Below are 230,686 nucleotides of genomic sequence, written 5' to 3' on the forward strand. Positions count from 1 at the left end.
TAATAATAAGTTTTATCTGAATTTAAGCGGAGATTTTGGATTGGTTGATGCTAAAAAGACAAACGGAACTGCAATTGCAAATTCGGTTACATTTACGCCTAGATTTGAAGATGGGAAATTTAGTTTTTACGTTCCTGTGACTTGGATGCAATATGGCGGAACACAAGTTGGAACTGGTTTTAGAGCCGGCCCATTATTTATAGGTTCAGGATCATTAATCAGCAATTTATTTTCAAACAATTCTAAAGGTTGCAACCTTTATGTGGGCTTGAAATTTCCTATTTATCAAAATTATAATTAAAGGGGCTGAGATACTCAGGTTCTGAGGTTTTTTTTTGAGGTGCAAAGGTGTAGAGGCACAAAGGCTTTTTTTTGCTGAGATGTATTTTAGAGAATAAAAAAGCGCGAGTTTCACTTTTGTGAAACTCGCGCTTTTGGGTTAAGATAAGTTTAAGTTTTCAAGAAAAAAACTTAGAATCTCAGTACCTTAAAACCTAAGAATCTTAGCACCTTAACTATAGTGATGTATTAACCGTTTAATCATTTGTTATAACTTAAAACGTATAAACAAGTTAGATACCTAAAAATACTCTTGTAAATTCAAAACATTTATATAGGGTAGAGTAGATGTTCACACTATTTTTGATTATTATTTCATTTAACTTTTCCATAATCATATGTATTAAGTTAGACAATCACTCTTTATGATGGTTCATTATGTCATGATTCCTCTTTTGCTGTTTCGCGTGAGGGTTCATGCGGTTTCGAAACTAAATTGGTTACAACAAGCTGCAACAATGATCCGAAGATGCTTTTAAATGTTGAAGGGGTTTTTCCTACTACGAGTTTTTTAGCTAGAAAACCAATTCCAATACTAATCGCTGATTGCGCCAAATGACTTTTGAAACCAATTGTTTCATTGATTTCTTCAACCGTATTCCGAATTAGATTAATGGGTTTTAAGTTATCTTTAATATCCTCGATTTCTTCTTTAATAGAATGCCATTCAGCACCTTGTCTGTTTTCGAGCTGTTGTATTTTCTGATTCAATTCATCAATAGTGTAAATAGCCTCCATAGCAGTCTTTTTTAGTTATTAATGGAATAAATCAGTTTTTAGTTTCTTTTAGAATACTGGAAACAATTGTATTTCCAATTGGAGTTTTAATTAAAGTATGGTGCATTTTGTGAATCACAATGGCAACAATTAAATAAAAAAGTGCCATAATAAAAAAACCATAATAATATTCTCCAAGTTCTTTTCCAATCCATAAACTAATGCCAATATTTAGAAACAAGGAAAAAAATGCAACAACAACCGCAACCGCAATCTTTGATGTGAGTGTTGAAACTACATCTGCCACAGACGATACCGTTTTAAGTTTTAGTAATTCTAAACTCGTTTTGGTATAATTTTCGGCTTTTTCATAAAGATTTAGGTCCTCATTTGTTGTTGCATTTGGTTCCATGATATTGGTATTTATGGTTTGAAAGAATCACTTTTGGTAATTTGATTTTGCAGATTTAGCTTCGTCTTTTAAAGCGTTAAAGTCTTCTTTTGCTTCATTAAACTTTGCTTTTCCTTCTTGAATAATCTCTTTACCGTTTGAAGTGATTGTGTGTACAACGCCGTCAAATTTATGTTTGATATTATCGCCGTAGTCTCTTGATTTATCTTTGATTTTTTTTCTAGTATTTGAGCCTTTATCGGGTGCAAATAATACTCCTAATAATGCTCCTGCCGCAGCAGCTCCAACAATTCCTAAAATGGTGTTACTCGTTTTCATAATAATTGAATTTTAGTGATTAATATATTTAATTTAAAAAGGGTTCATTTTTTACGTTTCCAGCCTTTAAAAAGTCTTTAGTATTTATATCTTCATTATTAAAATAGCTGCCAATAAAATGGCAAGCCATTAGTTTATTTCTTTTTTCAGGTTGAGTTCCGTTTCTCTTAAAAGATCAAATTGTTCAGGTAAATAGGTCAATACTAATTTTAAAATTGTTTTGTCATTTGTTTCTTTAGAGATCGATTCCAGTAATTCGATTTGTTCTTCTAAATATTGTTTCATCAACTTTAAATAAACAGTGTCAAAATCAAAAGCATTTACGTTAACCAGATTGTAAGTGTCTCTTCGATGCGGCGCATCTATTTCGGATATAATAATGAGCCTTTTAGTCGCTAATTCATTTACATCTTCTAATAACCGATTTTGCTGTCTTTCGATTTTCAAACTCAAAATTGCTATTGAACTTTCTGAACTTTTTTGTTGTGCAATCTTACTTTTTGAAATAATTGCTTTACTTACATTAGCAGTAGCTATAAAAAAAAAGGCTTCTGTTTCTTCCTTTTCATTTTTTGCAAAAGTTTCATTTTTCTTCAATGTCGTTTCAATTGGATTATTTTTTTTGCATGATGAAACACAAATGATAATCAAAAAAAAACACACTTTAAAAAATGCTCCCTTTAGTATAGGTATTGCTCTCATTATTACTTCATAAAGTATTATATTACAAAGTTGGCGAGGAATAGCGTATTTTGCTTTACACCATAAAAAAGAAACGTTATATAATTCCCATAAAGAAATTATATAACGTTATTTTGCAGTGCTTTAAGTTGTGTTTTTTGAAAGATTAATCAGGAAGAAAAATAGTAAAAACCGAACCTTTATCCGGCTCGCTGTCTGCCATAATAAAGCCTTTATGATTATCGACAATTTTTTTACAGATTGCCAAACCAATTCCGGTTCCAGGATAATCTGTTTTTGAATGTAAACGTTGAAATAATATAAAAATAGTGTCTTTAAATTGAGGATCAAATCCCATTCCATTATCCGTAAAAGTAATCTTGTGGTATTTTTTTACATTTTGATCCAGCAATTCAGGATAATCTTCAGAAAGTACTTTAGTGCTCTCAATTACAATTTCGGGAGTAACATTAGGTTTGCTGTACTTTAATGAATTTCCAATTAAATTGATAAAAAGCTGTTCTATTTGATACGGAATCACAGACAATTTTGGCAGTTTTGAAACTGTAATAACCGCTTTTTTATCCTCGATAATTTCTGTTAATTCAGCTTCAGCATTTTGAAGCAACTCATTTAACTGCGATTTTATAAATTCTTTTTTAGTCGTATTTGTTCTTGAAAATAAAAGCAGATCATCAATTAAAACGCGCATTCTTTTGGCCGAAATCTGAATTTTAGTAATGTAATCATTTGCGCTTTGAGACATTACAGCCTTGTCAGCATCAGAAATTCTCGAAATAAAAGTTTGGATTTTCCTTAACGGTTCCTGCAAATCATGACTGGCAACATGGTTAAAAGAAGCCAGTTCTTTATTGCTTTTTTCTAATTCTTTATTACGTTCCTGTAATTCAATATTCAACAGATGCTCATCAGTAATATCAAAATTAATTCCCAGTAAAATTTTACTTCCCTGTTGATCCGTTAATAATTTCCCTGTTGATTTAAAATATCGGACTTCGCGGCTTGGAAGTAAGATTTTATAATAAACAAAAGGAAGACGTCCGTTGTTTATAATTCCTTCAATAGAATTAGCAACCGTTTCTTTATCATCAGGATGAACAAAATTTAAAAAAGTATCTTTTTCAGGCACAAATGAACCTGGCTCATAACCTAATAATCGAAATTGATTATCAGAATAATCGATTTTATTGGAGTCTAAATCCCATTGCCACGTACTGAATTTACCAATTGTTTCAGATTGAGCTATTAAACCGCTGGAAATTAAGAGTTTTTTATTGAAAATTTTCAAACGCTCGAAATCTTTACTTATTTGTCTGTAAGCCAGTAAAATAAAGCTCATAGCGACTAAGAATAATGAAATAGAAAAAAGCGGACTTAAAGATATTTCGGCATCATAGATTTTCAGCCTTTTGTTTAAGTATTTTTTCTCCATATCATTCATTTCGTCAACCTTAAAACGAATGTTTTCCATCAGGATTCGGCCGCCAAACATATGATTGTCAAGTCTGCGTTTATCGTATGTTTTAGGATCGCTGTATTTTAAGCAGTTTTCAAACGAAACGAAACGCTGAATAATTAGCTTAAAAAGTTTGCGAAGGTTTTCCTGCTGTACAGGATTATCAGCCGTTAATTTTCGTAACGTGATAAAGGAAGTGTTTACTTTATCACGCGAATAAATATAAGGCGTTAAAAATCGTGCATTTCTGGTAATAATATAACCTCGCTGACCCGTTTCGGCATCTTTAATCGCCGACATTAAACGCTCCAGCTGAATATTTATCTCATAAGTATGCATAACAAGCTTACTCGATTCGTTTAAATCTTGATTGTGCTTGTATGCAATAGAGGAAAGAAATAACAGAATGAAAACTGCGATTACAAAAATAACTCTCAAAGAGTTTGAAGAATTAAAATTTGGGATCCATTTCATTGATGTACAATTATTTTAGACGCAGTAAAAAATTATCACGATTTAATCCTGATGTATGATAGTGCCAGTTTACAGTCACAACTTCATTAATTATTTTTTTAAGCGTATTAAAATCGCTTGGTTTTTTAATGTAAATATTGGCACCTTGAATAAAAGTATCTTCAATATCTTCTTCAGATGATGAAGTTGAATAAATGGCGATAATAATGTTTTTAAGATGTTCTGTCTTTTTGATTTCGATCAAACATTCTTTTCCTGTTTTTTTAGGCATATTCAAATCGAGAAATAAAATATCTGGAATTTTAGTATTTGGGTTCATCAAATGATCCATTAACTGCATTCCGTCATGAACAAAATTTACGTTGGTTTGTACTTTTACTTCTTCGAAAGCATCCTTAAAAAAAAGACGATCATCTTCATCATCATCTGCAAGTAAAATATGTAATGCGTTTTGCATTTTTATGTGGTATTTAGTTTTGTTTTAAATTTTCTCTTCGTTTCTTAATTATTCGCTGAAAAGCTGATGGCGTAATGCCGGTTGTGTTTTTAAATTGTGTGCTTAAATGTGCAACACTTGAATAATTTAATAAGAACGCGATTTCTGTTAAGCTCATTTCGTTAATAATAATTAACTGTTTTGCTCTTTCAATTTTTTGTAAAATGATGAAGTTTTCAATAGAAGAATAAGTCACTTCAGAGAAAACGTTCGATAAATATCCGTAACTATGATTTAGTTTTTCTGCTAAGAAAACGGAACTTTTATAATTGTTATTGTCTTCCATGAAAACAAGCTCAATTATAGCATCTTTAATTTTTTGAACTAGAACACTTTTTTGATTTTCAACAACTTCAAATCCGCAAGGGCTTAAATTGTTTTTTAAAGCTTCGAGTGCATCAGAATCTAGACTATCATCAACTTCGATTTCTCCAAAACCCAAAGTAGTAAAATTTATATTTTGCTGCTCGAGATTTTGCTTCAGATAAAGAGAGCAAATGGTGTTAATGTCAAACTTTATAAACAGTTTCATTTTATACAAATTTGGTTAAAGATAATTAATTTATTTTGGCTTATAGTCTTTCTTACTCGTTGTATTAAGGAAATATTAACGTATAAAAACTAAATTTTCAAAAAAATACCGTCTAATATTTTGCTACTAGACGGTACTTCTGATCGAATAAGAAAGCTTCATAATTCTGACAGGATTTGATAAAATTCTTTTTTCCCTGTATTTGCTATAGTTTTTGGTAAGTCGCTACTTTTATCTTTAGCAAAAATTAAATCATCAACGGTCAGAAAAGCATTTTAATACTTCAGATTCTGTTTTATTCAACCAAGCCTTTTTATTTCTGTAAATAGAATGTGGGGTCCTTTTTACATGGTAAAGTTGCCTATTAATATTGAGTTTCGTGTTATATTTATTTTGGAAATCGTTGCATAATTCACATTTCAAACTTTTTTTAAACTTGATAACGACGCAGAATCCAAGCCATTTTTTCATGTTCCTGCAATAAGTTCGTCACAAAATCTGCAGATCCGGCATCATTGGCTTCGTCTTCAAAAATCGGAATATAAGATCGAAATTCAGTTACCAACTGTTCATGATTTTCTAGAAGTTCCTCGAGCATATGTTTTTGCGACGCATATTCTTTTGGAGATTCTTTAAGCGTTGAATTTTCTATAAACTCTTTCATTGTCCCGATTGTTTTCTCGCAAGCTGATTGATGCGTTCTGCAACTTCATCGATTTGAGCTTCTAAAATTCGGTATTGCTCTTCAAACAATTTATGTAATTCCATAAAACTATTTCCCGAAATGTTCCAATGAAATTTTCTGGTTTTTACATAAAGAATCATTTCATTAGATAAAATAGTCGCTAATATACTTGTACTTTTTTTTAAATTTTTTGTTGATATTCCAATATTTGGGGTCATAACGGTCTGTTTTTTAGAGTTCCTTTCAAAATTAAAAAGAAGAGTTTCTTTTTTCTTACATAATTTTTTGCAGTTGTTATAAGAATTCAATGTTAATTAGATAATAGGACAATTAGATAATTAAAATTTAAAATTTTAAGCAATTACATTGTCACCCTGAGCGAAGTCGAAGGGCGAAACGTGAAGTTTTTTTGCTGCGAGTTGCACAAATTTTATTAACAAAAATTCTATTCGTGAAATTTGCGAAATTCGTGGCAAAGAATTAACCTGAAACTTCAAACCTAAAACCTGAAACAAAAACTAATATTATTTGTAATTTTGCAACACTCTTAAAATGTAATATGACAACACAACAACTACACGAACAAATTCTTCAAAAAAAATCATTTTTATGCGTTGGCTTAGATCCTGATTTAAATAAAATTCCAGCGCATTTATTAGAAACAGAAGATCCAATTTTTGAATTTAATAAAGCGATAATCGATGCCACTCATGATTTAACAGTTGGCTACAAACCAAATACTGCTTTTTTTGAAGCATACGGAATAAAAGGATGGATGTCATTGCAAAAAACAATCAATTACATCAACGAAAAGCATCCAGAGATTTTTACAATTGCCGATGCTAAACGCGGCGATATTGGAAATACTTCGAGCATGTATGCCAAAGCTTTTTTTGAAGATTTAAATTTTGATAGTGTAACTGTTGCTCCTTATATGGGAAAAGATTCTGTTGAGCCGTTTCTAGCTTTCGAAAATAAACATACTATTATGTTAGCTTTAACTTCTAACGAAGGTGCTTTCGATTTTCAGACTTTAAACACAAACGGGACAGAATTATACAAACAAGTTTTAGAGACTTCTAAAACATGGAAAAACAGTGAAAATTTAATGTACGTTGTTGGCGCTACAAAAGCAGAATATTTTGCTGATATCAGAAAAATTGTTCCAGACAGCTTTTTGTTAGTTCCAGGAATTGGCGCTCAAGGCGGAAGTTTGTCTGAAGTATGCAAATACGGAATGAACGATAAAATTGGTTTATTGGTAAACTCCGCAAGAGCAATTATATACGCTTCAAAAGGAACCGACTTTGCTGAAAAGGCTAGAGAAGAAGCTTTATCAGTTCAAAAAGAAATGGAAGAGATTATTCGTTTAAAGTTTGAGGTTTAAAATTGTTCGCCACGAATTGCACGAATTTAAATTAGTGAAAGTTTGTGCAATTCGCGGTAAAAAACTTTGCGTAACTCTTTGATAAAAAACGCAATCCAACTTGAAATTTTAAACATGAAACAACTAACAGATCATATAGGAACCGTTCATTTTTTTGAAACAGCTCCCAAACGAATTATTTCGCTGGTTCCATCTCAAACGGAATTGCTTTATGATTTGGGTTTAGAAGATAAAATAATCGGAATCACAAAATTTTGTGTTCATCCGTATCATTTAAAATCTACTAAGAAGATTGTCGGCGGTACTAAGAAAATTCATTTTGAAAAAATAAAACTTTTACAGCCTGATATTATCATTTGTAATAAAGAGGAGAATACAGAAGAAATAGTAAATCAGCTGCAAGAAATTTGCCCGGTTTGGGTTACTAATATTGTTTCTATAGAGGATAATTTTCAGATGATTTCAGATTTCGGTAAAATCTTCAATTGCAGAACTGAATCGCAAAAGTGGAACGACAAGTTAACTTTCGCCTTGAGCGATTTCAAAAAATATATTCAGGATATTGAAGCAAAAAAAGCGGCGTATTTTATTTGGAAAAATCCATATATGGTCGCCGGAAATGATACTTATATAAATGAATTGCTGAAACTAAATCATTTTAAGAATATCTACGAAGATAAAGGACGTTATCCTGAAATCGAACTTAAAAAAATGCGTCTGGAAGGCGATCCAGATGTTGTTTTTCTTTCATCAGAACCTTATCCTTTTAAAGAAGAAGATGCTTTTGAAATTGGAAGGTTTACGCATCATGCTAAAACGATCTTCGTTGACGGAGAAATGTTCTCTTGGCACGGCAGCCGATTATTAAAGGCTTTCGCGTATTTTAAATTACTTCACGAACGATTGAAAAATTAATTAAAAGAGCTTCTAAATTCTAAAGGTGAAACGTTAGTCTTGCTTTTAAATAATTTATTAAACGACTGCGGATATTCGAAACCTAATTTATAAGCAGTTTCACTCACACTTAGTGAAGTAGTGGTAAGAAGTTCTTTAGCCTTTTCAATAATTTTATTGTGAATATGATGCTGTGTACTTTGTCCTGTCAATGAGCGTAACATATCACTAAGATAATTTGGCGTAACATTTAATTGTTCTGAAATGTAAGCTACAGTTGGCAAACCTAATTTTTGGACTTTATCACTTTCAAAATATTCAGAAAGAAGAATCTCTAATTTGTTTAAAAGCGTGTTGTTTGCATTTTTTCGGGTAATAAACTGTCGGTTGTAAAAACGATTGCAGTAATTAAGAAGCAGTTCAATATGCGAAACCATTACATCTTGACTGAAAGCATCTATAGATGAAAGATATTCTTGTTCGATATTTTTCATAATTCCAGTAATCATTGTTTCTTCTTTTTCAGAAAGATGCAGTGCTTCATTAACGGCATAAGAGAAATAACCGTACTCTTTAATTTTTTTCGCCAAAGGATAACTCTGAATAAAATCAGGATGAATCACCAGCATTGAGCCATTTACAGTTGTATCCATTGGAACTTCTGTAGAAATAATTTGACCTGGACCCATAAATGTCATAACACCTTCATCAAAATCATAATAGTTTTGACCGTATCTCATTTTTCCCTTAAATCCTTTTTTAATCGAAATCGTATAAAAACTGTAAATGACGCTCTTTAGATTGTTATCAAAATGACAATTTATATCTTTCAGATTTACAAAACTTACTAAAGGATGATCTGGTTTTGAAATTTCTAATAATTTATGTAATTCAGGAATAGAGCTTATAGTATGCGGAGTATGATCTTCTTTCTTCATGGCTTTAGGTTTAATACAGGAAAAGCTCTTGTAAAGATAACTTTTCCTGTAGATTTTTTTCTGAGTTCCTAAAGATTAACAGATTTCATTCCAGCCTCATCATAACGATTTCCAGTAATTGTTCCTATTGGTATAATACTTTCCAATCTATTCAATTCTTCAGGAGTCAGGACAAGTTGTGCCGCTTCAATATTCTGTTCAACATATTTTACTCGTTTTGTGCCCGGAATTGCTAAAAAGCCTTTAGAAGCGATCCATGCTAACGCCAATTGTGAGGCTGTAATTTTTCTTTCGTGAGCAATAACATTTATTTCATTTAAAAGTTCAATGTTTTTGTAAAATTGCTCTCCTTGAAAACGAGGAATTGATCTTCTAAAGTCATTTTCGGGTAAGTCTTCAGGATGTTGTATTTCACCCGAAATAAATCCTCTTCCTAAAGGAGAATACGCAACTACGCCAATTTGAAGTTCTTCTAATGTTTTTATGATTCCGTCTTCTTCAATGCTTCTTTCAAAAAGAGAATATTCACTTTGAACTGCAGTTAGAGGATGAATCTTATGAGCTTTTTTAATTGTTTCAGAAGAAACTTCAGAAAGACCAATATATCCAACCTTTCCTTCTTTTACCAAATCTGACATTGCCTGAACTGTTTCTTCTATTGGAGTATTAGGATCAACGCGGTGTAAATAATACAAATCGATATAATCTGTTCCAAGATTTTTAAGAGAACGCTCTACAGCTTTTTTTACATATTCCTTTTTGCCGTTAAACTGCCAGGTAAGCTCTTCGTTGTCGTTAATTTCAAAGCCAAATTTTGTAGCAATTTTGTAAGCATTACGATTTCCTTTTATCGCTTTTGAAATTAGTCTTTCATTTGCCAGCGGACCGTACAAATCTGCTGTGTCTAAAAAGTTACCGCCTAATTCAAGTGAACGGTGGATTGTTTTTATAGATTCAGTTTCGTCCGCTTTACCATAAATATCGTTTCCTGCAATTTGGCTCATTCCCATACAGCCTAAACCGATGTTAGGAATAATTAATCCCTGAGTTCCCAAATTCATTTCTTTTATTGCACTCATAATTTTTGTATTAGATTAAAATTGATAAGGCAAAGATCTAGCGTTATTATTTTTTTGAAGTAGCCAAATCTCTAATTGTTGTATCCAAATTTATGGTTTGTTTCTCTCGAGCTTTTGGAAGAAACAAAATAAAACAAAAAAAAATGCCGACATCTCGAAGACGCCGGCATTATTTAACTAACCAAAACCAAAATAATAAATAACCAGTTTATTACATTACAAATGTCCGACATATATCAATATTATGGTGTTAAGGTCTTGTTATTACTTTGTTGAATATAAGTTAATGTCTTAATTAAAAAAATCCAATATTTTCAAATTCTAAATTCAAAAATGCAAACTTGTTTAAATTGGGCTTTGAGATTTTTTTATTTGGAATTTACCCCAAAAAAGAATGCCGGCATCTCGAAGACGCCGGCATCATTTAACTAACCAAAACCAAAATAATAAATAACCAGTTTATTACAGTACAAAGATCAGGTATATATGGATGCTTTGCTGTTAAGGTTTTGTTATTACTTTGTTGGACATACGTTAAGATTTTTTAGACATTGATTTTGAGCTTTCTGTAACGTTATATAGTTTTTTATTATTAAAATATAATAACAATCAATTTTGATTATTGATATGCTAAGGATAAGTTCGTATATTTGGTAAAACATTAAATATCAGCAATATGGAATCAAACAAAAAATTAACAACTGCTACTGGAACTCCCGTTCCAGACAATCAAAACATTCAAACAGCGGGCCCTCGCGGACCAGTTTTGTTACAAGATTTTTGGTTTTTAGAAAAGATGGCGCATTTTGATCGTGAGGTTATTCCAGAACGACGAATGCATGCTAAAGGTTCTGGCGCTTACGGAACTTTTACAGTAACTCACGATATTACTAAATATACGAGAGCCGATTTGTTTTCGGAAATTGGTAAAAAAACAGAGATGTTTGCTCGTTTTTCTACAGTTGCTGGAGAAAGAGGCGCTGCAGATGCAGAAAGAGATATTCGAGGTTTTGCTTTGAAATTTTATACAAACGAAGGAAACTGGGACTTAGTAGGAAACAATACGCCTGTATTCTTTTTCCGTGATCCAATGAAATTTCCTGATTTAAATCATGCTGTAAAACGTGATCCAAAAACCAATTTGAGAAGTGCTGATAACAATTGGGATTTTTGGACTTTACTGCCAGAAGCTTTGCATCAGGTTACAATAGTAATGAGTGATAGAGGTATTCCGAGATCGTACAGACAAATGCATGGTTTTGGAAGTCATACTTTTAGTTTTATAAACAAACAAAATGAAAGACATTACGTGAAATTTCATTTTGTAACGCAGCAAGGTATTGATAACCTTTCTGATGAAGAAGCTGCAAAATTAGTAGGAGGAGACAGAGAAAGCCACCAGCGTGATTTGTTTGATGCTATTGAAGAAGGAAACTTTCCGAAATGGAAATTGTTTGTTCAAATTATGACCGAAGAACAAGCTGCTAATTATCGTTTTCATCCTTTTGATTTGACTAAAGTTTGGTTGAAAGGTGATTTTCCATTGATTCCAGTTGGAGAATTTGAATTGAATAAAAATCCAGAAAACTATTTTGCCGAAGTAGAACAAGCCGCATTTAATCCGGCGCATGTTGTTCCTGGAATTAGTTTCTCACCAGATAAAATGCTGCAAGCTCGTTTGTTTTCTTACGGAGATGCACATAGATATCGTTTAGGAGTAAATAATTTCCAAATTCCTGTAAATTCATCAAGATGTCCTTATAATACTTTCCATAGAGACGGAGCAATGCGTGTTGATGGAAATAACGGATCGAAAAAACATTATGAGCCAAATAGTTTTGGTGAATTGCAAGAACAGCCAGAATTTAAAGAGCCGCCATTGAAACTTCACGGCGATGCATGGGCATATAATTTTAGAGATGATGATAATGATTATTTCACGCAGCCAGGATTATTATTCAACCTGTTAACTCCAGAAAAGAAACAATTGTTGTTTAAAAATACTGCGGGACAAGTGGGAGGCGCTCAAAAGTTTATTCAGATTCGCCACATCAGAAACTGTTTCAAAGCGGATCCAGCATATGGAGAAGGAGTTGCAAACGCTCTTGGTTTAACAATGGCTGAAGTAGACGCTTTTGATGATCCAAGATTGTCGATTGTGGTTCGTTAAAAAAAGGAGCAAAGGAGCAAAGTAACAAAGGTTCTGAGGTTCAAAGAGGCAAAGGTTCAAAGGTTTGCTTCATGATTTTAAAAATAAACCCGACAGATTTTTAATCTGTCGGGTTTGTTTTATTATGTCTTTTATTTAAACTGGACTGAAGTCCAGCTCTACAATATAATTTTTTTTCAGAACTTTAAAAGAGCCTTCGGCTCGATCTATATTGTTGTACCCGACTTTAATCCGGTTTGTTTGATATGTAAAAATGTAAAAAAATGATAAACCCGACAGATTTTTTAAACCCGACAGGTTTTAAAACCTGTCGGGTTAATTTTTTTATGTCTTTTATTTAAACTGGACTGAAGTCCAGCTCTACAATATAATTTTTTTTCAGAACTTTAAAAGAGCCTTCGGCTCGATCTATATTGTTGTGCCGGACTTTAATCCGGTTTGTTTGATATGTAAAAATGTAAAAAAATGATAAACCCGACAGATTTTAAAACCTGTCGGGTTTGTTTTATTATAAAGAAAAACCTTTGTCCCTTTGAACCTTTACCACTTTGAACCTTTGCCACTTTGAACCTTAAGAAAAAACAACTGTCTTATTACTATAAACCATTGTTTTTCTCTCTGCATGCAGTTTGATGGCTCTTGCAAGAACAATACGTTCCAAATCGCGGCCTTTCATGATAAAATCTTCAACAGAGTGAATATGAGAAACTCTTGCAATATCTTGCTCGATAATTGGTCCTTCATCTAATTCTTCGGTAACATAATGACTTGTTGCACCAATAATTTTTACACCGCGTTTAAAAGCCGAATGATATGGTTTTGCACCCGGAAAGGCAGGCAAAAACGAATGATGAATATTTATGATTCTATTCTCGTAAAGCGAAATCAAATTTGGTGTGATAATCTGCATATAGCGCGCTAACACAATAAAATTGATTTGATATCTTTTTAAAAGTTCAATTTGTTTGGCTTCGCCTTCTTCTTTATTGTCTTTTGTAAAAGGCACGCAATGAAACGGAATATCGAATCGCTCAGCAATTGATCTTAAATCATTATGATTACTGATAATAAGCGGGATTTCAATGTTTAATTCACCAGCGCTGTAACGTCCTAAAATATCAAATAAACAGTGATCGTATTTAGAAACAAACAATGCCATTTTTGGTTTTTGTTCCTGATTGTACAAATCCCAAGACATATTAAAATCAGTGGCAATCGATTGATCAAAATCAGTTTTAAAATCTTCAATTGTAGTTTTCGGATTGGTCAATTCGCATTCCAATCGCATAAAAAAGACATTTTGTTCTACATCAACATGCTGATCAATGTAAATGATATTTCCTTCAACTTTAGCAATAAAAGTTGTCACTGCAGCGATAATTCCTTTTTGGTCTTTACAATGAATCAGAATGGTTATTTTTTGCATTTCGTTTTTTGGTTTAATCGGTTAATTGTTTAACTGTTTAATCGTTTGTTCGATTGCGCGAATAAACGATTAAACAGTTAAACAAAAAAAACTATTTTTTATCCTGCATTGCAAAAACATTTTTCAATAAAGGCGTTGTTCTTGCGCTAATGTTAGTACGAATATCTTTTTCTTCGACAGCGATCATTTTAAAAACACCAGATAAAGCTTGAGTTGTTGTATAGTCAGTTAAATCTGGATTTACTTTTTTTACAAGCGGGATTGTGTTGTATTTATTTATAATATTTTTCCACACCACATCGGCACCCACTTTTTCGAATGAGCTTTTAATTACGGGATTAAATTTTCCGTATAAAGATTTAGTTGTGTTGCTTTGTAAATAAGTTGTTGCAGCACTTTCATTTCCCAGTAAAATGTTTTTTGCATCGGTAATTGACATATTTTTCACTGCCGAAACAAAGATTGGAGTTGCTTCTTTCACGGCATCTTCTGCAGCACGATTCAGCATTTTAACACCTTCATCGGCAAGAGAACTTAATCCAACCCTTCTTAAAGTTGCATCGACTTTTTGCAGTTCTTCGGGCATTAGAATTTTTACAGCTTCATTTTTATAAAAACCATCTACGGCGGTTAATTTACTTACTTGTTCTGTAATTCCTTTATTTAAAGCTTCTTTTAGTCCAGATGCAATATCAACGCCGCCAACTCCTGAAACTTTAGTAGATAGTTTTGATATTTTTTGAGATAAGGTTTCTTTTACCTGAGCCTGAGAACTTAGAGAAAATAGGAGAGACAGAATTAAAATCTTTTTCATTATAGGGTTTTTATTTAAGTTTCAAAAATACTACTTATTCAAAAATAAAGCCACAATTTTATTTGAGGAGCTGTAACAATTTGTTTTATAATTAACATTAGAACAGCTTTCAATTTCTTGGAGATAGAAATTTGATGAAAAGAAGAGACGACAATACTGCAAAAAAAAAAGATTCAACATTTTAGTTGAATCTTTTTAGTTGGTATATAAAAAATTGAACTTATTGTTTTAGTTCAAACTTTCCGTCTTTCTCTGCATAAATTTCAGTTGCAGAAGATTCGTATTTCTTAAAAGATGAATCTGCTGTTTTTTCTACTAAAATAAAAACACCATTATATTTAATAAATTTCAATTCTAATCCTTTATCCGTAGTAATAGTTGTTTTATCGTTTACTACAACAAAATCAGTTTCACCGTTATCTTTATAGATCCAAACTTTTGATTCAGTTGGATCATTTGATGCTAGAATACTTCCTTCTGTACGATTAGCAAATCGATCCGTTTTAAGTTTTCCAGTTTGTGTTTTTCCGTTTTGAGAAACAGTTCCGTTAATATAGATATAGTAAGCCGAGTCAAATGTTGGGTTTTCAACTTTTGCGGTAAAGTTATTTTGGTTTACCGTCATTAAACTTGCAATGTTTGCTTTAGCTTCATCTGGCCACAAACTCATCATACCTGCACCTTGCTTTGCAGTTTCAAGATATTCTAAAGCTTTGTTGAAATTTAAAAGAAACAATTGTGTCAGCGATAAGTTTAAGTAAATTACTTTATTGTAATCTTTTGGCTTTAATTTTTTGTATTCTTTACCCACATAACCCAAGTAGAATTTTTCAAGTTCTGTAAGATAAGATTGGTCTATAGAATTGCTTGCAATCTTGTCAAAAAATTCATTTGTTTTAGTATTAAACTCGATAAGCTCAGGAAATTCATCTGCTTTTTCGAATACACCGTAGTTTAATGTAAGTTCTTTTTCAGTTGTAAAAATGTTATTATCATTAAGATATTTATATCCAATGTTATTTAGATCACTTGCTAAACTTTGATTTGGCTTTCCGTTTACGTAAGTTCCAGAATACATTTTAGCATTTGTACCTTTTTCATATATGATTTCATTGTTTTTTCCTAAAACCAAATATTTAAAATCACCGTCTAAAACATAAGTACCATTATCAGCTCTTTTGTAAGTTGATCCTTTGTAACCCATTAAAACGCGAACATCTGGGTTTGAAACATCTTTTTTAGAGTAATCTTCAATAGTGTTTTTTACTACATTATGCTCATAAGTTTTTGTAGTCTTGTCAGCATAATCTGCGTTCCAAGTATCATCTCCTTGAACAATGATATTGTATGTTTTAATGTTTTTGAAAAAGTCAGATTTTGGAATCGTTATCTTAACTTTTTTCTTGTTGGTGTCTGCTTTTTGAGCATAAGATGCACTGCTGATTACAGTTAGCAATAAGAATAGGGCAATTTTTTTCATAAGAATATTTTTGTCAAATATATGAATACGACTATTAAATGCACCAGTAAAAAACATGTTTTAATTCAAAAAAAACAATTGCTTAATAAAGCAGATTTTCTAAAGAAAATATAGACTTTTAGTACATTGATAGTTTGTTTTTTAATTCTTTGGAAACTAAAAACTAAGAGTATATTTTGCAGTATTATATTACGGCGTGTCCAGTAAATAAAGAAAAATCGGAAGCTCAACTGAATGAATTTCCGATTGATTTTTAATTTTTAAATTAAATTTAGTTTACAGCAACAGATGATTTTTCAGGAGTTAAATCAGCATCTTTTTCGTAAACATCTTGAAAAAAGCCAACTTCTCCGTTTTCATTTACAAGCGAAGTAAAATAGCAGATATAAATTGGTACTTTTTTAGAAAGTTTGAAACTGTTTTCTGCTTTTCCTGCCATTGCGCTGTCTATTTTTTCTTTTGTCCATTCAGGATAATCTTTCAGCATGGCAACGGCTAATTCTTTAGCTAATTTTACATTAATACATCCATGACTGAAAGTTCTTTTTTCAAAATCGAATAAAGTTTTAGACGGTGTGTCGTGCATATAAATATCGTCTGGATTTGGGAACATGAATTTAACCAAACCTAAAGAGTTTTCAGGTCCCGGTTTTTGTCGTATTTGACCGTTTACCATTTCCATATTATGTTCAGCAAGATAATTTTTATTGGCAGCTATTTTTAATTTTAACTCATTTTCAACTATACTTTGCGGTACAGTCCAGTACGGACTAAAAACAATTCTTTCGATTTGACCGTTAAAAATGGTAGTTTTAGTTAAAGGAGAACCTACAAATACACTTGAGGTTAATTCAATTTTTCCGTTTTTAACGTAAATCAATTCATACGACGGAACATTTACCATAATATATTCGTCATTGTTCACCAGCTCAGCCGAAATAGAACGAACTCTTTCCATATTAAGTACCAAGGTTTTTACTTTATCCGAAATTGGAATATTCATTTCCTTAATATGTTCTTCTGCCAGAATGTAATTTGGTTTAAAACCATTACGAACTTTATATTTCATTACAGCATCCATCAGTTCACGATCGTAAACATCACTTTTAGAATCCTGTTTTAAATCGCCCAATAAATACAAACGTGTTCTAACTTGAGCAATTGTGTTTGAAACCGCATCTGGACGTAAATCTTTATATGGAGTTTCTGTGGTAATAGGTTTCCATTTATTAGATTTTTCTATTTTTTTATACTGTTGTAAAACGCCTTGCAGTTTATAATATTGATTATAAAGATTTCCATTATCTTCCGTTTTTGCTGTTGCATTTTCGATTGTATTGTAGTTTAGAAAATCTTTCAACATGGCATCATAAGACAATTTTTTATTTGAATCTGAATTGTTTTTTTGAGCATATACAATGTATAAAGAACTTAAAAGCATATCAGCATCGGTTGTAGAGAAATTGGTTTCTGATAAAGAATCAAAAAGCTGGTCTATTTCTTTTTGGTAAGGAATAACTAAATCGTTTGTTTTTTTTGCTTTTTCATATAAAACGGTACCAAATTTATTGATCTCATTCTCGTCGTACCAAATAGTTCCAAGAGATCGATTTTTGTATAAGGACATAACATCAGATTTATACTTTTTTAAATCAGTATATTTCTTGAAAAATTCGTTTGAAACATTGTCTTTTACATCATCATTACCTGAATTTTTGTAAAAAGCCAATACGTTAGATTTATGATTCTTAGACTCAACATTTTCGTACTTATTAAAAGATACGATAATAAAACTAAGAGCAATAATTATACTTAGGTGATATGTAGTTTTCATTTTTTTAAATTTTTACGTTACTAATTAGATTTTTAAGTTTGGTAAAAATTTGGGGCTTTTTCTACCTTGCTAAATTACTTTAAGATGTTGTAAATGAGTTGCTTTATTAAATATGGATTTATCAAAATTGCCATGTTTTAGGTTTATATAGTATAGATCAATAAGAGTTTTAAATTGTTACCCTAGTAGTTTTAGAATAGTGAATCTTTTTTTGTTAACATAAAGCTATTACAGTAACCAAATATTAAAATATTTTGTAAATTGCTCCCTTAAAATTATCATATTCATAAAATGGAACAACAAATACCATATATTCCTAAAAATAAAGTAAGAATTGTCACAGCTGCTTCTCTTTTTGACGGTCATGATGCTGCGATCAATATAATGCGTCGTATTATTCAGTCAACTGGAGTCGAAGTAATTCATTTAGGACACGACCGCAGTGTCGAAGAAGTGGTTAATACCGCAATTCAGGAAGATGCTAATGCAATTGCAATGACTTCTTACCAAGGCGGACATAATGAGTATTTTAAATATATGTATGATTTGCTTCGCGAAAAAGGAGCAGGACATATTAAGATTTTTGGCGGCGGCGGTGGTGTAATTCTGCCAAGCGAAATTTCGGAATTACATGAATATGGTATTACCAGAATTTATGCACCAGACGATGGACGTTCGTTAGGACTTCAAGGAATGATTAATGATTTGGTTCAACAAGCTGATTTTCCTATTGGAGATAAGTTAAATGGAGAAATCGATCATATCGAAAATAAAGTTCCAACAGCAATTGCTCGATTAATTTCGGCTGCAGAGAATTTTCCTGAGATTGCAAAACCTGTTTTTGATAAAATTCACGAAAGCAATGCCGATTCTAAAATTCCGGTTTTAGGAATTACAGGAACGGGCGGAGCAGGAAAATCATCTTTGGTAGACGAATTAGTACGTCGTTTTTTAATTGATTTTCCTGAAAAAACAATCGGATTAATTTCTGTCGATCCATCAAAAAGAAAAACTGGAGGAGCACTTTTAGGAGACAGAATCCGAATGAATGCTATAAATAATCCTCGTGTATATATGCGTTCGCTGGCAACTCGTCAATCTAATTTAGCATTGTCGAAATATGTAGCCGAAGCAATTCAGGTTTTGAAAGCGGCAAAATACGATTTGATTATTCTGGAAACTTCAGGAATTGGTCAGTCTGATACTGAGATTATGGATCATTCTGATGTTTCTTTATATGTAATGACTCCAGAATTTGGAGCTGCAACACAATTAGAAAAAATCGATATGCTTGATTTTGCTGATTTGGTAGCTTTAAATAAATTCGATAAACGCGGCGCACTTGATGCTTTACGCGATGTAAAAAAACAATATCAAAGAAACCATAATTTATGGGATAAAAATCCTGACGAAATGCCTGTTTTCGGAACAATTGCTTCGCAGTTTAACGATCCAGGAATGAACACGCTTTACAAAGCGATTATGGATAAAGTAGTCGAAAAAACCGATTCTGATTTGAAATCGACTTTTGAGATTACAAAAGAAATGAGCGAGAAAATCTTTGTAATTCCGCCTCACAGAACACGTTATTTATCTGAAATTGCAGAGAATAATAGGTCTTATGATGAGATCGCGATTTCGCAGCAAAAAACAGCGCAGAAATTATACGGAATTTTCAAAACCATAGAATCTGTTTCTGGTAAAGTTCCTCAAATTACTAAAGCAGGAATTGATGACGATAGTGTCATCCTGAGCGCAGTCGAAGGATTAGATGAAAACAGAATCTTTTTAAATCTTTTACTAAATCAGTTTGATAAAGTAAAAATGGATCTAGATCCGTACAATTGGGAAATTATCCTGAATTGGGATGAAAAAGTAGCTAAATACAAAAATCCAGTTTACTCTTTTAAAGTTCGTGATAAAGAAATTAAGATTGCAACGCATTCTGAAAGTTTATCACATTTACAGATTCCGAAAATTGCTTTACCTAAATATGAAGGCTGGGGAGATGTTTTACGTTGGAATTTACAGGAAAATGTTCCTGGAGAATTTCCGTTTGCTTCGGGATTGTATCCGTTTAAACGAGAAGGCGAAGATCCGTCGAGAATGTTTGCGGGAGAAGGCGGACCAGAAAGAACCAATAAACGTTTTCATTATGTAAGTGCTGGATTGCCTGCAAAAAGACTTTCGACTGCTTTTGACAGTGTTACTTTATACGGAAATGATCCAGATTTACGTCCAGATATTTATGGAAAAATTGGAAATGCGGGAGTTTCAATCTGTTGTTTAGACGATGCTAAAAAATTGTATTCAGGTTTTGACTTGGTGCATGCTTTAACATCTGTAAGTATGACGATTAATGGGCCAGCGCCAATGTTGTTAGGCTTTTTTATGAATGCGGCAATCGATCAGCAATGTGAATTGTACATTAAAGCCAACAAATTAGAAAAAGAAGTTGAGGTAAAAATCAACAAAATATATGCTGCTAAAGGTATTGAAAGACCAAAATACCAAGGCGATTTACCAGAAGGAAATAATGGTTTAGGATTAATGCTTTTGGGCGTTACAGGAGATCAGGTTTTACCTTTGGAAGTTTATAATGAGATAAAAGTAAAAACACTATCGCAAGTTCGTGGAACGGTTCAGGCGGATATTTTAAAAGAAGATCAGGCGCAGAATACTTGTATTTTTTCAACCGAATTTGCTTTGCGTTTAATGGGAGACGTTCAGGAATATTTTATCACTAAAAACGTTCGTAATTTCTATTCTGTTTCGATTTCAGGATATCATATTGCCGAGGCAGGAGCAAACCCAATTACCCAATTGGCATTTACGCTTTCTAATGGTTTCACTTACGTGGAATATTATTTGAGCCGTGGAATGAATATTAACGATTTTGGACCAAACTTATCGTTTTTCTTTTCAAACGGAGTAGATCCTGAATATTCTGTAATTGGTCGCGTGGCACGTAAAATTTGGGCAAAAGCCATGAAAAACAAATACGGAGCCAACGAAAGAGCACAAATGTTGAAATATCATATTCAGACTTCGGGACGTTCTTTGCACGCACAAGAAATTGATTTTAATGATATTAGAACAACTTTACAGGCTTTATACGCAATTTATGACAACTGTAATTCGCTTCACACGAATGCTTACGACGAAGCGATTACAACACCAACAGAAGAATCTGTGCGTCGCGCAATGGCGATTCAGCTGATTATTAATAAAGAATTAGGTTTGGCGAAAAACGAAAACCCAATTCAAGGTTCCTTCATCATCGAAGAATTAACTGATTTGGTTGAAGCAGCAGTTTTACAAGAATTCGACAGAATTACAGAACGCGGAGGAGTTCTTGGTGCAATGGAAACGATGTATCAACGTTCTAAAATTCAAGAAGAAAGTTTGTATTATGAAACGTTGAAACACAACGGAGATTTCCCAATTGTGGGTGTAAACACGTTCTTGAGTTCAAAAGGTTCTCCAACAGTAATTCCGGCAGAAGTTATTCGTGCCACCGAAGAAGAAAAGCAATATCAAATTACGATGCTGGATAATTTACACCAGTTTCACGAAGCAAAAGTAAACGAGCATTTAAGTAAGCTGCAAGAAGCTGCAATTAAAAACGAAAACTTGTTCGATCATTTAATGGAAGCTACAAAGGTTTGTTCTTTAGGTCAGATTACTTCGGCGTTGTTTGAAGTTGGCGGGCAGTATAGAAGGAATATGTAGATATTCTTTTTTTTAAATAATAAAAACGCATTTGATTTAACTGTCGAATGCGTTTTTTGTTTGTAAAATGATATTTGTAATATAAATCGTTATATATTTACTGTTAAATTTAATCAAAAAGCTTTTTTTTTGATTAACGATATTGATGTAATTTTATTAAAGTGACTTATATGAAAACAAAACTACTTTTATTTTTTTTTATTTTTTTATTTACTGAAGTTAATGCTCAACAAGAAATTTATAATTTTTCTCCTGGTACTCCGATGAGTTCAGTTCACTTTAATAAAAAGTTTTTTTTTGAAGGTTATGAAACTGGTACGGGGAAAGAAATATGGCAAAGTGACGGAACAACTTCTAATACAAGCTTGTTAAAAGATATTAATGTAGGAAGTGGTAATTCGACGGTTGCAAATTTAAAACAGACATCAACTATTTTAAATGATGATCTATATTTTATTGCCAAAGATGTAGATTCTAATGGAGAAATATGGAAAATAAATGGTAAAACAGAAGTTCCTGAAAAAATAACAACTTTTCTCAATGGCAGAGTGACAAGATTGACTACTGTAGGAAATACAATTTTTTTTATCATTAGAAACGTAGATAATACCATAGAACTTTGGAAAACAGATGGAACAGCAGTTGGTACTGTAATGATAAAGAATGATTTCTCTATTTGGAACAGAGTTTCATTTCAAGGAAAGTGTAATAATACTTTTATATTTACATTTCAGCCGCAAGGGAGTAATAATTCAAGAGTTTGGAGAAGTGATGGAACTTCTGGTGGAACATTTCCAATAACAGAAGAAATTGATGGAAACGGTTCCGGAAAATCTACTGAAGGTGGATCGACCAACGGAGGAACTTCTATTTTGAGTCAATATATAGAATATAAAAATAAATTATATTTTGTTAGTAGATTTTTTTTGTTTGAAACTGATGGAACTCTTGCAAATACTAAAAGCGTTGGAAATACTAAAAATAAAGATTCTAAACTGGTTGATTTTAGCGATATTATTGAAGTAAATGGTAGCTTCTATTTAATGTTTTTTACTTCAAGTATTAATAACTTGACGCTATTGAAATTTAATTCAGAAAGTCATGATATTTTTCCTATTTATGATAAGACAAGTATGCAATACTTTTTTCCTTCTAATTTTGTGAAAACAGAGAATTCTTTGCTTTTTAGTTCATTCAATTCAACAGGAGGAACATCCTTGGTTTCGATGGATTTATCTACAAATGTTGTGTCTAATGTTAAAGAATTATCATTGGCGAATGATTTAGAAAGACCCGTGATATTCCGTGACATTAATAGAGGGGGTATTTTGAAAATTAATAAAGATGAATATTTTATTATGAATTCAAGAGAGAAAAATACTGAAAGGAAAGGATGGATCTTAAATAATACTCTACAAACTACGGAAAATATTAGTTCATTAGACAATATTCTTGAACCTTTTGCTTACAATGATTATTTATATTATTCTAAAGATAATAAACTGTATAAGTTTGCAAAAAATTTAAGCACAGTTTCCGTAGATCAAAGAAAATCCTTAAATCTGTACCCAAACCCTTCAAAAAACTTTGTGAATTTCTATACTGAAGATTACAGCGAAATTGAAGATATTCAAATTTTTGATTTAAATGGCCGATTAGTAAGTGGTAGATCTGATTTGAATGGTGATAAAATTGATATATCCAATTTGCATCAAGGAACCTATATTTTGAAAGCTAAAATTAATGGAGCCGAGATTACTAAAAAGATTATAAAAAAGTAAATAGAAAAAAAAGCATCCACTATAAATGGGTGCTTTTGTATTTTATAAACTATTACTATTTTAAATCTTTTTTCTTGTAATAATTTTTGGCTTACTATTTAGTTTTTCGATAACAGCATCAGCTAGCGTAAGCATTTTATATGTGAACCCAAAGTAATCCATAAGCGGAGTAATAGCTCTAGTAACACAGTAAAATTCCATATAGTTTGTCATTTCGATCGCGAGGCTTCGGGAGAGAAATCTCCACAAGAAACTCCGTAACAGTACGTGCTCAGCGTACGAAGATTTCTCTTTACGTCGAAATGACAATTTTGTGAATAAAAACGTTCCATAGGAACAAATCATATTGTAGGGGCGGATTTTAATCCGTTCATGGCAAAGAAATTCCACAACAGTACGTGCTCAGCGTACGAAGATTTCTCTCCCGAAGCCTCGGGATCGAAATGACAATATTGTGAATAAAAACGTTCCATAGGAACAAATCATATTGTAGGGGCGGATTTTAATCCGTTCATGACAAAGAAATTCCGTAATCAAAAAGTATTTTGCGTCAGTAAAATCAGAAGAAAATCATTCACCAACAATTTCCCCAACAAAACCCAAAAACTCCATTTCACTCAAAGGAAACAATTGCAGAACCGTTTCTAAAATAAGGCTTACATTTATAGATTGGTTTTTCTTTTCGGGAACATTTTGCATATCGTGATCGAGTGCCAGAATGCATAATTTTAGCATATCGCTGATAATGCAGCCCAACTCAAAATAATTGTGAATTTTGACTTGAGCGGTGTATTCGTCTGAAGTGTCGCTGGCAGGTTTTAGAGTTTTAAAATATTGGACAGTTAACTTTTTTAGGCTTTTTGCAATTTCGATTTCATTTGTTTCCATAAGGCTTGTATTTAGTTGTGTTTGATAATCACTTTATAATTTGACTTTTATAAAATTATTATAAGAAAAATTGTACTTTTGTTTATCGTGATGCAAGAGTAGAAATAGATTTTGCTGTATCAAATCATTTTTTGCCGTATTGAACGGAGCGGAAATATGTTTTTTACATTTCGTCGTTTTAAGACTTAATTATTTATCTTTGAATTATGAGCACAATAACAAAACCAAATCATATAGGGCGCAAGATCAGCCGTATTCGTGAACTTCGAGATATGAAACAGGAAGCTTTGGCGCAAGCTTTAGGAACAAATCAACAAGCGATTTCGGCTATTGAAAACAGCGAAACGATTGATGAAGAAAAATTAATTGAAGTGGCAAAAGCACTTGGTGTAACGGTTGAAGCTATCAAAAATTTCTCTGACGAAGCTGCGATTAATTATTTCAATACTTTTAATGAAAGTCCTAATAATTATTTCGGACTTAATAATTGCACTTTCAATCCATTAGATAAATTAATGGAAACTGTAGAAGAAAATAAAAAACTCTACGAACGTTTGTTGAAATCGGAACAAGATAAAATCGAATATTTAGAAAAATTACTAAATCAGAAATAGTAAACTTTTGAATAATAAAAAACCTCTCATTTCTGAGAGGTTTTTTTTATATCAGTTTCTTTTAAACCTTTTTTCTTGTTATAACTTTTGGCTTACTATTTAGTTTTTCGATAACAGCATCGGCTTTTTCATTTTGACAAATAAATCGCAAAGATTCTGCATAACGATAATAGTAAACAGGTTCCAGGTCAGATGTTATGGCAAAAAGTTCACCGTACCACGCAGCGGCTTTATCTAGTTTGTAGTTAGAATAAGATGAATTTCCTAGTTTTTGAAATAAGTCGACAGATTTGTAGCCTTTTGCCGCAATTCGTTCGTATGTTTTTATCACATCAACATAAGCATATTTGTCGCTTATTTTATCTGTTATGAAAGGTTTTTCATTTTGAGCAGAAACACGAAGTGAAAAAACAGTCAACAGCACAAGAACAGCTAGTTTTTCTTTCATGAATATTGGTTTAAATGAATGGTTTGGTTACTAATTTTTTATTTTTGCAAATATATCTAAATCAAGTATATAACGTGTATTTTGTCGATGTTTTTTTTAGTTTTATCGGTTTTATTTTGTTATCGAAAACGAATTAACGTATTAAATAGAAAATTTCTTATAATGAAAAACGATTTATCAGAATAAATATTTCATTTATACAAAAGATAAATTATAATTTTAGAGATATAAAGTTAAGAATATTATGACAGTTCAACAATATTTTGACAAAATAATTAATTTTCGTGTCAAACAAAGCAGCGAAAAAGACCTTCGCAACGCTGATTTGGAAAGGCTTATTTTAAAAATTTCATCAGACGGAAATGAAACTTATTTTACGCTTGACACCCTTTTTGAGAAAACCTCGGATGAAGCTATTGTATTAAATCCTGAAATAGTAAAGAGAATTGCAAATCGATATGGTTTATTTTTTCTCGATAAAAAAGAAACGGGAAATGTGTGTTTTGCAAACAGCGAAGAATTGCGATTTGAGTTTAAGCAAAGTTTTACTGCAATAGATTTATTAGATTTATGTTATGCCGTTTTGCATTCGTCAATTTATGAGGACGATTTAAAAAATGAAACTCAAAAAATTCCAATTCCTATAGATTCTAATGTGTTTTGGAAATTGGTTCAAATTGGGAATACTTTGCGAAACCAAGAAAGTGAATGAATAAAAAAAGCATCAGCCGCGGCTGATGCTTTCTAATTTTTAGGGCAAAAAATTAGCGGCGAAAAGATGGACTTTCATTTACTGATTCGTCTAACTTTACGGTTTTTACTTTTTTAGAAGCAATTTTAATTTCATGTTTTGCAACCTTATCATTTGCTTTAACTTCAAGAACATAAGTTCCGGCTGGAAAACCTTCAAGACTTATTGTTTTTGAAACCTCTAATTTGTTTGCTGCAGATTCTCCAGCATAAAGTAAATTGTGATTTTCGTCGTAGATAGAAAATGATGATTTTTGAACAGTGTCTAAAGTAAAACTTACTACTTTTCCGTCTCCGGTTTTAATGTTCAAAATATAATCTCCTTTTCCATCAATGGCATAAGAAAATACAGTTGCTAAAAAAAAGGCCGCAACTAACCCTGTTTTGGTAAATCTTGTCATGTTTTTTTTAATGTTTATTACTAATGTGGAACGCGCAAAACTACAAATACAAATTTAATTTTATGCAAAAAAAGCTCTTTTTTGATGGTGTAAAATGCTGATTTAAAACTATTTCTGTATTTTGTTTACACTATATACGTAATTACTGGTGTTTTGGATGTTTTTTTACGTCATTTTTTTAATGACATAAAAACCAGTGTTATACATTTATTAAGAATAGTTTTTCAAAAAAAAACAAAGAATGAGTTTTGCTCGAGTTTAAAGCAAAAAAAAACAGCTCAATAACCACAAAGAGCTGTTTTTAAAACTTACGTTTTTTAACTTTACTAACTATCTAACCTTGATTTATACTTTATGAGAAGTATAACTTTTTTAGCGTACTGCTACGCTTGTATTTTTTGCAGAAAAACCTGCTTTGTAAACTGATGAAACTGCTTTTTTTGATAATACAGTTGCATCATCTGTAATTGTAATTTGATGAGTTACTTTTTTTACATTATCCTCAACTTCTAAGAAGTAAGTTCCTTCTGGAAATTCTTCAAGATTAAAAGTTCTTAAAATTCCGTCTTTACCTGAAGCATTTTCAGAATAAATTAGAGATCCGTCTTTGTCGTAAATTGCCAGATTTGCTTTTTGCACTTTATTAAGAGCAAATGTTATAAGCTTTCCGTTAGCTTTTATTACATGAAGATTAAAGTCTTCATTTCCATCGATTGCATACGTACTCATTCCTGTAAAAAGTACTGCACATACTAAACTCAATTTTAAAATCTTTTTCATAATACTTAGTTTTAAATTATTAGTTTAATTCTCTGATGTAAAATTACTACAGGAGTACGCTTATTTTAACAACTCTATTTTCCAATTTCGATGCTGTATTCTCATTTACGAAACCGTTATAGGTTAAAATATAAATATTATTTATTGTTTTTGTTAATTTGGTTGTTATTTTTCAATGTTTTTCTTGATTTTGAATTTACATTGAATTAAGAATTTATTTACATGTAATATGTGAGTTTAGCCGCAAAGCACGCAATGATTTTTAAAATGCTGAATTTATAAAACCGCAAAGTTCGCAAAGCTTTGTCTAAAACTCTTTGCGAACTTTGCGGTTAATTCTTAGTGGTTAAAATCTTATTTCAATAAAGCACAAAAAAAACAGCTCAATAACCACAAAGAGCTGTTTTAAAACAATCACGTTTTTTAACTTTACTAACTATCTAACCTTATACCTTTAAACAAAGTATAACTTTTACAGCGCATTTCGGCGCTTATTTTTTGTTTAATAAGCAGTCAAAAGAGCTTTTGAAGATAAAAGCGAACTTTCGTTTGTTATTGTAATTTCATGTCTTGCTTTTTTAACGCTGTCTTCGATTTCTAAGAAATAAGTTCCAGCAGGAAATTCTTCTAAGCTAAAAGTTCTTAAAATTCCTTCTTTACCAGAAGCATTTTCAGAATAAATTAAACTTCCGTTTTTGTCGTATATACTAAGGCTTGCTTTTTGAGTTTGATTTAAAGCAAAAGTGATTACTTTTCCATTAGCTTTTAATACGTGCAAATTGAAAGCGTTACCTCCGTCAATTGCATATGAACTTATTCCTGATAAAAGTATTGCACATACTAAACTCAATTTTAAAATCTTTTTCATACTATTTAGTTTTAATTATTTATCTCAAATTTCTGAATGTAAAATTAGGCTCTAAGTTGCTGTTTTCTATCCACTCTGTTTTCCAATATATGTGCTATATTCTCATTTACGAAACCGTTATAGGTTAAATTTTGCGTTATTTGTTATGTTTTGGTTAATTCGCTTGTTATTCTTTAATGTTTTATTTAAAAATATGATAGTGTTGATTTACTGGAGTTTGTTATAAAAATCATCATGATAAAAGCATTGCGTACTTTGCGGTTAAAATTAAATAAGGCACAAAAAAAAAACAGCTCAGTAACCACAAAGAGCTGTTTTTAAAACTTACGTTTTTTAACTTTACTAACTATCTAACCTCATTTTTATACTGTATGAGAGTATAAACTTTTTTAGCGTATTGCTACGCTTGTATTTTTTGCAGAAGAATCTGATTTGTAAACTGCTGAAATTGCTTTTGAAGATAATGTTGTTAAATCATCGTTTACGATAATTTCATATCTTACTTTTTTAGAATTGTCTTCTACTTCTAGAAAGTAAGTTCCGTTTGGAAAATCTTGTAAATCAAAAGTTCTTAAAATTCCATCTTTACCAGCAGCGTTTTCAGAGTAGAACAAATTTCCTTCTTTATCGTATATCGCTAATTTTGCTTTTTGTACTTGGTTAAGACCAAAAGTGATCATTTTTCCGTTTTTCAATACATGAAGATTAAAGTCCTCATTTCCATCAATTGCATAAGTACTGATTCCTGATAAAAGTACTGCACACACTAAACTTAATTTTAAAATCGCTTTCATAGTATTTCGTTTTAAATTGTTATCTCTAATTTTCTGATGTAAAATTACTTCAGTTATGCTTATTTTTTATTTACTCTATTTTCCAATTTATATGTTATATTCTCATTTACGAAACCGTTATAGGTTAAAATTTGAATTATTGTAGGTGTTTTTGTTAATTCAGTTGTTATTTTTTAATTATTTAAGATTGTTAATATTTTTTACAAACTCCTGTATTCTTACAAAAAATACTAGATGACTATAAAAACGTTTGATTAAATACGATTTTAGAAAAAAAACATTCAGAAAAATATCAGTTATGAAAAAAACGGTGATTTTCTCTTATTTTTAAGCTTTCGTTTTTGAGTGTTTTTGTGCAAAATCCTCAGTTACGAAACCGTTATAGGTTAAAATTTAAATTATTTTAGGTGATTTTGTTAAATTTGCTATTATTTTTTAAAGATTTTATCATGAAGACAATTGCCCCAGCTCTTGAAGTGATAACTAGCTCATACGGAAGTTCTTTTACCTATACTAAACACGCCGAAAAGACCAATAGCAAAGCTCATTTATGGCATTATCATCCAGAAATTGAGTTGGTTTATATAAACGGCGGAGCAGGAAAAAGACAAATAGGAAGCCACGTTTCTTATTACACAAATGGCAGTTTGATTCTGATAGGCTCTAATTTACCGCATTGCGGTTTTACAAATGAAAATACGGGAAATACAAACGAAACAGTCATTCATATTAAACCTGAATTTTTAGGAAATGACTTTTTTGTAGTTCCAGAGATGAAGAAAATCCAAAATATTTTAAGTCAGTCTAAAGGCGGAATTGCTTTTGGCGGTGAGACTAAAAAACAAATTGGAAAGAAAATAGAAATGATGGAACATCAGCTTCCGTTTGAACGTTTGCTGACACTTTTGAGTGTTTTGGATGAACTTGAATCTTCTGAAGAATACACCATTTTAAATGCAGATGGTTTTTCGTTAGAACTGCAAACGCAAGATAGTGATCGTATGAATGTGATTTTTAATTATGTAAAAGATCATTTTCAGGAATCGATTGCCATTGACGAAGTTTCGAATTTGGTGAGTATGACTACACCTTCATTTTGTCGTTATTTTAAAAAGATTTCGAATAAAACTTTTACGGAGTTTGTGAATGAATATCGTTTGGTTCATGCCTCAAAATTATTGGCCGAAAAAGCAATCAGTATAAATGAAGTCTGCTACGAAAGCGGTTTTAATAATTTCAGTCACTTTAGTAAATCGTTTAAACAATACACAGGTAAAAGTGCTTCGCAATATCGTCACGAGCATAAAATTATAATTAGTTAGTTCTTTGCTGCCACGAACCGAGCGATAGCGAATAGGCGAAGCAATTACACGAATTTTTACGAATTAGTTTGTAGAGAATGCGTAACACTTTTTGCCACTGATTAAAGGATTATAGAGATTTTTAGAATCTTTATATAAGTCACACAAAAAATAAATTCGCGAAAATTTGTGTAATTAGCGACAGACCAGCTTTAAGAGAAAATAATCTATTAAATCTGTGCAATCTGTGGCAAAAGAAAATAAATCCGATTAGTGAAAACTGGTCGGATTTTTCATATAATTATTTTGAAAAAAGGTATATTTACATTCCTTAATCGAAAAATGATAAAAATGAAAAACTTTAAAATTTGGGTCTTTGCCGTTTTTTTATGTGTTTCGTCAATGTCGTACGCGGCAAAAGTAGACACACTGCAAATTGCCAGCACAGCAATGAGTAAAACATACAAAGCAGCTGTAGTTTTGCCCAATTCGTATGCTAAAAGTAAATCGGCTTTTCCGGTAATGTATTTGCTGCATGGCGCTTACGGACATTTTGGTGATTGGTTAAAAAATACTCCAAATAAAAAATTAGTTCAAAATTTATCAGATCAATACAATATAATTATTGTAATGCCAGAGGGCGAAACGTTTAGTTTTTATCTCGACAGTCCTGTAAATCCAGGAAGTCAGTTTGAAACGTTTATTACGCAGGAAGTAATTCAGAAAGTGGATAAAACCTATAAAACGATCAGCAATAGAAACGGAAGAGTAATAACAGGACTTTCAATGGGCGGACATGGAGCTTTGTATTTGTCTGCCAAACATCCTGATTTGTTTTGTGCAGCGGGAAGTATGAGCGGGGCAGTAGATATGGGTACAATGCTTAATCGAGAATCTTCGGCACAAGTGGTAAAATTGATGCAGCCCGTTTTTGGAGATAAAAGCGATAATTCGGCATTGTATGCACAGCATGCTGTTATGGGAATGCTGGATAAAATAAAAGACAATAAACTGCCGTTAATAATTGATTGCGGTGTTGATGATTTTTTAATTGAACCTAATCGAGAATTGCATCGTAGAATGGTTTATGATAAAATAGAACACGATTATACAGAGCGCCCGGGAGCACATACTTGGGAATATTGGGAAAATTCACTGCCGTATCATGTATTATTTTTTAATAAAATACTGCTTAAAAATCAGGTTGTTGCAAAAAAATAAATGAAAATCTCGTTTCAAAGCCAACTAAAAACTTTTTTTGGTTTGGTTTTTGGAATACCTTTATAAATCTAAAAAATAAAAATTATGAAAAAGATACTTACCCTTTTTGCGGTTGTTGGATTAATCGCTTTTACAAGTTGTGAAGGACCAGAAGGGCCTCCGGGAAGAGATGCAAAGATTCCTGAAGCATTTGAAATTAATAATGTTAGTTTAGGTAAAGTTGCTGATAATGAGTATAATTTAAAAAGTACTTTTAAATTTGAAGTTGGCGGTGATTTGTTTGATGATGAAACTGTTTTGATTTATAGATTAACAGGTATTATTAACCCAACTACTCCAGTTTGGCAATTACTACCTAGAACAATTTATTTTAATGACGGAAATGAATTGGATTATGATTATGATTTTAGTAAAGTTGATTTTATTATAACTGCTAGAGGAACTTATAACTTATTAACTAAGCCAGAGTATATTCAAAATCAAACTTTTAGAGTTGTAATTATTCCATCAGATTTAGCTAAGACTGTTAATACGAACAACTTTTCAGAAGTAATGTCTGCAGCAAAATTGAATGAAAGCCAAATACAAGAAATTAAACTGTAGTTATAGAGTTTGCAGTATAAAAAAAGGAAATCGTAAGATTTCCTTTTTTTTTTTTTATGTCTATATGTTTCGAAAAGTATTATTCTTCGCTGTTATCAGTAAGTTCTTTTTCTTTACCAAATTTAAGTGAAACCATAATTCCAACTAAAAGTGAAAGTGCAATAAATCCTAAAGAAGCCCATTCTGGTACGTGGATGAAATCGTGCAGTAACATTTTTAATCCTACAAAGGCTAAAATAGCAACTAAGCTGTATTCTAAATAACTGAATTTCGCCAGCATATTGGCTAAGAAAAAGTACATAGAACGCAGTCCAAGAATAGCAAAAATATTAGAACTAAATACTAAAAATGGATCAGATGTAATGGCTAGAATTGCAGGAACGCTGTCAACAGCAAATAAAACATCCATTACTTCAATTACAATCAAAGCAACAAATAATGGTGTTGCGGCTCTTTTGGCTGTTTTTGTCGAAATGAAAAACTTTTCGCCTTCCATATGAGAGGTAATCGGAATGATTTTTCCTAATGCTTTGTAAACAAAAGAATCTTTAGGTTGAAAATCTTCGTCTTCGCCTGAAAACAACATTTTTATTGCTGTAAATAATAAGAAGGCTCCAAATAAATAAGTCGTCCAAGTAAATTTATTGATTAACATTACTCCGAAGAAAATCATTAGACCACGGAAAACAATTGCTCCCAAAATTCCCCAGAATAATACGCGGTGCTGGTATTTTTGCGGAATTTTGAATGAAGCAAAAATAATAGCGATTACAAAAATGTTATCTACACTTAAGGATAACTCAATTAAGTAACCGGTAATGAATTTCATTGCGGCTACGGTTGGTTTTAAATTATCAGGGTTTTCGATATAGTCTGTAGTGTACAGCCAATAAATAACTCCTGAAAAAAGAAAGGATAAAGTAACCCAAATTAAGGTCCATTTGCTGGCTTCTTTGGTGCTGATGATATGGGGTGTTTTATTGAATACACCTAAATCTAAAGCAAGAATAAAAATTACGGCTAACAAAAAGAAAGTCCAGACTATCATGATGAATTTTTTAAATGATTTACAAAGATAAGTTTTGAAGTTTAACTTGAAAATTAATTATTGAAAAGTTACTTTCAAATTTATGGTTTTGTCATATTGAGCGAAGTCCAAATACTGTACGGGTTCTCGACTCCGCTCTAACTGACAAATAAGTTCATTTGTTGGTAAATAAAAAAGTGCCAACAATTACGAAGGCACTTTTTAGAATATAATGTAAGCTTTGAATTATAGCGCTGAGTTAACAGTTTTGATAATTCTAGCAGCAATTTTGTATGGATCTCCGTTTGAAGCTGGTCTTCTGTCTTCCAACCATCCTTTCCATCCTTTTTGAACAGTCATTAAAGGAATTCTGATAGAACATCCTCTGTCTGAAACTCCATAAGAGAAATCGTGAATAGAAGCAGTTTCGTGTTTACCAGTTAAACGTTGGTCATTGTAAGCTCCGTAAACTGCGATATGCTCAGCAGTAACAGGACGGAAAGCCTCACAAATTCTTTCGTAAGTAGCTTGGTCTCCACATGATCTTAATACTTCGTTAGAGAAGTTAGCATGCATACCTGAACCATTCCAGTCTGTGTCTCCAAGTGGTTTTGGGTGGTATTCAATATAGTAACCATATTTTTCAGTCAAACGATCTAATAAGTAACGAGCAACCCAAATTTCGTCTCCAGCTTTTTTAGCACCTTTAGCGAATAATTGGAATTCCCATTGTCCGCAGGCAACCTCTTGGTTAATACCTTCAAAGTTAATTCCGGCAGCGATACATAAATCAGCATGTTCTTCTACTAATTTTCTTCCGTGAGTGTTTTTTCCACCTACAGAGCAGTAGTACATACCTTGTGGAGCAGGATAACCTCCAACAGGGAAACCTAATGGCAATAAAGTTTTAGTATCCATGATGAAATACTCTTGTTCGAAACCAAACCAGAAATCATCATTATCATCATCAATCGTAGCTCTTCCGTTAGAAGGATGTGGAGTTCCGTCAGCAAACATAACTTCACACATTACTAAATATCCGTTAATACGAGTTGGATCAGGGTAAATTGCAACAGGAACTAATAAACAGTCAGAAGATCCACCTTCAGCTTGTCTTGTTGACGAACCATCAAATGACCAATTTCCAAGTTCTTCTAATGTTCCTTTGAAATTTTCATGCTCTTCAACTTTAGTTTTACTTCTAAGATTTTGAGTTGGCTCGTATCCATCTAACCAAATGTACTCTAACTTAATTTTAGCCATAATAATATAATTTTGTTTTTTTGTTTTTTCGCTGGGTCAAATATAGATTTATTTTTTTAGTCCTAAAAATTAGGGGGCTATTTTGTTTATCGGACTATAATTTTTTTGAGAAGCGCAATTTTGAGAGGGGTATATTTAAAAAAAAGCAATTTTTAACACCTTAAAAAAATAAATTCGTAATAATTTGGGGTTCTTTTTGAATTTTAAGGTTAAGGAATTATGAAAAAATGTTTATTTATTGAGTAATACTATTGTTTTTTGTTACAATTCTTTATAACAGATTCATTATTCTTTGAAAAAAGTGTCTTCTGTTGAGAAATCGTTGTTCAAAATTCTCGAATTTATGTTTAAAACAGGGGATTTTATTGTTTATATTTGTCGATCATTTTTCAATGAAAATTAGTACGAATTTTTAAAATTATATACATGTCAACATTACGTTTCCAAGCTTTGCAAGAAGCTTCTACAAGAAAGCCGGTACATTTTGAAGAGATTGGTAGAAAATCTAATCTTTTTGGTTCAAATGTGTTTAATGAAAAAGCCATGAAGCAATATTTAACTTCAGATGCTTTAAAGGGAGTAAGAGATGCTATTCAGCATGGAACTAAAATCGAAAGAAAACTGGCAGATTATATTGCCATGGGAATGAAAGAATGGGCGTTGGCAAAAGGTGTTACACATTATACGCATTGGTTTCAGCCTCTTACAGGAACAACTGCTGAAAAGCATGATGCATTTTTTGAAACTTCGTATGATGGCAGTGACCCTGTAGAAAAATTTGGAGGTGCACAATTGGTACAACAAGAACCAGATGCTTCAAGTTTTCCAAACGGCGGAATCAGAAATACTTTTGAAGCCAGAGGTTATACAGCCTGGGATCCAACTTCGCCAGCTTTTATATATGGAACAACTTTGTGTATTCCAACTGTATTTATTGCTTATACAGGAGAAGCTTTAGATAATAAGATACCTTTATTAAGAGCTTTATCTGCAATTGATGAAGCAGCTACAGAAGTTTGTAAATATTTTGATAAAAACGTAAAAAAAGTAACAGCAACTTTAGGTTGGGAGCAAGAGTATTTCTTGATTGATAAAGCTTTGGCAAATTCTCGTCCTGACTTAATGATGACTGGAAGAACTTTATTAGGACATACTTCGGCAAAAGGACAGCAGTTAGATGATCATTATTTTGGTTCTATTCCAACTCGTGCACTTACTTATATGAGAGATTTAGAGCAAGAATGTATGTTATTAGGAATTCCTGTAAAAACTCGTCACAATGAGGTTGCGCCAAATCAGTTTGAGCTTGCACCTATTTTTGAAGAAACAAATCTTGCGGTAGATCATAACTCTTTATTAATGGATGTAATGCAAAAGGTTGCAGAACGTCATGATTTTAAAGTTTTATTTCATGAGAAGCCTTTTAAAGGAGTAAACGGTTCAGGAAAACACAATAACTGGTCGCTGGCAACAGATACAGGAGTTAATTTATTGAGCCCGAGTAAAACGCCAATGAGCAATTTACAGTTTTTAACCTTCTTTATTAATACAATCAAAGCAGTTAATGATAATGAAACTTTGCTTCGTGCTTCTATTGCAACAGCAAGTAACGATCATAGATTAGGTGCAAATGAAGCGCCGCCGGCAATTATGTCTGTATTTATTGGAGCGCAGTTAACAAAAGTACTGTCAGAATTAGAAAGTGTAACAACTGGAAAATTATCTCCAGAAGAGAAAACAGATCTTAAATTAAACGTAGTTGGTAAAATTCCAGACGTATTATTAGATAATACAGACCGAAACAGAACTTCGCCTTTTGCCTTTACAGGAAATAAGTTTGAATTTAGAGCCGTTGGTTCAAATTCTAACTGTTCAAATTCAATGACTACTTTAAATGCTATTGTGGCAAAACAATTAATAGATTTTAAAAATGAAGTAGAAACTTTGATCGAGTCTAAAGACATGAAAAAGGATGATGCTATTTTTAATGTTTTGAGAGAATACATCAAACAATCTAAAAAAATACTTTTTGAAGGTGACGGATATAGCGAAGCTTGGGAAAAAGAAGCAGCAAAAAGAGGTTTAAGTAATTTTAAAACTACTCCAGAAGCTATTAAAGCTAAAGTTTCTAAGCAAGCTTTGGATTTATTTGCTGAATTAGGCATCTTTAACCATGTTGAAGCCGAAGCACGCTACGAAATAGAATTAGAAGAATACACAAAGAAAATTCAGATTGAAGGTAGAGTTTTAGGTGATATCGCTAGAAATCATGTTATTCCTACTGCAATACGTTATCAAAATACTTTGATTGAAAATGTAAAAGGTTTAAAAGAGATCTTCGGAAAGGAATTTGAAACGATTGCTAAAGAGCAGATTATTTTAATAAAAGAAATTTCGGGTCATATAGAAGGAATCAATTCTAAAGTATTAGCAATGACAAACGAAAGAAAGAAAGCAAATCATCTAACTGATGCACAAAAAACGGCAGAAGCGTATTGTGATAAAGTAAAACCTTATTTTGAAGACATTCGTAACCACTGTGATAAATTGGAGCTTTTGGTTGATGATGAAAGCTGGACCTTAACTAAATACAGAGAATTGTTGTTTACTAAATAACTTTCATTAACATTAAGTTAAAGCCTGTCTGTAAAAAGACAGGCTTTTTTTGTGATTATGTTAATATAACTGTTTTTGGACTGAAGTATATCTTTTGTTTTGGCATAAATGTAAGGAAAATGTAAAAAGTAACTTTTTTCTTATTAAGGTAAAATTCAAATAGAGTAGTTCGTCGTTATAGTTTCGCATTTCATCGAAAACAGATTAAGATCTTGTAAAATACGTATTTATACCTGTTTTGATTATCGAGAAGTTTTCTAATTTTGAATATGAAAATGAGAGAATTAGCAGAAAAAACTATTCTCAAATGAAGGTTAAAATCCCCAGATTTTCTCCCCAAATTGCATATACCTACATAATAATTTGTATTAATAACCAATTAAATATATTTATTATGAAAAAAGTAATTTTAAGCATCTCCGCGATGCTATTTGCAGGTGTAGCGTTCGCTCAAGGTAATGTGAGTGATGTAGATCAGTTAGGTTTGTTAAATGGTGCGTTGGTAATCCAAGTAGGAGCATCAAACAATTCAGATGTTGATCAAATAGGTATTGCAAACGTTGCAATTGTTGGACAATACGGAGATGATAATGAGTCTAGTGTTGCACAATTAGGAGCAGGAAACGTTGCTGTAGTAACTCAAATTGGAGACGACAACAGTTCAACTATCGCACAAGGAATCTGGGTTGGAAACTTAGCAGTTACTACTCAAATCGGAGCTTACAACAATTCTGATGTATTACAAGTAGGTAATTTTAATGATGCTTACACTACTCAATTTGGAGCATTTAATAATTCAACAACATTGCAATTTGGAGATGACAACACTGCAGCAACTACTCAAGTAGGTTTCTTCAACAATGCCGCTACATTGCAATTAGGATGGGATAACTACTCTAGTATTGAACAATATGGAATTGGAAACTTTGCAGCAACTGCTCAATTTGGAAATGACCATATTAGTACAGTTACTCAAACTGGATTCCTAAACGGAAGTATAGTAATCCAATCTAACTAAATAGAACCAAGAAAAGGAAGAATTTGATTTATTAAATTCTTCCTTTTTTTATTAGAATTCTTTTTTACCACAATACCACAATTATGAAACGTTTTGCCACTTATATTTTCCTATCCATTACAGGAATTTTATTCTCTCAATCAATTGATGGGAATAGAAGTGATTACGTTTTAAATGAAATGAACAATCGCAATCAAAATCAAATAAACCAATACATTAAAAGCAGAAATATTGTAACGGTTTCACAAATTGGAAATTACAATCAGGCCAATTTAACCATTATCAGCAATAATGCTAATGTAATCGCTCAGCAAACAGGCAATACCAATTATATGAATGTTTACAAAAAAGCTGACGAAATCAATCAATCCTACACGCAGACAGGCAACAATAATTATATAAGCGATTATTCCTTGTACACAAGAGGAGTCGCTTCAATGTCAATAAATCAGAACGGCAGTAATTTAACGGTTTTTAATTCAGGTTCAAATTCTATATCTAAAGATTTGATTATTAATCAATCTGGAAATTCAGGAACAATATTTATATTCAATCGTTAGAATTATGAAAAAGTATTGGAACATAGGAATTGTTTTTTTTGCCCTTTTTTTTTCTGAATCAGGATTCTCGCAGGTAGTTTATAAAGAAGTAAAAGCTAAGATAGAAGTAAAAGAAATTGAAAATCTTCTTGCTATTACAGGAACCGTAGAGAATTTAAAATCTGAGTTCAAGAATATCTCGTATAAGTTGACAGTATTCAAAAAAAGCAAATCAGGTTCAAATAAATCAAATAACGGACAAGACGGTAGAGTCACATTAGAACCCATCCAAAAAGTTGAACTATCAAAAACGCAGGTCAATTTTACAAAAGAGGATGAGATCATAATACTGTTATTAATTTATGATGAAAATAATGCCATTATAGGCAAAGACAGAGTTGTTTTTGGAGATGAAAAAGAATCAGATTCCGGAAAAGCTATTCCACAAGACGGAATCGAAATGATTGGAATTGTTGCTAATGACACTAAAACAAAACTGGGAAATGATTTTTACGATTATTTTTATTCGCAATATTCGAAACTAAAAATTAATACCAGTAAAATCGTAACCGTTCAAGAGGAGTTGACTTTTGGACGCACAACAAAAATTACGATTTTAGTGGATGGCGAAATAATTGAAGAATTTATTTCACGTCCAGATGAAGATTTCTTGAAATATATGGCTGATACAGCCGCTTCTAAAGCATTTAAATATTTTAAGGATCTCGAAAAACAAAGCAAAATTATAACTCAATACTAAAATTGAGGAACGTTTTGTGTCAAGAAGAGTTGTGTTTTTAATGTAGGAAATAAAATTATATCAATATGAAAACTTTAGCTTTACTAGTTTGTTTAGCAGGTTTTAGTGCGGTCTCAAATGCACAAGATCTGGCTTATAAACCTATTAATCCTGCTTTTAGTGGTGGCGATACTTTTAATTATCAATGGCTGCTTAGTTCTGCCCAAGCACAAAATGATTTTAAAGAAGATCCAACGTCAGGATATAAACAACAGACTGATTTGGAACGTTTTAAAAGTACTTTGAATAATCAGCTTTTAAACAGGATTTCAAATTCGTTATTCGATGATCAATTTGGATCACCAACAGGTTCCGGAACAGGAACAGGAACCGGGACAGGCACAGGTACTGGAACAGGAACTGGCGGCGGACTAAAACCAGGAACATATGTCTTTGGAACATTGTCTGTTGATATTTACAATTCTAATTTAGGAATGGTAGTAGATATTTTAGATATCGATACAGGCGAACAAACACAAGTAATTATACCACCTCGATAGATTGTGGTTCCTTGTTTTTTTCTTATACGTCAATTAGGTTCATGTTTTACTGTAAATAACTTATTATGAATAAAAGTCCCCTTTTTATACTTTTAATAACTTGCCTATTCTCAGGATGTGGAGCTTATTTTAACCAGCCTGTAGGAGTTCAAAAGGCAGTATTTGGAGAAAATACTCCTGCAACTACCGCATTAGTCGATATGCCTAAACCTAAAGAACAAATTGTTGTTGGGGTTTACAAATTTAAAGATCAGACCGGGCAGTATAAAGCTACTGAGTTAGGAAGTACTTTTAGTACTGCGGTTACTCAAGGTGCAACTTCAATTTTAATTAAAGCGCTGGAAGACTCTAAGTGGTTTATACCCATAGAACGTGAGAATCTGGGTAACCTTTTAAATGAACGAAACATTATCCGTTCCACACGTCAGGAATATGCCTCAAAAACAGAAGCTAATGAATCCGTTTTGACACCGCTTTTATTTGCGGGAGTTTTGCTCGAAGGCGGAATTATTTCTTATGATACTAATATTATAACAGGTGGTTTTGGTGCAAGATACTTTGGTGCGGGTGGTTCTACTCGTTATAGACAAGATCGTGTTACAGTATATTTAAGATTGGTCTCAACTTCTAACGGAAAAATCTTAAATACGGTTTATGTGTCTAAAACTATTTTGTCTCAAAGTGTAGACGCGAGTTTATTTAGATATGTAAATCTAAACCGACTTTTAGAAGTAGAAACTGGTTTTACTAGAAACGAACCTATTCAGTTGGCAGTTACCGAAGCAATCGAAAAAGCCGTTGAAGGTCTTATTGTAGACGGAATTAAAGATAAACTATGGGAAGTAAATGCGCCTAAAAATCAAGTTGATTCTTTTGTGGCAGAATATGATAAAGAAAAAAGTGAAGCCGATTTGGCACAATTATACAATAGAAATTTAAGTGAAAGAAGAGCTCGTTTTGGATTGGAAGCTTCTGGCGGAGTTGCCTTAATGCAGGGTGATTATGCAAATCCAGTTCCGAAACCGCTGATTAGAGGTGCCGCGAAATTTTTCTTTACACCAACATTTGCATTAAGTGCTTCATCAAATGCTTTTTGGCTGGCAAACAAAAATAAGCTCGACGCAGGATATCTTTCCTTAGACCTCAATTTAGAATGTTTAATCTTACCTCGTGATGTATTTACCCCTTATATTTTTGCTGGAACCGGGGTTGAATTCAATAAAAAATACGAAAATATAGCCAGTAAAGTTCAGTTTGGCGGCGGAGTCGAATATCTCGCAACAAATTATCTGGGAATAAAAGCCTTTGGAGAGTTTAATGTCCCCTTTAGCGATAATGTAGATTACTTAGTCAGCGGCGTTCGAGATGATTACTACTGGCGGTTTGGTTTAGGATTGACCTATTATTTCCCAAAAAGTTATAAGTACAAGAAGAAATAATAAAACCTCGTGATATTTCCGGGTTCTTTATAAAATGATTACAGGAGTAAATACAATATAAGTTTAATAAAATTATGTCTCAAATGAAAATAGGATTAAAAATTTTGGCGTGCTTTATTCTTTTGATGTCTTGTAGTGAAGAACAAGTTGACGACACAGGAACAGCAGTAGTAAAAGGAAGAGTTGTTGATATTCGAACCTACGAAGGGATCGCAAATGCCCGAGTTTTATCGAGCCCAACAACAAGCACTGTATTCTCAGATAAAGATGGTTACTTTATTATGGAAAAAGTACCAGTAGGAAAGTATTCTTTTCAAGCGCAGAAAGATGGATTTATTGCCAGATTTCAACCCGCAACAGTTGAAAAAGATGTTCCGGTAGAAATTATTTTTGAGTTAGAAGTATCTACAGCAAATAATAAACCACCCGAAATTCCTACGCTTACAGCTCCTTTGGATAATGCCACCTCTCAGGCTTTAAGTTTAGACTTGACTTGGACTTCAACAGATCCAGAAAAAGATCCAATGACGTTTCAAGTTACTGTTAAAAACGGAACGACTGATGAAGTTAAAACCTATTCTGATCTTAAGGCTACAACTTTAAAAATTACAGGTTTAGATTATAGTACAAAATACTATTGGCAAGTGTCGGCAAATGACGGAATCAATAAACCTACAAATAGTGCAATAACCTCTTTTACAACATTGGCATTTCCAAATCCGAGATATTTGTATGTTAAAAAAGTAAAAAATAATAATGTTATTTATACTGCAGATGAGGCTGGAAATGAACTTCAGCTGTCACCATCATCAATTAATAGTTACAGACCGAGAAAAAATTTGAGTATCAATAGAATTGCTTACATAAGTTCTGATGGTTCATTAAATCAAATTTTTACCATGAATCCTGATGGTACAGATGTGAAAAAAGTGACCAACTTTATTCCAATTGCCGGATTTAATATGGATCATGTTAATTATTGCTGGAGCACAAACGGAAGGCAGATAATTTATCCTAATTTTGATCAGCTTCTCCGTATAGACTCAGATGGTTCAGGTTTAGTCCAGATATTTAAAACACCAAATGGTAAGTTTATTTCGGAGTGCGAATGGAGTCAGGACGGAAGTCAGATTGTACTAAAAGTAAATGATGCTTCAGGTTATAATGTCGAAATATATGCTATAAATATGGCTGGAGATGTCTTGTATCAAATACTTTCTGGTGAAAAAGGTGCAGCAAGCGGTCTTGGTATTACGATCGATAATAATAAAGTAGTTTATACCAAAGACGTTTCTGGTTTCGAAAATTCGACCTACCGACGATTAGATTCGAGAATATTTATTTACACAGTATCAACAAATACTTCGGCAGAATTAGATACTCAAAAAGAGAATGGTTTTAATGACTTAGATGTCAAATTCTCACCAAATGAAGCAAAAGTCATCTTTGTAAATACGTCGAATGATGGATTATCTGCCAAAAACATTCAAACAGCAAGTATATCTGATAGTTCAACAAGGACGACTTTATTCCAAAACGCTGCAATGCCGGATTGGAAATAAACTTAAAAGACCAATTTTTTCAAAATAGTTAATCAGGGGAAATCGGCAGAAATTAGATTCTGCCGATTTTTTTTGTGAATCATATAATCGAATAAGTCAAAGAATTAAAAAAAGGGATTATCTTTGCACCACATCAACACAAACTAATTTTCATGAGTTCAGATTCTAGCAAAAGATATGCACAAAGAGGTGTTTCGGCATCAAAAGAAGACGTACATAACGCTATAAAAAATATTGATAAAGGCTTGTTTCCACAGGCATTTTGCAAAATTGTACCAGATTACTTAACGCAAGATTCAGAGCATTGCTTGATTATGCATGCAGACGGAGCGGGAACCAAATCATCTTTGGCATATATGTATTGGAAAGAAACTGGAGACATTTCTGTTTGGAAAGGAATTGCTCAGGATGCTTTAATCATGAATATTGACGATTTATTATGTGTTGGAGCTACAGATAATATTTTGCTTTCATCTACCATTGGAAGAAACAAAAACTTAATTCCTGCCGAAGTTATTTCGGCAATAATAAACGGAACAGAAGAATTAATCAACGAATTAAAATCTTTTGGCGTTACTATTCATTCAACAGGCGGTGAAACTGCAGATGTTGGAGATGTTGTGCGTACAATAATTGTAGACTCAACTGTTACCGCTCGTATGAAACGCAGCGATGTTGTTGATAATGCTAACATTAAAGCTGGTGATGTAATTGTTGGTTTAGCCTCTTTTGGTCAGGCAACTTACGAAAAAGGTTATAACGGCGGAATGGGAAGCAATGGTTTAACTTCTGCACGTCATGACGTTTTCGGGAAATATTTGGCTAAAAAATATCCAGAAAGTTACGATGCGGCAGTTCCAGAAGAATTAATTTATTCAGGTCAAGTTAATTTAACTGATGAAGTTGAAAACAGCCCAATTAATGCTGGTCAATTAGTGCTTTCGCCAACTAGAACGTACGCACCAATTATCAAGAAAATTTTAGATACATATACACCAAACGATATTCACGGAATGGTACATTGCAGCGGAGGCGCGCAAACTAAAATTTTACATTTTGTTCAAAATTTGCACATTATAAAAGACAATTTATTTCCAGTTCCACCATTGTTCAAGTTAATTCAAGAACAATCAAAAACAGATTGGAAAGAAATGTATCAGGTTTTCAACTGCGGTCACCGTATGGAAATCTATGTTCCTGAAAATATTGCACAAGATATTATTGCCATCTCTAAATCATTTAATGTTGATGCACAAATCGTAGGTAGAGTAGAAGCAGCTGCTGCTAAAAAACTAACAATTACCAGCGAATACGGAACATTCGAATATTAGATTTTTGAGGTTCAAAGGTTCAAAGAGGCAAAGGTTCAGAGCTACAAAGTTTTTTTGAATATTATAATCGTAGAGGCGCACGGCAGTGCGTCTGTTTATAAAGGTTTTGAATTTTTAAATATAAAATAATCATAGAGACGCACTACAGTGCGTCTTTTGTCATCTTAGACACATTGTGTTGTGTTTCTGTAATTTATAAAATACTGATATTATGTACGAACTGCTTTTTTGGAGATATTTAGACGAAATTTACTTAAACCATCATGAGGTTTACGAAGCTCTTGTTGAAAAAGAAGGAGTTATCGGCCTGGAAAAACTTCCTGTTGAGGTAATTATAAATCGCATTAATTCTGTCTTTTCAAAATGGGAAAGAATTGATGAAAACAGCTGGAAAAATAACGCAGGAAAAGGAGCTTTTCAAGTTATTACAACTCCGCAAAGTGTCAAAATAGATTGTTATGGCACCGAAGGAAAAACCATGAATCAATTGGTCGATTTGATGCTGGAATTTAAATGTCCGCTTTACGATCCGCAAGTTCCGGAGCGTTATGATGAAATGAGTGAATAAATTTTTCAGTTCAATACGTTTATGAATTTCTTCGCGATAAAAGTTTTGCTAAAAGCGCGTAGACTTTACAAAGAATAACCAAAAAGTAAACCATGGCTGTATCCAATTTTTCTTTTTCAGATACTATAATTTTAGAAGATGAGGTTGTTTTATTACGATCACTTCAAGAATCAGATGTTGAAAATTTATTAGAAATCTCAATTAATGAACCTGAAACATGGAAATATTCTTTAGTTGGTGCTGATGGAAAAGAAAATTTGATCAAATACATTCAGTCCGCTGTAAAAGCTAGAGAAAATCAAAAAGAATTTCCTTTTATAGTTTTTGATAAAAAAACTCAAAAATACGCAGGTTCAACACGTTTTTACGATATTAATCTCGAATACAAAACACTTCAATTAGGTTACACTTGGTACGGTTCTGCTTTTAGAGGAACAGGACTTAATAAACACTGCAAGTTTTTACTGCTTCAATTTGCTTTTGAAACTTTAGGAATGGAGCGTGTAGAATTTCGTGCAGACAATAATAACGAAAGAAGTGTGGCGGCAATGAAAAGTATTGGCTGTAAAGTCGAAGGCGTTTTGCGCAGTCATATGCCAACAGCAAACAGCGATGTTCGTCGCGATTCTATTGTTTTAAGTATTTTAAGAAACGAATGGTTTGATGAGGTAAAAGAAAACTTAAAGAATAAGCTTTAAAAAGAGCCATTAGCTTCACAAAATAGTACAGGGTAGGATTTTTCTTCTTCTAAAAAATACAGAAGAAAAAAGAAAGTATAGATTTGATTCCTTTAAAATCTTGACCATCATTATTGGAATTTGGAATTTTAAAAATGGATTATTTAATCCTATCCATCCTTTAATAATAAATTTTGCTCTTTTCTTATTTTGACTATTAATTGATCAATGTAAGTTTTTATTTTCTGAGGCAGTAAATTCCAGTTCGTATCCTTTTTAAAACTTCTGCAATCATCTAGATCACATTCTACAGCCCGAATCACATACTTTTTGTTATTGTAAACTGTAATAATTTTTACACGTCTTATTTCATCATATTCCGTTCTTGTTCCGTAAACAATAACAGGATCTATATATCCGTCGCCGTCAAGATCTTTTGTACTGCAGTATTTTGTCCAGAACCAAATATTGGTTTCTTTAGGATGGTAATCTTCAAGCAAATCGTTGATTCTCCATTTTTCTAAAAATCCGCCGTGATCATTAAGTACACAAATAGCTTTTATTTTTGTATTTAATGTGTCTTTTTTAGATACAGCTTGTTGATTTTCGGTTAAAACCAAACCATAAACACCACCTTTATCTTTATATTCAAATGCTCGATAGATTGGGAAATCTGAAAGCTGGTTTAGTTCTTTTTGAATTATTTGTTCTTTTGATAATTTGCTGCTTTCAACCTTTTGAGAGAAACTAAAAAGAGAGTTTAAAACAAAGAATATAAAGAATATTTTTTTCATACATTGATTTTTATAGAAAGTAAAGATATCCAGATAAAGTCAGAATAAAGACAAAAATTTCAACGGAATTTGTGATCCTGCGCAGCTCTCATTATTTGATATATTTACTATTAACTCGTTGAGTACAAGTATTAATTTTATGGATAATTCTAAAGGTTACGGTAGTAGAATTGACGTTGAATAAAATGAATTTTTTGGCGAAAGAATAATACATTTGTATAAATTAAGATTATTTGCAAATGAGCATTCAAAAAATTCCTTTAACAAAAGATGATAAAGTTATTCTTAAGAGCAGATTTAGAACACATATTTTTGCAATTATTTTTGTAGTCCTTCCCGTGTGCATTTTGCTATTTTGTATAATTGAGAGTTTGATTGATCAAATTTTGTCATCTAATTATGATTTCATGTTTTTTTTCGGATCTGCATTTGTAATTTTTCCGTCCTTTTTTTTTATCAAATACGTTGTCCCTTTTTATATAGAATCCTATAAAAATAGTAAGCAAGAAAATAAGTGGGTAATAAAAACACGTGTTTTAAATATCAAAACAAATTATCATAAAAATACAACAGGACTTGGTTATAATAAAATCAAGGAGTTAAATACTATACATGAATTTACAACAGACCTTGGCTTCAGTATTAATTCAAATAATAGATTTATTGGTAATCCAAAAAATAGTTTACAAAATGCAATTGTAACTATTGGTTCAACGCTGGAAATTCATTGTCTCGATGACAATTGTACTCAAATTTTAGTTTTTAAGAAAATTGAATAATACCATTATCAAATTTTAAAACTAGAAACAGGTCTGCTTTTTTAAAGAATTTTATTTTTAAAATTCCCTTCATGTTTCTTAGCAATACCTGATTTAAATTCTAAGTTACAGTTCAATGAACTTTTAATTTTGAATAATTACCCCAACGAATCACGATTACTTTAAATGAAAATTAGCTTGTCAAAAAGTAATGAAATTAATAAATAAGAAAAACTACTGATTTGTAAAAAAGTTCACGAAATTTGCATTTCAAATATTAGAAAAATCATTATGAAAATAAATTTAAAATCAGGAATTGATAAACTGCTTTTTGGAATGAAGCAGAACGATGTAACAGCTGTTTTAGGAAAACCTGATAAAAACTATAACGACGAAGATGATAATGTGATTTTTGTATATAATGCATACAAAATGAGATTGACATTTTATCAAGAAGAAGACTTGAAGTTAGGTTATATAGTAGCTTCTAGTAATGATTTAGAAGTTTTTGGCTTCAAGTTAATCGGAAGAAAAATTGCTGATGTAAAGAAAGATTTTGCAGCAAAAGGAATAACAAAATATACCCAAGAAACTTTTGATACGTTTGAGAATTATTTCAACGAGGACAATTGGTTTATTCTTCAAACAGAATTTGATGAAGTTGTTAAATTCGAAATTGGAGCAATCATCAATGATAAAGATGAATTTGCTTGGAAATTTCCAGTGAAGAAATAAACTCTTTTTTGTCAGGCTGAGCGGAGTCGAAGTCCAACTCAGTGCTAATTTAACTTGCGATGGCTTCGATTCGGCTCAGCCTGACAAACCTGGCAAACTACAGTATAAAAAAAACCGACAATCACTTGTCGGTTTTTTTGTTTTCAGTCAAAAGGAAATTAACCTTTCAGCCAAGCATTTTTAAGTTTTTCTTTTGAAGCATCAGTAGCTTTAAAAGTTTCAGATTCTTCGTAAGGCAGTTTTACAGTTCCTTTTACAGTTTCTTCTTTGCCGCCGCGCTTAATTTTTATAGTAATTGGATCGTTTTCTTTCCAGTTCTCACTTTCAGTTATTAGATCGTAGATATTATCTAAAGAGTAAGATTTGTTGTTTACTGAAAGAATAATATCACCGCCTTTTAGATTTAAATTTTTAAAGAATTCATTAGTTCCAACATCAGAACGAACTGCAATTTCTTTAGTCTTTTTATCTACACTAATGTATGGAGTTTGTCCTTTAATAAATACTGGCGCCGCTTTTTTCTCAACAGCTTTAGTTACACCAACTTTCGCTAAATAAAAATCATAAGGAATAGGAGTAGTTCCTGCTACATATTTGTTTAAAAATTCACCTACTTCAGGATAAGTTAGCTGTGTGATTTTAGCGAACAATTCATTATCGTTAAAAGGTTTGTCAACGCCATATTCACTAGATAATTTATGCATTAAATCAAGAATTCCTCTTTCTCCATTGCTTTTTTCTCTAATAATAATGTCAATGCACATACCAATTAAAGCTCCTTTTTGGTACACATTTAAGTATTGATCTTTATAAGGCTGTTCTAAAACATTGGCACTCATTTTAGTAAAAGACATTGTGTCGTCTAAACTTTTAGACTGCTCAATTTTATCAGCAATACGAGTGTAAAACTCACCTTCGTTAATTAAACCTTGATTGATTTGAAAAAGGTTGGCAAAATATTCTGTTACACCTTCGTACATCCATAAATGCTCGGACATTTTTGGCGCATTATAATCAAAATACTGGATCTCTTTTGAGTGAATAGTTAATGGGGTTACGATATGAAAAAACTCGTGAGAAACAACATCTTTCATTGATTCTACCAGTTTTTCTTTAGGCATTGATTCTGGCAGTACTACAGTAGTTACTGTTGGATGTTCTAAAGCACCAAAACCGTGTGCATCATCTTTTGCTAAGGTTGATAAATACAATAAAACAGTATATTTTTTATTCGCATTTACTTTTCCTAAAAAGTTTTTCTGCGCTGTCATCATTGTTTTCATTTCCGGTGTGATGCTTTCGGCAGTAAATTTTCCAGTCGGCGAGTAAACCGCAATTAAAATATCCATACCATTTACATTAAACTCAGTATAATCTGGTTTAGAATACATAATAGGATTTTCGACTAAAACAGCATAACGTGGAGTTGTAAAAACATCGCTTGTTTTGCTTGGATCCTGATCTGTCATAGAAGTTGCTCCCCAAAGTGTTTCAGGATGCGTAATAGTAACTTTATAAGGAATCTCTAATTTGTCTTGAAAATACCCTACAAATCCGTGAGTATTCACTAGAAAATTAACTCCTGCATTGATGTTGGTACCTGCAGGCGAGAAAGTATCGTCATTGCCAAAACCAGTTCCTTTTTCAGTATCGAAAGTGTCATTAACTAAATACGTGATTTTTTTTAACGCTTTTGCATTCGAAATAGACCATGAGTTATCGTCGATTCTCTTAACTGTTAAAGCATTTCCTTTTGCATCAAAAGCTTTGAAATCTTCTGAATTTTTCCCGTAGTTATCAGTAGAATAAGTTCCTGGAACAGTTTTCGGAATACTGTAAACGATCTCATCTGTTTTGATTTGCGGCGGAGTTACCGTTACTAAAACTTTGTCGTCTTTTACATCAACAAGATTTATGTTAACGTCTACAACATTGCTTTTTGCGGCAGAGGAACTTCCTGTTTTACAGCTCCAAAGTGTTATAGCAAGAGCTAAAGTGTAAAGTATTTTTTTCATTTGTTTAAGTTTAGTTATACGTATTTGACTAAAAAAAAGTAAAAATGTTACAATAAAATAAAAATAACCCAATGTTGAGATTATTTTTAACATAGAGATGTAGTTATTGGTCGCTTAAAAAGGTTTTTCACTTATTTAAAATAGACATATTTGCGAAAGAAAAATACTTCTCTTTGGTATCTTTTTCAGACATAAAATTGATACTTCTACGTGTTAAATATTTTTTATGATCTAAGTGAAACGAATAGATGAAATAAATATAATAGAACGGACTAAAAATAAATAAAAAAAACTCCTGACGCACAGGAGTTTTAATTTTAGTCGAATTTGTTTTTTATATAGTATTTACCATCTAAATCTTCATCAAAATCATCAATTTTAACGGGTTTCGGTTTTGGTTTATTGGCAATGGCTTTCTTTTTCCACATCTCAAATTTTTCAAGAGGCATTTTCTTCTTCATGATTTCAAGAACTTCTTTTTCTGCCAACCCAAATTCTTTTTTTATGACTTCAAATGGATTTTTTTCTTCTAAGGCTAATGAAACAAGCTTCTCGGTTTGTTCCCAATTCAATTCTTTGCGGTTACTCTTTTTCATCTCGTGAAAATTAATTCAAAAATAGAGGTTAATGATTAATAGATTGATTTTCATTTTATGTATCAATATTAATAAAAAAAATAATTAGTTGGTTCGATCAAGTATGTTTTTTTTACTGTTTTTTTTCGGAATTAAAGGATCGTAGTTTTTGAAACGGAATTTTTAATAAATTCTTTAATTGATTGTTTTCTTCGGGCTGCATATGCGTATCGACTCCGTAAATTAACTCTTCTTTTGGTAAAGTGGTAAAAGTTCCAAATAATCGATCCCAAACAGAGAAGATATTGCCATAATTGCTGTCAGTGTAAGGCAATACATAGTGATGATGTACTTTGTGCATATTTGGAGAAACTATAAAGTAACTTAAGAAAACATCTAATTTGTTTGGCAGCGAAATGTTGGCGTGATTAAACTGAGTTGCAATTACAGATAATGTTTGATAGAGGAAAACCATCCACATAGGACTGCCGACAATAAGAACGCCAAGAGTCGTAAATACAAATCGAATTATGCTTTCTCCAGGATGATGTCTGTTTGCAGTTGTTGTGTCTATCCAAGTGTCTGTGTGATGTATAACATGAAAGCGCCACAGGAATTTTGCTTTATGTTGAATAAAATGGACTAAATATGCGCCTATTAAATCTAATAAGAGCAGTCCAATAATGGTATAAAGCCAAATAGGGATTTCGGGCAGCCATTGTAGAATGCCAAAATGATTTTCGGTTGTCCAACTCGCTGTTTTTATTAAAATAAAAGCCAGTACAAAATTGACGATTATAGTGGTAAATGTCAGAAAGAAGTTGATTCCTGCATGCTGCCATTTATGGTATTTCATTTGAAAGAGAGGAAAAGTATTCTCTATTATCCAAAAAAAGGCAATGCCTCCTACTAATATTAAACTGCGATGTGATGATGGAATGGTGCTGATATAAGAAATAATTTCGTTCATAACAAATTGGTTTTAATAGATATGAAGTGTTCTTCCTTTAAAAAAAAGAGGAAATCAAATACTTGTATATCTGATTTCCTCTTTAAATATTATTTTTAAGTGATGCTGTTTTAAGCTTTTTTTATCAAGCTGATTATAAAAAGTAATACCCAAGCACCTCCCACAGCAACAATAATCTGCCATAAAAGTCCGCCGCCGCCAATACCGAGTTTGCCGGCAATCCAACCGCCAACAAAGCCGCCAATGATTCCAACGATAATATTACCAAATAATCCAAAGCCGGCACCTTTCCAGATCTGACCCGCAAGCCAGCCTGAAATTGCTCCTATAAGTAAGAAATATAGAAATTCCATAGTTTTAAGATTTAATAGTTATAAGAGTTAAATTATGCAGCGTCGTGATTTTGCAATAATGATTTATAAATAAATCCAGCTACAATTGCACCCAAAATTGGAGCAGCCCAGAATAACCAAACTTGTGAAAGAGGCTCGCCGCCAACAAAAATGGCTTGTGATAATGATCTCGCAGGATTTACAGATGTATTTGTAATAGGAATGCTTATTAAGTGAATTAAAGTTAAAGCTAAACCAATTGCGATACCGGCAAATCTTCCGTTTGCAAATTTATCTGTTGCACCTAAAATTACTAATAAGAAAAACAATGTTAGAACAAACTCAGCTATAAAAGCAGATTGCAGTGAATATCCATCAGGGGAGAAAGCTCCAAAACCATTTGAAGCAAAAGCTCCCGCTTTAGTATTATCAATTACAAATCCTGCTTTTCCAGAAGCGATTGTGTACAATGTTCCAGCTGCAGCAACGGCGCCAACACATTGTGCAACGATATACGGAATAAGATCTTTTGCAGGAAATCTACCGCCAGCCCATAATCCGAAAGACACAGCTGGATTAAAATGTCCGCCAGAAATATGACCAACTGCGTAAGCCATTGTTAGTACAGTTAAACCAAATGCTAAAGCAACACCCGCAAATCCAATTCCTAGTTCAGGAATTCCTGCAGCAAAAATCGCGCTTCCACAACCACCAAAAACAAGCCAATAAGTTCCAAAAAACTCTGCAAATAATTTTTTCATAATTAAATAATTTTAGATTAATAGATTTGATTAATATTGGGTGTATTGGAATGCCCAAAAAATCAAAACGATCTGTAAGAGCAAACGTACAAATAAAATCCACTTTGGTAAACCAAAACTTGCTTTTTTATTTTGATACATATACAAATTGGCTGGAAAAACTGCAATTAATAATGCAATAATTCCCCAAGCAGCAAAATGTGTCGAAAAAGAAAGCGTTAGAAGTATGCCTAATAGTATTTCGGCTGCTCCACTTAAAATATTTATTACTTTGGGGTTTTTGAATGCGGGAGGTATAATTTTAATATACATTCCAGGATTTCTAAAATGATTTAGTCCTGCAAGTATATAAAGAATTGCCATCAAATATAAATGCCAAGGTAAATTCATGATAGATAGTAGTTTATCACGAATTTATAAAAAAATTAACAATTATAACATTACAAGGTGCTTTTTTTTAACAGAGAGTTAGAAGCTTATTTGCTGCGTTTAAAATTTACATTCATAATAATGATCGCCAGAATAATTAAAACTATTCCAATCCATTGAGAAAAAATCACTTTTTCATTCAATAAAACATAAGCCATCATTACAGAAACAGGTAATTCTAATGCCGAAACAATACTGCCTAATCCAATTCCCGTTAACGGAAAACCTAAGTTCAGTAACATAGGAGGGATGATTGTACCAAATAAAGCTAGAATAATTCCCCACTTAAAGAAAATATCAAGATTGAAAGAACCAGTCTGCGTAAAAAAAGCAAAGGAGAATATAATTACTGCACCGCCCAAAAGCATATATAAGCTTCGTTGAGCCGATGAAATTTCTGTAGCGACACGATTAGCAGTAAACATTGTTGTAGTAAAGGATGCAGCAGCTAATACACCCCAAACAATTCCGCGCCAATCTAGTGCAATATCATTATTGATAATATTAGTAGCTAAAACTGTTCCAACAAGAACAATTAAAACCGCAATAACTTTTTGTTTCGAAGGCAGTTTTTTTTCTAAAATCATTTCAAGTAAAACTCCCATCCAAACAGTTTGCATTAATAATACGATACCTATAGAAACTGGAATATATTTTACTGCGAGATAATAAAACAAACTTGTCATTCCTAATGATGTTCCCGCAAGCATTAAACTGAATATGTTTTTTGATGAAGCTTTTACAGCGGTTCCTTTGTTTTTTACTTTTTGAAAAGCGTTTATAAGTAAGATACCAAGTATACCAAGTATAAATTGAGAAGTTGTAACTTCGGCTGTTGTATATCCTTCAGTGTAAGCCATTTTTACGAAAGTAGCTAACATTCCGTAAGTTGTAGCTCCTAAAGCAACTAAAAAAACTCCTTTTAATACATTGTTTTGTAACATTTTTATGATTTGTTTTGAAAAAATTAAGCGGGCAAAGGTAAGGTATTTTGTTTAGGAATTAATAGAAAATATACGCAAACGTTATCATTGTACTTGTTTTAGGTTTGTGTTTTAGTGCTATTTTAAGGATTTTGCAGAAGAATGTTTTTGGTAGGAATAAAAAAAGTTCCCAAAGATTTGAACTTTTGGGAACTTTAATTATTATTTCAAAAAAGGAATTTGAAAGTATTATTTTGTTGGTTGATTTTGATACGTTTCAATTTCAAAAATCAAAGTTGCGTTTGGCGGAATTACGCCTCCAGCTCCTTTTTCACCATAAGCTAGGTTTGAAGGAAGGAAGAAGATTGCTTTTTCTCCGTCTGTCATCATATCTAAAGCTTCGATAAATCCAGGAATCATACCATCTTTTTTACCTACTGTAAAAGGAAAAGCCTTGTATCCGCCTTGAGCGTCTCTGCTTGCGTCGTATTTGCCATAAGCTTTTGCTACACTGCTCATGCTGCTGTCAAAAAGACTTCCATCTTCAAAATAACCTGCATAATGAAAGTAAATTGAAGAACCTTCAGCACCTTTTACACCAGTTCCTTTTTGTGTAATTACATATTTTAAGCCAGAAGCTGTTGTAGTTGCTTTAGCCTTATTTGCAGCAAAATAAGCAGCTTTGTCTTTAATTACTTTTTGACTTTCGGCTTTTTTAGCTTCTTGTTTTTTAGCATCATCCGTAAGGACTTTTACAGCATCAAATTTTTTAGCTGCTGCACCTTTACGAGTAATGGTGATTTTTGTCATTATATCGTCTTGAACAATCTTATTTACATTATCCATTCCAGATACAACATGTCCAAAAATAGTGTGTTTACCATTAAGCCATGGAGTTTCTTTGTGGGTAATAAAAAATTGGCTTCCATTTGTTGCAGGTCCAGAATTAGCCATTGCAAGAATACCGCCTTTTTCGAATTTCAATTCTTCGACAAATTCATCTTTAAATGAATATCCAGGACCTCCAGAACCATTTCCGTCAGGATCTCCTCCTTGAATCATGAAATCATTTATAACTCTATGAAATTTTAAACCATCGTAAAATGGTTTTCCTTTAAGTCTCTCCACTTTTACATTAGGATTTTTTCCTTCTGCAAGAGAAATAAAATTAGCTACAGTTACAGGAGTTTTAACATATTCTAATGAAAGAACGATGTCTCCTTTTGTTGTCGAGATAGTAGCAAAGATTCCCTCATCAGGGTTTGGTTTTGCGACAGGTTTAGCTGCAGGTTTTGTAGTTGTTACTGCTGGCTTAGCAGCGGGTTTTGCGGCTGGTTTTTTAGTAGTCTGCGCTTGAATATTTACAACCGCTAAACAAAATAAAAATAAAAGTTTAAACTTCATTGCATTTTAAATTTAAGTCAAGAAATAATAATTACAAGTTTTATAATTATGGTTTTTCTAATAATTGAACTTCAAAAATAATATTTGCATTTGGTGGTATAACACCGCCAGCTCCAGTTTCTCCATATGCTAAATGAGCAGGAATAAAAAGTACTGCTTTATCTCCAAAAGAAAGCTGCTCGATACCTTCGATAAAACCAGGAATCATACCGTCTTTACGACCTGCAGTGAAAGGAATTGGCTGATAACCTTTTGCTTCAGCTCTTGCTGCATCAAATTTTCCAAAAGCTTTGTTTACGTCTTCAATACTTGAATCAAATAAAGTTCCATCTTCTAAGAAACCTGCGTAATGAATGTATATGTGAGCGCCAGTTGCTGGTTTTTTGCCAGTACCTTTTTCAGTGATTATGAATTCTAAACCAGAGTGTGTTTTTGTTGCTTTAGGTCTTATAGAAGCGTAATAATCTACTTTTTCTTTTTGAACTCCTGCAAACTTACTTTTCTCTTGTGAAGCTTCTGCAAAATAATCGTGAAGTACTTTTTCTGCATCAAATTTTTTGGCAGCTTCTCCATTTCTAACAATAGTAACAGAAACAATACTGTCACCTTGTACAACTTTGTTTACTACTTCTTGACCTTTGTCAACAACATGGCCAAAAATTGTATGTTTTCCGTCTAACCAAGGAGTTTCAGTATGAGTAATAAAAAATTGACTGCTGTTTGTACCAGGACCATTATTTGCCATTGCTAAAACACCAGCTTTGTCGAATCTTAAATCTGAGATTTCATCTTTAAATTTATAGCCAGCATCTCCAGAACCAGTTCCTTCAGGATCTCCAGTTTGAATCATGAAATTTTCTATAACTCTATGAAATTTTAAACCATCATAAAAATGTTTCTTTTTTAAGTAATCTTTGGTAACAAACTCATTTTTACCTTCAGCTAAGGTTACAAAGTTGGCTACAGTAACAGGCGCTTTTTTATAATCTAATTCAACAATTATATATCCTTTGTTCGTTTCAATATCGGCATATAAACCATCAGGAAGGCTGCTGTTTTCATTTTTACAAGAGTAAAACGAAGCAGCTGTTAGTAATAAAACTAAAATACTTTTTTTCATTTTTTTTAATGTTTTTTATGGGTTTATTGTGTCTTTTTTTGGTGAAGCTGCTGGAACTGGTGTTGTACTTTTTACAGCTTGTTTTGGTGCGGCGGCAGTCGCAGGAGCGGCTGCTGGATCAGGAACAAAATTACGAAGTGTAACAGTACAGATTAAAGGCTGATTTGGTCCTATTTTTTTATTATCGCCGTGATATCCGTAAGCAATATGTGATGGAAATAAAAAGGTAACAGTTTCATTTTTTTTCATGTATTTGATTCCGTCACGTAATCCCATCATAATATCTTGTTTGTCTACATAATACGTCTGCGGGCCAAGATCAGCTTCTGAATAGATGATTTTGCCATTGATGTCTTTTACTTCTAAATTAAAATAGGCAATGTCTCCTTTTTTTGGTGTAGCCGTATCAGTATTATTTTTTTCATCATAAGAAAACCAATATCCTTTTCTAGTAGCGTAGTACTTTACTTTTGGATTTGTTTTTATGATCTTTTTGATAACATCTTCTTCATTTGCAACCAGTTTTTTGTTTCTATCGGCTGATTTTTTCATAAAAGTACCCGAAGCTCTTGAAATTGGTTTTCGAGCTTCTTCGTGATGTTTACAGCCTGCAAGTAAAACAGTAAAAAGCAGTGTGTAAATACTAATTTTTAAGTAGTTCATACGGGGTTATATTTTTAGTTTACTTACTAAATCTTCAAACTTTTTAAGCGTTTCTTCCATTGTTGTTTCAGATCTTCCGCCAGCTGCGTTGCTGTGGCCTCCGCCGTTAAAATGGTCGCGTGCAAATTGGTTTACATCAAAACCTCCTTGTGAGCGGAATGAAATTTTGATGATTTTTTCGTCTTTATTTTCTATAAAAATAGCTGTAAAAACAATACCTTTTATACTTAATCCGTAATTTACAATTCCTTCAGTATCACCTTTTACATAATTAAACGAATCTAATTCGTCTTGTGTAAGTGATGTATATGATGTTTGATGTTCTTCTAAAACTTTCATGTTTTGAAGTGCACGTCCTAATAATTGCAAACGACTGTACGAACTGTTATCAAATAATAAAACTGGAATTTGAGTGTTCTCAACACCTAAATCAATTAATTCTGCAATAATTCGGTGTGTGTTTCCTGTTGTTCCCGGAAAACGGAATGAACCAGAATCGGTCAAAATTCCAGTGTAAATACAAGTTGCGATAGTTTTATCAATATCTTCTTTTTTGTTTAAAAAGGAAATAAAGTTATAAACCATTTCACAAGTAGATCCGTATGAAGTATCAGAATAAGTATAAGCTGCATAATCATCAGGTTTTTGATGATGATCAATCATAATGAAAGGTGCAGTTAATCGAGCCAAAGTGTGTTCCATTTCGCCTACACGATGCAGAGCATTGAAATCAAGAGTAAAAATTAACTCGGCTTCTTCTAATATTTTGGTGCAGTTTTCAGTATCTTTTTCAAAGATTTTAACGGTTTCTGAGCCTGGCAGCCAAGCTAAGAAATCAGGAAAATCATTCGGCGCAATTACAGTTGGCTGATGATTATTTTTGAGTAAAAAATGATATAAACCTAATGTAGATCCCATAGCATCACCATCTGGGCCTCTATGTGGAATTATTGCGATTTTTTTTGGAGCGGCAAGCAACAATTGTATTGCTTGAATATCTTGTATTTTCATAGTGTGCGAATTTACATTTTTTTAATGTAATGTTGAAATCATTTTATAGATTAACACACTTTTATCAATTGTTGGTTTTTGATCCTATTTTTTATTGCAAATGATAATTGAAAACGTTGATAAAGACTAAATTAAAGCCATTTTTGGTACAGCTTATATTTAGCTCCTTTAACAATCTGCGATTTATAAATACCAATTGAACCTGAAGAAAAGTAAGCAATTGTGCAGCCAATTGCGATAAATATTCCAGGCTCAATGCCAAATAATTCCATTCCCATAATGGTGCAGGCGATAGGAGTATGGGTTGCTCCCGAAAAGACAGATACAAATCCTATTCCTGCTAAAAGTGCGATAGGCATCGGGATAATTAAAGATAAAGCACTGCCTAGAGTCGCTCCTACAAAAAATAATGGAGTTACTTCGCCGCCTTTAAAACCTGCTCCTAAGGTGAATCCTGTGAATAAAATTTTAAGCAAAAAATCATACCACTGACTTGGGTTTGAAAATGATTCAACGATTATAGGAACGCCTAATCCAGAGAATTTAGTAAAACCAAATCCTGCAATTGCAATGGCTAAAATTGTTCCTCCAATAACAGGACGAAGCGGAGGATATTTAATGTTTTTTGAAAAAAGCGAACTCCAAAAATGGGTGCTTCTTGAAAAAAGTAAAGCTGCAAAACCTGAAAGAAGACCAATTAATAAAGTGTAAAAGATGTTCAAAATGCTTAGTTCGGGTATTATAGGAATGCTGTAATGAGTATGTTTAATTTCCCAAAATTCTACCGTAAAATAAGCAGCATACGCTGCAAGAAATGATAAGACTATGCTTTTAAAATTGATTTTACTGAAATATAAAACTTCTAACGCAAAAATTGCGCCTGCCAAAGGTGTTCCAAAAACAGAAGCAAAACCTGCACTGATCCCCAGGATTATTAGAATTCTGCGTTCAGAATTGTCTAATTTGAAAATTCTGGTGAATTGATCAGCGATCGCGCCTCCCATTTGTACTGCAGTTCCTTCGCGGCCGGCTGAACCTCCAAATAAATGTGTAATTAAGGTTCCTAAAAGTACTAAAGGAGCCATTTTAAAAGGAATTACTTTTTTTGGTTTTTCATATTCCTCAAGTAGTAAATTATTGCCTTTTACAACAGATTCTCCCCAATAATAATAACTCAAGCCTACCAAAAATCCACCAAAAGGCAAAAGCCAAATAATCCAATCGTGCTGTATTCTAAATTGCGTAACCCATTCTAAGGAAACTAAAAAGAAAGCAGATGCAGATCCTGAAAGTATACCGATTAAACCGCAGATAAAAATCCATTTTAGAATGTAAAGCGGTAATTGTTTTAGGTTTTGGGAAATCATTAATTGTGTTTGAATTTTTCTCTGCCACGAATTTCACGAATTTTCACGAATTAATGTTTTTTTTATTAAAGAAAACAAAAGAAATCTTTTAAAATCCTTTAATCAGTGGCAAAAAAAAATAATTAGTGGGAATTCGTGAAATTAGCGGCAAAAAAAACTATTGTACAACAGCTGTAAATTCAATTTCAACTAAATATTCAGGAGCAACTAATTTACTTATTTCATAAAAACCAGTTGTTGGCTTTACATCTTTAAAGAAAGCAGAATGTGCTCTGGCAACATCTTCAAAAGTAGAAATGTTGGTAGTAAAAATTCGAGTTCTAATTACATCTTTCATTCCAACATTCAAATCTTCCAAAACCTTTTCTACACGTTCAAGAATGTTATAGGTTTGTGCATAAGCGTCATCTGCTTTAACATTTTCGCCGTCAACAATTGCAACAGTGCCGGAAACTTCAATGATATTGCCAATTCTTACAGCGCGGCAATATCCCATTTTGTCTTCCCACGGTGATCCTGTTAAGATATTTTCTCTTTTCATTTTGTGTGTTTTTTTGAATTGTTCTTAGAGTTTTTAAAAACAAATTCAGGTTAATTAATGTGTTGCAATTTATAAAATATGCTTGGTAAAAAGAGTCGTAATTGTTTGAAATCCCATTGATAATTATTGTTTTTTGTGATATTTTAAAAGTATAATTTACTTGTTGGGTGTAATTTCTAAAAAAATATTTAAACACATAGTTTTGATCGTTATCGGGTAGATTTTATATTTTAAAAAGAATACAAAAAGAAACACATTTCTCTTATATAGCTGTACTATGAGTGTTTTAAATAAGTGAAACGCCTTTTTTTTGATAAATCATAGACTATGTTTCTATGTGTTAAAATTAATTAAGCCCAAAGTGTTATAATTTTTAAATTTTATGATTTTTGATGCTCTTCATAAATTCGAAGCTTATTTTGTGTACTGGTAAGATGCTGCTGCAAAATTTCGATTTTGTTAAGTAAGTGATAAATCGCATCAATTCCTTCAAAATTAATTTTTAGGTCATAGTGCATACGAATCATTTTTTCTATGGCAGGCAGTTGTTCAGGCTGTAAATATTCTTCGTTTTCTTCGACAACAATTTCGACTAAGCCATAATTATGCAGCTCTTTTATAAAAGTATTTTCAATTTCGTTATACAAACAAAATTGTTTTATTAAGATTAAGCTTTTGTTATTCATGATTTCTTAGTTTAGCTAATTCTGCAAATAATTCTTTTTCTTTTTCAGATAATTTAGTCGGTAATTTTAAAGTATACGTTATATATAAATCACCAAACTGATTGTCTTTTTTATAAACAGGAAATCCTTTTCCTTTAAGTTTTACTTTAGTTCCAGGCTGAGTTTCGGGTGCTACTTTTATTTTTACTTTTCCATCAAAAGTATTCACATAAATTTCTCCGCCTAAAATTGCCGTGTATAAATCCAGATCGACATCGGCATATAAATTATTGCCTTCACGTTTAAAATCAGAACTGTTATTAATTATAAAAGTAATGTACAAATCGCCGTTTGGTCCGCCGTTTGCTCCAGGCGCGCCATGATTTGGAATTTTTATAATCTGTCCGTTTTCAACACCAGCCGGAATTGTAATTCGTATATTTTTACCGTTTACATTTAAGTTTTGTTTGTGAGTGGTATAAGCAGATGCTAAATCAAGCTGTAATTCTGCATTAAAATCTTGTCCTCTATATTTTGCCTGAGCTCTTGAACCTCTTCCAGAACCGCCATACATAGAATTAAAGAAATCTGAGAAATCGCTTTCTGAAAAATTACCTCCGCCAAAATCAGTATAACTTTGATTCCCGCCTTGCTGCTGTCTCGAATATTGCTGCTGATTTGGGTCATAACCTGCTTTCTCAAATTCATCGGCATGTTTCCAGTCTTTTCCGTATTTATCGTATTTTTTGCGATTTTCGGGATTGCTTAAAACTTCATTTGCCTCGTTTATTTCCTTGAACTTTTGTTCCGCTTCTTTATCATTCGGATTTAAATCGGGATGATATTTTCGTGCCAGTTTTCGATATGCCTTTTTGATATCGGCATCAGTAGCAGATTTGGTAATACCTAATGTTTTATAATAATCGATATAATCCATTTTTTAGAATTTTATAATATTAAAAGAATTAGCCGTCTGGTTTTTATTTAGGAAGAAGTTATTTTTTTGAAATTTTAGAATAACTTTTTTTAAGTTTTGAAGTTAGTAATAAGTTGTTTACTATCAAAGAAATAATGTTAGTTTTTATTTGTGAAATGTAGGATTAATTTTGGTTATGAATGTTTTGTCGAATATTTGTTCGAGATTTTTGGCAGGTTTTTTGCTTCCAAAAATTAGCCTAATATATTGTTATAATAGTCTTAAAGTTGTCGCGCCAAACTTATTTATGCTATTTTTGTGATGCTTGACTTACGATTTTATAAAAATTTTAAAGCCGATTCGATAACACTTTTTCAATGAAGCATCTTTTATTTTTCATATTATTTTTTACAGCTGTAACAGTTTCAGCGCAAACTGAATTTGGGGGCAAGATGAAGCCAATTCCGGCACCTAAGTTTGGCGCAAAGAAAAAAGAACCAATTCCGCAAGTCAAAAATCCGCAGGCAGAAACCGCAGATGTTCCAAGTATAAAAGCACCAAATATTTTTGAAAATAAAAGTATAACGCCAACATCTCAATTCCAGATCGGACAGGAAAAAAGTAAGTTCACCATGTCTACAGAAACTGATTTTGCCAATCCAGGCGATCAATATGTAGCAAAAATGGAAAAGGATATAAACAAAGCTTTAAAAGATGCTGGTTTAAGAGAAGGTCGTGGCACGCTGGTTAAGAAAAATATTTCTTTAGGAGATTTTAGAACCAAATCGCAGTATTTTATCGTGAAATTACGTGATTTTGGAGCTATTGACGGCGATTTAGTAAAAGTTTCGTCTAATGATAGTGTTATTAGAAGTCAGATATTTTTAGATTCTAATTTTAAAGAGGTTAAAATAGACTTGGTAAACGGTTTTAATAAATTAGATTTCGAAGCTTTAAATATAGGTACTCTGGGAGGAAATACTGCCGAAATTCGAGTTTACGACGATAAAGGACAATTAGTAACCAATGATTATTGGGATAATCTTGCAGCTGGTTTTAAGGCTTCGATTATTGTTACGAAAGAGTAGCGCCGTAAGCGCTAGATTCAAAGCAGCAAAGGTTCAAAGGGACAAAGTTTATACTTCGTTTGCCTTTGAACCTTTGCTGCTTTGAGCCTTTGAATCTTTTTCTAAAACGGATCCGCCGTAACTCTAAACTTCATTTCGGCTTTTACAGTAACATCTTTTGTGAGGGTTTCTTTTAAGGTAACTTTAGTTCTGATTTTGTATTTATCTGCTTTGATGTATTGATCTAATTTTTTATCCGTACAAATTAAATCAATCGTGTTTGTTGTTGCATTTATATTATCCTGATAAGCTAATTCAATTTCATCAGAATCTGTTGTTGAAATATATAAGTGAACGGATTTTAGAAAAGTAAAAGTTTTATCTGAAGGATCAGCAATAGCTAATTTTAAAGATCGAAGTTTAACATCTTTTACCAAACTTGCCTTTGTTTTATTGTTTTCAAATTCTGCCGATGAATTTGTGGTTACATCTGGAGTAATTATTTCTGAAGGGAGATTGATTGGCGATGTACTTTTAATTTTAATAGAAGTTTCATTTGAGATATTAAAACTTAGTAAATCGTCAACAGCATCGCAAGATGTTAGTGACGCTGCTAGTAAAAGGGTGATTGCAATAATTTTTGATTTCATATTTAAATTTAGTTTGGGTTTTTCGATAGATACAAAATATTTTGATTTTTGGATTTTTCTTTTTTTTAGGTTCAAAGATGCAAAGGTTCAAAGGAATAAAGCAAATGTTTTTTTGTGAATTTATAAACCTCTGAATCTCTGTTACTCTGAGTCTTTTCGTTCAAAAATCGGAACGTTGAAAAAAAATATTTATTTTTCAACGCTCCGATTTTTCAATTTCGAATATAAAAAGTATTTTTGCGCATGCAACACAACGTACTTATTTTAGATTTCGGATCGCAATATACTCAGCTTATTGCGCGTAGAGTTCGCGAATTAAATATATTCTGCGAAATTTTCCCATACAATCACTTTCCTAGTGATTTATCAGCTTATAAAGCAGTAATTTTAGGTGGAAGCCCATTTTCTGTTCGTGCAGAAGATGCTCCACATCCTGATTTATCTCAAATTAGAGGTAAACTTCCAATGCTTGCCGTTTGTTACGGAGCGCAGTATTTAGCTCATTTCAGTGGTGGAGAAGTAGCAGCTTCAAACACTAGAGAATATGGTAGAGCTAATTTATCTTATATAAAAGAGAATGAAGTTTTCTTTGAAGGTGTTTCAGAAAACAGCCAAGTTTGGATGAGCCACAGTGATAGTATTAAGGCACTTCCAACAAATGGTGTAAAATTAGCAAGCACACATGACGTAGAATTTGCCGCTTATAAAATTGAAGGCGAAACAACTTACGGAATTCAATATCATCCAGAAGTTTTCCATTCTACTGATGGATCGAAAATGCTGGAGAACTTTTTAGTGAAAATTGCCGAAGTTCCTCAAAACTTTACACCAAATGCTTTCGTTGAAGAAATGGTGGGAGAATTAAAAGAAAAATTAGGAAACGATAAAGTTGTTTTAGGATTATCTGGCGGAGTAGATTCTACAGTTGCGGCGGTTTTATTAAACCAGGCAATTGGTGAAAATCTGTACTGTATTTTCGTAAACAACGGACTTTTACGTAAAAACGAATTTCAAAGTGTATTAGATCAATACAAAGGAATGGGATTGAATGTAAAAGGTGTTGATGCAGGAGATCGTTTTCTTTCTGAATTAGCTGGAATCAGCGATCCTGAAACGAAACGTAAAACTATCGGACGTGTATTTATCGAAGTTTTTGATGATGAATCACATTTGATCGAAGATGTAAAATGGTTAGCGCAAGGAACTATTTACCCAGACGTAATTGAATCTGTTTCGGTAAAAGGACCATCGGCAACTATTAAATCACACCATAATGTAGGTGGATTGCCTGATTATATGAAATTACAAATTGTAGAACCACTTAGAATGTTGTTTAAAGACGAAGTTCGTAGAGTTGGAGCTACTTTAGGTATAGATCCTGAATTATTAGGAAGACATCCTTTTCCAGGACCAGGATTATCAATTAGAATTTTAGGAGATATTACTCCAGAGAAAGTACAAATTTTACAAGATGTAGATGCAGTATTTATCGAAGGATTAAAATCTTGGGGATTATATGACAAAGTTTGGCAGGCTGGAGCAATTTTGCTTCCTGTAAACAGTGTTGGTGTGATGGGTGATGAGCGTACTTATGAAAAAGTAGTAGCGCTTAGAGCTGTAGAATCAACAGATGGAATGACTGCTGACTGGGTTCATTTACCTTACGATTTCTTGATGAAAGTGTCAAATGACATTATAAATAAAGTAAAAGGCGTGAACCGCGTGGTTTACGATATCAGCTCAAAACCACCAGCAACAATTGAGTGGGAATAGTATTGTTTTTCAAATTAAGGCGTTACATTTGTAACGCCTTAATTTTTTAAACCTACTATTTATGAGAGAATTTTTAACGATTTCTCTTGTGTTTGTTTTGTCTTTTAATAAAATAACTGCACAAGACTCAATTATTGAGCACAAAATTCAAAAGGGAGAAACTGCTTATTTTATAGCCCAAAAGTATAAGGTTTCTGTAGATGAGATTTACAAACTCAACCCCGAATCGCAAAATGGAATTCAGGACAATCAGATTATTAAGATTCCAGTTCATTCTGCAGAAAAAACAAAACTAGACCAGCAGATTACTCATATTGTTGGCGCAAAAGAAACTCTTTTTGGCTTAGCAAAACAATATCATGTTTCTGTAGAAGCAATTCAAAATGCAAATCCAATTCTTGCCAACGGACTTCAAATTGGTCAAGAATTAAGTATTCCAAATTCTTTAAATATTTCTAAAATAGAGAATGCAAACTCTTCAAAAGCTGCACATTTGGTTGCGGCGAAAGAATCGCTGTTCAGTATTGCCAGACAATATAATGTATCGGTTTCAGATTTAGAAAATGAAAACAAGGATTTATTGCAAAACGGATTACAGATTGGACAGTCAATTGTAATTCCGAACAAGCGCAAAACTTTAGACGGAAGAGTTCGTGTTATCAATCAGGAAACTGTTTTTCATGTGGTTGAGCCAAAAGAAACTAAATTTTCCATTGCTAAAAAATACGGTATTTCAATTGATCAATTAGAATCGCAAAATCCTGAAATTGTAAACGGATTAGTTGTTGGCAATAAATTAGCGATTAATACAAAAGAAGTTAAGCCAACAAATGAAAATGAGGAATTGATGCTTGCTTTGGCCGAAAAACAAGTTGTGGTTGAGAAAACTAAAGCTAAAACGGTAGAAATTACTGATTTGAAAGACAGACTTGTTATTCAGAAAGAGATGAATCAGAAGATTATTAAAATTAATGATTTAAAGGTTAATTTGAATGATATGAATGGTTCAAAAGAAAATTCAGTCGAAAAATTGCGATTGGTTCTGGAGGCTAATAAAAATGTACAGGATGTTTTAATGGCTAAGTTAGATTCGTTGGTAAATACAATGAATAGTGATTTGGTCGAATTAAAGCGAATGGATATTTTAAATGTTGATGAATCAAAACGTTTAGAAAAGCAGTCTTATGCGAGTATTTCGCAAACAAGTGAATTATCGTCGCAGTTGAAAAAAGAACTGGCTGAAAATCGAAAAGCTTATGCTGGTTTAATGAACAAAGTGGAGAAAATTGCCGTTGAAGAAAATCAGGAATACAAAAAGAAAATCCGCGAAAGCGAAAAAAACAACAATCTAACATCGATACAGCAAAGACTTTCGATTGAAGAAGTAAAGCGCTATAAGATTGAGCAGGAAAAAGGAGATGTACAAAATCAATTGCTGATTGCAAAAATAGATTCTTTGGATACTCAGAAAAAAATTGAAGTAAAGCGTCACATTAGTAAAGCTGCTTATTATAGTATGGAAGCCAGAAAATTTGATGATAAATTGGCACTTGTAAAATTGAAAAAGTATCAGGATGAAGCAGTTAAAAAGTCAAATTTTGCAGGTGTTTCAAAGGTGGTTTCATTGGAAGAAATGAAGCGTGAATTAGAAGAAAACCCGCTTAAAAGCGACAAAACTGTAAAAGTTGAAGTTTATGATAATCTTCGAGAAGTTTCAAACGGCTATTACTTAGTTTTAGGTATATTTACAGACTCAATGCTGCGTGATAAGTTCATCATGAAACTCATTGATTCTGGCGATTTTAATGCCAGCTTTTTCTTTAATATAAACAGTCTTTCGTATTATGTTTACTCAGATAAGTTTAAAAATATGGAAGAAGTTTTGTATCAATGCAAGAAAAAAGAGGAAGATGAGTTATATAAGAACATTATTATTGCAAAATTAGAAGTTGATCTTAGATAATAAACGCAAGTTTCAACAAGTGGCTTGAATCTTGTATAAAAGAAATTATTATCTTGTTAATTGAATTAGAAATTAAATTGTTTTAAGCCATATTATGAAGTATTTTTCGACCTTATTATTCCTTGTTTTTTTTGTAACCTGTTCTGCTTTTTCTCAGGAGAAGGTAGTAAAGTATACTGTTTCGAATGGAGAAACAATTAATCAGATTGCGCAGAAATTTAAGGTTACGCCTTTTGATATTTACGAATTAAATCCAGATGCAAGAAGAGGTTTAGTACCCAATTCAGTTTTGTTAATTCCTACAACTGCTGTTAAAAGTGCGGCAAAAACTACAACTGCTGCGGTAAAAACGACCGAGAGTTCAAAAGAGATTATTCATGAAGTGCAGCCAAAAGAGACGTTTTACAGCATTGAAAAAAAATATAATATTTCTGATGAAGCATTAAAAGCAGCAAATCCGTTTCTTGAAAAAACGGGCGTGCAAATTGGTCAGAAATTAGTAATTCCGGCAAAAGGATCTGCTTCGAAAGCAGCGTTGACAGCAGATAAAAAAACAAAAGAGAAAGTACAGGAAAAGTTTGTATATCATGATGTTTTGCCGAAAGAAACTAAATATTCTATTGCAAAACAATATAAAACTACGGTTGAAGATTTAGAAAAAAGAAACCCAGATATTGTTTCAAATCTGCCAGTTGGATATCGATTAACGATTACAGGAACAGCTCCTAAAACGGAAAGTACTGCGGCAAATGTTACGAAGCATGAAGAAGTTAAAAAAACTGCTGAACCTGCAAAAAAAGCAGTCAGCTACATGGATTATCAGGTAAAACCAAAAGAAACTTTTTACAGCTTATCTAGAACGTTTCATTTATCGCAAGAAGAATTAACGGCACTTAATCCTGCACTTTCAGAAGGTGTAAAAGAAGGAATGGTTTTAAAAGTTCCAACGGGATATTTAGCACCTTCACCAATCATTGTGCAACAGCAGCCTATTGAAAAAGCGCTGGAAAATAAAAGCCCTGGAGGAATACAAATCGTAGACAAAGTAAAATCTGAAACTGTTTCTGTAAATCCTGAAATAGTAGAACTTAGTAAAAAAAGAGGACAGGGAGATCGTAAAAAAGTGGTTTTACTGCTTCCGTTTAATTTGGCTAAATTGCAAAGCGATACAACTGGAACTGCTTCACGCTTGAAAACGGATAAATTTTTGAATATGACTCTTGATTTTTACTCAGGAGCAATGATGGCGATCGATTCAGCTAAAGTTTTAAAACTTCCAATTGATGTTTCGATTTATGATTCGCAAGAAACAAAAACAACGTCGAATATTTCAAGTTTAATTCCAAAACTGCAAGATGCTGATGCTGTTGTTGGGCCATTTTATCAAAATAATGCCGAATCTACTGCAAATACATTAAGATTGTATAATGTTCCGGTTATTTCGCCATTATCAAAAGATGCGGCGAACCCAATCGAAAATTTATACCAGACGATACCATCAAATGAGGTTGTTCGAAATACTGTTTTTGATTATATGCGTGGTAAAAATGGTAATATTGTTGCCGTTGTAGACAAGAAAAAAGAATCAGTTATTAGTTATATTAAACAAAATCAAAAAGGAGTTGTTTTTGCAGCTTTGACCGAGGCAGGAGGTTTAGACGCTGCTAATTTGAAAAGCTTGTTACTGCCAAACCGAATGAATTATGTGGTGATGGAAACGGCAAATACGGCGATGATAAAAACAACGATAAAAGCGCTGCTGGATGCACAGAAAACATGTCAGGTGCAATTGGTAATTTTAGAACCAAACAGCACGCTTGATACAGATGAGATTAGTTTTGATAATTTGGTAAAACTTAAATTGATGTATCCTTCAGTTACTCGTGACAGTGATGATCAGGCGGTTTCAATCTTTAAGAAGGATTATAGATTGAAAAATAAAATCTATCCAAATACTTATGCGACAAGAGGTTTTGACGTAACTTTTGATACGATGATGCGTTTGGTTCAAGGAAAAACATATCAAGAAACAGCAGATTTAATGACTACACAACAAGTGGAGAATAAGTTTCAGTTTTATAAAAAAGAAGATGGCGGACATGCTAATAAAGGGGTCTACATTTTATATTATGATTCTGATTTAACTTTAAAAACTGCAAATTAATACTAGTATTAATCCAATAAATTAGATGTGAAAGTTTACTAATTATTTAATTTAGGATATAGAATAAAAAATCCGTGCTGCTTTTTTGCAACACGGATTTTTTTATTTGTGATTTTTTAAAAGAATAGAGATATAGATTATCGTGACAGATTAAAAATGGTATTTTTGTATCTCAAAAATTAAAATAAATTGATGGTAAAAATAAACCACGAACAGTCATTTTTAATAGAGGATATATTGTTTTCTTTTGCTTTGAAAGCCGAAGCTGCCGAGGTTTTTGAAAGATGTAATACGATTATGACCGGAATTGGGAAGGTGAATGCTGCTTACGAATTGACGAAAGTTTTGCAGCATAAAAAGCCTTCATTAATTGTTAATCTTGGATCTGCTGGAAGTAATTTTTTTAAGAAAGGTGATATTGTCTGCTGTACGAAATTTATACAAAGAGATATGGATGTTCGAGGTTTAGGATATGAGCTCTATGAGACTCCATTTTCTGGTCTGCCGACCGTTTTTGAATATGGTTTAAAAATGGATGGTTTACAGGAAGGAATCTGCGGAACTGGAGATAGTTTTGAAATGGGGCATTCTGAAGTCTTATATAATGTCGTAGATATGGAAGCTTATGCATTAGCACTGATTGCGATGAAAGAAGATATTCCGTTTTTATGTTTAAAATACATTTCGGATGGGGCAGATGATAATGCTGCAGAAGACTGGCTGGTTCAGGTTCATAAAGCAGCATTGGCTTATGGAAAACTTTTTAAATTGGGATTAGATTAGTAATCTCAGAAGAACTAAAAATATTAAAAAAAAAAGAATTTAAATAATTGTAAAACAATACTATGACATCAAAAGTAACTTATTTAGGTGAATTAAGAACAAAATCAATACATGTGCAATCAGGAAGTGAAATTATCTCTGATGCACCTTTAGATAATAACGGAAAAGGAGAGGCGTTTTCTCCAACAGATACTGTAGCAAATGCTTTGGCAAGCTGCATGATGACGATTATGGGAATTAAAGCTCGTGATATGGAAGTAGATCTAATCGATTCGACTGCTGAAGTGACTAAAATTATGAATGCAGAACCAAGACGTATTGGGGCAATCGAAATTATTTTTGAAATGAACGGTGTTGCTGATGAGAAAAGCAGAACAATTTTAGAGCGCGCTGCGATGACTTGTCCCGTTTTTTTAAGCTTAAATTCTGATATTGAAAAACGAGTTACTTTCAACTGGAAGTAATCTTTTATTCGTATAAAAAAAAGCCATTCATTGTTGTGAATGGCTTTTTTGCTTTTGTATATTATTGTCCTTTTTCAGGTCTTAAATCTTCTAAAATTGGAGTTGCAATACTTTTAAGTTCTTTTTGCAGCGTCTCATTTTTTTGCTCAAAAATTACAATATTGTTTTTGCCTTTTTTAAGCCAGCATCCTGGAAGGTATAGAGTTTGCTGTGGTCCAACACTCCAATAACGGCCAATGTTGATTCCGTTTACAAACACAATCCCTTTACCCCAATCACGCATATCTAAAAAGGTATCTCCTGTTTTACTAAGCGTAAAAGTACCTTGGTATAAAGTTGGACGGTTTGCTTTACCTGAATTTTTGTAAGCTGTCAAATCTGGTTCTTGGCTCATAGGCAATTTGTACATTTCCCAATCGCCTGTAATAGTCTGACCATTAATAATAACAGGACTTATTATTCCTTTGTTATTTTCGTTGATTTGAGATCCATAATTTATACGTCCCATGTTTTCGACTACAATATCTAAAGTAGCGTTAAAAGGAACTTCGATTTCGCAATCGTATTTTTTATAGTATCGGTTTAATTCTGCTACTTTTTTACCGTTAACGTAAACGATCGCATAATCACGTAATCCTTTTAATTCTAGTTTTCCACTGATTGGCTGCGTGAACTTTTTACTGTACCAAACATAACCATCGCCTTGATTTAATTGCTCAAAGGTTTGTGGAGTATCTTCATATACGGGGCTTATTTTTGCTTTTAAATCAGCTAAATCAACCGTTTTTGTTAATGCTATTTTCGGAATTTCGATAATTGGCATTTTTTCTGGAACTGCAGGAGTTTCGCTTGTTTTAAGCAATTCTCTTAAAGCATTATATTTAGGAGTTGCCCATCCTGCTTCACTTATTGGAGCATCATAATCGTATGATGTCATATCAGGCTGAATATCGTGTTCTTTGTCGTAATTAGCACCAGAAGTGAATCCGAAATTAGTTCCGCCATGAACCATATAATAGTTGAACGATATCTTATTGTCTAAATATTTTTTAGTCTGACGAGCAGTTTGTTCCGGTTTTTGCGTTGGGAAAGGTTCTGCCCAATGATCTAACCATCCTGGATAGAATTCGGCAACCATATAAGGTCCTTGACCATTATTGAATTGATTTACAACTTCTTTTAATTTTGCAATATCACCTTCACCATTTGCAGTTGGTAATGCACCTGGCAATGCACCGCCTTCAAATAACCAGCTTCCGTCTGAAGTGAAAAAAGGAACTTCAAAACCAAGGTCTTTTAATTGCTGAAATACAGCTGCACTATATTTTTTATGTTCTTCTAACGGAATATCTTTTCGCTGTGCAACGTACGAACCAAATTCGTTTTCACCCTGAACCATAATAATAGGACCGCCTTTAGTAATTTGTAAATCCTTAACTTGATTGTACAATTGTGTAAAGTAAGCTTTTGTAGCTGCTAAATATGCTGCGTTGTTACAGCGAATAACCATATTAGGCACATTCTGCAAGAAAAAAGGGTAACCACCAAATTCCCATTCGGCACATACATACGGACCTGGACGAAGAATTACAAATAAGCCTTCTTCTTGAGCTGTTTTTATATATTCGGCTAAGTTTTTATTTCCTGTTTTAAAATCCCATACACCAGGAGCAGTTTCATGATAATTCCAAAATACATAAGTAGCAACGGCATTTAATCCCATGGCTTTCATCATTTTTAGACGATGACGCCAATATTGCTGTGGAATACGCGAATAATGCATTTCACCTGAGTGAATCTGTATTGGTTTTCCATTCAATAAAAAATCTCCTCCGCTTATAGCGAAAGTTTGTTTTTGCTGTGCTGATGCAGAGAGCAGTGTAAAAAAGGCAAATAGGAGGGTGTAGTAAACTTTTTTCATTTTTCAAAGTAATTAAAAATCTTTTTAATAAACAAAAGAGCGCTATAAAATTGCGCCCTCTTGCTTCTACTAACTAACCAATAAATTTATTCCGCGAATTCTAATTTTTTTAATTTATTCCATCCGCCGCGTGTGAAATCAGGAATTTCTACAGGTGCAGAACCGTTATCAAGAGAAATTTCTGTCAAAGGTCCTAAACAAGACCATTCTGCTAAATCATATACATCCATATCTAAAGGAAGTCCTTTTTGAAGGCAGTAAATTAAACGGTAATCCATTACGAAATCCATTCCGCCGTGACCACCTACTTTTTTAGCTTTTTCTTCAATATTTTTTACAATTGGGTGTTTGTATTTTTCCATTAATGCTTTTTTCACATCTTCTGGTACGAATGAGTGAGCGCTTAATTTTTCGTGATTTGGTTTTACATCATCACTTAATGCTGCACCGTCTAAAGCGTATCCTTCTAATGGATATTTGTTTGCAAAACCTTTTGTACCGCTTAATTGGTACATTCTGCTGTACGGACGAGGAGAAGTAACATCGTGTTGAATTTGGATTGTCTTTCCGTTTTCAGTACGAATCATAGTCATAGTGTGATCTCCATTTCTAAAATCTTTAATTTCTTTACCTGATTTTTCTTTGATGTAAGCAGGATTTCCAACTGCTTTAGTATCCATAGAAACTAAGAAATTCATTTTGTCTCCACGGTGAATGTTTAATGCCTGACAAGCTGGTCCCATACCGTGTGTTGCATAGATATCTCCACGGTGTTTAATGTTGTAATCCATTCTCCAGTTATTCCAGTATTCTCCCCAAAATGGTTGTAATCCGTGAATGTAAGAACCTTCAGCATGAAGAATTTCACCAAATAAACCTTGTTGTGCCATGTTTAAAGTGGTAAGCTCGAAGAAATCATACACACAGTTTTCCAACTGCATACAGTGCTTACGAGTTTTTTCTGAAGTATCGATAAGATCCCAGATTTCTTTCATTGTCATAGCACCTGGAACTTCGATAGCAACGTGTTTTCCGTCTTTCATTGCCTGAACTCCAATTTGTGCATGGTGTTTCCAATCTGTAGCGATGTAAACTAAATCAACATTTGGTAATGCTGTAACTTTTCTCCAAGCATTTTCATCTCCAAAAAATTCTTGTGCTTTTGGAAAACCAGCTTTGGTTAAAATTTCGTTAGACGATTGTGTGTTTTTTTCAAGCATATCGCAAAGTGCTACAATTTCGACACCTGGTATATGTGTCATACGTTCTACAGCTCCTGGACCACGCATTCCTAAACCAATAAAGGCTACACGAACAGTTGGAATTGGAGTAGTTGCTAATTGCAGTACATCTTGTTGTCCTTTTGCACGAGCCGGCGTTTTGGTTTTGATCATTTGTGCTGACGCGATTGCGCATCCAAACAAAAGACAGGCTGCTAACATGAATTTTAAAATACTAGTTTTCATAATTTGAATTAATTTGATTTGAAAATGTTTGATAATCTAAATGCTGATTATCGGGAATTATTGTTTTTGTATTTGTGATTTTTTAAGACCAATTAAGGTAAAGCTTCAAAATTTATCTCCGGCTTTTTATTTGTTAAAGGTCTTGAAAAAATTGTTTTTGATGTTGTATAGTTATTAAAAAAGCCTCCATTTTTTAAATAAAAAGAGTTAGCGTCAAGTCCGCCTGCAAAATCCATTCTGTATTCTTTAGCACCTGTATTATCAGTTGTAAAACGAGCTGAATTAATTTCGGACCAAACTCCTTTTTCGTCGCAGATCCATTGATTGTTGAATAAGACTTTACGAGAAAAATCGCCTTGCTCTGGAACAAAATTCTCTAGAAATGAATGAAATCTTTTTAAATATGTATTGGTTTGCGGACGGTTAAAGCTCGCAATCAAAAGCCATTTTCCTTGCTCTGGCGCGTAAAAGTAAGCGGTATAAGTTGTTGTGTTGTTGTTTAGTGGAAATCCTTGTAATAAAAATTTATAAGTAGTTCCTGCTTTCCAGTTGTATTTTAGGTAACTCTGTCCTCCTGAACCTTCGTTTCCGAATTCGCCGGTATGTACATTTTCACCTTTTTTAAGCATTTTAATTTTATGTGATTCAGGAATACTGGCTGGATCATCTGTGGTAAACGGACTCCAAACAGAGAATAAAACTCTTCTTTCGGAAGCTGAATTTACTTGAATTCCAAAATATCCTTCTCCAAAACCATTTGCCATAAAATAAGAACCAATTTTGTCCTCGTTTTCAGGAACAGTAAGTTCATTGTAATACCATTTTGCATTCGTGTTTTCTGGAACTTGGTAATTTAAGTGAACAGATGGACCGCGACGCCCCCAATGGTAGAAGTTTCCTTCGTTGTTAGGAACGAAAGCAATTTTCGCATCGTAATCATCACTTGAAATCGTTAGACGATTAATCGATGGAAAACGATCACCTATTTTGCTGATTCCTTTTATTTTGACTGCAACATATCCTTCTTGGTTTATTTTCCAAGTTCCCGCTGTAACTGCTTTTTTAGATGCCGTAAATTTGACTCTTTTAGCTTCATTATTAATTGAAAATTCAAGTTCTGATTTTCCAAAAACCTGTACAGATTCTTCTATAGTAATTTGAAAAGTTCCTGGTTTTGAAACTCTAAAATAGGCGGTGAAATACTCATCAGAATTTGTCCAGTTTTCAATACCATTATCCGTAATTGTATTGCTTTCGTCTACATGTTTAGAGCTGTATGCGTTACCAGCAAGCGGCAATGAAATTTTTGTTTTTGGATTCTCTAAACTTGTTTTTTCGCTAAAAGCGTCGTTGCCGGCTGTGCAGGAAAAAGCGGCTAAAGCAAGAATTAAGCAGAATATGTTTTTCATAGTTATAGGTAATTTAGGTTTTTCTTTTTTTGAAGCTCCTCTCTAATGAACCAAATTAGAGAGGCTTCAAAAACAAAAACAATTCTAAACAATTATGGGTTTTGAGTCAGTGTTCCTGGGTAAGCATTTATTTCTGACTGCGGAATATATTGTACTACTCTAGGGCTTGAAGCCGGCCACTCAACCATTGGTAAATGCGGTCCTGGATAGTGACGTGTCATAGTTTGTCCGTTTCTATAAACATCATAACCACGGTGTGCTTCAAAAGCTAGTTCTAATTGACGTTCTTCGTCTACACGCTGTACTGCATTTGTATTGTCTAATGAAGTATAGCCGCCGCCAACGATTGATCTTGAACGAATAATGTTTAAGTTCGTCAATGCACTGTTATAATCTCCTTTTTTAACATAAGCTTCTGCCATATTCAGATACATCTCATCTAATTTTGAAATAGGAGGAGAGTACAAGTGAGAATCATTGTTTTGCAAAGAACATTTTGTGACATAATACATAGGATAAACTCTGTTTAACAACATCATATAATCTTTTTCACCCGTATATGTTTTTCCTTCGTACACAATTGAATACTGATTTTCGGCTGCGTTTACTACCGTTAAGTTGTAATCTGTACTTCCGATGGTGATATAATATGAACCATTAGAATTTGTTTTAAGAGGCTGCTGCATATAGTTATAACCAGTTTGAGTGCCGGCAGTATTCTTAATGTCGTAGATAAAACGGAATGCTTGAGTTTTGTTTCCAGCATCGTCTGTATCGTATTGCGGATCAATAAAAGCCCAACGAGCATCTTTCTTTAAACCCGATTTTCTTAATAGATCTAAGTATTTTGCACTTGCGTACATTTCTCCCCATCCTTGACCTTGAATATTAGCATACATACCGCCAATTCCATAATAATGATCATAACCTGAAAATTCTGAAGCTACACGTTTAACAGCAAAAATAGTCTCTGTCTGCTCATCAGAATCTGGTGCATAAGTATTGGATTTCATGAAACTTTCGCGGCTCAATAATTTATACTTTCCACTAGCAATTACTTTGTTAGCATATTCAATAGATAGTGTTGCATAATCTTGATTTGGATTTTGATAAGTACCACTCATATATAAGTATACTCTTGAAAGCATTGCCTGAGCAGCTTCTTTTGTTGCGTAAGCTGCTGATCTGTCAACAGTCATTAAAGATTCTGCTTTTTTTAGATCACTGATTGCTTGCGCATAAGTATCTTTTACGGTTGATCTATCTGGTAAAACAAGATTAATTACATCTGCCGGTAAACCATTTACAATTGGCACACCTAAATTAGTTTCAGGCGATTGAGAATATGGTCTTCCATAAGTACGACATAAGTAAAAATAGATCATTCCTCTTAAGTAATACGCTTCACCAAGTTGTTGGTCAACAGTTGCGCTTTCTCCCTCCTTAATCATTTTAATTAAATCACTTGACTGCGAAACAATTTTGTAACTGTTGTTCCAAAAAACAGATAATCTATCGTTGTCTGGAATATGTTGATAGGAAATAAAAGAGTAAAATGAATCTGTAGATGTTCCTCTAATCATGATGTTGTCACTTGGATATTCTCCAACTCTGTGCATAACATCAGACCAGCCTTTTAATTGTGCGTAACAGCCGTTTAATAAAACTTCTACAGCTGCTACTTTATCTTCTTCGATTTTGTCTTTTGTGTAGGAACCAAATGGCTCTCTGTCTAACTCACATGAGGACAGAAAACTAATTGCCATACATAATATAAATATTTTTTTCATGATTTTGTTTTAAAGAGTTACGTTAAGTCCTAGTACAATTTTGCGCGTTGAAGGATATACTTGTGTTGCTACACCTGTAATAGTATATTGTTGATTTGCTGAGTTGTAAGTAGGAGGGAGTTCAGGGTCAACACCAGAATAATGACTGATGGTAAACAAGTTTTCTCCAGCTATATATAATCTTAAATTTGAAATATTAAGACGCTCAATCGGCATATTGTATCCAAAAGTGATACTTCTCATTTTTAAATACGTACCCGTTTCTAAGAAACGTGATGATGCTTTATTTGATTGGCTGTTGTTATCATAAAGTGCCTGTGGATGAGTCGCAATATCTCCTGGTTTTTCCCAACGGCTCCATCCGCTGTGAAGTTGCATTTGATTTCTGTCATTATAAGCACCATCTGAATCAAATTCTGCTCTCGCATAATTGTAAATTTCGCCGCCAACTGAATAGCTGAAAATAGCAGCAAAATCAAATTTCTTGTAGTTTAAACTTGTAGAGAATCCTCCAAAAAAGTCTGGAGTATAAGCTCCAACTACTTTTCTGTATTTAGAAGCTTCACCATAATCACTTGTTTTTACACGCTCGCCCGCAGTATTTGTAGTATACCATTGTGGTTTTCCATTTTCAGGATTAACGCCTGCCCACTCTGTTACGTACCAGCTGTCAACATCGTTTCCTGGTTTTAAAAGTTTGTTTGCCGAACCTGCAGCACCACTTCCGTCACCTACAATGATTTCTTGTTTATCACCGTAAAGTTTTGTTACCTTATTTTTATTAGTACCAATATTGGCATCTATTGACCAGTTTAAGTTTTCATTTTTGATGATGTCAACATTAACAGAAGCCTCAAAGCCTCTATTGTTTACAGCTCCTACGTTTCTCCAAATACTGTTCACTCCAATTACACCTGGAAGCGGTACTTGGTATAATAAATCAGAAGTATTTTTATTGTAGTAGTCTAAAGTAATATTAACACGTTTAAAGAAGCTTACATCTACACCAACACCTCCGGTAAAAGTTTTTTCCCAGCTCAAATCAGGATTAGCCAATTGTGAGATTAACGCTCCCGGACTTTCATTATAACTGCTTTTTGAGAAAGAATACAAAGGCAGGTGAGGATATAAACTGTTAGGTCTGTTTCCTACTGAACCGTAACTTGCTCTAAGTTTTAAGTTATTGATGTAATCTGCGTGAAAGAATGACTCATTATGAATGTTCCATCCACCGCTTATAGAATAGAAATTACCATATTGTGCATTTTTTCCGAAGTTTGATGCTCCATCACGACGAAAAGACACTTGTGCTAAATAGCGATTATCATACGAATAATTTACATTTGATAATAAAGACTGAACCGCCCATTGAGATCTTCCGCCCGCTACTTTTTCAGGAACCGCTGCAGCATCAGGAGCTACAATTCCAGGAGGAATTCCCGTTGCAACTGCTTGACTGAACTTTTTATTGTACTCATTCCACTCATAACCAGCAACAGCATTAAACGAATGGCTGCCAAATGATTTGTTGAATTTTAATAATTGATTGGTGTAAATTCTGTTATACGTATCGAAGTTGTCTTCAATTCTTCCTTTTACAGCAACCCCATTTGCTGATCTTGGATCAGTATAATAACTTGCATTTGAATTACCAAATATGTAATTGTTTACAGATGAAAAAGTTAACCATTTTGTGAATTTAATATCAAAATCAAGATTAGTTCGTACTGTGTATGCTTCAGATTCATTGCTGTTCCACTGTAAATCATATAAATAATTTGATCCAGTTGTGTTTACCCAAGTTGGGTTTGGTGCATTTCCTACTAAAGAGCCATCTGCTAAATAAGGACTGTCCCAAGGCATATTTGCATATAAAGCATATATATCATGTTGTTTGTCTAAAACAGATTCTCTAGTTAAATTAACTTGAGGTCTTAAAGTAAACCAACTGCTTGGTTTGTATTCAAACTTCATAAGACCGTTGTATTTTTTGTAGTCGTATCCTTTTATAGCACCAGTTTCATTGTAAAGACCAACAGAAACATAGCTTTTAAAAGTTTCACTTCCACCACTGAACGATAAGTTGTAATCTTGTGCAATTCCTGTTTGAGTTGCATTATCCCACCAGTCAAAATTTTTGTTTCTTAATTCAGGTTTCCACCACCAAACATTTTGAAAAGTTTCTTTGTTAGCAAACGAATCATATAAATCATATAATTCAGCGCCGTTCATAATTTTGAAATTTCCATTGTTTATAGAAGTCATCGCGGTCTTAGCAGAAAAATTAATCGTAGATTTTCCATTTTTTCCACTTTTGGTAGTTACTACAATTACACCATTTGCTCCTTGTGATCCATAAACTGCAGTAGAAGCTGCATCTTTAAGAACCGTTAAAGTTTCGATATCAGCAGGATTCACATTTGCAGAAGTATTCCCTACAATAACTCCGTCAATTACCCATAAAGGATCTGTACTTCCGTTAACTGTGGTTCTACCTCTAATAATAACTTTTGCTGCCGCTCCCGGCTGTCCGCCGCCTGTGTTTACAAATACACCAGTAGCTTTTCCTGCCAGCATGTTTTCAACATTTGGTGTTGTAACGTCAACGATTTTTTTATTGTCTAAAGTTTGCAAAGAACCAGTCAAACTCTCTTTTTTTACTTTGCTGTATCCTACAACTACAACCTCGTCCATTTGCTGGCCGGCTTCTTTCATAACAATTTTCAGAATACCGTTTCCAGCTGGAACTTCCTGATCTTGCATTCCCATAAAGGTAAAGATCAAAATAGCGCTGTCATTAGGAACATCGATGGCAAAACTTCCATCCATATCAGTTTGTACTCCTTTTGTTGTGCCTTTTATATTAACATTCACTCCAGGAACAGGAATTCCTTTTTCATCTACAACTTTACCTTTAACAATTTTTTGAAATGCCAGAAAACTGGTTTCGTTTGTCGAAATTTCTTTTGCAGGTGCCGCAGTTGTGATTTGAAAGCTTAAGGACAACAGAGATAATAATGTTGTTTTTAAAGTTTTTTCAAGAACAGTATGCAACCTGAAATTTTCAGGTTTTTTTGAGAATACTTTCTTCATACTCTTGATTTGGTTTTGGTTACTAAATGTGTTTTTTGTCTGGTCGTTTTTATTTTAATTATTTAAGTTTTTTAGTCTTTATTTTTTGTGTTTTTTAAGGACTAAAAAGAGTATTAAATAGATTAAAAAAGAGCGAAAAAAATCGCTTAAAAACTTTATTATTTGACGAAACTATCGATTATATTTTTATTAACCAAGAAAAAACACAAAAAATGTGCTCGAACACACAATATTCGTGTTCTCGAGCACATAAAATTATGTAAACTGTTTTTTTTGACTTAAATAGATACGATATTTTTAAGAAAACGACCTTCAAGCTGAGTTCTTAATTTTAGTCAGATTTTCAGTCTAAATGTTTAATCTTTAAAAAATGAAAAATAGATGTTTGTATTTATGAGAATATCGCAATTATGAATTAAAAAGGCTACTAATAAACTAAACTTTTTATTAGTTTGAATTATGTGTTTTTTTGCATAATTATGGTTTTATTATAAATGAAAAAGGACCTGAAATAGAGGTTAATTCCAAAATAAAAGTTTGAATGCCAGTAGTTTTTTAAAAGGATAGAATATGGAGTGTTTTCAAGTTTTTTGAGTTTAGGAAATGACCTGATTTCTTTTCTGTTTTGCATTGAAATTTTACTAAAATCTGAGATGAATTTTTGGACGTTTTCAGTCTGATTTTGTCGGTATTAAAATGTAAAGTAAGATGGCAAATTTTTAGATTCATCAACAGTAAAAATAGATTGTTTTAGAAGTAATTGTGAAGAGTAATTGTGAAGAGTAATTTGGAATGAGGTTGATTGAAAATTTCTTTATTCCAGGAAGAGAAGATTTGTAATCAGTATTTAAAAATGAAGTTCAAACTGAAACTTTATTTTGGAATTTCAGTTTGAACGAAAATTATGCGCGATAGAATTCAGCATTTTCAGAATTAATTATATCGATTGGCAATAATGTTACTGCCGGTGTTTCTTTACGGAACAGAAAATGCTCTATAAGATATGTAATGCCTAGATAAACTTGTCTTTTTTGATTTTGATGAATCAGAAAATCGATTACACCTTGATTTAGATTGGTTACGTTTTCATCAACCAAATCATAGCCGATAATACGTATTCTTTTGTCCTTAATTTTACTGATAATCTTAGAAACTTGATAAGCCTTAGAAGTAGTTATAAAAACGCCTGCTAAGTCAGGATTTTCATTGATAAAGTTTTTTAAAGTAACTTCTAGATTTGGGTTTTTTAGTTTTAATGTAGTAAGCTTATATTCCAAATTACTTTTTTGACTAAAAAAGGATTTAAATCCTCTTTCTTTTTCCTGCATGTGAATTGCATTTTTGTAGGTTTCATCAATGTGTATAATAGCAATGTGTCCCTTGTCAAGAATTGTGCTTAACAATTTTGCAGCGACACGACCGCTTCTATATAAATCTTGTCCAACAAAATTTTTTACAGCAGCCGATTCGACCTGATTGTTAAAGGTATTTACAATAATATTTAAGGATTCATATTTTTTTATCGCATCGAGTGTTTCTTTGTGGAAAAGCGGAGCCAATAAAACTGCGTCAGGCGATTTTTCGACAATAGTTTCATTGATGCTCAAGAAAGATCTTGTCTTTTCTGGATTAAAGTAAAAAGTCTCAATAAGTAAATTGTAGGCTTTAAATTCCTGTGCAGCTTCTTTAATTCCTTTTATACAAGGAAGCCAATATGGATCTATTTTTGGATCGGGAAGCAGGATACAAATATGATAAACTTTATTGTTTTTTAAATTCCGCGCAATAAGATTGGGTTCGTAATCAATTACGTTTAATACTTCATTTACTTTTTCGAGGGCAAGCGGTGAAACTTTTCCACGTTTGTGCAATACTCTGTCAACAGTTCCTTTTGAAACTCCTGCCATCTTAGCGATATCCTTAATAGTATGTTTTCTATCCATAAAAAGGTGTTATATAAAAACGATACGTTTATTTTTCTATTAATTGAATTGAGCAGCTGTGTCATAATTTCTACAGATAATAATAGACTACTTCTTTTTCAGAATTAATCTCTTTTTTTAAGTGGTAAATTATAACGTACTGTATGGTCTATTTTATTCTAAATTCGGAAATGAAAATTTAAATTGGTTTTGCGATTTCAACACTCAATTCCGAGTTTTTTAGATTTAATTCTTCTCGTTTCATTCCTTTTAGAAGAATATTTTTTCCTAAAACCTCTTTTCCTATTTTGTTACCGCTGATTTCGACATTTTTGCAGGCCTCAATTCTAAAATTATACTTTTCAGGATACCAAGGTGTAAATGCAAAACTGCGTTTAATGGTATTGTTTTTAAAGGTCAATCCATCTACAGATACAGCATATAGAATAGGGTAGTCTGACGGATTGAAACTATTGTTTTCTATTTTTATGTTTTTATGAAATGGCTGTGACGCATTTGGCTCTGGAATTTCAGGATAAATACTAATTATAGCTTCACAGAATTGATAATAGGAAGAATTACAAGGATATCTAAATTCATTATTTTTGATTGTAATGTCTTTTACAGCACCACTTTCGTACCAATAGTTAGCATCTCCAGCAATAAGAATTGCTGAACCGCTTGTTTCAAAAATATTATTTTCGATAGTTACTTTTCCTGGAGTTGAAATTAAATAACCTCGAGCTCTATTACTGCCAACAAAGCAATTGGTAATTGTAGCATTTGGAGTCCAGCTCAGATTTTCTAAAACAAAACCAGTATCGAGATCAGTTGGAATTTTTTCTTTAAATCTAATAATGAAATGATCAACATCTAAAGGTTCAAAACTTGAAACAGTGCCATAAGCTAAAGTTCCCATTTCTTTCTTCTGTATAAAACCTACTTTATCGCCTTTAACTGCCCATAATAATCCGTGCGACATATCCTGCCCAAATTTGCATTTTACAGCATAGTCATCAACTTTTTGTATCACTGGTACGTAAGTTCCATGAATATTAATAGGATCATCCATTAAACCCTGTGCATCACAATTATCGATTACGATTTCTCCTTTGCATCCCATAAAATGTAATCCATCATCGTGACCGCTCAAATAGCGATTTTTATGCGGGTTTGGAATCATGTTCACATTTCTCATTTCGATATTCTCGCAGTATTGAGATAAAATACCCAAACCAGAAGTGTGATACACATTGATATTCTCTAATTTGGTGTTTTTGCTGTGAAATAAAAACATTCCAGCATGATCTCTTGTACCATGTCTTAGTATAAGAAAATTTCCAACCGCGGGAGTTTTTGTAAATTTTCCCTGCATTAATACCAAGCCGGGTTTGATCTCGCTGTATTTTACATTTTTTAGATCTCCTTTCACACAGCCATTATCACCTGTATTTGCTGGAATTATGTGGTTTTTATCAAATTCAATTAACCATGAACCGCCAGATAACGCCCAATTTTCATTAGCATTTTCGCCTACAAACGTTAATCCTTTTTCATGAATTTTGTATGGAGATTGCATAATATCAATCTTCATAACGATATGATTTTCATCGGCTTCTATAACTTCGGCTTCAGAAGTTAAAGGAACATCCCAATCGATATTTACATTTTTGATCGTAATATTTTCGGCATTGTCTAAAGTAAAGGGCTGCATGTGTTCATGATAAACAAAATCTGACTGCTGTGCATTGATGGTTATGTTTTTTTTATCTTTTATAAGTATTGCTAGTTTTCTAACGGCTGCATCATAAGTATTACTCTCGTAGTAAGTTTTATAATAATTGCTATCTGGATAAAAATCATATCGCCCTTTTGGGAAAATAATTTCTACAGCCTCGCTGCCTAATCCTTCAATAAGTTTGTTAACTTTTGAAGTTAGATTTTCTTTCGTACCAGCCGTAATTCCGTAGTCTTTTACATTTATTTTTTTGACTTTGTTTTGCGCGGTACAAATGGTTATTATCGAGAATAAGGCGTATGTTAGAAAAAGTTTATGCATGTTTTTTTATGTTATTTCAAAATTCTGATCATTAAATATCTCAACTTTATATGCAATTTGAGTTAATTTAATAAAGGGTTTATGAAGTCTATTTTTGGTTATTATATTTCTTGATTATTGGTGTTACATGATTTTTTGTATCATCATCTAAAGAGCTTAAGGCTTGATCTGATTCTTGAGTTGAGAATTTTGATAAGCCATAAATTCCAGCAGCAATTACATTATAAGATTGATTTTTTGTACTCTCAATCATCAGCCCTTTATAAGATGAATCTCCTGTTGAAGCTAATTTTACAATAGCAGCTGCTCTGGCGTTTGTTTTTTTGTCATTTTTTGCAATGTCAAGCAAAGCTTTAACAGCATCATCTTTTACATCGCGATCACCTAAATCAATTCCTTTGATGCTTAATGTTCGCAAATCGTCTTGCTGATCTTTTAAACCTGCCAATAATACAAGCTGCGAATCACGACTTTTATCTTTTGATGCAAATTTTATGGCTTCAATTCGGTTGTAATAAACAGGAACATTTTTGTATTGATACAAATAATCAGAAGCAGTTTTTTTATCTACATTAACTTCACCAACTAAAATTTTATCTGGATCTAAATCTATAAATTCAGGTTTTGAAGGAAGGTCAAAACTGAAACTTTGTTCTCTTTTATGAATTAAAATATCCTTTCTTGTTTTAGTTCCGTTTACATAAAAATCAACTTTTAAAGGCAATGTAAAGGTTTGTACAGCACTATCCTGAGATTGAGTGATAGTAATGATGATTTTTCCATTAGCGTATTTGTAATTCACATCCAGAATCGGACTTCCAGCATTATAATACCATTGATCAAAATAAGGCAGCCAACCTTTTCCAGTCACTTCCTCCATCGATAAACGCAGCTGATGCGGTTCGCCAGATTTATAAGCATTAGTTGTTAAATAATGATTTAATCCTTTAAAAAATGCTTCATCACCCATTTGATTTTTCATGGCATACAAAATAATAGAACCTTTAGAATAGCTGATATTGTCAAACATATCGTCTGCATTTTTGTAATGAAAACGTGCTAAAATAGGACTGTTACCATTTTTTTGAGAACGAAAATAATTTTGAAGTTTCTCATAACGGGATCTGTCTTCCGCATCTTGTCCAGCGTCGTGACCGTGCCAAAGTACTTCTCCAAAAGTAGCAAATGATTCATTCATGGTTAAGTTTGACCATGATTCAGCTGTTACATAATCTCCAAACCATTGATGAAAAAGTTCGTGAGCAATTGTACTTTCTTGATTATCATCTAATAATTCTCGTTCTGTTTTTTGTACATATTCGCCATGAACTGTTGCTGAAGTATTTTCCATAGCACCTCCAAAATAATCTTTCACAACAATTTGCGAATATTTTGCCCAAGGATATTCTACGCCAAGCATTTTACTGTAAAAATTCATCATGTCCGGCGTTTTATAAAAAATCTGTTTGGCATAAGGTGCATATTTTGGCTCTAAATAATAGCTGACTTCTTTACCATTATAAGAATCTTTATAGATTTTAAAATCACCAACAGCCATCATAAACAAATAAGGTGCATTTGGCTGTTCCATTTTCCAAGTGTCCGTTCTTGTTCCGTCTTTATTTACTTTTTGTGAAGTTAATTTACCGTTTGACAAAGTGGTATATTTTGACAGAACTGTCATAGCAATTTCAGATGTTGTTTTCTGATTTGGTTTGTCAATTGTCGGAAACCAGCAAGACGAAGCTTCAGTCTCGCCTTGAGTCCATATTTGTGTTGGTTTATCTCCCTTTCCGTCAGGATTAATAAAATACAATCCGTTTGAGTTTGTAATCGATTCGCCGTCTTTACTTTTCAGTTCTGCTGGTTTTGCCGTATAATCAATAAAAAGGGTATATTTTTCAGAACCTTTATACTTTCTGTCCAGTTTAATAAAAAGCTGTTCGTTGTCGTAAGTGTACTTTAAAGGTGTTTTTTTCTTTCCTTCTACGATCGAAATTTCTTTAAAATCCATCCCTTTCGCATCCAAAGTAAGCGAATCTGCTGCATAGAAATGCGGTTTTAAAGTAAGCCATTCTTTTCCGTACAAATGCCTTTTTCCATAATCAAAAGACACTTCCAATTTTGTGTGTACCAAATCGTGAACTTTTATTGGAGTTGCTCTGTAAATAGATAAAGGATCTTTATCTTTCTCAGCATTTTGAGCCTGAATGTTTTGGCACGCTAATAAAGCAATACTAAACAGGGTGCATTTTAAAAATAGCTTGTTCATTTTGTATAAGTTATATGTTTTTTAGAGCTTTTCTATAATTCTAACTTCTCCGTCTTTTTCGTCGGCTGTTAAAATATCGGATTGTTTTTGAGTGTACATTTGTAAACTCCATTGAACAATTTTGTTTTCAGGATATAATTTAGCTTGATTTCGAATCCATTCTTCTGCTTTTTTTGATGTAGAAGTTTTTTCGACAGCCCAAGCTGAAATAAGCTGATTTGCAGGTAAAAAGTTCATAACAGTATTGTCAATTTTTGGATTAAAAGCAACAATTTTTTGTAACGATTCTTTGGCCTTATCCGAATTACCTAAGTTTGTATAGCATTGATAATCCAGCCAGTTTTCAAGCCTTTCGTCAATATCTTCGTCATAAGGTTTTCCAACACCTAAATTTTCTGGAAACAATTTAGCATCAGCAATTAATTGTAATGCTTTTTTGTATTGTTTGTTTTTCATTTCGGTTAAAACCTGCATCAATTTAGCTTCATGATACAATTGTCTTCCTGCAGTTGCACCTTCAAACGGAAGGATTTCTAGTTTGGTCAAAAAGGCATCTGCTGCGCTGTATTTTTTATTAAGAAGCAAAGTTTTGGCATACAACATTCCCATTAAATAATTCTCTTTATGTTTTTTATAAAAAGGTTCTGTTATGGCAAGTGCTTTGTCATATTGTTTTTGACTGATAAAATGTTCTGCTAATAACTTATTGTATCTCCATCCTTGATTATCTAGTTTTAGAGCTTGCTGTAAACTTGCTGTTACGATTTCAGGATTGTCTTTCATTAAAGATGCTTTTGCAGCATAAAAAGCTGGATCAGCAGGTTTAGAATCACATTGATTAAATAGTTCTTTTGCTTTTGAAAGATTATTGCGATTCCACTCAATTAAAGCCAAGTGATATTTTAACTGCCATTGGTCATTTTTTTGAATAAGATCTTCGAGTATAACTGCGGTTTCATGGCGAAACGGAAAACTGATTCCAGGTTGAATTTTACTTAAATCAACGGCTTTGTTTTCTAAATATGCTTTCCAATAGATAATTTCAGCATTTGGAGCTGCCGTCGAGAAAACTTTCAAAGCTTCGTCCTTAAGACCTAGATGCTGGTACCAGATTCCTAATTCAAGATAAGTTTGCTCTGGCATTTCGTTTCTTATCAATGAAGTGAAATGTGTTTTTGCAGTATCTGAATTTGCCCAAAGGAAATTTTCAAATCCCGCAAAATGATTTAACGGATCAACATTGGTTATTTTATTCAAGATTGTAACCGCTTTGTCTTTATTGTTTTGTAAACGATATATAACGGCCAAAAGCTGTAATCCTTCTAGATTGTTTTGATTGTTGAGTAAACTTTTTTCAGCATATTCAGCAGCTTTTGTCAGCTCATTTTCACCGAAATAAATTTGACTTAAAGCAGTATATGCGGCACTTCGATATTCAGCACTTGCGGCAGCAATATCAAATCCGTCTTTTGCATCAATGTTATTTCCTAAATGCATATTGGCTAATGCATAATAATAGTTTGCAGCAGGATCGTAAGTGTTTATAGATAAAGCTTTAATGGCTGAAGCGATTGCATCTTTGTATTGAAATTTGCGAATTTGCAATAAGGCAAGATCAGAAAGGGCAGGAGCATAGTTAGGATCTTTTTTAAGACATTCGTTTAGTTTTTCCTCAGCTTTTATATAATCTTTAAAGCTGATGTAGTTTTTGCCTTGCAGATATAATCCGTAAATTGAATTGTTGTCAAAATCTTTTGGAACTTCTAAAGGACGGTTAAGATTGCCGTCTTCTGGTGCCGAATTCCAAACCAGTTTATTGACTCCAATTGTCAATCTTAATTTATTTTGATCAACCGCAGTTTGAATAGAATCTTTGAATACTTGTAAGGTATTAACGGAAATATCTTTGGAATAGATTTTTTTTCCATTGTCAAAAACTTCCAATTTTTCATTTAATTTTTGAAGCGGAGAGAAGTAGATTTTTAACCATCCGTTTTCATTTTTTACGTTTACGGCGCCATAATTATTAGCTTTTACAAAACCTTTAGTTTGTTTTACTGGAAACCAATATTCTGTCCAAGAATCGGTTTGATACGGTGCAAAAGAGCGCTGTTTAAAAGGAGTTAAATTACTGCCTTCACTTGCTTGATTGAATAATCGGCCGCTTTGTACTTCTACATATTGACCATCAGTATCTGTAAGTAGTTTTTCCCAAATCATTCCTTGCTGAGACAATCCCCAAATCCAGATTTTTTTGCCGGGTTTATCATCATAGTTGCCATATCTTCCCATTCCAAAATCTTCGTCATGGTAATAACCTCCAAAGAAATCATTGTATTTGCCAAAAACATGATACGATTTGTAACCGCCAAAATCATTGTTTTTATAATACGATAAATCTTTGCCATTTTTTTTATCAATTGGCCATTCGTTATGTTCCCCATTATGACCAATGTAGCTTTGTCCCGGAAATATAAACTGTAAATTTCCTGCCGCTTTTATACCAGTATTCATCCAAGTATAATAAGGTTGTTCGGACTCGGTCGAATTAAACCAAAATGAATTAGTAGTAAAATAAGCTTTGTCTTTTGGTAAATTGATGTCTAATTTCCATGAGGTGCGGGTTAGTAAATCTAAAACACCAATAATACAGCTTACACTTCCGTCTTCTCTAGTTATTGTGGTGTAATCTACAGGAGTTGCACAATTTGGAGTGTGTCCGATAATACCATAATTACCTTCAACGCCTCCGCTTGTCCACGGACCGCGCATCGCAATATCTCTAAACTTGATAACATGGTTGTTGTAAACAATATCTTTTCCAGTCGATTTTTCTATTGCCGACCAAACTTTTCCGCCTACTTCCGGCAGAATCGTCAGCTTAATATAATCGTTTTCAAGTTCAACAACTTTCCATTCCTTTTGTACAGGCTTATCTGTAAAACCATCGAAACGATAGTATGGATAAACTTTTGTATCAGGTTTGGGAATTGGATCTGGATCTGAAAAAGGATAGGTTGTAAACACCTTTTTATATTCCTTGATAGTTGGTTTATTTTGTGCATTGACAAACAGGCTTCCAAAAAGCAAAATCGATAAAAATGGCCTTAGTTTCATATGGAGAGCTATTTATTTAGTGTTTATAATATTATGAAGTCCCAGCGGGACGTTATATTTATAGAAATTAATGTTTTTTTCAAATAAGCCCCAAAGGGGTGATATTTTTTGTAATCAAATTAATATATCGCTCCGCTGGAGCTTAAAATCTGAGGTATTGATTATTTAATAATCAATAACCATCCTTTTCCTTTTGCTACCGGAATTTCATCTTTTACAGTAAAAGTTTTTGCAGGCTGGAAATTTTCAACTTCTGGAGCAGTAATTGTTGCTTTTGCAGGATTTATTCCTAGTTTTTTCCAGTCAATGTTCAGTTTTACATTTACGTCAGTATCAGCCCAGCTTGCAATAGAAATTAAAGCTGTTCCGTTCTTTTTATAAACAGTTGCTAATACTTTATCATTACTTGTTTTTACTGGGCAGTTTTCACTCCAATATCCAATCATTTCAGAACCTTTGATTCCGAAAGAATCCCATAATTTCCAAATATTTCTAGGATCAGCATTACTACTCCACGGAAGTCTGTTTGTCATTCCGTAAACCATTCCTCTCCATGGATTTCCTCCGTCTTGAAGCATTTCACCCATTAATCCAAAAGGGATTCCGCTTACTTCAGTTAAGAAAAAGTCAGGTTGTCCTTTTTCATAATCAAAATATTCTCCAAACCATAGTTTATTGATGTACGGAAAGTGTTCCATATATAAATTGGCGCTGTTATTAAAACCATCGCTTTTGTTGTATTGATTAGCACTGTGCAAATCGATTATTCCTGGGTGACCATCTTTTGTCAATACTCTTTTAATACGTTTCATAGTGATTCTGTCAAAAGCAACATCATCAAGATAAATTCCGTCTATGCCAACGTTTTGAGTTAACCAGTTCATTCCTTCTACATAGTAGTTATGCCAACGGTTCATACCGCTGTTTACAATTGCAGCATCTTTAATTTCAGGAACAAACCAAGCAGCAATATAATCATCGCCTACGTGTTCTTGAAGCCAAGAGAATCCGCCGCCTTTTCCTGGAGAATAAATTTCATGTCCTAAACTTTTTAAAGCAAAAGTTTCATAAGCTTTATTCGAAACTTCTCTAACAGTATTGTAGATTTTTACTTTTAAACCTTTTTGGTGTGCTTCATCAACATAGTCTTTCATCTTTTTAAATTCGATAAATGGATAATTGATGTAAGGGTTTATCGCATTTGCATGGTGAATATTAATTACTGTTGCACCAGTTTGAGCAATAGAATCGATTGGGCTGTATTTGTGGTAAAACTTGTTATCCCATTGAAAATCGGTATTTATGGTGTGAAACGGAGTGATCAATAAAGTAAAGTTGTAATACAAAACATCTCCTTTTTTCATGCTGCGAGCGCCGCTGTATGCGTTTACTAAAATAGATTTTTGATTTGGTGTAATGGTGATTCCGCCTTTGTTCTCGTTACCCCAAGAAGTTGGTAATAATAATGGTTTTTGTAAATAGAAATTGGTGTTTAACGGACGGCTGTATTTTTCATCTCTTAATGAAAACTGCAATCCAGAATTTACACTTCCTATCCATGCACCATCTTGGTTTTTATGCGTTACATCCCATTTCCAGTCAAAAGACGCAGGACGATCTCCGCCTTTTTGACCAAGTCCCATCATATATTTTGCAGATGTCGGCTGCATTGGCAGCTGAAAACGGATATCGTTAAATGAAGCGTCTTCTAAAGCAGTAATTTTAACGGAATAATGTAAAAAACCGTCAAATTCTATAGAAGCATTTACATCCATTTGAAGTGATTTTGATGTAGATGTACTTTCCCAAGCTACAGTTCCAGCCTCTTTTTTAGTGAATTTTAAACCGTTATTTTTCCATTGTAATGATTCTTTTCCTGCTGCATCTACAAAATGGAATGTTATTGGAGCGCTTAAAATATCGTTTGGTTTTGTAGTGACAGTTGTCATTTCCGGCGTGAAAAAAGTCTGTATTTGAGCAGGAAAACCATCTGCTCCCAAAACCAGTTTACGACCTAATAGAGAGATTTCAGAATCTTTTATTACTAGTGGAGTATAAGGTGCAATTACAGTATTTTCTTGAGCTAATGTAGAGTTTAACCATTTTAAACGCGTCATTTTTTCAGGACTGTCAATGCCTCCGTTTTTAGTAACTTCATTAGTTACTGTTATTTGAAGTGTGATTGCTGTAGACTTTCCGTCAGCGGTAACTGTTGCTTTTCCTGTATAATTTCCGGCAGCAGCAGTTTGCGGAACATCAATGCCGCACCACATTGCTTGAATTTTTCCTTTTGAAACAGAAACAGTATTAGTAAAAGGAGTGCCGTCATATTTTGTTCCGTCAGTGTTGATACAGCTGATGTCTTTACCTTCAATTGTCGCTCCAGTTGTACTCACTAGATTAGTAAAAGATACTTTTACATTTTTTAAGTTTTCAAGGGCATATACTCCTAATTGAAAAGCTAAATATTCGCCTTTCTTTGCCGTATCAGAAAAATTGTTTTGTACTCCTTTTTCGATCCAGCGTTGTGGTAAATCACTTTTCATTCGGATGGAATGCAGTCTGTCTTCTGGGAAAACAAGAAATGTACTGCCGCTATTTTTAGCAATAATTACTGATGTTTCGGCAGCTGTTGCAATTACTTCCATTGGATAAAAGCTATTAAAAGCATTTACACTTTGAATTTCTGTAACAGTACAATTGTCTTTTAAACCTGTTTTTATTTTAGAAATCCATTGCGCATCTGCTTTGTTTTCAGCCTTAGCATAAATTCCTTTTGGATAATTGGCTGTGCCTTCGTCAATGTAAGGCATATAATAAACGTAGTATGTTCCTTTACCTGAAATTGGTTCAAAATAAATTGTTCCGTTTTCGCGGTTGATGTTTTCCGTTTTTACATTAAGAACTTCTTTGCCTGCGGCATCTTGAACAATAATTTTTTTAAGTTCCGGTTTTTCATCTCTTCTACGCCATTCTATGGTCGTTTTAGCGATATTTCCTGTACCGGAAAAGTTGACAAGAACACGATGATTTCCTAGTAAATTAGGATTCCAGCTGTCGTTTCCGTCAGTATATTTTATTTGTGCAGTCAAAGGAATACTGAAAATGAAAAGGCACATAATCAATATACTGCTTAGTATTTGTCTGTTTTTTAGGTTTAGTTTCATTGTGTTTTTATGTTCAAGTTAAAAAGTATGCTTTGATATTTAGTAAACGGCTTTCCATCCGTTTTTCTTCCAATAGGCGATAATAGGTTTGTATGGTCCGTATTTGTGCTGCTCTTCAGAAAAATTATCACTAAATGGACTGTGAGCATAATCAATAGGTTTTCCCATTTTATTAGGATAATCAAATGTTTTAGGATTTGGTCTTTCATGAATAGCGTCATTATTTACGTAGGCAGCAATATCTAGTGCTTCGGCATCAGTAAGATATGGTTTTCCTAAAGTTACTTTATCATACGGCATATTGCTTTTTAGCCATTGTGCTTGTTTGATAACGCGGTGCATACTTGAGCCGGGCTGATAAGCATATTTTCCCCAAAGAGGCGGGTAGGTGTAACCAGATTTGTCGGCATTATAAACGCCTTCACCATTATTTCCGTGACAACGAGAACAATTTTCAGCAAACAAAGCTTTTCCTCTTTCCGGACTTGCCGCTACATCTGGAAATTCAATTTCTAAGTTTTTAGCACCTTTAAATTTTCCGTCTTTTGGAACAAACTTACTTATCCATTTAAAATAAGATAAAAAGGCAACCATTTCTTTTCCGTCAAGCGGAAGCGGTTTCCCTGAGTGCGGTCTCATTACACAATTATTTACACGTTCAGCAAGCGTAAGCACTTTGTTTTCGCGCCCGCGATATTGCGGATAATTATCATGTGATGACATTAAATTGAAAGCATAAGGTTTTGTACCTGCATCTTGATGACAGTTGGTACAATTCATTTTATTGCCTAAATATTTCCCTTTTATACCATTTGGACCAATATAATAAGCAGTTTTCAGCATCAATTCACGGCCATAACGTACAGATTCTCCAAATTCATCATCTGGAATTTTAGAAGTATCAATAGTAATATAACCTTCATCATCAGCTGTAGTCTTGGCAGCCAAAGTCTGAGAGTTTGAAGTATTGCAGGAATTGAAAACAACAATTGGCAATGCTGAAAAGAGTCCAATAAGAATTATTTTTTTCATGACTAAAATTTTTAATTTAAAAGAAAAGGTTTCATGTTTTCTTCTGGAATAAATTGTACACGGTAAGGAGGTATTTCCGACTCTAAAGCCCAAAGTAATACTCCCTTTTTGTTGGTTAAAACCGTTATATGTCTTTTAGAACAGCAAACCAATATGAGATCTTTATTGATCATATAGGCGCTTCCCATTCTATCGTTGTAAATATCTTTTGGCAGGTTTACATGGAAATCAAGTTGTACTGCTTTATTTTTTTTGTCTACTTTCAGTGCAAAAACCGAAGATTGTTTTTTGTCTACTCCATTATCAAAAAACATTAAACTTCCGTCTTGATTAATGTGTGCCGCGTGCGCTTGCGAGAAATCACTATCCTTAGCCATTTTCATATTGCCGTTTCTTCCTAATTTCCAAATTACTTTTCCGGATTTAGAATCGACTTTCCAAATTTGTCCGTTGTTATAAAAAGAGATTAAAAAGTTACCGTCTTTATCATAGTTTAGACTGTTGGCGTGCATCCAGTCTTTTTTAGTTTTCAATAAAGCTTTGTCTTTCATTGGATCGAGATCATCGAAAACGCTCCATTTCCAAATTTGTTTTCCTTTTTTATCTAAAATCAGGATTCCATCACCATTAATAGTATCTTTCTTTTTTCCTCCAATTGAAGATAAGTCTGTTATTTTAGCGTCAACAAATAAAGTAACGATTTCATTTGCTGATTTTTTTATGATTTCGTGGTGAATAACTTGTTTAAGATCGCCTTGTCCTTTTTTAATATGAGTTAAAGTATCGCCCTGCAGGTTAATTTCTAGAATTTCGCTGCCATAACTTGTAGGTTCATCATTGGTTCCTAAAATAGAAATTATGGTTTGATCTTGGGTGAAATGCGTTACTTTAAAACCAGTATTTTCTACCGTATGATACCATCTTATATTTCCTTTGTAATCAACAATAAATGCTGTTCCCGGAGTTTCTCTTTTTGCCAGAAGCATAAAACCTTTTTTGAAGTTTTGCGGTAAAAGTTCTGGTTTTGGACTATTTGCTTTGAATTTCTTTTGAAGCCATTCCGGCAGTTTTCTTGACTTAAAATTGTACACTTTACTGCTGTCTTTTTCATTTCCTTGTACTGTAATTAATTTAAAATTGTAATCAGTTTCAGGAATAATGTTAAGAAGCACTAAAGAATGTGAGAGACCTTTTTTTGAAAGTGGAGAAATTATCTTGTTTTTACTTCCATTTTTAGCAGTCCAATATTCGGCATATACCTGCACATCGTCATTCGTAGTAACATCGATTTGAATTTTCAATTCGTTGTTACTATGAGTCCCAATATTGATATTTGTGATATAATTACCTTGTTTTTTAGAACAGCTTGCTAATGCAAGTATTGCAAAAATAAAGCTCCATTTTAAAATTAGTTTTTTGATCATTATAAAGGCTTTTTTGAATGAAACAGAAAAGTGCTTTTGTGTAAAAAAATCAAGAATAGACAGGCGATTATGCTGTCTATTCCTGATTTAAATTTTATTTATTGCCTGTCAGCATTACTCAATTTTGGATTAAGATCAACTTGACTTTGCGGATATGTGTAATATTTGTTTTGCGGCATTTTAACTAATGCTGCTTCGCCAACTCTAAGGTGATAAGCATTTACCAGAACATCATATTTGTTCATTCTAATTAAATCGGCGCGACGTTTCCCTTCATAGAAAAGTTCCCATCCTCTTTCTTGTAAAATTGCATCTCTTAAAGAGGCTTGAGTATGATTAGCCAAAATTAAAAGTTTTGCATGTGATCTTCCTTTTACTTGATTAATCAGATCTACAGCTTCAGCAGTTGGACCACTAATTTCGTTTAAGGCTTCAGCTCTGCTCAATAATACATCTGCATAACGTAAAATGTTCACACTATGACCGTCATAATACGTTGTAGTTTCATCATCGGCATATTTTCTAGTTGCTACATCCGGCATATAAAGTACACCTGCAGGCGGCTGCGCGCCCAAAGTTGGTGCTTGTTTGTGCAATAAGCCATCTGATCCCATAAACTCTGGAAAGAAACATTTTTTTCTATCATCTTCATCACCAAAAGTGTTAAAGAAATCCCAGTTTACAGTGTAATACTGCCATCTGTTTTGTACAACTGGATGATCTGTTGGTCCAAAATGGTTCAATAATTCTGTTCCATTTACATTAGCATCACTAAGGGAAGAAAAGATGTTTTCTGAGCACCATTTGTTACTTTCTTTAAATAATCCTAAATAGGACGGATAAAGACTATACTGGTTCAAGTTCATTACTTGCTGTGTAAGTGTTGCTACTTTTTGCCAATCATGACTGCGCAGGTATAACTTCGCTAATAATGTAAGTGCAGCGCCTTTAGTAGCACGTGCTACATCGTTTGTACCATAAATTGGATTATTCATATAATTTAAAGGTAACACATCTGCAGCTTCATTCAATTCTTTGATCAGGAAAGCATCTATTTCTTCTACTGATGACGGAGCTATTTGTTCTAGATAAGCTGGGTTTCCTAAATTAGCTTCCGTAATTAAAATTACAGGTCCCCAAGCATCTGTTAAGTCCATGTATGAAGATGCTCTCAAAAATTTGGCTTCAGCTATAAATTGTGCCTTTTCGGCAGCAGTTATCCCGGACATTTTTGCGATATTAAAAATCGCGTTATTTGCATTGGCAATCAATTTATACATCGCATTCCAATCTTCTTGAAGCAATCCGTTACTGGAATTCCAAGTTCCTAATGACAATTGTCCCGGATCTCCACCAAATTGGCAATGACCTAAATCTGTAGCAATATCTGTTAGAGCAAAGTGTCTTGTGGCCCAGTATGAAAAGTTATCGCCTACAGAAGGCCCTTTTAGTCTGCCATAAACGGAATTGACTGCAGCAATAGCATCTGACTTTGTTTGATACCCATTGGTATTGGTCAAACTACTATATACCGTAGGTTCAAGATCCTGATTACAGGAAAATTGTACTCCAGCAGCTAGTAATAGTAATAATATTGTATGTTTTTTCATTTTAATAAATTTAAATGTTACTAAAAAAGCTTTTTAGACTAGTGAATAGTCACTTTTATGCCTAAAATAAACGTTCTAGAAGCTGGGAAAGAGTTAAAATCAATTCCTCCACCAATGTTTTGCGCTGTAGAGCTGCTTGTATGTCCATTTATTTCAGGGTCGTTTCCAGAATAATTTGTTATGGTCAATAAATTCTGTCCTATAGCATACAATCTGATATTATCTATAAATTTTACTTGTCTTAATGCACTTTCTGGAATAGAATATCCGATAGAAACATTTTTCAAACGAATGTAAGATGCGTCTTCAACAAATTTTGAATTTACGTAACTGCCATAAGTACTTTTGTAGTAACCGTCTCTCGGAATATCTGTGTTTTCATTAGTTCCAGCTACCCAGCGATTTAGAGCGTCTGTGCTTGTGCTGGATTCTCCTACCATTTTAGTCATATTATAAACAGAATAATCAAAGGCTCCTTGGAAAAAGATATTCATGTCAAAATTTCCAAATCTAAAATCATTGTTGAAACCTGCAATATAATGCGGAGTAGAATTTCCTAAGTATGTTCTATCATCAGCAGTGATTTTTCCATCTCCCGTAAGATCTTCATATTTTGGATCTCCAGGTTTAGATAAAGGCTGTGGAGTGTAAACTTCTCCAGTTTTGATTACTCCCGCATATTTAAATCCGTACAATACTCCCATTTCTTTTCCTGGCTCTAATCTTGTAAATTCTCTTCCAGAAACCGTTCCGCTTGGGTTAGAAGTATTAGTACTAATAATTTTAACATTATCAGCTAGCGATATAACTTCTTGTTTATTGTAAGCAACATTCAAGGAAGTTGTCCACAGGAATTTATCATTTCTATAGTTTGTAGTGGTAATTCCTAGTTCAATACCTTTATTGTCAATAACTCCAGAGTTCATGGTTTGATTGTTAAAACCCCACCATCCGCCAACAGGTACTCTGATCAATGCATCAGTAGTTCTCTTTTTGTAGACATCAATAGTTGCAGTTATTTTACTGTCTAAAAATCCCATATCCAAACCTATATTGGTTTGTGCTGTTTCTTCCCATTTTAAATTAGGATTTGGTAAATTTTCAGGTTCATTGGCACCTACGAAACTATCAGGAGCAATTGTTGCACCCCAAGATTTTAGTGTGTTCATGTATGCATAATCTCCAATACCATCATTTCCTGTAATACCGTAACTTACTCTTAATTTAAGTTCAGAAATCTTATCTAATTTTTGCATAAAAGATTCGTTAGAGATTTTCCATGCAACAGCACCAGAAGGGAATGTTCCGTATTTATTATTTGGTCCAAAACGAGAAGAACCGTCTCTTCTCAACGTAAAAGAAGCCAAGTATTTATCATTAAAGGCATAGTTTAACCTTCCAAAATAAGAAGTTAATTTTGTCTCCAATTTTTGTGTTTCTGGTTTCAAATACACTTCAGCACCTTGCAGGTTATAGTAAGTCAATACATCACTAGAAAAACCAGATCCAGAAGCTTTCATTCTTTCGTAAGTATCTTTTTGATTCGAAGTACCAATCATTGCTGTTATCGCATGCTGCTCTTTAATATTAAACTTATAAGTCAAATATTGTTCAGTACTCCATCTAAAATAAGTTTTATTTTCTTCAGAACCAGTTCCTTTCAAAGCAGCTCCTGCAGTTAATGTTCTTGGCGTATATTTTCCTTGAATGTTTTCCTGCCATTCAGCACCCGCACCAAAATGATACGTTAAGCCTTTGATGATTTCATAATCTAAAAACATATTACCATTAACCATTCTATTAATAACATGATCGGTTGGCTCTAATAAAAGGGCTAATGCATTATCCTTACCTAAGTATTTATTGTAAGTTCCGTCTGCATTATAGATCGGGAGATTAGGATAGGCAGTTTGAATTGAAAACATTGGCGATAGAATATTATCTCCAAAGTCACTATTGTTTCCTTCTGTCGCGGCACCATAAAAATTGGTACCCATATTTAATTTGCTGTTAAATCTTTTTTCGCCTCCCATTCTCACACTGTATCTTTCGAAATCAGTATTTTCAATGGCTCCGGTTTGTTTGATATAATTTCCAGAAAGAAAAAATTTAGATGTTTGATCGCTTCCGCTAAAAGTAAGAGATCTGTTTAGGACTTCACCTGGACGCGTTGCTGCATCAAACCAATTCGTATTCGCTACAGGAAGACTCGCTGGAAAAAGAGGAGGTCTTCCGTTTTCAAGTTGAATTGCATTTTGAATATCAACAAATTGCTGACCAGTTAGTAATGTAGGCTTATTAATGATGTTCTGAAAACCATCAGAAATCTCTGCTTCAACCTGCATTTTACCTAATTTTCCTTTTTTAGTCGTAATCAAGATTACACCATTTGCTCCTCTTGAACCATAAATAGCAGTAGAAGAAGCATCTTTCAAGATCTGAATGTTTTCAATATCGTTTGGACTGATAGAACCTCCTGAACTTGTAATAAAACCATCAACAACATATAAAGGTCCATTTGAATTATTAATGGAGTTTCCTCCTCTAATAACAACATTTGGAGTAGTTCCAGGAGCATAACTGTTTTGTTGTACTTGAACTCCAGAGGCACGACCTTGAAGAGCTTGTCCAACATTAGCAATAGTTCCTCCTAAATTTAAATTGTCTTTTCCAACAGAGCTCACAGAACCTGTAAGGTCTTTTTTTCTGGCTTTTCCATATCCAATAACAACTTCCTCTAATTTTTGACCAGCTTCTTTCATGACAATTTTTAGAGGCGCGCTTCCTATTGTTACTTCCTGATCTTCCATACCAATGTATGTTATAATAAGTTTAGTAGCATTATCTGGAACTGTAATAGCAAAACTTCCATCAACATCAGTTTGTACACCCGTTTTGGTGCCTTTTATTGTCACGTTTACACCTGGCAGGGGAAGTCCGTTTTGATCTGTTACTTTACCCTTTACCGTTTTTTCAAAAAACAACGAAGTATTGTTTTTAGAAGACACACTTACAGAAGTCGCTGCCGAAGCTTGAAATGTGAAAACTAACAACGAAAGAATCGTGAGTTTAATTTCTTTCCCGGATAAATTGTTAATCCGAAAGTCTCTAGGTTTTTTTTGGGTTAATAATTTCATACTCTTAATTGGTTTTTTTGGTTAATAAAAATTGTGTTTTTTGTTTTGTAGGTTTTCTTTTCTTTTTACTTGGTTTTAAATTTAGGTTTCCTCTTTTTTCGAATTATAATTGAGTCGTTTTTCGTCTATAAATACACCCTTTATTTTTGACCTAATTTTAGAGTTTTTTCCCGTTTTTGGTCATTTTTATAAGAGTGAAAAATGCTTGAAAAAGACTTTAATTAACTTATTTTTAAGATTATTATATAACGAAACTATCGATTATATTTTTACTAAACAAGAAAAAACACAAAAAATGTGCTCGAACACATAAAAAAAATGTTCTCGAGCACATAAAATTACATAAAACATTTTTTTTTACTTAAAAAGATGGAATATCTATAAATTAAGCAGCGATTAAAAAGATCAGTAAAATTGAGGGTTTTTTACTTGAAACAGTTGTTTGTATGTATTGTTGGTGTTGTTTTATTAAAACTTTATGAAATTCGTAATGATAATATGAGCTAAATGATAATTCATCAGGCTTTTCTTATCGCTTTAAAATAATTTCAGGCAATTTTATTTTTATTTGTGGTGTGTTTTTTTCTTGAATTTTAAACTACTTTAGTGATCTCGAAAAAAGCAAAAAATAATGACGTTTTTTTGTGCCATTTTTGGTTTTTGAAGAAATAAAAAATTAACAAATTTTAAGAAATATAATTGTGAAAGAATATCAAGTAATTTTAGTAGAGAAACAAGGGCAAAATTCTGATGAAATTTTAGATTTTAATACTTGGGAAAAAGCAAACTGTTTGACTGATTTTTGCTCTCCTTGGAAAAGTGATTCTATTTCTAAAATTGAATTTAGAGCTTGCTGGGATCTTGAAAATCTCTTTTTTAATTTTAGAGTTTTTGATACTGATGTTTATATCGATAAAAAAGATGATAGTATTGATAGTATCGGAAACTCAGATAGAGTAGAACTCTTTTTTAGAAAAGATGAGAAACTAACTCCTTATTATTGTCTCGAAATGGATACTGAAATAAGAACTATGGATTTTGAGGCTTATCCAGACAGAAAATTTGATTTTAACTGGAATTGGCCCAAAGACAATTTACATTTAAAAGCTTCAAAAGATGAAAAGTCTTTTACTGTTGAAGGTAAGATCAGTGTAAAATCACTTGAAGAATTAGATTTAATTCAAAATAACACAATTGAAACTGGAGTGTATCGAGCTAAATTTTCTAAAGCAGAAAATGGAGCATACGAGCCAACCTGGATTTCATGGGTGAATCCAAATACTGAAACGCCTAATTTTCATACCGCTTCTTCTTTTGGCAGATTTATTTTGATGAAATAGTTTTTTTTAGGAGCAAAGCTTCAAAGAGGCAGAGGTTGGGAGGTTTTAAATAAAAAAAATCTAATCTGCTAAATTTGCGTGCCATTTTGGTTTGCAGATTTAGCAGATTAGATTTTTAGTGTATATATGATTTTAAAAAAAACTTAGTGTCTTCGTGACAAAACGGATTAAGCGTAAAACGAAGCATTTTCGACATTAATAATATCGATAGGAAGTAAAATAGTTTCAGGAATATCTTTTCTAAATAAAAAGTGTTCAACCAAAGTACTGACACCTAAATAAGCTTGTCTTTTTTGATTTTGATGAATTAAAAAATGAACTAATCCTTGATTCAAGAAGTTTACATTCTTCTCAATTAAATCATAACCAATAATTGCAATTTTTTTGTCTTTTGCAGAAGTCAATAGAGAAGCAATTTGATACGCTTTGGAAGTCGTGATAAAAATACCTTTTAAATTAGGATGTTCTTCTAAAAAAGCGGAAAACTTAGTTTCGATATTTGAGTGTTTTAGTTTTAAAGTTGTTAAAGAGAAATCGGAAAGATTTTTCTCTTCAAAATAATTTCTAAAACCTTGTTCCTTTTTTTGCATGTGAACTGCATTTTTAAGGCTTTCATCAATATGTATAATTGCAATTTCACCATTTGGTAAAATCAAATTCATTAAACTCGCAGCAACACGACCGCTTTTGTACAAATCTTGCCCAACAAAACTTTTAATAGAAGAAGATTCAACCTGATTATTAAAAGTATTAACCATAATATTCAATTCGTCGTACTGCTTGATAATTTCAAGAGTTTCTTTATGAAATAAAGGTGCTATTAAAACAGCATCAGGCGATTGATTGATGATTTTTTCGTTAGTACTTAAAAATGATTTAGTGCTTTCTGGATTAAAATAATGTGTTTCAATAATAACACTGTAAGCTTTAAACTCCGTTTTTGCATCCTGAATACCATTTACACAAGGCAGCCAGTACGGATCGATTCCCGGATCAGGCAGTAAAACGCAAATACGATAAATCTTATTATTTTTTAAATTACGAGCAATTAAGTTAGGTTCATAGTTAATCACATTCAAAACCTCGTTTATTTTGTCAAGCGCTGTAGGAGAAACCTTCCCTCTGTTATGCAAGACTCTGTCAACAGTTCCTTTAGAAACTCCTGCCATTTTTGCAATATCCTTAATTGTGTACTTTTTATCCATATAAGCAAATATAGAAACTTTGATTTGATTATTTAAAATAGGACTTCATAATTATTTAGTGTGCTCGAGGACATTTTTACGGTGTGTTCGAGCACATTTTTTTAATTTTACTTGTTTTATAAAAATATAATCTATAGTTTCGTGGAGTTAAAATTGAAAATCAAAAAAATATCCATAACCAAGAAATCATTATAAACTATTGTTTAGTAATGACTTAATGACTCTTTTTAAATGAAAAAAATTACTTCATTAGCCCCAGGTCGGACATGTCTCTTTGGAGATCATCAAGATTATTTAGGATTACCGGTTATTGCCTGTGCAATAGATCGAAATATAAAACTAACCGCAGAACAAAATAACACCAATACTTTTGTTCTAAACATGATCGACATTGATGAAGTTAGAGCTATTGATATTAACGCAGCTTTTGAGAAATTAGAGCCTCGCGATTACTTTGCTTCGTCGCTGCGCGTATTGCGCAGATACGGTTGTGTGCCAAACACAGGTTATAATATTACAATTACCGGTGATATTCCTATAAACTCTGGAACATCAAGTTCGTCAGCCTTATTGATGGCTTGGATTCGTTTTTTAATCGATGCCTTTGGAGTTGATCATGAAGTGACTCCTGAATTCCTGTCGAAATTAGGATACGAATCTGAAGTTTTAGAACATGGCGAACCGGGCGGAATGATGGATCATTTTAGTATTGGGGTAGGGAATATCGTGTATATTAATACAAAAGAACCTTTCTCTTATCGAATTATCGGAACAGGATTAAAAGGGTTAATTACAGGAGTTTCAGGTGTTCCTAAAGAAACAATTGGTTTGATTGGAGAAATAAAAGGAAATGCATTGATGTCTATAGGTATTGTCAAACAAAATTTCCCTGATTTTGATCTTCATGCCTCAAAAATTGAAGATTTTGATCGTTATCGAAATTGTCTGCCGGATCGTTTAATTCCATTTTTTGAAGCCGCTCTTAAAAATTATCACTACACAAAAGAAGCTTTAAAAGAATTTGAAAAACCAGTTTTAGATCTTAAAAAAATTGGAGAATTAATGAATCAGCATCACGAAGTTTTACGTGATTTATTGAAAATTACAGTTCCTCGAATTGATGCTATGATTAATGCTGCCTTGCGAGCAGGTGCTTACGGAGCTAAAATTGTAGGTTCTGGCGGCGGCGGAAGCATTGTAGTAATTGCAGATCCGCAAATTGAAGACTCAGTAATCGAAGCTATTTTAAGTGCAGGAGCTCAAGAAGCCTACGCTGTAAATGTAGATCCAGGAGTAAGAACTATAGAAAATATCGAAATTTAAAAAATAAATATGCACAACAATTTAGTTATTCTTGCGGGCGGAGCATCATCCCGCATGAAAAAAGAAGCAGTTTTAGATAATTTATCACCCGAAGAAATAGCACAAGCCAACGAGAGAAGTAAAGGCTTAATTGGTGTTGGCTCTAGCGGGAGACCTTTATTAGATTATCTTTTATTAAATGCAAAAAAAGCAGGTTACACAAATATCTATATTATTATTGGAGAGCAGGGAGAGTTGTTTAAAGAGTTTTACGGAAGTAAAAATGTAGATAATGATTTTCATGGACTCAATATTTCATTTGCAGTACAGTATATTCCTGAAGGAAGAGTAAAACCATTTGGTACTGCCGATGCTTTGTTTCAAGCTGTAATGCAGTTTCCTGAATTAAACCTGCAAGAATATTCAGTTTGTAACAGCGATAATTTATATTCTGCAGAAGCTTTGAGAGCACTTAGAGAAACAAATAGTCCAAACGCATTTATAAGTTACGATCGTGATGCACTTGATTTTCCGCTTGAAAGAATTTCGCGTTTCGCAATCGCCAAACTAGACGAGAATAATCAATTATTAGATATTCTAGAGAAACCAACAGCAGCAGATTTAGAAAATTATAAAGATGTTGATGGAAAAATACGAGTAAGTATGAATGCTTTTAAATTTAACGGAAGTACTTTATATATGCATCTTAAAAATTGTCCGGTAAATCCAGAACGTGATGAGAAAGAGCTTCCTACGGTACTTTTGAACTCAGTAAAAGAAAACCCAGGAACAACATTAGGAATTCCATTTTCAGAACATGTTCCCGATTTAACCGCAAAAGAAGATATTGCAGAAGTAAAAGAATATCTTAAAAAATATTATCCGGTTTTGAACTGGGAATAAAAATTAACAAAAAATTCATATCTAATTTAGGACAGAATACAACATATTAGATTACTTTTGCAGTGCAAAAAAAATGCATAAAAATGCATAAAATACGCATACCGATTGTGAGTGTTGGTACTAAATTTAGGTTGAAAATATAAAAATCTATTAACTATCAACCCAAAAGTATTATGTCAAACATTGAAAGTGCCATACAAATAAACAAAAGGAGTGCAATTATTCCGATGGTCATACTGACCGCTTTATTTTTTATTCTCGGATTTGTAACGTGGTTAAATGGACCACTAATTCCGTTTTTTGAATTAGCTTGTGAATTAACCTCCTCTCAAGCTTATTTTGTAACTTTTGCCTTCTATATTGCTTATTTTGTAATGGCAGTTCCATCATCTTGGGTAATTGAAAAAGTAGGATATAAAAATGGTATTTCATTAGGATTGCTCATTATTGCTGCCGGAGCATTTATGTTTTATCCCGCAGCAGAAAGCAGAACTTTTTTACTGTTTTTAATCGCTTTATTTGTCATGGGAACTGGTTTGGCTATATTACAAACAGCAGCAAACCCATACGTAGTCGTAATTGGACCTAGAGAAAGTGCGGCAGCAAGAATTAGTGTTTTAGGAATTGCTAATAAACTTGCTGGATTTGTTGCACCTATTATATTAACAGCTTTAGTGTTGTCAAACATGCAGGATTTCACTGCAGATAAAATTGCGCTGCTAGATTCAGTTTCAAAAGCAAATGCTTTAAATGCGCTCGCATTGCAATTACAGACACCATATATTTACATGGGGTTGATTATTGTTGTTCTTGCAATATTGGTAAAATTGTCTCCGCTTCCTGAAATTGATCTTGATGAAGATGGAAATATAACAAATTTGAGTATTTTTAAGCAAATTAAAAACGCATTCAAACGCCCACAATTAGTATTAGGAGTTGTAACTTTGATGCTTTATTTAGCAGCTGAAGTTTTAGCCGGAGATTCTATCGGAGGTTTCGGAAAACAATTGGGAGTTTATGGTGATGAAGGAAATTTTTATTTAAAGTTAACTTCATTTACAATGTCGGCAATGGTTGTAGGATATATTTTAGGAATATCGCTAATCCCAAAATACCTTTCTCAGGTAACTGCCTTAAAAGCTTCAGGGGTTTTAGGTATAATTTTGGTTTTAGCAATCGTTTTGATCTCACCAAATATAATGGTACAATTGCCAGGAGTTCCAAATTTGCCAGTTGTAATACTTTTAGTAGCATTACTTGGATTGGCAAATGCACTTTGCTGGCCTGCAATTTGGCCAATGGCGCTTGAAGATCTAGGCGGATATACTAAAATAGGAAGTGCCATTTTGATTATGGGTATCATTGGTGGTGCAATCTTTCCTTTGTTTTACGGTCTAATTACAGAAACTATAAATGCATCAAATATAGCAGACGGAACGCAGGCGGTTTCTAAAAGCGGAAACCAAATTGCTTATTTAATGCTGCTGCCATCCTATTTAATGATTCTTTTTTATGCAGTAAAAGGTCATAAATATAGAAGTTGGTAAATTAATGAGAAATTAAAATAAACTACTATATCATGTTAAAAAGTAAAATCGACAAAGCAACAGGTTTCGAAAAGCGATTCGAAAACATCAACACGGTTGTTTTTGAAAATTCAAACGAAGCTTCAAAAGCAGTTGCTCAAGAAATTGCAGCTTTAATTCAATCGAAACAAAAAGAAAATCAACCTTGTATTCTAGGTCTTGCAACAGGTTCTTCTCCAAAAGGACTATATGCAGAGTTAGTTCGATTGCATAAAGAAGAAGGCTTGAGTTTTAAAAACGTAATCAGTTTCAACTTAGATGAATATTACCCGATGGAACCAAATTCTATCAATAGTTATGTTCGTTTCATGAAAGAATTACTTTTTGATCATGTCGATATTTTACCAGAGAACGCTCATGTTCCTGATGGACTTTTAACTAAAGAACAAATTGCTGACTATTGCCACGAATACGAAGCAAAGATTGAAGCTTTAGGCGGAATCGATTTGCAGATTTTAGGAATTGGAGGAAACGGACACATTGGTTTTAACGAATCAGGTTCGCTTCAAAACTCTAAAACACGTTTAGTAGCTTTAGATCATATTACTAGAGTAGCAGCAAGCAAAGACTTTTTTGGATTGAACAATACACCAAGAACTGCAATTACGCTTGGAGTTAAAAAAATAATGGAAGCTAAAAGAGTTATCCTATTAGCTTGGGGTGAAGGAAAAGCAAATATTGTAAAGAGATCAGTTGAAGACGAAGTTACAAATCGTGTTCCAGCTTCTTTCTTGCAAGAACACAATAATGCTGTTTTTATTTTAGATAAAGAAGCTTCTTCAAAACTGACAAGAATCAATAAACCTTGGCTTGTTGAGAAAATTGAGTGGACTGATAAATTAACAAGAAAAGCAGTTTTAGGATTGGCATTAGATCTTAAAAAACCAATTTTAATGCTTACAGATGCTGATTATATCGAAAACGGAATGAGCGATTTATTAGCTGATTCAGGTCCAGCATACGATACTAATATTAAGATCTTTAATAAATTACAAAATACAATTACAGGCTGGCCAGGCGGGAAACCAAATTCAGATGATGCAAATCGTCCTGAAAGAGCAGAGCCTGCTAAAAAACGTGTCTTGATTTTCAGCCCGCATCCAGATGATGATATCATTAGTATGGGAGGAACTTTTATGCGTTTGCAAGAGCAAGGACATGAAGTGCATGTAGCATATCAAACTTCTGGAAACATTGCTGTTGCTGATGATGAAGCACTTCGTTTTGCTAGATTCGTAATTGATTACAACGAGAAATTCGGAATCAAAAGCGAAGAAGCCGATAACATTTACAAAAAAGCACAAACATTCTTAGAGAATAAAAAGAATAGTGAAATTGATATTCCTGAAGTACGATATATTAAAGGATTGATCAGAAAAGGTGAGGCGAGAGCAACAAGTCATTTTGTTGGATTGCCAGATGAGCAGATTCATTTCATGGAACTTCCATTTTATGAAACAGGTACAATTGAGAAAAAACCAATTGGACAGGAAGATATTCAGTTAACAATGGATTTAATTGAAAAAATTAAACCGCACCAAATCTATGCAGCAGGCGATTTAGCAGATCCACACGGAACACACAAAGTTTGTTTAGATGCTATTTTTGAAGCAGTAAAAGCTTTAAAACCAAAATCATTCATGGATGACTGTTGGTTATGGTTATACCGTGGAGCTTGGCAGGAATGGGGAATTGACGAGGTTGAAATGGCTGTGCCAATGAGTCCAGACCAAGTTTTGGCAAAACGTCATGGAATCTTCAAACACCAATCTCAAAAAGATGGAGTTGTTTTTCAAGGAACAGATGCTAGAGAGTTCTGGCAGAGAGCTGAAGACAGAAATGCAGAAACAGCAGCTTTGTACCACCAATTAGGTTTGGCTACTTACGCGGCTATGGAAGCATTTGTGAGATGGCATTACTAAGAGACTATTCCGAAGCTTCGGGACTGAGAGGCTATCCTAATAGTTATCAGGACTAAGTTTTATAGAATAAGATTAGATTTTTTGTCACAGATTAAAAGGATTTGCACAGATTTTATTATTCTGTTTTTGATACAAATTTTTACAAGTTAATTCGTGTAATTCGTAGCGAAAAAAAATCATTTAAATCTTTTTAATCTGTGGCAGAAGAAAAATAAAAAAATAGAATAGCTTTGCATATAATTGAAGCAAGAAGAAAGATCAGTTCTTTCTTCTTGCTTCTTTTTTTCTTCTAAACTATGGAACAAGATAAAAAACTTCTTATAAAATTAGCACACACCAAAATGCCTTTCGGAAAATACGAAGGTCGTTTTTTAATAGATTTACCTGAATATTATGTCGTTTGGTATCATAACAAAGGATTTCCAAAAGGAGAATTAGGACAGCAGCTTCAGTTGATCTATGAGTTAAAATTAAATGGCTTGGAAGAGTTGATTCGTAATATTAAGAAGCAGTATCCTAAGCCGTAGTTCAGAATGTTGATTTGAAATAGTAAGGCTATAAAACAATACAGTAAGATTTGGCTTATTTTTTTATATTTGGATAATAAAAATTTAATGGTAAAATGATTCAGATTTTAATGTCGGTTTTTAGGGGTAAAAATAATTTAGTTAGAATTATTGGGCTGAATTTATTCTTTCTTTTATTTGCTCAAAGTTCTTTTTCTCAGACTAGTGATGAAAAGAAAGTTATGATTGATGGCGAAAAAGCTTTTTCAGAAAATAACTTTACACTGGCAAAAGATATTTATTCGCAAGCAGTAAAGCTGGATGAAAAAAATAGAAATTTTTGGTACAATCTAGCGGCTTCTGAGCTAGCACTGGGAGAGCGCGAAAACGCCTGTGAGCATTTTTATAAAGCTTATTTATTGAATGATGGAGAAGCATTAAATGCAATAAAAGAAAATTGTCCGAATTTTAGAAATGGTTCAATCATGGCAGTGAACGATGTTGACGAAAAGCCTAAATTTATTTATAAAGATAAAGAGTATTTACTTTGTGAAAAAGGAGCGTTAAGTTCAAAATACGTTGATTATATGGCAAAGGAATTAAGGAATTCTAAGGTATTAGGAAAGAAAGCAATAGGTCGAAAGGTATATGTTCTAATAGGAATAAGTAAGGCTGATAGTTTAAATATAGAAGTGCTTAAAGTTACAGGAAATCAGGAAGATGTTTCAGCTGTCAAAGATGAAGTCATAGCTGTTTTTAAAAACGCGGCGAGCTATATTTCAGCTAAAAATAAAGGTGTAAATGTAGATTTATGGGAAAAATGGGCTATTCCATTAAGTTTTTAGAATAGTGCATTCGCTTCATAACAAAAGCAAGCCTTATTAAAATCGAATTTTATATAAAATAAACTCCTTTGTGTCTTTTTAGAGATAATCCTCAAAAAAATCTCTAATAAAAAGTTAAAATTATCGATTACAAAACCAAGTAATCGTTCTGTTTAAAAATTTGCAAATTATCTCATTCTCGAATTGATAAATTGTCTAATTAAATTTGTACTTTTGCCAAGTTTTTTACACAACTACATACAAACAACAACAGAATGAATCAAACAAAATATATTTTTGTTACAGGAGGTGTGACTTCTTCATTAGGAAAAGGTATTATCGCGGCATCTTTAGCAAAATTGTTACAAGGAAGAGGATATCGTACAACAATTCAAAAATTTGACCCGTATATTAACGTGGATCCAGGTACTTTGAATCCGTATGAGCATGGAGAATGTTATGTTACTGATGATGGAGCTGAAACAGATTTAGATTTAGGTCACTACGAACGTTTCTTGAATGTTCCTACTTCTCAGGCTAATAACGTAACTACAGGAAGAGTTTATCTTTCAGTAATTGAAAAAGAAAGAAGAGGAGAGTTTTTAGGAAAAACAGTTCAAGTTGTTCCTCATATTACAAACGAAATTAAAGACAGAATGCAATTGCTGGGTAAATCTGGTGATTACGATATTGTTATTACTGAAATTGGTGGAACTGTAGGTGATATTGAATCATTACCTTATATAGAATCTGTTCGTCAATTAGTTTGGGAATTAGGTGAAAATAACGGAATTGTTATTCATTTAACACTAGTTCCTTATTTAGCAGCTGCAGGTGAGTTGAAAACAAAACCAACACAGCACTCTGTAAAAACGTTGATGGAAAGCGGTATCAAAGCTGATATTTTAGTATGTAGAACAGAGCATGAATTGTCTCAGGAATTACGTCAAAAACTAGCTTTGTTTTGCAATGTTAAAAAAGAAGCAGTAATTCAATCGATCGATGCTTCAACAATATACGAAGTTCCAAATTTAATGCTTGAAGAAGGATTAGATGTTGTGGCTTTGAAAAAATTAGATTTACCTAAAAAAGCATCTCCAGATTTAAAAAACTGGAATACTTTTTTACGCAGATTAAAAAATCCAAAACATACCGTAAATATTGGTTTGATTGGAAAATATGTAGAAATGCAGGATTGTTACAAATCTATTTTAGAGGCGTTTATTCATGCAGGAGCTGCAAATGAAACTAAAGTTAACGTAATCTCTATTCACTCAGAGCATATTAATTCTGATAATATCGAGGAGAAATTAGGAACTCTTGATGGAGTTTTAGTTGCTCCAGGTTTTGGAGAAAGAGGTATTGAAGGAAAAATAGAAGCAGTTCGTTATGCACGTGAAAATAACATTCCGTTTTTCGGAATTTGTTTAGGAATGCAGATGTCTGTTATCGAATATTCTAGAAATATTTTAGGTTATGCTGATGCCAACTCAACAGAGATGAACGATAAAACGGCTCATCCAGTTGTGAATTTAATGGAAGAGCAAAAAACAGTTACGGACAAAGGCGGTACAATGCGTCTTGGAGCTTGGAAATGTGATATTAAACCAAATACTTTAGCACATAAAATATATGGTGAAACAACAATTTCAGAGCGTCACCGTCACCGTTATGAGTACAATAATAAGTATGCAGATGAATTGCAAAAAGCAGGTTTAAAAGCTTCTGGAGTTAATCCTGATACAGGATTAGTAGAGATTGTAGAGCTTGAAAATCACCCATTCTTTATTGGTGTTCAATACCATCCTGAATATAAAAGTACAGTTGCAAACCCACATCCAATTTTCGTAAACTTTGTGGCAGCAGCAGTAAATGCACATAAAAAATAATAATTAATATTCTAGAAGATGTAACTTTTGAGTAAAACTCATTACTAATAAGCTTCAACGAATAACTTTTTTAAATTATAATGGAAGAAAAAAAATTAGACCTTAATTCAATCATTGGTTTTGTATTGATATTCGGAATTTTGATTTGGATTATGTATCAAAATCAGCCTTCTGAGAAAGAAATTGCTGCTGAGAAAGCCAAGAAAGAATTAGTTGCTAAACAAGAAGCTCAAGCTCAGGCTGATAAAGCAAAAACTGCTGTTGCATCAACCGTTGCTGCAACTCCTGGTGATACTGTACAATTAGCGCAATTGCAAAAAACATTAGGTGGTTTCGCATATTCAGCTACACTTCCTTCTGCAAAAGAGTCTTTTACAACAATTGAAAACGAAAAGATTAAACTTAAAATCGCTAATAAAGGTGGTTATATAGTTGAAGCTACGCTTAAAGAATTTGAAAGACTTAAAAAAGGTTCAGGTCAATTAGTTGAATTAATCAAGAATAATAATTCAAACTTAAATTTACAACTTCTTACGACAGACAATAGAACATTAAATTCTAAAGATTTGTATTTTGAACCAACATTAGAAAAAGTTGGTGCAGATCAGGTTTTATCAATGCGTTTGAAAGCGGGAGCTAATGAGTTTTTAGAGTATAAATATGTATTGAAACCAAATGATTATTTAGTTGGTTTTGATATTCGTTCACAAGGATTAAATAGAGTTTTAAATTCTTCTAAACCGTTAAATTTAGAGTGGGATTTGAAAACATACAGAAATGAAAAAAGTATTTCTTATGAAAATCGATATGCAGAGATAAACTATAAATATGGTGATGATAAGTATAGTTATGTAAATCATACAGGTCAAGGAAAAATTGAGAATCCTGAGAATTTAAGTTATGTAGCTTTTAAACAGCATTTCTTTACTACTATTTTATCTTCAGAAAAACCGTTTGCAACATCTAAATTGCAATCTGATGATTTGGTGAAAGATGAAAAGATTGATACTGTTTTTACAAAACAATTTAAAGCAAATTTACCCTTAGCATTTTCAAATGGCGAGGTTGATTATAAAATGAGTTTGTATTTTGGTCCATCAGATTATAAAACATTAAAATCATACGATAAAAACTTCGAGAAAATTATTCCATTAGGATGGGGAATTTTCGGTTGGATTAATAAATGGATTTTTATTCCGTTGTTTGGATTTTTAAGTTCAACAATGGGATTGTCATTAGGAATTGCGATTATAGTGTTTACCATTATTATCAAATTGGCAATGTCGCCAATTACCTATAAGTCATTCTTGTCGCAGGCTAAAATGAAAGTTTTACGTCCGGAGATTACAGAGTTGGGAGAAAAATTCAAAAAAGACCCAATGAAGAAACAACAAGAAACAATGAAGCTTTACAATAAAGCAGGAGTGAACCCAATGGCAGGATGTATTCCGGCATTGATTCAGCTTCCGTTTATGTATGCATCGTTTCAATTCTTCCCAGCTGCATTTGAGTTGAGACAAAAAAGCTTCCTTTGGGCAGACGATTTATCATCTTTTGATGCAATTGCTAAGTTGCCTTTTACTATTCCAATGTATGGAGATCATATTAGTTTGTTTCCAATTTTGGCTGCAATCGCAATTTTCTTCTACATGAAAATGACTTCAGGGGATCAACAAATGGCAGCGCCTCAGCAAGAAGGTATGCCGGACATGGCAAAAATGATGAAGATCATGATTTATGTTTCGCCATTAATGATGTTAATTTTCTTCAATAACTACGGTTCTGGTTTAAGTTTGTACAACTTTATTTCTAACTTAATTACGATAGGAATTATGTTTGTAATTAAAAACTACATTGTAGACAGTGATAAAATTCATGCTCAAATTCAAGAAAACAAATTGAGAGAGCCAAAGAAACCAAGTAAGTTTCAACAGCGCCTTCAAGATGTAATGGAACAACAAGAAGCTGCAAAAGCTCAGAATAAAAAGAAATAATTTTTATTTTAATATCAAAAACCGCTGTTGTTAAACAGCGGTTTTTTTGTGCTTAAAATTTTGGTAATAAAACTTTATCAATGACATGAATGACTCCGTTCGAACATTGAACATCGGTGGCAATGATGTTACTGACTCTGTTGTTTACGTCAGTAATTTTAGCACCTCCAGTCAAACCAATGGTAAAATTTTGTCCAGCAAAAGTACTTACGACTTGACCGTTTGTTAAAGAAGTTGAAAGTACATTTGCACCTGCAACCACATGATATTTTAATGTTGTTTGTAGAACATTAACGGGAATGGCAGCAAGTCCTGAATAGCCAGTTTCCGTTAAAAAACTGGTGAATGCAGCATTTGTTGGGGCAAAAACGGTAAAGGGCGAACTTGCTGTGCCAGATAATATTCCCACAAATCCCGATGCTGGATTATAGGTCAACGCTGCTACAAGTGTAGTGAAGTTTTTGTTGGCGATTGCATGATTCACAATAGTCGGCAGTTCAATTACGCCATCTACAACATGAATAACGCCATTAGAAGCTGGAATATCTGCAATGGTAACTGTTGCGCCTCCATTTGCTTTTCCACCATTAATATCAACACCAGTTCCCTTTTCAAGATACATACTTATGGTGTTTGTGGTTGATGCACCTCCTTTAGCTAATGTTTTTACATAACCTGTTGTAATGTCGGTTGATTTTACTGTAGTGCTCAAAACATGATTTAGTAATAGTTCTTTGAGCACGGGAGCGGGTACAGCACTTAGATCAGCATAACCATTTGCTGTTAAAAAAGCACTAAAAGCTGCATTTGTGGGTGCAAATACAGTAAACGTGCCTGAAGATTTCAATGTTGTGGCTAAATCTGCTTTTTGTAAAGCAGCTACCAGAGAGCTTAAATTTGGATTTGCTTGCGCAATCGATACAATTGTTTGGGGATTCTGACTTGAATTGTCATCATTGTTGCAGGAAACAGTGACGAAAGTAATTAACGCTAAAAAAGCAATTAATTTAATTTTAATTGTTTTCATGATATTGTTTTTTTTCGTTTGTTCTGCTAAATTAATTATTTTGTTTAATTTTTTAACAAAAAAATTAAACAAATATTAAATTTAATATACATTTAACTATGTTGTTTAGTGTTGTAATATTTTGATTTTTAGTATTTTGACTTTTGTTTATGGTGTTTTTATGTTTTATTCTCTAGAATTTTTGTTTAATAAAGATTAAACAAAATTTAAAATACTATTTAAGATTTTAAAAGTCAGTATAAAAGTAAAAATGGTTATACTTTTGCAATACTAAAACTCATTTTTTAGTGTTATAATGAAAAACAGTTTATGAAAAAAATTTGGATTTTATTTTTAATAAGTACAGCAGCTTTTTCTCAAGATTTTAATAAAGTTGATTCTAACGGAAAAAAGGACGGAGTCTGGAAAGGAGCTTATGAAGTTTCTAAACGCCCGCGTTATGAAGGGACTTTTAATCACGGAAAAGAGACTGGTGTTTTTAAATTTTTTGATGATACAAAAAAAGGCGATGTTATTGCAACACGCGATTTTACGGCAAATAATGGAAGTTCTTACACTACATTTTTTGATCAGAATAAAAATAAAGTAAGTGAAGGGAAAGAAGTAGGGAAAGCACGTGAGGGAGAATGGAAGTATTATCATAAAGCTTCTAAAGTAGTTATGATGCTTGAAAATTATAAAAACGGAAAGCTGGAAGGGGTAAAATTAATTTATTATCCTGATTCTAAAATTGCCGAAGAAATGAGCTATAAGAATGGATCGAAAGATGGCGTTTATAAAAAATATGGACAAAACGGAAAGCTTCTAGAGCAAACAACTTATAAAGATAATTTGTATAACGGAGACGCTGTTTTTTATGATTCTGATGGTGCTGAAGCTTCAAAAGGGAAGTTTGTGAATGGAAAAAAAGCCGGAATGTGGCAGTTTTATACTAATGGGAAGTTACTGAAAGAAGTAAATATGAGTGATCCTAAAAGTAGTTATCAGGCTGATTCAAAACCAATAAAAGAATAAAGAATTTTTTTGCCGCGAATTCCGCAAATTTGCACGAATTATTTTTTTTAATGAAAATTTGTGGAAATTTGCGGAATTTGTGGCAGACTTTTTTTGTTTAAAATATAATTGGAAATTTGTAGCAAACTTTTTTCTAAATTTGATTTACTAATACTTTGAGTAAATGGATTTAAACGAACTTGTTGGACGATTTTTATTATTGTTTTTTTCAATTCTGCTTTTGTATTTTTTCTCCAATAGAAAAGATAATGAAACCATAAACCCATTGATGGTTATTGTCGGACTTTGTACTTTTTCACTTTGTTATTTGTTTACAAAAATTGAAATTGGTGTAGGAATTGGTTTTGGCTTGTTTGCTATATTTTCAATTCTAAGATTTAGAACACAATCTTTTACAGTAAATGCAATAATTTTTCTTTTTGCGACCATCACACTTTCGATTTTAGATATTATGTATCCTTTCGAGAAAATAGAGATTCTTTTATTTTTTCAACTTATAATAATCGGTTTTTATATCGCTGCTTCGATGATAGTCAATAAAAAGGCTTCAAAGTATTTGAATACTGTCGATGTGAAAATCCCTCTTATTAATGATTTCTCCTTAGAAAACGGAAATATCAGAAAAGCAATTCAGGAAAAAATTAATATTGAAGATTTCGATTTCAAAATTGTTTTGGTTAATACCGTTTCAAATGAAATCGATTTGTTGGTTTTTTATTGATCATTCGTTAAAAGGTCTAACCTGTTTGATATAAAGATCCCTGTTTTCTCCCACAATTTTAAATTCAATATCAACTGGGTGATAAGTGTTTTTTCTCCAGTAACGATACATTTTTTCTTCGATTTTACTACTTACAAGAAAAAGCCTGCTCATCTCTTTTCGGCTCAGTAAAGGCTCGTTATTGTTTAAATTTGAAATTGAGGTGTAATCAACATCAAAATCGTCATCATTAGTTCCTGAATTAAAATGATAAGCGATAAATTGCTCACAGATTTCGCCTTTTTCGGGTTTTACAACCGAGTTTTCTCCCTTTTGAATATTAACCGTAATACCAGGAAAGTTTTCTCTAAAGATGTTTTTTGTAATGATGACACCATTGGCTAATTCGTCAGGAAAAGACCGATGCACTAAAACTCCCATAGCGATATTATGCTGATCGATTCCAAAAAGTTCTCTTTCGTTATACGAAGCCTCGTTCCAAACACTTGCCCAGACTTGTTTAATAGCTTTCTCGAAAGTTTTAATGCTGTCGCCTAAAATTCCTGTTTTAGAATCGTATAATCCTGCGCCATTAAAATCATCTAGATCTTCGGCATTAGTCGATGAGCGAAATCTAAAGTTTCTAAAAGCAGTATTTTTAAATGTTTTATTCAATTTTGCTATTAATTCAGGGTCAACAGGTTCTTTTTTAATAGCATCTCGAATTTTTTTCAATTGCTTGTTTACCCAAACTGTTGAATCTTTTTTTGTGGAATTTAAAAGTTCATTGATTAATGGTGAAATGGATTCTTTCTGAATGTGTTTTGTATAAAAATAAAACGGAATTGCATGAGCATCTTCTGGTGTTTTAAACGGAATTTCTTTCGAAACAGCAATCAAATAAGCCATGTTTTGAGCTTTTGATCCAATATAATTCACTCCCTTTTTTGGAATTTTAGATAAATCAACGAGATCAGTTACAGTGTTGTCAATAGTAAGTTTCTTCTTTTTAGAATTTACCTTTTCTACGATCTTTTTATCGGTTTCTTTGATGAAAAAAGTATCAACCTCAATTTTTAATTCCACTTTTTTTGAAAGCAGTTTGTTGATATTTTCATCTTTAAAAACCTTAGTATAAGCCATAATAGGAATCTTTCGGTTTTTGCCTAAGAGAACCAAATGACTCAGCGGTGTTTGCAGCTCATTTACAATTATTCCTCTTACATTGGGTAAAACATCGGGCGTGCCGTCTAAAATTACAATTTCGTTCGAGTTTGGTTTTCTATTTTCTAGATCTTTGATTTTGTATTGTTTTAGAATCCCGACATTACTTCCCGAAACAACTTCTTGATATGTAATTTCATTAAAAATATAATCAGATTTTACACAGGGGATTTTGAATTTATTTTGTTGAAACCATTCCATTTGCTCTGGATTGTTCAAATAGAATTTTAAATTTTTTCCAATAAAAGTTGAATTTGTCACAAGATTAAAGAAACGTTCTATAAGCGGAATCGGCATGTGGTCTGAAGCAGCCAGTTCAAAAATCCATTTATCAGTTCCTTTAATATGGTTTAAATTTCCGAGTAAAAAATCACGGTCTTTTTGAGTATTGCTGTAGTTTTCATTATTAAAAACTTCTAAATCTTGATTGTAATGCAGATAATTCAGTGCAAAATCATAATGAAGCGGAATCAATGTACTGTTGAAATAATACATTTTTTGTTTTCGTAAATCATAGATGACTTTTACAGATTCGATATTCGAAAATTTGTCAGACAAAGGTTTTCCTCTAAATGCCTTAAAAGCTTCATAATCTGGCAGTGTTGGCGAGTGTTTTTGAGCACTTAAAGACATCAAAACAAAATAGAATAACAGACTGTAAATGTATTTTTGCATGACAATTTTATTGAATAATAAAAGTAATTAATTAAACAATAAGTTTTATCTACCGCAGGATTATATAAACCAATTAAAACTACTGCAATTATCTATAATTTGGCTTACCTTTGCACCCTTGTAAAATATAAACATTTTAAAATGAAACGTGTAGTTGTTGGTCTTTCAGGTGGAGTAGATTCTAGTGTTGCAGCTTATTTATTACAGCAGCAAGGATACGAAGTTATTGGGCTTTTTATGAAAAATTGGCACGATGACTCTGTTACTATTTCTAATGAATGTCCTTGGTTAGAAGATAGTAATGATGCTTTATTAGTTGCTGAAAAACTTGGCATACCGTTTCAAACTGTTGACTTAAGCGAGCAGTACAAAGAAAAAATCGTTGACTATATGTTCAATGAATATGAAAAAGGAAGAACTCCAAATCCTGATGTGCTTTGTAACCGCGAAATCAAATTTGATGTTTTTATGAAAATTGCATTAAGTCTTGGTGCTGATTATGTTGCAACTGGACATTATTGCCAAAAAAGCGAAATTGAAGTTGATGGAGAAACGGTATATCAATTAATTGCCGGTAATGATGTTAACAAAGATCAATCTTACTTTTTATGTCAATTGTCGCAAGAACAATTGTCAAAAGCTTTATTCCCAATTGGAGCATTAACCAAACCAGAAGTTCGTGAAATTGCTGCTGAAATGGAATTGGTTACTGCCGAAAAGAAAGATTCGCAAGGATTATGTTTTATTGGAAAAGTGCGTCTGCCAGAATTTTTGCAACAAAAATTACAGCCAAAAGAAGGTAAAATTGTTCAGATTGATAAAAATGATCCAATTTACAATATCGAAAAACCAGCTGGTTTATCACTTGAAGAGGAATTAAAATTAGAAGCTCAAAAACCGCAATATCTTCCAACAATGGGAAAAATAATGGGCAATCATCAAGGCGCACATTACTTTACTAACGGACAAAGAAAAGGTTTAAATGTTGGCGGTACCACAGATCCTTTGTTTGTTATTGCGACTGATGTTGATACCAATACTATTTATACAGGATTAACGAGCAATCATCCAGGTTTGTTTAAAAAAGCCTTGTTTGTTGGGAAATCTGAAATACATTGGATTCGCACAGATCTGACTTTGAAAACTGGTGAAACGATGGAAGTAATGGCTAGAATTCGTTATCGTCAGCCTTTACAAAAAGCCACTTTGCATCAATTTGAAGACGGAATGTATGTTCGTTTTGAAGAGCCTCAATCTGCTATTACCGAAGGTCAATTTGTAGCTTGGTATTTAGAAAATGAATTAGTTGGTTCGGGAGTAATTTCTTAGCTTTATACTTTTTTACGGGGTTTTCCTTTTAAAAAAGTATTTATGAGATATTGTTATACTTTTCTTTTAGTATTCATTTCTACTTTGACATTTGCTCAAGGAGAAGATGCATGGGTTTACTTTACTGGAAAACCAAACTCTCAGGACTTTTTTAATAATCCATCACAAACATTATCACAACGAGCTTTAGATCGTCGTACAAACCAAAATATTGTCTTAAATATTTCAGATGCTCCCATTGAAATAACTTATGTAAATCAGGTTAAAGCAAGTGCAGGAATTTCTGTAATGGCGCAGTCAAAATGGCTCAATGCACTTCATGTTAGAGGAACGCAGGCAAGTATTACAGCATTAAAAGCTTTTGTTTTTATTGATAAAATAGTTTTTGCTGATAAAGCTTTGAACACAACAGCAAAACCAGCAGCTGTTCATTCTATTACGCAAACAAAAGAAAAGCTTAATACTACAATTGATTATGCTTACGGAAATTCGACAAATCAAATTCAAATGTTGAACGGACAAGTATTGCATCAGCAAAATTATACAGGTTCAGGTAAAATAATAGCCGTTTTAGATGGAGGTTTTCCAGGAGTAAATACAGCGCAGCCTTTTAAGCATTTAAGAGATAATAATTTGATTTTAGGCGGTTACGATTATGTAAACAGGAATGCCGATTTTTATTCTGGTAATAGTCACGGAACCTCAGTTTTATCTACAATGGGCGGTTATACGGAAAATTCTTTGGTAGGAACTGCGCCAGATGCTTCTTATTATTTGTTTATTACAGAAGATAATGCCAGCGAAAATCCTGTTGAAGAATCGTATTGGGTTGAAGCGGCAGAGCAGGCAGATGCTTTTGGAGTTGATATTATTACGACATCATTAGGGTATTTTGGATATGACGATCCAAGTTATAGTCATACTTACAACGATATGAATGGCACGACAAATTTTATTTCAAGAGCTGCTGAAATAGCTTTTAGTAAAGGAATGATTGTGCTGGCTTCAGCTGGAAATGAAGGAACAACTGTCGAACCGCGCATTGGCGGGCCAGCAGATGCAGTTTCAGTTATTACCATAGGTTCTGTTAATGCTTCAAAAGTTAAAGCTGGTTCAAGTTCTATTGGACCAAGTTTTGATAATCGAATTAAGCCGGATGTGATGGCACAAGGTGTTGCAGCAGTTGTATCTAATGCTGCGGGAAATATTGGAACAGCAAACGGAACTTCTTTCGCTTGTCCAATAATGGCAGGAATGGCAGCTTGTTTATGGCAGGCTTTTCCATCAAAAAATAACAAAGAAATTAGACAAATGATACTGCAGTCGGCAGATCGCTATACAAATCCTGATAATAATTATGGGTACGGAATTCCAAATTTTGGCTCAACTTTGGGGGTAGAAACGTTTCAATCTGCGACTGATTTTTTGGTCTATCCAAATCCAGTTCAAACTAATATTTCATTTTCATTCGATAATCCTAAAGCATCAGTATCAATTTACTCTATTTTAGGGCAGAAATTGATAGAAAAAGAAATCACAAATCAAAATCCATTACTTTCTGTAGAAACTCTAACGAGCGGACTTTACTTTTATACTTTTGATAGTGAAGGTCTGCATAAAACAGGAAAAATAATCAAACAATAACAGCCCAATCTGCATGAACAAAATTACCAAACTCTTCAATATAAAATACCCAATAATACAAGGCGGCATGATCTGGAACAGCGGTTACAAATTGGCTTCGGCAGTTAGTAACTCTGGCGGTTTAGGTTTAATAGGCGCTGGATCAATGTATCCTGAAGTTTTAAGAGAACATATTCAAAAATGTAAAAAAGCAACAGACAAACCTTTTGGGGTTAATATTCCTATGTTATATCCTAATATTGAAGATATAATGAGTATTGTGGTCGAAGAAGGCGTTAAAATCGTTTTTACCTCTGCTGGAAATCCTAAAACATGGACTTCATTTTTAAGAGAAAAAGGAATTACGGTAGTTCATGTAGTAAGCAGCAGTGTTTTTGCTTTAAAAGCCCAAGAAGCTGGTGTTGATGCTATTGTTGCTGAAGGTTTTGAAGCCGGAGGTCATAATGGACGTGAAGAAACGACAACTTTGACTCTAATTCCAATGGTGAAAGAAAAAGTACAGATTCCTATTATTGCGGCCGGCGGAATTGCAACGGGAAGAGGAATGCTTGCAACAATGATTTTGGGTGCTGATGGCGTTCAGGTTGGAAGCCGTTTTGCAGCTTCAATAGAATCTTCTGCTCACAATAATTTTAAGCAAACGATAGTTAATATAAAAGAGGGAGGAACTCAATTGACATTGAAGGAATTAGCTCCTGTTCGACTAGTGAAAAATAAATTCTATCAAGATGTTCAGGATTTGTATGAAAAATGTCCATCTAAAGAAGAACTGGTTCAGTTATTAGGAAGAGCTAGAGCGAAAAGAGGAATGTTTGAAGGTGATCTTGAAGAAGGTGAATTAGAGATTGGACAAGTTGCGGGATTAATTCATGAAGTTTTGCCTGTAGAGCAAATTGTTCAAGAAATGATAGCCGATTTTGAATCTGCCCGCAAAGAAAAAGCTACATTTGAGTTTTAATTACCCGCAAGAAATTTATATGAATTCTATACGCACTTATTTAGTATTATTGTTTTTAGGTTTTGGAATGCATTATGCTCAAGGTCAATCTTATCATTTTAAAACCTCGGGTTTTAGTGTCTTAGAAAAAACAGAAAAAGGAAAATGGGGCGAGTGGTCCAATCTTGACTTGGTAAATCTTTCGGTTGTTTTAGATACAGATAAACACAGGATTGTTGTGTACTCACAAGAAATACAGCTTTTTAAAATATTAGATTATATCGAACGCGAAGAAAATGATACTGATATTGTGTATTCATTTATGTGTAAAGACAATGACGGAAAAGAGTGCAAACTTTCAATAATTACCCGTAAAAAGCAAGATTATCGTAAACAACTTTATATAAACTATGATGATCATATCATTGTTTACAATATTTTTAATGTGTAACTGTTTTAAACCTTAGATAATGATAAAAAAGATACTTTTTTTATTCGCAATTTCATTGATGTCTTTTTCGACTATTGGTGAAGAACCTGTTGAAAGAATTGGGTTGAAAGGACCTTTAGTCTTTAATAAAACAAATTTTTCTTTAGCATGGACGGCACATCCAAATGAGAATTATTATGTGCAAGAATATCTTCCTAAAAATGAAACAGTAGAGCATTTTAATCAACTGTTAACAGTTCACGTATTTACTATGGATGTTTCTGTAGATAGTGCTGTAGAGCAGAAAGCGAATGAATTAAATAAGAGAAAAGAAACTGATAAGGTCTGTAATTTTAGTATAATGAAAAGCCCCGATGGGAAAGAGAGTATCATAGATTGTGTGCTGAGTTCTGGAAGTAACGATAAAGTTGATATTGTAGAGTTTATTATTTATCGTTACAAACAAATTGACTTAAAAAATAATAAAAAAGCATTGCTTATCTATGCATATTCAAAAAGAAGCTACGATGATAAAATCACTCCTTTTTTTAAAAATTTGAAAACTGATCGTCCTGAATTGTTAAGTATGATGACTTCTGCGCAAATGCCAGCAATTTCGATGTAAGAATAAAAAAAAACTCACAGGTTAAAAAAACTGTGAGGTTTGTTAATAGAAAAAATAGAACTCAATATTTTAGTGCTTCTAAGCATCAATATCTTTAATAAATTCATCATATTCTAGATAAAACATTTCCAGAGCATGCATGTTTTCGTTGAAGAAATCAAAAATAGCATCCCAATTATTGCGATTACTAAAACCGACTCCGGTTTTCTCGACCCAGATTCTACTAATAGTTTTACCGCTTTCTAAAGTGTAGTTTTTTTCAAAAACTAAATCTTTGATAAATTCCTCATTAAGAATGTTTTTTAATACTTCTAATTTTTCAAAATAAGCATTTCGTTTTTCGTCGCTTCGTTGTTCGATGTCAATTAAAACCTGAGCTTTTTTATTGTCTACATAAAACTTAAAAGAGAAATCTTTTATCTTGGTATCATAAAGAACCCATTTTCTTGGATATTTTTCGGCAAAAGCCACCCAAAATTCTCTTTTTATTCTTTGTGATTCTTCTTTACTGTACATTTTATTTTTATGGCTTTACTTTAGAAAACTTGTAGAACCGCATTTTCTAGAGTATATTTATATTTTATTTGAGATTCTGTTTAGATTTTATATATCAGAATTTTTATGAGATTATCTCTTGATAGATGAGGCAAATTTAGAAAGAATAATGAATTTATTTTTTATTAATTTAACGAAATGTAGCGAGAAATAATCAGTGAAAAAATGAGATATAAAATCTAATAATACAAAAATAAACTTTGAATATGGATTTTCAAGACTTTTTGAAATTTGTTCCTAATTTAATTCCGATTGAACTGCCGGCTGAATTAGCACACATGAAAATGGCTCCAAAAGAACGTCTTGAAGCTTTAAAAAATAGTAATCTAGAGGCAAAGAATCCTAGAATAGCGGCCGTTATGATGCTGTTGTATCCAAAAAAGGATAAAACGCATTTAGTTTTGATTGTTAGAAACGCCTATAATGGTGTGCATTCGTCACAAATTGCATTTCCGGGCGGGAAATATGAAAATACAGATTTAGATTTTCGAGAAACTGCATTAAGAGAAACGCATGAAGAAATTGGTGTATCTCCAGAGAAAATAGAAGTAATCAAGGATTTTACACCAATGTATATTCCGCCTAGTAATTTTTTGGTGCATCCGTTTTTAGGAATTTCAAATGAAGAGCTGTCATTTTATCCAGATATTCGTGAAGTCGCTGCAATTATAGAACTGCCATTGTCTGCCTTTTTAAGCGACGAAATTATAATCGAGGCCACATTATCAACTTCTTATGCAAACGACGTTTTAGTTCCGGCATTTAACATCCAAAACCATATTGTTTGGGGAGCAACTGCAATGATTTTAAGTGAATTGAGAGATGTTTTGAAGATTGGTTTTGAGAGCAAAATAGGAGATATTTAATTTAACAATTTGATATTCATATTTATAGTAGTTTATTTTTGAAATTGCCTAAAAGCACTGCTAAACGATTTATTTTTGTATGTTTGCGTCCTAACCTCGAAAACAGAAAATAAAGTTATGGGATTGTTTAAACGAAATCCTTTCGGACATATATTATTTATCAAGAAATGGTTAATCCGAATCTTGGGAGCTATGACGCACCGAAGATACAGAGGTTTTAATGAATTGCAGATTGAAGGATCTGAAATCATTAAAACATTGCCAGATAATAATGTATTGTTTATTTCTAATCACCAAACTTATTTTGCCGATGTTGTAGCAATGTTTCATGTGTTTAACGCAAGTTTAAGCGGACGTCAAGACACTATTAAGAACATTGGTTATTTGTGGCAGCCTAAAATGAATTTGTATTATGTTGCTGCCAAAGAAACAATGCAGGCTGGTTTACTGCCACGAATTTTAGCTTATGTTGGCGCAATTACAGTTGAAAGAACTTGGCGTTCAAAAGGAGTTGATGTTACTGAGAAACGTGATGTTAATCCAAACGATACCGAAAATATTCGTATTGCTCTTGAAGATGGCTGGGTTATAACATTTCCGCAGGGAACAACTAAGTCATTTAAGCCAGTTCGTAAAGGAACAGCGCATATTATAAAACAACATAAACCTATTGTAGTTCCAATTGTAATTGATGGATTCCGTCGTTCGTTTGATAAAAAAGGACTTCGTTTGAAAAAGAAAAATATATTGCAGTCTTTTATCATAAAAGAACCGCTTGAGATTGATTATGAAAACGATACAATTGAACAAATTGTAGAAAAAGTTGAATATGCAATCGAACAACATCCGTCATTTTTAAAAGTAATTCCAGCTGAAGAGATTAAAGTCGAGGAAGAACTTAATGAAATGAGAAGATGGAGCTATAAAGGACCAGAAAATGAATATTAGATTTTAATTTTTTGCTCCCAGTCTAAATTCAAAAAACTTTACAGATTACAACAAGTTACAGAGAAAAACCTCTGAACCTTTGTGGCTTTGAGATTTTGCTGCTCAGCTAAAAATCAATTTTCTTCAACTCCTTGTAGTTTGCATACAATCTTCGCAAAAGAGTTCCGTACAATAATCTGTAGAAGCACCAGAATAATCCAAAGAAACCAAGTATTACCAAGATCAAGATTCCTATCGTGGTCACCATTGCTTTTCCGTTCAGAGCTAATTTATCTCTTAAAAAAGCCATGTCAGGATTGTACACAAAAGCAATAAAGAAACTTAAAATTGACGTTACAACGATCATTCCTAGATTGTACCAAACATAATATTGAACCGTTTTTCTAGTTCTTAAAATGGCGCTCATTAAAGATTTCGTAGCGACTGTGGTCGAAATTGTCGTATAGTTTTTATAGAAAATATAGACAAAAATTAATCCCACTAAATAATTCAAATAAGTCAAGTATTCAAGTGTAACCACAATTTCTGGATGATTTATTTTTCGTAAAACATCATCAGTATTGATAAATAAATTGGAGAAAGTCCAAAAGGAAATTTCCAAAATGCTTATAATTAAAATCCACTTCACAATAGAAGAAGATTTTTTATGAATCATCTTGTAGATTTCTTGTTCAGAAATTTGCTCAAAAGAATCCGAGTTCTTTTTCCAGTCTTTTTTTAGTAAATCCAGTTCTTTCATAATAATTTTTAAGGATTTAATATTTTTTTAAGTTTCCCTTTAATTCTGTTCATTTTCACGCGCGCATTCACTTCGCTGATTCCTAGAGTTTCAGCTATTTCTTGATAGTCTTTATCTTCTAAATACATAAAGACCAATGCTTTTTCGATATCGTTTAGCTGGTAAACAGCTTTGTACATTAGTTTAATCTGCTCTTCTTCTTCATAGTTATAGTCAACATCTTTAACAAAATGCTGATGACTTTCATAATCTACGGTAGAAATAGTTCTTTTGGTTTTGCGATAGAGAGTGATTGCTGTATTTAAAGCAACGCGATAGGTCCAAGTCGAAAATTTACTGTCGCCTCTAAATTTTGGATACGCTTTCCAGAGCTGAATAGTGATTTCCTGAAACAAATCTTTGTGTGCATCTTCGCCGGCAGTATATAATCGACAAATTTTGTGGATTATATTCTGATTTGCCTGCAATTGCGCAACAAATGATTGTTCTAGGTTTTCGGTCATAAAAGTATTAGTAGTGTTGAAATCACTTTTGTTACAAGACTCAGCTTTTTTTTGCCTTGAATTTTTACAGCGGTCTTGTTTTGTAATAATTAATTATCAAATCTATAAATTTACTGTAACTATCCATTCCGTCTTTCTGATTGTTTGATTTTAAGAAATTGTCATAAAGAAAGTGAAAACCTTCATCTATAAAAGTGTCGTACTTTTTAAAAAAATCATCACTTTCTTGATAGTTTTTTAAAATTCCGATATGGACAGTTTTCTTTAATTGATTGAAAATTTTCTCATTTTTATATTTCCAGATTCCTAAGCAGTAACGTAATGTAAAGCTATAACCAGCATATTGATAATAAGGATTGTCATTATTTAATGAAGCTAAGGTTCCAATAAAATTACATTCATTTTCACTTGCATAACCAATCTGATGTGCCATTTCATGAGCTGTCGTTTGCGGAAAGGTATACATAGGCAGTAAATCATTAATCTGAGCTTCGTTAGTAAAAGGATTTAAATAACCGCCAAAACCCATATAGGTTAATGGCATGCTGAAAAGTGATTTTTTAACGCTCAGAATTTCGTATTTAAAGTAAGGATGCTTTTTTGCTAAGTTGTTATAGCCGTTTAAAATCATTTTAAAAGATTCTTCTTGAGAATATGGGAAAACAATTTTTGAGCTGTCATTTTTAGTGATTTCATACTGAACTTCATTGGTTTTAGCGATTAATCGTTTTGTAAAAGTTAAAAGATCAGCATCAGTATATTCTCTTTTGATTTCCATTTTTGCAAAAAGAGGCTCACGATAGTAATTGAAAGCCCATAACAGATGAAAGAAAAAGTAGAAAATTGAAATTTTACCTAAAATGGTTAAAATATGATCTTTCCAATCTGTTCTCCATGTTTTTCGTATTTTCCAAAACCAAATTATTGCAGAAAGAATTAGAACTGCATAAATACAATCGCCCACAGAAAATGGAATTTTTCCTAAAAGTGTTCTTGAGAAGCGCGAAATCCTAACAAATAAATTGTTACTGTAAAAGCCTTCAATATAATCTGAAAAATAGGGTAGAATCTTTAAAATTATAATTTGGAAGAGTAAAAATAATGGGAGAATGTATTTTGATTTCACAGTTTAAATTTTGAATACGTAAATATAATTACAATTTTGACTGATTGAAAAAAGTTCGTTGTGAATTGCACGAATTTTCATTAATTACTAATTTGATTAATTTTAGAGTCATTATAATTTGTGCTAATTCATGTAATTCTTGATAATAATAACTTTTAAACTTTGTAACTTTGAGGCTCTTAATTGTTAAACATCAAACAAAATATAATGAGTCAGGAAATAAGAAATCTGGAACCAAAAGAACTTTGGAACAAATTTGCAGATTTAAATGCAGTTCCACGTCCATCAAAAAAAGAAGAGCGTGTAATCGAGTTCATGAAAAACTTTGGAAACAGCTTAGGTTTAGAAACTTTTGAAGACGAAATTAGAAACGTAATCATTAGAAAGCCAGCAACTCCAGGAATGGAAAATCGAAAAGCAATCGTAATGCAGGGACATCTTGATATGGTGCACCAAAAAAATGCAGATACTGTTTTTGATTTCGATAAGCAAGGAATTGATATGTATGTAGATGGTGACTGGGTTCGCGCTCGCGGTACAACGCTTGGTGCAGATAATGGACTTGGAGTAGCTACAATCATGGCGGTTTTAGAGAGTAAAACAATTGCACATCCTGCAATTGAAGCTTTGTTTACAATCGACGAAGAAACGGGTATGACTGGAGCATTAAACCTAAAAGGAGGAATTTTACAAGGTCAGATTTTATTGAATCTAGATACTGAAGAAGACGACGAAATTGATATAGGATGCGCTGGAGGAATTGATGTTACGGCTACAAGAACATATCATGATGAAGAAGTTCCACAAGGTTCTGTTGGGTACTCAATAACTGTAAAAGGTTTAAACGGAGGTCACTCAGGAATGGATATTCATAAAGGATTAGGGAATGCTAATAAAATTATGAATCGTTTGTTGTTTGATGCTTTTGAAAACTTTGGTTTACAGATTGCAGAAATCAACGGAGGAAGTCTTCGAAATGCAATTCCAAGAGAAAGTGCTGCAAAGGTGATTATTTCTGAAATGTTTGATGAAGCATATCTTTTTGATATGCAGGAAATCATTAATGATATTAAGGCCGAATATAAAACTACTGAGCCAAACTTATCTATAGAAATCGTTAAGACTGATCTTCCTGAAAAAGTTATGGATTTAGGTGTTCAGGAAGGGATTATTAGAGCGATTTACGCGGCTCATAATGGTGTTTACAGAATGAGTGCTGATATGGATGATTTGGTTGAAACATCAAACAATATTGCTCGTGTAATTATAAAAGACGGGGAAATATTGGTAGGATGTTTAACTCGTTCTTCTGTTGAATCTTCTAAATTTGATTTGGCTAATTCTTTACGTTCAGCATTTGAATTAGTTGGATGCGAAGTAGAACTTTCAGGATCTTATCCTGGATGGACTCCAAATGTTAATTCGGAAATTTTAGAAGTTTTAAAAGAAATTTACGAAAAGCAAAATGGTGAACAGCCAAAAGTTGTTGCTTGTCATGCTGGTTTAGAATGCGGAATTTTAGGAACAAATTATCCAGATATGGATATGATTTCTTTTGGGCCAACAATTCATGGAGCACACTCGCCGGATGAAAGAGCTAGTATCTCATCTGCTCAAAAATATTGGAAATTTGTGTTAGAAATTCTTTCTAATATTCCAGTTAAATAATAGTAATTTAGTGTTCAGTTTTTTAGTATTCAGTTATCTGAAAACTCAAAAGCTGAACACTTTTTTTAACTCTGATTACTAAAAAACTGTCCACTGTCCACTAATTTCTAGTCTCTTTTAGGAGAGTTTTTCTTTTCTCTTTTTTCCTCTTTCTTTTCTTTAGCCGTTTTTAGCGGTTCTTTTTTTGCTGTTTTTTTAGCATCCTGACCTTTTGCCATTAGATTTTTATTTTAGTTGTTTTTAATTGATTAATAAGTAAATATAGTTTTTTTAAAATCCTAAAGAGCAAAAAAAAATCCCCAATTTAAAATTGAGGATTCTTGTGTTTATGGTAAGAGTAAAATTTTAATTCCTTTTAAGTACTTTATATTGTTCGTAACAACCGCTGATAGCATCTAAAATTTGAAGGTCATTTGCTGTTTGAATAAAAGCATCTGAATAATTACAACGGTGCATAATTTCAGGGATTTCATCTTTACTTATTCCTAAAAGTACAGCAATAGTTTCGCGGTCGTATTTAGTTTCTAATAAGTTTCTAATCGTGTCGTCTTTCTTCATGTCCTTCAGTTTCTTGAGCTCTTTTCCGTTTTTTCCAAAGAAATTATAAAGCATATCTGCTGGATTGAAAATAGAACCTAATACTTTTCCGAAAGCATTTGGAGAATATTCACCCGCTTCATAACCTTGTGTAAGGCCAGAAATACTGTAACGATAATTTTCTTTTGTAGGAATTAATTTTGAGTCGACTTCAAGATATCCTGTTAAAGTAAAAGGAGCAATAATAACTTCTTCAAGCGCGATCGCTTTTTCAGTAAGCTGAATGCGGGTTACTTTATTTTTTATCCAGTCATTTGTTACTCTAATTCTAAGAGATTGAAATCCTAATAAAGAAAAGTGAATAGTGTCATTAGGCTGTACATCAATTTCAAAATACCCTTTAGCGTCAGATTTTGCGCCGCGTACTTTGTTGGTGTTGATGATGTTTACGTTTGAAAGAGGTTGTTTACTATCGTCGTTTATAATATAACCCGAAACTCTTTGCGGGGTTGTAGGCTCGATGTCCTGCGCAAAACTAACGGTAGAGAATAGCATAAAAAAGAAAACTGCGAAATATTTCATATCCTGATTTAAAGCACTAAAAGTAGTAAATAGAGATTAAATATTTCGCAGTCTTCGAATATAATTATAAGAAAATTAACAAAGACAGCAGTGTTGCTTTTAGTATTTAATTAAAAAAGGATGAGGAAGTTTAAAATACATTGTTTCAGATTAAAAAATGCATTTTTAGAGCGTAAATTATTCTTAAAGTAAAAAAAAATCCCAAATTCCAATTATGTCTGGAATTTGGGATTTTGTATTTTAAGATATTGAAGAATTAATCTCTTCTTGGTCTTCTTGGTCTTGGTGAATCACCAAAGCTTTCAGAACGTCTTGGAGATCTATCAGAACCACCTTCGTTTCTTTTGAAACCGCCTTCTCTACGAGGAGCAGATGAGTTTCTGTCGCTTCTAAAACCACCTTCTCTAGGAGCAGAGTTTCTGTCGCTTCTAAATCCTCCGCCAGAACCTTCACGTCTTGGAGCAAAGTTTCCTTCTCTTCTTGGTCCAGAACTTCTTCCACCGCCACGGTTATTGTGGTCGCGTCTTCCGCCTCCGTCATTTTTAGAGATTTCAACATTAATACGACGTCCTTCTAATTGAACGTTGTTTAATACTTCCATTACTTTATCAGTATGCTCAGGATCTGTATTAAAGAAAGAGAAACCTTCTTTTACATCTACCTTGAAAACGTCATCACGACCTAAATCTAATGTTTCTTTCAAGTAATCTTTAAGTGACATCCAATCGAAATTGTCTCTTGAACCAATGTTTACAAAATAACGAACTGCTCCATTATTATTGAATTCTCTTGGCTCAGAATCGTTTCTTTCGCGTCTTTCTCCTGAAGATTGAGACGAAATATCTCTGTTCTTTTTGTAGTAAGCAATAAAACGATTAAATTCTACTGAAACCATTTTCTTAATCAATTCTTCTTTAGATAAATCTTCAAGAACATTGTTGATTGCTGGTAAATAGTTGTCAATTTCGTGATCAACTTCAGTATCTTTAATTTTATTAGCTAAGTGTAATAATTGAATTTCGCAGATTTCAATTCCAGATGGAATTGTTTTTTCTTCGAATTTTTGTTTGATGATTCTTTCGATAGAAGAAATTTTACGTAACTCACTTTTTGTAACGATTACAATAGAAGTTCCTAATTTTCCAGCTCTACCAGTACGTCCTGAACGGTGGTTGTAAGTTTCAATTTCATCAGGTAATTGGTAGTTTACAACGTGAGTTACGTTATCAACATCAATACCACGTGCAGCAACGTCAGTAGCAACAAGCATCTGAATTTGTCTTCCACGGAAAGATTTCATTACACCATCACGCTGTGCTTGAGATAAATCTCCGTGCAAAGCAGCTGCGCTGTATCCGTCTTCAATTAATTTCTCAGCGATAGCTTGAGTGTCTCTTTTTGTACGACAGAAAACTACAGAGAAAATATCTGGGTTAGCATCTGCTAAACGTTTTAGAGCTTCGTAACGATCACGAGCATTAACTAAGTAAAATTCGTGAGAAACTGTAGATGAACCAGAGTTTTTAGCTCCAACAGTAATTTCTACAGGCTCGCTCATGAATTGTTTTGCAATTCTAGCAACCTCTTGCGGCATTGTTGCAGAGAACAACCATGTGCTTTTTTCGTCTGGAGTATCTGATAAAATAGATACGATATCTTCATAGAATCCCATGTTTAACATTTCGTCAGCCTCATCAAGAACACAGTAATCTATGTTTTTAATGTTAACTAAACCTCTGTTAATCATGTCTTGCATTCTTCCTGGAGTAGCTACAATAATTTGTGCTCCTCTTTTTATTTCTCTTGCCTGCTCTGTAATACTAGCTCCTCCGTAAACTGCTACCACATTAATACCTTTTTCGTATTTAGAGTAGTTTTTAAGTTCGTTAGTAATCTGTAAACAAAGCTCGCGTGTTGGCGATAAAACTAATGCTTGTGTATTTCTGTTGTCGGCATCAATTTTTTGAATTAGCGGAAAACCGAAAGCTGCCGTTTTCCCTGTCCCTGTTTGAGCCAACGCAACCATATCCGTGTCTTTTTCCAATAATAGGGGAATCGCCTTTTCCTGTACCTCTGACGGATTTTCAAATCCTAGATCTAAAATCGCCTTCAGTAACGATTCATTCAATCCTAATTGTTCAAATTTATTCATATGTGTTTTTAAAATAGGGTGCAAAATTACTGTTAATTATTCAGATAAACTAATGCATTTTTAAGAATTATGTATTTGTTATGATTTGATTATCAAAAAGTTATGTTTAGTGTAAAATGATTTTTGGAAAGAAATCGAAAAAAAAACGTCTTTAAATATCAATTTTGTTCATTAAAATGTTGTATTTTGAACAATTATTTTGTTCTATTCAGGAAATCAATAAGTTGCTCCGTTGCCTTTGCGCGATGGCTGATTTTATTTTTAACTTCAGCTGATAATTCAGCAAAAGTTTCACTGTAATTTTCAGGTTGAAATATCGGATCATATCCAAAACCATGATTTCCAGTTTTATTCATAGTAATAATTCCTTTTGCCAAGCCGGTAAAAAGATGCTGAGCGCCATTTAAATTTAATGCAATAACGGTCTTGAACTGTGCACTGCGATCTTCTTCATTTTTCAGAGCATCCAAAAGTTTATTCATGTTATCATCAGCATTTTTCTGTTCACCCGCATATCTAGCCGAATAAACGCCCGGTTCTCCATTTAAAGCTTTTACCTCTAAACCGGTATCATCTGCAAAACAGTCGTAACCATATTTTTCAGTTACATAATCAGCCTTTAAAATCGCGTTACCTTCAATTGTATCTACCGTTTCTGGAATTTCTTCATGACAGCCAATATCTTCTAAGCTTAAAAGCTGAATAGATCCGTTAAGAATACTTTGAATCTCTTTGATTTTATTTAAATTATTTGAAGCGAAAACGAGTTTCATGAGTGTTATATTTTAAAGTGAATTTTTCGATTAAAAAGATAAAAGTGATTCCAAATGTATAAGCAAGAATATCACTCCAAAGAAAACCTTGTCCTAAAACGTATCTTCCAAAAAGTGTTTTTCTAAGTGCTGTGATCCAGTCGCTTTGATAAAGCTGCAAGAACTCAATACTATAACATATTAATAAAGAATAGATTATTATAAAAATGGCTTTTTTATGGGTAAACAAGATTCGAACTAGGAAATAGATCATAATCGCATATAGAAAATCGCCAATCCATAACGGAATAAATGAGATTTTCCTTGAAAGAATTCCCAGAAGAATAACGGTCAGAAATAAAACGGAATATTGTATTCTGGTTTTGTTCAAGTTTTTTTTTGTTTAAGACAAAGTTAGATCAATTTTTTTATTTGTAGAGTATGTAATTCCCTTTGTGAAAGTTTTACACTTTGATAAAAAGAAAATCAAAATAGAGGCAGTGAGATTTTTTTATAAATAGAAAAGTACAAACATTAAAATCACCTGCTTTATTTTATAAATTTATCTATTCGATAAACCATCTATAAAAGTTAATCACATGAATTTAAAAACTTTTGCTTTGTTTTTTACTTTGTTTCTTATTGGAAATTACTGTAATGCACAAAAAGGAGATTCTTTTAATATAAAAAAACAGCTTGATTATTGCCAAGTGCAGGCTTCAAAAACATTAAAAGTGATTCCGAATAACGGAACTTTACCCAGAACAGTTCCAAACGGAAGCAAGGAATGGAATTTTGTAAATTATAAAGACTGGACAAGCGGATTCTGGCCAGGTGAACTTTGGTATTTATATGAAACTACAAAAGATAAGAAATGGGAAAAGGAAGCGGATAAATTTACACGTCTCCTAACACCTTTATCTGTAAGCAAAGCGGCTGATCATGATTTAGGATTTCAGATTTTTAATAGTTTCGGAAATGGATATCGATTGACTAAGAATCCTGCTTACAAAAAAATCATATTAAAAACAGCTGACACGCTGGCAATACTTTTTAATCCTAAAGTAGGTACAATTCAATCTTGGCCGCACAATAAAATGGGCGGGCACAATACGATCATCGATAATATGATGAACTTGGAAATGTTGTTTTGGGCTTCTAAAAACGGAGGTAATAAAAAGTTATACGATATTGCTGTAAAACATGCTGAAACAACAATGAACAACCATTTTAGACCTGACTATACATCTTATCATGTGGTAATTTATGATCCTGAAACGGGGAAAAAAATTAAAGGTCAAACAGCTCAAGGTTATAGTAATGAAAGTATGTGGGCGCGCGGGCAGGCGTGGGCAATTTATGGGTTCACAATGGTTTATAGAGAAACAAAAGATCCAAAATTTTTAGATTTTGCTCATAAAATTACTCGTGTTTATTTAGATAAATTGACAACAGAAGATTTAATTCCGTATTGGGATTTTAATGCGCCAAATATTCCAAATGAACCAAGAGACGCTTCGGCAGCAGCAATTGTATCTTCAGCTCTTTTAGAATTGAGTTCCCATACAAAATATCCTGTTTTGAAAAAGGAGTATTTGACTAAAGCTAAAAAAATGATTGTTTCGCTTTCTGATAATTACCAAAGCCATGATGTAAATTCTGCCTTTTTATTGCATTCAACAGGTCATAAACCAGCAGACAGCGAAGTAGATTGTTCGATAAATTACGCAGATTATTACTATCTTGAAGCACTTTTAAGACTTCAAAAAATTAAATAAAATAGATTATGTTAAAGAAAATCACTCAAATCTCGCTTGCTGTTATAGTGGTATTAATGGTTGTAAGCTGTAAAAATGCAAAACAAAAACTTCAAGAGTTTGTAACTTCTTATAATGCTGCAGCGCCAGCTTTTAAAGCTGAAAATGTTACACTGACAACAGCTCGAGGATATATCAATGATGATAAAATTGAACTGCGATTTGAAACTAATTTAGAACAAAATGCTCCTAATAAATTAGCGGCAGGCATTGCGTTTGATAAATTATTGAAGGAAATGATAAGGAAAAATCAAATTCCTAAAGATCTGGTAGAAGAAGGGATTCAGTTTGATGCCTATTTTTTGGCAGATGATAATACCGTTTTTGTAAAACAGATTATAAATAAAGAAACGTTGCCAGAATTACTGAATTAAACTTATTCAATGTGTTTTATAAAATTATTATTGAGTGCACTCAATAATAATTTTGGTAAAGTTTGAGTTATAATAAAAATGCCTCTTTAATAATAAAGAGGCATTTTTGTTTAATTTATTTTGGTAACATTTGTCAGGTTATCTGGGAAATACAACTCTGATAAATTTGTAAATTCATCACCACGCATAAATATATTAATATCTACATCAGCAAAAGAGGTTTTTCCTGCTGCGGCCAAAAGTTCGTTTGCAGAATGAAGTGTATTTTTATGAAAATGATAAACACGATCTGATTTATCTGTAACGACCAAACCTTTCATCAGCATTTTGTTTTGTGTAGCAACTCCAGTTGGGCATTCGTTATTATGACAACGTAAAGCTTGAATACAGCCAAGTGAAAACATAAAACCACGAGCACTGTTACACATATCAGCACCTAAAGCAATTGCATGAAGAATAGAATATCCAGAAATAATTTTCCCGCTTCCTATAATACGTATTTTGTCACGAATATTTAATCCAATCAATGTTTTGTTTACAAATATTAAGGCTGGCTCAAATGGCATTCCAACACCATCAGCAAATTCTAAAGGCGCGGCGCCAGTTCCTCCTTCGGCACCATCAATAGTTATAAAATCAGGATAAGTGTCTTCGGTAATCATTTCGTGGCAGATTGCTTCAAATTCAGCTGTGTTACCAATACATAATTTAAAGCCGATAGGTTTTCCATTAGATAACTCTCGTAATTGTGCAATAAAGCGAATCAAACCTTTAGAATCAGAAAAAGCATGATGACCTGGAGGAGAAAGAATCATTGTATGCGGTTGAACTCCTCTAATTTTTGCAATTTGTTCCGTATTTTTTTTTGCCGGAAGTACGCCTCCATGTCCAGGTTTTGCACCTTGAGAAAGTTTAATTTCGATCATTTTTACGTTTGGAAGATTTGCCTTTTCAGAGAAATTTTCTGGGCTGAAATTTCCTTCAGCATCACGACAGCCAAAATAGCCTGTACCAATTTGCCAAGTAATATCACCTCCGCCGGCAAGATGAAATTCCGTCAATCCGCCTTCTCCCGTATTTTGATAAAAATTCCCTTTTTGAGCGCCAATATTTATAGCTCGAACTGCATTTTCGCTAAGCGAACCAAAACTCATCGCAGAAACATTAAATAAAGAAGCTGAGTAAGGTTGTTTACAGTCTTTTCCGCCTACTAAAACACGAGGTAATTCTTCGTTAACTTTAGCAGGAAAAATAGAATGTTTTATTCCCTCATAACTTTCAGTGTTTAAATTTTGCTGCGTTCCAAAAGGAGTACTCGAGTCAATATTTTTAGCTCTTTGGTAAACTAATGAGCGCTGATTTCTGGAAAAAGGTTTTCCATCTGTAGATCTTTCAATAAAATATTGCTGAATTTCGGGTGCGATCATTTCAAATAAATATCTGAAATATCCCAAAACCGGGAAATTTCTTAAAATGGCATGTTTTTCTTGAGATGCGTTGTAAGCACCAACAAGTAATAATACAGGAAGAATTATTACTAATAAAAAACCACGTCCAGTATAATAGTAAATTGCTGCAACAATTAGAAACAATAAGAATCCGTAGATAAAGAATTTTTTTCTCATGTTTTTAAAGTATTAATAAGGTAAAATTTTAATTAGTTGAATCGTAATCTAACATAGACGTGTTTAATGCCTTTTTTGTCAGATTCTCTTTCATCGATTTCTAGAATATCTGTAAGTGATTTTAGCATTGGTGTAAGCTTAGAAAATCCGTAATTCCTTGGGTCAAATTCGGGTTTCTTTTTTACGATCAGATTTCCAACATCTCCCAAAAACGCCCAGCCGTCATCATCTTCAATATCTTCAATAGTAGCTTCGATAAGTTCGATGGTTTGTTTGTCAATTTTATGAAGTGCTTTTTCTGCAGGTTTTTCAACTAGTTTTTTAGTATCTGCAGCAGCCACTGTTTTAGGTTTCTTTTTCTGAATTGCACCGTCTAAAACCTCAATGTATATAAATCTGTCGCAGGCAGCAATAAAAGAACTTGGCGTTTTCTTTTCACCTATACCAATTACTTTCATGCCAGATTCTCGAAGACGTACTGCTAAACGGGTAAAATCGCTGTCGCTCGAAACGATACAAAAACCATCGAGTTTTCCAGAGTAAAGCAAATCCATTGCATCAATAATCAAAGCGGAATCTGATGAATTTTTTCCAACCGTATAACTGTATTGCTGAATAGGAGTAATTGCGTGCTCTAATAATACAGATTTCCATCCGTTTGCATTTGGCTTTGTCCAATCAGCATAAATACGTTTTGTAGTTGGTGTGCCAAACTTTGCGATCTCTTCCATCATGCCTTTCACGTTGCTGTAAGGTACATTATCTGCATCGATAAGAACAGCTAATTTTAGATCTTTTGAGTTGCTTAAAGCCATTATTTCAATATTAGAAAAATTAGTATTCTCAAAGTTAAAATTAAAATTCGTTTTTATCTGAATTTTAGGTCAAATAAGTGTTTTAGCGGTTCTAAATTATTTTGGTTATAAATAAGTTTTTGTTTTAGAAAATTAATTAAAGATAAATTTGTCTTTTATAATAAAATTAAATAATTTTGTATGGAATTAATTAATCAGATATGTTTTCAAAAGCGTGTGAGTACGGAATTAGGGCTTCTATTTTTATTGCAACGAAATCTTCTAAAGGAATAAGGGTTGGAATAAAAGATGTGGCGAAAGAGATTGACTCTCCGGAACCGTTTACGGCCAAGATTATGCAGATTTTGACTAAAAGCGGAATAATCCATTCTGCTAAAGGAGTTGGGGGCGGATTTGAAGTTTCGAATGAGGCATTAAAAACGATAAAATTAATTCAGATTGTAGATGCTATTGATGGGGACAAAATTTATAGAGGCTGCGGTATTGGATTAAAAGAATGTTCTGAAGAGCATCCCTGTCCAGTTCATCATGATTTTAAAAAGATTAGAGGTTTGCTTTTAGAGATGCTTACTAAAACAACTCTAGAACAGCTGGCGTTAGGAGTAAAATCAGGAGACTTTTTTTTAAAAACATTGAATATAAACGATTAAATATTAAATAAATACGTAAAAAATGAATACAAAAACCAAAATTTCACTATTGATCCTAATGGGATTTTTAACAATAACTTCTTGCGGTAAAAAAGAAACTGCTCCAGTTGAAGAATCTACAGAAGTAAATGATACTTCTACTGAAGGAGAAGCTGCTCCAGTAACTTCAACTGCAGAAAATGTATTAGTTATTGAAGGAAACGACCAAATGCAGTTTAGCACCAATGAATTGAAAGCAGTTGCAGGAAAACCAATCACGCTTACTTTAAAACATGTTGGTAAAATTCCAAAAGAAGCAATGGGACATAATCTAGTTATTCTTCAAGAAGGTACAGATCAAGCTGCTTTTGCTTTGAAAGCGAATGATGCTAAAGCAACTGATTTTATTCCAGAATCTGAAAAAGCTTCAATTATTGCTCATACTAAATTATTAGGAGGAGGAGAAGAAGATACAATTGAGTTTACAATTGATAAAAAAGGATCATATCCATTTATCTGCTCTTTCCCTGGTCACGTGGCCATGATGAAAGGTGTATTGATTGTTGAGTAAATAACCAAAACTCCGAATTCTTTAAACAAGGTTTGGAGTTTTTTTAAAAACAAATAAAAGATAAAAATGTCTTTTATTGAATTAAATAGAAATGAAAAGAGAAAAAAAATTGTGGATAGTCTTTATTCTTGTAATGGCTATATCATTTTCTGTATTAGGTTATTACGGTTACGAAATTTATCAGCAGGCTCCGCCGGTACCGAAAGAGATTGTTTCTGATAGCGGTAAAGTTATTTTTTCTGAAGAAGAAATTAAGGACGGACAAAATATCTGGCAGAGTATAGGCGGACAGGAAGTTGGTTCGATTTGGGGTCACGGTGCTTACGTTGCACCAGATTGGACGGCAGATTGGCTGCATCGTGAAGCAGTTTTTATACTGGATAAATTTGCCCAAAAAGACTTCAATAAAAACTTTGATGAACTTGATGAGGAAAAACAATCTGCCTTAAAAGTTCGTTTGCAAAAAGATGTACGAACTAATCGATATGATCCAAACACAGGAGTTCTTACTATATCTGAAAACCGTGTTGCGGCAATTGAAGGTTTGAGCGAATATTATAAAGGTCTTTTTACCAATGATCCAAAATTTGATAAACTGAGAGAGGAATATGCAATTCCTAAAAACTCTATTAAAGATGAAGAGAAAATGCATAAAATGAATGCGTTTTTCTTTTGGGCAACATGGGCAACAGTTACAAATCGTCCTGATTCAGATATTTCGTACACACACAATTGGCCTGCAGATGAATTAGTAGGTAATAAAGCAACTAAAGAACTTTTAGCTTGGTCTGGTGTCAGTATTATTTTATTGATTTTAAGTGTTGGTATTTTAGTGTTCTATCATGCAAAATCGGGTGAAGAGGAAGAATTTCCGCTTCCAAAAGAAGATCCAATCATTAAACAAGGTAAAACTCCATCGATGGGATTGGTTACAAAATACTTCTGGATCGTTAGTTTGTTAATGGTTTTACAAATGGTGTTCGGGATAATAACGGCTCATTATGGAGTTGAAGGAAATGGTTTATACGGTATTCCAATCGATCAAATTTTACCTTATGCAGTAACAAGAACATGGCATACACAATTGGCTATTTTCTGGATCGCAACAGCTTGGCTTGCAACTGGACTTTATATTGCACCTGCAGTTTCGGGGAAAGATCCTAAATTTCAATGTTTTGGAGTAAACTTCTTATTCGTTGCTTTATTGATAATTGTTTTGGGATCAATGGTAGGACAATGGTTTGGCGTAATGCAGAAACTGAATTTAGTACAAAACTTCTGGTTTGGTCACCAAGGTTATGAATATGTTGATTTAGGTCGTTTTTGGCAGATTTTCCTTTTGATTGGGTTGTTTTTATGGCTTGCTTTAATGATTCGTCCATTAATACCAGTTTTAAAGAAAAAAACAGAAGAAAAAAATCTAATCATTTTATTCCTAGTTTCCTGTACTGCAATTGCAATGTTTTATGGAGCCGGTTTAATGTGGGGAAGACAAACGAATCTGGCTATTGCTGAATATTGGAGATGGTGGGTTGTTCACCTTTGGGTTGAAGGATTCTTTGAAGTATTTGCAACGGTGGTTATTGCTTTCTTGTTTGTTCGATTAGGATTATTGAAAACTAAAACAGCAACATTGAATGTTTTGTTTGCAACGATTATTTTCATGTCGGGAGGTATTTTAGGAACTTTTCACCATTTGTACTTCTCAGGAACTCCAACTGCAATTATGGCATTAGGAGCTACTTTCAGCGCATTAGAAGTTGTGCCTTTAACTTTAATTGGATTTGAAGCGTATCAAAACTATAAAATCTCAAAATCAACACAATGGATTGCTGATTACAAATGGCCGATTTATTTTATGATTTCTGTGGCATTTTGGAATTTTCTCGGAGCTGGAATTTTCGGATTTATTATCAATCCTCCAATCGCACTTTATTATGTACAAGGTTTAAATACTACGCCATTGCACGGACATACTGCTCTGTTTGGGGTTTATGGAATGCTGGGAATAGGTTTAGTATTATTTGTATTGAGAAGTTTATACAGAAATGTAAACTGGAATACTAAACTGCTTAAAATTACTTTTTGGAGCTTAAATATTGGTTTGTTCTTGATGGCAATATTGAGTTTGCTTCCAATAGGAGTATGGCAGGCAATCGAAAGTATCGATCACGGTATGTGGTATGCTCGCTCATCAGAATTAATGCAGCAGCCGGCAATGATTACCTTAAAATGGCTTCGTGCAATAGGAGATTCTATATTCGGAATCGGATTTATAACAATGGCTTGGTTTGTATTTGACCTGACCTTAAAAAATAAAAACAAATAAAAATTAAAAATTGATTATCATGGAAAATTTAAAAAATAAAACAATCGGATCTTTTGTAGCTCAGGATTTTAGAACAGCTGCAGTATTTTCAAAATATAGAATTGATTTTTGCTGTAAAGGAAACAGAACAGTTACTGAAGTATGCGAAAAACAAAAAATAGATTCTGATGCTTTGCTGCAAAGTGTTTATGAGGTTTTACAATCAGAAAATAATGGTTCTATAGACTTTAATTCTTGGCCTTTAGATTTATTGGCAGATTATATAGAGAAAACGCATCATCGTTATGTAGAGGAAAAATCACAGACACTTCTTGCTTTTTTAGATAAATTATGCAAAGTACACGGAGCAAATCATCCTGAATTATTTAGAATAAATGAGTTGTTTATAGGTTGTGCAGGAGAATTGTCACAGCACATGAAAAAAGAGGAATTAGTTTTATTTCCTTTTGTAAAGAGAATGGTTAAAACAAAAGAATCTGATGGAGTTTTATCACAACCATCATTTGGAACTGTATCAAACCCAATTGCAATGATGATGCATGAACATGATAATGAAGGAGAACGTTTTAGAGAAATTGCGAGTTTGACAAATAACTATACACCTCCTGCAGATGCTTGTACAACGTACAGAGTAACTTTTGCAATGCTTAAAGAGTTTGAAGAAGATTTACATAAACATATTCATTTAGAGAATAATATCTTGTTTCCTAAAGCTGTTGCTCTAGAGAAAGAATTTGTTGAAGTCGAATAACGATTAAATTTTAATAGTCGAAAACACCGATAAATGTCAAAGTATTGAGTATTATCGGTGTTTTTTATGGCAACTATTTACTACTTTTAATATTCTTAAAATGGAATTTTTTAAAATGTATTCTCAAAAAAACTGGATTATTTGCTGCTTTTTTAATTTCTTGATTGCTTGTATTTTCGGGTTATTAATGCGGTATGTATATCTTTTTCCTTTAAACTTCATAAACTATAGTTTTCTGCTTCATGCACACTCTCATGTAGCGATGCTGGGCTGGGTTTACATGATGGTTTATGTTTTAATTGTACACTTTTTTATTCCGAAAGAAAAAAGTGAGAAGCCTATTTACGGTCGTTTATTTTGGTGTACCGAAATTGCGGTTATCGGAATGATGGTTACTTTTCCTGTTCAGGGGTATGCATTGTTTTCGATCATTTTTTCGACAATGCACATTTTATTGAGTTATCTTTTTTGCAGATTGGTTTGGAAAGATAGCTTTAAAGACAAAGCTCCCGCCGTTAGATTTTTAAAAACGTCGGTTTTGTTTATGGTTTTGTCCACTTTTGGAGTTTGGTGTTTAGGTCCTGCAGTTAGCACGCTTGGCAAACAAAGTGCATTTTATCAAATAGCTATTCAGTTTTTTCTTCATTTTCAGTTTAACGGCTGGTTTTTATTTGCCGTTTTGGCTTTGTTTTTAAAACAATTTCAAGATGCAATTGATAAACGAAAGTTCAAGATATTTTACTCTCTTTTGGTTGTTTCGATTTTTTTAACACTTGCATTTCCTATTCGATGGTTTGTAGAAAATAACATTTTGAATTGGATTAATACTCTTGGAGTTGTATTGCAATTACTTGCTTTTATTTACTTCTGTAAAATGCTGAAGCCTCAAATGATCAATTTTAAAGCCAATTTGAATCGAACTGGAATGTTGTTCTATAGTTTGGCTTTGTGTTCTTTATTCCTGAAAATAGGAATTCAATTATTGACAATTTTCCCAAATATTGCCGAAGTTTCACATCAAATTAGAAATTTTGTAATTGGTTTTATTCACTTAACAACTTTAGGAATTATAACAGGTTTTTTGTTTGGAATATTAGTCCAAAATAAGATGCTTTCAGGTGATTCTTCTGTAATGAAAAATGGAGCAAAGTGTTTTATTTTAGGGTATATTGCTACAGAAATTTTGTTGTTTTTTCAAGGCGGACTTTTCTTTTTTGGAAAAGGCACGATATCATTTTATTATCAAAGTATTTTGATATTTAGCTTGCTTCTTGTTTTGGGATTAGTTTTAATGATGATCTCAATAATAAAAAAACATTCGTAAAACAAAAAAGTCCCAGAGGGACGATATATTTATAGAATGTTTGTCTGCGATATGTAAAAGCCGCAGAGGGGAGATACATTTTGAAATTATATTGAATAGGATATATCGCTCCGCTGGAGCTTTAAAACGGACTATAATATTGTCTATAAATATGCAGCTTCTCTGAAGCTATTGATCATACGGATATATTTTAATAATGATCTCAACAAAAAAACATTCGTAAAACAAAAAAGCCCCAGAGGGACGATATATTTATAGAATGTTCGTCTGTGATATGTAAGAGCCCCAGCGGGGCGACATCTATCAAAAGGCTTTGTAAACAAAAAACAAGAGCCGATCCATTCCTAAAATCTACTCTTGTTTTTCTACTAATCAACCTATTTACTATTTCTAAATTTTTTCTGCTTCTTGATTTATTGTTGTTATGGTTTTATCATTGTTTACGCCCAAACCTTCTTGCTGAAATATCAATTCTCCATCCGGATTAAAAACGCTTATAATATTGGAATGCGAAAAATCTATTGGAGATATCTGCTTGTAATTAACAGCCAAAACTGCGGCAAACTCACGAGTATTTTCTTCTGATGAACGTAAAAAAAGCCAGGGATCTTGATTCATTTTATTAGCAATTGCAAAATCTTTTAGCTTTTCGGGAGTATCAGTTTTGGGATCAATACTCACCAAAATAAGTTTTACATGTTGTTTGGTTTTTTTATCAAGTTTAGATTCAATATCTCTCATATCTGCCACTAATCTTGGGCAGGCAGCTTTACAACTGGTGTAAATCATAACCATAACAAGAACATTTCCTTTTAGACTTTTCAATTCAATATCTTTTCCGTCCTGAGTTGTCCATTTTGAAGGCAAATTGTAAATAGATAAATCACTAATCTCTTTGTTTACAGGTGCTGAATCCTTTTTCTTATCAGACTCTTTACAGCTTTGCAAAGAGAATAATAGAATAAATACAGCTATAATTGTTTTTTTCATTTGAAAGTAATTTAAGTTAACGTTTTGGGTTTGTGTCGCTGGCACATCTAAAACCTAGATTTCGAGTAGAATACTGTGCTTTAAGACTTCCTCTAAAAGCGTAACGCATAAATGCAGCATAATCCATTAAATCTGTTGCGTTTACAGAACCGCTTCCGCAGAATAAATTCTTGTCGCTGCTTTTGTCTTTTCTCGATTCTCCAGACAAAAAAATGCTGTTAAAATCTGATGTCCATTCCCAAACTAAACCATGCATATCGTAAACTCCCCAATAATTTTTGAAAGTCTTTCCAATTTGATTTTCGTAAGTTCTCGATTTCTCATACCAAGATAAGATGTATTCATTGAATTGCTTTTTAGTTCTGGCGTCGACTTTTTTTTCATCGGCCATAGCCACATATTCCCATTCATCCATTGTAGGTAATCGTTTTCCTTGGCATTCGCAGTATTTTTTGGCAGCAAACCAAGAAACACTTGTTACTGGTGATTTAGGATTTGCACTTCCAAAATCAAAATCATTAGTCCAATAGGACAAATAACTTTTGTCGGCAAAAATCCCTTTTATTTTAGATTTTGCATACGAAGGATTTTTTTTGATGAAGTTTAAAAACTCACTATTGGTAACAGGATAAATATCCATGTAGAACGATTTTACAACTACAGGTTTTTTGGTGGTGGCTCCGTAAAGAGGGACAAACGAGCCCTCTTTTATGGGAACCATTCCAGATTCTTGAGCTTTTAATCCTGTAAGCATCAAGAAAAAAATAAGAATGAAAATGTTTTTTTTCATGCGAAAAATGTTGCTGTTATCTTAGCGCTTTTACCATTTCTGGCGTTACTTCGGTTTTATTATTACCCCAGCTGTTATAGATGTAAGTAAGAACATTTGCTATTTCATCGTCAGATAAATTTTGAGCCGGCATTACATTGTTGTATTTTTTACCATTCACAGTTACCTCACCCGTTAAACCATGTAAAATAGTATTGATAGAACGTTTTGGATCTGCATTTAAATAATCTGATTTTGCAAGAGGAGGGAAAGTTCCTGGAATTCCTTGCCCTTCAGATTGATGACAAGCAAAACAAGTGGTTCCGAAAATTTCTTTTCCAATATTAATTTTTTCAGCAACAGAACGTTTTGGAATTGCTGTTTTTGCAGCTGAGCTTCCAGGCATTTTCTGAATTGTTCCACCTTCAGGTAAATAAATACCTTCCTGAATAGTTCCTGAATAAATGTTTTTATTTTCTTTTCCTTCCACTTTCAACATTCCTAAAGCACCTTTGTTAAAGGCTCTAAAAATAGAGTGGTCAACTAATATAAAAGTTCCTGGAGTTTCGACTTTAAAATCAACAATTGCAGCTCCGCCCGCTGGAATTAAGGTTGTTTGTACATTTTTATTGATTGTACTTCCACCTTCAACATGAACACTGTCGAATATTTCGCCAATAACGTGGAAAGAAGAAACTAAGTTTGGACCTCCATTACCAACATATAAACGAACAGTTTCGCCTACTTTAGCAGTTAATTCACCGCCGTTTGTTAAAGACCCCACTTTTCCATTAAATACTACATAATCAGGAGTTTCTTTTACAGCTTTGTTCATATCAAATGCTTGTAATCCTTTAGCACCATATTCTCCTTGCGTATAAAAGTCTCCCTGCATAACGTAGTATTCCTTGTCAACAGGAGGAAGTCCGCCTTCAGGTTCTACTAGAATTAAACCATACATACCGTTTGCAATATGCATTCCTACTGGAGCAGTAGCACAATGGTAAACATATAAACCTGGATTAATTACTTTAAAACTAAAGACTTTTTCATGTCCCGGAGCTACAAGTGATGAGGTTGCGCCACCACCAGGACCAGTTACGGCATGTAAGTCTATATTGTGAGGCAGTTTGTTGTCTGGGTGATTTTTTAAGTGAAATTCAACTTCATCTCCAACACGTGTTCTAATAAAACTTCCCGGTACAGATCCTCCAAAAGTCCAATACGTATATTTTACGCCATCGGTCATTGTACCTTCTTGTTCTTTAATTTCCATGTTAAGTTTTAGCTTCATAGCAGTTCTGTTTCCAACTGGTTTTGGAACTAGAGGAGGTGCAGTAAGTTCTGCATTCATTTCTCCTTCGGTCATGATATCTGCATAGTTTACAGCTTCCTCTTTTTTACAGCTTCCTAAAAAAAGAGCAATAAAAAGTAAGCTCAAAAAGAGACTCATTTTAATCTGAATGGTATGTTTCTTTTCCATAAGTAATTGGTTTTGTTTTCATTTTAAATTTTAATCAAAAATAAAAGACTATTTTGTCTTTTATTATGATAAAAGTCATAGAATGGTTACTAATATTTCGCTTAATTAATTGTAGAATGATCATTTTTTGGTAAAATTATATTAACTCAAAATGTTTATACTATTCAAAAAAAAGGCAATTATTTGGGGATAAAAAACAGAAATAAAATACAGCAGTGAAACTAAATCAGACTGTTGAAAAAATATAAAAAAGAATACTTTGAGTATCAAATATAAAAAAAATACTATAAACTACAATCTTGATAACTTTGGTTTTTGAGTTTTTTTTCTTGATTTGTAGAATTCAAATGGGAGCAAATTTATTTACGAATCATGTCTTTTTTTTAAAATAAAAATAAATGACTGTCTGAATTTTAGAATAATAATGATTATTTTTGCTCGCTGATTAAGTTAAAAATATTACTACACTATATTATGGTAAAAGATTTATTCGAAAGAATTCAAGAAAATAAAGGACCTTTAGGAAAATGGGCTTCTCAAGCAGAAGGTTATTATGTTTTCCCAAAGTTAGAAGGAGAGTTAGGTCCTAGAATGACATTTCATGGAAAAAATATCCTAAACTGGAGTTTAAATGATTATTTAGGTTTAGCAAATCACCCAGAAGTTCGTAAGGCAGATACTGATGCAGCAATTCAATTTGGAGCAGCTTATCCAATGGGAGCTCGTATGATGTCTGGACACACAACTTACCACGAGCAATTAGAAAATGAATTGGCTTCTTTTGTAATGAAAGAATCTGCTTATTTATTAAATTTTGGTTACCAAGGAATGGTTTCTATCATTGATGCATTGGTTACTAAAAATGACATCATTGTTTATGATGTTGATTCGCATGCTTGTATCATTGATGGAGTTCGTTTGCATATGGGTAAACGTTTTACTTACAAGCACAATGATCTTGAAAGTATGGAGAAAAACCTGCAGCGTGCTACAAAAATGGCCGAAGAAACGGGCGGTGGTATCTTGTTTATTACTGAAGGTGTTTTTGGAATGCGTGGACAACAAGGTAAATTGAAAGAAATTGTTGCAATGAAGCAAAAATACAATTTCCGTTTATTAGTTGATGATGCACACGGTTTTGGTACTCTTGGAAAAACAGGTGCTGGAGCAGGTGAGGAGCAGGGAGTTCAAGACGATATTGATGTTTACTTCTCGACTTTTGCAAAATCAATGGCTAATATTGGTGCTTTCGTTGCAGCAGATAAAAATATTATTGATTATTTAAAATACAACTTACGTTCGCAAATGTTTGCTAAAGCGCTTCCGATGATCCAAACAATTGGTTCATTGAAACGTTTAGAATTATTGCGTAATTCATCTTCAATCAAAGATAAACTTTGGGAAAATGTAAATGCATTGCAAAACGGACTTAAAGATAAAGGGTTTAATATTGGTGATACAAACACTTGTATTACACCAGTTTATTTAGAAGGAAGTATTCCTGAAGCAATGGTAATGGTAAACGATTTAAGAGAAAATTACGGTATTTTCCTTTCTATTGTTGTTTATCCAGTTATCCCAAAAGGAATTATTTTGTTAAGAATGATTCCAACAGCTTCACATACTTTAGCTGATATTGAAGAAACATTAACTGCATTTGAAGCGATTCGTGAAAAATTAGTTAGCGGAACTTATAAAGAAATTGCAGAGCGTACAACTGTTGACGTTTCGTAGTTAATTTTAAAAAAAAAATTTCCTTAAATGGAAATTATGTAAAAAAATCCATTCCGTTATACGAATGGATTTTTTTTATTTGAAGTAACTTTAAATTTGTAATCAGAAAATAAAATGAATAATTATGAAAAAGATACTTATACTAACGACTCTAATTTTGATTGTTTTCGTTTCTTGTAAAAAAACAGCAGATACAGAACCGGTTCAAATTGCTCCAAACGCTCCAAAAGAGGTTCAAATAGAAGAACCTGCAGGTGATCAATGTTATGCTTTAAGAGCAAATGGCAATGTGATTGAATTGAGTTTTAATGTAAACTCGCACCAAGAGGTAAATGGAAAATTAAACTACAGTATATCTGGAAAAGATAAAAATGAAGGAACTTTAATTGGAAACATGAAAGGCGATACGCTTATCGCTGATTATACTTTTACTTCAGAAGGAGTTTCATCTGTGCGAGAAGTTGCATTTCTGCAAAAAGACGGAGCGTTAATAGAAGGATTTGGAGATGTTATTCAAGCTAATGATAAAGTGACTTTTAAGGATAAAACCAAACTAAAGTTTGATCAAAAAAACACATTGACTAAGACAGATTGTAAAGTAGAATAGTAAAATGTTATTGATACAAAAAATCCATTCGTTTATTGCGAATGGATTTTTTGTATGTTTCAAATCAGATATTGATTTTTGTAACTAAAGACCTTTAAAGGTATTTCAAATATGTTTTTCTTTGACAGTGAATTTTTGGATCAAAGTTTTTCCATAGTAAATGAATGGCAGTATTCTCAGCTAATTCTGGAGTTCTGATGCAATTTACAATTCCTTTTTCGGAGAAAGTTTTGAAATATTCATCAAAAATAATTGCCGTAACTCCTTTATTTTGGTAATCAGGATGAACGCCGATAAGATAAAAGACTACATCTTTACTTTTCTTTCTTGCTTTTAAAAGATGAAGAAAACCAAAAGGAAAAAGTTTTCCTTTCGCCTTTTGTAAAGCTTCAGTAAAACTTGGCATAACAATACTGAAAGCTACTAAATTATCATCTTTATCGACTACAAATTTTATATATTCAGGATTGATAAAACTAATATATTTCTTTTTAAAATACTCCTTCTGAACATCTGAAATTGCAACAAATGAAGCTAATTTTGCATATGATTCATTAAACAAATCAAACATTTTGTCGACATGCGGCATAATATCTTTTGTTTTAGTGAAATTTAAAGCCCTAAGTTCATAACGTTTTTTAATTAAAGCCTGTGCTTTAAGGAAAAATTCTGGTTTTACATTCGAAAAAGGAAATATGCTTTCGATATATTCTTTTTCAACCTGAAAGCCTAGTTTCTCAAAATGAGTTACATAATACGGATTGTTGTACCAAGTAATCATCGTTCCCATTTGATCAAAACCTTCTGTAAGAACACCAACTTTGTCTAAATTAGAGAAACCCATCGGACCTTCTGTATGCTCAAGATTATGTTTTCGTCCTAACTCATATACTTTTTCAAGCAGTGCTTTTGTAACCTCTATGTCATCAATTACATCAAACCATCCAAAGCGCACTTTTCTTTTATGCTGATTATTTACTTCGGCCCAATTGATAATTGCTGTAATTCTTCCCACAATTTCATTGTTTTTATAAGCAAGATAAAAGTAGGCTTCGGCATTATCAAATGCAGGATTTTTTGTTTTATCAAAAGACTCTAATTCATCAGCAATAATAGGCGGCACCCAATATGGATTGTCTTTGTATAATGAAAATGGAAATTTGATATATTCGGTTAGTTCTTTTTTAGTTTTAGCTTCTTTAATTGTAATCATTAAGGTGGTATTATAAAAAATCCCTTAGTTTAGAGAGTTTGGTTATTAAAATTTATTCGTATTTAGCTTTGCGTTTTCTTTCTCTTGCCTGATAATCGATTTCTTTTTCATTGTCAGGATTCTTTTTAGCTCTTTCATTATTTTTAACCTCGATTTGTTTTTCTTTATACCATCCGTCGTAACGCCAAGAAAAACCTACACCGCCATATAAAACGGATGGAGTATTTTTAAAATTAGTACTTATCGAAGCATCGATCTGCATATTTGGCGATAAAAGATACGCCGCACCGCCGCGAACGATTGCATCGCTGTAGAAATCGCTTTTGTATCCTTGATTTTCAACAAAGCCAGACCATTTAGCATTAAATCCGTGTGTTAAGGTTAATATGTAACCATAACTTGGGTAATCAGTTCCAATATAATCTGCAATAATATTGGTTACAAAAACCCATCTTCCGCCTCCAAAAAGATTTTGTGTTACCAAAGCTACTTTTGGCGAAATTTCGCTGTTAGGCGAGAAATAATAAGGATTGTTTGCGCCAATAAAATTTGCCCCTGCAAACACAGAAACTGCTGGAATTAATTCACGCCATTTAAAACTGCGATTAGCTCTATAGCTGTAGATGTTTACTTCGTCTTTGTAGTTTTTGTAAGGATCATAAATCAAATATTTGGCTCCCAAAACAGTTTGTCTGAAATTATTTTTTTTGTAGCTGGTGTATGGAGTATCAAAGTTTTCCATTTGATATTGCAAATCAACAATAAATTCTAACTGTTCTAGAAAAGCACCATATCTAATAGTAAAGTCAGTGCCAAAACCACTCGCGTCGTAGTTTAGTAAATCATGTTTTTCTTTAATGCCATAAACGCCAATTTCTGCTTGAATAACAGATTTTCCAACTGCATAAGCAGACATAGTCTCGCCAGGTCTGTTTGAGTTTATTACATCAGTATATTGAGCAAAGAAAAATTGTGGTATTAAAAGAAGAGATGTAGAAAGTAAGTTTTTAATTTTCAACATAAATGTATTTTTTGATTAAAAAGCTATAACGCATTTCAAATGTACTATATTTTATTATTTATTTAAGATTGATATTTTAATTTTAAACAATGGATTTATTAATTTTGACAAAAATTATACAATTATGCAAGAAGCATCTTTTTCAGGTTTAATAAAAGCTATATGTTATATAATAGCATTTTATTATATTTTTAAATTTTTAGCTAGAATCTTTTTGCCAGTATTGGTAAAAAAAGCAGTTGAAAAAGCAGGAGAAAATTTTCAGAGACAACAACAATATAGTCAAGATAATTCTTGGCAGCAAACTCGTAACACTACAAAAGATGAGATAATCATCGATACCGCTAATGCAAAAAATCCTCGCGAAACCAAAAAGGTTGGGGACTATGTTGATTACGAAGAAATAGATTAAGTTTGTATCCTAAAAAATAGGATTCATCATTTAACCAAACTTGCCAAAATTGAAAATAGTAAATAAGTTCTATCCGCATGCCCTTGTAATTCTGGGTTTTATTCTTGTATCATTAGTTTATTTTTATCCAGTTCTGCAAGGAAAACAGATTTTTCAGTCAGATATTGCTCAATATACCGGAATGGCAAAAGAGCAGAATGACTTCAGGGCTGCTGAACATACTGAACCTTATTGGACAAATTCTGCTTTTGGAGGAATGCCTACTTATCAGTTAGGAGCAAATTATCCTAATGATTTTATTGGTAAAATTGACGATGTTTTACGTTTTTTACCGCGTCCTGCAGATTATCTGTTTCTATATTTCTTTGGGTTTTATGGTTTGTTATTGGTTTTAAAAACAGATCCATTAAAAGCTTTTATCGGCGCACTTGCCTTTGGTTTTTCAACTTATTTAATTATAATCCTTGGAGTTGGTCATAATGCAAAAGCGCATGCAATTGCATATATGCCGCTGGTTATTGCTGGATTTATACTCGTTTTTCAAAAAAAATATATTTGGGGAGGACTACTCACCATGTTTGCGGTTGCATTAGAAATTAATGCCAACCACTTTCAAATGACCTATTATTTATTGATTTTCTTATTGATACTTTCAGGTTATTTTGCTTTTACTTTTATAAAGAATAAAGAATATAAACCGTTATTAATTTCAATTGGTACTCTGGTTGTAGCGGGAATTTTTGCTATTGGAGCAAATGCCGCTAATTTAATGGCAACCAGCGAATATGCAAAGTATAGTATTCGTGATAAAAGCGAGTTAACTTTTAATCCTGACGGATCTAAAAATGAAACAACTGCATCAATGACAACAGACTATATTACGGAATATAGTTATGGAATTGCTGAAAGTTTAAATTTAATTGCGCCAAGAATTTTTGGTGGTTCCAGTCATGAAAATGTTGGTGTCGACAGCAGAATGTATTCGTTTATGCTAGAGCAGGGAGTACCAGCTAGTCAGGCAGAAGACTTTGTGTCAGGAATGCCGACGTATTGGGGAGATCAACCAATCGTTTCTGCTCCGGCTTATATTGGAGTTGTGGTTTTCTTTTTGGCAGTTTTAGCTTTATTTATTGATGAGAGAAAAATTAAATATGTATTCCTTACTGGAGCATTATTTACATTAGTGCTTTCTTGGGGGAAAAACTTTTCACTGCTGACAGACTTTTTTATCGAATATGTTCCAATGTACGATAAGTTTAGAGCAGTATCTTCTATTCAGGTAATTTTAGAATTATGCTTTCCTGTACTTGCAGTAATGGGATTACAATCTTTCTTTAAAGCTAAAGAAGAACCGAAACTACAGCAAAAAGCTTTAATTCAAACAGGTGTTTTTGGTTTAGGAATCATTGCGATTTTAGTAATTGCAAAAAGTTCTTTCCATTTTACAGGAATGAATGACAAATACTTCTTAGACAGTTATGGACCTGCTTTTGTTGATGCTTTAAAAGAAGATAGGATGTCTCTGTATTCAGCAGATTTACTTCGTTCAGGATTTTTTATTGTAGTTACATTTGGAGTTTTATGGTTATTTATAAAAAATAAATTTTCACAGACTACAGCTTTAATCATTGTTGCCGTATTGATGATTTTTGACTTGTTCTTTGTAGATAAAAAATATGTTTCGGCTAAAGATTTTGTTAGTCCAGTTCAAATTGCAGCTCCATTTCAGGAAACACCTACAGATACACAAATTTTAAAAGATACTTCAGTATATCGTGTTTTTGATCCGCAAGGACAATTGCAGGGAAGATCATCTTATTTTCATAAAACAATTGGTGGATATAGTGCAGTAAGACCTAGAAGAATGCAGCAGTTATATGATTACCAAATTGCTAAAAATAATTTAGAGATACTTAATATGTTGAATGTTAAGTATGTTATTCAAGCAGATAAAGATGGAAATCAAATTCCTACGATTAATCCTGATGCAAATGGAAACGCTTGGTTTGTAAGTTCAGTAAAACTTGTAAATAAACCAGACGATGTAATGAAAGCTTTAAATTATATTGATACTAAAAAAGTTGCAGTATTCAATGTTCGTGAACATGAAGGTAAATTTAGAAATGCCCGATTGAAAAAACAATGGGATACAACTGGAACAATTAAAGTAGTAGAATATAAACCAAACTATATTAAATACCAATCAGATAGTAAAGGCGATGCTTTGGCTGTTTTCTCTGAGATGTATTATAAAAATGGCTGGAATGCTTATGTTGATGGTCAATTGACAGATCATTTTCCTGTTGATTATGTTTTGAGAGCTATGGAAGTTCCTGCAGGAAAACATACAATTGAGTTTAAGTTTGAGCCTCAGGTTATAAAAACTGGAGGAGTAATTAACTTAGCTAGTTCAATAGGAATGGTATTGCTTTTAATTGGCGGAATTTATTTTGAACGTAAGAAGTCTCGTGAACAATCTAAGTAATAGGCTTTGGTTTTAAAATGAAACTCTCTAAGATTCTTAAAATTGTTCTTTTTCTCATTTTTGATTTAGTAATATATATTTTTTGCGGAATCTATATGATGGGTTATGATGACTTTTATGATGAAAGTCAAGGAGAATATTTTAGTTTTTCAAGTATGAAAACGGAATATAAAATTGTCTGGACATTTTATAACTTGTGGATAGTTTTAAATTGTTTGCTTTTCCTTTATATCATTTATAGAGTATTTAAGAAATTAGTTTTGAAATAACGTCTAAATATTTACACTTTTAAACAATAAACAATTTTCCTTGGAACAAAAGAAGCTCTTAATTATTACGTACTATTTTCCACCAGCAGGAGGACCGGGAGTACAGCGTTGGTTGAAATTTGTAAAATATCTTCCTGAATTTGATGTTCAACCTATTGTTTATGTTCCAGAGAATCCAACTTATCCAATTGTAGATGAAGGTTTGATAAGTGAAATATCTGATAAAGTAATTGTATTAAAGAATAAAATTTGGGAGCCTTATCAATTGGCTTCTGTTTTTTCAAAAAATAAAACGAAGAAGATAAGCTCGGGAATTTTTCCGCATAAAAAAAAGCAGACTTTTTTAGATAAGACTTTTCTTTGGGTTCGTGGGAATCTTTTTATTCCTGATGCTCGTGTTTTTTGGGTAAAACCTTCTGTTTCCTATCTTGAAAAATATATTAAAGAGAATAATATTGATACAATTGTAACATCTGGACCGCCTCATAGTTTGCATTTAATTGGTTTAGAATTAAAAGAAAAACTAAACGTAAAATGGTTTGCAGATTTTCGTGATCCTTGGACAACGATTGGTTATCACAAATCACTTCGTTTGTCAAATTATGCTGCAAAAAAGCACAAAAATTTAGAACAAAAAGTGCTTAATACTGCAGACACTATTATTGTAACAAGTAAAACTACAAAAACAGAATTTCAGTCTATTACCAATAAACCAATATCGGTAATTACAAATGGTTATGATCTTGAGAAAGTAGAGAAAGAACCACTAGACACGAAGTTTACTCTAGCACACATTGGTTCATTTTTATCAGAGAGAAACCCAAAATTTTTATGGGAATGTCTTGTTGAACTAGTTAACGAAATTCCTGATTTTAAAAAGCATTTAGAAATTAAATTAATTGGCGCCGTAAGTCAGGAAGTTTTAGATTCGATTGAAGAATTTAAACTGAATGATTATTTGAATCTTTTGGGATATGTTTCGCATCACGAAGCTATAGCACATCAAAAAAAGTCACAGGTTTTACTTTTAATCGAAATAAACTCAGAGGACACTAAAAGTATTATACCAGGAAAATTGTTTGAATACATGGTCTCAAATCGACCAATAATTGCGATTGGTCCGCAAGGTTCTGATTTTGCAGCTATTATTACAGAAACCAATACAGGAGTATTTTTTGATTATTCTGAAAAAGTGAAACTAAAAAGTGTAATTTTGGACTTTTATAATCAATTTTTGGAAGGAAAATTACAATCTTATGGTGTTGGTTTGCAACAGTATTCAAGAAAAAACCTTACCAAACAATTAGCACAGTTGATTAAAGAATCATAGTGCGCCAAATCTCAAATCTAAATTCATAAATCCGCAAATGGGTATTGTCTTAAATCAGTCTTTCAAAAACACTATTATTACCTATATAGGTTTCGGAATTGGAGCCATTAATACGCTTTATTTGTATCCTGTTTTTTTGGGGGCAACCTTTTATGGTTTGACTAATTATGTGACATCTTGTGCTAATGTAATTATGCCTTTGTTTGCGATTGGAATGCAAAATACTTTAGTCAAATTTTATTCGCAATATAAAACTGAAGAAGAAAAATCCCGTTTTTTATCCTTTACTGTTTTATTTCCTTTGCTGTTAATAATTCCAATTTTACTGATTGGTCTTGTTTTTTATGATGAGATTTTATTCTTCGTGTCAAAAAAGAACGCAATCGTAAAAAGTTATATCTGGTTAATACCATTTATAGGATTATGTATGGCATATTTTGAAATTTTTTATGCCTGGCTGCGAGTAAATATGCATTCTGTTTTTGGAAACTTTGTAAAAGAAGTTGGGTTGCGATTGTTTTCATTATTTCTGTTAATAGGCGTTTATTACGATTGGCTTAGCGTAGAAGGTTTTGTGTATGCAACAGCAGGTTTGTATTTTTTGGCATTCTTGATAACCATGTTATATGCATTCAGCATTCAGAAACCAACCTTTCAGTTTACAATACCAACAAATACGAAAGAAATATTAATATATACCTTTTATATTATTTTATCAGGAAGTGTTGCTAATTTACTTTTAGATGGTGATAAAATGATGTTGAATCAATATATGCAGATTGAAAATATTGCTTTCTATTCTGTAGCGACCTACATTGCTTTGGTAATTTCGGTGCCAAGTCGTGCGATGCATCAAATTGTTTATCCGATAACGGCAAAATTAATGCATGAAAATAAGTATGATGAATTGAATATACTTTATAAAAAAACTTCTATCAATTTACAAATGGTAGGCGGATTTGTAATGCTGTGTATTTTCGTCAACATTAATCAGCTTTACGAATTAGTGCCTAAAGAATACAGCGGAGGAATTTCAGTTGTATTTATGATTGGTTTGTCAAAATATTTCGACCTGATTTTAGGAAACAATAACGCCATTATTTTTAATACAAAATACTACCGAATGGTTTTGTATCTTGGATTGATGCTTGTAGTTCTTACTGTCATTTTAAACATGATTTTTATTCCAATTTTTGGAATCTTCGGTTCTGCTTTTGCAACTTTATTATCAATTACTTTATATAGTTTGGCAAAACTGCTTTTTGTGGTAAAGAAACTTCATTTGTATCCTTTTACAAAAGAAACAGTTTCATCAATTGTGTTAACTTTTGTACTGTTTCTATTGTTTTATTTCTGGGAATTTCCATTTTATCAATTGATTAGTATTGCTTTGAAATCAATTTTGGTAACCATTTTATATGTATACCTGAATTATAAGTTTAATATTTCGCCAGATATTAATAAAGTAATCGATACGATTTTAAAGAAAATAGGAATTAAAATTTAACACGATTTTATTGCGAAACAGCAAAGTAATTTTAATTTGAATCTATTTTGTTTTTATATTTGTTAGAAAGGATATTCATTTACAGCTGACATCATATGAAAAAGAAATTACTTTGTTTTTTAGCGATTTTCATTGTTTTATTTTCATCATTTGCTTTTACTCAAAAAGACAGCCTGCATACATCAAAAAATGCTGATGTTGAACTAAAACAAGTTAAATATCCTGTAAATCCTTTCAAGGACACTTTATTCTTTGTTTATAATAAAGTGGGTTCTTTTTCTGCCGAAAGCAGAGCGAAAGCGATTACCGAAAAAATAAGAAAACTTTACGAAGATTCGCTTTTTGATTCAGATTCGCTTGTAATCAGTCCTTCAGATATTTCACAAGATATAGTTTACAAAGATGATTTTATCATTATGTCAATTCTTGACGTTGATGCAAAGGCCGAAAATCAAACACAGGAGTTTATTGCAAAACGTAATTTATCTATAATAAAAAAGGCGATAATTTATCAAAATGAAAACTATTCGATGCTGCCAAAAAGACTTGGGTACACAGCTTTGTTGATTTTGATTATTGGAAGTATCTTGTATTTTGTTGGTAAACTTTTTAACCGAGTAAAACTCTATATTCTAAAAAACAGCGACAAGTATTTTAAAGGTTTTAATTATAATAATATTAAAATTTTATCGCCTCAAAAGCAACAAGCACTCGTAATGCAGTTGTACAGTTTTGTAAAAGGAATTGTTCTTGTTTTAATAGTTTACCTTTCACTTCCGCTGTTATTTAGTATTTTTCCGGCTACAGAAGCGTATACTACAACATTGCTGCGCTGGATTCTAACGCCGGCAAAATTGGCCGTTATGGGCTTTATTGATTTTCTTCCAAGTTTAGTTACCATCATAGTTATTGTTGTTATTTTTAGATATGCTATAAAGGTGATTAAGTTCTTTTTTGAAGAAATTAAAAAAGAGAATATTAAAATTGACGGTTTCTATAATGATTGGGCAATGCCGACATTTAATATTGTTAGATTCCTATTACTGGCCTTTATGGTCGTTATCATCTTTCCATATTTACCTGGTTCAGAATCACCAATTTTCAAAGGAGTATCTGTATTTGTCGGGGTTTTATTTTCATTAGGTTCTTCAAATGCAATTGCCAATATGGTTGCAGGTTTAGTAATTACTTATATGCGTCCGTTTAAAATTGGTGATTTTATAAAAATTGGAGATGTAAGCGGTGAAGTAATCGAGAAAACAGCTTTAGTTACTAGAATTAGAACGCCTAAATTTGAAGACATTACAATCCCGAACTCAACAGTTTTATCAAGTACTTCAACAAATTATTCGTCAAACACGAAACAAGTTAATAATGGCTTATTAATTCATACTACAGTTACAATTGGGTATGACGTTCCTTGGAAAGACATTCATAAGGCTTTAATAGATGCGGCGTTAAAAACACAAATGATTGAGCAGACACCGCCGCCGTTTGTTTTACAAACTAGTTTAGATGACTTTTATGTGTCGTATCAGATAAATGTTTATACAAAAGAACCTACAAAACAGCCATTGATTTATTCTTCATTACATCAAAATATTCAAGACTCCTTTAATGAAGCCGGAATCGAAATTATGTCTCCACATTATAGTGCTTTACGAGACGGTAATACGACAACTATACCAGAAAATTATTTAAAGAGTGATTATAAACCTTCATCATTCAATATTAGAAATAAAGATTAATTTATTGTTAATGTATTGATATACTGTTTTAAAGAATTAATTTTAACAGTTGTTTATTTTGTAGTTTTAATTTTAAAATATAATTTTAGGTTAAATTTTTAGCTTTCCAGTTTATTGAAAAAGAACTAAATGGTTTAATAAAATATAAAAGGCTCTGCTGATGTTTGTTTTTGAATGCAGTACTTAATTGGGAATTGTTGAGAATTCAGGAAATTTCGCATACAGACTAAACCAAAATGAAGGATTATGAAAAACAATCAGCTCAGTCCGGAACAAAGTGTACAGGTGTTTTCGAATATGATTTCAAACAAAGTTCATAACGGATTTGTATTAGAAGAGAGAAATGATGAATTACTTTTCGCAGTTCTTTCAAAGGGCGGAAAAGCAGTTAACCACGGTTTGAATTTTATTATTTTTTGTTTAACCCTCGGATTATGGTCATTTGCATGGCTGTATCTTACAATCGAGGCCTCAAAACAGAAAAAAGTACTAGTTGCCATCGATGAAGATGGTTTTCCTTTTGAAGAAAAATGTTTATTGGCATAAACATTCCTAATTTTAAAATAACAAAGCCATAAATTATAGCATAAGCTGATATAATTTATGGCTTTTTTTTGAACTGTCGGAAACTACAGTTTATCTTTCAAGTAAATTCCAGTAACCGATTCTTTTACTTTAACAATCTCTTCAGGAGTGCCTGCTGCTAATAAGTGACCACCATTTTCACCGCCTTCAGGTCCCAAATCTATAATCCAGTCGGCACATTTAATTAAATCAAGATTATGTTCAATTACAATTATCGAATGTCCTTTTTCGATTAAAGCGTCAAATGAAGCCATCAGTTTTTTAATGTCATGAAAATGAAGCCCGGTTGTAGGTTCATCAAAAACAAATAGAGCTTTGTCTTTTGTTGCTCCTTTTACTAAAAATGAAGCCAATTTAATACGTTGCGCTTCACCGCCCGAAAGAGTAGAAGATGATTGTCCTAATTGAACATATCCTAAACCAACATCTTGTAAAGGCTGTAATTTTTGCGTGATTTTTGTCTGCTTGTTTTTTTCGAAAAAAGCAATAGCATCATCAATAGTCATCGTAAGAATATCGTTGATGTTTTGACTGTCGAAAGCAACTTCTAGAATTTCTTTTTTGAATCGTTTTCCTCCGCAGGTTTCACAAGGCAGAGAAACATCGGCCATAAATACCATTTCAACATTTATAGAACCTTCTCCTTTACATGTTTCACAGCGTCCACCGTCAACATTAAAAGAGAAATGTTTCGCCTGATAACCTCTTATTTTTGATAATTTTTCTTTAGCATACAAATCACGAATATCATCATAAGCCTTTATGTAAGTCACAGGATTTGATCGGGAACTCCTTCCAATCGGATTTTGATCTACATATTCAATATGTTTTATTTGCGAGAAAGACCCTTTAATTTCACTAAACTGTCCTGCTTTTTCTGCAGCATTTTCCAGTTTTTTCTGCATGGCAGGAAATAGAATTTTCTTAATCAAAGTACTTTTTCCACTTCCTGAAACTCCAGTTACAACAGTTAAAATATCTAAAGGAAAAGTAACATTGATATTCTTTAAGTTATTCTCTCTTGCACCAATAATATCAATATGATTTTTGAATTTTCTTCGTCGCTGTGGAACTGAAATCTCTAAATCTCCATTCAAATACTTAGAAGTAAGCGAATCTGATTTTAGGATTTCTTCATAAGTTCCTTGAGCTACAAGTTTTCCTCCAAAAGTTCCTGCTTCAGGACCAATATCAATAATCATATCTGCCGCTTTCATGATATCTTCATCGTGTTCTACCACAATTACAGTGTTACCTAAATCACGAAGCGAAAGCAAAACCTTAATTAGCCTTTCAGAATCTTTTGGATGCAGTCCAATACTAGGTTCGTCTAGAATGTACATCGATCCAACCAAACTGCTTCCTAACGAAGTAGCTAGATTAATACGCTGCGATTCTCCTCCTGAAAGTGTCGAAGAGTTTCTGTTTAAGGTAAGATAATCTAAACCAACTTCGGTTAAAAACGATAAACGATTATTGATTTCGACCATCAAACGTTTTGCAATTTGCTGCTCGTAAGTATTTAAATCGATGTTCTTGAAAAAAGTAACTAAATGTTTAATAGGTAAATCAACCAAATCTGAAACCGTTTTTCCGTTGATTTTTACATATGAAGCTTCCTCGCGAAGTCGTTTTCCGCGACAAGCGTGACATTTCGTTTTTCCGCGGTAACGCGACAGCATTACACGATTTTGTATTTTATAGTTTTTCTCTTCAAGTTCTTTAAAAAAGCTGTTTAGACCTTGAAAGTATTGATTTCCTGTCCAAATTAAGTCTTTTTGACTGTCAGAAAGTTCGAAATAAGGTTTGTGAATTGGGAAATCAAATTTGTAAGCATGTTTCACTAATTCATCTTTGTACCAGCTCATACTATCGCCTCGCCAAGGATAAATTGCGCTTTCAAAAATAGAAAGCGAAGTATTAGGGACAACCAAATCGGCATCGATGCCAATTATATTTCCGTAACCTTCACAAACAGGACAAGCGCCATACGGATTATTAAAGCTGAATAAGTGAACATTTGGTTCAAGAAAAGTAATACCGTCTAATTCGAAATTATTAGAATAGGAAAATCGTTTATCTGAGCCCAATTCCTGAAGATAACAAATTCCTTTTCCTTCAAAAAAAGCAGTTTGAACAGCATCAGCAAGACGATTGTAAAACTCTTCCTCTTCCTTTACAACGATACGATCAATTATTAATAAAATATCTTTATTGTCTAATTGATGTAGGTTTTCTGCAGAAAATTCATCCAAACGCACCATTTCATTTTCGACCAGAATACGGGCAAAACCTTGTTGTAATAATACTTTAAGTTTATCTTCTAGCTGTCGTCCTTCTTCAAGATGAATAGGAGCAAGAAGCAGCCATTTACTGTCGATTTCTAATGTTTTTACATCAGAAACAACATCAGAAACAGTGTTTTTTTTAACTTCCTGACCAGAAATAGGAGAATAAGTGCGTCCGATTCTGGCAAACAAAAGTTTAATATAATCATAGATTTCTGTAGAGGTTCCAACAGTAGAACGAGCATTTGTAGTATTAACTTTTTGCTCGATTGCAATTGCCGGCGCAATACCTTTAATGTATTCTACTTTAGGTTTGTCTAAACGTCCCAAAAACTGACGTGCGTATGAAGATAAACTTTCTACATAACGACGTTGTCCTTCGGCATATAAAGTATCAAATGCTAAACTTGATTTTCCTGATCCTGAAAGACCGGTAATTACAACAAGTTTATTTCGCGGAATAGCAACATCTACATTTTTTAAATTATGTACTTGTGCTCCTTTTATTATAATATTTTGTTTTGGGTCGAGTGTAGAAAGATCGATTTGCATAAAAAATGTCAATTTTTACAAAAGTAATCAATTTTGAATTGAGTTTAGTTAAGGATATTGTTCCAAATTTTAACAGAATCACATTGTTAGCTCCGAATTTTTGTCGCAAAGTTTTTCGATTATAAAGCTGCTATTGTTTACGAAATATTCTATTTTAGAACAGTTTTAAAAATTTCTAAAGTAATAGTTATGAATAAAGTAGTTCTATTGGTGCTCGTTTGCAGTTTTTCATACGCACAAGAAGTAAAAAGAAAATTAGTATGGGAAGAAAGTTTTAATAAGAAAGAGATAAATGAAAAATTTTGGAATTTTGAGCTTGGAGACGGCTGTCCAAATTCATGTGGTTTTGGTAACAATGAAAGGCAGATTTATACTAAAACGAATCATGAAATAAAAGATGGTAATTTGGTAATCGAAGCCAGAAAAGAGGAAAATAAATATACCTCGACAAAAATTACAACCAAAGGTAAAAAAGAGTTTAAGTACGGCAGAATAGAAGCAAGGGCAAAATTGCCCGTAGGACAAGGTATATGGCCTGCTTTCTGGATGCTTGGTGCTAATATTGACGAAGTGCAATGGCCAAAAAGCGGTGAAATTGATATTTTAGAATATATAGGCAGAGATCCTCACATGGTTTACACAACGCTTCATACGCAAGACAGTCACGGAAATACAATTAACACCAAAAGAACTGAGTTTTTAAATATTGAAGAAGGTTATCATGTGTATGCTATTGAGTGGGATAAAGATAAAATTGAATTTTTTGTAGACAAAACTTTAGTTTATACTTTTAATCCTTCTGTAAAAAACGAAGATACCTGGCCTTTTGATAAGCCATTTTATATTATTTTGAATTTGGCAGTTGGAGGAAATTTTGGAGGTCCAGAAGTAGACGATGCTATTTTTCCGCAAAAGTTTTATATAGATTACGTAAGAGTATATCAATAAAAAACTAACCGCGAAATTTAGAAATAATGCAGATTTGAGCAGTGTAAATATTTAATTGTAAGTTATTTACACTTGTTTTCGAAAAGCATTAAACTTACTAAAATTTCCATTTTTTTTAATGATTTAAAACAAAATAGAACGATGTGTTAAAAAACTTAACGGTAAAATGTTAATTATTATTGCATTTGTTTGCTTTTTAAAATAATAATTTGTTAAATTTGGTCACAATATTAACATTATAAAAAAGATACGCCTATACAATAAAATTACTTTTTAGAAAATTTACTCCAAAATTATAGAACCTAAAAAAGTAAGTATTATGGCTGATCTGCATATTCCAGACGCTCTATTAGTGAAAAATTATGTCGAAGGCAACGAAGGTGCTCTTGCGACATTGATAAAAAGACACGAATCTAAGATATATGGTTTTATATATTCGAAGATTGCTGATAGAGATATTTCAAACGATATTTTTCAAGACACTTTCATTAAAGTTATCAAAACTTTAAAAAGCAATTCATATAATGAAGAAGGTAAGTTTTTGCCTTGGGTTATGCGTATATCACACAACTTAATTGTAGATCATTTTCGCAAAACTAAAAAAATGCCAATGTATAGAGAAACCGAAGAGTTTTCGATTTTCTCAATTATGTCTGATGATTCCTTAAACATCGAGAGCAAAATGATTTTAGATCAGGTTGAAGTAGATTTAAAAAGGTTAATCGAGGAGCTGCCTGACGATCAAAAAGAAGTTTTGGTAATGAGAATGTATCAGGACATGAGTTTTAAAGAAATCTCAGAGTTAACAGATGTAAGTATTAATACTGCATTAGGAAGAATGCGTTATGCATTGATGAATTTGAGAAAAATTATCGATAAACATCAAATTATTTTGACTAACTAATACTATTTTGAATATAAGCTCGTTATACTATTATAAAACATTTTATTGGTATGGCGAAAATTTACTCAAAAAAAGCAGCAGCTGCTAAAGATTTAAAACCTAAAAAAGAAGTAATTTCTTTTTTGTTGAATTATTCACAAGCTTTAACTGTTGTGAAAATTGAAAATAAAAGTTTTGAAATTATAGCAAATTAAACAGCCCGCTTGCCCAGTCGGATGTTTATTTCGAAAGAAAACCAAATGGTCGTTTTGGTTGAAAGCTCACTATTTGTATGTAAATACAGATAGTGAGTTTTTTATTTTATAAAACTTAGCTTTAATTGACTGAATCAACCTGAAGATTCTAAATTTTAAATGACAAAAAAGCTATTTAAGTCTCTTTTACTTCATAAACAATATCAGATTTTTTGTATAGTTTTATTCGGTATTGTTAAAATTTCATATTTTGATCGGGTTTTGTTTATTTATTCGAGATTTAATTTTAGTTTAGTTAAAAAGTATTGTTTATTTCATTTTTATTATTAAAATATCAAATTTTTATTATTAAAGTTCAAAAGCTGGTTTTTAAATAGAAATGTTAATATTTAAGAAAAAAGTTTAACCCAAATCACCAATAATCTATGGAAAAAAATTACGCTTCGTTGTTTTGTTTGTTGTAAGTCAGGTAGATAATGGCAGAATTATTAATTGATTTCTGCTATGCTTTTGATGGAAGAAGAGTTTTTTGTTTTTTTTAATATGTGTACCAGAGTATATTAAATAAAAGTTTTAGTGTCTTTTTTTTGATGCTCATTCTTTTAATAAACAGCCATTAAGTCTATTTAACAACCAAACCAAACTAACCAAAAATGAAAAGAAAACTAATCATGTTATCAACTTTGCTATTGATAACAATTGGAGCATTTGCTCAAAAAGATAGAATAAAAGAAGCGCAGTCCTTGTATGAGAAAGGAAAAAGCCAAGAAGCTTTGACTATTTTAAATAAAACAGAATATCTTATACTCAATGCTTCTGATGAAGATAAATCTGATTATTACTTTTTAAAAGGAAATGTATTAAAGGATTTAGCTGGAAAAAACATTGATGCAGCTAATAATTTTACATTGGCATCACAAGCTTATCAGGATGTGTTTTTGTATGAAAACGAATCAGGCAAATTTAAGTTTACTATTAAAGCAAATTTGGCTCTAAAAGAAATGAAATCTAATTTGGTCAATGGAGCAATGACAGATTTTAATGCCGGTAAATTTAAAGAAAGTGCAGAGAAAAGTTATAAGGTTTATTTGTTTGATAAAAAAGATACACTGAACTTATTTAATGCAGCATCTTCATCAGTAAATGCCAAGGATTTTGATTCAGCGATAAGATATTACGAGCAGCTAAAAAAAATTAACTTTTCAGGAAAAGGAGTTTTGTACTACGCAACAAACAAGAAAACAAAAGAAGAAGATATGTTTGTTTCGCCAAAAGCCCGAGAAGCCGCTATTCAGCAAGGAGTTTACGAAAAGCCAAGAACAGAATCTGTTCCATCAAAAAAGATTGAAATTAATAATAACCTGGCTTATTCTTATCTCGAAAAGAAAGACTATTCTAAAGCTGAAATGATTTATAATTATGTTTTGGAATTGAATCCAAATTATATCGACGCTTATATAAATTTAGCGTACTTAAAATTGCAGCAGAAAAAAGATTTATCTGATGAAATAGCAGCTTTAGGAACCACGCCTGCAGAAATGAAGAAATATGATAAATTGAGTGCTGTAAAAGATGATGTAACCCGCAGTGCGATTCCGTATCTAAAGAAAGTGCTTACTATTGAACCAAAAAATTCAGAAGCTACAAAAACACTTTTAGGAGTTTACAGATCGCTTGATATGACAAAAGAGTATAATGCGTTAAAAGGCAGTATGTAATTTTTAAGGTGTAAAGAAATAAAGATAAAAAAGGCACAAAGGTTTTAAACTTTGTGCCTTTTTCTATTTTGTTACTTTTGTCATTTCTTCAATAATCGATTTTTTTCCAACTGTTTTTGTTATAATATCTTTTTCTAAACTCCAGCCTCGAGCAGGCGAATATTCACGTCCATACCAAATAATCTGTAAGTGCAGATCATTCCATATTTCTTTAGGAAACAATCGTTTAGCATCTTTTTCAGTTTGCGTAACATTTTTTCCATTCGAAAGATTCCATCTGTACATCAATCTATGTATATGTGTATCTACAGGAAAGGCGGGAACTCCAAAAGCTTGAGACATTACAACACTCGCTGTTTTATGACCAACAGCTGGTAATTCTTCTAGTGCTTCAAAACTTTGCGGAACTTCACCATTGTGTTTTTCAATTAAAATTTCAGACAAACCATGAATTCCTTTAGATTTCATTGGAGATAAACCGCATGGTCGAATGATTTCTTTGATTTCTTCTACAGACATTTTTACCATATCATACGGATTGTCAGCTTTTGCAAACAAAAGAGGAGTAATTTGATTGACACGAACATCAGTACATTGTGCCGAAAGTAATACAGCGATTAATAAAGTATAAGGATCTTTATGATCAAGCGGTACAGGTATAGTAGGGTAGAGTTCTTTTAAAGTGTTTATAACAAATTGCACGCGAGCTTCTTTATTCATTTCCTTATTTTTAAAGACGTAAAAATAATGAATTATAAGTTATGAGTTAAGAGTTGTCGTTATCTTTGTTTAATCAATAATCTGAAATTTAAAATTTAAAATAAAAAGATATGACAACATTAAAAGCCGGCGATAAAGCACCAAGTTTTTCAGGAATAGATCAAGACGGGAAGTCACATAAACTAGCAGATTATACTGGAAAAAAATTAGTAGTTTTCTTTTATCCAAAAGCAAGTACACCTGGATGTACGGCTGAAGCTTGTGATTTGAGAGATAATTTTGAACGTTTTAAAGCTAATAATTATGAGCTTTTGGGTGTGAGTGCAGATAGTCAGAAAGCACAATTAAAATTTAAAGATAAATACGAATTTCCTTTTCCGTTATTGGCAGATGAAGATAAATCGGTAATCAATGCATTTGGAGTTTGGGGACCAAAAAAGTTCATGGGAAGAGAATACGACGGAATTCACAGAACAACTTTCGTAATTAATGAACAGGGAATTATTGAAGAAGTAATCGAAAAAGTAAAAACAAAAGAACACGCTGCACAAATTTTGAAATAGTATTATTGTGGTAAAATTAAAAGCTAGAACAAAAAAAAAGTCCCAATAAGGGACTTTTTAATTAAGCATTTTGTTCTAATTCCGTTTGAGGATGATATCCAAACAAGTGGTGTTCTTTTATAATTTCTGCAATACCCGGCGGAAGCATATGTTCCCATCCTTTTTTGCCTTGATTGATCATTTTTAAAATCTCGCGAGAAAAAACCTCTAAGTTGTGCGGGTCGTAATCTGTAATATCAACCACTTTTCCGTTGAATTTGAAGAACTTGTAAAGTTCTTTCATTCTTGGATGTACTTTCAAATTAGTTGAATTCATTAATTCTCCATTTTCATCCAGCATTGGATAAAGGAAAACTTTCATATCTCTGTAGAATAATTTTCCAAAAGCTTCTAGAATTCCACCGCTTAAGTGTCTGTAATACTTCTCGTCAAAAATATCGACAAGGTTATTTACACCCATTGCTAATCCCATACGTGCTTTGGTATAGTTGGCAAAATATTCAACCACTTTATAGTATTCTTGGAAATTCGAAATCATTACCGTTTGACCAAGTGAGCAAAGTAATTCAGCTCTATCCATAAAGTCACGTTCGTCGATTTCACCGTCAGAACGTAAATTCGAAAGTGTAATTTCGAAAATAACCAATGTATTATCTTTTTCAACCTTATTTTCTTCAAGAAACATCTTCAACGATTTCTCGTACATATCCATGTTTACCTTTGTAACCGGGCGAAAACTTCCTCTTAAAGCTAAAAGGTTCTTTTTGTACAAAATGGCAGCCGGCAAAATGTTTTTTCCTTCAGGATTAAACATAACCGCGTCAGTCATTCCGTTTTTAACCAATTGTAAACTCATCAAACGATTGTCAACATCAGCAAAACGAGGACCAGAGAAATTAATAGTATCGATTTCTAATTGATCTTTGTCTAAGTGATCGTATAAATATCGAAGTAAACGTTTTGGATCATTATATTTGTAAAAAGCACCGTAAATTAAGTTTACACCTAAAATTCCTAGTGTTTCTTGTTGTAATCTAGCGTCAGTTTCTCTAAAACGAATGTGAAGAATAATTTCGTTATAAGCTTCGTCTGGTTCAATTTGGTATCTAATTCCTACCCAGCCGTGTCCTTTAAATTGTTTCGCAAAATCTATAGTTGCAACTGTATTTGCATAACTAAAGAAAAGTTTTGTGGGATGTTTTTCTCTGCTTAAACGCTCTTCGATGATTTGTCCTTCGAGAGTTAACATCTTTTTTAAACGTTCTTCGGTTACGTAACGGCCGTCAGTTTCAATTCCGTAAATAGCATCACTAAAATCTTTGTCATAGGCAGACATAGCTTTTGCAATAGTTCCTGAAGAACCTCCGGATCTGAAAAAATGCCTAACTGTCTCTTGTCCAGCGCCAATTTCTGCAAATGTTCCGTAAATGTTTTCGTTTAAATTAATGCGTAAAGCTTTGTCTTTTATAGAGGGAATCTGTTCGATGACCTTGTCACCTTTGAGTTTTATTTCTGTACCCATTTTATTTTAAATAGATTTGTTACAAAGTTAGTAAATTAGGCTTCTAATGAAAGAGAAATAATCCTATTTTTGTAAAAAAATTAAGTTCAATTGAAGGTCTATTTTTTAGGTACTGGTACTTCTCAAGGCATTCCGATTATCGGAGTGGATCATCCTGTTTGCAAAAGCACTGACGCTAAGGACAAAAGGCTCCGAGTATCCATTTGGATTACTTGGAACGAGCACTCATTTGTAATCGATTGCGGTCCTGATTTCAGACAGCAAATGCTTTCCTGCGGATGTCGTAAACTCGACGCTATTTTATTTACGCACGAACACGCAGATCATACTGCAGGTTTAGACGATATTCGTCCATTTAATTTTAGACAGGGCGAAATTCCAATTTACGGACATGAGCGTGTGTTAGGTAATTTAAGACGCCGTTTTGATTATGTTTTCGAAACTGTAAACAAATATCCCGGCGCACCAAGCGTTAAAACTATCGAAGTCGAAAATGACAAACCTTTTGCCGTTGGTGATAAAATAGCGATTCCAATAAATGTAATGCACGGTGATTTGCAGGTTTTTGGATATAGAATTGATGATTTTGCCTATCTGACAGATGTAAAAACAATCGAAACTGCCGAAGTCGAAAAACTTAAAGGATTGAAAGTTTTAGTTGTGAATGCTTTACGTGTTGAACCTCACGATACACATTTTAACTTACAAGAAGCACTTGATTTTATTAATCTCGTAAAACCCGAAAAGGCTTATTTAACGCATATCAGCCATGTTTTAGGTTTTCATGAAGAAGTACAGAAACAACTGCCCGAAAATGTATTCCTGGCTTACGATAACTTAGAAATTACAATTTAATTATTCCATAAAAATGAAAAAATCCTTAATGCTTTATCTTTTTATCCTTGCGATATTAATGAATGTTTTTACGTATATGTTTTATAGCAGCGAAGTAAAATTCGGGCAGGAAAGATATGATAAAACGACTAAAAAGCTAAGAGACAGTATTCAATTGGTAAAAACGCAATTGGCTGATGCAAATTATTTTTCTCTTGAACATAATGAAAATGCACAAAATTACTTTGATAACAGTGCTTCTGGAGGAAAAGTAATTTTATTTGAAAAATTGATTCCAGTTGTAACGGAGAAATTATTAGATTTTAACGCAAACCCAAAAGGGAATCCGTATACAGGACAAGATCAAATAGGACCAAACAAATTTATTATCAATAAAGTAAAAATTTTAAACCACCGTTGGATTATTGCTGATTACAGCAATGGTGAATTATGGGGAGAAGTCTTGTTAAAGTATTTTGTTGATAATGATGATAATATTACCTTTGAAGTAAACCAAACTTGGTTGTATCAAAAATAGGATTGTGTTATCCTGTTTTTTTATCAATTTAAATTTAATAGGATTATGAAAAAAATATTTTTGTTTTTGATTATTGCCGGAACATTTTCTTGTGCAAAAAAGGTTTCTCAGGATAAAGTAACTTCTAAAGAGACAGAAAAAGAAGCAGTTGTAGGTGGAGATTCAGATTCGCACGGATGTAAAGCTTCTGCCGGCTACACTTGGTCAACATTAAAAAAAGAATGTATCCGAATATTTGAAGGTACAAGATTGAACCATGCAGAAGATGGAAAAACATACAGCACAGCTGCATATGTTATTTTTGATGGAAACAAAGCAGAGCTTTTTCTGGATACTCAAAAAGAATCTATCATCTTAGAAAGAAAATCCGAAGGGGATTCTTGGAAAAAAGATGATCTGGAGTTAATTCCGTGGAAAGGTTATGTCTTGAAAAAAGCTGGAAAGATTGTTTATACAGGACAATAAGTAAAAAAATAAAGAGTAAAAAAGTGAGATGTATTTTGGTATTACCATTTTACATCTCACTTTTTTCTTTTATACCGAAAGCCAATTCTTGAAATCGAAGAAATTTTGTGGCGCAACGCCGTGACCAACAGGATATTCTTTGTAAGTGACTGGAACATTTAGTTTTTCTAAAATCGCTGGAGTTTTTCTAGCCCATTCAATTGGAATAACTTGATCTACAGTTCCGTGTGAAGCGAATATTTTTAAGTTTTTAAAGTCGTTTTTCTCAAAACCTTCTTTGATGATTTCTTCATTAAAATAACCGCTCATCGCCACAACTCTCTGAATTTTTTCAGGATAAGAAAGTGCTGTTGCGTAACTTAAGATTGAACCTTGGCTAAAACCAATCAAAGTCACATTATTAGCATCAATAGGATAATTAGCAACTAATTCGTCAATAAAATTGGCGATGATATCTCTTGAAGTTTTAGCTTGTTCATTATCTGAAAATTTATTCTGGTCTGCATCAAAATTGATTGCGTACCAAGCGTAAGCACCATATTGTAAATCATAAGGCGCTCTTGCTGAAATGATATAATAATTATCAGGAAGTTCAGTTGCAAACGAAAATAAGTCGGCTTCGTTGCTGCCATAACCGTGTAATAAAAGCAAAAGAGGGTTTTTGTCTAAAATAACTTTAGGTTCTCTTATTTTATATTCTAAAGATAGATTCATTTTTTAATTGTGAATTGTTAGTTCTCAGTCTCAGTTTTCAGTTTTCAACTTTGACAAAGTTTGTTGGTGATGTTACTGTAGAAAATCTGTTTTTATCCGCGTTTTGTATGCAAAACTGTATCATCCGAGTTCAAATTTTATACATTGATAAAACAGATTCGCTAAAGCGAAAACGCTGATTTCAACGGTTTTTTTTTTAAAATTTAAGTTAACCGATAGATTTAAACCATTTTTGAAAAAGTTCTCCCACTAACGGAATAGGCTTTGTCTGTCCTTGTATCGCATTAAAAATGCCAAAAGTCCAAAGAATTGAAATGCAGATCCACATTGGAAAAGTGATAAAAAAGCTGTCAAAATTGCTGATAATTGCTCCAAAAGAAATAAAAGTAAGCGATAATCCTAAAGCTTGACGGATATGAAAAGAAGCAAAGCTGTTTTTGTTTTCAGAATTCATAGACATCGCTATCAAAACGCCAATAATTAAAATATAACTGGTAATAGCGATAGATTTTCCTTCTTCAATTGTATTGTTCATTGTATTATTTTGTAACAAGTTGATTTTGATTTAAAATTCCGTACACAGAACCTTTAATTTCAGTTCCTAAAAAGGCAGAATTTTTAGATTTTGAAAGAATATTTTCTTTTGTAAAAGTCGATTTTCCTTCTGGCGTAAAGAAAGTTAAGTTTGCTATAGAACCTTCGGCAATTGTATTGTTTTCAAGTCCAAAAATAGTTCTTCCAGAAGTTAGTTTTGAAACTATAGTTTCTAATGGTAAAACAGTCAATAAAGCTCCAAAAGCACTTTCTAAACCAATAGTTCCATTTTTTGCCGTGTCAAATTCCATTTTCTTGAATTCGATATCAATCGGATTATGGTCTGAAGTAATGATATCGATAGTTCCGTCAGCAATTCCGTTAAGTAAAGCCTGTCTGTCAACTTCAGTACGTAAAGGCGGAGTAACTTTAAAACGAGTGTCAAAACCATCTAGTTTTTCATCTGTTAAAACTAAATGATGCACAGATGCACTTGCAGTTACGTTTAAACCTTTTGCTTTAGCTTCTCTAATTAATTGAACTGATTTTGCTGTAGAAATTGTCGGAATATGAAGTTTTCCGCCTGTATATTCCAGTAAAAATAAGTTTCGAGATATTTGAAGTTCTTCGGCTAAATCAGGAATTCCTTTTAATCCTAAACGAGTCGAAACAATTCCTTCGTTTGCAACGCCGTTTCCTTTTATGTTTGGGTCTTGCGAATAAGTAATTACCAAACCGTCAAAATCCTGAACGTATTGCAAAGCAATTTTTAGCAGATTGGCATTATCAATGCTTTTGTTGTAATCTCCAAAAGCAACAGCGCCGGCTTTTTTCATGTCAAACAATTCTGCCATATCTTTTCCTTCACTGGCTTTTGTTAAAGCTCCAATTGGGAAAATTTCTGTTGCAAAATCATTTGCTTTATTTTTTACAAAATTTACCTGAGACTGATTGTCAATAATAGGGAAGGAGTTTGGCTGCAGAGCAATTGCTGTAAAACCGCTTTTTGCCGCAACGTTTAATCCGTTTGCGATAGTTTCTCGGTCCTCATAACCTGGTTCTCCAAGTGAAACACTGCTGTCAAACCATCCTTGAGAAACATGAAGATTATCGAATTTTACCTCTGTTGCATTATCATTTGGAAGTGAAACGCCTATTTTTTCTATTAAACCATCTGCAATTAAAAGATCAACAGTCTGGTTATGAAACGGACTTTTTGAGTCGATAATTTTGGCGCTTTTGATGATTATTTTCATATGTAGATATTTTGTTGTCGTAAAATGATTTTTGTAAAAGTGAAACGGCTTTAAATTGTCGTTAATCTATTTTACAAATTTGATGATTGCCATTTCTAATGCTAAAAATAACAGTGCAAAGATAACAAACCATTTCCAAATTTGGCTGTCTGTGCGCTCAGTTTGTAAGGTATTAAAAATGGTCGAAATCGTATCTGCAGTTTTAAACTTAGAAACTATATTGGTATTTACCTGACTTAAATCGCTTTCAGATCGTTTGTAATTAAAGCTTAAATTTTCAACCCATTCTTTTTTGTCAAAAATGCTGTAATTTCCAGCTGTTTCAGGAAAATCATTAAAAGTCAATTTTACTTTATTGTTTAGTATCTGCTGAATCGGAATGAAAGAATCGTCAGTTCCTTTTACTTCTAGAATTGCATCTTTTGTTAGTAAAACATCAACAAAATAAGGTTGATTATTTCCTATGGTTAAAGCATTTACGCCTGTTTTCCGATTATTTTGTCCCATTTTATAAAATAACGGAACAATTAATGGTGATTGCTGAAAATTTGAATTCTCTGTGTTTATTGGCGCTGAAAAAACGGTAATTCCAGAAACTTGATTTTGAATTGCTGTTACAAATGTAGTTTGATCTTCATAAGATAAAACGGCTGGATAAGGACTTGAAATATCAAATGAATTGTTTGTTTTAGGGTATTGAAAATTTGTGATTTTATTCTCAAAAACGCCTGAAAACAAAGGATGATCAAAATTGATTTTGGTAATTAATTTATTTTGAGCTTTTAGTGTATTAAATTGAACCTTTCCAAAATTTCCTAAAAACGAATTTAAATTTGAAATTGAGCTTTTTTCAGATGGAATTACAACTAAATTCCCGCCTTTAGAAACAAAAGCTTTTAAAGTGGTTTGCAAGGCTTGCGGAATCTCAATTAATTCGTTTAAGATGATTGTGTTTTGTTTTTCTAAACTATTATAGTCTAGAGAACCAATTGCATAATTATTATAATTGAATTCGGCAGAAGTATAAATTCTAGATAAGAAATTACTTTTTTCAGGTTCTCCAATACTGATTACGTTAGTTTTTTTGTTTTTAGAAATACTGAAAAACAGTTTGTTGTCGTAAGTTAGACCATTGTCTTCAATAGAAACATAACCATGAAAGGCTTCTTTTGGTATCGTGAAGTTGATTTTCTTTTTCTTCGTATCAAAATTGATAATTGTTTTAGCAATTAATTTGTTTTGATTGTATAAAGAAGTCGAAATAGGCTTAAAGTCTTCTCCGTAGCCTGATAAGTCAACGGTTATTTCGTAAAAATTTTCTAATGTCTGATTGATGTAAACACTGTCGATTGAAACATTGTTTTTTTGTTCTGCTTCAGGAACTATGAAATAAGGTTTTTCCTCCTGATCAATATTTTTAATGTCGTTTTCGGTTAAACCAACAGCATCAGAAATAATTACAATGTCCTTTTTATGCGCTGATTTATGTGCTTTTATTTTTGCTATAATCGATGAAAGTTCAAAAGGCGTTGCGCTGTATTTTAAATTTTGTAAAGCACTTTTAGACGATTTAATATCAGTATTCCAATAATTTTCAGTGTTTGTCAGCAATGAAAATTGAGCCGTTTCGGGTGTATTCTCTAATAATTCCTGAACAGCTCGTTTTAGCAATTCTCCTTTTTTTCCTTTTGCCTGCATACTAAACGAATTATCTAGAATAATATACATTTCATTTGAAGCATTTTTACTGTCTTTGGCTTCAAAAAAAGGCTGAGCAAAGGCCGTAATAATACATGTAAGTAATAAAAGGCGAGTTGCCAGTAATAGTCGTTTTTTGATTTTCGAACTTTTACGAGTTTGAATGGCAAGTTCTTTTAAGAAACGAACATTGGTAAAATAAGAGGTTTTAAAACGTCGTAATTGAAATAAATGAACCAAAATTGGAACGATCAATAAAAAAAGGAAGTATAGAATTTCGGGGTGTTTAAAATGCATTCTGGCTTCGATTTACTTCACTACGTTTTGTTTTTCGCGAAGATGCTGGTCAAAAATACAAATTTTTTAGTTGAACCATATAAGTTCATGTAAGAGATTATATGTAAAAAATATTTAAGCGTTCTAAAATGAACTTATATCACTTATATAGTGGAAGACCTTTTTGAAAAATGTAACTTTTAAGGTTCTATTTGTAATAACAAAAATGATATAAATGCGTATTTTAGCGTATTCAAAAAATTAAGTATGAAAAAAATATATCTAGTATTGTTTTCAGCTTTAGTATTTACAGCTGCTAAGGCTCAAAATAAATTTAATTTATTAGTAGGAACTTATACGAATACCTGCCCAAGTAATGGAATTTACGTTTATGAATTTAATGCTGATTCGGGAGAGTTTAAATTAAAAGGTTCTTCAGAAAATGTTGTCAGTCCAAGTTATTTGTCAGTCTCGGCAGATAATAAGTTTATTTATGCCGTAAATGAAAATGGAGCTCAAAGTGCCGTAAGTGCTTTTGGTTATGATGCTGCTTCAGGGAAGGTTACTTTTTTGAATAAAAATGATGCTTTAGGAGCAGATCCATGTCATTTGATTAATGATGATAAAAATGTGATTATAGCGAATTATTCTGGTGGAAGCATTGCTGTTTTTAAGAAAAATGCTGACGGCAGTATTTCTGAGGGACAACAATTAGTTCAGCATCAGGGAAAAGGACCAAATGCAGCTCGTCAAGAAAAAGCTCATGTACATATGGTTTGTTTTTCGCCTGATAAAAAATTTGTCTTAGCGAATGATTTAGGTTTAGATAAAGTTTTTATTTATAAATACAATCCAAATGCTAAGAATGAAATATTAACATTAAAAGGAAGTGTAGACGTAAAGCCTGGAAGTGGTCCAAGACATTTGACTTTTAGTAAAGATGGTAAATTTGTTTATCTGGTTCAGGAATTAGACGGAACATTGACAACGTTTAGTTATGACAACAAAACAGGAAGTTTAAAAGTAATTGCGGAAACTAGTATTTTGCCAAAAGGTTTTAAAGGTGGTACTGGTGCTGCAGCGATAAAGATTTCGCCTGACGGGAATTTTTTATACGTTTCAGATCGTGTAGATGTTAATGCAATTTCAGTTTATAAAATTCTAAAAAATGGAAGTATAGAATTAGTAGAACAGCAAAGTACTTTAGGAAAAGGACCGAGAGATTTTGCAATTGATCCAACTGGGAATTACCTTTTAGTAGGACATCAGTACACCAATGATATTGTTATTTTTAAAAGAGATATTGCAACTGGAAAAATTACTGACACAGGAAGAAGAATCCAATTGTGTTCGCCTGTTGGGTTAGTTTTTACGAAGATATAGTTTTTTTGAGGTTCTGAGGAGCTAAGGTTCTAAGATACTAAGATAAAGAGGCTCAAAAGATTCATAGTTTTACTTTGAATCTTTTGAGCCTTTTATAATTTTGAAACAAAACTTAGCGCCTTAGTCCCTGAGCACCTTAGCGTCTAAAATTTTATTTGTTGCTGTCTTTTCTCTTTTTGTCTCTCGTTTTCAACATATTTCGATTGACAGAACCGTGCGTTTTCTTTTTTGTTTTTGAAGGTCCGCCAAGATTAACTTTTTTATTCTTTTTAGATTTTTCGTGAAAAGCTCCGTCACCTTCAAGTTTTACTTTTTTCATTAAAAACTTAATAGGCTGCTTGTCTTTTTCAGGTTCAATTAGCTTAGACGAAATTTCAACTTCTTCAGGGAAATCAGTAATTTCAAGTTCTTGGTTCATTAAAACTTCGACTTCAATTTTAAATTCTTCCTCTCTAGGAGTTACAAAACTAATTGCAGTTCCAGTTGCATCAGCACGACCTGTACGACCAATTCTGTGCATGTATAATTCTGGTAATTCTGGAAGTTCGAAGTTAATGACGTGAGAAATATTAGAAATATCTAAACCTCTCGCCATAATATCTGTAGTGATCAAACCACGAAGATTTCCTTCTTGGAATTCAGCCATTGTACTCAAACGATAATTTTGAGATTTATTAGAGTGAATTACACCAAATTGTCCTTCAAAATCTTCTTCGATTCGGGTATGAAGCATATCCGAGATCTTTTTATTGTTTACAAAAACTAAAACACGATCCATGCTTTCATCAGTTTGAAGCAAATGTTTTAGAAGATTTACTTTTGTATTGAAATTTGGAACATTATAAGTGATTTGAGTAATTTTTTCTAGTGGTGTTCCTGATGCTGCAAGCGTAACTTCTTCGGGAAAATCAAAATAATCATTCAAAATATCATCTACTTCATCTGTCATTGTTGCAGAGAATAAAATGTTTTGACGTTTTGCTTTCATCATTGCCAAAAGTGCTGTCAATTGCGTACGAAAACCTAAATTAAGCATTTCGTCAAACTCATCAATTACTAACTTTTGAGTATCATCAAAACGAACAACAGCATCTAAAGCTAAATCCATTGTACGTCCAGGAGTTCCAACTAGAATATCGACACCTTCGTATACGGCTTTTTTTTGTGTATTGATGTTTACACCTCCATAAATTCCAAGTGTTTTAACCGACATATACTTGGTTAGTTTTTCCACTTCTTCAACAACTTGAACTACTAATTCACGAGTTGGAACAAGTACAACAATTTTTGGAGTATTGGTATTTGTAAATTTGTATAATTTTAAAAGAGGCAGTAAATAGGCAAATGTTTTACCAGTACCGGTTTGCGCAATTCCCATCATATCGCGTCCAGACATGATTACAGAGAAAGATTTTTCCTGAATAGGAGTTGGTGTAACAAATCCCAGTTCGTCGATTGCTTTTTGTAAAGATTTTGGAAGATTGAATTTTTCGAAAGTGCTCATTTGCATTAAATTTTGTGCAAATGTACGTTAAAATGATGGTTAGAACGCAAGATTTTTCGAATCATCTAAAATTTTGTTTGTTTAATTGTTTGATTTTCAGTTTTTAAAATTGTTTATTCGCGTTTAAATATGTTGAATAAATTAAAAGTTCCGGAGGGATTTTTTAATATTTTTGAAAAAAAGAAGTAAAAAGGAGACCAAATAAATAAGATGGGTACATTTTCGCAGACCAATATTAAATGTAAGGATTTAAATGCTGTAATTAGTTTATTAAAAAAGTATTTGCCAATTGGCAGAGAAATTTGGCTTGACGATCAAAAAGTATGGTTTTACAATTTACCTCATGAGGAAAATCAGTCGGAAGAAAGAAATTTAACAATTATATTATCTCAAAACCAAAATAAAAATTGGATTGAGATTGAATTTGATTTTGATGGTAACTTGTATTTTTATGATGAAATTTTAAGACGTATTTCAAAAGGTCTGGAAACTGTCATTTTGTTAGGCTACTATCAATCTACATCTGGAGAAGCGAGGTTGGCTAAATTTGAAAATGGACAATTAGAGCTATCCTTTTATGAAAGATATTTTTACTATAATTTTCATGATGATAATTTGCCTCCTATAGATAGAATTTATGTTGCAGATAATTTTGGAGTTGCTAATTCACCTATCGAATCACTTAAAAAAGCAAAGTTAGGAGAGGATTCCTGCTTAACCGACTACGAATTTATTTGCCAATATTATGAATCAGAAGGCTATAAAAATGATTTAGGCAAAAATGACTGGACTTATTTGCATTTGGAGCAATTAAAATAATTTATCAAGTTTAAATTCTAAAACCCTTCAAAAACCCCCAGACCAAACAAAGCAAAATCGTATTTTACAGGATCTTGAGCATCCATTTCGCGTAATTTTTGATCTAATTGGGCAAGCGCTTTACCGTCGTTTTGTTTTCGTTCTAAAATACCTAATTTTCTGGCTACATTTCCTGAATGAACATCAAGCGGACAAGATAATACGGATGGAGAAATAGATTTCCAAATTCCTAAATCGACACCTTTTGTGTCTTGGCGAACCATCCAGCGTAAATACATGTTGATTCGTTTTGCTGCCGAATTATTCAGCGGATCTGAAATATGTTTTTGGGTTCGAGGTAGATGATCGATTTCGAAAAATATTTTTTTGAACTCGCTTATACTTTTTTGTAAACTGTCTTTTTCCTGATTTTTGGCAAATACAGCTTCAAGTCCGTTATGGTTTTTGTAAATGTGCTGTAAACCTTTAATAAATCCGCCAAAATCTTTTCCGTTGAATGTACGGTGAACAAAAGTTTCTAAATCGGCTAAATTGTCTTCAGAATGCGACATGACGAAATCATAAGGCGTGCTGCCCATTAATTCCATCATTTTATGCGAATTTTTGATAATCATTTTGCGATTTCCCCAAGCAATTGAAGCGCTCAAGAAACCTGCAATCTCAATATCTTCTTTTTGAGTAAATAAATGGGGAATCTGAACGGGATCACTTTCAATAAAATCCTGATTATTATATTGAATGACTTTTTCGTCAAGAAATTCTTTAAGTTCTTTTTGGTTCATGTTGAAATGAAATATTCAAATAATTAGAAAACCTAATTACTAATTTGGCCGTCGACCATAATTAATTTTCTATCAGCCATATTCGCTAATTCTTCGTTGTGAGTTACGATTACGAAAGTCTGTCCAAATTCGTCACGAAGCTGAAAAAACAATTGATGTAAATTTTCTGCCGAATGTGTGTCTAAATTTCCAGAAGGTTCATCGGCAAAAATAACATCTGGTTTATTGATTAAAGCTCTTGCAACCGCAACACGCTGTTGCTCTCCGCCCGAAAGTTCGTTTGGTTTGTGGTTGATTCTGTGCGATAAACCAAGATATTCTAAGATTCTTTTAGCTTCCTTTTCAGTTTCGGCTTTTGGTTTGTTAGCCATAAAAGCTGGAATACAAACGTTTTCTAAAGCAGTAAATTCTGGTAATAATTGATGAAACTGAAAAATAAATCCAAGATTTAAATTTCTAAAATCGGATAGTATTTTGTCCTTCTTGCTTTTCTTTTTGAAATATCTTGTATAATAAACAAGCATTAAAACTATTGGTAAAAATAAAGCGCCAATTGTAATTAATCGTACTATTTCGTCGAAAATTTTAGTTCTGAAAAACAGTAAAAAAACAGCTAGAATTATGATATAAATAGAACTTGTCCAAGTAATGATTTTAAATGTTCTCTCTTCTTTTGAATTGTCGGTTTCAACATCTTGCAGTTTCAAAACATTTTCGCCATTGATCGTTAATGATGAATCAGGATTACTGTCAGGTTTGTCTAAAGTTCCTAAAATTTGTAATAAAGTCGTTTTTCCTGCACCAGAAGCTCCAACGATCGAAACAATTTCGCCTTTTTTAATATGTAAATCAACTCCCTTTAAAACTTCAAGTTTATCGTAGAATTTATGTATGTTTTTTGCGTGTATCATGTAGTGAAACTGTTTTTACAAAGAAACAAAGAATCTATCGATATAAAAATGGGTTGTAACAGAATTTTATGAATAACATTTTTAATGTACTAAATAGGTGGGTTGTGCAAAAAAGAATATAAATTAGTAATGAAATTTTATAAGGTGTCTATGAAGGTTTTACTAAATATAAAATTAAAGTTATTGCTACTTATAGCGGCAATATTGATCATTTTTATAAGTGCAAAAGTTTATGATAGAAATTCTTTTGTAGTGTATACGATTGATGCTAAAAAGCAGGATTTAAGATTGTTTTGGAAAAACGAGAATGGTGAAAAATTTAAAAGTATTCAGAATTTAAAAGACTGGATTGAAAAACAAAATCTGGTTTTAGATTTTGCGATGAATGCAGGAATGTATAATAAAGAGAATTCGCCTCAAGGACTTTATATTGAGAAGCAAAAAACATTGGGAGCATTAGATACAACAAGCGATGTTGGAAATTTTTATTTAAAACCTAATGGAGTATTTTATTTAACGACTGGAAATGTACCTGCAATTTGTAAAACGGAACAGTTTAAAAATAATACAACAATAAAGTATGCAACGCAATCTGGTCCTATGTTGATTATTGATGGAAAAATACATCCAGAATTTAAAGAAGGGTCGTCTAACTTAAATATTAGAAACGGAGTTGGGATTCTGCCAAATGGAAATGTAGTTTTTGTTTTGTCTAAAAATGAAATAAATTTTTATGATTTTGCGGCTTATTTTAAAAGCTTAGGATGCAGAAATGCGCTGTATTTATACGGTTTTGTATCGAGAGCTTATGTTCCGTCGGAAAAGTGGATTCAAACTGACGGAAATTTTGGTGTATTATTTGCAGTAGTTAGAAAAAAATAATTGTGGATATGATGGAAATAGAAGAAACAACAATTGTAGAAGATAACAGAATGTCAAAATTAATAATTGGATTAATTTTGGATGGAATTGGTATGATTTCATTTTCGATTCCTTTAATCGGCGAGTTTTCAGATGTTATTTGGGCGCCAATTGCGGCTCTTATTATGAGCAGAATGTATAAAGGACGTATTGGAAAAGTGGCTGGAGTTTTGACTTTTCTTGAAGAAATAATTCCGTTTACAGACATTATTCCTTCTTTTACACTTACTTGGATTTATACGTATTTCTTTTCGAAGGAACGTATGAAAATTTAGTCTTTAAACAAGAAACCTAGTCCCATGTTCTTGAGCATTTTCTTTTCGAAGTTCCAAAAGAATTTGAATTGCCCGAAAATGGTTCCAATAGCGACCAATAAAACTTGATAAATTGGAAAAATAATAATAAGACGAATTAAGTTAAACCAAAAGCCAAAATCTTCTTTGGTAATACCTAACCAAATGCAAAAAGGCTTAGAGAGCCAAGCAGATGCCGATCCTGTAATGGCAAAAACTATAAGTATAATAATGGCTTGTAGATTTGAGGTTATTCCCCAACGTTTCTTTAATCTATTCATTGCTATTTGTAATGATTACAAATATACTATATTATCTTGATGGGACATAACCCCAAAGCTTTTGTTTGTAAGTATTTTGAAAATAAATCATATAATTATAGATAAGATAATTTACTTCGTAGCCATAATGTATATCTCGTCGATAATCGATCGTCATTTCGTATAAATTTGGATTGTAACGCTGCGGCTGCAGAACTCTGTTATTCCATTCAGTTACATATAAATAATTTTTATTTTCTAAATACGATAAGGAAAGATAATTTCTTGGATAAGCTCTAGAAGCAAGCCAGGTATTAAAGCCGTTGTCTATTATTATAACTTCATATTCTAACGAATCATTTGCAATTCTAACAGTATCATTTCCTTTTTTAACAGGATTGTCAGCGACAGCGACATTTTTTGATGCCGTTGAACATGCAACTATCGTAAGAATAAAAATGAATATGGAAATATATTTTTTCATGGTATCTGAAATTGTAGCCTAAATTTACGAATAAATCAGCAGAAGAGCTTGTTATTTAACTTTTGTATAAGAGGTAAAGATCCTTGAAGCCGTAAATGTTTAGAAGTGTTTTTTACTAAAAAATGCTGTTTTACTTTTAGCAAAACAGCATTTATAATTTATCTTTTAAACCGATGTTCCTTTATAACTTTGGAACCAAAAAGTCTTATTTACTTCCGAATAATTTTCCAAGTAAGCCGCTAAATCCGCCGCTTTTGGTTAAAGCTGCAGCATCAGCAATGTCTACTTTTCCATCGTTATTTTGGTCTAGGCCAAATTGCATTCCGTATTTAGAAATAGTGTCCATAATATTTGAAGCCTGTCCGCTGTTTCCAGAAATTGAACTGATAATATCTGTAATTTGAAAACTACTGTCGTTTGGATCTTTTGCTTTATTTACTAAAGAATTTAAGATTTGCGGAATCATGCTTGAAGCAACACCAGAAGAATCGGCACTGCTTAAACCGAATTTTTCGCCCAAGCTCCCAGTTAATTGCTGCGTGATTTGCTGTACTACAGGATTTGAACTGTCTATTGGAGAACTTCCGTTAAACAAACCTGCAAGCTGCTCACCGCCGCCTTCAGATGCAATTTTTTGCAAGCCTGCAAATATTGAAGTACTTGTTTCGCTTATTACTGCTTCATTGTGCTCATTTGGGATTGCTGTATTGTTAACAACAGCGTTACCTCCGTATTGCTGTACTAATTGTGTTAATTGTTCAAACATGATTAAAAGAGTTTAGATTAGAACTCAAATTTAATCAAAAAAAGAAAGGGATTTATTAAACGATGTTAATAAATCCCTCCTAAATAATTTAGATATAATTAATTAGCTTAATAAAGTAATAATTTGTGAAGCTAATTCAGTACCAATTCTGTCTTGTGCTTCTCCTGTTGCAGCACCAATGTGCGGTGTAAGAGAAATTTTAGAGTGCATTAAAATTGCCATTTCTGGTTTTGGTTCGCTTTCGAAAACATCTAAACCAGCAAAAGCAACTTTTCCTGAATCTAAAGCTTTTACTAAAGCTACTTCATCGATAACTCCACCGCGAGCACAGTTTACGATTCCAACACCATCTTTCATGATTTCAAGTTCTTTTTCTCCAATGATATAACCATTTTGAGCAGGAACGTGTAATGTAATGAAATCAGCTTCTTTAAACAATGATTCTAATGATTGAGAAACGATTGTAGTCGTGATAGATTGTCCATCAAAAAACTCAACTTTTACATCAACTTGCGGAATAAAACTATCTGCAGCGATAACTTTCATACCTAAACCAAGCGCCATTTTTGCAGTAGCTTGACCAATACGTCCAATACCAACAATACCAAGAGTTTTACCTCTTAATTCAGTTCCATTTGCGTAAGCTTTTTTCAAACCGTCAAAGTTTGAATCTCCTTCAAGAGGCATATTTCTGTTAGAATCATGCAAGAAACGCACACCAGAAAATAAGTGTCCAAATACAAGTTCAGCAACAGATTCTGATGATGAAGCAGGAGTATTAATTACATGAATTCCTTTGCTTTTAGCATAGTCAACATCGATATTGTCCATACCAACTCCACCGCGGCCAATAATTTTTAGACCAGGACAAGCATCAATAATATCTTTACGAACTTTAGTTGCAGAACGAACTAAAACTACGTCTACATTGTTTTCGTTTACAAAATTTGCTACTTGTTCTTGTGCTACTTTTGTAGTTATAACTTCAAAACCACCTTTTTCTAAGGCTAGAATTCCACTTTTAGAAATTCCGTCATTAGCTAATACTTTCATTGTGTGTTGTGTGTTTATTTGGTTAATCGTTAAATTGTTTAATCGATAAACCAGCTATTTGATTTTTCTTTTTTGATATTTTAAAGGAAGTATTTTTTGACGATTAAACAGTTAAACAAATTAACGATTAACCGAAAAAAAATTAAACTTTAGATTCTAATGCTTTCATTACATCAACTAAAACCTGAACGCTTTCAATTGGCATCGCATTGTAAATAGAAGCTCTGTAACCGCCAACAGAACGGTGTCCTGGCAATCCAGAAATTCCTGCTTCTTTCCATAAAGCATCAAATGTTGCAGTATGATCAGCATTGTTCAATAAGAAAGTTACATTCATATTAGAACGATCTTCTAGAGCAGCTGCACCTTTGAATAATGGGTTTCTGTCGATTTCAGCATAAAGTAAAGCTGCTTTTGCATCGTTTAATTTCTCAACAGCTGCAATTCCGCCTTTTTCTTTAATCCATTGTAAAGTTAATAACGAAACATATACTGCAAAAACAGGCGGAGTATTGTACATACTTTCTGCTTTAATATGTTTAGCGTAATCTAACATACTAGGAATTGCTCTTCCGTTTTTCTCTAAAATTTCTTCTTTAATTACTACCAAAGTAGTTCCTGCAGGTCCCATGTTTTTTTGAGCTCCAGCATAAATTAAATCAAATTTTGAGAAATCTAATTGGCGTGAAAAAATATCAGAACTCATATCGCAGACAACAGGAACGTTAGTTGCTGGAAAGTCTTTCATTTGAGTTCCAAAAATGGTATTATTACTTGTGCAGTGAAAATAATCTGCATCAGATGGTATTTCGTATCCTTTTGGAATATGGTTGTAATTTTCTTCTTTTGAAGATCCTACGATAACAGTTTCTCCAAAAAACTTAGCTTCTTTAATCGCTGCCGCTGCCCAAGTTCCTGAATCTAAATAAGCTGCTTTTCCATTTTCTTTCATCAAGTTGTAAGGAGCCATTAAGAATGCTGTACTTGCACCGCCTTGTAAAAATAAGGCTTGATATCCTTTTCCTTGAAGTCCTAACAATTCTAAAGCAAGCGAACGAGCTTCATCCATTACAGCAACGAAATCTTTGCTTCGGTGTGAAATTTCAAGAATCGATAATCCTGAATCGTTAAAATTTAAAACTGCTTTTGATGCCTTCTCAAAAACTTCCTGAGGTAAAATACTTGGTCCTGCGCTGTAGTTGTGTTTTTTCATGGTTGTTGTTAATAGTCGAAATTTTAAAAACGCAAATTTCGGCAATAGGAGCTGAAAAAGCGATAAATTATTCGAAATATTTGAACATTTTATTACTTTGTTGTTAACAAAAACGTTATAGTATCAACGTTATCTGCATAATCCCACAATTGCGGATTTTGAGTTTGACCAAATGCAGTACTGTTTTTAATCAAATTATTACTTACAATACATTGTATTTGCTCTTCGTCAGCTTCAAGTCGATTTTGTAAACTTTCAAGATCTTCATAATGTTCATAAAAAACACTCGAAATAGGTGAGGCATAACTAGAATCTTCTTTCAGAGTCAAAAAGCCATTATCCAGCAATTTAAAATTACTCATTAAAAAAACCGCTTTGTTGTAATCGTAGTTGTTAGCATATTTTTCATAATGAATAACATCCTGATATTTAAAAACAGCTTGAAAGAAAGCATCAAATGAATAGCCTTTTGGTACAAAAAGTTTAGAAACATTGCGGCATCCTAAACCAAAATATCTAAAAATATCTTCACCTAAAGCTTCTAATTCTTCATGAGTTTCTTTTCCATTCAGCACTGCAGCCGAATTTCTATTTTTTCTGATAATTGAAGGTTTGTCTTTAAAATAATACTCAAAATATCGTGCTGTATTGTTGCTTCCTGTAGCGATTACAGCATCAAAATTTTCTAATTTTCCTTCAACGAAAGTGATTTTATCTTTTAAATTTTCATCAACAGCAATTAAATATTTGGCTAAAAAAGGCAATAAATGCTGGTCATTTGAAGACGTTTTTATTAAAGCTCTGTTTCCAGTAATTATAACAGATAAAAAATCATGAAAACCAACTAACGGGATATTTCCAGCTAGAATTAAGGCAACAGTTTTTTCTTTTTTATCGTTTTGAGCAAATTCAGATGAATAATTGGAAAGCCATTTTTCAATGTTTTCTTTCGTTAGAGCATCCGCCCATGATTTTATGGCAAAGAAAACCTGTTCAGGAGTATACCAGCCATTGTGAGATTGTGATAATGTTATTAGTTTTTCAAAATCATTAAAAAAAGTTTCATTGTGTAAAACGTCAGATTTTTTCACGGATTCCTTTTCAGAAAACTGACTTAAAAATTTTCCTAATTCAACAAAAACACTTTTTTTTGTTTCTAATGTCATAATGTTTGTATATGAAAGGTTTTGATTGTAATTTTGCACAAAAATAAGCTATATTAAGTTATAAGGCAAAGCCGAATAAAATGTTTGACATTTTTAATGGAAATCTGATAACTTTTAACTCGAAATCAAGAATAAAATGGCAATAATTATAACAGACGAATGTATTAATTGTGGGGCTTGCGAACCAGAATGCCCAAATACAGCAATTTATGAAGGAGCTGATGATTGGAGATACAAAGACGGAACTAGTCTTTCAGGAAAAGTAATTTTACCAGACGGAACTGAAGTTGATGCAGAAGATGCACAAACTCCAATTTCTGACGAAATCTATTATATTGTTCCAGGAAAATGTACAGAATGTAAAGGTTTTCATGATGAACCTCAATGTGCTGCTGTATGTCCTGTTGATTGTTGTGTACCAGATGATAATCATGTAGAAGATGAAGAAACCTTGTTAAATAGACAAGCGTTTTTACACGGAGATGCATAATCTTTCTGAATAAATGATAAAAAAAAATCCTGAACATTACGTTCGGGATTTTTTTTGCTCAAAATTTGAGGTTTTGTAAATGGGCTATTTTGTTGGTTTTTAGTGTTTTGATTTTTGTTTTTTTAATTTGTAAGAATAAAATTAATACTTTAGTTGAAAATTTAAGATTGCCTATGAGGAAAATTATACTTCTATGTATTGTATTATTCGGTACTAGTATTTCTGCACAAAATGAGGAACATTCAATAATTGTAAAAGATGTAGAAACGGAGTTACCTGTTGAAAATGCAACGATTGTTGTTTTGAAAACCAAACAGATTTTATTAACTAATAAAGATGGTAAAGCTGTTTTTATGTTAAGTGGAGGATCTAACATACAGGTTTCTGAAACTAATTATGAGAGCCTGACCATTCGATGGGCTTCCTTAAAAGAAAGTGATTTTGTAATTTACTTAAACAATAAGGATAATAAATTAGATGAAGTTGTTTTGTCTAAACAGTCTCCTCAAAAAGTACTTCAAAAAATAGTTTCCAATTCTGTGCATATGTTGGCAGCATCTTATAGACTGAAAGTATATGTTAAGGAGTTTTTTATGCTTGACAATCAGTATTCTTATTATAATGACGGGCTTGTGAATTTTCAGTTTGTTGGAGATCAGAAAAAAGCGACAACAACACTTCTTGTAGAGCAAAACAGATCTTACGGGATATTAGATACAGATGTAAGTGCAGATTTAAAAGGATATAATTTGAATAATATCATGGAAAATTATTCGAATTTAAAATATTTTGAACCACTTTTAAATCCAAAAGCAAAGAAGGAATACGATTTTATTATAAAAGGCCATTCTAACAATAAAGATTATTATGTAATGACAATTACACCTTTGGATAAAGCAAAAGAAGCGATTGATAGTTTTGAAATTATTTACGATCCAGAAAAGAAACTTATCCTAGAGTTCACAATTGATGCAACGCCGAAAAATATTGATAAAATAGAAGAAAAGACGACAGTAAATTCAAAGAATATTACGAAGTCTTTTGTAAAAGTAGATTATAGATTTGATGGCAAGAATTATTATTTGTTGAGCTCAAACGAGGAAATAGCTTATAATCTTATTTTAAAAGATGCAGTTAAAAAGATTCAAGTGCGTAATAGTTTTACAACAACAAGCTTTAATAAACAAAATTTTACTTATAAGGAAAGCGATGTTTTTAAAGAGAAATCGCTTTTTAATAAAAAGAACAAAATCCTGACCAATTATTGGGATATTTCAGGATTAACTGCAACAGATGAAGAAAAAGCAATTGTAAGTTCGTTAGAGTTTAAAATGTAGTTTTGATTAAAATGACAAAAAAATCCTGAAGTCTATTCAGGATTTTTTTGTGTAAAATTATTATTTAGAAGCATGATTTCTCGAGTTTTGAAAAAAATTAAGCTGCTGAATAAAAGTAATTTTATTAATAAACATTTTTACTTCGCTTAAGAGCTATTAAATCTTATATTTGCAAAATTTTAAAGTCCAAAAATATCAATTTGGCATAAAGAGAAAGAAAAACTTAAAATTATAATCCATTAAGTAATACCGCTTAGTGGCTTGACTCTAGAAATTTGGAGTCTAATAAAAATAAATAGAAACAACAGATGAAAGCAGGAATTGTAGGATTACCAAATGTTGGAAAATCAACATTATTTAATTGTTTATCTAATGCAAAAGCGCAAAGTGCTAACTTTCCGTTTTGTACAATCGAACCTAATATTGGTGTTGTAAACGTTCCAGATCCAAGAATCAATAAATTGGAAGAATTGGTAAAACCAGAGCGTGTACAAATGGCAACGGTAGATATAGTAGATATTGCAGGTTTGGTAAAAGGTGCAAGTAAAGGTGAAGGTCTTGGAAATCAGTTTTTAGGAAACATTAGAGAGTGTAATGCAATTATTCACGTTTTGCGTTGTTTTGATAATGATAATATTGTACACGTTGACGGAAATGTAAACCCAATTCGTGATAAAGAAACTATCGATATCGAATTGCAGTTAAAAGACTTAGAAACGATCGAAAAACGTTTAGAGAAAGTAAAACGTGCTGCAAAAACCGGAAACAAAGAAGCTCAAACTGAAGAAGCTTTGTTGAACAGAATTAGAGAAGCTCTTTTGCAAGCAAAATCTGCAAGAACAATTATTCCTCAAAATAATGATGAAGAAGTTCTTATGGAAGCTTTTCAATTAATTACTGCAAAACCAGTTTTATACGTTTGTAATGTTGACGAAAGTTCAGCAGTAAACGGAAATAAATACGTTGATCAAGTTCGCGAATTAGTAAAAGATGAAGAAGCTGAAGTTATTATTCTTTCAGTAGGAGCAGAAGCTGATATTACAGAATTAGAAAGCTACGAAGAGCGTCAGGTTTTCCTAGAAGATATGGGATTAACTGAGCCGGGAGCATCAGTTTTAATTCGTGCAGCTTACAAATTATTAAAACAGCAAACTTACTTTACTGCTGGAGTAAAAGAAGTTCGTGCTTGGACAATCAATATTGGAGCTACAGCGCCACAAGCTGCTGGAGTTATTCACACTGATTTTGAAAAAGGTTTTATTCGTGCAGAAGTGATTTCATACGAAGATTACGTGCAATACGGTTCTGAAGCAAAAGCAAAAGAAGCAGGAAAATTTAAAGTTGAAGGAAAAGAATATGTTGTAAAAGATGGTGATGTAATGCACTTCCGTTTCAACGTTTAGTCTTTTTTTAGAAAATAGAATAAAGAAGAAAGAGAATAGATTAAAACTGCTGGAGAAATTCAGCAGTTTTTTTTATTTACGTTTCTATTGTCGGGATCGCTCAGGATAACAAAAAATAGGAATAAATCTGCTCGATCTGCAAAATCTGTGAGAGATAAATTTTAGCAATTAAATTTTTGGCTCAAAAATTGGTTACAGAAAAATTAACCAATAACTAATCTAAAAACCAATCAAAATGCTAAAAAAAACTTTCAAATTTCTAGGCTGGACACTTTTAGGAATCTTCAGCTTTCTTGTTTTATACATACTTTCAGTTTATCTGATTTCTAAAATAACCGTAAATTCAGATATTGCTCAAGTTGAAGAGCAAAATGCTGTTCCTATTTACATACTTTCAAACGGAGTTCATACTGACATTGTCGTTCCGATAAAAAATGAAATCAAAGACTGGCGAAATGAAATTCAATTTAGTCAAACCCAATCAAAAGATTCAATAATGAATTTTGTTGCTTTTGGCTGGGGCGACAAAGGTTTTTATCTCGATACGCCAGAATGGTCTGACTTAAAAGCGAGCACAGCATTAAAGGCCGCATTTGGAGTAAGTTCATCAGCGATGCATACTACATTTTATAAGCAATTGCGAGAAGGAGAGGATTGCAAACGTATTTTAATTTCGAGAGAGAATTATCAAAACTTAGTTACTTATATCTCTGATAGTTTTAATAATTCAACAAAACCAGAATGGATTGAAGGTCACAGTTATGGAAAAAAGGACGCCTTTTATGAAGCAAAAGGAAGTTATAGTCTTTTTTATACCTGTAATACTTGGGCAAACTGCGCTTTGAAAGCAGCAAATCAAAAAGCGAGTTTATGGACGGTTTATGATAAAGGGATTTTTTGTCATTATAAATAAATGAGTTATGAAAAAGCTGATTTTATTTTTAGCGATAATATCGATAAGTATTTCTTGTAAAAAAGCTGATGCAGCAGCAGAATATGAAGGTTTAGCATTTTATTTTGAGAACCCTCAACCCATTCATGATTCTGAACTAAATAGTTTTCCTTCTAAATTTAAAGGATTATATATTAACACAGATTCTACACTTTTAAGAATTGACGATTATAGAATTTCTAAAGAATATTATTTTAAGTTCAGGATTCACAGACAAAAACTAGATTCTTTAAAATCTGAATTTGATCTTGTTGACGGAAAGTTAATTTCTAAGGATACACAAGATAAATTTGATGTGTTTAAAAAAGGTGATTCAATTGAATTGTCTAGAAAAGAAGTAGATACATTATTTAGATTGTCGTATAATCAGAAAATAAAACGTATAAATGGGCAGTTAGTTTTAAGTACAAGAGATTCTGTTTTTTGGAGAATAAAAATAATGTCATTAGAAAAGAGTATTCTTAAAATTAAGAGTATTTATTTGCCAGATGACTTGAAGAAATTAGACTCAGTTACTTCGATAAAAGCAAAAATGATAGATTCAATGTCATATTTGATAAAACCAACAAGAAAGGAATTTAAAAATATTTTGAAAATTAAAAATCTAGGTTACGATCAGGAATATAAAAAAGTCTCGAACTGAGACATGGAAAAAATATAAAATTCTATCACAATACAAGAATTGATTTTTTTCATAAATGCTTAAATTTGAGAGAATCTCAAAGAATGAGCAGATGAAAAATCAAAATGTATTTTCAAAATCCTGGTATTTATTAAAAACAACATTTTTAGAATTTAATGATGATAATGCTATAAAGTTAAGTGCAGCATTATCTTATTATACCATTTTTGCATTACCTCCTTTATTGATAATTATAATTACTATTTGCGGCGTTTTTTTTGGAGAAGAAGCAGTTACAGGGCAATTGTATGGTCAAATCAATAGATTGGTTGGAAATAATGCTGCGGTACAAATTCAGGAAGCAATTAAAAATGTTCAATTATCAGACAGTAATGTATTTGTAACGGTCTTTGGGGTTATAATGCTCTTAATTGGAGCTTCAGGAGTTTTTGCTGAAATTCAGAGTTCAATCAATTATATTTGGGGATTACGAGCAAAACCCAATAAAGGTCTGAAAAAGTTTATTCAAAACAGAATAATGTCATTTTCTATGATTGTAACTGTTGGATTCTTAATGCTTGTCAGTTTAATGCTCAATGCGACACTTGATGTTTTAAATGCGCGATTAAAGCTTTATTTGCCAGATACTACTGTTTACTTGTTTTATATTATAAATTTAGTAATTGTTTTAGCAAGTATTACGTTGCTTTTTGCGATTATATTCCGAACTTTACCTGACGGAGTTATCAAATGGAAAGATGCTTTTATTGGCGCTTCCTGCACCGCAATTTTATTTATGATAGGTAAATTTGCGATCGGACTTTATTTAGGAAATTCGACAATTGCCAGTGTATATGGTGCAGCTGGTTCTGTAATAATAATATTAGTCTGGGTGTATTACTCAGCTATTATTTTATATTTTGGAGCTGAATTCACTAAGGTTTATGCGAAAACTTTTGGAGGCAGTATTTCTCCAAATGAATACTCTGTAGAAATACAAAAAGAGATTTTTGAAATTGAAAACGTCTAAAAAATAAACCATGTAAGTTATAGAAGTAAATTAAAGTTTGACTTCATAAATTGAAGAAAAAGAATTTCAAATGAACTTATATAACTTATATGGTTTCAAAAAAAATAAAAATACTACGATATGAAAATAATAGCTTTTGGAGGAAGTAACAGTACACAGTCGATCAATAAACATTTGGCAACTTATGCATCAAGTTTATTTGAAAATGCTGATGTAGAAGTTTTAGATTTAAATGATTTTGCAATGCCTTTGTTTAGCGTTGATTTAGAGAAACATGTTGGCCAGCATGAACTTGCAAAAGCTTTTTTGGCTAAAATAGAAAGTGCAGATCTTTTGGTGGTTTCTTTGGCAGAGAATAATGGTAATTATTCATCAGCATTTAAAAATCTTTTTGATTGGTGTTCAAGGATAATGAAAGAAATTTTTCAGCATAAACCAATGTTATTATTAGCGACTTCACCTGGAGTTCGTGGCGGTGCATCAGTTTTAGAAATTGCAAATAACGCTTTGCCAAGATATGGAGCACAAATAAAAGCGACTTTTTCATTGCCTGCTTTTAATGCGAATTTTGATTTAGAAGAAAATAAAATCTCAAATGCAGAGTTAGATAAAGAACTTAAAGATATTATCAAATCAAGTTTTTAATCAATGCCGCAAAAAAAGATTGCTTTTATATTCTTACTGTTAAACAGTATTTTTTTGAATTACACTTTTGCTCAAAAAATTAGTGAAGTTGATAAAATAGTTGCAAAATATCCGAACAAATTTGCGTCAACAGAAAAACTAGCGGAAAGAATTGAAACAGACTTTAGTTCTGATTATGATAAAGCGAGAGCAATTTACAGCTGGATGGCTTTTAATATAAAGTACGATTACAGTACTTTTTTAAATCCGCCCAAATCACAAGGTTTTTCATATTCAACAGAAGCAGAAAAGCAGCGAAAAATTAAAGCTTTGAATGATAAAATGCTTCAAAAAGCTTTTACTTCTAGAATTGCAGTTTGCGAAGGATTTACAGCTTTGTACCAACATTTGGTTGAATTAGTTGGTCTTAAGTCTGAAATAATTCGGGGAGATTCTAAAACCAGATTGGCTGATATTGGAAGAAAAACAACTTCTTCAAATCATGCTTGGAATATTGTTTTGATTGATAAAAAATGGCGCTTAGTTGATGTGACTTGGGGACAAGGATATTATGACAGTAACAAAGGAAAAATGGTTAATGATTTTACTCCCATTTATTTTGATACTAATCCTGATTATTTTTTCGCGAAACATTTTCCTGATTCAGGCTCATATTTAGGAAATAAACTAAGTAAAGAAGATTTTCTTAACGGGCCTTTAATTTATAATAAAACAATAGAAGAAGATTATAAAGTTAAATCGCCGGATTCTGGAATTATTGATGCAAAGTTTGGCGATAAAATTACTTTTGAAATTAAAAATGTTTCAAAATCCGATCAAATTTTTTATCTCAATAAAAAAAATCAGCCCGTTAAAATTCAAAACTCAAGAGAAAAACGAGGCAGTTTAGAATTTCAAATAGTTTACGACAAAAACATAGGAGATTATATTACTATTTATGTAAATACCAGCAGTATTGTTTCATTTAAAATAGTTAAAAAGTAAATCCTGAAAAGGTTTATTTAGCAGTGTTTTCTCCTTTTATCGAATTGCCGTATCTTAGCAATTCAGGATTTGAATTAATAACCTATGGAGACTACTTTTTTGAAATCAATCTTAGACAATGATTTTTATAAATTCACAATGCAGCATGCTGTAATACGGCTTTTTCCAAAGGCAAAAGTTCGTTATGGATTTATAAATAGAGGAAAACATGTTTTTCCAGAAGGTTTTGCAGATTTGCTTCGACGTTCTGTTGACGCTTTGGCCGATCTTCGCTTAACAAAAGAAGAAAAAAATTATCTGTCACATTATTGTCCATATCTTGATCCTACTTATTTAGACTTTTTGCAAGGATATAGTTTTGATCCTTCTGAAGTTCAAATTACTCAGGAAGGTTCAGAAATTAAAGTTACCATTGAAGGATTTTGGTACAGAACAATTTTATGGGAAGTTCCTTTAATGTCTTTAATTTCGGAGCTGTTTTATAAATCAAATCATTTAATTCGCTTAAATGATGAAGCAATTAAAGATCTTACCAAAGATAAAATTGACAATTACAATAAACTAGGTGTTTCCGTTTTAGAATTCGGTACAAGACGTCGTCATTCTTATGATGTTCATGCTCTTGTTAATGAAACCTTGAATACTTTTGGAGGTCAGAGTTTTATGGGAACCAGTAATGTGCATTTTGCAATGCTCAATAATAAGCGTCCGTTGGGAACTCATGCACACGAATGGTTTATGTTTCATGCTGCACAATATGGTTTTAAAATGGCCAATTTGATAAGTTTGGAACATTGGACACAAGTTTACGGCGGAGACCTCGGAATTGCTCTTACAGATACTTATACTACAGAAATATTTTTCAATCAGTTTGATAAAAAATACTCCAAACTTTTTGATGGCGTTCGACATGACAGCGGCGATCCAATTGAGTTTGCTCAAAAAGTGATTTCGCATTATACCAAAATGGGAATTGACCCGAAATCGAAAGTCATTGTTTTTTCGGATTCTCTTAATTACGAAAAAGTAAAAGCGATCGTTGATTTTTGTCAGGATAAAATAAAAATGTCCTTCGGTATTGGAACGAATTTCACGAATGATGTTGGTCTTCCTGCGATGAATATGGTAATTAAATTGACGGATACAAAACCTGATAATTTACATTGGCAGGGCGTTGTAAAACTTTCTGATGAAAAAAACAAAAATACGGGAACGCCCGAAATGATTGCTTTAGCGAAGGAAGTACTGGGAATCAAATAGTATTTCTTTGCTGAAAAAGCAGTTTTTTAATATTTTTAGCCTCTGTTTTATTTTAAAATCAATTTAAATAGAATTTAAACTGTTATTATTCATAACAAAAAGAAAATACGCTTTCATTTTTTGTTAAGAAATGGTACATTAGCAAAAAATCCTAAATTCACATATGCTAGAGCAAAATCAATATACCGAAGATAATATTCGTTCACTTGATTGGAAAGAACATATCCGTATGCGTCCCGGAATGTATATCGGAAAACTTGGAGATGGTTCTTCTCCAGATGATGGTATTTATATTCTATTAAAAGAGGTTTTAGACAACTGTATCGATGAGTTCGTAATGGGCTCTGGAAAAACTATTGAAGTGACTATCAAGGATAAAACGGTTTCGGTTCGTGATTATGGACGTGGAATTCCGTTAGGAAAAGTGGTTGATGTAGTTTCGAAAATGAATACAGGAGGAAAGTACGATTCTAAAGCTTTCCAGAAATCGGTTGGTTTGAACGGTGTCGGAACAAAAGCGGTAAATGCGCTTTCGAATTATTTTCGTGTAGAATCTGTTCGTGATGATAAACAAAAAGCGGCAGAGTTTTCGGCAGGAAATTTAGTTTCAGAAGAAGACATAATTGAAACTACAAAACGTAAAGGAACAAAAGTGACTTTTACGCCAGACGAAACAATCTTCAAAAACTATAAATTCCGTTTAGAGTACGTTATCAAAATGGTTAAAAACTATTGTTACTTAAACAATGGTTTGACTATTATTTTTAACGGAGAAAAATATTATTCAGAAAACGGACTTCGTGATTTATTAGAAGAAACAATCAGCGAAGATGATTTAGAATATCCAATTATCCACTTAAAAGAGCATGATATCGAAGTTGCGCTTACGCACAGTAAAACGCAATACAGCGAAGAATATCACTCTTTTGTCAATGGACAAAATACAACACAAGGAGGAACGCACTTAGCGGCTTATCGTGAAGCTGTTGTAAAAACTATTCGTGAGTTTTACAATAAGAATTTCGAAGCATCAGACGTCCGTAAATCGATTGTGAGTGCGATTAGTATTAAAGTGATGGAACCGGTTTTTGAGTCTCAGACCAAAACAAAATTGGGTTCTACAGATATGGGTTCTGACGATGGAACACCAGCGGTTTCTGTTCGTACTTTCGTTAACGATTTTATTAAAACGAAACTGGATAATTACCTGCATAAAAATCCAACAACTGCGGAAGCTTTACTGCGTAAAATTCTTCAGGCAGAACGCGAGCGTAAAGAATTATCAGGAATTAGAAAACTGGCAACAGATCGTGCTAAAAAAGCCAATCTTCACAATAAAAAATTAAGAGACTGCCGAGCGCATCTTCCAGATACCAAAAACCCAAGAAACTTAGAAAGTACGCTTTTTATTACCGAGGGAGATTCGGCTTCCGGATCAATTACAAAATCGCGTGATGTAAATACACAAGCGGTTTTCAGTTTACGTGGTAAGCCTTTGAATTCATACGGAATGACGAAGAAAATTGTGTATGAGAACGAAGAATTCAACTTATTGCAAGCGGCACTTGATATAGAAGACGGATTAGAAAAACTGCGTTACAACAACATTGTAATTGCAACCGATGCCGATGTCGATGGAATGCACATTCGTTTGTTATTAATTACTTTCTTTTTGCAGTTTTTTCCTGAGTTAATCAAAGAAGGACATTTGTATATTTTACAAACACCGCTTTTTAGGGTTCGTAATAAAAAGGAAACAATTTACTGTTATTCTGAAGAAGAAAGAAAAGACGCCATCGAAAAACTAAAACCAAAACCAGAAATCACTCGATTTAAAGGTTTGGGAGAGATTTCGCCAGATGAGTTTAAAAATTTTATTGGAGATACCATCCGTCTTGATCCAGTTATGATGGATAAAAATACTTCGATTGAGCAGTTGTTATCTTTCTATATGGGGAAAAACACGCCAGACAGACAAGAGTTTATTATCAAGAATTTGAAAGTTGAGATTGATGAACTTGAAGAAGCTTAAAAGATAAAAGAATTATAGAAGAATTTTTTAGTAGTTATACTGAACAAAATATATGAAAGACGAAGAAGACGATAACATAATTCCAAACGACGACGAGAATAATCAAGATGAGAATCAATTTGATGAAAATCAAGATGATTCAGATGAGATTATAAATGTAGATGCTAAAAATTTTGAAGGACAGCATTTTTACGAAAATCAGGAAGAAGAAGGAGAAGACGTTATTACCAAAGTAACGGGAATGTACAAAGACTGGTTTTTGGATTATGCGTCGTATGTAATTCTGGAACGTGCAGTTCCTGCTATCGAGGACGGATTTAAACCAGTTCAGCGTCGTATTATGCACTCTTTAAAAGAGCTGGATGATGGTCGTTATAATAAAGTTGCCAATGTTGTTGGTCACACTATGCAGTATCACCCACACGGAGATGCAAGTATTGGTGATGCAATGGTGCAAATTGGTCAAAAAGATTTATTGATTGATTGTCAGGGAAACTGGGGAAATATTTTAACAGGTGACGGAGCAGCAGCTTCGCGTTATATTGAGGCACGTTTGTCTAAATTTGCTTTGGAGGTTTTATATTCTCCAAAAATTACAGATTGGGGCGTTTCGTATGATGGTCGTCGTGCAGAACCTAACAATCTTCCGGTAAAATTTCCATTACTTTTAGCGCAAGGAGCGGAAGGTATTGCAGTTGGACTTTCGACAAAAGTTTTACCTCATAACTTCAATGAATTAATTGATGCTTCAATCAAAATTCTAAAAGGAAAAGCTTTTACATTATATCCTGATTTCATGACACAAGGTATTGCCGATGTGTCCAATTATAATGACGGACTTCGTGGCGGACGTGTGCGTGTGCGTGCTAAAATTTCGCAATTAGACAAAAATACATTGGTGATTACGCAAATTCCGTTTTCAACCAATACATCGAGTTTGATTGACAGTATTTTGAAAGCCAATGATAAAGGTAAAATCAAAATCAAGAAAATTGAAGACAATACCGCAGCCGATGTCGAAATTTTAATTCATCTTTTCCCAGGTGTTTCGCCAGACAAAACAATCGACGCTTTGTTTGCGTTTACTGCTTGTGAAACTTCTGTAGCACCTTTAGGTTGTGTTATCGAAGATAATAAGCCGTTGTTTATTGGTGTTTCTGAAATGTTGAAAATTTCAACGCACAGAACAGTTGATTTACTTCGTCAGGAATTAGAAATTCAGTTAGAAGAATTAAAAAATAAGTGGCATTTTTCTACTTTAGAAAAAATCTTCATTCGTGAAGAAATGTATATCGACTTCAAATTGTATGGAGATAGAGAATCACTTTACAAATATTTATACGATCGTTTTGAGCCTTTCAAAAAATCATTCGTCAGAGAAATTAATGATGATGATTTACAGCGTTTGACTCAAATTCCGATGATTCGTATTACGCGTTTCGATTCTGATAAAGCCGATGAATTGATTTCTAGGTTAGAGGAAGAAATGAAAGAAGTAGAGCATAATTTGGAACATTTAACCGATTTTGCAATTGCTTATTTTACCAAATTAAAAGAGAAATACGGAAAAGGTCGTGAGCGTCAGACAGAACTTCGTGTTTTTGACAACGTTGAAGCTACAAAAGTTGTTTTACGTAACACAAAATTATATGTAAACCGTGAAGAAGGTTTCGTAGGAACAAGTTTAAAGAAAGACGAATACGTAGGTGATTGTTCTGATATTGATGATGTTATTGTGTTTTTACGAGACGGAACATTAATGATAACAAAAGTAGATGCTAAAACCTTTATTGGAAAAGATATTATACACGCTGCTGTTTTTGACAAGAGCGATAAACGTACGATTTACAATATGATGTATCGTGATGGTAAATCAGGTCCATCCTATATTAAACGTTTCAATGTTTCGGGTGTAACGCGCGATAAAGCTTATGATTTAACAAATGGAACAAATGGTTCGCAAGTGGTCTATTTTTCACATAACCCGAACGGAGAAGCGGAGGTTGTAACGATATTATTGCGTCAAATAGGAACGATCAAAAAACTGAAATTCGATATTGATTTTGCTAAATTGGCGATTAAAGGACGTAGTTCTAAAGGAAATTTAGTAACCAAATATCCAATCAAAAAAATTGAATTAAAAGAAAAGGGGATTTCGACTTTACTACCAAGAAAAGTTTGGTTTGATGATACGGTGAAACGTTTAAATGTTGATGCTAGAGGAGAATTGCTTGGAGAATTTAAACCAAGTGATAAAATTTTAGTAATCAGTCAGACTGGAAAATTAAAAGTTATTATTCCTGAATTATCTACTCATTTTGAGGAAGATATGATTGTATTGGAGAAGTGGAAGCCTAAAAAACCTATTTCTGCAATTTATTACGATGGAGAAAAAGAGCGTTATTTCTTAAAACGTTTCCTTGTTGAAAATGAAGGGAAAGAAGAAAGTTTTATTACTGATCATCCTAATTCGCAATTAGAAATTGTATCAACAGATTATCGTCCGTTGGCGCAGTTAGTTTTTGCGAAAGTAAAAGGAGTTCAGAAAGAAGATTTACATATTGATGTAGAAGATTTTATTGCTGTAAAAGGTTTTAAAGCTTTAGGAAACCAGTTAACAGCAGATAAATTAAAACAAGTTAATTTGTTAGATCCGCTTCCTTATGAAGAGCCTGTTGAAGAAATTCCAGAAAAACCAGAATTGCCAGAAGATGATTCGGTCGAAACAGAATTAGAAGATGATGGCCAGATTGGCTTGATTTTAGAATAAAAAATAAAAACGCTAAGATTGATTTCTTAGCGTTTTTTTATGATCTTTTAAATCTGTTTAACTTTGATATGGAGAAAGAATTTCTTCCTTAGTCCATTTCACTTCGTTGTTTTCGATACTAACAAAAATAGTATCTCCATCTATTACTTCTCCAGAAATTATCTTTTTAGCTAAAGGTCTTCTTAAATGTGTTCTAATAATACTTTTAATTGGTCTTGCTCCATATTTGGCATTGTAACCATTTTCAGCAAGATAAAGTTTAGTTTCAATCGGAATTTCAACTTTTATATTGATATTTTTCAATAAATCTATGAACTCTTTCTTGAGATGAATTTCAAATATTTTCAAAGCATTTTCCTTACTGATAGGCGCAAAAGGTACAATTTCGGTTAAACGTCCCAAAAATTCAGGTCTGAAATAATTTGCCATAATTTCCATTAAGGAATTTGAAGTCGGAATTTCACCGTTATTAAAAGTGGTCACAATATGATCTGCACCAATATTCGAGGTAAAAAGAATAATTGCATTCGAGAAATCTCCTTCTTTTCCTAAACGATCATGCAATTTTCCTTCGTCCATAATTTGTAAAAAAACATCAAAAACTGAAGGATGTGCTTTTTCAATTTCATCAAATAAAACAATGGAGTAGGGTTTTTGTCTGATCTTATTTACTAGTAAGCCGCCCTCTTCATAGCCAACATATCCCGGAGGTGCGCCATATAGCAATGCAGCAGAATGTTCTTCTTTAAATTCAGACATATCAAATCTAATAATTGCATTTTCATCCTGAAAGAGAAATTCGGCCAAAGATTTGGCTAATTCCGTTTTCCCCGTTCCTGTTGGACCTAAAAAAAAGAAAGAGGCAATAGGCTGTCCCGCTTTACTCAATCCTGATCTCGATTCTAAAATTGAACCTGTAACGGTCGAAATACAGTGATCCTGACCAATAACTCTTTGGTTTAGAACCTCTTCAATATTACTTAGTTTTTGCTTTTCCTCTTCATTTAGTTTACCAGCGGGAATACCCAGAGATTAATCAATTGTTAAGTTCTGTAAGTCAGCAGGCACAGGAAAGTAGTTTTACTAAAAATAATGATCCTTATTTAATGATTAAACCTAAAAATGATGAAGGCGTTGGAAAAAACTTTAATATTAATTACTGGTCTACTTGCGCAGAAGAAGGAAACGATATTAAAGCAGGAACAGTTTTAGAAAGCAAGAATTTTATATTTGAAAGTAAAAGCGTAACGCTTATGACAAATACTGTAGGCGGTTTAAATAAACAAAGTAACAAAGACAGAATTCTGGCGTATAGAAATGCTTTACTGACCCGTGGTAGAATTGTAACATTTGCCGATATTAAAGCCTTTGGATTTAGTCATTTTAAAAGTTCAGTTGAAGATATTAAAATCGAAAAAGGCACACGAAAAGAAATTTCGGTAAAAGCAGGTTTTAGCCGAACAGTTGATATTTATATTAAAACAAATCCTGAGGAGAAACAACATTTGTCGGATTCTGAGTGGAGTTATTTATGCGAAAGCTTTATGAAGAATCTAAAAAACAGATCTTCAAATGTGTTTCCGTATCGAATGTTTGTTGATTAAATGTAAAACGGCCAAAAGATGATTTTTGGCCGTTTTTTTCTAAAAATTATTTTGGTTTTACTGGTATTTCTTGTCCGTAAGTGTTTTCATAAAAGCAACAAGCGCTTTTTCTTCCTTTACAGTTAAATTCAATTTATCAAAAGGAAGAGTCTGGTTTTCGACTTCATAGCCTAAACCTTGTCCGCCTCCTTTATTGTAAAAAGAAACTACTTCTTCGAGGGTTTTAAAAACGCCGTTGTGCATATATGGAGCTGTAACTGCGGCATTTCGTACAGTTGGAGTTTTAAAGGCACCAACTAATTGCGGCATTTTGTTATACAAATAACGACCTTTATCCGGGCTTAATGTTTTTCCTGAAGCTTCATTTGGAGTTCCAATAACTTCATGCTCAGTTTTTGAATAACTAGGCGGAACAGTTCCGTTAAATAATGGCGTAAAATGACAAGTTGCACATTTTGCTTTTCCCATAAAAAGATTCATTCCTTCTATTTCTTCATTGTTAAGACTGTTTTTATTCCCTCGCATATATTCATCAAATCGAGAATCGAATGCGTTTAAAGAACGAACATAACTAGCAATAGCATTTTGAATCTGCCAAGCTTCAGGTTTTGAAGTTTTTGGATATGCTTTTTTGAACAATTTTATATAATCTTCGTCGAGCTGAATCTTCGCATGAATATTTTCGATAGAACCATGCATCTCATCTTTATTTTGAATAACATCTACACTTTGTTTTTCTAAATCTAATTGGCGCATATCCCAAAATTGAGCATTTTGTAAAGAAGCGTAGGTTAGAGTAGGAGTATTTCTGGCTAAATTCGAACCAGTCAAAGAAACGTTTGTTTTTAAGCCGTCTGTAAATGCTTTTTGAGGATGATGGCAGGAGGCGCAGCTTCGATCATTGTTTTTAGAAAGACCTTTATCATAAAATAATTTTTCTCCTAAAATGGCTTTTTCTTTGGTGAAATTATACTCATCAGAAAGTACAAAAGCGTTGACATCAAAAGCATCTTTATCAAATAAAGTTTCAATAGCTGGGTTTAACGGACTACTCTTTTTTACATTTTTAATATTTTCTTCTTTCTGAAAAGCTTTAATATTTTTTGAAATCGGATTTAGATATTCCGTTATAAAAAAGGCGCGATTAAAAGCATTGAAATTATTGTTTTCAGTACAGTACTTTTGCGCTTTTAAAGTCAATTTCTTTAATTCTGATAATGATGTATTACCCGCGTTAATTTTTTCAAGTGATTTTGGAATTACAATCAAACTTTCGGCTGCTTCTGGAATTGAAGATTGTAAAATTGGACTGTCAAAACCTGTGATTCCTAATGTAATAACCCTAAATACATTTTGTTGAATGGCATCAAGAGCATAATCGTTACTGATTGTAATAACTTCAAAAGTGCTTTTCAGCTGTTTAATATTAGATTGAAAAATATTCAATTCTTTAATTAAATCAGGATTATTTTCAGCATCATATTCTGGATAAATCATTTCTTCGATAACCTGAAAACCATGAGGTTCAAATGATCTGTTTTCTTCAAGTTCCATTTCGTCTAAAGCTGGACCATTCATAAATCTTGCCGTTTCAGGCGCAAAGTATTCAATTGCCCATTCGACTTTTTTATAAGCCAGACGTGATTGTTTAAACTGTTCAACAATTTCTTTTTGCGATGAGGTATTTGTTATCAGCTTTTGAAATTTTACAATTTCATTGTTTAACTTGGTCAAGTCAACTAATAAATCTTGTTTTATGGTCGTTTTTGAAACTTCATTTTTTTGACATGAAAAGAAAAAACAAAGTGTCAAAAGTAGAAAAGTAAAGTGCTTTAATTTCATAATAGTATTGTAATAGAAACAACCCTTATCAAGAAAATAAGGGTTGTTGATAGATTTTGGCTGTATTTATTATCGTTGTACGTTTCTAATAATAACAGTTTGTCCTCCCTCTTTGTTTGTTTGAGTTCCAGAACCATCAGCGTTTTTAAACGCATCACTCTGCCAAGTGTGAGGGTGAATATTTACAGTAAAAGTATCAGGAACACCAATGATATCAGATATATCTTCCATTGCTCCAAATTCCCAGCTTCCAAATCTCATTTCACCAGTTTGGTTGTAAAGAGCGTTCCAAGCCGTATCCGTTCTTTTGTGGTTCATGTTCAACCAAGGTTTGTTTTGTTTTGTAGCGATATTGTATTGCCAAATGTACGAATCGTGTTTAGCATCAGTATAATAACTATCACCATCTTCCTGAATGTAAACGAAGTTTTCAGTTACACATAAGTTATCTGGGTTAATGATTCCAGTTCCTGGAGTACTATCACCTTCAACAGCCAATTCTAAAGTTCCTTTTAGCGGATCTGCTGCGTCCATTTTTAATTTATAAACTCTTCCCCACATTGTATATCCATCAACAGGAGCATTGTTTGTTGCTTGACCAGTTGCTGTAAAATAAACCTCTCTGTTGTTGCTTGCGCTTCCTTTTCTGTAATCTACATCTTCAACTCTTGAAAAACGAATTGCTTTTAAGTCATTAACAGTTGTATTAATTACAGCTCCTGTTAAGTTTTTAGCATTCGGGATTTCAACAAACTGAACAGGATAAGAATTGTTTAGTTTCATTGTAGTTTCTACTTGATTCCCATCTGTTCTTTTTAAAGCATATAATTTACCATTACTTAAATCTCCAACAGTAGAACTCATATACATAATCAATTGTCCTGCACTTACGTGCGAAGTTGCATACGATTGATCTTCTCCAATAAGGATAACAGTTTTCCCTGGATAAGCTTCTTTTGGAAGGGGAACTGCATTTTCCATACTTGCTTTTCCTAAAGCTGGTAAAACTCTATCTGTTCTGCTTTTGTCTGATGATTGTCCTAACGGGTTAATTCCGTGAACCATACTTTCTTGTCCGCTTTCTCCTGCAGTTAAAAAGATAGGACCAAATCCGTGAATTTCTGGTGTTGCTAAAGTTGCAGAACATAAACGTGTTAAACCTCCAACTCCGTCAACAAGATAATCTCCTTTTACAGGTTTAAAAGTTTTGTCTAAATAAACTCTAGAAACTGATTGCAGGATTTCATGATTTGTGATCATAATATAACCTTCTCCGGTTGGATTTTTCATTAATCCAGCGCCATCAGGTTGTGCACCGTAAACAAATTTAGGAGAATCTGGAAGAACATCAGAACTTGCAATTAAAGTGCTAATTTTAAGGTTTTCAAAACCTGCCATCGGAAATACAAAAGCAGGAACTTTTGAGTGTGAAGTAAAATCGATAGCGGCGTTTACATCTTTAGATGAATCTTTGTCGTCATTTTGGCAGCTAATTACAGAAAGTCCTGTAATTCCAAGCAATGCAACTGATTTTAAAAAATTAGTTTTCATATTTGTTTTTGTTTTTTTGATTGAGGCAAAGCTATCCTCGAAAAACAAAATATATGTTACGCTAGTTTTTTCTTATTGCTAATAAATAATAAGTCAAAGATTACTAAATGGTAAATTATTGCGTCTAATGTAAATTTTAGAGTATTAATAAAATCTTAAAATTATTTAAAAAGCTGATTTAAAGAAATTTCTTTTTTCTCTTTTAATTTTTTTACAATTTTCAAAAAAGCAATCGCGGTGATGTAAGCATCACCTAAAGCTGTGTGTCGGTCTTTTTTTGAAATATCAAATTTATCTGCAAGATCGTCTAAAGTATAATGATCTTTACGCTCAAACAAATGAGATTTAATTAGTGTTTTCTTGTACAAATGCGCTGTATCTAAAGTTTTATTAGTTAACTGTGGCAGATTATTTCTTTCCAAAGCTTTGTTAATCATAGTGATATCAAAAACGGTATGATGTGCTATGATAATAGAATCTCCTAAAAAAGTTAAAAACTGCTGTAAAGCCTCTAGTTCACTTGGGCGTTGTAGAACAAAATCTCTTAATATTCCATGAATCTGCGCAGTCGATTTGTCGTAATGATCTTGCTGAAGATAAATTTCTAGTGTTTCCTGAATAGAAATTACGTTGTTTTGCAACACTAAAGCGCCAATGCATAAAATTCGATCATTTTCGTAGTCGAATCCTGTTGTTTCAGTATCCAAAACTACAAATCGTGTTTCTTCGATAGTGATGCTTTCGTCGAAGAGTTCGTCGTCTTTTTTCCAAAAATTAAATAAACCCATCGCTATACTAAATTTGAAATATTAAATCGTATCGAGATAAGTTCTTGAAGTTCTTTTATAGTTTTAAAAGTACGTTTCAGTTTAATTTTTTCCATTTTAGATAAAGATTCCAAAGCAATAAACTGCCCAGAATCATGATGTAAAAGTCCTTGTTTGGTTCTAAATTTTAATAAAGCTTTAAAGGAGTAAGAACAGGATAAATAAAGTTCTCTGTTATTAGGTTCTAATTCTGCCAGTTTTTCAAAACGCTCTGCAGTATTACTGATTGATTTAACAGAATGTGATAAAATTAATACTCGTGCAGCATCCGTTAAAGGCATTAAAGCTCGTCTTTTAATATCGAAATTATCTTTGTTTGCGCCGTCTTGCTCTACAAGAAACTGTCTGAAGAAACCTGTTGGAGATGGGTTTTGCAATGCTCCGCTTACTAAATGAACATAAAATATTGGATTAGCTTTTATATCTTCAAAAATAAAATCAGAGAGCTGATTCGCAATTTCGGCATCGCCATAAGTTATATTATAATCAAAGAAAATAAACGACAGTAAAACCTCATTTTTTCCTGGATTTGTAATCCAGTGATGCACTTGAGCCTTCCATTCATCAAGACTCATACACCATTTAGGGTTTGAAGCCATCATTTCGGCAGGACAGTAATCGTAGCCAATATCAAATAAACCTTTATTGACCAATGCAGCAAACTTTAAAAAATAAATTTTAGTTTCATCTTTAAAAACATCTGAAACATTTTCATATACAATTGCATTGTCTTGATCCGTATGCAGCATTTGTTCTCCTCTTCCTTGACTTCCAAGTGCGAGCCATGCAAATTTTACCGGGGGCGGACTGCTCATTTTTTCAATGCAAATTTCGATTACGCGTGTTGTACAGGCTTCATTGAGTTCTGTTATGATTTTAGAAATCAATGTCATCGGAATGTTTTGATCTAAATACCCTTGAAGAAGCTGCATAATGCGGTTTCGAATAGGCTTTATTTCTTTAGTTTTTTTAGCTCTTTTCAAAGCTTTAATCAAAACTGCTGGATTATTTCCAAGAGCAACCATTACATCATGTTTCGATAAAATTCCAACTGCTTTTGTATTTACAGTTCCATCTTTGGTAAGACATAAATGACTGATATTGCTTTTCATCATCGCCATTTGAGCCTCAGTAACGGTCATTTTTTTCGGATACGTAATTACTGGTTTTGTCATGATTGTTTCGGCAGTAGTCATGATTGAATAATCTCCAGTGACAATTTTATTTCGAAGATCTTTATCAGTCAAAATACCAATTGGCAGCATTTCGTCGACAATCAATATGGCGCCTACTTTTTTATCGTTCATGATTTTGGCAATATCCTTTACCGTTGTGGATGGACTGCAAGTGACAATTTTTTTAGAATATTTTATTGGCGCTAAATCAAATGAATCATTATTGGAATGACGGTTTTCATTCAATAAATCATCATCGCCGTATAGTTTGTCTTTATGAATATCAGAATAAGGATTTTTAGTATTTGAAGCATAACTTTCAATCAGGAAATTACCAATATTTCTATTTTCCAGCGCATAAGGCTTAAATACGGCTATTGGAATTGCATATAGAATAGTTTCTTCATGTGCCACAGCTTCCATAATATAATTTTCCTGTGCTAAAAGCGGACGTAATCCAAAAATGTCACCTTCGTCACACATATCTAAAACAGTGCTTTTTTGACTCTTTTTAAGTGCAACTGCTCCTTTGTGAACTACATAGAAGGAATCATGAGTTTTTTCATTTTCGGCAAAAATAATGGCATCTTTATCTTTATAAACAATAGAGATTTGTTCCGAAAGCTTTTCGAGATCCATTGGATGCAAAAAATTAAAAGGAGGGAAGTTCTTTAAAAAGTCGGCAACTCTTTGTGAAATGGTATTTTTCATGCGTCAGATTTGAAATCTAATGTACTATATAAAATAGAAATGTAAAAGAAACACCTGATTATTATTTTGGTTACAAAGGTGCAAAGGTGAAGAGGTGAGAGGAAGTTTTTAAAAGTATCAAAAAAAAAGTCCCATTCTTGGGACTTTTTTATGTTTATGCTTGTCTTTTGCGGATTCTCATATTAATAAATTCCACAGCAAGTGAAAATGAGATGGCAAAATATAAATAACCTTTTGGTACAGCACCAATGTGTTCACCTGCAAGAGCAGCGTTTGATAAGTGCATACTTTCTGTAATTAACATGAATCCAATTAAGATTAAAAACGAAAGTCCTAATATTTGAATTGATGGGTTTTTGTTTACGAAGTTTCCAACAGGAACAGCAAATAACATCATAACGGCAACCGAAATAATAACTGCGGTTATCATAATAGTCAATGCGCCGTGTACACCATTTGTCATTCCAACAGCAGTTAAAATGGAATCCACAGAAAATATTAAATCGATTAATAAAATCTGAACAATAACATTCGAAAATGATTTTTTTGCAGCTGTTTTAATTGTTTTTTCTTCTTCGCCTTTATGATCCACTTTTTCGCTGATTTCTTTGGTGCTTTTATAAATTAAAAATAAACCTCCAAGGAATAAAATAACGGCTTGTCCAGTAAAATCACCTTCAAACCAACCCCAATGAATGCTGAATATTGTCGCTTTCATAGCAATCAAATAAGAGATTCCCATTAATAAAGCAATACGCATGAACATAGCCAGAAATAAACCTATTCGGGTTGCTTTTTTACGATCTTCTTCAGGCAGTTTTCCAGTAACAATAGATATAAAAATGATGTTGTCGATTCCTAAAACAATTTCAAGAAAGGTCAGAGTCAATAAGGCAATCCAAGCATCAGGATTTAAGAATATTTCCATATCAAAGGCGTTTATTTATATTTATTTAGTCAATTTTAAAAACTGTCCCGCGTTGTTTTTCTTCAGATCCAACCATACCAAATTCAAATGTATAAGAATCTTTTGTAGTGGTTAGAATTTTCATACTGATTGCTTTTTCTTCAGCCATGTTTTTTGGATGTTTTTTTTGCAATACATATTCGCAGTCGCTCACCCAGCGAATAGTCGAAGTATCTGTTTTTCCTTCAAAAGTTTCGATTTCAATATTGTCTTTGCGTTCAAAAACGGTAGTTTTTTTTACGCCGTTTACTTCAAACTCAAATTTGAATTTTCCTGTTTTAAAATCTTTACAATTGTGTTCGGCATTATAACAGGATACCAGTGCTAATACTGGAAGTAAGAATAGTATTTTTTTCATTTTAAATAAGTTTTTTTAGAAGCTCCCTTCCGTAAGGACCGGAAATAAATTGGAAAAATAATAAAATGTTATTACAATTGAAATGACAATGATATTTAGAAAAGAAAGAAAAAATAAATTACGTTTTCTATTTGTCTCAGCTTGCTCATCAGATAATTTTGTTTTACAGAATTTAATTAAAATCCAGTACCAAAAACCTCCTAAATAAGCATGATATTCAATCATTTCAATTTATTTAATTCATCATCGGTAAAGTTCTTAATTTCTTTCTCTTTGGCAAACTTTTCGGCATTGTAATTTCCTGATTTATTCTTTGGAATGGATAAGCTGTCCCAAGAACTGTTCTTTAGTTGTTTAGCATAAAAAATAATCTGGCCAACATGATAAGGATAATGTGCAAGTTGTCTATTTATGGCTTCGATAACGGTATGACCTTCATTTCGAATATAAATAATATCCGAAAGCTGTTCTGGTTTTATGCTGCTCAATGCATTTTCCAGACATTTCCAGCCTTTATTCCAAACTTCTAAAACTTCTTGTTTTGATTGTAGATCATTCTCAAATTCTGAATCACGATTTCGCCATTCCTTCTCGCCGTCAGAAGTTAAAAAGTCAGTCCATCGCGAAAGCATGTTTCCCGAAATATGTTTTACAATCGTGGCAATACTGTTAGTATCATCATTTGTTTCAAAAAAAAGTTGTTCAGGTTCTAATTGGTTGATCGCTTTTTCACCAAGTATTTTGTAATACAAAAATTGTTTTTTAACACTTTCTAAATAAGATTCATCTGTTTTCATGATTTGCGTGTTTTAAGATTGAAGCTCAATTTTATTTTCGGAAATCAGTAATTTTCCCCAATCATTAAGTTTCCATAGTATTTCGACTAATTGTTCTCCAGTTTCGGTCAAAGTATATTCAACACGCGGAGGAAGTTCATTAAAAGAATGTTTTATCAATATGCCGTCTTCTACCATTTCATTTAACTGCTGATTTAAAACGCGTCGGTCTACTTTAGCAATGCCGCGTAAAAATTCACTTGGTCTTTTTTTTCCGTCATTAATCTGCCAGACAATTGGAATTTTCCATTTTCCGCTGATACAGTTTACAGCAATTTCTAATGGACAAATTTTATTTTCTGTGTCTCGTTCCTTTGTTTGCATAAAATTGACTTTTGTGTCCCTATGGGATAAAAATATGCGGTATTGCCAGGCTGATTCAACTTACCGATCTTTACAAAAATAGTCAAAATTTTAAGCAGAATGAGCGAATTAACGAATCAAATTGAAACATTGAATACAACCATAAAGCGTAAAGGAGCACGATCCGAAAAAGATATTCCGAGTTCTATTTTAGAGCTGCTTAATAAAGGCGAAATTGAATCGGCGAATTTGGTAGAATGGCTTGCTGTTGATCAAACTGTACTTCTCGAAAACCTCTTAAAAGAATTAAATAGAACGGAATATTTGGAACCTATTTTAATAGATATTAGAAGCTTGAAAAAGCAAACAGTTAATACTATAAATGAAGCAATTGGAACTGGAATATTAAAATTATCTTCTTTAAATAATGATTTAAGCATCCTGTCGGATATTTCTAAACATAAATCAGATTTAGTTAGATGCTGGTCAGCATATACAATAGGAAAAAATCCAAAATATACAATTGAGGAAATGTTAGAGCAAATTCAGTTTTTAGCAGCCGATAAACATTTTGGAGTTAGAGAAATTTCATGGCTGGCTGTCCGTTCAAATATTGTAAAGAATTTGGATAAAAGTCTTGAAATTCTATTAAAATGGACTTTAAATGAAGATGAAAATATCAGACGTTTTGCAACCGAAGCAATTAGACCGCGAGGAGTTTGGTGCGAACATATCGAAGTGCTTAAGAAAAAACCGGAATTGGCTTTGAAAAATTTAGATTCTCTGAAATCTGATCCATCAAAATATGTTCAGGATAGCGTAGGGAACTGGCTTAATGATGCCAGTAAATCGCGACCAGATTTTGTTAAGGATTTATGCAAAAAGTGGCAGACAGAAAGTACTGCAAAAGAAACAGCTTATATTATAAAGAAGGGATTGCGAACAATTGAAAAATGAAAATCGAGCCGCTATTTATACAATCTTGATATCGTATTTATCTAAAAGTCCAACGATTCCCTGAGTTGAGAATTGAGCTTTTCGCATTGCATTAAATTCAGGATCGATTTTGTAATTGTAAGCAGTTCTAAAATCAACTGCAGCCAGTTGAGTTTCATTAAAAATAGCGCCGTCTAAGTTACAATTGTCAAAAACAGAACTGGTTAAATTAGTTCCAACAAAAGTTACTTCTTTAAGTGACGAATTAATAAACTTTGTTTTTGGCATTTTTTTATTAGCAAAAGAAGCGTAATCTAAAGCACATTCTTCAAAATGAACTTGAAATAAAAAATCGTCACATTCGTTAAAAGCAATTCCTAAAAGTTTGCAATTTCTGAAAGTCACATTTTTTAAACTCGTTCCTGCTAAACTTGTCATAGATAAGTTGCAGTCAATAAATTCGCAGTCTAAAAAAGTATTAGAGTTAAAATTACTATTCGAGAAATCACAATTTTTAAACACACAATCTTCAAATTCACGATTGTTTATTTTTTTATCGATGTAAACAACTTTTTCGAATGTTTTTTGAATGTGAATTAGACTTTCCATAAATGTTTTCTCGGTTTTTGTGCATTGTGACGCACTCGAAGTATATAAATCGTATCTTCTGTAACTTGGTAAGAAACAGCGTAGTCATAAACAGAATAAACTCTAAAACTGCCATCATTATTGATTTTTTGTTTGTCAAGTCTGTAAACTTCTGATTGTGTTTTTAATATATCTGTACTGTTAAAAATTGTATTAACTACTTTATCAGCTATTTTAATGGATTTACTTTCAAAGAAATATAGAAGTGAATGTCTTCTAGCTGGTTCAAAGCATCGCTTGACCAGATTATTTTCTTCCCCATTTTTTGGACATTTCTTTTGCTTCGTCTTCAGTATAAAAATTACCTTTTTTTATATTATTCAAGGCATTTTGGATATCTAAATTATAAGCAGCATCTGAGTCAATTGTAGAATTGTTTACAGATTGTAAAAGATGTTTTAGTTTTTCAACAAACGAAGGGTCTTTAACTTTATCAATTTCTTGATGAATCCAATTTAATTCTGCTTGAATGTCCATAGTAAAGAGTTTTAGTAAAGATACAAATTAGTCATTAAATATACCTTTCATTATTGTTTTCAATCCGTAGAAAATTAAAAACATAGAAGCTAAGCAAGCCACAATTCCAATTCCTAAAACCAAATAGTGCCAATTGGTATGTTGATTCATAAAAGCATTGTAAATCAACGAAGGTCCAAGAAACATTAATGGCAGAGCGCCAGTTAAATATTTGATTCCTTTCCCTAATAATTGTTTATTTGTAGCCATTTGTGTGTTTTTTGTTTCAAGTTTAAAAACTTGAAGAAGTTTGCGGTTAAAAGTACCACAAAGATTTTTTTTATTTATGATAATTATCAACAGCATTTCTTACGCTGCCATATTTTTTTAGTAATTCTGATGCTTCATCGTATGAAACAGGGATTTCACCCATAATCATTTTAACACCTCGATCTACAAGTTTAACATTACTTAACTGCATATCGACCATTTTGTTACCTCTTACTTTTCCAAGCTGAATCATTGCAGCTGTCGAAATCATGTTTAAAACCAGTTTTTGTGCTGTTCCAGCTTTCATTCGCGAACTACCGGTAATAAATTCAGGACCAACGACAACTTCGATTGGAAACTTTGCTGTTAATGCAAGCGGACTTCCAGCATTGTTGGTAATACAGCCAGTAACAATATTGTTTTGGTTACAAGCTTCTAATCCTCCAATAACATAAGGAGTTGTTCCAGAAGCAGCAATTCCAATTACTACATCATTTTGATTAATATTGTAAGTCTTTAAATCAATCCAAGCTTGTGTTGGATTATCTTCTGCATTTTCGACTGCTCGTCTTATAGCGGTATCACCACCTGCAATTATACCATTTACTAAATCAAAAGGAACACCAAAAGTAGGCGGACATTCTGATGCATCAACAACACCAAGACGTCCTGAAGTTCCCGCACCAATATAAAATAATCTGCCGCCAAGTTTCAATTTTGCAACTATTTGTGGTATCAAAGCTTCTATTTGAGGTAAAGCTTTTTCTACTGCATAAGGAACAGTTTTATCTTCTTGGTTGATATTTGATAACAATTCATGAACAGACATTTTTTCTAAATGTTCATATTGTGATGAGAGTTCAGTCGTTTTTGTAAATGTCATTTTAGTGTTATTTAGACCAGTCAAAATTAATATTTTTTTATTTTAATCAAGAAAATTACAACACAAAGTCACAAAGATTTGTAATCTTTTTTTATGCTCTATTTTTTATCAATAAAGACTGTTTGTCAGAAGTTTTGTTACGCGAATGAGAAAAGTAATATGGTTGAAAAGTTAAGATTAATAAATAAACTAGACTTACTAGCTGGAATATCTAGGATTTTGGTTCGTAATCAGCTTCTTTTTTGATGAAAAGCCAAAAAGAGGAAGGCTTTATTTCTTTATCGGTTATTTAAAATTTCATAAATGCTAAAAATATTCAGCGGTATTATTTTAGAAGCTTAATACTAAAAAGCAAGAAGGAAAAAGCATCATTTTGAATAATGGAAGATGATGTTCAGCTGCTAAAAAGGAAGCAGAATTTCATGAAATTACAAGAAAAATGCTAGTAAGATTCCAAGCACAATCATCGAAACTTTGGCAACATTAAACTTATGTCCTTCGCTGCTTTCAAAAATAATAGTCGATGAAATATGAAATAATATACCAATTACAATTGCTGTAATTTCAGTATAATATTCATTTAAAATTGGCAGATATTCAGAAGCAACAGTTCCTAAAGGTGTCATTACGGCAAAAGTAAGCATGAAGGCAAAAATGGCTTTTTTGTCTAAATCGGCATTGATGAAGAATGTTGTTAAAATTACTGCAATTGGCAAATGATGAATAGCAATTCCTAAAGCTAAATCATGATGATGGCTTACCGGAAAACCTTCTAAGAAAGCGTGAATGCAAAGACTTATAAAAAGCAGCCACGGAATTTGCGACATTTTTGCATGTCCATGAACATGTCCATGTTCTGCGCCTTTTGAGAAAAATTCCAGTACAATTTGAAACAAAATCCCAAGCATAATAAAAATCCCAATATTATGATTGTGAGATTCATAAACTTCGGGTAAAAGATGCATTACCGTTAATGATAACAAAAATGAACCGCTGAATGCCAGCAGTAACTTTAAATTGGTTTTGTTTTTAGGTTTTAAAAACAAAGCCACTATATATCCTAAAAGTACAGAAAATAAGGGTAGTAAATAGTTCATTTCGTTTCGTGTAATCGTTGATTTGTTTAATCGGTTAATTGTTTTTTGTTTAGCGATTAAACAATTAACGATTCCCCAATTTATTTAAAAATCATGATTAATCGTTCGCTTTCAGTTTTATGGAATTTTTTGAGTTTGTAATCTCCAAAAATATCTAACAGAAAAATTCCTGCTTCATCCATTAAATCTTGAAAGTCTTTCAAAGTTAATGCTTTTACTTTTTCTGTAAAATGATATTTTCTGCCTTGATCTTCAAAGTCAATTTCTTTGAAAATATGTCCATCTTCAACATATCTTTTAATATGAAAATCGATTCCGTCAACTGTTTTTACTTCTTGAGGAACTAAAGTTTCAATAACCTGATTTACGTTCATAAAATCGATTACCGCAAAACCATATTCAGACAAGCTTTCTTTAATAGCTTTTAGCGTAGTCAAATTATCGTCGTCACTTTCAAAATAACCAAAACTGGTAAAAAGATTAAAAATGGCATCAAATTTTTCGTCAAAAGGTTCACGCATATCGTGCACTTTAAAGTGCAGTGATTCATTACTGTTTTTATTAGCTTCGGCAATACTGTTTTCAGATAGATCAGCGCCTAATACATTATAACCAAGTTGGTTTAAGTATATGGAATGTCTTCCTTTTCCGCAGGCTAAATCAAGCACCTTAGCTTTTTCAGGAAGATTAAGATAATGAGTAAGATTATCCATAAAAACCTGAGCTTCTCGGTAATTTCGATCTTTATAAAGAATGTGATAATACGGAGTATCAAACCATGAAGAGAACCAGTTTTCTGTATTACGATCCTGATTTGGTGTTGATGAGTTTGGTGCTTCAGACATTTATTCTATTTCATTTAATTTAAAGTACCGCAAATTTAGTGTATTTTTGCCGAAAAATAACTATTTCGCAATGATACCTAAATATTATCATTGCATAATGTAGAGATGCACCACAGTGCATCTTTTAAGATTTAGTTTTTTTAATTTATAGAGAAATGGAAGAAAATTTTAGAATGATTGCCAAATGTTTTTTTGGCTTTGAAGAGATATTAGAACAAGAATTACGTACGCTTGGTGCTCAGGATGTTGAAAAAGGAGTGCGAATGGTAAGTTTTAAAGGTGATAAAGGGTTTATGTATAAAGCCAATTTGTCGCTTAGAACGGCGCTGAAAGTACTAAAACCAATTTACTCTTTTAGAGCTAACAATGAGCAGGCATTATACAAAGGAATTTCGGGCATAAACTGGTCGAAATTGTTAAATGCCAATCAAACTTTTGTAATTGATGCAACTGTGCATTCTACTTATTTTAATCATTCTGAGTTTGTTTCTCAAAAATGTAAAGATGCTATTGTAGATCAGTTTAGAGAAAGAACAGGGCAGAGACCAAGTATTGATAAGCAATATCCAGATTTACGAATCAATGTGCATATCGACAAAGATCAGGTTTCGGTAGCTTTAGATACTTCTGGAAGCTCATTGCATCAGCGCGGGTATAGAACTGCGACAAATATTGCGCCTATAAACGAAGTTTTGGCAGCGGGAGTTCTTTTGCTTTCAGGATGGGAAGGACAAAGTCACTTTTTAGATCCAATGTGTGGATCAGGAACTTTTTTAGCAGAAGCAGCAATGATCGCCTGCAATATTCCTGCAAATATTAATCGTAAAGAATTTGCTTTTGAAAAATGGAAAGACTGGGACAACGATTTGTTTGATCAAATTGTGAACAGCTTGATGAAAAAAACAAAAGAATTTCATTATACAATAAAAGGTTTTGATAAAGCACCAAGTGCGGTAAGCAAAGCAAAAGATAATATTAGAAATGCTAATCTTGAGGATTATGTAACAATTTCTGAGGACAACTTTTTTGATTCTGAAAAAGAAGTAGAAGGAAAATTACATATTGTATTTAATCCGCCGTATGATGAGCGTTTAGATATTCATATGGAGAAATTCTACAGCAGTATAGGTGATACTTTAAAGAAAAACTATCCAGGAACAAATGCTTGGTTTATCACGGCAAACCTAGAAGCGTTGAAATTTGTTGGATTAAAGCCATCAAGAAAAATCAAACTTTTTAACGGAAGTCTTGAAGCTCGTTTGGTAAAATACGAAATGTACGAAGGAAGCAAGAGAACGAAATTTCAGGTTACAGAGTAAATAAAATAGATTCAAAGTTACAAAGGTTCATAGTGGCATAGGTTTTAAAGCTTTGTCGTGAAGAGTTTTGTAAAGTTGTGTTTATAAGAAGATAAAATTTCAAATAGAATAAAACTTGCAAAGTGGTAAGACTTTATAAACGCAAAGAGAAGATCTTTGTACCTCTGAACCTTTGCTGCTTTACACCTTTAAAAAAGAAAAAAATGACAAAACTACAAATAAGAGCTTTTTTATATCAATTAGGATGTTTTGCAATTCTGTTTATTTTGGGCAGATTTTTAATTGCGACTTATACAGGATTAACTGGATTATGGATTCCGATGACTGCATTTATTGTGTCGACCTTAATTTCTCCAAAATTTCAAGCCGCAAGAACAAAAGATGGCGAGAAGCTTTTTATGAAATGGATTTTTATAAAAGGAATTAAGGAAATAGGATAATTTTTTAACCTTTAATATAAGGAAGATTGGATTTATTGAAGGTAAGCTGGACTTCAATTGTATAATAAAAAAGCCCCGAATTTTTGAATTCGGGGCTTTTTGTATAGTAAGAATTTTTTATTTTTTAGAAGTTTCTTTTTTGATTTCTGGAAGAACTACTTTTTTCTTATAAATTGGAATAAAATAAGAAACGGTATAGTTAAATCCTACTCCAAAACTTCCATCATAAGTTCTGTTAAAACCAGGAATATAAAGATTGTCAAAGCCAGAAGGTTTGTTGTTCATGACTAAAAGTTTAAGCTGAACACCAAAACCAACAAATACATTATTAAAGACTTTAGCTTTAATTCCTCCAGCAACCTCAATCCAGCCTGCGCTTAATCCGTTGTATTTTTGATTTGCAGCAATATAAGGCTGTTCGCCCCAATACGGATTTGGATTGTAAACTTTATAGCTGTTTAAGTCTTGACTAAAAGAACTGAAACCACCACGCATACCAATAGTTATTAGGTTTTCCATATCTAACCAGTTTTGGTATAAATTGTAGTCGAATCCTGCTTTAATATAAGTTCCTTTCGCAGTAGAATTTAATCGGTCATCGTCAGTTGTTTTGTTTTCAAAACCCAATTCAGCAGCTAAATAGTACGTTTTGGTTAAACGATAATCTCCTACAAACTCGATTCCTTTATAATCTTTATCGTAAAGACCTCTTGTTAATTTGTATAAATCTACTCCAACACGCAAACCATAACGGTCTGTTTTTGTTGAAATACTATCAATTTTTGTTTCCTGAACAGCAGGTTTTGCTGTTTTTTTTGGTTTTTCGGTAACGATTTCCTTTTTCGCAGCTGATGTTTCTTGAGAATGTCCTAAAAACATTGAGAACACTAAGCAAAAACTAAAAATATATTTTAACATGTGTTTCATTTTCTGTTTGAATGTTAGGAGTTAGTATATCAATACTCTGCATCCATTGACCGTCGTTAGCAGGATCTGTTCGTACGATTCCAGCAGTGCTTGAATTATCACTTGGGTTCAATGTGAAATTAGTTTTAAAACCGCAAGCTCTAGATACGTAAATGTTTTGCGTTGTATAATTAAATGTCAATACATCTGTATTTACGGCTGCAGGATTGCTGTTTATAGCATTAAATATAAAGCTGTAAGAAGTAGTTGTGCCAACTGTTTTTAACGGAATAGAAATAGTGCTTCCGTTTGCTAAATATTTGGTTATCTCAGTTCCGCTTTTATTAAAAATAATCCCATTTGGATCACCTCCGCCAATACCAACAACTTTTAAGTTTGTGACATTTTTTACAACAGATGGATCCGAAATGTTATAAAAGGTAATAACAAGTCGCGGAGTTGTAGGTGTATTTCCATCGCAAATGTCATCTTTTTCACAGCTGGAAAGTCCAAACGTAAAAAGAAGTAAAAGAGAGACTATTTTTTTCATTTATAATTTTATAATTATCGAAGTTCTAAAAGTACAACATTTTCAACGTGATGTGTTTGTGGGAACATATCAACAGGTCGAACGCGGGTAACTTTGTATTTTTCGTCCATCAATGCTAAATCACGAGCTTGTGTTGCCGAGTTACAGCTTACGTAAACTACTTTTTTAGGAGCAATTTTTAAAATCTGATCGATTACGGCTGCGTGCATACCATCTCTTGGCGGATCTGTAATAATAACATCCGGTTTACCATGCTGAGCAATAAATTCTTCATTGAATACCACTTTCATGTCACCAACAAAAAACTCGCAATTTGTAATATTATTGCGCTCTGCATTTGCTTTTGCATCTAAAATTGCTTCTGGTACACTTTCTACACCAATTACTTTTTTTGCTTTTTTAGAAACAAATTGTGCAATAGTTCCTGTTCCAGTATATAAATCGTAAACCGTTTCATTTCCTGATAAGCCAGCAAAATCACGCGTAATTTTGTATAATTCGTAAGCTTGATCAGAATTTGTTTGATAGAATGATTTAGCATTGATGCTGAATCTCAAACCTTCCATTTCTTCTAAGATATAATCTCTTCCTTTATAAAGTTTGATATCTTGATCGTAGATTGTATCGTTTTGCTTAGCATTTACCACATATTGCAAAGAAGTGATTTGTGGAAATTTCTCGTATAAATGATCTAAAATAAGTTCGCGGTTAGCTTTGTCATTTTCGAAAAACTGAATCAAAACCATAATTTCGCCAGTTGAAGCCGTACGAATCATTACGGTTCTTAATAAACCAGAATGTTCTCTTGGATTAAAGAATGCTAAATTATGCTCGTTTGCAAATGCTCTGATTTCGTTTCTAATAGCATTTGAAGGATCTTCTTGTAAGTGACATTTTTGAATGTCTAGAATTTTATCCCACATTTTCGGAATATGAAATCCTAAAGCATTTCTGTTTCCTAAATCTTCTTTGCTTTCAATTTCTTTTTCTGTTAACCAACGGCTGTTAGAAAATGAAAATTCCATTTTATTTCTATAGAAAAATTGTTTTTCCGAACCTAAAATAGTTTCAAATTCAGGAAGCTCAACTTTTCCAATACGCTGTAAATGATTTTTTACTTCGTTTTGTTTGTAATACAACTGTTGGCTGTATTTCATATTTTGCCATTTACAACCACCGCAAACACCAAAATGATCGCAGATAGGCTCAATACGATGCTCTGATAATTCGTGAAATTTTACGGCTTTACCTTCGTAATAGGCTTTTCTTTTTTTGAATGTCTGTACATCAACTACATCACCCGGAACTACATTCGGAATAAAGATTACTTTTCCGTCAGGTGCTTTTGCTACTGATACTCCTTTTGCTCCAGCATCAAGAACCTGGATTTGATGAAAGACAACTTTGTCTGTATTTTTTCTTCCCATAGCGCAAAAATAAGCGTTTGAAAACTTTTATAAATTTAATTTTCAAAAAAAATTATCAAATTGTTGAATTTATTAGTTTAATTGAGTTTAAAAGTTAACTTTGTTTTAAGCATTAATCTCAAATTTATCAAGTATAACCTATTGTTTGTCGTGTTTTATGAAGTTGTATCACAATCTTTCACAAATCAGCTTTTTGAAAAAAAGTTATGCATTTAAATTCTTGTTTGTCGCATTTATAGGAATACATATTCCGCTTATAGGGATTTTATTTTTTGTACTTTTTTTTGAGCATACCGTCTCGCCAACTTCAATTTTAGTATTTTCTTTAATTATGACTTTGCTGGCAACGGTGATTACGCTTTTGATATTAAAACAATTAATTAAGCCTATTTCGATCGCTTCAAGATCATTGGATGATTATAGAAATAACAGACAGCTTTCAGTATTGCCGACAGAATATACTGATGAAGCAGGACTTTTGATGTGTAATATTCAAGAATCTATTTATGAGGCAGAAAGTTTTATAAACGAAAAACAAGATTTAATTTATATGCTTTCTCATGATTTGAAAAATTTTGCAGGAAATCCGCAAGGTTTAGCTGAGCTTATTTTAAGCGAAAATCCATCCGAATCAGTTAAACATCTGGCAGGTTTAATTTGTGAATCGACTAATTTGCAATTTCGATACATCGAGAATTTTATAAAATTATTAAAGGAACAAGATCAAGTAGTAAAAATAAATCCAGAGTTTAAAACGATTTTAATCTCGAATATCCTGCCTTTTATTAATGAGCAGGTTGAACAGCGTTTGATTGATAAAAAAGTAAACTTAAAAGTAAATGTTGAAATTGACGAGGTGAAACTTAAAATTGACGAAGGCTTATTAGTTCAGGTTTTAGTTAATTTAATCAGCAATGCCGTTAAGTTCTCTTATTTTGACAGTGAAATAAAACTTAGAGTTTTTAAGGAGAATTCGAATATAATTATTACAGTTACTGATGAAGGAATTGGTTTTGACAAAAATCAAATTGATGAATTGTTTAAGAAATTCACAAAAATGAGCCGTTTAGGAACTGCAAATGAATCATCAACTGGAATTGGATTGTATTTATGCAAGAAAATTGTAGAGAAAAATAAAGGAAAACTAACTGCTTTAAGTGAAGGCAGGAATAAAGGTGCCGAATTTAAAATTGAATTCGAACTTTAGGTTTTTATGGAGCTAAGGTTCTGAAATACTAAGATGATAAGTTTTAAACTTTGGTAAAACCTTAATATTTCAGAACTTCAGAACCTTTGTGTCTGCTAAAAATTACCAGAGCTGATGCACAGATGGTTTTACATATTCTTCGTAAATTTTATTCATAGCTGAGATTTTTTCAGAGCTAAGATTTGGGAGATCATAAATCGATAAATTCGAAAGAACATGTTCTTTTTTTGAAGCTCCAGGAATAATACAGCTCACTTCATTAAAACTCAAAATCCATTGCAAAGCAATAGGAGCAAGGTTTGCTGTTTTGGGAAATAAGTCTTTTAGTTTTTCGACCGCTTTTAAACCTAATTCGTAATCAATACCAGAAAAGGTTTCGCCTTTATCAAAGGCATCTCCGTTACGATTAAAATTGCGATGATCCTGCGTGTCAAAAGTTGTTTTTAAATCAAATTTGCCCGTTAAAAGACCACTTGCGAGCGGAACACGCGCAATGATACCGATATCTTTCTTCTTTGCTTCGGAGAAAAATAATTGCGACGGACGCTGGCGGAATAAGTTAAAGATAATTTGAACCGTAGTTACATTTGAATATTCTATTGCTTTTAAGGCTTCTTCGACTTTTTCGACGCTTACGCCAAGATTCAAAATTTTGCCTTGTTCTTTTAAGCGGTCAAAAAGTTCAAAAATTTCAGGACGATAATAAACTTCTGTAGGCGGACAATGAAGTTGTATTAAATCTAGAGTTTCTAATCCAGTTCTTCTTAAACTGTCTTCAACAAATTTCTGAAGTACTTTTGGCTGGTATCCTTCATTTATATGCGGATTAATATTGCGTCCGCATTTTGTTGCCACATAGATACGTTCAGAACGTGAACGAACAACACGGCCAACAGCAGTTTCGCTTAGTCCGTTTTCATAAACATCGGCAGTGTCAATAAAATTAACACCATTGTCTATGGCAGTATTTATAAGTTCGTCGGCAGTTTTATCATTAAATCCTGATCCCCATTTTCCTCCAACCTGCCAAGTTCCCAGTGAGATTTCGGATATGTTGAAGTTTGTTTTGCCTAGTTTTCTGTAGTTCATTTCTTTGAGGTGCTGAGTTATTATGTTTTTTTGATTGAAAAAGATTTCGATTTAATTTTCTTTTTGTAAAAATTACTGTTTACTAATTCATCGCTTAAGTTTTCTTTTTTCTCTTCATCAGTCAGATCAAAAGGTCTGTAGATTAATGCTAATTGTTTGAATTTTATTTTATCATCAAAATAAACATCGTTTTTAGTAATGTATTTAGTATCGAAATTGAATTTTAGAGTTGAAAAGGGTTTGCAAATTAAGATGTTGTCAGATGTTAATTTTGCCTTTTTTGTAATTATAGCAGGAGGCGATTCTTCGATAATAAATGCATTATTAGGAAAAGTTTCGATCAGGTAAAAATAATTGAAGCTGTTTGTATTGTTATTTCCAACTGTTTCTACAGGAAGAGGTAAAATTATGGTCTCTTTAGAGTTGTTTTTCAATTCACAAAAAAGAATAAACTCTTTCGAGCCGTTTCGAAGATACTCTTTGGTGTTTAAAATTTTAATTTCTTGTGCATTTATAGTAATGCTGTAAAGAGATAGGAGTGCAAAGGCTAATTTTTTCATTTTTAAAACAGCAAAGGAGTAAGATTTTTTTAAGGTTCTAAGCTTCCTTTGATTCTGAGTTTTTAAACTTTGAACCTTTGCCGCTTCGAACCTTTGTTCCTCTTTTAATCAAATAAATCAGATGATAGATAACGATCGCCGCGATCACAAATAACGGCAACAATAACACCAGATTCTAGCTGTTCGGCAATTTTTAAAGCTACAGCAACAGATCCTCCGCTGCTCATTCCTGCAAAAACGCCTTCTTCTAGAGCTAATCTCTTTGTCATTGCTCTGGCTTCCTCTTCACTTACATCAACAACAGTATCGACTTTTGAAGCATCGAAAATTTTAGGCAGATATTCTTGCGGCCATTTACGAATTCCCGGAATTTGAGAGCCGTCGCTTGGCTGCGCGCCTACAATTTGAACAGCAGGATTTTTTTCTTTTAAATAAGTAGATGTTCCTATGATTGTACCAGTTGTTCCCATTGCTGAAACAAAATGTGTAACAGTTCCGTCAGTATCATTCCAGATTTCTGGGCCAGTGGTTTTGTAATGCGCTTTCCAGTTGTCGTCATTAGCAAACTGATTCAGCATTAAATATCCGCCTTGAGCGACTTTCTTATCAGCATAATCTCTTGAACCGATAATTCCTTCACTCGCTGGTGTTAAAATAACCGTAGCGCCATAAGCACGCATAGTTTGTGTTCGTTCTTTTGTAGAATCCTCTGGTAAAACCAATTCGATTTCTATCTGAAATAATTGCGCAATCATTGCCAGTGCAATTCCTGTATTGCCGCTCGTTGCCTCAATTAGTTTGTCACCTTTTTTAATATCGCCTCTTTCAATTGCAGAAGCAATCATGTTGTAGGCAGCTCTGTCTTTTACACTTCCACCCGGATTGTTTCCTTCAAGTTTTAGTAAAAGTTTTACGTTTTTATTTTTAACCAAATTGACCGTTTCCATTAATGGAGTGTTTCCAATAAGGTTTAACAATTTTTGTGGACCCATTTTATCTTTTTTCTTTTATTTTAACGTCAGTTGTAGTAGTGTTCAGTACAATAGAATCTGCAGGAATAGATTTAGTTACCCACGCATTTCCTCCAATGACACTATTTTCGCCTATGATAGTTTCTCCGCCCAATATTGTGGCATTCGCATAAATGCACACATTTGCTTCTACAGTTGGATGTCTTTTTGCATTTTTCATTTCCTTGCTCACACTCAAAGCTCCTAAAGTAACTCCTTGGTAAATTTTAACGTGTTTTTTAATAACAGAGGTTTCTCCAATAACAATTCCAGTTGCGTGATCAATAAAAAACGGCGATGCAATGCTTGCTCCCGCGTGTATGTCAGTTCCTGTAATTCGATGCGCATATTCGCTCATTAATCGCGAGAACAATAATAAATCTAGATGATATAATTCATGGCTCAATCTATAAATTGCAATAGCATAAAAACCTGGGTAACCTAAGTAAACTTCATCTAAGCTGTTTGATGCTGGATCATTTTCTAGAATATATGCCGCATCTTGATTAAGTTTTTCTAAAACTCCAGGAAGTTTTTCAAGAAATCTATCCCAAATCGATTCGCATAAGTTTTCAGGTTTTTGACAAGCTAAAACAGCAATTTCTTTAAAGCGTATTTCAAGTTCATTTATGCTTTCGTCTAATGCAGCATTCGAATCAAAAAGAGTATAAAACAGCTTTTCAGTAAAAGCTTCCGTTTTGGTTTTGATACCGTAGTTTATTGTAGAATGGCTTTTTAAAGCTTTAATGTTTTGTATGATAGTGTCTTTTGTCACAATTATAAAATTGAATGGATATTTTAAAACGTTAAAAGTAAGGTGTTTTTTGTAAATACAGGCACGAATTAACTAAAGAAATTTTGTGCTGAGGGTCGTATTTGTGATAAATGAAAGATTATTGAAATCTAAAATATTATATGATTCTTAAGAAGTTAATTATGTAAATTAGCCTATAAAATTTACAGAAATGAAAAACAATTCAACGTTCAAGAGTGCAATTTCAAATATAGATTTTCCTGAAAATGATAAAGTCTATGGAAAATCAATTCACGACCCAATTCTGGGTTTAATAATCAAAGATCATCCTTCTTTTTGCGATGATGATTGTATAGCTGTCGAGGAATTGAATGAATATCGTCAGAGATACATTTCGAATTATTTATCTACTGAAATTGGCGCACTTTCAGATCTTGAAAAAAATGTTATCTCTTCTTTGAAAGAAGATAAATCAATTGTAAGTACTGTTGAAGATGAAGCTGAGACAAGAAATTTTGGTCAGAAGATCGCGGATCAGGTAGCAGATTTTGGCGGAAGCTGGACTTTTATAATTTCGTTTCTGGCTTTTATTGTTATTTGGATTGGCTCAAATGTTTATATTTTGGTTAATAAAGGCTTCGATCCATATCCGTTTATTTTGCTGAATTTGATCTTATCTTGTATTGCAGCTTTGCAAGCGCCGGTGATTATGATGAGCCAAAATCGTCAAGAAGAGAAGGATCGAAATCGTGCCAAAAAAGACTATATGATTAACTTAAAATCAGAATTAGAAATTAGAATGATTCACGATAAAATTGATCATTTAATTATGCATCAGCAGCAAGAATTAATCGAAATTCAGAAAGTGCAAATTGAGATGATGAATGATATTTTGAACAAGATTAAGAAGTAAAAAAACGACCAAAATTATCAAAGATAAAAGTGTTTGTAAAAGTAACCGGCGAGCATAAAAATGATGTTCAGGCTTGCCGCTTTCCAAATTATTTTTTTATAATTTCTCGACTTATCTACAAAATATAAAACGACTAAAAGTAAAAATAAAAGGGTAGTGTAAACTGCCGGATACATATTAAAAGCCGCTAAAAATTCACCTTGAAAAAGTAAGAATAATGATCGCTGAAAACCGCAGCCTAAACACTCAATTCCGAAGAGCGTTTTGAACATGCAGGGGATCATATATTTTTCTAAAGACACGGTGATTTTTTTTTACAATTTTACGAAAAAAATATAAGATAACATTTCAAGAGGAGGGAACTGTTATTTTAAAGTTTGTTACTTTTGAATTCTTAAACTTTAAAATATGAAAACGTTTAAAATTTTAATTATGATTCTTGCCATTTCGGTTGCGTTATATGAGCAGGTTTCAGCCGAAAAAAATATCTATATCATAGTAATTGCAATTGCAGTTTTTATGTATGGAATGATGCAGCTGAGTGCAAAAACACCAAGTAAAAACCAAGATAAAGAAGAGAAGGATGTTGACTAAAGGAGATAAGGTTTCTGTCTTAGATGAAGCCATAAACGGAACGGTGGTTTCAGTGAAAAACAATGAGGTTTTGATTGAAACTGAGGACGGATTCATGATGACATTTTTTGTCAATGAATTACTTAAAATTCAAGAAACCAGTAATTTAATGAATTCTATTAAAAGAATTGATTTAGATGAGGTTTCAAAAGAAAAAACAGAGCCAAAACCACGTAGTTTTGTCAAAGAACGCAAAGATAAACGTGAAATTTCGGCTCCAGAATTTGATTTGCATATTGAAAAACTGGTTCCAAATAAACGCGGAATGTCGAATTATGACATCTTAACTTTACAGACTGAAACAGCAAAAAGACACATTGAATTTGCGATCAAAAACCGCATTCCAAAAATTGTTTTTATTCATGGTGTCGGCGAAGGAATTTTAAAAGCGGAATTAGATTTTTTGTTGGGTCGTTATGATGGTATAGATTTTCAAGACGCCAATTATCAAAAATATGGACTAGGTGCCACCGAAGTTTATTTTAGACAAAACAACAAATAAACACGTTTTGAAGTCTTAAATAAGCTCTTTTAAAAGCATAAAAAAAACGTCCGTTTTTCGTCTTGATTTCCGATTGAAATCAGTCTTGAAAAATGGACGTTTTTTGTAAGAATAAAAAAAGAAGCAAAGACTGTTTTTGAACAGTGTCTTTGCTTCTTTTTTTGTTTAGTTTTTTTACTTTTTACTTGGTAATTTTTCCTAGAATGAAACTGGTTCCAAGTCTAAATTTACTGTTTCCTTTTACTAGCGAAACGTTTGCAAGAACAACAGTGTGAATAAAGTTTGTACCTACTTTTTCTGTTGTTACTTGTACTTCAGCTTTTAAATCTGCGCTTGTATTTTCACCTACCCAAGTTTCATTTACTGCAGGTAAAGAAGGAGTGATTTTTTGACAAAAATAGCCTGAAGAAATACTTCCAGTTCCGCTTAAAAAAGTTCTGTAAAAAAGCTTATTTGTAGTTGCTCCAATTGCTCCTGTTCTTGGCTTTCCTGGAGGGGTAACTACATTTTCAAGTAAGCTTTGATCGAAGTTCTCAATTGTTAAAGTAAAGGACGTATTGTAATTGTAAACAGTTAAGTTGTCAGGGCAAATAAATGCTTCACCGCTCGCGGCATTTTGAAACGTTAAATTAGCTGGAGTAACCGTAGTTTTATAATCTCCAAACGTAAATTCGGCTTCAACTTGATCTCCCGCAGGTTTTGAAAATGTAATATTTTGAAAAACGATATTATGGTTGTAGCCATTAATTCTTGTTGCTCCATTTACATCAGGATCAGTTGCTATTTGTGTAGTTGTAATTACAATTTTACCAGTTTTTCCAAGCCACTCTTCAGTAACATTTGGAGTTCTTGGTGGTATAGCGCCGCAAATATTTGTAGTTTCTACTTTACCATCATAAGCTCTGTATACAACGCGATATTGGTTGTTGTCTATGTCATAGATGTAAACTTTAGGATCATTTACAATTCCGTTTGCCTGCGGTAATTGAAGTAATAATGATTCTTGTGTTTTAAGTTTGTAAAGTAAAGTATTTGTTGCGGGATCACAACTTGCAGCTGTAACATTATCAAAATCGATTGTATCCACTGTAAGGTCGCCATCGTCACAGCCGTTTAGCAAAAACGCCAATAATACAAGGCTTGCATATTTTTTCATCGTAAATTTTATTTGGGTCAAAAATAGTGAAAAATTTGGCAAATGATATTTAAGATTAGACAATTGATATTTCATAACTTTGCAGTAATGAAAAAAGTATACCTCGATAACGCCTCAACAACTGCGATGCGTCCTGAAGTTATTCAGGAAATGACTAAAGTAATGACTGAAGATTTTGGTAATCCATCGTCGACACATAGTTTTGGGCGAAATGCAAAAACAGTTTTAGAACTTTCTAGAAAAAGTATTGCTAAACATTTAAATTGTTCAGCTCAGGAAATTATTTTTACTTCAGGAGGAACTGAGGCTGATAATTGGATCCTAAGATCGGCAGTAGAAGATCTTAAGGTCGAACGAATTATTACTTCAAAGATTGAACATCATGCCGTTTTGCATGCTGCTATGGCTTTAGAGGAAGAATATGGTGTTCAGGTCGATTATGTAAAGATAAATACAGATGGAAGTATTGATTTGACGCATTTGTCTAATTTATTAAGCGACGAGAAAAAAACAATCGTTAGTTTAATGCATGTAAACAACGAAACAGGCACTATTTTAGACTTGGATAGAGTTGGGGTTATTTGCAAACAATATAATGCCTTATTTCATTCAGATACGGTTCAGTCAATTGGAAAAACCGAGATTGATCTTCAAAAAACTTCGGTAGATTTTATTTTAGCCAGTGCACATAAATTTCACGGGCCTAAAGGTGTTGGTTTTGCTTTTGTTCGAAAAAATTCCGGATTACAGCCTTTGTTTTTTGGTGGTGAACAAGAAAAAGGACTTCGCGCAGGCACAGAAGCTGTACATCAAATTGCTGGAATGGCAAAAGCTTTGTCTGTTTCTTATGAGAACTTAATAGAAGAACGCGAGTATATTTCTGAGCTTAAGAAATATCTTATTGAGCAATTAGAAACTCATTTTTCAGGTTTTAAAATTAATGGGAGAAAAGATGATTTTTATAATATCATCAATATCACACTTCCGTTTTCTTCAGATAAAACGTCAATGCTTTTGTTTAGTTTAGATATGAAAGGAATTGCTGTTTCTAGAGGAAGCGCCTGCCAATCTGGTAGTATAAAACCGTCGCATGTTTTAAAAGAAATGCTTTCGGAAGATGATTTGCAACTGCCAAATCTCCGAATTTCATTCAGTCATTATAACACAAAAGAAGATATTGATTGGCTGATTGAGTCTTTAAAAGTTGTTTAAAGGTACAAAGGGTCAGAGTCGCAAAGGCTCAAAGGTTTCTTTAGTGTGAAAAGTCCTTCGACTTCGCTCAGGATGACATAAAAGATCTGTCTGACTGAGCGAAGTCGAAGCCTTTTATTTTCTAATCACTTTTACCTGAGAATCGTTTGTCAGTTTTATAATTGTCGAAGGTTTTCCCGCAACTTTATCGTGATATAAATTAACCACATAGTCAACTCCGTTGATGATTTCTGGATTAATATCTTTAAAAGCAATTGGAGTAGGCTGCCCTGAAATATTTGCCGATGTTGAAACCAGTGGTTTTTTCATTCGTTCTAGTAATTTAAAACAAAAAGGTTCTTTTACTAATCGAACTGCAAGTGAGTTATCTGCGGCGATAATATTAGCTGCAACATTTCTAGGTTCATCTAAAATTAAGGTTGTTGGTTTTTCAGATAAATCTAAAATTTGCCAAGCTACTTCAGGAATGTTTTTAAAAACATTGAACATCATTTTTTCGCCATTCATTAAAACAATCATGCTTTGCGTTTCGGCACGTTGTTTCAGCTTGTATATTTTGGCAACAGCTTCAGGATTTGTAGCATCGCAGCCAATTCCCCAAACAGTATCAGTTGGGTATAGTATAATGCCGCCTTCTTTGATTACTTCGTATGCTTTTAGTATTTCTTCGTTCATTTTGTAAAATGTAATTGGCTATTAAGATTGCAAAGGTAGCAATAAAAAAAAATAATAAATTACCATTTTATTTACTTGGTTTGCTGGAATATTGGATAGATTATGCTTTGATTTTTCTTTTTGCTAAAGACATTAAAGGCAGTTCGATATATTTAAAAGTCAGCTGACATATCAGTATTAAAGGGAAAACAGATACCGTAATAATCGACCAAAATTCAACGTCAGTTAATGTTTTTGCTTTTTCAAAACCAACTATGTAATGAAATATAACAAACAGTAAAATACCATGAAGTAAATATAGACTGTAGGTAATTTGACCAAATTTACGCGAAAAAGCACTCGATAAAACTCCGAAAAAATTGTTTCCAGATGCGATAATCAAAAATACAATAG

At 32.6% G+C, this 230,686-nt stretch carries 208 protein-coding genes and 3 pseudogenes (2 of these 211 cut by a window edge); 95 read left to right on the plus strand and 116 right to left on the minus strand.

The window, feature by feature from the left end; all coding sequences use genetic code 11:
- Nucleotides 1-301: the end of a DUF5723 family protein gene (locus NLG42_RS12005; RefSeq protein ID WP_257683928.1), read on the plus strand. 1,031 nt of this gene lie to the left of the window's left edge; 301 of the gene's 1,332 nt are visible here — the last part of the coding sequence; its start codon lies off the left edge, out of view; its stop codon occupies nt 299-301.
- A 419-nt stretch (nt 302-720) separates the two neighbouring features.
- On the opposite strand, the gene NLG42_RS12010 is transcribed toward NLG42_RS12005, so the two are convergent.
- The 9 genes from NLG42_RS12010 to NLG42_RS12050 form a co-directional block, all read right to left on the minus strand.
- Complete coding sequence (locus NLG42_RS12010) at nt 721-1,077, minus strand: hypothetical protein (RefSeq protein WP_257683929.1); 357 nt, start codon at nt 1,075-1,077, stop codon at nt 721-723.
- A 31-nt stretch (nt 1,078-1,108) separates the two neighbouring features.
- Complete coding sequence (locus tag NLG42_RS12015; protein ID WP_089056497.1) at nt 1,109-1,468, minus strand: hypothetical protein; 360 nt, start codon at nt 1,466-1,468, stop codon at nt 1,109-1,111.
- Between the two features lie 27 nt (nt 1,469-1,495).
- The gene (locus tag NLG42_RS12020; RefSeq protein ID WP_257683930.1) at nt 1,496-1,786 is read right to left on the minus strand and encodes a YtxH domain-containing protein; all 291 of its coding nucleotides are present in this window, start codon (nt 1,784-1,786) and stop codon (nt 1,496-1,498) included.
- A gap of 129 nt (nt 1,787-1,915) precedes the next feature.
- Nucleotides 1,916-2,437, minus strand: a complete 522-nt coding sequence (locus NLG42_RS12025) for a DUF4142 domain-containing protein (RefSeq protein ID WP_244281236.1) — start codon at nt 2,435-2,437, stop codon at nt 1,916-1,918.
- A gap of 196 nt (nt 2,438-2,633) precedes the next feature.
- Entirely contained in the window at nt 2,634-4,418 is a 1,785-nt protein-coding gene (locus NLG42_RS12030; protein ID WP_089056500.1) for a sensor histidine kinase, read from the minus strand.
- 10 nt (nt 4,419-4,428) lie between these two features.
- Nucleotides 4,429-4,875, minus strand: coding sequence for a response regulator (locus NLG42_RS12035; RefSeq protein ID WP_089056501.1), 447 nt, complete (start codon nt 4,873-4,875; stop codon nt 4,429-4,431).
- 13 nt (nt 4,876-4,888) lie between these two features.
- Nucleotides 4,889-5,446 (minus strand): helix-turn-helix domain-containing protein, encoded by a 558-nt coding sequence (locus NLG42_RS12040; RefSeq protein ID WP_089055193.1) that lies wholly within the window; start codon nt 5,444-5,446, stop codon nt 4,889-4,891.
- A gap of 430 nt (nt 5,447-5,876) precedes the next feature.
- Complete coding sequence (locus tag NLG42_RS12045; RefSeq protein ID WP_257683931.1) at nt 5,877-6,110, minus strand: ferritin-like domain-containing protein; 234 nt, start codon at nt 6,108-6,110, stop codon at nt 5,877-5,879.
- On the minus strand, nt 6,107-6,349 hold the full coding sequence (locus tag NLG42_RS12050; protein WP_257683932.1) for a Dps family protein: 243 nt from the start codon (nt 6,347-6,349) through the stop codon (nt 6,107-6,109). Before NLG42_RS12050 ends, NLG42_RS12045 begins: the two co-directional genes overlap by 4 nt.
- A gap of 341 nt (nt 6,350-6,690) precedes the next feature.
- Between NLG42_RS12050 and pyrF the strand changes: the two genes are divergently transcribed.
- Both pyrF and NLG42_RS12060 read left to right on the plus strand, forming a co-directional pair.
- Complete coding sequence (pyrF, locus tag NLG42_RS12055) at nt 6,691-7,518, plus strand: orotidine-5'-phosphate decarboxylase (RefSeq protein WP_099719862.1); 828 nt, start codon at nt 6,691-6,693, stop codon at nt 7,516-7,518.
- Nucleotides 7,519-7,632: 114 nt separating this feature from the next.
- Nucleotides 7,633-8,433, plus strand: a complete 801-nt coding sequence (locus tag NLG42_RS12060; RefSeq protein ID WP_257683933.1) for an ABC transporter substrate-binding protein — start codon at nt 7,633-7,635, stop codon at nt 8,431-8,433.
- On the opposite strand, the gene NLG42_RS12065 is transcribed toward NLG42_RS12060, so the two are convergent.
- Entirely contained in the window at nt 8,430-9,350 is a 921-nt protein-coding gene (locus NLG42_RS12065) for a helix-turn-helix domain-containing protein (protein ID WP_257683934.1), read from the minus strand. The genes NLG42_RS12060 and NLG42_RS12065 overlap by 4 nt on opposite strands.
- Before the next feature lie 68 nt (nt 9,351-9,418).
- The gene (locus tag NLG42_RS12070) at nt 9,419-10,429 is read right to left on the minus strand and encodes an aldo/keto reductase (protein WP_257683935.1); all 1,011 of its coding nucleotides are present in this window, start codon (nt 10,427-10,429) and stop codon (nt 9,419-9,421) included.
- A 676-nt stretch (nt 10,430-11,105) separates the two neighbouring features.
- Here NLG42_RS12070 and NLG42_RS12075 point away from each other — a divergent pair.
- The gene (locus NLG42_RS12075) at nt 11,106-12,599 is read left to right on the plus strand and encodes a catalase (RefSeq protein WP_089056506.1); all 1,494 of its coding nucleotides are present in this window, start codon (nt 11,106-11,108) and stop codon (nt 12,597-12,599) included.
- A 571-nt stretch (nt 12,600-13,170) separates the two neighbouring features.
- Here NLG42_RS12075 and purU read toward each other — a convergent pair.
- The 4 genes from purU to NLG42_RS12095 form a co-directional block, all read right to left on the minus strand.
- Nucleotides 13,171-14,025 carry a formyltetrahydrofolate deformylase gene (gene purU / locus NLG42_RS12080; RefSeq protein WP_089056507.1) on the minus strand — a complete coding sequence of 285 codons (855 nt, stop codon included), beginning with the start codon at nt 14,023-14,025 and terminating at the stop codon, nt 13,171-13,173.
- Between the two features lie 91 nt (nt 14,026-14,116).
- A complete protein-coding gene (locus NLG42_RS12085; RefSeq protein WP_089056508.1) occupies nt 14,117-14,839 on the minus strand; it encodes a DUF4197 domain-containing protein in 723 nt (240 codons plus the stop codon).
- Nucleotides 14,840-15,059: 220 nt separating this feature from the next.
- Nucleotides 15,060-16,319, minus strand: a complete 1,260-nt coding sequence (locus NLG42_RS12090; RefSeq protein WP_257683936.1) for a hypothetical protein — start codon at nt 16,317-16,319, stop codon at nt 15,060-15,062.
- Between the two features lie 271 nt (nt 16,320-16,590).
- Complete coding sequence (locus NLG42_RS12095; RefSeq protein WP_257683937.1) at nt 16,591-18,153, minus strand: L,D-transpeptidase family protein; 1,563 nt, start codon at nt 18,151-18,153, stop codon at nt 16,591-16,593.
- Between the two features lie 291 nt (nt 18,154-18,444).
- Here NLG42_RS12095 and NLG42_RS12100 point away from each other — a divergent pair, with 291 nt between their 5' ends.
- Both NLG42_RS12100 and NLG42_RS12105 read left to right on the plus strand, forming a co-directional pair.
- Nucleotides 18,445-21,885 carry a methylmalonyl-CoA mutase family protein gene (locus NLG42_RS12100; protein ID WP_257683938.1) on the plus strand — a complete coding sequence of 1,147 codons (3,441 nt, stop codon included), beginning with the start codon at nt 18,445-18,447 and terminating at the stop codon, nt 21,883-21,885.
- Nucleotides 21,886-22,055: 170 nt separating this feature from the next.
- Nucleotides 22,056-23,666: a T9SS type A sorting domain-containing protein gene (locus NLG42_RS12105; RefSeq protein WP_257683939.1), complete on the plus strand. Its 1,611-nt coding sequence runs from the start codon at nt 22,056-22,058 to the stop codon at nt 23,664-23,666.
- Nucleotides 23,667-24,236: 570 nt separating this feature from the next.
- On the opposite strand, the gene NLG42_RS12110 is transcribed toward NLG42_RS12105, so the two are convergent.
- Nucleotides 24,237-24,554, minus strand: coding sequence for a hypothetical protein (locus NLG42_RS12110; RefSeq protein ID WP_257683940.1), 318 nt, complete (start codon nt 24,552-24,554; stop codon nt 24,237-24,239).
- A gap of 206 nt (nt 24,555-24,760) precedes the next feature.
- On the opposite strand from NLG42_RS12110, the gene NLG42_RS12115 reads away from it, so the two are divergent.
- Nucleotides 24,761-25,168 (plus strand): helix-turn-helix domain-containing protein, encoded by a 408-nt coding sequence (locus NLG42_RS12115; protein WP_257683941.1) that lies wholly within the window; start codon nt 24,761-24,763, stop codon nt 25,166-25,168.
- Nucleotides 25,169-25,229: 61 nt separating this feature from the next.
- On the opposite strand, the gene NLG42_RS12120 is transcribed toward NLG42_RS12115, so the two are convergent.
- On the minus strand, nt 25,230-25,616 hold the full coding sequence (locus NLG42_RS12120; RefSeq protein WP_089056513.1) for a flagellar motor protein MotB: 387 nt from the start codon (nt 25,614-25,616) through the stop codon (nt 25,230-25,232).
- A gap of 244 nt (nt 25,617-25,860) precedes the next feature.
- Between NLG42_RS12120 and NLG42_RS12125 the strand changes: the two genes are divergently transcribed.
- Entirely contained in the window at nt 25,861-26,328 is a 468-nt protein-coding gene (locus tag NLG42_RS12125; protein ID WP_257683942.1) for a type ISP restriction/modification enzyme, read from the plus strand.
- A 52-nt stretch (nt 26,329-26,380) separates the two neighbouring features.
- Here NLG42_RS12125 and NLG42_RS12130 read toward each other — a convergent pair whose 3' ends face one another.
- From NLG42_RS12130 to NLG42_RS12145, 4 genes are all read right to left on the minus strand, one after another.
- Nucleotides 26,381-26,767, minus strand: a complete 387-nt coding sequence (locus tag NLG42_RS12130; protein WP_089056515.1) for a secretion protein — start codon at nt 26,765-26,767, stop codon at nt 26,381-26,383.
- Nucleotides 26,768-27,139: 372 nt separating this feature from the next.
- The gene (locus NLG42_RS12135) at nt 27,140-27,547 is read right to left on the minus strand and encodes a T9SS type A sorting domain-containing protein (RefSeq protein ID WP_089055179.1); all 408 of its coding nucleotides are present in this window, start codon (nt 27,545-27,547) and stop codon (nt 27,140-27,142) included.
- A gap of 502 nt (nt 27,548-28,049) precedes the next feature.
- Nucleotides 28,050-28,415, minus strand: a complete 366-nt coding sequence (locus NLG42_RS12140; protein WP_089056516.1) for a T9SS type A sorting domain-containing protein — start codon at nt 28,413-28,415, stop codon at nt 28,050-28,052.
- Nucleotides 28,416-28,804: 389 nt separating this feature from the next.
- Complete coding sequence (locus NLG42_RS12145; protein WP_089056517.1) at nt 28,805-29,209, minus strand: T9SS type A sorting domain-containing protein; 405 nt, start codon at nt 29,207-29,209, stop codon at nt 28,805-28,807.
- 449 nt (nt 29,210-29,658) lie between these two features.
- Between NLG42_RS12145 and NLG42_RS12150 the strand changes: the two genes are divergently transcribed.
- From NLG42_RS12150 to NLG42_RS12160, 3 genes are all read left to right on the plus strand, one after another.
- Nucleotides 29,659-30,531, plus strand: coding sequence for an AraC family transcriptional regulator (locus tag NLG42_RS12150; RefSeq protein WP_089056518.1), 873 nt, complete (start codon nt 29,659-29,661; stop codon nt 30,529-30,531).
- A gap of 330 nt (nt 30,532-30,861) precedes the next feature.
- Nucleotides 30,862-31,731 carry an alpha/beta hydrolase gene (locus NLG42_RS12155; protein ID WP_099720312.1) on the plus strand — a complete coding sequence of 290 codons (870 nt, stop codon included), beginning with the start codon at nt 30,862-30,864 and terminating at the stop codon, nt 31,729-31,731.
- An 84-nt stretch (nt 31,732-31,815) separates the two neighbouring features.
- Nucleotides 31,816-32,334 (plus strand): hypothetical protein, encoded by a 519-nt coding sequence (locus NLG42_RS12160; protein WP_257683943.1) that lies wholly within the window; start codon nt 31,816-31,818, stop codon nt 32,332-32,334.
- Nucleotides 32,335-32,413: 79 nt separating this feature from the next.
- On the opposite strand, the gene NLG42_RS12165 is transcribed toward NLG42_RS12160, so the two are convergent.
- Both NLG42_RS12165 and NLG42_RS12170 read right to left on the minus strand, forming a co-directional pair.
- Nucleotides 32,414-33,382, minus strand: a complete 969-nt coding sequence (locus NLG42_RS12165; protein ID WP_089056520.1) for a TerC family protein — start codon at nt 33,380-33,382, stop codon at nt 32,414-32,416.
- A gap of 225 nt (nt 33,383-33,607) precedes the next feature.
- Complete coding sequence (locus NLG42_RS12170; RefSeq protein WP_089055173.1) at nt 33,608-34,624, minus strand: glutamine synthetase beta-grasp domain-containing protein; 1,017 nt, start codon at nt 34,622-34,624, stop codon at nt 33,608-33,610.
- A 426-nt stretch (nt 34,625-35,050) separates the two neighbouring features.
- Here NLG42_RS12170 and NLG42_RS12175 point away from each other — a divergent pair, with 426 nt between their 5' ends.
- The 10 genes from NLG42_RS12175 to NLG42_RS12220 all read left to right on the plus strand — a co-directional run bounded on the left by NLG42_RS12175 (nt 35,051) and on the right by NLG42_RS12220 (nt 45,694).
- Nucleotides 35,051-37,240 carry a glutamine synthetase III family protein gene (locus tag NLG42_RS12175; protein WP_089056521.1) on the plus strand — a complete coding sequence of 730 codons (2,190 nt, stop codon included), beginning with the start codon at nt 35,051-35,053 and terminating at the stop codon, nt 37,238-37,240.
- A gap of 394 nt (nt 37,241-37,634) precedes the next feature.
- Nucleotides 37,635-38,258 (plus strand): hypothetical protein, encoded by a 624-nt coding sequence (locus NLG42_RS12180; protein ID WP_158234883.1) that lies wholly within the window; start codon nt 37,635-37,637, stop codon nt 38,256-38,258.
- 83 nt (nt 38,259-38,341) lie between these two features.
- Nucleotides 38,342-38,818 carry a hypothetical protein gene (locus NLG42_RS12185; protein ID WP_089056523.1) on the plus strand — a complete coding sequence of 159 codons (477 nt, stop codon included), beginning with the start codon at nt 38,342-38,344 and terminating at the stop codon, nt 38,816-38,818.
- A gap of 4 nt (nt 38,819-38,822) precedes the next feature.
- Nucleotides 38,823-39,557 carry a curli production assembly/transport protein CsgE gene (locus NLG42_RS12190; protein WP_233207102.1) on the plus strand — a complete coding sequence of 245 codons (735 nt, stop codon included), beginning with the start codon at nt 38,823-38,825 and terminating at the stop codon, nt 39,555-39,557.
- A gap of 65 nt (nt 39,558-39,622) precedes the next feature.
- Nucleotides 39,623-40,096, plus strand: a complete 474-nt coding sequence (locus NLG42_RS12195; RefSeq protein ID WP_089056524.1) for a curli assembly protein CsgF — start codon at nt 39,623-39,625, stop codon at nt 40,094-40,096.
- Between the two features lie 65 nt (nt 40,097-40,161).
- Nucleotides 40,162-41,535, plus strand: coding sequence for a CsgG/HfaB family protein (locus NLG42_RS12200; protein ID WP_089056525.1), 1,374 nt, complete (start codon nt 40,162-40,164; stop codon nt 41,533-41,535).
- Nucleotides 41,536-41,618: 83 nt separating this feature from the next.
- The gene (locus NLG42_RS12205; RefSeq protein WP_233207100.1) at nt 41,619-43,097 is read left to right on the plus strand and encodes a carboxypeptidase regulatory-like domain-containing protein; all 1,479 of its coding nucleotides are present in this window, start codon (nt 41,619-41,621) and stop codon (nt 43,095-43,097) included.
- Nucleotides 43,098-43,249: 152 nt separating this feature from the next.
- Complete coding sequence (locus NLG42_RS12210) at nt 43,250-44,428, plus strand: AIR synthase related protein (RefSeq protein ID WP_099719851.1); 1,179 nt, start codon at nt 43,250-43,252, stop codon at nt 44,426-44,428.
- A 211-nt stretch (nt 44,429-44,639) separates the two neighbouring features.
- A complete protein-coding gene (locus NLG42_RS12215; protein ID WP_089055166.1) occupies nt 44,640-44,996 on the plus strand; it encodes a hypothetical protein in 357 nt (118 codons plus the stop codon).
- Nucleotides 44,997-45,088: 92 nt separating this feature from the next.
- Complete coding sequence (locus tag NLG42_RS12220; protein WP_099719850.1) at nt 45,089-45,694, plus strand: GNAT family N-acetyltransferase; 606 nt, start codon at nt 45,089-45,091, stop codon at nt 45,692-45,694.
- A gap of 149 nt (nt 45,695-45,843) precedes the next feature.
- Here the strand turns inward: NLG42_RS12220 and NLG42_RS12225 are convergent, their stop codons facing one another.
- Nucleotides 45,844-46,467 carry a M949_RS01915 family surface polysaccharide biosynthesis protein gene (locus NLG42_RS12225; RefSeq protein ID WP_257683944.1) on the minus strand — a complete coding sequence of 208 codons (624 nt, stop codon included), beginning with the start codon at nt 46,465-46,467 and terminating at the stop codon, nt 45,844-45,846.
- A gap of 239 nt (nt 46,468-46,706) precedes the next feature.
- Here NLG42_RS12225 and NLG42_RS12230 point away from each other — a divergent pair, with 239 nt between their 5' ends.
- The gene (locus tag NLG42_RS12230) at nt 46,707-47,246 is read left to right on the plus strand and encodes a hypothetical protein (RefSeq protein ID WP_099719848.1); all 540 of its coding nucleotides are present in this window, start codon (nt 46,707-46,709) and stop codon (nt 47,244-47,246) included.
- Nucleotides 47,247-47,516: 270 nt separating this feature from the next.
- On the plus strand, nt 47,517-47,960 hold the full coding sequence (locus NLG42_RS12235; RefSeq protein ID WP_089056530.1) for a hypothetical protein: 444 nt from the start codon (nt 47,517-47,519) through the stop codon (nt 47,958-47,960).
- Nucleotides 47,961-48,118: 158 nt separating this feature from the next.
- Here the strand turns inward: NLG42_RS12235 and NLG42_RS12240 are convergent, their stop codons facing one another.
- The 15 genes from NLG42_RS12240 to NLG42_RS12310 form a co-directional block, all read right to left on the minus strand.
- Nucleotides 48,119-49,975 (minus strand): M61 family metallopeptidase, encoded by a 1,857-nt coding sequence (locus tag NLG42_RS12240; protein ID WP_257683945.1) that lies wholly within the window; start codon nt 49,973-49,975, stop codon nt 48,119-48,121.
- 317 nt (nt 49,976-50,292) lie between these two features.
- Nucleotides 50,293-50,571, minus strand: a complete 279-nt coding sequence (locus NLG42_RS12245) for a DUF2805 domain-containing protein (protein ID WP_089055159.1) — start codon at nt 50,569-50,571, stop codon at nt 50,293-50,295.
- A gap of 112 nt (nt 50,572-50,683) precedes the next feature.
- Nucleotides 50,684-51,520 (minus strand): sterol desaturase family protein, encoded by an 837-nt coding sequence (locus tag NLG42_RS12250; protein ID WP_257683946.1) that lies wholly within the window; start codon nt 51,518-51,520, stop codon nt 50,684-50,686.
- A 110-nt stretch (nt 51,521-51,630) separates the two neighbouring features.
- Complete coding sequence (locus NLG42_RS12255) at nt 51,631-51,873, minus strand: GlsB/YeaQ/YmgE family stress response membrane protein (RefSeq protein WP_089055158.1); 243 nt, start codon at nt 51,871-51,873, stop codon at nt 51,631-51,633.
- A 32-nt stretch (nt 51,874-51,905) separates the two neighbouring features.
- A complete protein-coding gene (aqpZ, locus tag NLG42_RS12260; protein WP_089056532.1) occupies nt 51,906-52,613 on the minus strand; it encodes an aquaporin Z in 708 nt (235 codons plus the stop codon).
- A gap of 30 nt (nt 52,614-52,643) precedes the next feature.
- Complete coding sequence (locus tag NLG42_RS12265; protein WP_257683947.1) at nt 52,644-53,003, minus strand: DoxX family protein; 360 nt, start codon at nt 53,001-53,003, stop codon at nt 52,644-52,646.
- 86 nt (nt 53,004-53,089) lie between these two features.
- Entirely contained in the window at nt 53,090-53,986 is an 897-nt protein-coding gene (locus NLG42_RS12270; protein WP_257683948.1) for an EamA family transporter, read from the minus strand.
- Nucleotides 53,987-54,214: 228 nt separating this feature from the next.
- A complete protein-coding gene (locus NLG42_RS12275; protein ID WP_257683949.1) occupies nt 54,215-55,369 on the minus strand; it encodes a peptidylprolyl isomerase in 1,155 nt (384 codons plus the stop codon).
- A gap of 46 nt (nt 55,370-55,415) precedes the next feature.
- On the minus strand, nt 55,416-56,489 hold the full coding sequence (locus NLG42_RS12280; RefSeq protein WP_257683950.1) for a peptidylprolyl isomerase: 1,074 nt from the start codon (nt 56,487-56,489) through the stop codon (nt 55,416-55,418).
- 15 nt (nt 56,490-56,504) lie between these two features.
- Nucleotides 56,505-57,152, minus strand: a complete 648-nt coding sequence (gldI, locus tag NLG42_RS12285) for a gliding motility-associated peptidyl-prolyl isomerase GldI (RefSeq protein WP_257683951.1) — start codon at nt 57,150-57,152, stop codon at nt 56,505-56,507.
- Nucleotides 57,153-57,158: 6 nt separating this feature from the next.
- Nucleotides 57,159-58,163, minus strand: coding sequence for a DHH family phosphoesterase (locus NLG42_RS12290; RefSeq protein WP_089056538.1), 1,005 nt, complete (start codon nt 58,161-58,163; stop codon nt 57,159-57,161).
- Nucleotides 58,164-58,294: 131 nt separating this feature from the next.
- Entirely contained in the window at nt 58,295-59,530 is a 1,236-nt protein-coding gene (locus NLG42_RS12295) for a voltage-gated chloride channel family protein (RefSeq protein ID WP_257683952.1), read from the minus strand.
- Between the two features lie 157 nt (nt 59,531-59,687).
- The gene (locus NLG42_RS12300) at nt 59,688-60,071 is read right to left on the minus strand and encodes a RidA family protein (protein ID WP_099719842.1); all 384 of its coding nucleotides are present in this window, start codon (nt 60,069-60,071) and stop codon (nt 59,688-59,690) included.
- A 380-nt stretch (nt 60,072-60,451) separates the two neighbouring features.
- Nucleotides 60,452-60,757 carry a chaperone modulator CbpM gene (locus tag NLG42_RS12305; protein ID WP_089056541.1) on the minus strand — a complete coding sequence of 102 codons (306 nt, stop codon included), beginning with the start codon at nt 60,755-60,757 and terminating at the stop codon, nt 60,452-60,454.
- A complete protein-coding gene (locus tag NLG42_RS12310) occupies nt 60,750-61,673 on the minus strand; it encodes a DnaJ C-terminal domain-containing protein (protein ID WP_089056542.1) in 924 nt (307 codons plus the stop codon). The genes NLG42_RS12305 and NLG42_RS12310 overlap by 8 nt, the downstream gene beginning before the upstream one ends.
- 356 nt (nt 61,674-62,029) lie before the next feature.
- Here NLG42_RS12310 and NLG42_RS12315 point away from each other — a divergent pair, with 356 nt between their 5' ends.
- Nucleotides 62,030-62,740 (plus strand): hypothetical protein, encoded by a 711-nt coding sequence (locus tag NLG42_RS12315; protein ID WP_099719841.1) that lies wholly within the window; start codon nt 62,030-62,032, stop codon nt 62,738-62,740.
- A gap of 101 nt (nt 62,741-62,841) precedes the next feature.
- Here the strand turns inward: NLG42_RS12315 and NLG42_RS12320 are convergent, their stop codons facing one another.
- Nucleotides 62,842-63,369 (minus strand): hypothetical protein, encoded by a 528-nt coding sequence (locus NLG42_RS12320; RefSeq protein WP_089056655.1) that lies wholly within the window; start codon nt 63,367-63,369, stop codon nt 62,842-62,844.
- A gap of 243 nt (nt 63,370-63,612) precedes the next feature.
- Between NLG42_RS12320 and guaA the strand changes: the two genes are divergently transcribed.
- From guaA to NLG42_RS12345, 5 genes are all read left to right on the plus strand, one after another.
- A complete protein-coding gene (gene guaA, locus NLG42_RS12325; protein WP_089056544.1) occupies nt 63,613-65,142 on the plus strand; it encodes a glutamine-hydrolyzing GMP synthase in 1,530 nt (509 codons plus the stop codon).
- 61 nt (nt 65,143-65,203) lie between these two features.
- Nucleotides 65,204-67,105: a muramidase family protein gene (locus tag NLG42_RS12330; protein WP_257683953.1), complete on the plus strand. Its 1,902-nt coding sequence runs from the start codon at nt 65,204-65,206 to the stop codon at nt 67,103-67,105.
- A 94-nt stretch (nt 67,106-67,199) separates the two neighbouring features.
- Nucleotides 67,200-69,269 carry a LysM peptidoglycan-binding domain-containing protein gene (locus NLG42_RS12335; protein WP_257683954.1) on the plus strand — a complete coding sequence of 690 codons (2,070 nt, stop codon included), beginning with the start codon at nt 67,200-67,202 and terminating at the stop codon, nt 69,267-69,269.
- Nucleotides 69,270-69,461: 192 nt separating this feature from the next.
- Complete coding sequence (locus tag NLG42_RS12340) at nt 69,462-70,052, plus strand: 5'-methylthioadenosine/S-adenosylhomocysteine nucleosidase family protein (protein ID WP_257683955.1); 591 nt, start codon at nt 69,462-69,464, stop codon at nt 70,050-70,052.
- A 62-nt stretch (nt 70,053-70,114) separates the two neighbouring features.
- Nucleotides 70,115-70,516: an OsmC family protein gene (locus NLG42_RS12345; RefSeq protein WP_099719836.1), complete on the plus strand. Its 402-nt coding sequence runs from the start codon at nt 70,115-70,117 to the stop codon at nt 70,514-70,516.
- A gap of 61 nt (nt 70,517-70,577) precedes the next feature.
- On the opposite strand, the gene NLG42_RS12350 is transcribed toward NLG42_RS12345, so the two are convergent.
- From NLG42_RS12350 to NLG42_RS12415, 14 genes are all read right to left on the minus strand, one after another.
- Nucleotides 70,578-72,437 carry a glycoside hydrolase family 35 protein gene (locus NLG42_RS12350; protein ID WP_257683956.1) on the minus strand — a complete coding sequence of 620 codons (1,860 nt, stop codon included), beginning with the start codon at nt 72,435-72,437 and terminating at the stop codon, nt 70,578-70,580.
- An 86-nt stretch (nt 72,438-72,523) separates the two neighbouring features.
- The gene (locus NLG42_RS12355) at nt 72,524-73,879 is read right to left on the minus strand and encodes a Gfo/Idh/MocA family protein (protein ID WP_257683987.1); all 1,356 of its coding nucleotides are present in this window, start codon (nt 73,877-73,879) and stop codon (nt 72,524-72,526) included.
- Between the two features lie 116 nt (nt 73,880-73,995).
- Nucleotides 73,996-75,312, minus strand: a complete 1,317-nt coding sequence (locus tag NLG42_RS12360) for a DUF3472 domain-containing protein (protein WP_257683957.1) — start codon at nt 75,310-75,312, stop codon at nt 73,996-73,998.
- A gap of 92 nt (nt 75,313-75,404) precedes the next feature.
- Nucleotides 75,405-77,102 carry a RagB/SusD family nutrient uptake outer membrane protein gene (locus NLG42_RS12365; RefSeq protein ID WP_089056552.1) on the minus strand — a complete coding sequence of 566 codons (1,698 nt, stop codon included), beginning with the start codon at nt 77,100-77,102 and terminating at the stop codon, nt 75,405-75,407.
- A 9-nt stretch (nt 77,103-77,111) separates the two neighbouring features.
- A complete protein-coding gene (locus NLG42_RS12370; protein ID WP_257683958.1) occupies nt 77,112-80,195 on the minus strand; it encodes a SusC/RagA family TonB-linked outer membrane protein in 3,084 nt (1,027 codons plus the stop codon).
- Between the two features lie 902 nt (nt 80,196-81,097).
- Nucleotides 81,098-82,138: a LacI family DNA-binding transcriptional regulator gene (locus tag NLG42_RS12375; RefSeq protein WP_257683959.1), complete on the minus strand. Its 1,041-nt coding sequence runs from the start codon at nt 82,136-82,138 to the stop codon at nt 81,098-81,100.
- A gap of 178 nt (nt 82,139-82,316) precedes the next feature.
- Nucleotides 82,317-84,176 (minus strand): alpha-1,3-galactosidase-related protein, encoded by a 1,860-nt coding sequence (locus NLG42_RS12380; RefSeq protein ID WP_257683960.1) that lies wholly within the window; start codon nt 84,174-84,176, stop codon nt 82,317-82,319.
- Nucleotides 84,177-84,264: 88 nt separating this feature from the next.
- Entirely contained in the window at nt 84,265-86,448 is a 2,184-nt protein-coding gene (locus tag NLG42_RS12385) for a M1 family metallopeptidase (RefSeq protein ID WP_257683961.1), read from the minus strand.
- A 21-nt stretch (nt 86,449-86,469) separates the two neighbouring features.
- Nucleotides 86,470-89,565, minus strand: a complete 3,096-nt coding sequence (locus NLG42_RS12390; protein ID WP_257683962.1) for a DUF5107 domain-containing protein — start codon at nt 89,563-89,565, stop codon at nt 86,470-86,472.
- A gap of 161 nt (nt 89,566-89,726) precedes the next feature.
- A complete protein-coding gene (locus NLG42_RS12395) occupies nt 89,727-92,732 on the minus strand; it encodes a glycoside hydrolase domain-containing protein (RefSeq protein WP_257683963.1) in 3,006 nt (1,001 codons plus the stop codon).
- A gap of 39 nt (nt 92,733-92,771) precedes the next feature.
- Nucleotides 92,772-93,764, minus strand: coding sequence for a c-type cytochrome (locus tag NLG42_RS12400; RefSeq protein WP_099719828.1), 993 nt, complete (start codon nt 93,762-93,764; stop codon nt 92,772-92,774).
- 11 nt (nt 93,765-93,775) lie between these two features.
- Nucleotides 93,776-95,188: an aryl-sulfate sulfotransferase gene (locus NLG42_RS12405; RefSeq protein WP_257683964.1), complete on the minus strand. Its 1,413-nt coding sequence runs from the start codon at nt 95,186-95,188 to the stop codon at nt 93,776-93,778.
- 98 nt (nt 95,189-95,286) lie between these two features.
- On the minus strand, nt 95,287-96,798 hold the full coding sequence (locus tag NLG42_RS12410; protein WP_257683965.1) for a RagB/SusD family nutrient uptake outer membrane protein: 1,512 nt from the start codon (nt 96,796-96,798) through the stop codon (nt 95,287-95,289).
- 38 nt (nt 96,799-96,836) lie between these two features.
- Nucleotides 96,837-99,935 carry a SusC/RagA family TonB-linked outer membrane protein gene (locus tag NLG42_RS12415; protein ID WP_257681200.1) on the minus strand — a complete coding sequence of 1,033 codons (3,099 nt, stop codon included), beginning with the start codon at nt 99,933-99,935 and terminating at the stop codon, nt 96,837-96,839.
- 701 nt (nt 99,936-100,636) lie between these two features.
- Here NLG42_RS12415 and NLG42_RS12420 point away from each other — a divergent pair.
- Entirely contained in the window at nt 100,637-101,275 is a 639-nt protein-coding gene (locus tag NLG42_RS12420) for a sugar-binding protein (protein WP_257681201.1), read from the plus strand.
- A gap of 167 nt (nt 101,276-101,442) precedes the next feature.
- On the opposite strand, the gene NLG42_RS12425 is transcribed toward NLG42_RS12420, so the two are convergent.
- Nucleotides 101,443-102,480, minus strand: coding sequence for a LacI family DNA-binding transcriptional regulator (locus tag NLG42_RS12425; protein ID WP_257681202.1), 1,038 nt, complete (start codon nt 102,478-102,480; stop codon nt 101,443-101,445).
- A 231-nt stretch (nt 102,481-102,711) separates the two neighbouring features.
- Between NLG42_RS12425 and NLG42_RS12430 the strand changes: the two genes are divergently transcribed.
- The 8 genes from NLG42_RS12430 to yidC all read left to right on the plus strand — a co-directional run bounded on the left by NLG42_RS12430 (nt 102,712) and on the right by yidC (nt 113,406).
- Nucleotides 102,712-103,803 carry a mevalonate kinase family protein gene (locus NLG42_RS12430; protein WP_257681203.1) on the plus strand — a complete coding sequence of 364 codons (1,092 nt, stop codon included), beginning with the start codon at nt 102,712-102,714 and terminating at the stop codon, nt 103,801-103,803.
- A 9-nt stretch (nt 103,804-103,812) separates the two neighbouring features.
- Nucleotides 103,813-104,685: a sugar phosphate nucleotidyltransferase gene (locus NLG42_RS12435; protein ID WP_257681204.1), complete on the plus strand. Its 873-nt coding sequence runs from the start codon at nt 103,813-103,815 to the stop codon at nt 104,683-104,685.
- A gap of 173 nt (nt 104,686-104,858) precedes the next feature.
- Entirely contained in the window at nt 104,859-106,232 is a 1,374-nt protein-coding gene (locus NLG42_RS12440) for a sugar MFS transporter (protein ID WP_089056567.1), read from the plus strand.
- 32 nt (nt 106,233-106,264) lie between these two features.
- Nucleotides 106,265-108,193 (plus strand): glucosamine-6-phosphate deaminase, encoded by a 1,929-nt coding sequence (gene nagB / locus NLG42_RS12445; protein WP_089055122.1) that lies wholly within the window; start codon nt 106,265-106,267, stop codon nt 108,191-108,193.
- 296 nt (nt 108,194-108,489) lie between these two features.
- The gene (locus NLG42_RS12450) at nt 108,490-108,720 is read left to right on the plus strand and encodes a DUF3820 family protein (protein WP_057118843.1); all 231 of its coding nucleotides are present in this window, start codon (nt 108,490-108,492) and stop codon (nt 108,718-108,720) included.
- A 95-nt stretch (nt 108,721-108,815) separates the two neighbouring features.
- A complete protein-coding gene (locus tag NLG42_RS12455; protein WP_257681205.1) occupies nt 108,816-109,544 on the plus strand; it encodes a tetratricopeptide repeat protein in 729 nt (242 codons plus the stop codon).
- Nucleotides 109,545-109,798: 254 nt separating this feature from the next.
- Nucleotides 109,799-111,412 (plus strand): CTP synthase, encoded by a 1,614-nt coding sequence (locus NLG42_RS12460; protein ID WP_089056576.1) that lies wholly within the window; start codon nt 109,799-109,801, stop codon nt 111,410-111,412.
- 80 nt (nt 111,413-111,492) lie between these two features.
- The gene (gene yidC / locus NLG42_RS12465) at nt 111,493-113,406 is read left to right on the plus strand and encodes a membrane protein insertase YidC (RefSeq protein WP_257681206.1); all 1,914 of its coding nucleotides are present in this window, start codon (nt 111,493-111,495) and stop codon (nt 113,404-113,406) included.
- Nucleotides 113,407-113,458: 52 nt separating this feature from the next.
- On the opposite strand, the gene NLG42_RS12470 is transcribed toward yidC, so the two are convergent.
- On the minus strand, nt 113,459-114,433 hold the full coding sequence (locus NLG42_RS12470; protein WP_257681207.1) for a fasciclin domain-containing protein: 975 nt from the start codon (nt 114,431-114,433) through the stop codon (nt 113,459-113,461).
- A 309-nt stretch (nt 114,434-114,742) separates the two neighbouring features.
- On the opposite strand from NLG42_RS12470, the gene NLG42_RS12475 reads away from it, so the two are divergent.
- Together NLG42_RS12475 and NLG42_RS12480 are read left to right on the plus strand one after the other, a co-directional pair.
- A complete protein-coding gene (locus NLG42_RS12475; RefSeq protein WP_089056578.1) occupies nt 114,743-115,447 on the plus strand; it encodes a toxin-antitoxin system YwqK family antitoxin in 705 nt (234 codons plus the stop codon).
- Between the two features lie 163 nt (nt 115,448-115,610).
- Entirely contained in the window at nt 115,611-116,168 is a 558-nt protein-coding gene (locus tag NLG42_RS12480; RefSeq protein ID WP_099719818.1) for a DUF4956 domain-containing protein, read from the plus strand.
- Here NLG42_RS12480 and NLG42_RS12485 read toward each other — a convergent pair whose 3' ends face one another.
- Nucleotides 116,169-118,046: a PEP/pyruvate-binding domain-containing protein gene (locus NLG42_RS12485; protein WP_257681208.1), complete on the minus strand. Its 1,878-nt coding sequence runs from the start codon at nt 118,044-118,046 to the stop codon at nt 116,169-116,171. It lies immediately after the preceding gene.
- 141 nt (nt 118,047-118,187) lie between these two features.
- Between NLG42_RS12485 and mnmA the strand changes: the two genes are divergently transcribed.
- The 5 genes from mnmA to NLG42_RS12510 are packed head-to-tail and all read left to right on the plus strand — an operon-like array spanning nt 118,188 to nt 123,011.
- Entirely contained in the window at nt 118,188-119,375 is a 1,188-nt protein-coding gene (gene mnmA / locus NLG42_RS12490; protein WP_099719816.1) for a tRNA 2-thiouridine(34) synthase MnmA, read from the plus strand.
- Nucleotides 119,376-119,417: 42 nt separating this feature from the next.
- The gene (locus tag NLG42_RS12495) at nt 119,418-121,019 is read left to right on the plus strand and encodes a S8 family serine peptidase (RefSeq protein ID WP_257681209.1); all 1,602 of its coding nucleotides are present in this window, start codon (nt 119,418-119,420) and stop codon (nt 121,017-121,019) included.
- 13 nt (nt 121,020-121,032) lie between these two features.
- The gene (locus NLG42_RS12500; RefSeq protein ID WP_257681210.1) at nt 121,033-121,977 is read left to right on the plus strand and encodes an NAD(P)H-dependent flavin oxidoreductase; all 945 of its coding nucleotides are present in this window, start codon (nt 121,033-121,035) and stop codon (nt 121,975-121,977) included.
- A gap of 19 nt (nt 121,978-121,996) precedes the next feature.
- Nucleotides 121,997-122,407 (plus strand): hypothetical protein, encoded by a 411-nt coding sequence (locus tag NLG42_RS12505; RefSeq protein WP_089056657.1) that lies wholly within the window; start codon nt 121,997-121,999, stop codon nt 122,405-122,407.
- A gap of 19 nt (nt 122,408-122,426) precedes the next feature.
- Complete coding sequence (locus NLG42_RS12510) at nt 122,427-123,011, plus strand: hypothetical protein (RefSeq protein ID WP_257681211.1); 585 nt, start codon at nt 122,427-122,429, stop codon at nt 123,009-123,011.
- Nucleotides 123,012-123,089: 78 nt separating this feature from the next.
- Here the strand turns inward: NLG42_RS12510 and NLG42_RS12515 are convergent, their stop codons facing one another.
- Entirely contained in the window at nt 123,090-123,527 is a 438-nt protein-coding gene (locus tag NLG42_RS12515) for a DUF4268 domain-containing protein (protein ID WP_257681212.1), read from the minus strand.
- A gap of 245 nt (nt 123,528-123,772) precedes the next feature.
- On the opposite strand from NLG42_RS12515, the gene NLG42_RS12520 reads away from it, so the two are divergent.
- A complete protein-coding gene (locus NLG42_RS12520; RefSeq protein ID WP_257681213.1) occupies nt 123,773-124,432 on the plus strand; it encodes an NUDIX hydrolase in 660 nt (219 codons plus the stop codon).
- A 117-nt stretch (nt 124,433-124,549) separates the two neighbouring features.
- A complete protein-coding gene (locus NLG42_RS12525; protein ID WP_089056587.1) occupies nt 124,550-125,380 on the plus strand; it encodes a lysophospholipid acyltransferase family protein in 831 nt (276 codons plus the stop codon).
- A 106-nt stretch (nt 125,381-125,486) separates the two neighbouring features.
- Here the strand turns inward: NLG42_RS12525 and NLG42_RS12530 are convergent, their stop codons facing one another.
- The 3 genes from NLG42_RS12530 to NLG42_RS12540 all read right to left on the minus strand — a co-directional run bounded on the left by NLG42_RS12530 (nt 125,487) and on the right by NLG42_RS12540 (nt 127,748).
- Entirely contained in the window at nt 125,487-126,119 is a 633-nt protein-coding gene (locus NLG42_RS12530; protein WP_089056588.1) for a hypothetical protein, read from the minus strand.
- An 8-nt stretch (nt 126,120-126,127) separates the two neighbouring features.
- Entirely contained in the window at nt 126,128-126,622 is a 495-nt protein-coding gene (locus NLG42_RS12535) for an RNA polymerase sigma factor (RefSeq protein ID WP_089055107.1), read from the minus strand.
- Between the two features lie 64 nt (nt 126,623-126,686).
- Entirely contained in the window at nt 126,687-127,748 is a 1,062-nt protein-coding gene (locus tag NLG42_RS12540) for a DUF3810 domain-containing protein (RefSeq protein ID WP_257681214.1), read from the minus strand.
- 207 nt (nt 127,749-127,955) lie between these two features.
- On the opposite strand from NLG42_RS12540, the gene NLG42_RS12545 reads away from it, so the two are divergent.
- Nucleotides 127,956-129,416: an aminoacyl-histidine dipeptidase gene (locus NLG42_RS12545; protein WP_257681215.1), complete on the plus strand. Its 1,461-nt coding sequence runs from the start codon at nt 127,956-127,958 to the stop codon at nt 129,414-129,416.
- A 345-nt stretch (nt 129,417-129,761) separates the two neighbouring features.
- On the opposite strand, the gene NLG42_RS12550 is transcribed toward NLG42_RS12545, so the two are convergent.
- The 4 genes from NLG42_RS12550 to NLG42_RS12565 all read right to left on the minus strand — a co-directional run bounded on the left by NLG42_RS12550 (nt 129,762) and on the right by NLG42_RS12565 (nt 133,830).
- Complete coding sequence (locus NLG42_RS12550; RefSeq protein WP_089056591.1) at nt 129,762-130,535, minus strand: protein BamP4; 774 nt, start codon at nt 130,533-130,535, stop codon at nt 129,762-129,764.
- A gap of 256 nt (nt 130,536-130,791) precedes the next feature.
- The gene (locus NLG42_RS12555) at nt 130,792-132,687 is read right to left on the minus strand and encodes a DEAD/DEAH box helicase (protein WP_089056592.1); all 1,896 of its coding nucleotides are present in this window, start codon (nt 132,685-132,687) and stop codon (nt 130,792-130,794) included.
- A gap of 194 nt (nt 132,688-132,881) precedes the next feature.
- Nucleotides 132,882-133,460 (minus strand): non-canonical purine NTP diphosphatase, encoded by a 579-nt coding sequence (locus tag NLG42_RS12560; protein ID WP_257681216.1) that lies wholly within the window; start codon nt 133,458-133,460, stop codon nt 132,882-132,884.
- On the minus strand, nt 133,435-133,830 hold the full coding sequence (locus tag NLG42_RS12565; RefSeq protein ID WP_257681217.1) for a ribosomal maturation YjgA family protein: 396 nt from the start codon (nt 133,828-133,830) through the stop codon (nt 133,435-133,437). Before NLG42_RS12565 ends, NLG42_RS12560 begins: the two co-directional genes overlap by 26 nt.
- Before the next feature lie 208 nt (nt 133,831-134,038).
- Between NLG42_RS12565 and NLG42_RS12570 the strand changes: the two genes are divergently transcribed.
- On the plus strand, nt 134,039-135,217 hold the full coding sequence (locus NLG42_RS12570) for a glycoside hydrolase family 88 protein (RefSeq protein WP_257681218.1): 1,179 nt from the start codon (nt 134,039-134,041) through the stop codon (nt 135,215-135,217).
- Nucleotides 135,218-135,225: 8 nt separating this feature from the next.
- Nucleotides 135,226-135,630, plus strand: coding sequence for a hypothetical protein (locus tag NLG42_RS12575; protein WP_257681219.1), 405 nt, complete (start codon nt 135,226-135,228; stop codon nt 135,628-135,630).
- 110 nt (nt 135,631-135,740) lie between these two features.
- Here the strand turns inward: NLG42_RS12575 and NLG42_RS12580 are convergent, their stop codons facing one another.
- Together NLG42_RS12580 and NLG42_RS12585 are read right to left on the minus strand one after the other, a co-directional pair.
- On the minus strand, nt 135,741-137,255 hold the full coding sequence (locus NLG42_RS12580) for an FMN-binding glutamate synthase family protein (RefSeq protein WP_089056597.1): 1,515 nt from the start codon (nt 137,253-137,255) through the stop codon (nt 135,741-135,743).
- A gap of 32 nt (nt 137,256-137,287) precedes the next feature.
- Nucleotides 137,288-138,070 (minus strand): NYN domain-containing protein, encoded by a 783-nt coding sequence (locus NLG42_RS12585; RefSeq protein WP_089056598.1) that lies wholly within the window; start codon nt 138,068-138,070, stop codon nt 137,288-137,290.
- Nucleotides 138,071-138,270: 200 nt separating this feature from the next.
- Between NLG42_RS12585 and NLG42_RS12590 the strand changes: the two genes are divergently transcribed.
- The 5 genes from NLG42_RS12590 to NLG42_RS12610 all read left to right on the plus strand — a co-directional run bounded on the left by NLG42_RS12590 (nt 138,271) and on the right by NLG42_RS12610 (nt 143,674).
- A complete protein-coding gene (locus NLG42_RS12590) occupies nt 138,271-138,720 on the plus strand; it encodes an RrF2 family transcriptional regulator (RefSeq protein WP_089056599.1) in 450 nt (149 codons plus the stop codon).
- 22 nt (nt 138,721-138,742) lie between these two features.
- A complete protein-coding gene (gene azu, locus NLG42_RS12595) occupies nt 138,743-139,270 on the plus strand; it encodes an azurin (protein WP_089056600.1) in 528 nt (175 codons plus the stop codon).
- Between the two features lie 91 nt (nt 139,271-139,361).
- Complete coding sequence (locus tag NLG42_RS12600; RefSeq protein ID WP_257681220.1) at nt 139,362-141,599, plus strand: nitric-oxide reductase large subunit; 2,238 nt, start codon at nt 139,362-139,364, stop codon at nt 141,597-141,599.
- 19 nt (nt 141,600-141,618) lie between these two features.
- Complete coding sequence (ric, locus tag NLG42_RS12605) at nt 141,619-142,350, plus strand: iron-sulfur cluster repair di-iron protein (RefSeq protein ID WP_089056602.1); 732 nt, start codon at nt 141,619-141,621, stop codon at nt 142,348-142,350.
- A 100-nt stretch (nt 142,351-142,450) separates the two neighbouring features.
- Complete coding sequence (locus tag NLG42_RS12610; protein ID WP_257681221.1) at nt 142,451-143,674, plus strand: cbb3-type cytochrome c oxidase subunit I; 1,224 nt, start codon at nt 142,451-142,453, stop codon at nt 143,672-143,674.
- A gap of 390 nt (nt 143,675-144,064) precedes the next feature.
- On the opposite strand, the gene NLG42_RS12615 is transcribed toward NLG42_RS12610, so the two are convergent.
- The 3 genes from NLG42_RS12615 to nirK are packed head-to-tail and all read right to left on the minus strand — an operon-like array spanning nt 144,065 to nt 146,886.
- Complete coding sequence (locus NLG42_RS12615) at nt 144,065-144,664, minus strand: SCO family protein (protein ID WP_099719802.1); 600 nt, start codon at nt 144,662-144,664, stop codon at nt 144,065-144,067.
- Nucleotides 144,665-144,680: 16 nt separating this feature from the next.
- Complete coding sequence (locus NLG42_RS12620) at nt 144,681-145,454, minus strand: formylglycine-generating enzyme family protein (RefSeq protein ID WP_089055090.1); 774 nt, start codon at nt 145,452-145,454, stop codon at nt 144,681-144,683.
- 16 nt (nt 145,455-145,470) lie between these two features.
- Nucleotides 145,471-146,886: a copper-containing nitrite reductase gene (nirK, locus tag NLG42_RS12625; protein WP_394364136.1), complete on the minus strand. Its 1,416-nt coding sequence runs from the start codon at nt 146,884-146,886 to the stop codon at nt 145,471-145,473.
- A gap of 504 nt (nt 146,887-147,390) precedes the next feature.
- On the opposite strand from nirK, the gene NLG42_RS12630 reads away from it, so the two are divergent.
- Both NLG42_RS12630 and NLG42_RS12635 read left to right on the plus strand, forming a co-directional pair.
- Nucleotides 147,391-148,650 (plus strand): cysteate-C-fatty acyltransferase, encoded by a 1,260-nt coding sequence (locus NLG42_RS12630; RefSeq protein ID WP_089056606.1) that lies wholly within the window; start codon nt 147,391-147,393, stop codon nt 148,648-148,650.
- A 124-nt stretch (nt 148,651-148,774) separates the two neighbouring features.
- Nucleotides 148,775-149,257, plus strand: a complete 483-nt coding sequence (locus NLG42_RS12635; protein ID WP_257681222.1) for a hypothetical protein — start codon at nt 148,775-148,777, stop codon at nt 149,255-149,257.
- 94 nt (nt 149,258-149,351) lie between these two features.
- Here the strand turns inward: NLG42_RS12635 and NLG42_RS12640 are convergent, their stop codons facing one another.
- Both NLG42_RS12640 and NLG42_RS12645 read right to left on the minus strand, forming a co-directional pair.
- Nucleotides 149,352-150,470: a GTP cyclohydrolase gene (locus tag NLG42_RS12640; protein ID WP_257681223.1), complete on the minus strand. Its 1,119-nt coding sequence runs from the start codon at nt 150,468-150,470 to the stop codon at nt 149,352-149,354.
- Between the two features lie 52 nt (nt 150,471-150,522).
- Entirely contained in the window at nt 150,523-151,491 is a 969-nt protein-coding gene (locus NLG42_RS12645; protein ID WP_089056609.1) for a transporter, read from the minus strand.
- A 124-nt stretch (nt 151,492-151,615) separates the two neighbouring features.
- Between NLG42_RS12645 and NLG42_RS12650 the strand changes: the two genes are divergently transcribed.
- The 6 genes from NLG42_RS12650 (at nt 151,616) to NLG42_RS12675 (ending at nt 159,788) form a co-directional block, all read left to right on the plus strand.
- Nucleotides 151,616-151,903 (plus strand): DUF4834 family protein, encoded by a 288-nt coding sequence (locus NLG42_RS12650; protein ID WP_089055084.1) that lies wholly within the window; start codon nt 151,616-151,618, stop codon nt 151,901-151,903.
- 49 nt (nt 151,904-151,952) lie between these two features.
- Nucleotides 151,953-154,388 carry a YfhO family protein gene (locus tag NLG42_RS12655; protein ID WP_099719797.1) on the plus strand — a complete coding sequence of 812 codons (2,436 nt, stop codon included), beginning with the start codon at nt 151,953-151,955 and terminating at the stop codon, nt 154,386-154,388.
- Between the two features lie 309 nt (nt 154,389-154,697).
- Nucleotides 154,698-155,987: a glycosyltransferase family 4 protein gene (locus NLG42_RS12660; RefSeq protein ID WP_257681224.1), complete on the plus strand. Its 1,290-nt coding sequence runs from the start codon at nt 154,698-154,700 to the stop codon at nt 155,985-155,987.
- A 37-nt stretch (nt 155,988-156,024) separates the two neighbouring features.
- A complete protein-coding gene (locus NLG42_RS12665) occupies nt 156,025-157,494 on the plus strand; it encodes an oligosaccharide flippase family protein (protein ID WP_089056613.1) in 1,470 nt (489 codons plus the stop codon).
- Nucleotides 157,495-157,589: 95 nt separating this feature from the next.
- Nucleotides 157,590-159,242 (plus strand): mechanosensitive ion channel family protein, encoded by a 1,653-nt coding sequence (locus NLG42_RS12670; protein ID WP_099719796.1) that lies wholly within the window; start codon nt 157,590-157,592, stop codon nt 159,240-159,242.
- Nucleotides 159,243-159,488: 246 nt separating this feature from the next.
- The gene (locus NLG42_RS12675; RefSeq protein WP_089055078.1) at nt 159,489-159,788 is read left to right on the plus strand and encodes a hypothetical protein; all 300 of its coding nucleotides are present in this window, start codon (nt 159,489-159,491) and stop codon (nt 159,786-159,788) included.
- A gap of 83 nt (nt 159,789-159,871) precedes the next feature.
- Here NLG42_RS12675 and uvrA read toward each other — a convergent pair whose 3' ends face one another.
- Entirely contained in the window at nt 159,872-162,667 is a 2,796-nt protein-coding gene (gene uvrA, locus NLG42_RS12680) for an excinuclease ABC subunit UvrA (RefSeq protein ID WP_099719795.1), read from the minus strand.
- A 189-nt stretch (nt 162,668-162,856) separates the two neighbouring features.
- On the opposite strand from uvrA, the gene NLG42_RS12685 reads away from it, so the two are divergent.
- The 4 genes from NLG42_RS12685 to NLG42_RS12700 all read left to right on the plus strand — a co-directional run bounded on the left by NLG42_RS12685 (nt 162,857) and on the right by NLG42_RS12700 (nt 166,431).
- Complete coding sequence (locus tag NLG42_RS12685; RefSeq protein ID WP_257681225.1) at nt 162,857-163,615, plus strand: glycoside hydrolase family 16 protein; 759 nt, start codon at nt 162,857-162,859, stop codon at nt 163,613-163,615.
- A 319-nt stretch (nt 163,616-163,934) separates the two neighbouring features.
- The gene (locus NLG42_RS12690; RefSeq protein WP_257681226.1) at nt 163,935-164,519 is read left to right on the plus strand and encodes an RNA polymerase sigma factor; all 585 of its coding nucleotides are present in this window, start codon (nt 163,935-163,937) and stop codon (nt 164,517-164,519) included.
- A 50-nt stretch (nt 164,520-164,569) separates the two neighbouring features.
- Nucleotides 164,570-164,713 (plus strand): hypothetical protein, encoded by a 144-nt coding sequence (locus NLG42_RS12695; protein WP_165768026.1) that lies wholly within the window; start codon nt 164,570-164,572, stop codon nt 164,711-164,713.
- Nucleotides 164,714-165,366: 653 nt separating this feature from the next.
- On the plus strand, nt 165,367-166,431 hold the full coding sequence (locus NLG42_RS12700) for a tetratricopeptide repeat protein (protein WP_099719792.1): 1,065 nt from the start codon (nt 165,367-165,369) through the stop codon (nt 166,429-166,431).
- 63 nt (nt 166,432-166,494) lie between these two features.
- On the opposite strand, the gene NLG42_RS12705 is transcribed toward NLG42_RS12700, so the two are convergent.
- Entirely contained in the window at nt 166,495-167,151 is a 657-nt protein-coding gene (locus tag NLG42_RS12705) for an endonuclease III domain-containing protein (protein ID WP_089056618.1), read from the minus strand.
- Between the two features lie 110 nt (nt 167,152-167,261).
- Here NLG42_RS12705 and bcp point away from each other — a divergent pair, with 110 nt between their 5' ends.
- Nucleotides 167,262-167,714, plus strand: coding sequence for a thioredoxin-dependent thiol peroxidase (gene bcp / locus NLG42_RS12710; RefSeq protein ID WP_257681227.1), 453 nt, complete (start codon nt 167,262-167,264; stop codon nt 167,712-167,714).
- A gap of 61 nt (nt 167,715-167,775) precedes the next feature.
- On the opposite strand, the gene NLG42_RS12715 is transcribed toward bcp, so the two are convergent.
- Nucleotides 167,776-169,236, minus strand: a complete 1,461-nt coding sequence (locus NLG42_RS12715; protein ID WP_089052441.1) for a TonB-dependent receptor — start codon at nt 169,234-169,236, stop codon at nt 167,776-167,778.
- 90 nt (nt 169,237-169,326) lie between these two features.
- On the opposite strand from NLG42_RS12715, the gene NLG42_RS12720 reads away from it, so the two are divergent.
- The 3 genes from NLG42_RS12720 to NLG42_RS12730 are packed head-to-tail and all read left to right on the plus strand — an operon-like array spanning nt 169,327 to nt 171,073.
- Nucleotides 169,327-170,091 (plus strand): MBL fold metallo-hydrolase, encoded by a 765-nt coding sequence (locus NLG42_RS12720; RefSeq protein WP_089056620.1) that lies wholly within the window; start codon nt 169,327-169,329, stop codon nt 170,089-170,091.
- A gap of 13 nt (nt 170,092-170,104) precedes the next feature.
- Entirely contained in the window at nt 170,105-170,608 is a 504-nt protein-coding gene (locus tag NLG42_RS12725) for a hypothetical protein (protein WP_089052439.1), read from the plus strand.
- Nucleotides 170,609-170,653: 45 nt separating this feature from the next.
- Nucleotides 170,654-171,073 carry a hypothetical protein gene (locus NLG42_RS12730; RefSeq protein ID WP_233207092.1) on the plus strand — a complete coding sequence of 140 codons (420 nt, stop codon included), beginning with the start codon at nt 170,654-170,656 and terminating at the stop codon, nt 171,071-171,073.
- Between the two features lie 69 nt (nt 171,074-171,142).
- Here the strand turns inward: NLG42_RS12730 and NLG42_RS12735 are convergent, their stop codons facing one another.
- From NLG42_RS12735 to NLG42_RS12750, 4 genes are all read right to left on the minus strand, one after another.
- Nucleotides 171,143-171,787, minus strand: coding sequence for an alpha/beta hydrolase (locus NLG42_RS12735; protein WP_257681228.1), 645 nt, complete (start codon nt 171,785-171,787; stop codon nt 171,143-171,145).
- A 208-nt stretch (nt 171,788-171,995) separates the two neighbouring features.
- Entirely contained in the window at nt 171,996-172,322 is a 327-nt protein-coding gene (locus tag NLG42_RS12740; RefSeq protein WP_099720305.1) for a hypothetical protein, read from the minus strand.
- A gap of 4 nt (nt 172,323-172,326) precedes the next feature.
- Nucleotides 172,327-173,577 (minus strand): dihydroorotase, encoded by a 1,251-nt coding sequence (locus tag NLG42_RS12745; RefSeq protein WP_257681229.1) that lies wholly within the window; start codon nt 173,575-173,577, stop codon nt 172,327-172,329.
- A gap of 66 nt (nt 173,578-173,643) precedes the next feature.
- A complete protein-coding gene (locus NLG42_RS12750) occupies nt 173,644-175,572 on the minus strand; it encodes a vWA domain-containing protein (RefSeq protein ID WP_257681230.1) in 1,929 nt (642 codons plus the stop codon).
- A 246-nt stretch (nt 175,573-175,818) separates the two neighbouring features.
- Between NLG42_RS12750 and NLG42_RS12755 the strand changes: the two genes are divergently transcribed.
- Entirely contained in the window at nt 175,819-176,934 is a 1,116-nt protein-coding gene (locus tag NLG42_RS12755; protein ID WP_257681231.1) for a lactonase family protein, read from the plus strand.
- A gap of 151 nt (nt 176,935-177,085) precedes the next feature.
- On the opposite strand, the gene NLG42_RS12760 is transcribed toward NLG42_RS12755, so the two are convergent.
- Nucleotides 177,086-178,438 carry a DEAD/DEAH box helicase gene (locus NLG42_RS12760; protein WP_089056625.1) on the minus strand — a complete coding sequence of 451 codons (1,353 nt, stop codon included), beginning with the start codon at nt 178,436-178,438 and terminating at the stop codon, nt 177,086-177,088.
- A gap of 210 nt (nt 178,439-178,648) precedes the next feature.
- On the opposite strand from NLG42_RS12760, the gene NLG42_RS12765 reads away from it, so the two are divergent.
- Nucleotides 178,649-179,257 (plus strand): hypothetical protein, encoded by a 609-nt coding sequence (locus NLG42_RS12765; protein WP_257681232.1) that lies wholly within the window; start codon nt 178,649-178,651, stop codon nt 179,255-179,257.
- 17 nt (nt 179,258-179,274) lie between these two features.
- On the opposite strand, the gene NLG42_RS12770 is transcribed toward NLG42_RS12765, so the two are convergent.
- The 3 genes and pseudogenes from NLG42_RS12770 to NLG42_RS24435 all read right to left on the minus strand — a co-directional run.
- Complete coding sequence (locus NLG42_RS12770) at nt 179,275-180,039, minus strand: TIGR02757 family protein (protein ID WP_089052434.1); 765 nt, start codon at nt 180,037-180,039, stop codon at nt 179,275-179,277.
- Between the two features lie 32 nt (nt 180,040-180,071).
- Nucleotides 180,072-180,521: pseudogene (locus tag NLG42_RS24430) on the minus strand (ABC transporter ATP-binding protein); the annotation flags it as partial.
- Nucleotides 180,522-180,737: 216 nt separating this feature from the next.
- Nucleotides 180,738-180,950 (minus strand): annotated as a pseudogene (locus NLG42_RS24435) (ATP-binding cassette domain-containing protein); the annotation flags it as partial.
- Nucleotides 180,951-181,100: 150 nt separating this feature from the next.
- Here NLG42_RS24435 and NLG42_RS12780 point away from each other — a divergent pair.
- Entirely contained in the window at nt 181,101-181,832 is a 732-nt protein-coding gene (locus tag NLG42_RS12780; RefSeq protein ID WP_257681234.1) for a phosphodiester glycosidase family protein, read from the plus strand.
- Between the two features lie 11 nt (nt 181,833-181,843).
- Nucleotides 181,844-182,146 carry a hypothetical protein gene (locus NLG42_RS12785; RefSeq protein ID WP_165768028.1) on the plus strand — a complete coding sequence of 101 codons (303 nt, stop codon included), beginning with the start codon at nt 181,844-181,846 and terminating at the stop codon, nt 182,144-182,146.
- On the opposite strand, the gene NLG42_RS12790 is transcribed toward NLG42_RS12785, so the two are convergent.
- The 6 genes from NLG42_RS12790 to NLG42_RS12815 form a co-directional block, all read right to left on the minus strand.
- Entirely contained in the window at nt 182,143-182,445 is a 303-nt protein-coding gene (locus NLG42_RS12790; RefSeq protein ID WP_089056629.1) for a DUF6787 family protein, read from the minus strand. The two genes, NLG42_RS12785 and NLG42_RS12790, sit on opposite strands and share 4 nt — an antisense overlap.
- 31 nt (nt 182,446-182,476) lie before the next feature.
- On the minus strand, nt 182,477-182,908 hold the full coding sequence (locus tag NLG42_RS12795; protein ID WP_089056630.1) for a DUF6146 family protein: 432 nt from the start codon (nt 182,906-182,908) through the stop codon (nt 182,477-182,479).
- Between the two features lie 205 nt (nt 182,909-183,113).
- Nucleotides 183,114-183,674 carry a DUF937 domain-containing protein gene (locus NLG42_RS12800; RefSeq protein ID WP_089056631.1) on the minus strand — a complete coding sequence of 187 codons (561 nt, stop codon included), beginning with the start codon at nt 183,672-183,674 and terminating at the stop codon, nt 183,114-183,116.
- Nucleotides 183,675-183,776: 102 nt separating this feature from the next.
- Entirely contained in the window at nt 183,777-184,727 is a 951-nt protein-coding gene (locus NLG42_RS12805) for a D-2-hydroxyacid dehydrogenase (protein WP_089052428.1), read from the minus strand.
- 142 nt (nt 184,728-184,869) lie between these two features.
- A complete protein-coding gene (gene serC / locus NLG42_RS12810; RefSeq protein WP_089056632.1) occupies nt 184,870-185,940 on the minus strand; it encodes a 3-phosphoserine/phosphohydroxythreonine transaminase in 1,071 nt (356 codons plus the stop codon).
- 92 nt (nt 185,941-186,032) lie between these two features.
- Nucleotides 186,033-187,106: an acyl-CoA reductase gene (locus NLG42_RS12815; protein ID WP_257681235.1), complete on the minus strand. Its 1,074-nt coding sequence runs from the start codon at nt 187,104-187,106 to the stop codon at nt 186,033-186,035.
- 136 nt (nt 187,107-187,242) lie between these two features.
- On the opposite strand from NLG42_RS12815, the gene NLG42_RS12820 reads away from it, so the two are divergent.
- The 11 genes from NLG42_RS12820 to NLG42_RS12870 all read left to right on the plus strand — a co-directional run bounded on the left by NLG42_RS12820 (nt 187,243) and on the right by NLG42_RS12870 (nt 200,631).
- Nucleotides 187,243-187,596 (plus strand): 4Fe-4S dicluster domain-containing protein, encoded by a 354-nt coding sequence (locus NLG42_RS12820; protein WP_089056634.1) that lies wholly within the window; start codon nt 187,243-187,245, stop codon nt 187,594-187,596.
- A 173-nt stretch (nt 187,597-187,769) separates the two neighbouring features.
- On the plus strand, nt 187,770-188,933 hold the full coding sequence (locus tag NLG42_RS12825; protein WP_257681236.1) for a hypothetical protein: 1,164 nt from the start codon (nt 187,770-187,772) through the stop codon (nt 188,931-188,933).
- A 308-nt stretch (nt 188,934-189,241) separates the two neighbouring features.
- Entirely contained in the window at nt 189,242-190,336 is a 1,095-nt protein-coding gene (gene ychF / locus NLG42_RS12830) for a redox-regulated ATPase YchF (protein WP_089052424.1), read from the plus strand.
- A 235-nt stretch (nt 190,337-190,571) separates the two neighbouring features.
- Nucleotides 190,572-191,249, plus strand: coding sequence for a TIGR02117 family protein (locus tag NLG42_RS12835; protein WP_257681237.1), 678 nt, complete (start codon nt 190,572-190,574; stop codon nt 191,247-191,249).
- 7 nt (nt 191,250-191,256) lie between these two features.
- A complete protein-coding gene (locus tag NLG42_RS12840; protein WP_257681238.1) occupies nt 191,257-191,931 on the plus strand; it encodes a hypothetical protein in 675 nt (224 codons plus the stop codon).
- 91 nt (nt 191,932-192,022) lie between these two features.
- Entirely contained in the window at nt 192,023-192,940 is a 918-nt protein-coding gene (locus NLG42_RS12845) for a YihY/virulence factor BrkB family protein (protein ID WP_089056663.1), read from the plus strand.
- A gap of 120 nt (nt 192,941-193,060) precedes the next feature.
- Entirely contained in the window at nt 193,061-193,585 is a 525-nt protein-coding gene (locus NLG42_RS12850) for an NADPH-dependent FMN reductase (RefSeq protein WP_089056637.1), read from the plus strand.
- A gap of 54 nt (nt 193,586-193,639) precedes the next feature.
- Nucleotides 193,640-194,569, plus strand: coding sequence for a transglutaminase domain-containing protein (locus NLG42_RS12855; protein WP_257681239.1), 930 nt, complete (start codon nt 193,640-193,642; stop codon nt 194,567-194,569).
- 84 nt (nt 194,570-194,653) lie between these two features.
- On the plus strand, nt 194,654-195,829 hold the full coding sequence (gene pncB / locus NLG42_RS12860; RefSeq protein WP_089056639.1) for a nicotinate phosphoribosyltransferase: 1,176 nt from the start codon (nt 194,654-194,656) through the stop codon (nt 195,827-195,829).
- Between the two features lie 163 nt (nt 195,830-195,992).
- Complete coding sequence (locus tag NLG42_RS12865) at nt 195,993-197,861, plus strand: DNA topoisomerase IV subunit B (protein ID WP_089056640.1); 1,869 nt, start codon at nt 195,993-195,995, stop codon at nt 197,859-197,861.
- Between the two features lie 52 nt (nt 197,862-197,913).
- A complete protein-coding gene (locus tag NLG42_RS12870; protein ID WP_099719776.1) occupies nt 197,914-200,631 on the plus strand; it encodes a DNA gyrase/topoisomerase IV subunit A in 2,718 nt (905 codons plus the stop codon).
- Nucleotides 200,632-200,688: 57 nt separating this feature from the next.
- Here the strand turns inward: NLG42_RS12870 and NLG42_RS12875 are convergent.
- A pseudogene (locus NLG42_RS12875) lies at nt 200,689-201,654 on the minus strand (AAA family ATPase); the annotation flags it as partial.
- A gap of 17 nt (nt 201,655-201,671) precedes the next feature.
- On the opposite strand from NLG42_RS12875, the gene NLG42_RS12880 reads away from it, so the two are divergent.
- Nucleotides 201,672-202,235, plus strand: a complete 564-nt coding sequence (locus NLG42_RS12880; protein WP_257681240.1) for a hypothetical protein — start codon at nt 201,672-201,674, stop codon at nt 202,233-202,235.
- 57 nt (nt 202,236-202,292) lie between these two features.
- Here NLG42_RS12880 and NLG42_RS12885 read toward each other — a convergent pair whose 3' ends face one another.
- The 8 genes from NLG42_RS12885 to NLG42_RS12920 all read right to left on the minus strand — a co-directional run bounded on the left by NLG42_RS12885 (nt 202,293) and on the right by NLG42_RS12920 (nt 210,826).
- The gene (locus tag NLG42_RS12885) at nt 202,293-204,077 is read right to left on the minus strand and encodes a cytochrome-c peroxidase (RefSeq protein ID WP_257681241.1); all 1,785 of its coding nucleotides are present in this window, start codon (nt 204,075-204,077) and stop codon (nt 202,293-202,295) included.
- A 69-nt stretch (nt 204,078-204,146) separates the two neighbouring features.
- On the minus strand, nt 204,147-205,628 hold the full coding sequence (locus tag NLG42_RS12890) for a PhoX family protein (RefSeq protein WP_089059032.1): 1,482 nt from the start codon (nt 205,626-205,628) through the stop codon (nt 204,147-204,149).
- 161 nt (nt 205,629-205,789) lie between these two features.
- A complete protein-coding gene (locus NLG42_RS12895) occupies nt 205,790-206,416 on the minus strand; it encodes a 3'-5' exonuclease (protein WP_089059031.1) in 627 nt (208 codons plus the stop codon).
- A gap of 2 nt (nt 206,417-206,418) precedes the next feature.
- Nucleotides 206,419-208,341, minus strand: a complete 1,923-nt coding sequence (locus tag NLG42_RS12900) for a DUF294 nucleotidyltransferase-like domain-containing protein (protein WP_257681242.1) — start codon at nt 208,339-208,341, stop codon at nt 206,419-206,421.
- A gap of 154 nt (nt 208,342-208,495) precedes the next feature.
- Nucleotides 208,496-209,269, minus strand: coding sequence for a TerC family protein (locus NLG42_RS12905; RefSeq protein ID WP_089059029.1), 774 nt, complete (start codon nt 209,267-209,269; stop codon nt 208,496-208,498).
- A 25-nt stretch (nt 209,270-209,294) separates the two neighbouring features.
- Complete coding sequence (locus NLG42_RS12910) at nt 209,295-209,666, minus strand: DNA topoisomerase IV (RefSeq protein ID WP_099719771.1); 372 nt, start codon at nt 209,664-209,666, stop codon at nt 209,295-209,297.
- Between the two features lie 221 nt (nt 209,667-209,887).
- Entirely contained in the window at nt 209,888-210,463 is a 576-nt protein-coding gene (locus NLG42_RS12915) for a DUF1572 domain-containing protein (protein WP_257681243.1), read from the minus strand.
- A 12-nt stretch (nt 210,464-210,475) separates the two neighbouring features.
- Nucleotides 210,476-210,826 (minus strand): winged helix-turn-helix transcriptional regulator, encoded by a 351-nt coding sequence (locus NLG42_RS12920; RefSeq protein WP_257681244.1) that lies wholly within the window; start codon nt 210,824-210,826, stop codon nt 210,476-210,478.
- Between the two features lie 99 nt (nt 210,827-210,925).
- Here NLG42_RS12920 and NLG42_RS12925 point away from each other — a divergent pair, with 99 nt between their 5' ends.
- A complete protein-coding gene (locus NLG42_RS12925) occupies nt 210,926-211,762 on the plus strand; it encodes a DNA alkylation repair protein (protein ID WP_257681245.1) in 837 nt (278 codons plus the stop codon).
- Between the two features lie 15 nt (nt 211,763-211,777).
- Here the strand turns inward: NLG42_RS12925 and NLG42_RS12930 are convergent, their stop codons facing one another.
- From NLG42_RS12930 to NLG42_RS12960, 7 genes are all read right to left on the minus strand, one after another.
- The gene (locus NLG42_RS12930) at nt 211,778-212,350 is read right to left on the minus strand and encodes a pentapeptide repeat-containing protein (protein ID WP_099719769.1); all 573 of its coding nucleotides are present in this window, start codon (nt 212,348-212,350) and stop codon (nt 211,778-211,780) included.
- Nucleotides 212,338-212,691, minus strand: coding sequence for a type II toxin-antitoxin system RelE/ParE family toxin (locus NLG42_RS24440; RefSeq protein ID WP_307774316.1), 354 nt, complete (start codon nt 212,689-212,691; stop codon nt 212,338-212,340). The genes NLG42_RS12930 and NLG42_RS24440 overlap by 13 nt, the downstream gene beginning before the upstream one ends.
- Complete coding sequence (locus NLG42_RS12940) at nt 212,636-212,866, minus strand: hypothetical protein (protein WP_257681246.1); 231 nt, start codon at nt 212,864-212,866, stop codon at nt 212,636-212,638. The genes NLG42_RS24440 and NLG42_RS12940 overlap by 56 nt, the downstream gene beginning before the upstream one ends.
- Before the next feature lie 27 nt (nt 212,867-212,893).
- Complete coding sequence (locus NLG42_RS12945) at nt 212,894-213,115, minus strand: DUF6095 family protein (RefSeq protein WP_089059044.1); 222 nt, start codon at nt 213,113-213,115, stop codon at nt 212,894-212,896.
- A 70-nt stretch (nt 213,116-213,185) separates the two neighbouring features.
- Complete coding sequence (gene murQ, locus NLG42_RS12950; RefSeq protein WP_099719767.1) at nt 213,186-213,998, minus strand: N-acetylmuramic acid 6-phosphate etherase; 813 nt, start codon at nt 213,996-213,998, stop codon at nt 213,186-213,188.
- Between the two features lie 428 nt (nt 213,999-214,426).
- Nucleotides 214,427-215,095: a ZIP family metal transporter gene (locus NLG42_RS12955; RefSeq protein WP_089059043.1), complete on the minus strand. Its 669-nt coding sequence runs from the start codon at nt 215,093-215,095 to the stop codon at nt 214,427-214,429.
- Between the two features lie 80 nt (nt 215,096-215,175).
- Entirely contained in the window at nt 215,176-215,940 is a 765-nt protein-coding gene (locus NLG42_RS12960; RefSeq protein ID WP_089059021.1) for a class I SAM-dependent methyltransferase, read from the minus strand.
- Nucleotides 215,941-216,095: 155 nt separating this feature from the next.
- On the opposite strand from NLG42_RS12960, the gene NLG42_RS12965 reads away from it, so the two are divergent.
- Both NLG42_RS12965 and NLG42_RS12970 read left to right on the plus strand, forming a co-directional pair.
- Nucleotides 216,096-217,259: a THUMP domain-containing class I SAM-dependent RNA methyltransferase gene (locus NLG42_RS12965; protein WP_089059020.1), complete on the plus strand. Its 1,164-nt coding sequence runs from the start codon at nt 216,096-216,098 to the stop codon at nt 217,257-217,259.
- A 203-nt stretch (nt 217,260-217,462) separates the two neighbouring features.
- Nucleotides 217,463-217,699 (plus strand): hypothetical protein, encoded by a 237-nt coding sequence (locus NLG42_RS12970; RefSeq protein ID WP_089059019.1) that lies wholly within the window; start codon nt 217,463-217,465, stop codon nt 217,697-217,699.
- A gap of 117 nt (nt 217,700-217,816) precedes the next feature.
- On the opposite strand, the gene NLG42_RS12975 is transcribed toward NLG42_RS12970, so the two are convergent.
- From NLG42_RS12975 to rlmD, 3 genes are read right to left on the minus strand one after another with little or no spacing between them, the layout of a single operon-like run.
- Nucleotides 217,817-218,626, minus strand: coding sequence for a DUF6048 family protein (locus NLG42_RS12975; RefSeq protein WP_089059018.1), 810 nt, complete (start codon nt 218,624-218,626; stop codon nt 217,817-217,819).
- Nucleotides 218,598-219,155, minus strand: a complete 558-nt coding sequence (locus NLG42_RS12980) for a DUF6452 family protein (protein WP_257681247.1) — start codon at nt 219,153-219,155, stop codon at nt 218,598-218,600. Before NLG42_RS12980 ends, NLG42_RS12975 begins: the two co-directional genes overlap by 29 nt.
- A gap of 14 nt (nt 219,156-219,169) precedes the next feature.
- A complete protein-coding gene (gene rlmD / locus NLG42_RS12985; RefSeq protein WP_099719765.1) occupies nt 219,170-220,582 on the minus strand; it encodes a 23S rRNA (uracil(1939)-C(5))-methyltransferase RlmD in 1,413 nt (470 codons plus the stop codon).
- Between the two features lie 193 nt (nt 220,583-220,775).
- Here rlmD and NLG42_RS12990 point away from each other — a divergent pair, with 193 nt between their 5' ends.
- Nucleotides 220,776-221,789, plus strand: coding sequence for a sensor histidine kinase (locus NLG42_RS12990; RefSeq protein ID WP_233207084.1), 1,014 nt, complete (start codon nt 220,776-220,778; stop codon nt 221,787-221,789).
- Nucleotides 221,790-221,891: 102 nt separating this feature from the next.
- On the opposite strand, the gene NLG42_RS12995 is transcribed toward NLG42_RS12990, so the two are convergent.
- The 4 genes from NLG42_RS12995 to epsC form a co-directional block, all read right to left on the minus strand.
- On the minus strand, nt 221,892-222,878 hold the full coding sequence (locus NLG42_RS12995) for an aldo/keto reductase (protein WP_257681248.1): 987 nt from the start codon (nt 222,876-222,878) through the stop codon (nt 221,892-221,894).
- Between the two features lie 20 nt (nt 222,879-222,898).
- Nucleotides 222,899-223,438 (minus strand): hypothetical protein, encoded by a 540-nt coding sequence (locus NLG42_RS13000; RefSeq protein ID WP_257681249.1) that lies wholly within the window; start codon nt 223,436-223,438, stop codon nt 222,899-222,901.
- A 104-nt stretch (nt 223,439-223,542) separates the two neighbouring features.
- The gene (gene cysM / locus NLG42_RS13005) at nt 223,543-224,430 is read right to left on the minus strand and encodes a cysteine synthase CysM (protein ID WP_257681250.1); all 888 of its coding nucleotides are present in this window, start codon (nt 224,428-224,430) and stop codon (nt 223,543-223,545) included.
- A gap of 1 nt (nt 224,431) precedes the next feature.
- Nucleotides 224,432-225,223 carry a serine O-acetyltransferase EpsC gene (epsC, locus tag NLG42_RS13010; RefSeq protein ID WP_089059011.1) on the minus strand — a complete coding sequence of 264 codons (792 nt, stop codon included), beginning with the start codon at nt 225,221-225,223 and terminating at the stop codon, nt 224,432-224,434.
- 190 nt (nt 225,224-225,413) lie between these two features.
- Between epsC and NLG42_RS13015 the strand changes: the two genes are divergently transcribed.
- Nucleotides 225,414-226,115: a DUF1003 domain-containing protein gene (locus tag NLG42_RS13015; RefSeq protein WP_089059010.1), complete on the plus strand. Its 702-nt coding sequence runs from the start codon at nt 225,414-225,416 to the stop codon at nt 226,113-226,115.
- A 17-nt stretch (nt 226,116-226,132) separates the two neighbouring features.
- Here the strand turns inward: NLG42_RS13015 and NLG42_RS13020 are convergent, their stop codons facing one another.
- Nucleotides 226,133-226,399 (minus strand): DUF2752 domain-containing protein, encoded by a 267-nt coding sequence (locus NLG42_RS13020; RefSeq protein WP_307774317.1) that lies wholly within the window; start codon nt 226,397-226,399, stop codon nt 226,133-226,135.
- Nucleotides 226,400-226,523: 124 nt separating this feature from the next.
- Between NLG42_RS13020 and NLG42_RS13025 the strand changes: the two genes are divergently transcribed.
- Nucleotides 226,524-226,709: a hypothetical protein gene (locus NLG42_RS13025; RefSeq protein WP_089059008.1), complete on the plus strand. Its 186-nt coding sequence runs from the start codon at nt 226,524-226,526 to the stop codon at nt 226,707-226,709.
- Nucleotides 226,699-227,250, plus strand: coding sequence for a Smr/MutS family protein (locus NLG42_RS13030; RefSeq protein WP_257681251.1), 552 nt, complete (start codon nt 226,699-226,701; stop codon nt 227,248-227,250). Before NLG42_RS13025 ends, NLG42_RS13030 begins: the two co-directional genes overlap by 11 nt.
- Before the next feature lie 181 nt (nt 227,251-227,431).
- Here NLG42_RS13030 and NLG42_RS13035 read toward each other — a convergent pair whose 3' ends face one another.
- Nucleotides 227,432-228,406, minus strand: a complete 975-nt coding sequence (locus NLG42_RS13035) for a hypothetical protein (RefSeq protein WP_257681252.1) — start codon at nt 228,404-228,406, stop codon at nt 227,432-227,434.
- Between the two features lie 87 nt (nt 228,407-228,493).
- Between NLG42_RS13035 and NLG42_RS13040 the strand changes: the two genes are divergently transcribed.
- Nucleotides 228,494-229,618 carry a cysteine desulfurase family protein gene (locus tag NLG42_RS13040; protein WP_099719760.1) on the plus strand — a complete coding sequence of 375 codons (1,125 nt, stop codon included), beginning with the start codon at nt 228,494-228,496 and terminating at the stop codon, nt 229,616-229,618.
- A 114-nt stretch (nt 229,619-229,732) separates the two neighbouring features.
- Here the strand turns inward: NLG42_RS13040 and NLG42_RS13045 are convergent, their stop codons facing one another.
- Nucleotides 229,733-230,293, minus strand: a complete 561-nt coding sequence (locus tag NLG42_RS13045; RefSeq protein ID WP_257681253.1) for an L-threonylcarbamoyladenylate synthase — start codon at nt 230,291-230,293, stop codon at nt 229,733-229,735.
- A gap of 100 nt (nt 230,294-230,393) precedes the next feature.
- Nucleotides 230,394-230,686, minus strand: partial view of an acyltransferase family protein gene (locus tag NLG42_RS13050; protein WP_257681254.1) — the final stretch only. Its footprint extends 859 nt past the window's final position; 293 of the gene's 1,152 nt are visible here — the last part of the coding sequence; its start codon lies beyond the right edge, outside the window; its stop codon occupies nt 230,394-230,396.

The sequence above is a fragment of the Flavobacterium plurextorum genome, from assembly GCF_024638035.1.
Lineage (GTDB): Bacteria > Bacteroidota > Bacteroidia > Flavobacteriales > Flavobacteriaceae > Flavobacterium > Flavobacterium plurextorum.

What these genes read in the sequence shown, in the direction of transcription:
- NLG42_RS12010 (WP_257683929.1), bottom strand. Translation starts at nt 1,077, where the DNA reads ATGGAGGCTATTTACACTATTGATGAATTGAATCAGAAAATACAACAG.
- NLG42_RS12015 (WP_089056497.1), bottom strand. Translation starts at nt 1,468, where the DNA reads ATGGAACCAAATGCAACAACAAATGAGGACCTAAATCTTTATGAAAAA.
- NLG42_RS12020 (WP_257683930.1), bottom strand. Translation starts at nt 1,786, where the DNA reads ATGAAAACGAGTAACACCATTTTAGGAATTGTTGGAGCTGCTGCGGCA.
- NLG42_RS12030 (WP_089056500.1), bottom strand. Translation starts at nt 4,418, where the DNA reads ATGAAATGGATCCCAAATTTTAATTCTTCAAACTCTTTGAGAGTTATT.
- NLG42_RS12035 (WP_089056501.1), bottom strand. Translation starts at nt 4,875, where the DNA reads ATGCAAAACGCATTACATATTTTACTTGCAGATGATGATGAAGATGAT.
- NLG42_RS12040 (WP_089055193.1), bottom strand. Translation starts at nt 5,446, where the DNA reads ATGAAACTGTTTATAAAGTTTGACATTAACACCATTTGCTCTCTTTAT.
- NLG42_RS12045 (WP_257683931.1), bottom strand. Translation starts at nt 6,110, where the DNA reads ATGAAAGAGTTTATAGAAAATTCAACGCTTAAAGAATCTCCAAAAGAA.
- NLG42_RS12050 (WP_257683932.1), bottom strand. Translation starts at nt 6,349, where the DNA reads ATGACCCCAAATATTGGAATATCAACAAAAAATTTAAAAAAAAGTACA.
- pyrF (WP_099719862.1), top strand. Translation starts at nt 6,691, where the DNA reads ATGACAACACAACAACTACACGAACAAATTCTTCAAAAAAAATCATTT.
- NLG42_RS12060 (WP_257683933.1), top strand. Translation starts at nt 7,633, where the DNA reads ATGAAACAACTAACAGATCATATAGGAACCGTTCATTTTTTTGAAACA.
- NLG42_RS12065 (WP_257683934.1), bottom strand. Translation starts at nt 9,350, where the DNA reads ATGAAGAAAGAAGATCATACTCCGCATACTATAAGCTCTATTCCTGAA.
- NLG42_RS12070 (WP_257683935.1), bottom strand. Translation starts at nt 10,429, where the DNA reads ATGAGTGCAATAAAAGAAATGAATTTGGGAACTCAGGGATTAATTATT.
- NLG42_RS12075 (WP_089056506.1), top strand. Translation starts at nt 11,106, where the DNA reads ATGGAATCAAACAAAAAATTAACAACTGCTACTGGAACTCCCGTTCCA.
- purU (WP_089056507.1), bottom strand. Translation starts at nt 14,025, where the DNA reads ATGCAAAAAATAACCATTCTGATTCATTGTAAAGACCAAAAAGGAATT.
- NLG42_RS12085 (WP_089056508.1), bottom strand. Translation starts at nt 14,839, where the DNA reads ATGAAAAAGATTTTAATTCTGTCTCTCCTATTTTCTCTAAGTTCTCAG.
- NLG42_RS12090 (WP_257683936.1), bottom strand. Translation starts at nt 16,319, where the DNA reads ATGAAAAAAATTGCCCTATTCTTATTGCTAACTGTAATCAGCAGTGCA.
- NLG42_RS12095 (WP_257683937.1), bottom strand. Translation starts at nt 18,153, where the DNA reads ATGAAAACTACATATCACCTAAGTATAATTATTGCTCTTAGTTTTATT.
- NLG42_RS12100 (WP_257683938.1), top strand. Translation starts at nt 18,445, where the DNA reads ATGGAACAACAAATACCATATATTCCTAAAAATAAAGTAAGAATTGTC.
- NLG42_RS12105 (WP_257683939.1), top strand. Translation starts at nt 22,056, where the DNA reads ATGAAAACAAAACTACTTTTATTTTTTTTTATTTTTTTATTTACTGAA.
- NLG42_RS12110 (WP_257683940.1), bottom strand. Translation starts at nt 24,554, where the DNA reads ATGGAAACAAATGAAATCGAAATTGCAAAAAGCCTAAAAAAGTTAACT.
- NLG42_RS12115 (WP_257683941.1), top strand. Translation starts at nt 24,761, where the DNA reads ATGAGCACAATAACAAAACCAAATCATATAGGGCGCAAGATCAGCCGT.
- NLG42_RS12120 (WP_089056513.1), bottom strand. Translation starts at nt 25,616, where the DNA reads ATGAAAGAAAAACTAGCTGTTCTTGTGCTGTTGACTGTTTTTTCACTT.
- NLG42_RS12125 (WP_257683942.1), top strand. Translation starts at nt 25,861, where the DNA reads ATGACAGTTCAACAATATTTTGACAAAATAATTAATTTTCGTGTCAAA.
- NLG42_RS12130 (WP_089056515.1), bottom strand. Translation starts at nt 26,767, where the DNA reads ATGACAAGATTTACCAAAACAGGGTTAGTTGCGGCCTTTTTTTTAGCA.
- NLG42_RS12135 (WP_089055179.1), bottom strand. Translation starts at nt 27,547, where the DNA reads ATGAAAAAGATTTTAAAATTGAGTTTAGTATGTGCAGTACTTTTTACA.
- NLG42_RS12140 (WP_089056516.1), bottom strand. Translation starts at nt 28,415, where the DNA reads ATGAAAAAGATTTTAAAATTGAGTTTAGTATGTGCAATACTTTTATCA.
- NLG42_RS12145 (WP_089056517.1), bottom strand. Translation starts at nt 29,209, where the DNA reads ATGAAAGCGATTTTAAAATTAAGTTTAGTGTGTGCAGTACTTTTATCA.
- NLG42_RS12150 (WP_089056518.1), top strand. Translation starts at nt 29,659, where the DNA reads ATGAAGACAATTGCCCCAGCTCTTGAAGTGATAACTAGCTCATACGGA.
- NLG42_RS12155 (WP_099720312.1), top strand. Translation starts at nt 30,862, where the DNA reads ATGAAAAACTTTAAAATTTGGGTCTTTGCCGTTTTTTTATGTGTTTCG.
- NLG42_RS12160 (WP_257683943.1), top strand. Translation starts at nt 31,816, where the DNA reads ATGAAAAAGATACTTACCCTTTTTGCGGTTGTTGGATTAATCGCTTTT.
- NLG42_RS12165 (WP_089056520.1), bottom strand. Translation starts at nt 33,382, where the DNA reads ATGATAGTCTGGACTTTCTTTTTGTTAGCCGTAATTTTTATTCTTGCT.
- NLG42_RS12170 (WP_089055173.1), bottom strand. Translation starts at nt 34,624, where the DNA reads ATGGCTAAAATTAAGTTAGAGTACATTTGGTTAGATGGATACGAGCCA.
- NLG42_RS12175 (WP_089056521.1), top strand. Translation starts at nt 35,051, where the DNA reads ATGTCAACATTACGTTTCCAAGCTTTGCAAGAAGCTTCTACAAGAAAG.
- NLG42_RS12180 (WP_158234883.1), top strand. Translation starts at nt 37,635, where the DNA reads ATGAAAAAAGTAATTTTAAGCATCTCCGCGATGCTATTTGCAGGTGTA.
- NLG42_RS12185 (WP_089056523.1), top strand. Translation starts at nt 38,342, where the DNA reads ATGAAACGTTTTGCCACTTATATTTTCCTATCCATTACAGGAATTTTA.
- NLG42_RS12190 (WP_233207102.1), top strand. Translation starts at nt 38,823, where the DNA reads ATGAAAAAGTATTGGAACATAGGAATTGTTTTTTTTGCCCTTTTTTTT.
- NLG42_RS12195 (WP_089056524.1), top strand. Translation starts at nt 39,623, where the DNA reads ATGAAAACTTTAGCTTTACTAGTTTGTTTAGCAGGTTTTAGTGCGGTC.
- NLG42_RS12200 (WP_089056525.1), top strand. Translation starts at nt 40,162, where the DNA reads ATGAATAAAAGTCCCCTTTTTATACTTTTAATAACTTGCCTATTCTCA.
- NLG42_RS12205 (WP_233207100.1), top strand. Translation starts at nt 41,619, where the DNA reads ATGAAAATAGGATTAAAAATTTTGGCGTGCTTTATTCTTTTGATGTCT.
- NLG42_RS12210 (WP_099719851.1), top strand. Translation starts at nt 43,250, where the DNA reads ATGAGTTCAGATTCTAGCAAAAGATATGCACAAAGAGGTGTTTCGGCA.
- NLG42_RS12215 (WP_089055166.1), top strand. Translation starts at nt 44,640, where the DNA reads ATGTACGAACTGCTTTTTTGGAGATATTTAGACGAAATTTACTTAAAC.
- NLG42_RS12220 (WP_099719850.1), top strand. Translation starts at nt 45,089, where the DNA reads ATGGCTGTATCCAATTTTTCTTTTTCAGATACTATAATTTTAGAAGAT.
- NLG42_RS12225 (WP_257683944.1), bottom strand. Translation starts at nt 46,467, where the DNA reads ATGAAAAAAATATTCTTTATATTCTTTGTTTTAAACTCTCTTTTTAGT.
- NLG42_RS12230 (WP_099719848.1), top strand. Translation starts at nt 46,707, where the DNA reads ATGAGCATTCAAAAAATTCCTTTAACAAAAGATGATAAAGTTATTCTT.
- NLG42_RS12235 (WP_089056530.1), top strand. Translation starts at nt 47,517, where the DNA reads ATGAAAATAAATTTAAAATCAGGAATTGATAAACTGCTTTTTGGAATG.
- NLG42_RS12240 (WP_257683945.1), bottom strand. Translation starts at nt 49,975, where the DNA reads ATGAAAAAAATACTTTACACTTTAGCTCTTGCTATAACACTTTGGAGC.
- NLG42_RS12245 (WP_089055159.1), bottom strand. Translation starts at nt 50,571, where the DNA reads ATGAAAAAGAGTAACCGCAAAGAATTGAATTGGGAACAAACCGAGAAG.
- NLG42_RS12250 (WP_257683946.1), bottom strand. Translation starts at nt 51,520, where the DNA reads ATGAACGAAATTATTTCTTATATCAGCACCATTCCATCATCACATCGC.
- NLG42_RS12255 (WP_089055158.1), bottom strand. Translation starts at nt 51,873, where the DNA reads ATGGAATTTCTATATTTCTTACTTATAGGAGCAATTTCAGGCTGGCTT.
- aqpZ (WP_089056532.1), bottom strand. Translation starts at nt 52,613, where the DNA reads ATGAAAAAATTATTTGCAGAGTTTTTTGGAACTTATTGGCTTGTTTTT.
- NLG42_RS12265 (WP_257683947.1), bottom strand. Translation starts at nt 53,003, where the DNA reads ATGAATTTACCTTGGCATTTATATTTGATGGCAATTCTTTATATACTT.
- NLG42_RS12270 (WP_257683948.1), bottom strand. Translation starts at nt 53,986, where the DNA reads ATGTTACAAAACAATGTATTAAAAGGAGTTTTTTTAGTTGCTTTAGGA.
- NLG42_RS12275 (WP_257683949.1), bottom strand. Translation starts at nt 55,369, where the DNA reads ATGAAGTTTAAACTTTTATTTTTATTTTGTTTAGCGGTTGTAAATATT.
- NLG42_RS12280 (WP_257683950.1), bottom strand. Translation starts at nt 56,489, where the DNA reads ATGAAAAAAAGTATTTTAGTTTTATTACTAACAGCTGCTTCGTTTTAC.
- gldI (WP_257683951.1), bottom strand. Translation starts at nt 57,152, where the DNA reads ATGAACTACTTAAAAATTAGTATTTACACACTGCTTTTTACTGTTTTA.
- NLG42_RS12290 (WP_089056538.1), bottom strand. Translation starts at nt 58,163, where the DNA reads ATGAAAATACAAGATATTCAAGCAATACAATTGTTGCTTGCCGCTCCA.
- NLG42_RS12295 (WP_257683952.1), bottom strand. Translation starts at nt 59,530, where the DNA reads ATGATTTCCCAAAACCTAAAACAATTACCGCTTTACATTCTAAAATGG.
- NLG42_RS12300 (WP_099719842.1), bottom strand. Translation starts at nt 60,071, where the DNA reads ATGAAAAGAGAAAATATCTTAACAGGATCACCGTGGGAAGACAAAATG.
- NLG42_RS12305 (WP_089056541.1), bottom strand. Translation starts at nt 60,757, where the DNA reads ATGAATAACAAAAGCTTAATCTTAATAAAACAATTTTGTTTGTATAAC.
- NLG42_RS12310 (WP_089056542.1), bottom strand. Translation starts at nt 61,673, where the DNA reads ATGGATTATATCGATTATTATAAAACATTAGGTATTACCAAATCTGCT.
- NLG42_RS12315 (WP_099719841.1), top strand. Translation starts at nt 62,030, where the DNA reads ATGAAGCATCTTTTATTTTTCATATTATTTTTTACAGCTGTAACAGTT.
- NLG42_RS12320 (WP_089056655.1), bottom strand. Translation starts at nt 63,369, where the DNA reads ATGAAATCAAAAATTATTGCAATCACCCTTTTACTAGCAGCGTCACTA.
- guaA (WP_089056544.1), top strand. Translation starts at nt 63,613, where the DNA reads ATGCAACACAACGTACTTATTTTAGATTTCGGATCGCAATATACTCAG.
- NLG42_RS12330 (WP_257683953.1), top strand. Translation starts at nt 65,204, where the DNA reads ATGAGAGAATTTTTAACGATTTCTCTTGTGTTTGTTTTGTCTTTTAAT.
- NLG42_RS12335 (WP_257683954.1), top strand. Translation starts at nt 67,200, where the DNA reads ATGAAGTATTTTTCGACCTTATTATTCCTTGTTTTTTTTGTAACCTGT.
- NLG42_RS12340 (WP_257683955.1), top strand. Translation starts at nt 69,462, where the DNA reads ATGGTAAAAATAAACCACGAACAGTCATTTTTAATAGAGGATATATTG.
- NLG42_RS12345 (WP_099719836.1), top strand. Translation starts at nt 70,115, where the DNA reads ATGACATCAAAAGTAACTTATTTAGGTGAATTAAGAACAAAATCAATA.
- NLG42_RS12350 (WP_257683956.1), bottom strand. Translation starts at nt 72,437, where the DNA reads ATGAAAAAAGTTTACTACACCCTCCTATTTGCCTTTTTTACACTGCTC.
- NLG42_RS12355 (WP_257683987.1), bottom strand. Translation starts at nt 73,879, where the DNA reads ATGTTAGCAGCCTGTCTTTTGTTTGGATGCGCAATCGCGTCAGCACAA.
- NLG42_RS12360 (WP_257683957.1), bottom strand. Translation starts at nt 75,312, where the DNA reads ATGAAAAACATATTCTGCTTAATTCTTGCTTTAGCCGCTTTTTCCTGC.
- NLG42_RS12365 (WP_089056552.1), bottom strand. Translation starts at nt 77,102, where the DNA reads ATGAAAAAAATATTTATATTATGTATGGCAATTAGTTTTCTGTCCTCA.
- NLG42_RS12370 (WP_257683958.1), bottom strand. Translation starts at nt 80,195, where the DNA reads ATGAAGAAAGTATTCTCAAAAAAACCTGAAAATTTCAGGTTGCATACT.
- NLG42_RS12375 (WP_257683959.1), bottom strand. Translation starts at nt 82,138, where the DNA reads ATGGATAGAAAACATACTATTAAGGATATCGCTAAGATGGCAGGAGTT.
- NLG42_RS12380 (WP_257683960.1), bottom strand. Translation starts at nt 84,176, where the DNA reads ATGCATAAACTTTTTCTAACATACGCCTTATTCTCGATAATAACCATT.
- NLG42_RS12385 (WP_257683961.1), bottom strand. Translation starts at nt 86,448, where the DNA reads ATGAACAAGCTATTTTTAAAATGCACCCTGTTTAGTATTGCTTTATTA.
- NLG42_RS12390 (WP_257683962.1), bottom strand. Translation starts at nt 89,565, where the DNA reads ATGAAACTAAGGCCATTTTTATCGATTTTGCTTTTTGGAAGCCTGTTT.
- NLG42_RS12395 (WP_257683963.1), bottom strand. Translation starts at nt 92,732, where the DNA reads ATGAAACTAAACCTAAAAAACAGACAAATACTAAGCAGTATATTGATT.
- NLG42_RS12400 (WP_099719828.1), bottom strand. Translation starts at nt 93,764, where the DNA reads ATGAAAAAAATAATTCTTATTGGACTCTTTTCAGCATTGCCAATTGTT.
- NLG42_RS12405 (WP_257683964.1), bottom strand. Translation starts at nt 95,188, where the DNA reads ATGATCAAAAAACTAATTTTAAAATGGAGCTTTATTTTTGCAATACTT.
- NLG42_RS12410 (WP_257683965.1), bottom strand. Translation starts at nt 96,798, where the DNA reads ATGAAAAAACATACAATATTATTACTATTACTAGCTGCTGGAGTACAA.
- NLG42_RS12415 (WP_257681200.1), bottom strand. Translation starts at nt 99,935, where the DNA reads ATGAAATTATTAACCCAAAAAAAACCTAGAGACTTTCGGATTAACAAT.
- NLG42_RS12425 (WP_257681202.1), bottom strand. Translation starts at nt 102,480, where the DNA reads ATGGATAAAAAGTACACAATTAAGGATATTGCAAAAATGGCAGGAGTT.
- NLG42_RS12430 (WP_257681203.1), top strand. Translation starts at nt 102,712, where the DNA reads ATGAAAAAAATTACTTCATTAGCCCCAGGTCGGACATGTCTCTTTGGA.
- NLG42_RS12435 (WP_257681204.1), top strand. Translation starts at nt 103,813, where the DNA reads ATGCACAACAATTTAGTTATTCTTGCGGGCGGAGCATCATCCCGCATG.
- NLG42_RS12440 (WP_089056567.1), top strand. Translation starts at nt 104,859, where the DNA reads ATGTCAAACATTGAAAGTGCCATACAAATAAACAAAAGGAGTGCAATT.
- nagB (WP_089055122.1), top strand. Translation starts at nt 106,265, where the DNA reads ATGTTAAAAAGTAAAATCGACAAAGCAACAGGTTTCGAAAAGCGATTC.
- NLG42_RS12450 (WP_057118843.1), top strand. Translation starts at nt 108,490, where the DNA reads ATGGAACAAGATAAAAAACTTCTTATAAAATTAGCACACACCAAAATG.
- NLG42_RS12455 (WP_257681205.1), top strand. Translation starts at nt 108,816, where the DNA reads ATGATTCAGATTTTAATGTCGGTTTTTAGGGGTAAAAATAATTTAGTT.
- NLG42_RS12460 (WP_089056576.1), top strand. Translation starts at nt 109,799, where the DNA reads ATGAATCAAACAAAATATATTTTTGTTACAGGAGGTGTGACTTCTTCA.
- yidC (WP_257681206.1), top strand. Translation starts at nt 111,493, where the DNA reads ATGGAAGAAAAAAAATTAGACCTTAATTCAATCATTGGTTTTGTATTG.
- NLG42_RS12470 (WP_257681207.1), bottom strand. Translation starts at nt 114,433, where the DNA reads ATGAAAACAATTAAAATTAAATTAATTGCTTTTTTAGCGTTAATTACT.
- NLG42_RS12475 (WP_089056578.1), top strand. Translation starts at nt 114,743, where the DNA reads ATGAAAAAAATTTGGATTTTATTTTTAATAAGTACAGCAGCTTTTTCT.
- NLG42_RS12480 (WP_099719818.1), top strand. Translation starts at nt 115,611, where the DNA reads ATGGATTTAAACGAACTTGTTGGACGATTTTTATTATTGTTTTTTTCA.
- NLG42_RS12485 (WP_257681208.1), bottom strand. Translation starts at nt 118,046, where the DNA reads ATGCAAAAATACATTTACAGTCTGTTATTCTATTTTGTTTTGATGTCT.
- mnmA (WP_099719816.1), top strand. Translation starts at nt 118,188, where the DNA reads ATGAAACGTGTAGTTGTTGGTCTTTCAGGTGGAGTAGATTCTAGTGTT.
- NLG42_RS12495 (WP_257681209.1), top strand. Translation starts at nt 119,418, where the DNA reads ATGAGATATTGTTATACTTTTCTTTTAGTATTCATTTCTACTTTGACA.
- NLG42_RS12500 (WP_257681210.1), top strand. Translation starts at nt 121,033, where the DNA reads ATGAACAAAATTACCAAACTCTTCAATATAAAATACCCAATAATACAA.
- NLG42_RS12505 (WP_089056657.1), top strand. Translation starts at nt 121,997, where the DNA reads ATGAATTCTATACGCACTTATTTAGTATTATTGTTTTTAGGTTTTGGA.
- NLG42_RS12510 (WP_257681211.1), top strand. Translation starts at nt 122,427, where the DNA reads ATGATAAAAAAGATACTTTTTTTATTCGCAATTTCATTGATGTCTTTT.
- NLG42_RS12515 (WP_257681212.1), bottom strand. Translation starts at nt 123,527, where the DNA reads ATGTACAGTAAAGAAGAATCACAAAGAATAAAAAGAGAATTTTGGGTG.
- NLG42_RS12520 (WP_257681213.1), top strand. Translation starts at nt 123,773, where the DNA reads ATGGATTTTCAAGACTTTTTGAAATTTGTTCCTAATTTAATTCCGATT.
- NLG42_RS12525 (WP_089056587.1), top strand. Translation starts at nt 124,550, where the DNA reads ATGGGATTGTTTAAACGAAATCCTTTCGGACATATATTATTTATCAAG.
- NLG42_RS12530 (WP_089056588.1), bottom strand. Translation starts at nt 126,119, where the DNA reads ATGAAAGAACTGGATTTACTAAAAAAAGACTGGAAAAAGAACTCGGAT.
- NLG42_RS12535 (WP_089055107.1), bottom strand. Translation starts at nt 126,622, where the DNA reads ATGACCGAAAACCTAGAACAATCATTTGTTGCGCAATTGCAGGCAAAT.
- NLG42_RS12545 (WP_257681215.1), top strand. Translation starts at nt 127,956, where the DNA reads ATGAGTCAGGAAATAAGAAATCTGGAACCAAAAGAACTTTGGAACAAA.
- NLG42_RS12550 (WP_089056591.1), bottom strand. Translation starts at nt 130,535, where the DNA reads ATGAAATATTTCGCAGTTTTCTTTTTTATGCTATTCTCTACCGTTAGT.
- NLG42_RS12555 (WP_089056592.1), bottom strand. Translation starts at nt 132,687, where the DNA reads ATGAATAAATTTGAACAATTAGGATTGAATGAATCGTTACTGAAGGCG.
- NLG42_RS12560 (WP_257681216.1), bottom strand. Translation starts at nt 133,460, where the DNA reads ATGAAACTCGTTTTCGCTTCAAATAATTTAAATAAAATCAAAGAGATT.
- NLG42_RS12570 (WP_257681218.1), top strand. Translation starts at nt 134,039, where the DNA reads ATGAATTTAAAAACTTTTGCTTTGTTTTTTACTTTGTTTCTTATTGGA.
- NLG42_RS12575 (WP_257681219.1), top strand. Translation starts at nt 135,226, where the DNA reads ATGTTAAAGAAAATCACTCAAATCTCGCTTGCTGTTATAGTGGTATTA.
- NLG42_RS12580 (WP_089056597.1), bottom strand. Translation starts at nt 137,255, where the DNA reads ATGAGAAAAAAATTCTTTATCTACGGATTCTTATTGTTTCTAATTGTT.
- NLG42_RS12585 (WP_089056598.1), bottom strand. Translation starts at nt 138,070, where the DNA reads ATGGCTTTAAGCAACTCAAAAGATCTAAAATTAGCTGTTCTTATCGAT.
- NLG42_RS12590 (WP_089056599.1), top strand. Translation starts at nt 138,271, where the DNA reads ATGTTTTCAAAAGCGTGTGAGTACGGAATTAGGGCTTCTATTTTTATT.
- azu (WP_089056600.1), top strand. Translation starts at nt 138,743, where the DNA reads ATGAATACAAAAACCAAAATTTCACTATTGATCCTAATGGGATTTTTA.
- NLG42_RS12600 (WP_257681220.1), top strand. Translation starts at nt 139,362, where the DNA reads ATGAAAAGAGAAAAAAAATTGTGGATAGTCTTTATTCTTGTAATGGCT.
- ric (WP_089056602.1), top strand. Translation starts at nt 141,619, where the DNA reads ATGGAAAATTTAAAAAATAAAACAATCGGATCTTTTGTAGCTCAGGAT.
- NLG42_RS12610 (WP_257681221.1), top strand. Translation starts at nt 142,451, where the DNA reads ATGGAATTTTTTAAAATGTATTCTCAAAAAAACTGGATTATTTGCTGC.
- NLG42_RS12615 (WP_099719802.1), bottom strand. Translation starts at nt 144,664, where the DNA reads ATGAAAAAAACAATTATAGCTGTATTTATTCTATTATTCTCTTTGCAA.
- NLG42_RS12620 (WP_089055090.1), bottom strand. Translation starts at nt 145,454, where the DNA reads ATGAAAAAAAACATTTTCATTCTTATTTTTTTCTTGATGCTTACAGGA.
- nirK (WP_394364136.1), bottom strand. Translation starts at nt 146,886, where the DNA reads ATGAGTCTCTTTTTGAGCTTACTTTTTATTGCTCTTTTTTTAGGAAGC.
- NLG42_RS12630 (WP_089056606.1), top strand. Translation starts at nt 147,391, where the DNA reads ATGGTAAAAGATTTATTCGAAAGAATTCAAGAAAATAAAGGACCTTTA.
- NLG42_RS12635 (WP_257681222.1), top strand. Translation starts at nt 148,775, where the DNA reads ATGAAAAAGATACTTATACTAACGACTCTAATTTTGATTGTTTTCGTT.
- NLG42_RS12640 (WP_257681223.1), bottom strand. Translation starts at nt 150,470, where the DNA reads ATGATTACAATTAAAGAAGCTAAAACTAAAAAAGAACTAACCGAATAT.
- NLG42_RS12645 (WP_089056609.1), bottom strand. Translation starts at nt 151,491, where the DNA reads ATGTTGAAAATTAAAAACTTACTTTCTACATCTCTTCTTTTAATACCA.
- NLG42_RS12650 (WP_089055084.1), top strand. Translation starts at nt 151,616, where the DNA reads ATGCAAGAAGCATCTTTTTCAGGTTTAATAAAAGCTATATGTTATATA.
- NLG42_RS12665 (WP_089056613.1), top strand. Translation starts at nt 156,025, where the DNA reads ATGGGTATTGTCTTAAATCAGTCTTTCAAAAACACTATTATTACCTAT.
- NLG42_RS12670 (WP_099719796.1), top strand. Translation starts at nt 157,590, where the DNA reads ATGAAAAAGAAATTACTTTGTTTTTTAGCGATTTTCATTGTTTTATTT.
- NLG42_RS12675 (WP_089055078.1), top strand. Translation starts at nt 159,489, where the DNA reads ATGAAAAACAATCAGCTCAGTCCGGAACAAAGTGTACAGGTGTTTTCG.
- uvrA (WP_099719795.1), bottom strand. Translation starts at nt 162,667, where the DNA reads ATGCAAATCGATCTTTCTACACTCGACCCAAAACAAAATATTATAATA.
- NLG42_RS12685 (WP_257681225.1), top strand. Translation starts at nt 162,857, where the DNA reads ATGAATAAAGTAGTTCTATTGGTGCTCGTTTGCAGTTTTTCATACGCA.
- NLG42_RS12690 (WP_257681226.1), top strand. Translation starts at nt 163,935, where the DNA reads ATGGCTGATCTGCATATTCCAGACGCTCTATTAGTGAAAAATTATGTC.
- NLG42_RS12695 (WP_165768026.1), top strand. Translation starts at nt 164,570, where the DNA reads ATGGCGAAAATTTACTCAAAAAAAGCAGCAGCTGCTAAAGATTTAAAA.
- NLG42_RS12700 (WP_099719792.1), top strand. Translation starts at nt 165,367, where the DNA reads ATGAAAAGAAAACTAATCATGTTATCAACTTTGCTATTGATAACAATT.
- NLG42_RS12705 (WP_089056618.1), bottom strand. Translation starts at nt 167,151, where the DNA reads ATGAATAAAGAAGCTCGCGTGCAATTTGTTATAAACACTTTAAAAGAA.
- bcp (WP_257681227.1), top strand. Translation starts at nt 167,262, where the DNA reads ATGACAACATTAAAAGCCGGCGATAAAGCACCAAGTTTTTCAGGAATA.
- NLG42_RS12715 (WP_089052441.1), bottom strand. Translation starts at nt 169,236, where the DNA reads ATGGGTACAGAAATAAAACTCAAAGGTGACAAGGTCATCGAACAGATT.
- NLG42_RS12725 (WP_089052439.1), top strand. Translation starts at nt 170,105, where the DNA reads ATGAAAAAATCCTTAATGCTTTATCTTTTTATCCTTGCGATATTAATG.
- NLG42_RS12730 (WP_233207092.1), top strand. Translation starts at nt 170,654, where the DNA reads ATGAAAAAAATATTTTTGTTTTTGATTATTGCCGGAACATTTTCTTGT.
- NLG42_RS12735 (WP_257681228.1), bottom strand. Translation starts at nt 171,787, where the DNA reads ATGAATCTATCTTTAGAATATAAAATAAGAGAACCTAAAGTTATTTTA.
- NLG42_RS12740 (WP_099720305.1), bottom strand. Translation starts at nt 172,322, where the DNA reads ATGAACAATACAATTGAAGAAGGAAAATCTATCGCTATTACCAGTTAT.
- NLG42_RS12745 (WP_257681229.1), bottom strand. Translation starts at nt 173,577, where the DNA reads ATGAAAATAATCATCAAAAGCGCCAAAATTATCGACTCAAAAAGTCCG.
- NLG42_RS12750 (WP_257681230.1), bottom strand. Translation starts at nt 175,572, where the DNA reads ATGCATTTTAAACACCCCGAAATTCTATACTTCCTTTTTTTATTGATC.
- NLG42_RS12755 (WP_257681231.1), top strand. Translation starts at nt 175,819, where the DNA reads ATGAAAAAAATATATCTAGTATTGTTTTCAGCTTTAGTATTTACAGCT.
- NLG42_RS12760 (WP_089056625.1), bottom strand. Translation starts at nt 178,438, where the DNA reads ATGAGCACTTTCGAAAAATTCAATCTTCCAAAATCTTTACAAAAAGCA.
- NLG42_RS12765 (WP_257681232.1), top strand. Translation starts at nt 178,649, where the DNA reads ATGGGTACATTTTCGCAGACCAATATTAAATGTAAGGATTTAAATGCT.
- NLG42_RS12770 (WP_089052434.1), bottom strand. Translation starts at nt 180,039, where the DNA reads ATGAACCAAAAAGAACTTAAAGAATTTCTTGACGAAAAAGTCATTCAA.
- NLG42_RS12780 (WP_257681234.1), top strand. Translation starts at nt 181,101, where the DNA reads ATGAAGGTTTTACTAAATATAAAATTAAAGTTATTGCTACTTATAGCG.
- NLG42_RS12785 (WP_165768028.1), top strand. Translation starts at nt 181,844, where the DNA reads ATGGAAATAGAAGAAACAACAATTGTAGAAGATAACAGAATGTCAAAA.
- NLG42_RS12790 (WP_089056629.1), bottom strand. Translation starts at nt 182,445, where the DNA reads ATGAATAGATTAAAGAAACGTTGGGGAATAACCTCAAATCTACAAGCC.
- NLG42_RS12795 (WP_089056630.1), bottom strand. Translation starts at nt 182,908, where the DNA reads ATGAAAAAATATATTTCCATATTCATTTTTATTCTTACGATAGTTGCA.
- NLG42_RS12800 (WP_089056631.1), bottom strand. Translation starts at nt 183,674, where the DNA reads ATGTTTGAACAATTAACACAATTAGTACAGCAATACGGAGGTAACGCT.
- NLG42_RS12805 (WP_089052428.1), bottom strand. Translation starts at nt 184,727, where the DNA reads ATGAAAGTATTAGCTAATGACGGAATTTCTAAAAGTGGAATTCTAGCC.
- serC (WP_089056632.1), bottom strand. Translation starts at nt 185,940, where the DNA reads ATGAAAAAACACAACTACAGCGCAGGACCAAGTATTTTACCTCAGGAA.
- NLG42_RS12815 (WP_257681235.1), bottom strand. Translation starts at nt 187,106, where the DNA reads ATGACATTAGAAACAAAAAAAAGTGTTTTTGTTGAATTAGGAAAATTT.
- NLG42_RS12820 (WP_089056634.1), top strand. Translation starts at nt 187,243, where the DNA reads ATGGCAATAATTATAACAGACGAATGTATTAATTGTGGGGCTTGCGAA.
- NLG42_RS12825 (WP_257681236.1), top strand. Translation starts at nt 187,770, where the DNA reads ATGAGGAAAATTATACTTCTATGTATTGTATTATTCGGTACTAGTATT.
- ychF (WP_089052424.1), top strand. Translation starts at nt 189,242, where the DNA reads ATGAAAGCAGGAATTGTAGGATTACCAAATGTTGGAAAATCAACATTA.
- NLG42_RS12835 (WP_257681237.1), top strand. Translation starts at nt 190,572, where the DNA reads ATGCTAAAAAAAACTTTCAAATTTCTAGGCTGGACACTTTTAGGAATC.
- NLG42_RS12840 (WP_257681238.1), top strand. Translation starts at nt 191,257, where the DNA reads ATGAAAAAGCTGATTTTATTTTTAGCGATAATATCGATAAGTATTTCT.
- NLG42_RS12845 (WP_089056663.1), top strand. Translation starts at nt 192,023, where the DNA reads ATGAAAAATCAAAATGTATTTTCAAAATCCTGGTATTTATTAAAAACA.
- NLG42_RS12850 (WP_089056637.1), top strand. Translation starts at nt 193,061, where the DNA reads ATGAAAATAATAGCTTTTGGAGGAAGTAACAGTACACAGTCGATCAAT.
- pncB (WP_089056639.1), top strand. Translation starts at nt 194,654, where the DNA reads ATGGAGACTACTTTTTTGAAATCAATCTTAGACAATGATTTTTATAAA.
- NLG42_RS12865 (WP_089056640.1), top strand. Translation starts at nt 195,993, where the DNA reads ATGCTAGAGCAAAATCAATATACCGAAGATAATATTCGTTCACTTGAT.
- NLG42_RS12870 (WP_099719776.1), top strand. Translation starts at nt 197,914, where the DNA reads ATGAAAGACGAAGAAGACGATAACATAATTCCAAACGACGACGAGAAT.
- NLG42_RS12885 (WP_257681241.1), bottom strand. Translation starts at nt 204,077, where the DNA reads ATGAAATTAAAGCACTTTACTTTTCTACTTTTGACACTTTGTTTTTTC.
- NLG42_RS12890 (WP_089059032.1), bottom strand. Translation starts at nt 205,628, where the DNA reads ATGAAAACTAATTTTTTAAAATCAGTTGCATTGCTTGGAATTACAGGA.
- NLG42_RS12895 (WP_089059031.1), bottom strand. Translation starts at nt 206,416, where the DNA reads ATGGGTTTATTTAATTTTTGGAAAAAAGACGACGAACTCTTCGACGAA.
- NLG42_RS12900 (WP_257681242.1), bottom strand. Translation starts at nt 208,341, where the DNA reads ATGAAAAATACCATTTCACAAAGAGTTGCCGACTTTTTAAAGAACTTC.
- NLG42_RS12905 (WP_089059029.1), bottom strand. Translation starts at nt 209,269, where the DNA reads ATGGAAATATTCTTAAATCCTGATGCTTGGATTGCCTTATTGACTCTG.
- NLG42_RS12910 (WP_099719771.1), bottom strand. Translation starts at nt 209,666, where the DNA reads ATGAAAAAAATACTATTCTTACTTCCAGTATTAGCACTGGTATCCTGT.
- NLG42_RS12915 (WP_257681243.1), bottom strand. Translation starts at nt 210,463, where the DNA reads ATGAAAACAGATGAATCTTATTTAGAAAGTGTTAAAAAACAATTTTTG.
- NLG42_RS12920 (WP_257681244.1), bottom strand. Translation starts at nt 210,826, where the DNA reads ATGCAAACAAAGGAACGAGACACAGAAAATAAAATTTGTCCATTAGAA.
- NLG42_RS12925 (WP_257681245.1), top strand. Translation starts at nt 210,926, where the DNA reads ATGAGCGAATTAACGAATCAAATTGAAACATTGAATACAACCATAAAG.
- NLG42_RS12930 (WP_099719769.1), bottom strand. Translation starts at nt 212,350, where the DNA reads ATGGAAAGTCTAATTCACATTCAAAAAACATTCGAAAAAGTTGTTTAC.
- NLG42_RS12940 (WP_257681246.1), bottom strand. Translation starts at nt 212,866, where the DNA reads ATGGACATTCAAGCAGAATTAAATTGGATTCATCAAGAAATTGATAAA.
- NLG42_RS12945 (WP_089059044.1), bottom strand. Translation starts at nt 213,115, where the DNA reads ATGGCTACAAATAAACAATTATTAGGGAAAGGAATCAAATATTTAACT.
- murQ (WP_099719767.1), bottom strand. Translation starts at nt 213,998, where the DNA reads ATGACATTTACAAAAACGACTGAACTCTCATCACAATATGAACATTTA.
- NLG42_RS12955 (WP_089059043.1), bottom strand. Translation starts at nt 215,095, where the DNA reads ATGAACTATTTACTACCCTTATTTTCTGTACTTTTAGGATATATAGTG.
- NLG42_RS12960 (WP_089059021.1), bottom strand. Translation starts at nt 215,940, where the DNA reads ATGTCTGAAGCACCAAACTCATCAACACCAAATCAGGATCGTAATACA.
- NLG42_RS12965 (WP_089059020.1), top strand. Translation starts at nt 216,096, where the DNA reads ATGGAAGAAAATTTTAGAATGATTGCCAAATGTTTTTTTGGCTTTGAA.
- NLG42_RS12970 (WP_089059019.1), top strand. Translation starts at nt 217,463, where the DNA reads ATGACAAAACTACAAATAAGAGCTTTTTTATATCAATTAGGATGTTTT.
- NLG42_RS12975 (WP_089059018.1), bottom strand. Translation starts at nt 218,626, where the DNA reads ATGAAACACATGTTAAAATATATTTTTAGTTTTTGCTTAGTGTTCTCA.
- NLG42_RS12980 (WP_257681247.1), bottom strand. Translation starts at nt 219,155, where the DNA reads ATGAAAAAAATAGTCTCTCTTTTACTTCTTTTTACGTTTGGACTTTCC.
- rlmD (WP_099719765.1), bottom strand. Translation starts at nt 220,582, where the DNA reads ATGGGAAGAAAAAATACAGACAAAGTTGTCTTTCATCAAATCCAGGTT.
- NLG42_RS12995 (WP_257681248.1), bottom strand. Translation starts at nt 222,878, where the DNA reads ATGAACTACAGAAAACTAGGCAAAACAAACTTCAACATATCCGAAATC.
- NLG42_RS13000 (WP_257681249.1), bottom strand. Translation starts at nt 223,438, where the DNA reads ATGAAAAAATTAGCCTTTGCACTCCTATCTCTTTACAGCATTACTATA.
- cysM (WP_257681250.1), bottom strand. Translation starts at nt 224,430, where the DNA reads ATGGGTCCACAAAAATTGTTAAACCTTATTGGAAACACTCCATTAATG.
- NLG42_RS13015 (WP_089059010.1), top strand. Translation starts at nt 225,414, where the DNA reads ATGAAAAACAATTCAACGTTCAAGAGTGCAATTTCAAATATAGATTTT.
- NLG42_RS13020 (WP_307774317.1), bottom strand. Translation starts at nt 226,399, where the DNA reads ATGATCCCCTGCATGTTCAAAACGCTCTTCGGAATTGAGTGTTTAGGC.
- NLG42_RS13025 (WP_089059008.1), top strand. Translation starts at nt 226,524, where the DNA reads ATGAAAACGTTTAAAATTTTAATTATGATTCTTGCCATTTCGGTTGCG.
- NLG42_RS13030 (WP_257681251.1), top strand. Translation starts at nt 226,699, where the DNA reads ATGTTGACTAAAGGAGATAAGGTTTCTGTCTTAGATGAAGCCATAAAC.
- NLG42_RS13035 (WP_257681252.1), bottom strand. Translation starts at nt 228,406, where the DNA reads ATGAAAAAATATGCAAGCCTTGTATTATTGGCGTTTTTGCTAAACGGC.
- NLG42_RS13040 (WP_099719760.1), top strand. Translation starts at nt 228,494, where the DNA reads ATGAAAAAAGTATACCTCGATAACGCCTCAACAACTGCGATGCGTCCT.
- NLG42_RS13045 (WP_257681253.1), bottom strand. Translation starts at nt 230,293, where the DNA reads ATGAACGAAGAAATACTAAAAGCATACGAAGTAATCAAAGAAGGCGGC.